The sequence below is a fragment of the Pannonibacter indicus genome, from assembly GCF_001418225.1.
In the GTDB taxonomy this organism is placed as follows: domain Bacteria; phylum Pseudomonadota; class Alphaproteobacteria; order Rhizobiales; family Stappiaceae; genus Pannonibacter; species Pannonibacter indicus.
The window spans coordinates 1-206,632 of sequence record NZ_LIPT01000007.1 but is presented as its reverse complement, the minus strand read 5'-3'; the positions used below and the strand labels follow the sequence as shown (position 1 = coordinate 206,632).

Here is a 206,632-nt window from a genome sequence, read left to right as displayed (position 1 = left end):
GGGCTCAGAAGTTTCCCCGCGCAGCCTCCGTCAGGATCAGCTTGTCCAGCGTCAGATCCGCCACCGCCTTGCGAAGCCGTTCGTTCTCCTTCTGGAGATCCTTCAACTGCCGAAGCTGGTCACGGCTCATGCCGCCATATTGCTTACGCCACCGGTAGAACGTCAGCTCGGAAACGCCGATCTGGCGAACGGCATCCGCCATCGCCATGCCTTGGCCGCGCAAAACCTCAACCTGCCGAAGCTTCGTGACGATCTCGTCGGGCTTGTGTCGCTTGTTTGCCATTGTGGTCCTCCTTCAGGGTCAAAACCATACTTCAAGGTGGACCCGTTCAATGGGGGTGGATCACCCAAGCTTGGCCCTCCTCGCCACTTCTGCAGCCGGGAAGAGTTCACCCCCCCGCCACAAGCCCCGCGCTTTCCAGTGCCGCAGATTGACGGGCAGCGACCGTCTCTACCTTGAAGCCATCGATCTGTTCGTTGAACAGGCGGAAGAAGTTCAGTTCGGCACGCAGATGCAGGAACACCCCGCCGAGGCCGATGGCGGCGCGGTCCATGAAGACGAACTCGCGCGGCACGGTAACTGGACCAAGCTTCTTCAGGGATTGCTGCACGCGGAAGGCTTCCTTGCGGCCATATTCGGCCGGGCTCACCCCGTCAGCAATGGAGCGCACCCGGTCGGTCAGGAGCGGGCCATAAATGAAACGGGCCCAGATGTTCAGCACATCGATCAGCTCCCGCGTCAGCCCCTTGAAGCCCCATCGCTCATAGGCAGAGACCACCCGTGCCTCATCCTCATGCAGGAGCCCCAGATAGAGATCCACCACCCCTTCGGCAAAACCGGGCGGGAAGATGCGGATGCAGCCATAGTCGAGCAGGTTGATACCTGCCGCCTCGCCATTCTCGCGAAACACGGTGTAGTTGCCAAGATGCGGATCGCCATGGATGACGCCGAAATGGCTGAAAGGATGCCACCAGGCATGGAACATCGTGGAGGCCAGCCGGTTGCGTGTCTCCAGATCCGCGTCCTTCCAGGACAGCAGCGGCCGTCCCTCCAGCCATCCCATGGTCAGCAGGCGATTGGTGGAGAGCTCCGGCACCACTTCGGGCACGCGGATGCGCGGCTCATCCCTGAAGATGGCGCGATAGACGGCCATCTGCTGCGCCTCGCGCTGATAATCCAGCTCCTCACGCAGCCGCTCGCCGATTTCCTTGGCGATCTCCCGGGTGTCGATGGCCGACTGCATGCGCCGGTGCAGGGAGAAGAGCACGGAGAGCTGGCTCAGATCCGCCTCGACGGCAGAGGCCATGTCCGGATATTGCAGCTTGCAGGCCAGAGCGCGGCCATCCAGCGCCTCGGCCCGGTGCACCTGACCCAGCGATGCGGCCGCCGCCGGTTCCTTCTCGAAGATGGCAAAGCACTGCTCCCAGTCCGCACCCAGTTCGGCGCGCATGCGGCGCTTGACGAAGGCCCAGCCCATCGGCGGGGCATTGGCCTGCAGCTTGGCAAGTTCGGCAGCATATTCGGGTGGCAGCAGATCGGGGATGGTGGAGAGAAGCTGCGCCACCTTCATCAGCGGCCCCTTCAGACCGCCCAGCGCGGCGGCAAGGCTTTCGGCATCCTTCCTGTTGTCCGCCGCAAGACCGAAGAGCTTGGCTCCGGCCAGCTTGACGGCAACGCCGCCCACATTGGTGCCCACGCGGGCATAGCGGCCAACGCGGGCCGAAAACCGGTTGGCTTCCCTGTCATTCCCTGCGGACATCAAGGCTTCCTGCCATACTGAACTCTTGTCCTGCTCCCATATGGGATACAGGCCCCTTTCAGCAAGTCACATTGGCGGCAGTCATCAGACAAGGCTGGCGAGATCTGCGGCAAGCTGGTCGCGATGCAACGTCAGGCCCTTGTAGCGCAATTGCGCCTCATCAAGGCTGGCAAGCTGCTCCGCCAGCCCTGCGGCCAATTCCCGCGCCCGGGGCTGCGCGGCCAGCAGGCGCAAGGGATCGTGATGGATCTTGATGGTAAAAAGCAGATCGCCGCTATCCGGCAAGCGGGAGAGCGTCTGCCGCTCCACCCGGATGAAGGCGCCCGCCAGCATCGCCCCCTCGCCTTCCGCCATTTGCGGCGACATCTGTTTGGGACGGGAATGATGCAGCTCCGGACTGTCATAGACCGACCAGTTGAGCCGCGCCACCAGCTGGCCGGGCTTCAGGTTGTCGAAGATGCGGTCCACCGTCTGGCCCATGCGCCCGGCATAACCCGGCACATGCTCATGGATCTGCGCCATGGGCAGCGACGCCTTGGCGGCCAGCGACCACGAGGACGGAAAACAGAGCGAGGCCGCAGCCAGCCGCCAGCCGCCCTCCCCCTTGCGCATGAGGACGAGATCCTCCTGCACGGCACGGCTGATGGTCAGAAGCGGCGGCTCATTGCCCCGAAGATGAAAGGCCGTGCCATCCGCGACCAAGGCAACGCCGCCGTCCACGGGCTGGTAGAGATCCGGATGCGCCACCGGCAGATGCGCGGCCATGAGTGCGAAGGCTTCCGCCTGCGCGGCCAGCGTCTCCGGCTCACTGTGGAACACCACATCCGGCACGGTGGCCATCAGCTCCCGCTTGCGCGCCAGCTGTTCGGCAAAGCGCTCGTCCGGATCAAACCAGCGCTCCTGCGGCACCGGTTCAAGACCGATGGAGAAGGGACGCTTCGACCCGTCATAAGGCGTGTAACGGAACATCCCCCCTCCTCATTTTAACAATGGAAAACCGGACCTCAGTCTTCCATCGCCTCCAGTTCGTCAATGATGCGCTCGATCACCGACAGGCCCTTCTTCCAGAAACCCGGATCGCTGGCATCAAGCCCGAAGGGCGCCAGCAGCTCCGAATGGTGTTTGGTGCCGCCGGCCTTCAGCAAATCAAAATACTTCTGCTGGAACCCGGCCCCGGCTTCCTCATAGACTGCATAGAGCGAATTCACGAGGCAATCGCCGAAGGCATAGGCATACACATAGAAGGGCGAATGGATGAAGTGGGGGATATAGGTCCAGAAGGTCTCGTAGCCCTCCCCCAGATGGATGGCGGGTCCAAGGCTCTCGCGCTGAACATCCATCCAGATCTCGCCGATGCGATCCGCCGTCAGCTCGCCGTTGCGCCGCTCGGAATGGATGCGGCGCTCGAAGCTGTAGAAGGCGATCTGCCGCACCACCGTGTTGATCATGTCTTCTGCCTTGGAGGCCAGCATGATCTTGCGGGTGCGCTTGTCCCCGGCCTTGTCCAGCAACGAGCGGAAGGTCAGCATCTCGCCGAAGACGCTCGCCGTCTCGGCCAGCGTCAGCGGCGTTGGCGCCATCAGCGGGCCGTTGGGCGCAGCCAGCACCTGATGCACACCGTGCCCCAGCTCATGGGCCAGCGTCATCACGTCCCGCGTCTTGCCGAGGTAATTGACCAGCACATAGGGATGCACGCTCGGCACGGTGGGGTGGGCGAAGGCTCCCGGTGCCTTGCCGTCACGCGCAGGCGCATCAATCCAGCCCCTGTCGAAGAAGCGCTGCGCGATTTCCGCCATTTCGGGCGAGAAACCGGCGTAAGCAGCCAGCACCGTATCGCGGGCCTCGCTCCAGGGGATGACACGGTTGTCCGCCTTCGGCAGCGGTGCATTCCGGTCCCAGTGGTTCAGCTTGTCCATGCCGAGCCAGCGGGCCTTGAGCGCATAATAGCGGTGCGACAGGCGCGGATAGGCATCGCGCACGGCAGCCACCATGGCATCCACCACCTCGCGTTCCACCCGGTTGGCCAGGTGCCGGCTGTCGGCAATGTCCTCGAACTTGCGCCAGCGGTCGGAGATTTCCTTGTCCTTGGCCAGCGTGTTGGTGATCAGTGTGAAGACCCGCAGGTTCGCCTTGAAGGTCTCGGCCAGCGCATCGGAAGCGGCCTTGCGCCGTGCCGGATCGGCATCCTGCAACAGGTTCAGCACCTGCTCGATGGCAAGGCTTTGCCCGCCAACGGTGAAACGCAGGGAGGCGATCGTTTCGTCAAACAGCCGGTTCCAGGCACCGCGCCCGGTGACGGACTTCTCGTGGAACAGCTGCTCCACCCGGTCTTCCAGCTGGAAAGGCTTTTCCTTGCGCAGATCCTCGAACCAGGGACGGTAGTGTTTCAGGCCGGAATCCTCCAGTGCCGCTTCGATCACCGCATCCTCGATGGAGTTGATCTCCAGCGTGAAGAACAGAAGGTGAGAGCTGGCCGAGGTGATCTTTTCCTGCACGTCGCCATAAAACTTCTGCCGGGCCGGATCGGTGGTGTTGCCGGCATAAACGAGGCCCGCGAAGGAAATCAGCTTTCCCAGCAGATCTTCCAGGTCCTCAAAGGACTGGATCGCAGCAAGGAGCCCATCCCTGTCTTCGGCGGCAAGCCTTGCCAGATGCCCCTTGTAAGCGCCTTCAAACTGGCGGGAGCGCTCGAGGGCTGCGGCCAGATCGGCCTGAACCTGCGGCGCATCCGGTGCCGGATAGAGGTCTGTGAGATCCCATTCCGGCAAGTCGCCCAGCCCTGTTGCGGTTGCGTGAGAGCTGGCGGCTTCAATACCCTTCATAAATCCTCCGGTAGCATCCGTGCGATGCGTCAAAGACATGTCTGCAAGTCTGTGCTTGTTGAAATTAGGGCGCAAACCCCGTCACAAGCAATCATCATTCTATCGAATGGCGCCATGATTATGGACGATTTGTTTACTTGCGGCTGCGAATGATGGCCCGAATTGAGACAGGCAAGGCCGGGACGTAAAATGGTAGCAGCCAGCGGACGCATCCTCGTTGTTGATGACGACCCGATTCAGCGCCGCCTGTTGCAGGAGGCCATCACCCGCTTTGGTTACAGGGTGAAGCTGGCCGGGAACGGCGCTGAAGCGCTGAAAATCATGACCGGGGCGGAAGGCGCGGATATCGACCTTGTCGTCATGGACATGGTGATGCCGGAGCTGGACGGCCTTGGCGCCCTGCGCCAGATGCGGGCCCAGAGGATTGCCGTGCCGGTGATCATGCAGACCGCCCACGGCGGCATCGACACGGTTGTCAATGCCATGAATGCGGGCGCGCAGGATTTCGTCGTCAAGCCGGTGTCGGCCGAGCGGCTGGAGGTCTCCATCCGCAACCTGATGAAGGTCTCGGCACTCGAAAGCGAAATCACCCGCCTGCACAAGCGCGCGTCCGGCACGCTGACCTTCAACGAGATCATCACCCGCTCGGCCGCCATGGAGCGCGTGCTGCGCCTTGGCCAGCGGGCCGCCTCGTCCAACATCCCGATCCTGATCGAAGGGGAGAGCGGCGTCGGCAAGGAACTGATCGCCCGAGCCATCCAGGGCACCAGCGACCGCAAGTCCCGCCCTTTCATCACCGTGAACTGTGGCGCCATTCCGGACAATCTGGTGGAATCGATCCTTTTCGGCCACGAGAAAGGCGCCTTCACCGGCGCGGTCGACAAGCATGTCGGCAAGTTTCAGGAAGCCCATGGCGGCACCCTTTTCCTGGATGAAGTGGGCGAGTTGCCCATGGAGGTGCAGGTCAAGCTCCTGCGCGCGCTGCAGGAAGGGGAGATCGACCCCATCGGCGCCCGCCGCCCCGTGAAGGTGGACTTCCGCCTCATCTCCGCCACCAACCGGCGCCTGCTGGATCTGGTGAAGGAAGGCGGCTTCCGCGAGGACCTTTATTACCGGCTCAACGTCTTTCCGATCTGGATCCCGCCGCTGCGCGACCGCATCGAGGACATTCCGGCGCTCGCCCGCCATTTCCTCGCACGCTTTGCAGCTGAGGAAGGCAAGCCGCAAGTGCGCGGCATATCGGCCGAAGCGCTTGCCCTGCTGCAGGCCTATACCTGGCCTGGCAACATCCGCCAGCTGGAAAACACCATCTTCCGCGCGGTGGTTCTGTGCGATGGCGACCAGCTTGTGCCTGAGGATTTCCCGCAGGTGGCAGCTGCGCTCGATCACCCCCTGCCCGTGCCTGACCTAAAGTCAGCGCCTGTCAGCGTGACCGCGGGCTCTTCGCCGGCCACAAGCGCAGCGGCGGCGTTTTCCACAGGCTCTCCACAGGACCGCCAGGCTGTGCCGCCTCATCATCAAGCTGCCACAAGCGCCCCCTACGGGTTCCTCCGCAGTCTTGACGATGGCGGTCATCTGCGCAGCCTGACGGCTGTGGAGGAGGAAATGATCCGCATGGCCATCAGCCACTATGGCGGGCGGATGACAGAAGTCGCGAAACGGCTAGGCATTGGACGCTCGACGCTGTACAGAAAGCTGAAGGAGTATGGTCTGGAGGACAGCACCGATCAGCAGACTGGAGAAACGTGACAGCGCAGCTGCGGCATACCGGCATCTGTCAATGGATGTTTGATTGAGCCCTTCTGCACTGCTGACGCAGAAACCTTCTCCTGGATCTGCCTCGACTGGAGGACAAGACAATGGGATTCAGCCGGTTACCAAATGTGACATACGCAAAATCAAGGGCTGGATTCCTCGTTGTAAATTCGCCACTATGGGCCGTGAAATGAAATCACGGTAAAAACTTCTTAACCTCGCGCCGGTAACGTCCTCTTCATCATCGGGGGGAAGTTCCGGCCGCCAGGCCGATAGAATGCGAGAAGTGATTTGCGTACACGGTTTGCCCGAGACAACGCCCTGACCCGACTGAAGCGCCTTATGGCGCTCGTCTGTGTTTTCGGCGCCATGCTCCTTGCGCCTGCACTGGTTGCACCCGGCCTGTCATCCGCACATGCCGAAACCCGCACCCTCAAGCTCTATAACGTGCACACCAAGGAAAGAGTTCAGATCACGTTCAAGAAAGACGGCCGGTATATCCCGGGCGGCCTGCGTGACGCGAACCGTTTCCTGAGGGACTGGCGGCGCAACGAGATCACCAACATTGATCCCAATCTGCTGGACCTGGTATGGGAAGTGTATCAGCAGGTTGGCGGCCGCGATTATATTCATGTGGTGTCGAGCTACCGCTCTCCGGCGACCAACAACATGCTGCGCTCCCGTTCACGCGGTGTCGCGCAGAAGAGCCAGCACATGCTCGGCAAGGCGATGGACTTCTTCATCCCCGGCGTCGATCTTGCAACACTCCGCGCCACAGGCCTGCGCAAGCAGGTTGGCGGTGTCGGCTTCTATCCCACCTCGGGCTCGCCTTTCGTTCACCTGGACACAGGCAGTGTCCGCCACTGGCCGTCCATGACACGCCAGCAGCTTGCAGCCGTGTTCCCGGATGGCAAAACCGTGCACATCCCCTCCGATGGCAAGCCGATGCCAGGCTATCAGCAGGCGCTGGCCGATCTCAAGTCCGGCCGCAGATCTGCCCCGGTCATTGTAGCCAATAACAGCGGCAGTGAAGACGGTGAAAGTACCAGCCGTATGAACACACGTGGCCAGACACTCACATCGGGTGACGATGGCCGCCCAGTGCGTCCCGCCGCCAGTGGTGGCCGCAACTTCCTGGCCGCCCTCTTCTCCGGCGAGGATGACGACATCGAACAGGCCGCCGCCGCGCCGGATGCCAGCCCGGCAGCGGTCCGTCCCGGCGCTGCCGCAGCACGCGGCACTGTAGCCGCAACTCCGCCTGCTGCAGCACCCGCACAGGCCCCTGCTGCAGCACCGGCACGTGCGCCTGAACCCGAAGCTCCTGTTGTCACCGCAACCGCCCTGCCTCAGGGCAAGCCCGCCTGGGCCCGCGAGCCGGCCAGCATCCCCTTCCAGATTGCATCGGCTGATGCAGGCGGCGTCAGCGCCGACGAGGCTCTGAAGCAGGCTGCCGCAGCCGCAGCGCCGGTCCCGCCCGCGGCACCGTCCCAGCCAGCCGCCGCGCAGCAACTGGCCGCAGTCGCGGTTCCGCACGCCAAGCCGCAGTCAGCAACCGCCCGCGCCGTGGCTCAGGCCACCGACCCTGTCTCTGCAATCATGGCTGCCACGGGCACCCAGCCGGCTCCGAAGCCGCAACTGACGGCAGCGGCCATGGCCTATGCCTCGCAGGCCGCCACCCAGCCGCAGCTGGCCACGCAGGACGTGCTGCGCGCCAAGGCCGCGGAAGCTGCGGCCCGGATGGCCCGCGACAAGAAGAAGCCGGCCACGCCTGCTCCGACCCTTGCCGGCCTGCTCCCCGCGCAGATCAAGGATCCGCTGGCTGGTTTTGCCCGCGCACCGGACAAGAACGCGCCGGATATCATCTCGGCCGCATCGACGCTGCGCACCGGATCCTTCGCGAAGATGAGCCATCCGAACCAGCGCAAGCTCACCGAGCTGCTGGTGCCGGGCAACCGCTTCCTGAAGAACAGCTTCACCACGGCAGCTCCGCAGGACATCCGTGCTGACAGCTTCACCGGCACCGCCGTGGCAATTCTTCCGGTGGTCTACACTCGCTGAACCGGGTGGAAGCACAAGCTTGAAACAAAAAGAGCGGCCCCTTGAGGCCGCTCTTTTCATGTCCGGTATCCTGAAATAAAAACGGGCGGCAAAGCCGCCCGTCTTCTGCCCGTCATGGACCGGTGATCAGCCGTTTCCGGCGTAAGCAGACATGCCAAGAGCCTGGAGGTAGAGATCGAGGATTGCTTCCTCTTCCTCACGCTCATGCGGCTGCTTCTTGCGCAGGGCAATCACCTTGCGCAGGATCTTGACGTCAAAGCCGTTGCCCTTGGCCTCCGCATAGACATCCTTGATGTCGTCGGAGATCACCTTTTTCTCTTCCTCAAGACGCTCGATACGCTCGATGAACGCCCTGAGCTGGTCTGCGGCAACGCCACCCGGATCTGACATGCTAGCACTCCTTCAGTAGTGAATTGCGCCTGCCCTGCCACGGTCCGAAGGCCGGGTCAAGCGGCGGCTTGATGGGAAGTCCCAAAGTTTGAAGACGGATCAGTGCTCCGGACGGCTGGCGTCGAAGGCGGCCTTCTGTTCCGCCGTCGCCTCGCGCTGGTGGAGCCTCTTCCAGTCTTCATAAGGCATGCCGTAGACAAGTTCCCTTGCCTCGTCCTTGCCGAGGTTCACACCCGCCTTGCCTGCTTCCTCCACCATCCAGTTGGACAGGCAGTTGCGGCAGAAGCCGGCGAGATTCATCATGTCGATATTCTGCACATCGGTGCGTTTGCGCAGATGCTCCACCAGCCGGCGGAACGCCGCTGCTTCCAGCTTTTCCTGCGTTGCAGCATCAAGATCCATCGCTGTCTCTCCGCATGTTTCAGTCCGCCCGCGACCCGTGATGCCGGATCTGGCGCAGGTCCGGCATGCCGGTCATGCGGCGCAGAATGGGCTCCAGCCGGCCGGCCCATTCCAGCACACCCGCCTCATCGCCGATCAGATCCTGCCGGACTTCGATCAGCACATGGGCCAGGCCGCGCCGGGTGCAGTGGCGGTACATTGTGTCGTTTTTCAGGGCTCCGTCGTAAGGCTCATTGTCGCCGACGACAAGCGTTCCATCCGCAGACAGGGCTTCGAGAACGGGCATGACCGCACGCGGATCCTTGTCCCACAGCAGCCCCGCATGCCAGGGCCGCGGGGTGCCGCGCCAGACCGGCGTATAGCTGTGGATCGACACGACGACCGGAGGCGCCGCCTCTTCCAGCATGGCATCCAGCGTCGCGGCGATACGGTCATGATAGGGGCGGTGATAGAGCGCAATGCGCCGCTCCCGCTCTGCCGCATCATGGCGGGCATTGCCGGGCACAACGGCACCATCGGACAGGCGCATCACCAGCGTCGGATCATCCTCCCCGCGGTTGGGATCGATCAGCAGGCGCGAGAAGGTCGTCATCAGCGCGGGCGCGGCAAGCCGCCGTGCCAGCTCCAGCGTCAGCGGCCGCACGCCGATGTCATAGGCGATATGCCGTTCAAACTGCGCTGGAGGCAGGCCCAGATCGCCATATTCGGGCGGGAGACTGTTGCGGGCATGATCGCATAGCAGAAGCAGGCCGCAGCCCAGATTCCCGTCAATGGCTTCGACAGGTTCAAATGCGGAAGGGATCAATTGCATTGCTCGGGGATGACGGTTGAGAGGATGCGCAATTCGGATGACGCAAGCGCTTTGCTTGCGTAAGAAATAGAACATAGAGGCGCCTCTACCAACAGGTTTTCGATGCCCGTCGCCATACATACCGCTTCCTTTCTCGAAACCTTGTTTCAGGCTGCGGTTGATGCTGCTCTTCCGGGACAGTGCCTTCCCCCGCATTTGCCTGAACCTGTGGACGGCGGACGGATCATCCTGCTGGCGGCAGGCAAGGCCGCAGGCTCCATGCTGGAGACGGCCGAGCGGCATTACCGGGAAGACCGCGGCCTCGGCCCGGACCGGCTTCTGGGCCTTGGCGTCACCCGCCATGGCTACGCCCGCCCCACAGGCACCATCGAACTGGTAGAGGCCGGACACCCCGTGCCGGATGAGGCGGGCGTTTCGGCAACGCTGCGCTGTCTCGACATCGCCCGCAGCGCGCGAGCCGGCGATCATGTGGTCGTGCTGCTCTCCGGCGGCGGCTCTGCAAACTGGATTGCCCCGGCTGAAGGCGTGTCTCTTGCCGACAAGCAGGCGCTGACCAAGGCGCTGCTGCGCTCCGGGGCGACGATCGACGAGATCAACACCATCCGCAAGCATCTCTCGCGCATCAAGGGCGGCCGCCTTGCCAAGGCGGTCCGTCCGGATGTGGCGCTGACGACGCTGGCCGTATCGGATGTGCCCCATGACGATCCTGCGGTAATTGCCTCCGGCCCTACCGTACCGGACCCGACCACGCTGCAGCATGCGCGCGAACTGTGCCTGGCACGCGGCATCAGCCTGCCACCCTCCATTCAGGCTGCACTGAACGACCCGGCCAACGAAAGCATCAAGCCGGGCGATGCCGCTTTCGAAGGGCGCAGCTACAAGCTTGTGGCAACGCCGATGCAATCCATCGAGGCCGCAAGGCGCGTGGCAGAGGCCGCAGGTTACGAGACGATCATCCTGGGCGACAGCCTTGAAGGTGAGGCGCGCGACGTCGCCGCCTCGCATGCGATGCTTGCTCTTGACCTGCAGCGGAGCGGCCGGCGCTGCGTGCTTCTGTCAGGCGGAGAATTGACCGTTACCATCCGCGGCGACGGATGCGGCGGGCCGAACCAGGAATATGCGCTGGCACTGGCGCTCGCCCTCAACGGCACCGAAGGCATTTCGGCAGTCGCGGGGGATACGGACGGCACGGACGGCGGACGCGGACGCGCCGATGACGCAGCTGGTGCCATGCTCGATTCGTCCACACTCGCCCGCGCATCGGCCACGGGTCTTGATGCTGCCGCATTTCTGGCGAGAAACGATAGCACCGGCTTCTTCGAGAAGCTTGGGGATCTGCTGACTCCCGGGCCAACTTTCACCAATGTCAACGACTTCCGTGCCGTTGTCATTGACAGGACATGACCCGGGCCGCAAAAGTTCTCACAAATTATCGGATTAAATCGGTTTAATGATCACGGACAAGGAACGCAGGGCATGAGAGATCCGGCATGGACCGGCACAGGCTTTGCGCGTGCAGCTCTTGCATTTGCAGTTTTTTTTGCTGTTGCTCTCCTGAGCGATACGGCAAAAGCGGACTTGCGTCTGTGTAACAAGACCGAAAGCAACGTTGGCGTTGCCATCGGATACAAGGACAAGACTGACTGGGTCACCGAAGGCTGGTGGAACCTGACAGCCAACAGCTGTGAAACGCTTGTGCCGGGGGCACTTGTGTCACGCTACTATTACATTTATGCCGTCGATTACGATCAGTTTGGCGAATGGGGCGGCCGGGCGTACATGTGTACGCGCGAAAAAGAGTTCACGATTCGCGGAATTGAAGACTGTGTGGCGCGCGGCTACGAGCGTACTGGATTTTTCGAAATCGACACAGGCGAGCAGAGCAATTGGACGGTTCAGCTGACTGAGCCGGTACAACAGGGAACGGGTGCACAATGAGGCGAAATCGGCGCGTTAAAATTCTTGCAACTCTGGGACCGGCCTCTTCCACCCAGGAGATGATCGAGAAGCTGCATACGGCCGGTGCGGATGTGTTCCGCATCAACATGAGCCATGCTGACCACGATCTGATGCGCGAACTGGTGCGCCGCATCCGCGCTGTCGAGGAAAAGGCCGGCCGCCCGATCGGTATTCTCGCCGATCTCCAGGGTCCGAAGCTGCGCGTCGGCAAGTTCGCCGAAGGCCCGGTGATGCTGGAAGACGGCGCCACCTTCGTGCTGGACTCCGACCCTACCCCGGGCGACGTCTCCCGCGTTTTCCTGCCCCATCCGGAAATCCTCAAGGCACTTCAGCCGGGCCACCGCCTGCTGCTCGACGACGGCAAGATCCGCCTCGTTGTCACCGAGTGCACTCCCTCGCGCGCCATGACCCGCGTGGAAGTCGGCGGAAAGCTGTCAGACAAGAAGGGCGTCAGCGTTCCGGACTCGGAACTCGGCATGAGCGCCCTCACCGACAAGGACCGCGCCGACCTGACTGCCGTGCTGGAAACCAGCGTGGACTGGATCGCCCTCTCCTTCATCCAGCGCCCGGACGACATTGCCGAAGTGCGCAAGATCGTGCGCGGCCGCGCCGGCATCCTCGCCAAGATCGAGAAGCCGCAGGCGATCGACCGTCTGGCCGAGATCATCGAGCTGTCCGACGCCCTGATGGTTGCCCGTGGTGACCTTGGCGTGGAAATGCCGCTGGAGCAGGTTCCTGGCCTCCAGAAGCGCATCGTCCGCGCTGCCCGCCGCGCCGGCAAGCCGGTGGTCGTCGCCACCCAGATGCTGGAATCCATGATCACCGCTCCGGTGCCGACCCGCGCCGAAGTGTCGGATGTCGCCACGGCCGTGTTCGAAGGCGCCGATGCCATCATGCTGTCGGCCGAATCCGCTGCAGGCCAGTTCCCGATCGAGGCGGTCAGCACCATGGACCGGATCGCCCAGCAGGTGGAAACGGATCAGAACTTCCGCAACATCATCCACGCGCAGCGGACCGAGCCGGAGGCCACCGGCGCCGATGCCATCTCGGCAGCAGCACGGCAGATCGCCGAAACGCTGAACCTTGCAGCTGTCGTCTGCTACACCTCGTCGGGCGCGACGGGCCTGCGCGCGGCGCGTGAACGCTGCTCCACCCCGGTCATTGCCCTGTCGCCGGTCGCCTCCACCGCGCGCCGTCTCGCCCTTGCGTGGGGCCTGCACTGCGTCGTCAGCGAGGACGCGAACGACGAGAACGACATGGTGAACCGCGCCTGCAAGATCGCCAGCCAGGAAGGCTTCGCCAAGCCCGGACAACGCGTGATCGTGACCGCCGGCGTGCCCTTTGGCACCCCTGGCTCCACCAACATGCTGCGCATCGCCTTCGTCGGCAGCGACGGCAAGACCGGCCTCTGAGGCGAGTCAAGCCTTACATGATAAGCGGGAACGGAAACGTTCTTTCGCCGCCCGGAAACGGGAGCTAAATGCCAAGCCACCCCTCGGGGTGGCTTGGGTTTTTCAAGCGCCCGCACGCTTCCCACCCATGCCTCAAAGCCCCCGGATCAGCGCCACGATCTCATCCGTGTGGCTGTGCTGCGGCATGTGGCCGGCGCCGGGCAGTTCGATCAGACGGCAATTGGGCAGATCGCGCTCCAGGCCCTTCGAGTGAATGCTGGGCCAGACAACCGTGTCCTGATCGCCTGTGATGGCAAGGGCCGGCTGGGTGATGGCTCCGTAGTGGCGGCACTGCTCCGCCAAGTGCCGGTTGAAGGCGGCCAGGTCCATGGCATTGGCGCGGAAGCTCTCCGGACGGAACAACAGGTCCACACCAATCGCCGCATCATATCCCTCCGGCACGCTTGCAGGCGCAAAAACGTTGCGCATGGAGGCAGGCGCCAGACGTTCGGCAGCAGGCAAGGCCAGCGTGCGGCAGAACAGCTCCCCGATCACAGGCAGCGCAGCGAGCCTGTAGTACCATGCGACGCCGCCATTCCAGGGATGGGTGGCGGGCGCCAGGAAGACGAGGCCCCTGACCCGCTCCGGCGCCTCCAGAGCCAATGCAGCTGCCACAGAAGCGCCGAAGGAATGGCCGATAACAACAGCCGGCCCGAAGTCCAGCATCTTCAGGAGCGCGGCGATGCGCCGGGCCTGATCCCGCGGCGAGGCATCCGGCGGCAGGTTCCGCTCGGAGAATCCAAGGCCCGGCCGGTCCACGAACAGCATCTCGTGCGTGTCCTTGAAATGCGGCGCAAAGGCGAGGTGCAGATCCTGCAGGTTTCCGCTCGCCCCATGGATGAAAAGCAGGCGGGGCACTTCACCAGAGACAGCAGCGGGCCGCGAATGGACATAGTGCACTTGTGCACAATTAACAAAACCAAGGGTTCCTGCCGGCTTGTGACGGGCATTGATGCGTCTGCGGCGCAGTTCTGTATAGAGAGCGAGGAACAGGAAAACGGCGACAACAGTCAGCAACAACGACACTCCAGCAACCGGTTGAGCCTAAGTGCGGCAGCAAGGGAACGGGCCCGGCTTCAGATCGGCTCGCCGTCCAGTTCCTTCTCAAGCTCTTCGATTGCTTTACGTGCGCTTTCCAGTCCCGGATGTATTTGCAAGACACTCCGGAAGGTGGCCAAGGCCTTTTCCTTCTGGTCCAGATGGCGCTGGATGATCGCCAGACCGGACAGCGCGCCCCAATGGCGGGGCTCCAGCGCGAGAACATGCTCGATGTCTGCCAGCGAACGGCCATACTCGCGCTGCACATAGTAGATGGTCGCCCGGCGGTTCCAGCCCTCGGCGTAATCGGGCTTCAGGCGCAACACAGCATCCATGAGATCAAGGGCCAGACCGTAATCCTCGGCCCTGAGAGCAACGGCCGCGCGCTGCATCAGCAGATTTACCGTATCGCTGCCGGATTCAAGGTGCGCCCTCTGGATCTTGCGCGCGATGGGAGCCGCGTCTCGGTCCGATTTTGCAGCAGCAAGGTCCCGGTAGAGGCTGTCCAGCGGCTTCTCACCGGCCTGGATCTCAGGCGCCATCGCAGCACCGGACGCATCTTCCTCGCCCTCCGGCGGCAGAGTGTTGAGATCCTCTGCGGAAGGCGGTGGCGTACCAGGCGTCACTTCCTGCGCCAGCGATGGCTGAAGCAGAAGGGCAAAAAGGGAAGCTGCAAACAGGAAAAACCGCATGCTGGCAAGGATACCTTGCTGCACGCGGCCGTCAATCCTGCAAAGCAAGAAGGGGCTCACGATCCCGCGAGCACCAGCAACTCAGCCCTGACGAGCCTTGAAGCGCGGGTTCTTCTTGTTGATGATGTAGACGCGGCCCTTACGGCGAACCATGCGGTTTTCCCGGTGACGGGCCATCAGCGCCTTGAGAGAGTTCTTGATCTTCATCGTTGTGTCCCCGGAAGGGCCCTGCTGTTCTACTCAAAAGAAACGGGCGCCTGGGCGCCCGCATGGACTTGGCTTCTGGTCAAAACCCCGGCGCGGATATCGCGCCTGAGGCCTCTTTCCTCACCTGCAGCTGACCGGGCCCTCGCCTTGCCTGCTGCAATAATGGTGGGCGTGACAGGGATTGAACCTGTGACCCCTACGATGTCAACGTAGTGCTCTCCCGCTGAGCTACACGCCCGAAATCTTCGGAACCAAGCGCCGGAGCGCTGCGGTGGTCAGCGATATAACGGGGATCGCCGGACTGTGCAAGACCCCAATCTCAGAACCGTCAAACAATTTTTCTGACGGCTCTGACCTGTGGAAAGACACCTTCCCACATCACTGACCGGCAGCCCTCAGGCTGCCAGCATGCGTTCTACTTCCTGCACAAGGTCCTTCAGGTGGAAGGGCTTGGACAGAACCTTGGCATCTTTCGGCGCATTGGAATCCGGGTTCAGCGCCACGGCGGCAAAGCCGGTGATGAACATGACCTTGAGGTCAGGATCCAGCTGCGTGGCGCGGCGGGCCAGCTCAATGCCGTCCATCTCCGGCATGACGATATCCGTCAGCAGCAGGGCGAAAGGCTCTTCCCGCAGGCGTTCATAGGCGCTCTTGCCGTTATCAAAGGACACGACATCATGGCCGGCGTTCTCAAGCGCCTTGGCCAGAAAGCGCCGCATATCATTGTCGTCTTCCGCCAGAAGGATTCGCGACATGGTGGACAACCGTCAAACTCCGAAACTCAGGGAAACCACCGCCGGGGGTGGGTGCTCGATGCCAGTTATAATTCCAATCCGCCTTAAAGATAGAGTGAAGCGGGCTTGAACACCGCGCTTTCGCTCATTTGTGGACAGGACTGTTGATTCCTTGGCAAGATAAGGAAACAGCAAGCTTGCGACCGGGCAGGTTTGCCGGCAGAGCGGAAAGCGGTCAGCCCCATGCGCATCATCACCGGCTTCGGAGCGGAGCCCGTCTTTGAACCAGCCTTCGAGATTCTCGCGCCCGCCGACCAGCGCCTGCCTTTCGTGTTCAACTCCCCCCATTCCGGTGTCTGCTACCCGCAGAGCTTTCTCGACGCCTCCCGGCTGGACCGGCTGACGATCCGCAAGTCTGAAGATGCCTTTGTGGACGAGCTGTTCGCCGGCGTGGTGCCGATTGGGGCACCATTGCTGCGCGCTCATTTTCCCCGCGCCTATCTGGATGTGAACCGGGAGCCCTATGAACTCGATCCGAAGATGTTCGAGGGGCGCCTGCCCTCCTATGCCAATGTGCGCTCCCTGCGGGTGGCTGGCGGTCTTGGCACGATCGCCCGTGTGGTCAGTGAAACCCAGGAAATCTATGCCCGCCGCCTGACGGTGGAAGAAGGCATGGCCCGCATCGAGGCCATCTACAAACCCTATCACTCCACCTTGCGCCGCCTTCTGGCCCAGACCCATGTGGCTTTCGGCTACGCGGTGCTGATTGACTGCCACTCGATGCCCTCCACTGTGAGGTGCCAGACTTCGGGCATCCGGCCGGATTTCATTCTGGGTGACCGCTATGGCACTTCCTGCCCCATCGAGCTGACGGACATGGCGGCGGATCTGCTCCGCTCCAAAGGCTACACGGTCAGCCGCAACAAACCCTATGCAGGCGGCTTCATCACCGAGCATTACGGCCGCCCGGCCAAGGGGCTGCATGCCCTGCAGGTGGAAATCAACCGGGGCCTTTATATGGATGAGGAAACCCATGAGCGGGGCGCGGATTTCGTCCGCGTCGCGGCCGATCTCATGGACTTTGTGCGGGAGCTGACCGCCATGCCCGACAGTGCCTTTTCCGCCTGGTCCATCGCCGCCGAGTAACGCACCTCAAGACAGCGCAGGCTGGCGCGCCCCAGAAAAAAGGGCCGCACTCAAAAGAGGCGGCCCGAGTCTAGGGAGGAAACGCCCAAGGAGGGCGGCGCTACAACGCAACGCGTCGTATCGCGCTGCAATAAGGTCGCATTGCAGCGCACAAACGTCAAGAGGTTCCGCACCTTTCCAAGCGGTTCCCTTTGACGGCATGGCGTGGCGGAGGCTAAAACTGCGGGCACTGCAGCATTTATTAAGTGGCTGAAATAAATGGAAGTCTCCGCGAAAATCCGTATGTTGCGCGGCAGAATGAGCCTCAAACGGCAAGACATGCAAGGAAGGCGCACCAGACATGCAGTTATCACATGACTTCTATCCCTTCCTCGAAGACCTGGCCAAAGCGTCCAGCGCCGCGATTCTCCCGCATTTCCGCACCAGCCACGGGGTGGAAAACAAGCTCAGCGGCGGCTTCGATCCGGTGACGGTGGCCGACCGCGGCGGCGAAGAGGCGATGCGCGCCCTGATCAACGCCCGGCACCCGGAGCACGGCATTCTGGGCGAGGAATTCGGCAGCGAGCGCACGGATGCGGAGCATGTCTGGGTGCTGGACCCGATCGACGGCACCCGATCCTTCATCACCGGCCTGCCCACCTGGGGCACGCTGATCGGCCTGACGACCAACGGCAGGCCGAGCCTTGGCATGATGGTGCAGCCCTATGTGAACGAGGCCTATGCCGGCGACACGAAGTCCGCCTGGTACCGCGGCCCGCTGGGCACACGGCAGCTGAAGTCCCGCGCCTGCGCCAGCCTTGCCGGCGCGGTGCTCTTCACCACCAGCCCGCGCATCTTCAAGCCGGTGGAGAAGGACGCCTATGACCGCATCGAGAAACAGGTCCGCCTCGCCCGCTATGGCACCGATTGCTACGCCTATTGCATGGTGGCGGCAGGCATGGCCGATGTAGTGATCGAGGCCGGTCTGCAGGCCTATGACATCGTGGCTCTTGCCCCCATCATCGAAGGGGCGGGCGGCGTTGTCACCACATGGAGCGGCGGCTCACCGGTCAATGGCGGACGGATTGTTGCCAGCGGCGATCCGCGCCTGCATGAAATCGTGCTGAAGCAGCTTATGGATGTGCCGCAGACCTGAGCCTTCTCTCAGGCGTCTTCATTCCTCGCCGGGGATGAAGGCGTCGAAGGCAGCCCAGAACTGGTCCCTATAGACGTCCTGCTCCATCAGCAGCTCGTGCTCGGCCCCGGGAATCTCGATGAAGCCGGCGGCACGGATGCGGGTGGACAGCTCTTCCGTTGCCCGGCTTGAGACGATCCGGTCCCGTCCGGCAGTGATCATCAGCACCGGCACGGCCACGGACGGGCCAAACCGCAATTCGCGGAACGACATCAGGCAGCGCACGGCGGCCGCCAGCCAGCCAATGGTGGGCGGCCCGATTTCGAGAGCGGGATTGGCCTTGCCGATTTCCACCATGCGCTCAAAACGCCGCCGGTCGCTCGTTTGACGGTTGGTCTCGAAGGATTCGGCCTTGCCGTTTCCCTGCCCCGGCACAGGTGCAAGGGTTAGGCCCAGCATGGCCAGAAGCCGCGCCAGCCGGAAGATCATCCGTTCCTTGCGGCCAAAATCACTCAATCCTGTGAAAGGTGCCGAAAGCACGGCCCGGGAAATCTGCGTGCGCAGGCGCTCCGTCGCCGAGAGGAACACCGCACCGCCCGTGGAATGGGCCAGTACATAATGCGGTCCCGGACAGTCGGCGAGCGAAATCTGCCTCACTACAGTCTCGAGATCGATACGGTAACGGGAAAAGCTGCTGACATTGCCGCGCTTCAACGAGCCGGGATGGCTGCCCGAACCGCCCTGCCCACGCCAGTCGAAAGCCACCACATGGAAGCCGCGCTCCTGCAGTTCCCTGATGACCTCGAAATATTTCTCGATGAACTCCGCCCGCCCCTGCAGCAGTGTCACTGTGCCCTTGAGCCGGCCCGGCGTTGCGGGAAAGCGGGCATAGCGCAGCCTGACGCGATCCGGCGTTTCAATGAAGCCGGCCACCGCGCCATCAGGGATCGGATTGCCGGGAATTTCGGTCAGCGTCATCTGGGAAGCCTCGGGCACAAGGGCAGGCTTCCCAGAGTTACCTTGGCCAGCGCGCCAGCTCAACTGTCTTGGACAGGGCGCTGTATAAGTCAGGGCCTGGAGAGGGAAACTCTCCGGGCCCTGAGATTTACCGGCGGCGGCTTACCAGCGGCGGCCGAGGCGCTGCTGGTCGATGATGCTGCCGTTGTAGGCATTGACCGTCAGCTTGACCGGACCGCTGCGGCGGGACGTGGCGAACACGACATAGACCGGGCCGCGTGCATCGCGCACATCAATCCTTTCGTAGCCACGCTGGCGCAGGCTGCGATGGACATCACGGGCGGAGAGCCGGACATCACGGCGGCCCCAATCGCGGCCGCGGTCCGGGCCACGGCCCCAGTGCGGGCCGCGGCCATCGATCTGCACGACAGGTGCGCCCTGACCGGCGCGAAGTTCAATGGACAGGCCGGAGGAGGCCTGAGCCGGAACGGTGGCGAGAGCTGCGGTGGCGGCAATCACGGTGGCGGAGATGAGTGTCTTCAGCATGGTATGCTCCTTTCTTCCTGTATGCGGCTGGCGGTGTTTCTCTGCAGTGCCGGCCTGTTGTGAAGAAGATGCACCCTGGCGCTTGAACCAAAACGGAAGGCGTTGTTCATCTGCCGTTCATCTGCACCGGCAGGGGGTGCCAACGGGTCTTGAAACCGCCTGAGCCCCTCCCCACCTCATTGCTGCAGGCGCCAGACGGGCCTGCGGAACGGCCGGTTTCCCGCCTGAATTGGGGGAGCACCGGCACATGCATTCAGTTGCTCATGAAGAGGACAGAACCATGCGTCATTTTGATCTCAGCCCGCTTTACCGCTCCACCGTCGGCTTTGACCGGCTGCTTTCGATGCTCGACAGCGCCACCTCCGACACCCCGAGCTATCCGCCCTACAACATCGAGCGGACGGGCGAAAACACCTACCGCATCACCATGGCCGTCGCAGGTTTCGGCAATGACGATCTCTCGATCGAAGCCAAGGAACATGCGCTGACCGTCAAGGGCGAGAAGAAGTCCGAGGAAACCGCCGGTGAAGTGCTCTACCGCGGCATCGCCTCGCGCGCTTTCGAGCGCCGCTTCCAGCTCGCCGAATATGTGAAGGTGGAAGGTGCCCATCTGGAAAACGGCCTGCTGCACATCGATCTTCTGCGCGAAATCCCCGAAGCCATGAAGCCGCGCAAGATCGAGATCAACACCGCCGGCACGCCGAAGCAGATCGAGGCGAAGGCCCACTGAGGCCACCGTTCAAAACACTCCGCAGTGCGCGGGGACAAGAGACAGGACAGAAGTGCCCGGCCCGGCCGGGCGCTTTTTCCGTTCAGCGTGCCAGTTCGAACTGAATCTCGATACGGCCGAAGCTGGCACCTGCCCCCCGCCAGTCATGGTAGATTTCCCGGCTCTGGCCTGAAAGGACATGGCGGGAAGCCTCGATATCCTGCAGCAGCGGACGGTATCCTTGCGTAAAGAGGCTGCGCAACGGCCCCATGTACACCGCTGAAGCCACCATCACCGGCTCCAGATGCAGAAAATCCAGCGGCCCGTCATAGGTTTCTGCACCGGTGACAGGCAGACAGATACGCCAGTCGAACTCTGTTTTTCCATCGCGCGGCAGACCCTGTGCAATGAAGATCCAGGGACCAGCGGCGACAAACCCGTACCGGTGGCAATCAGCTTCAATCACGGGGGCGAGCTCTGCAGCAGCGGCTCCCACATCGGGAATCCGCAGCCGCCGGGCAATCGACAAGACCCGCAAGTCTTCGGTTGGGTGAATCTTCATGGCACGATCCTCACTGGCCGGGCGGATCGCATGAAGGATCCGCACCGCAACGACTCAAGGCCTGCAAGGCTAGAACAAGACTGGAAAAGGCAAACCCGGATTGCAGAATTCACTTCCAAATGTGCAGAGAAATCCGAAGCCTGAGGAAAAGTTTTCCTACGCGACGCGCTGAGTGCTCTGCTGGCTTTCATCAGCCGGCGGCCAGTGCCAGGAAGCGCTCGACTTCCTCTTCCGTCGTGGCGAAGGAGCAGACGAGGCGCAGCAGCGCTTCATCGGCGCCCGGTGCGGTATGGCCTTCAAGGCCGGCAGGCGGCCATTCGCGGATGACGGCACCTTCGGCCCTCAGCCGGTTGATCACATGGGTGGGCAGCACGGGGAAGACCTCGTTCGCCTCAACCGGCCAGGCGAGCCGGGCAAAGCCGGAGCGGACAAGGCCATCGGCCAGACGGCGGGCCATGGCATTGGCATGGCGGGCATTGTCCAGCCAGTGGCCGTCTTCCAGATAACCCTCGAACTGGGCCGCCACAAAGCGGCTCTTCGACAGGATATGCCCGGCCCGCTTGCTGAGATAGCGGAACTGGCTGCCCTCGCCCGGATTGAAGAAGATCACCGCCTCGGCACACCAGCAGCCGTTCTTGGTGCCGCCGAAGGACAGAACATCCACACCCGCGCGCCAGGTGATGTCCGCTGCCGAACCGCCGCTGGTGATCAGTGCATTGGCAAAGCGGGCGCCGTCCATGTGCACAACGATGCCACGCGACTTGGCCACATCGGCCAGAGCACGGATTTCCCTCGCGGTATAGACGGTGCCGCATTCGGTTGCCTGGGTCAGGGAGAGACCGGCCACCTGACCGCTGTTCAGCTCCCCATCCGGGTGCTCGGCCATGGCATTTGTGAGAACGGCCGGTGTCAGCTTGCCATTGGCGCCGGGAAGGCCGCGAATCTTCTGGCCCATCGTCAGAAACTCGGGCGCATTGCATTCGTCATTGGCCACATGGGCCGTGGCATGGGCGAAGACCACGCCACCGGGCTTTGCATAAGCGGAGAGCGCCAGCGCGTTGGCGGCCGTGCCGGTCGGTACAAAGAAGACCTCGACATTGCATTCGAAAAACTCGCTGAAGCGGGCTTTGACCGAAAGCGTCAGCGGATCGCCGCCATAGGCCGGAGCAAGCCCGGTGGAATGGCGGGAAAGGGCGGCGGCGACCGGTGCGCTGGCACCGGCCCAATTGTCACTGGCAAATATCATGCGGTCACACTATCCGCCGCAGCCCGTGCCTTGCAACTGCTCTCAATAATATCGCGCCCGCCGGGCCAGCGCGCGGCGCAGGACCCAGTCAACGGAGAAGCGCCCCGGCCCGTAGATGGTCAGAACCAGCAGCAGGAAGCCCCAGAGCAGGCGCTGATCGGCAATCATCGACGAGGGGTTGCCATCAAACATCGCGCCGATGGCCGTTGCATCGGCCCCAAGCTGATAGACATCCACATAGGACATGACCGCAATGAAGCCGATCATGCCGAGGCTGGCTGCACGGGTGAACAGGCCAATCGTGATCAGCGCCGGCAGGATGAATTCGGCCCAGGTCCCGGCAATCACGATCACATGATAGGGAAAGAAGGCGAGCTTGGTGGTGTCATAACTCACCGCTTCCATCATCGACGGCAGGATCTGCGCAAAGGCGCCATCAGACGGATGCAGGAACCCCAGCAGGCCCGGTCCGATCTTGGTGAGGGCGGAATTCCAGAAGTAAAACAGAAGGACGCTGGCAAAGACAAAGCGCGCGGCAAGGCCGATCAGCCAGCCGTGGCTGGCCCGTTCCAGCCCGGCGAAAAAACCATTGTACAGACGGATGAAGAAATCAAACATTGTGTCCCTCCCGGACAGTTCCGGGTGTCATACCAAGCCCGTGCAGCGTCTGAGCATTTTGCGGGGCGTGATGCGCCGGCGTGGCAAGGCTTGGTGTTAGAGTGCATCCGGATAAAATTTACGCAAGGTCAATTTGGCATTCGCAAGCTGCACCGCTGCGCAGCAACAGGCCAATGGCGGTGGCAAGATCAAAGGCCGGATCGACAGTCAGCGCGCTGCCTGCGGCCTCTGCGAGACGATCGCCAGCTGCCAGCGCCGCCATGAAAGCCGCCTCCCCCGCCTGCAAGGGGTGAAGGATGACATTGATGCCGGGCCGGGTGAGGAGTACACTCTGCCTCTGCCCCGGATCAACCTCTACGCCCCCGTCAACTTCGAACCGGTTGGCCCTGACCAGATCCAGCACCGGGTAAGACGACACAATCAGGCGGCAGGCCGGGTGCAGCGTGAAGCGTAAGGCGCCAAGCTGCTCCGGCGGCACAGCGGCAAGCTGGGCCGGATCGGGCGGCGCCCGGTCTGCCGCGTGATAGGCCTCGAGCCAGGCCCATTCCAGCCGGGCCACATCCGGCAGATAAGGATAGCCTGCCAGCGGCGGGAACCCTGCAATGAAGCTGGCAAAGCTGCCGCCATAGGCCAGAAGCACGGGCGATGACGGCGGCTCGGCGCTCACATAAAGCCGCGCGAGCGCCCGGAAATATTCTTCTCCCAGCAGCCGCACCAGCGCCGGATAGGTCGCCATCAGCGCTTCGGTCAGGCTGACGATGACATTGTTGCGGTAAACGCCGAAACGCTTGGGCGCGGGGGCGCCGTCCGGGCCGGTCACGTTTTCGGGCACCGGCAAATCCGGCTGCATCAGCGCCGCCACAAGAGCTGCGCTGGAAGCGCAAGCCTGCTCAGCCATGGCGCAACACCCCTTTGGGCAGCGCCTGAGCCATGATCTGCTCTGCCTCCTGCACCTGCCCGAAAAGCACCGGCCAGGATGGCACGTTGTTGTCCCACTCGATCAGCACCGGCAGCGGACCGGTCCGCGCCATGAGATCCGCGAAGAGGCTCCAGACTTCTTCATCCACTTCCCGGTCATGGGCATCGATCAACAGTGGCCCGCCTTCGTCATCCGTGTCCGGCGCGTGGCCGCCCAGATGAATCTCGCCAACATGTTCCATGGGAAAAGCCGACAGATAGTCCGGCGCATCGCGGCGGTGGTTGACCGCTGAGACGTGAACATTATTCACATCCAGCAGCAGCCCGCAGCCGGTGCGCCGGACAATCCCGGCCAGAAAGCTCAGCTCATCCATTTCACTGGTGGCAAAGGCCACATAGGTGGAGGGGTTTTCCAGCAGCATCCGCCGCCCCAGCACTTCCTGCACCCGGTCAATATGGTCACAGACCACATCCAGCCGCGCCTGTGTGTAGGCCAGCGGCAGCAGGTCATTGAGGAACACGGTGTCATGGCTGGACCAGGCCAGATGCTCCGAGAAGGAGGCTGGCTCATAGCGCGCGCAAAGATGCTTCAGCCGGGCAAGATGGGCTTCATCCAGCGGGCCATCGCCGCCGATCGACAGGCCCACGCCATGCAGCGAGATGGGATAGTCCGCCCTGATCCGCGCCAGATAATGATGCGGCGCGCCGCCCGCGCCCATGTAGTTTTCGGCGTGGATCTCGAAGAAGCCGACGTCGGGCTTCTGCGCCAGAATTTCGGTGTAATGCTCCGGCTTCAGCCCTGCCCCACCGCGCTGCGGCAGGGTGAAACTGTGGTCCGCCGTCTCCTGCAGCCCTGTCATGATGGCAATCGCTCCCCCGCAAAGCGGCTTCCGGCGGCAGGCGCCGGAAGCCTTGATCCTGCATTCCAGTCCTGCAGCCTCAGGATTTCGGCAGATCGCGGTCCAGCTCGGTCAGCGAGCCCATGCGGCCATCCGGCAGCTTCATCTCCGTGCAAGTGCCTGCAGGCACAAGCGTCCAGGCATTGCCCTGATAGTCGACCGTGGACGTGCCGGCGCAGGTCGTGCCCGGACCGGCCTTGCAGTCATTCTTGCCAGCGAGCGCCACGCCGTAGCATTTTTCCTTGGCCTGTGCGCCAGCCTCCGTCGGCGCAGTCACGCCAGCCACCGCCGCCGCCACAGCGCTGGCCACCATTGCCGCAGAAAGAAAGGTCTTGCTCATTTTCGTACCTCGTTTCATCCGTCCCGGCTCCCCCGATGGCGCCGTTTCCCGGATGCCCGGCATATTGCTCGCTTCACCTGACGCAAGGAAATCAAAGCCCTGTGACGGCGGAGTGATACGCTGGTACCGGGAGTGTGAACGGCAATCGTGAAACTTTGTTGCTCATTCCGCCGCAGCCCGTTCCGAAAATGAACCTGAAACTGCAAATAGCGAAACAAAATGAATTTTAATCCTTATAAACGGTCTTGCCCCCCCGGGGGAAATCTGGCATGTTCCCCCAGCTCGGAATAGGGCAGGAATACTGTCCCTTTTTTCGGGTCCCGAGGTTACTCGCTAGGCCGTGGCCAATCCGCGGCAATCGCCGGATATGGGGGAGGCACCACAGACACCGGCACCTCATGCGAGAGCCTGCGGACAGGCTCACGACTGCCTTGCGGCCCTGTGCGGCAGGCAGAAACAGGGCATCACCGGCGAAGCGGGAGGCTTGCTTTCGCCAGAAGACGGTTCGCTTTGTGGAAGCGAAGCGTTAAAACTACGACAGAGCCGCGGCACAGGCTGAGGGAGATCTGCGTGTCTTGCCCCAAGAGGGGAAAGGTGCGCACATGCAACCTGAGGACGGCTGCGGAAACACTGGATTACAGTGAGGGCGCATATGATGAAGAGTGAGCTGACCACCAGCACAGCCATGGCCGTAGCAGGGCGCGAGGGAGCGGAAAAAGCCCGCACCGCGACCACTATCGCCACGCGTCTGCGCGAGGCGGCAGATAAAGGGCTCTACAATCCTTCTCGCGAACACGACGCCTGCGGTGTCGGCTTCATTGCGCATCTCAAAGGTCAGAAATCGCACAAGGTCGTCGCGGACGGCCTGAACATCCTCGAAAACCTCACCCATCGCGGTGCGGTTGGCGCCGATCCGCTGATGGGCGACGGTGCAGGGATGCTCGTGCAGATCCCGCATGACTTCTTCAAGGCTGAACTGTCCGTGCAGGGGGTGGCCCTGCCGGAGCCGGGCCAGTATGGCGTCGGCTTCCTGTTCCTGCCGCAGGACGCGGCCCTGCGCGCCAAGTGCGTGGAAATCGTCGAGCGCGTTGTCGCCGCTGAAGGCCAGAAGGTCCTCGGCTGGCGTGACGTGCCGGTCGACAACTCGTCCCTGTCCAAGGCCCCGGACATTGCCGCCACCGAGCCCTATTCCCGCCAGCTCTTCATTGGCGCGGCTGATGGCATCGACCAGACCACCTTCGAGCGCCGCCTGTTCATCCTGCGCAAGGTGATCTCGAATGTCGTGCGCGCCGAGAGCGACGCGGTGAAGCACGGCTTCTATGTGGTCTCCATGTCCAGCCGCACGCTGGTCTACAAGGGCATGTTCCTGGCCTACCAGCTGGGCGCCTATTACAAGGACCTGAAGGACGAGCGCTTCACCTCGGCCCTCGCCCTCGTGCACCAGCGCTTCTCCACCAACACGTTCCCGTCCTGGGATCTCGCCCACCCCTACCGCATGGTGGCGCATAACGGCGAGATCAACACCCTGCGCGGCAACGTCAACTGGATGGCCGCCCGTCAGGCGTCCGTGTCCTCGCCGCTGTTCGGCGACGACATCACCAAGCTGTGGCCGATCTCCTACGAAGGCCAGTCGGACACCGCCTGTTTCGACAACGCGCTGGAATTCCTCGTCATGGGCGGCTACTCGCTGGCCCATGCGGCGATGATGCTGATCCCGGAAGCCTGGGCCGGCAACCCGCTGATGGACGAGAACCGCCGCGCCTTCTACGCCTATCACGCAGCCATCATGGAGCCGTGGGACGGCCCGGCTGCCGTGGCCTTCACCGATGGCCGCCAGATCGGCGCGACGCTGGACCGCAACGGCCTGCGTCCGGCCCGCTACATCGTCACCGATGATGATTATGTCATCATGTCCTCGGAAGTGGGCGTTCTGCCGATCCCGGACGAGAAGATCGTCAAGAAGTGGCGCCTGCAGCCGGGCAAGATGCTGCTCATCGATCTGGAAGAAGGCCGCATCGTCTCCGACGACGAGATCAAGCGTCAGCTGTCCACTGCCAACCCCTACAAGGACTGGCTGCACCGCTCACAGATCGTGCTTGAGGACATGCCGGGCGTGCGCGAGCGCGCTCCGGTGGCCGGTGAAAGCCTGCTCGACCGCCAGCAGGCCTTTGGCTACACCCAGGAAGACATCAAGCTGCTGATGCAGCCGATGGCGACCGTGGGACAGGAAGCCGTGGGCTCCATGGGCACGGACACGCCGATTTCGGCGCTCTCCGACAAGTCGAAGCTGCTTTACACCTACTTCAAGCAGAACTTCGCGCAGGTGACGAACCCGCCGATCGACCCAATCCGCGAAGAGCTGGTGATGAGCCTCGTCTCCTTCATCGGCCCGCGCCCGAACCTGTTCGACCTCAAGGGCCTGTCGCACGCCAAGCGCCTGGAAGTCCGCCAGCCGATCCTCACCAACGAGGATCTGGAAAAGATCCGCCGCATCGGCGACATCGCGGACAACCACTTCTCGGCCAAGACGCTCGACATCACCTATTCCGCAGCGCGCGGCGCCGAGGGCATGGAAGATGCGCTGGAGGAACTGTGCCAGCGGGCCGAGAAGGCCGTGCGGGACGGTGACAACATCATCATCCTGTCGGACCGCCTGATCAGCCGCGCCCGCATCGCCATTCCGGCACTGCTGGCCACCGCTGCCGTGCACCATCACCTGATCCGCAAGGGCCTGCGCACCTCCGTGGGCCTCGTGGTGGAGACCGGTGAAGCGCGCGAGATCCATCACTTCTGCGTGCTGGCCGGCTACGGCGCCGAGGCGATCAACCCCTATCTCGCCTTCGAGACCCTGCTCTCGATGCACCACGAAATGGATTTCCCCGAGGAAGTCGATGCCGATGAAGTGGTCTACCGCTACATCAAGTCGATCGACAAGGGCATCCTCAAGGTCATGTCCAAGATGGGCATCTCGACCTACCAGTCCTATTGTGGTGCGCAGATCTTCGACGCCATCGGCCTGTCCTCTGCCTTCGTCGAGAAGTACTTCTTCGGCACGGCGACGACCATCGAAGGCATCGGCCTGAAGGAAGTGGCGCAGGAAACCGTCATGCGCCACCAGATGGCCTTCGAGGATGTCGCCATCCTGCGCCGGTCGCTGGAAGTGGGCGGTGAATACGCCTACCGCATCCGTGGCGAAAGCCACATGTGGACGCCAGACTCCATCGCCACCCTGCAGCACGCCGTGCGCGGCAACCTGCCGGACAAGTACCGCGAGTTCGCCGAGCTTTCCAACAAGGAAACCGGCCGTTTCTCGATCCGTGGCATGTTCCGCATCAAGAGCGCGGAAGAGCTGGGCCGCAAGCCCATCTCCATCGACGAGGTGGAACCGGCTGAAAATATCGTCCGCCGCTTCGTCACCGGCGCCATGTCCTTCGGCTCGATCAGCCGCGAGGCGCATACGTCGCTGGCCATCGCCATGAACAAGATCGGCGGCAAGTCGAACACCGGTGAAGGCGGCGAGGAAGCCGAGCGCTTCAAGCCGCTGCCGGATGGCTCGATGAACCCGCAGCGTTCCGCCATCAAGCAGATCGCGTCCGGCCGTTTCGGTGTGACCACCGAATATCTGGTCAATGCCGACATGCTGCAGATCAAGGTGGCCCAGGGCGCCAAGCCCGGTGAGGGTGGCCAGCTGCCGGGCCACAAGGTGGATGCGGTCATCGCCAAGGTGCGTCACTCGACGCCGGGCGTGGGCCTGATTTCGCCCCCGCCGCACCATGACATCTACTCGATCGAAGATCTGGCGCAGCTGATCTACGACCTGAAGAACGTGAACCCGGAAGCCGACATCTCCGTGAAGCTGGTGTCGGAAGTGGGTGTCGGCACGGTGGCCGCTGGCGTTGCCAAGGCCCGCGCCGACCACATCACGATCTCCGGTTATGACGGCGGCACCGGCGCTTCGCCGCTGACCTCGATCAAGCACGCCGGCAGCCCCTGGGAAATCGGCCTTGCCGAGACCCAGCAGACGCTGGTGCTCAACGGCCTGCGCTCCCGCGTGGCGCTGCAGGTGGATGGCGGCCTGAAGACCGGCCGTGACGTGCTCATCGGCGCCCTTCTGGGTGCGGACGAGTTCGGCTTTGCCACCGCGCCGCTGATCGCCGCAGGCTGCCTGATGATGCGCAAGTGCCACCTCAACACCTGCCCGGTTGGCATCGCCACCCAGGACCCGGTGCTGCGCAAGCGCTTCAAGGGCACGCCGGAGCACGTGATCAACTACTTCTTCTTCGTCGCGGAAGAGCTGCGCGAGCTGATGGCCTCTCTCGGCGTTGCCAACCTCAATGAGATCATCGGCCGCTCCGACTTCCTCGACAAGGACACTGCCATCGACCACTGGAAGGCGAAGGGCCTCGACTTCAGCCGCATCTTCTTCCAGCCGAAGGCAGCTCCGGAAGAAACCCGCTGGACCCAGCGCCAGGAGCATCCGATCACGGATATTCTGGACCGCCGCCTCATCGCGGCTGCCCGCCCGGCGCTGGAAGACAAGACGCCGACCATCATCGAGGAGACCATCTGCTCGGTCGACCGGTCTGCCGGGGCCATGCTCTCGGGCGAAGTGGCCAAGCGCTACGGCCACAAGGGCCTTGCAGCGGACACGCTGAAGATCAACCTGAAGGGCACTGCCGGTCAGGCCTTCGGCGCCTTCCTCGCCCGCGGCATCACCATGGAACTGCGGGGCGATGCCAACGACTACGTCGGCAAGGGCCTGTCGGGCGGCAAGATCATCGTGCGTCCGTCGGACAAGGCACGGATCGTGCCGGAAGAATCCATCATCGTCGGCAACACCGTGCTTTACGGCGCGACCGAAGGTGAGTGCTACTTCCGCGGCGTTGCGGGCGAGCGTTTCGCCGTGCGCAACTCCGGTGCGATTGCGGTGGTCGAGGGCGTGGGTGACCACGGCTGCGAATACATGACCGGCGGCATTGTCGTCGTCATCGGCCAGACCGGGCGCAACTTCGCAGCCGGCATGTCGGGCGGTATCGCCTATGTGCTGGATGAGGAAGGCACCTTCTCCTCCCGCTGCAACCTTGCGATGGTCGATATCGAGCCGGTGGCCGAGGAAGACGACCTTCTGGAGAAGCTGCACCACCATGGCGGCGATATCGAGCACAAGGGCCGCGTGGACGTGACGGGCGACATGACCCGCCACGACGACGAGCGCCTGCGCCAGCTCCTGCTCAACCATGTGACCCACACCGGCTCCACCAAGGCTCAGGCGATCCTGGATGCCTGGGATGTGTACAGGCCGAAATTCGTCAAGGTGATGCCCGTCGAGTACCGCCGGGCCTTGCGCGAGATGGAAGAAAAACGGCTCGGTATGGTAGCGGCAGAATAAACCCGCCACCTGCGCCCGGCCCTCGCGGCAGACGCTGAGGGCCGGCACCACCCGGCAACAGCGCCGTCTCCCGGACAAACGGTCGAGGCGGCTGAGGACGAAACGAGTTTTGAGGAGGTCACCTTGGGCAAGGTCACCGGATTTTTGGAAATCGACCGGCAGGAGCAGAAGTACCAGCCGGCATCCGACCGCATCCGCCATTTCCGCGAGTTCACCCTGCCGCTGAACCAGAGCGAGGTCGAGCGTCAGGCGGCCCGCTGCATGGATTGCGGCATCCCCTATTGCCACGGCCCCACCGGCTGCCCCGTGCACAACCAGATCCCGGACTGGAACGATCTGGTCTATCAGGGCGACTGGGAACTGGCCCTGCGCAACCTGCATTCGACCAACAACTTCCCGGAGTTCACCGGCCGCGTCTGCCCCGCCCCCTGCGAGGAAGCCTGCACGCTGAACCTTGAGGACGTGCCGGTCAGCATCAAGACCATCGAGCAGGCCATTGCCGACAAGGGCTGGAAGGAAGGCTGGATCCGCGCCGAACCCTCCGCCACCAAGACCGGCAAGACCGTTGCCGTCATCGGCTCCGGCCCGGCCGGCTTGGCCGCTGCCCAGCAGCTGGCCCGCGCCGGGCACACCGTCCATGTCTATGAGCGCGAGCCCAAGGCCGGCGGCCTGCTGCGTTATGGCATTCCGGACTTCAAGATGGAAAAGCGCCACATCGACCTGCGCGTCAAGCAGCTGGAAGAAGAAGGCGTCACCTTCCACTATGGTGTCAACGTCGGTGTCACCGTCACCATGGAAGAACTGTCCGAGCGCCATGACGCGGTGATCATCTGCGCCGGTGCCGAGCGTCCGCGTGATCCGGGCGTCCCCGGCATGGAGCTGGAAGGCTGCCACTGGGCGATGGACTATCTGGTCCAGCAGAACCGCCGCGTCGGCGGCGAGGATGTCTCCGGCGAGGCGCCGATCTGGGCTGCGGGCAAGCATGTGGTCGTCATCGGCGGCGGCGACACCGCCTCCGACTGCGTCGGCACGGCCTTCCGACAGGGTGCCCTGTCAGTGACCCAGCTCGACATCCGCCCGATCCCGCCGCTGAAGGAAGACAAGCTGACCGTGTGGCCCTACTGGCCGACGAAGTTCCGCACCTCTTCCTCCCAGGCTGAAGGCGCCGAGCGCGAATTCTCCGCCGCCACCCTCGGCCTCATCGGCGAGGACGGGCACATCGTCGGCGTCAAATGCGCCCGCGTGGACGAAAAGCGCAAGCCGATCCCCGGCACGGAGTTCATCCTGCGCGCTGATCTGGTGATGGCCGCCATCGGCTTCTCCGGCCCGCGCCTCGACACCTTCATCGCCGAGCTGGACGGCAAACTGGAGCTGGATGGCCGCACCAACGTGAAGGCCAACACCGAGGACTACAAGACGAGCTATGCCAACGTCTTTGCCGCCGGCGACGTGCGCCGCGGCCAGTCGCTGGTCGTCTGGGCCATCCGCGAAGGCCGCCAGGCCGCCCGCGCCGTGGACGAATTCCTCACCGGCTCCTCCAACCTGCCCCGTTAGGCAGCAGGCGGAACAGCGCAATCCTCAGGAGCGGCCACCAGGCCGCTCCTTTTGTTTTGGGACATGGCCAATACCAGGATTTTCGATGGTGACGCATCGCGCCTTTGAAATGGCTCGGGCGCCGCATGGGCTTGGCCAGCCCGCCGTGAGCCAGGCTCTTGAGAACCAGCGTCTGGAGCTGCTCACCCCGGCTCTCTGCGGCCGGGGCCGCCACCGTCCGGTCCTGCGCGCCCAGCCCCGCCGCAAGCCGTCTAAGGCTTCCTGTCAAACCGCTCCTGTGCAGCGGCAAGATCGCCTTGATGCGCAACGGCCCAATCGTAAAGAGCCAGAAATGGATCCTGCAACGTCCGGCCCAGCGGCGTGATCGAATATTCGACGGCAACCGGCGACGTGGCTGTCACCGTCCGCTGCACCAGCCCGTTTCTTTCCAGCTTGCGCAGCGCCTCAGTCAGCGCCTTCTGGGTAATCCCGTCGAGGCGGCGCTTGAGAGCATTGAAGCGCTTCGGCTCCTCGCAGAGAAAGGTCAGGATCAGAATAGACCACTTGTGGGCTATCTGTTCGAGCACCGGTCTGACGCCCGGCAGTGTTTCGAGAACACGCTCTTCTGTATAGGACATCCGGTTTCCTTGACGATACCTAGGATACATTAAGTGCGTAATTGACACTTAGTACACGATATATACCTGTGTTGAAGCAATTCGTCATCCTCATAAGGAAAATCGCCTTGACACATTCAAACCTCAAGAAACCTGGAACAGCCATCGTGACCGGAGCTTCCTCCGGGATTGGCAGAATGTATGCCGAGCGTCTTGCGGCGCGCGGATATGACCTCGTGCTGGTTGCCCGGCGGCAGGACCGCTTGCAGCACATTGCCGGGGAATTGCAGCAGCAGTTCCCGGTTTCCGCCAGAGCGCTGGCCGCCGATCTCACCACCAATGAAGGGGTCTCTGCGGTGACGCAGCTCCTGTCGGACGATCCTTCCATTTCACTTATCATCAACAATGCCGGCTTCTCTGCTCTGAAGCCTCTCACACAGACACCTGATGCCACAATCGGGAGCATGATCGCCCTGAACATTACGGCCCTGACCGCCCTGTCGAAAGCCGCGCTCGCGGCGTTCAAGGGCCGCAATGCCGGAACGATTGTCAATATCGGGTCCGGCGCCGGTTTCAGCCCCTATCCCGGCATTCCTGTTTACGGCTCCACCAAGGCCTATGTATTCCTCTTCACCCAGAGCCTGCAGCACGAAGCCGAAGGCACTTCGGTCAGGGTTCAGCTGGTGCTGCCCGGTGCGGTCATTTCCGAAGGCTGGGAAGTCGCCGGAGGCGCAGACCTTGAGCCTCTGCCGGAGGCAATCGTCATGACCACGGAGGATTGTGTCGATGCGGCGCTCTCAGGCCTTGAACAAGGGGAAACCATCACCGCACCGTCGCTGCACGACACGTCTCTGCTGTCGGACTACGTTGCTCTGTCCGGCAGGCTGTTGCAGGCGATGTTTGATGGCAAACCTGCCGAACGCTACAAGCTGGCCAGATAGCAGCTGCCGGCGCAGCTGGTGACGCCAGGCTCCAGCGGGTTGCGGCAACCGGAGACCTTGTTCAAGGGCGGCCGCAACTGACACCGGGGCAGAGCCGGCCTTCAGAGCGCCAGAACCCGGGATGCCCCAATCCGTCAATTCGGCACAGTACCCGTGAAATCCACGCGGCCGGGAGTGGGAGCGCCGGTGTCGCCTGTGGCCAGGAACTTGCGGGCGAGGCGGGCGGCGGCTTCGGTTTCCACCGGAGGCAGGATCTGGGGTTCGTTGGCATCGCCCGCCAGATGGTCCTCTGCCGACAGGGCGCGTCCGGTCAGGACGATGAAATTCGGATCGTCTGCCACGCCTTCAAAGGCGAGCCCGCCGTAGCCGCCAAGCACACGGGCAAGCTCCCGCTCGACGAAAAACGCCACCTTGCGGGCACCGGCCCAGGTAAAGCCAACGCCATCATTGGCGCGCAGGCGGCGGCGCTGGCCGTCCACATCCGGCCCGAAGGCAGTATAGGCCTCGTTGTCATCCAGGAACATCTTCCAGATGTCCACATAGGTTGAACGGGTCATGGCGGCTTCGCTCTGAAGCAGATCGTTGATCAGCGTAAAGCCGGGATCAAGCCGGGCGGCTTCGGTCGGCGGCAGGCCCACCAGCAGCAGAGGCTTGCGCTCCTGCCGCATGGCCAGCGCCAGGGCGCGCAGCTTCTTGCGGTATTCCGCCTTGAAGGCATCGCTGCCAAAGGGCACCAGACCGCCATCCGGCTGCGGCAGATCCTTGAGATCGGCATAGCCGAAGACAGCCACGACCGCCTTGACGCCGCCGCCGCGGATGCGCGAGACCGCCCGTTCCGTCCACGCCGGGTCCGGCTCTCCCATCAGGCCATCAGGCCGGACGGCCGGCTGTGCCGCCCCGGTGCCGCCCTCGGGAGACGCGGCCGGTGAAGCCGCGGGCGCCTCTGTGAGAAGTTCAACCCGGATCATCGGCTTCTGTGCAAATATGGAGGTCAACCCTTCGGCAAGGGCTGCGGCCGTTGGCCCGCCGAGCACGAGCACAACACCTGCATCCGGCTCCTTCGGCGCTTCCACGACTTTGGGAGGGGTATTGCTGGGGGCGGCAGGGGCTTTCTTGCGCACCACAGGCTTGGCCTCCTGCACCCGCACCTCGGGCCGGGACACGCCGAACAGGCGCATGAGCGGGCGCAGCGGGTTGAAGCCATCTTCGGAAGGGGGAGGCGGAATGGGGCGCCCCTGCGCCAGCACAGCCCCCTGCAGCACCGGCAGAACAACCAGAGCTGCAAGGAGAATGGCAAGCCAGCGCATCCTGAACGAAAGAAGCGGCACCCGGAAACCTCCATCTGAACAAGGTCAGACTATAGGCAATCCGGCGCCGCTCCGGAAGTGCTACACCAACTCTCGATGCGTTCGGCTCATCGAGAGTTGGTCAAGCCCGTATGGTGCTTGAGCCTTTTCAAGGCGTGATGCGTCAGCATCGAAAGCCTTGGTATTAGCTGCCGCTGCCGATCCTGGACAGCAGCATGACCGAGGCATAGCCATCCGGGATCAGGCCGCGCGACTTCTGGAAGGCGCGGATGGCGCGGCGGGTTGCCGGACCTGCCAGACCATCCGGCTCGCCAGCCTGGAAGCCTTTACGGTTGAGAGCTGCCTGCAACTGCATGGTCTGGTCCTTGTTGAGCGGCAGATGCTCCCGCGCCCAGTCCCCGGCAAAGGCATCGCCGCCCCGGATCCGGTCGGCCAGATGGCCAACGGCCAGTGCATAGGCGGTGGCATTGTTGTAGCGCTTGATGACAGAGAAGTTCTTCAGCATCAGGAAACTCGGGCCAGCCGCCCCGGCCGGCAGCACCAGCACGGCGGTGTCATCGGCACGCGGGAAGCCGCGGCCGTTGGGCCGCACGACACCAAGCCGCGACCATTCGGCCAGCGTCTTGGATGTGGTGTCATCCGCCAGCGAATAATCGAAGCCGCGCGGCAGGCTGACCTCATAGCCCCAGGTCTTGCCCGGCTGCCAGCCGTGTTCCTTCAGGTAATTGGCGGTGGAAGCCAGAGCATCGGGAATGGAGGTCCAGATATCGCGGCGGCCGTCGCCATCGAAATCGGCAGCATAGCGCTTCCAGCTCGACGGCATGAACTGGGTGTGGCCCATGGCACCGGCCCAGGAACCGATCATGTCCTTGTGGCGCACATGGCCGGCCTGAATGATGCCCAGGGCCGAGACCAGCTCGCCCTGCCAGAACTCACGGCGGCGCGGCGCCTCATAGGCCAGTGTCGCCAGCGCACGGATCACATCATGGCCGCCCATGAAGCTGCCGTAGTTGGTTTCCATGCCCCAGACAGCCAGCACCACTTCGCGCTGCACGCCGTAGCGGGCCTCGATCTCGCGCAGAACGGCGGCATGCTCACGCAGCATCTTCTGGCCATTCTCGATCCGCGTGGGGGAAACCGCGCTTTCGAGATAGTCCCACACCGGTTTCACGAATTCGGACTGGCGCGACATCAGGCGCACCGTGTCCGGATCAGGCGTCATGCCGGTGAAAACGGCGTTGTAGGTCTGGCTGCTGATCCCTGCCGCCTGTGCCTGCGGCCAGAAATTGCGAACCCACGTCTGAAAGCCCGCATCCGCGAGCGCAGAGCCAGCCTGCATCATCCCTCCAGCAGCAAGCAGCACGGCGGCGGCAAGGCCGCGAGCCTTTTTGGCGATCCGGCCCATTGGCCGGGACACATCCTGTCCGGTCAAACCGTTGTTCGTCATTCAGGCCTCCTTAATGCCCGGAATGCCCCCGCACCCCATGTTGGCAAGCTGATCTTCTGGCCTCATCGGCTCACCGGCGTATCCGGACGCCCGCCTGGATGCGGTTTTCATCGTAATCCGCACCGGGGATTGAGCTGTCAAAGGTCCGATAGGTATATGTCCCCGTCAAGGCAACGTTGCGGGTAAGGGCATAGGTTGCTCCCGCCAGCGCGCTGGCGGTTGCCTCTTCGATACCCACGCCCTGATAGTGGCGCCGCGCATAGCCCGCACCCGCCTGCGCCACCAGCCTCTCGGACAGGGCATGGGACACGCGCAGGTCCGCGCTGTAGAGGATCGAGCCGGAAGATCCGGCCAGATCCGACGGGCTGAGCGTTGTGGTCAGGCCGGCCGTGACGGTGGTCAGCCGCGTCGGCGACCAGACGAGCGAACCGTCGATGGTCAGGCCGGCCAGATCCTGAAGCTGGCGGCTGTCCAGCCGCTCCACCCGCCATCCGGCCGCCACTTCGCCCGCAAGCTTTGGCCCGGCGGCAATGGTCACGCCGCTGCGCAGGGCATAGCCGCTGGCATCACGGCGGATGCAAGGGGCAGCGCAATCCTCATCGAAGGAGCGGCGCAGAGCGGTCACTTCGGCAAAGGGCTGCAGTATTGCGCCCGTGCGGGCATCCAGCCGCAGTGTCGCAGAATAAAGCGTGTTGTCGCGTCCGCTGCGGTCTGTCCCGCTCTGCCCCTCGGAATACATCGTCCGGGCCACATCACCGCGCAGGGTGGCTGCCAGAATGCCCGCCTCCCGGGTCACGCCCAGCGAGGCATTCACCACATTGACATCGCCTTCCCCATTCGGGTTCTCCGCCGTGGATGTGTCTTCACGCGAATAGGAATGGCCGAGTGCGCTGTTGATCTGCGTGCTGTCCCCGGCATCAAGCCGCAGCGCCGCTCTGGCCTCGATGGAAGGCTCGCTCCGCACGCTGCTGCCGGGATAGGCCGCATAGGAGCCGCGCAACGATACATCCAGCTGATGCCGGGACCAGTCCGAGCGGATCTGCAGGTCGGGTGCAACGGAGTAGAGCGCGCTGGCACGCCCGCTGGAAGAGCCGGCCGCATTGTCCGACCAGCCGCCGGAGACCGTCAATTGCGGCACAACCGTAAAGGTGCCCACCCGCAGCCCCAAAGGCGCATCATAGGTGGTTTCACCGTCAAACACATCGTTGCCGAGGGCGCCGCCCTGCCCGCCATTGGCGCTGACCCGGCGCACGGCATTGACCCGGCCGGAGAAGGGCCGCGTCTGGCTCTGGCGGCCGGTGCCGACAAGCCCGGCAGAGCCAGCCTCTTCCGGGCCGCCGATCAGGGAGTAGACCTGCGCCTGCGTCGGATTGACCGGCGGCAGGGAGCCTGTGGCCGAAGGCGCCGCGCCACCAGCCGGTGGCAGAGCCTGTCCGCCGGTGCTGTCCATGGCCTGCCCGCTGCCATCAAAGGTGCTGGTGCGCAGTCCCGTTGCGCCCATGGACGGACTGCCGGCCACCTGCGCAGCCGCAGGCAACGCGCTCAAGGCGCTCACAAGCAGGCAGGAGAAAAACTGGCGCATCATCAAAAGCCGGACCGGGACCCATGGGTACAATTCGTCTCAAAATGCGGGATACATGGTTAACCACGGGTTTCCGTGCCGTAAATTGGCATTGCCAGAGGGTTACCGCTGACCCGTCCGGGCAGGCATCATCCACCCGGATGCTTGCGCCGCCGCCGCCGCTGGCATAGACAGGCCTCAGTCCGCACAAGCCTCAGCCCGCACAATGGCTGAGGTCCGCAGCGCAACAGGACAAAGCCATGCACAGCGCCAGCCTTACCGACACCGCCCCCTCATCACTTTCAAGTGAGGACCGCGAAACTTTAGCTTCAGCGGACCGGACGCTCGGCACGGAGCTGGCAGCTCTGACCTCCCTGCGCGATGCGCTGCAGGACAGCCTGGCTCAGCCCTTCACCCGTGCGGTGGCGCTGCTGCATGGCATTGCAGGCCGCGTCATCATTTCCGGCATCGGCAAAAGCGGCCACATCGGCACCAAGATTGCCGCCTCCATGGCCTCCACCGGCACGCCCGCGTTCTTCGTCCATGCCAGCGAGGCCAGTCACGGCGACCTTGGCATGATCACGCAGAATGATGCGGTGGTTGCCCTGTCCTGGTCCGGCGAAACGCCGGAACTCGCCAGCATCATCGCCTATACCCGCCGATTCAAGGTGCCGCTGATCGCCATCACTTCATCGGCCACCAGCGCGCTCGGCAAGGCAGCCGATGTCGTCCTCGCCCTGCCGCAGGTGGTGGAAGCCTGCCCGCATGGCCTTGCGCCGACGTCCTCGACGCTGCTGCAACTGGCCATCGGCGATGCCCTGACCGTGGCTCTTCTGGAGGCGCGCGGCTTCACGGCGCAGGATTTCCGCGTCTTCCATCCGGGCGGCAAGCTGGGAGCGAGCCTCCGGCTTGCCCGCGACATCATGCACAAGGGCGATGCCATGCCGCTCACGGTGGAAGGCACGCGGATGCGTGATGCCATCGTGCTGATGACACAGAAGGGCTTTGGCGTCGCCGGTGTCACGGATCAGGCCGGCAATCTCACCGGCATCGTCACCGACGGTGACCTGCGCCGTCACATGAGCAGCAATTTCCTCGACAAGACCGTCGATGAAATCATGACCCGGCGGCCGAAATCCGTGCCGGGCGACATGTTGTCAGGTGCCGTTCTGGAGTTCCTCAACACGGCGGCAATCACCTCGATCTTCGTCGTGGAAGATGGCAAGCCTGCCGGCATCATCCACATGCACGATCTCTTGCGCATCGGCGCGGCCTGACGCAAGGGCTGCTTAACGCAGAAACCTCAATTCACGGCCCGATTAGGGATTGATTAGCCTAGTTTCTCTAAGCTCTCGCCAGAGTGTTCGGCCTCCCCGGCCTTTGGAAACGGTGCTTGGAATGGATCTGGGTTCAATTATCGGAGTTGTTGGCTCTTTTGCGATCGTCATGATCGCAATCCTGATGGGCGGCAGCTTCGGTCAGTTCATCGATGTTCCGTCCATTCTCATCGTGGTCGGCGGCGGTCTTGCCGCAACCCTCATCCGCTTTTCGCTGGGCGGCATCGTCAGTGCCTTTGCCGTTGGCGCAAAGGTCGGCTTTGGCGCCAAGAACATCAAGCCGCGCGACCTGATTGAGGAAATCAGCAGCCTTGCCGAAATCGTTCGTAAGTCAGGCCCGCTCGGGCTGGAAAATGTTGCTGTTTCGGACCCTACCCTGGCAAAGGGCGTGCAATACATCGCCGATGGCTATGAGATCGAGTTCATCCGCGAATCGATGATGCGCGAACGGGACCTGACGCTTTCGCGCCTTTCGGAAGGCAAGCGCGTGTTCAAGGCCCTGGGTGACAGCGCCCCGGCCTTCGGCATGATCGGCACGCTCGTCGGTCTGGTGCAGATGCTGGCGAACATGGATGATCCTTCTGCCATCGGTCCGTCCATGGCCGTCGCCCTTCTGACCACGCTTTATGGGGCGCTGATTTCCAACTGCTTCTGTCTGCCGATGGTGGACAAACTCGACGCCAAGTTCGACGTTGAAGAGGTCAACCAGACCCTCATCATCGACGGCATCCTGCAGATCCGCGAATCCAAGAGCCCGGCGCTGATCCGCGAAATGCTGATCGCCTATCTGCCGGAAAGCGCCCGTGCCGGCCTGATCGACGCGGCATAAGGCAGGGACCGGAAAGGGAGCACAGGTCATGGCACGCAAAAAGCCTGCAGGCGGCGGCGCCCCGGAATGGCTGGTGACATTCGCCGACCTGATGTCCCTGCTCGTCTGCTTCTTCGTGCTGATCATCTCCTTCTCGGTGCAGGACAAGCAGAAGCTCCAGATCGTCGCCGGTTCGATGAAAGATGCCTTTGGAGTCAAGGAGAACTCGCGGCGTCTTGGCGTGATCGAAATGGAAGGCATTCCGATCCGCGACTACATGAAGCAGGTCTCACAGGTTCCGCAGGAACTGGATTCGGACTTCGCCAGCGAACGCCACGAGAAGAACACCAAACAGGGACCGGAAGCCAACACCCACGACACGGTCGAGGCCGAGATCGAGCGTTCCCGGCAGTTCGCGACGGCAGCTGCGACCCTGCGCCAGGCCCTGCAGGAAATGCCGGAGATCACCGAAATCTCCCAGCACATCATTTTCGAGGAAACCGAAGAAGGCCTCAACCTCATGATCGTGGATCAGGATGGGCGGTCGATGTTCCGGGAAGGCTCGAAATATCCCTATGAGACCACCCGCCGTATCCTGGCAAAAATTGCCCCGGTTCTGGCGGATATGCCGAACCGGATCCAGGTCACCGGCCACACGACAACCGGCAGCGCCGCCACAGACCCCAACTACACCACCTGGGAACTGTCTACCGACCGGGCGAATATCGCCCGGCAGATCCTCAACGAATATGGGGTGCCGTCAGACCAGATTTTCTCGGTGGTGGGCAAGGCCGATACGGAGCCTCTGTTCCCGAACGACCCCTACCTGGCGGCGAACCGGCGCGTCAGCATCTTGCTGATGCGCGAGGCCCCGCCAATCCCGCCGGGTAACCTGTAATACCAATGCTCGATGAGCTTGACTCATCTAGCATTGGTTGAGCCCGTGCGGCGCTTGAGCACTTTCAAGGCGTGATGCGTCAGCACCGAAAGCCTTGGTATAAGCCCCGGGGCTTACGCAGCTGGCAAAAATGCGCCTTGAACCGGCTCAACGCCACCCGGGCTCGACCACGCTTGTGAGAATTGGGTTCAGTCCGCCTGCCTGACCCGCAAGCGCACACCTTCCACGCCTTCAACAATCACGCGGGTGCCCGCTGGCAGATCCGGGCCGGTGATCTGCCAGACCGTGTCATCAACGGAAAGCCAGCCTGTCCCGGCGACAATCGGGTCCTTCAGGACAAAGATGTGTCCGGCATAGCGGCTGCCCCGCCTGTTGAGGCCGGGATCGCCAACGGCGCTTTCCCGCCGCCGCATGAACCATCGCCCGGCAATCACGCTGATGATGGACAGCACCGCGAAGAGGATGATGTTCGTCTGCCAGATGAGCGGTTCGATCAGGTTGACCACACCAACCAGGATGGCCGCGACGCCGAACCAGAGGAAGAAGGTGCCCGGAACGAGCACCTCCGCCCCAAAGAGCAGGATGCCGGCGAACCACCAGCCCCAGACGCCAAATCCCTGGAAGATCTGCTCGAATGTGCTCATGCACCCTCACTCTGCCCCGGACGCGGCACGGACGGCAGGCCCGAACCCGAGCTGGACCGGCTCTCGCCATCCCTGTTGCCGAAAGCCTCGCGGGCAATCTCGCCGATGCCGGTCAGGGCACCGAGCAGCGAAGCCGACTCCATCGGCAGGATCAGGGTCTTCTGATTACGGGAGGTTGCCAGCTCCTTGAAGGCTTCCACGTATTTCGTCGCAACGAAATAATTGATCGCCTGCATGTCGCCGGCCGAAATCGCCTCGCTGACGAGGCGGGTTGCCGTCGCTTCGGCCTGAGCCTCGCGCTCGCGCGCCTCGGCATCACGGAAGGCAGATTCCCGGCGGCCTTCGGCCTGCAGGATCAGCGCCTGCTTCTCACCCTCGGCCTTGAGAATTTCAGCCTGACGCTTGCCTTCGGCCTCAAGAATCGAGGCGCGCTTGTCACGTTCGGCCTTCATCTGGCGGGCCATGGAATCCACCAGATCGCGCGGCGGGTTGATGTCCTTGATCTCGATGCGGGTGATCTTCACGCCCCAGGATTCGGCTGCGGCATCCACGACGCGCAGCAGGCGGGTGTTGATCTCGTCACGGTTGGACAGAAGCTCATCCAGATCCATCGAGCCCATCACCGAGCGGATGTTGGTCATGGTGAGGTTAAGAATGGCGTTTTCCAGCCCGGCCACCTCATAGGCAGCACGGGCAGCATCCAGCACCTGATAGAAAGTGATGCCATCCGCCGTCACGGTGGCATTGTCGCGGGTGATGACCTCCTGGGAGGGGACGTCGAGCACCTGCTCCATCATGTTAAGACGGCGGCCGATCTTGTCGATGACTGGAACAATCAGGTTGAGACCCGGCGTGAGGGTGCGCCGGTAGCGGCCGAAGCGTTCGACCGTCAGGTTATAGCCCTGCGGAACAGTCTTCACGCCCGCAAAAATCAGCAGGATGACGAAGAAAAAGAGTGCAACTAGAACAATGTTGAAACCATAATCGGCCAAGGGCATGCGAGGCTCCCGTCTTATCTGCCTTCAAAACGGGCGGAGTATGCGACGGATCAGCCTGCGATGCCACCCGGATCGGGAGCATTCCCGTTGAGGACCGAAGGGTTCAGAGCCAGCCGGACAGTTCGCGCTGCACCACCTGCTCCAGCACGGCCATGCCCAGATCGCTGTCATTGAGGCAGGGGATGTGGGTGAACTCGCCGCCGCCATTCTCGTGGAAGATCTCCCTGGCCTCTCCGGCAATTTCCTCCAGCGTTTCAAGGCAGTCTGCGGCAAAGCCGGGGTTCATCACGGCAATTTTCTTCACGCCTTCCTTCGCCAGCGCCTCCACAGTCTTGTCCGTGTAGGGCTGCAGCCACTCTTCCGGGCCGAAACGGGACTGGAAGGTAACACGCAGCTTCTCCTTGCTCATGCCCAGCCGCTCGCGCATCAGCCGCGCCGTCTTCATGCAGTGGCAGTGATAGGGGTCGCCCTTCTTGAAGTAGGACTGCGGAATGCCGTGATAGGAGGTCAGGATCACATCCGGCTCGAAATCGATGCCGGCAAGATGCCGCTCCACCGATTGGCTCAGGGCCTCGATATAGGCCGGGTCATCGTAATAGGGCGGCACGGTGCGGATGGCGGGCTGCCAGCGCATCTCGAGCAGAGCCCGGCACACTTCATCATTCACCGTCGCCGTGGTCGAGGCCGAATATTGCGGATAGAGCGGGAACACCAGAATACGGTCGCAGCCATCGGCCTTCAGCGCTTCAAGGCGCGAGCGGATGGAGGGCTGGCCATAGCGCATGGCCCAGTCGATCTTCAGCCGGCCGCCATGATCGCCCATCAGCTCCGCGAGCTTGTCCGACTGGCTGCGGGTGATGGTGCGCAGCGGCGATTCGTCCAGCTCCTTGTTCCAGATCTCCTGATAGGCCTTGCCGGACTTCTTCGGCCGGGTGATCAGAACGATGCCATAGAGGATCGGGTACCAGAGCGCCTTCGGCCATTCGATGACGCGCCTGTCGGACAGGAACTCGCGCAGATAGCGGCGCATCGGCCAGTAGCTGGTGGCATCCGGTGTGCCCAGGTTCACGAGAAGCACACCGATCTTGCCCGCCTTCACCGGCGGGTGGGCCTCCGGCAGCTTGATGCTGCGCATGGATGGGCCGGCTTCAGCCAGGGCTTCAGGGGAAAACTGGACGGTCATGACAACTCCGGAAACGGGCAGGCGTGCAAACGCGCACATTTGGCCGGAACATAAGACACCAGCCAGCCTTGTCCAGTACGTCAGAACTCACAGTCCGGATCATTACCGCCCAAAAGAAGGAAAACAGGCGGATCAGGCCGCCTGCCCTCCATAGTCACGCTCATCGGAAATGACCTTGCCGTCATTCGGCAAGCTGCCTTCCGCCAGGCATTCGACGGCGCCCTTCAGCTTGGTCACCTCCCGAAGGGTTGCGGCAATGGCAGAGGCCGTTTCCGAAGTGGCCGTTTCCACCTGCAGGGTCATCACGTCCTGCTCGCTGGCGCGTGTGACAACGAGCCGCGCCTTGCGGATTTCGGGGTGGCGGGCGAGCACATCGGCGATCTGCACCGGATCAACGAACATGCCCTTGATCTTGGTGCGCTGATCGGCCCGGCCCATCCAGCCGGCAATGCGCTGTCCGGTGCGCCCGCAAGGAGATTGGCCCGGCAGCACCGCCGACAGATCGCCGGTACCGAAGCGGATCATCGGATAGGTCCGGTTGAAGGTGGTGACCACAAGCTCGCCAACCTCACCATCAGCCACGGGTGTACCCGTGCCGGGACGCACGATCTCGACGATATAGTCCTCGTTGACGATCATGCCGCTGCCGGCCTCGCTCTCATAGGCAATGACGCCCAGTTCCGCCGTGGCATAGCACTGAAGAACCGCAATACCGCGCGCAGCATACTCCGCCCGCAGCGATGGAAACAGCGCCCCGCCGGAGACAAGCCCACGCTTGAGGCTGGACATGTCCCGCCCCATCTCGGCTCCCTTGTCGAGCAGCACCTTCAGGAAGTCCGGCGTGCCGGCATAACCGGAGGGCTTCAGCGTCTCGATGGCCTCCAGCAGCATTTCCGTGTTGCCGACGCCGCCGGGGAAGACGGTGCAGCCCAGCGCCCGCGCGCCGTGATCGAGCAGAAAACCGCCTGGCGTCAGATGATAGGAGAAGGTGTTGATCACCACATCGCCCGCCTGAAACCCGGCAGCCTCCAGTGCACGGGCCACATTCCACGGGTCCTGCCCTTCCGGCTGCGGCTCCCAGATCGGTCCCGGGGACATGAACACCCGCTGCACGCCCTTGAGGGAACCGGCCAGAAACCCGCCGAAGGGCGGTTCCGCCTTCTGGTGCTGCAGCAGGTCCGACTTGCGCAGTACCGGCAGGGCTGCCAGTGCCTGCCGCGAGGTAACGGCAGCCGGATCCACGCCTTTCAGATGGCGGGCCCAGCCGGGCGCTTCCTCCCGCGCATGGCGCAGGATTTCCGGAAGCCGGGCAAAAAGCTCCGCCTCGCGCTGATCCGGCGACCGCCGTTCGCGCGCTTCACGATGTTCCGCCGTCATAGCCTGTCCTCGCTTGCTTCGCCTTGAAATAACTTGCGCTGGTTACGCCAGCCACCGCTTGCGGCGCTTGTAATGCTTCACATCGCGGAAGGACTTGCGGCCCTCACCGCCAACGCCAAGGTAGAATTCCTTGACGTCTTCATTTTCGCGCAGCGCCTTGGCCTCGCCGTCGAGCACGATGCGGCCCGATTCCACGATGTAGCCGTAGGTGGCATAGCGCAGCGCGATGTTGGTGTTCTGCTCGGCCAGGAGGAAAGACACGCCCTGTTCCCCGTTGAGCTGCTTCACAATTTCGAAGATTTCTTCCACCAGCTGCGGCGCCAGTCCCATGGAAGGCTCGTCCAGCAGGATCATGCGCGGCCGGCTCATCAGGGCCCGGCCGATGGCACACATCTGCTGCTCGCCGCCGGAAGTATAGCCCGCCTGGCTGCGCCGCCGCTCCCGCAGGCGGGGGAAGTAATTGTAGACCATCTCCAGATCGGCCCTGATCGCCCCTGCCCCGTCCCGCCGCGTATAGGCGCCGGTGAGCAGATTTTCCTCGATGGTCAGATGGCCGAAGCAATGACGGCCCTCCATCACCTGAATGCAGCCGCGCCGCACCAGATCATTGGGGGAGAGGCCCTGCACCTGATCGCCCTTGAAGGTGATGCTGCCCTTGGTCACATCCCCGCGCTCGGCCCGCAGCAGATTGGAGATGGCCTTCAGCGTCGTGGTCTTACCCGCACCATTGGCCCCCAGAAGGGCAACGATGCCGCCTTCCGGCACCGTCAGGGACACGCCCTTCAGCACAAGAATGACGTGATCATAGATCACTTCGATGTTGTTCACCGACAGGATGGGGCTGCTGGCCGCAGCCGGGCTGGAAGCTTGAAGCACGGGTCTGATCCTCTTTCCGGCATGTCCCTGCCGCGGGCGGTTCACGTCCGCGGCAGAAAGCGGTCCTGAACTCTTGTCAGTTCGGGCAGGGCTCCGTCCGGGCCGGCCAGGGAGCGTTCTTCTCGGTGTATTCCTTGGCGGCGGCCTCAAGCAGCGGACGCACGGCGTCCTTCATCGGCTCGATCCAGTCCGAAGCCTTCACCCACTTGGCGCCGTCCCACTCCTGAATGTAGACAGGATGCGAGCCGGTGTGATCCTCACAGGTGACCTTCATCGGATGGGCGAAGCCGGCAAGGCCGATTTCCTTCAGACGCTCTTCGGAGAGGTTGAGCGCCTCAAGGCCGATACGGGCATCTGCACCGGTCAGAACCGTCTTGCCGGTCTTTTCCTGCGCGGTGCGGATGGCTTCGGCAATCAGCACGCCGTTCAGGACGCCGCGGTTATAGAGAACGGTGCCGAAATTGGCTTCGGTGGTCTGCGACTTGCGGGCATCCACGACCAGCTTCTTGATGTCGGCCAGTGCCGGATAATCCGTGCCGAGGCCGGAGATGTTCAGCGCCTTGTAGCCCTTCGCACCGGCGCCACCAGCTGCCGCATCATCATCACCGCCGGACCACCACACGCCGATCATCTTGTCCATCGGGAAGCGGGTCTTGACGGCTTCCTTGATGGCGGTCGGGTTCATCGCGCCCCAGCCCCACATGATCACGTAATCCGGACGGTCGCGGCGGATGTTCAGCCACTGCGAGGACTGGTTCTGCATTTCCTTGGCGGGCACCGGATACTGGGTGACCTCGAAACCGTAGGTCTTGGACAGCTGCTCCAGCAGCGGCAGCGGCTCGCGGCCGAAACCGGCATCGAGGAAGATGTAGCCGATCTTCTTGCCCTTCAGCTTGTCCAGTCCGCCTTCCTGCTCGCCAATATACTTGATGACCACGGAGAGGCCATCCCAGTAGGTGTCCGGCACGTTGAAGACCCAGGGGAAGGTGTTGCCGATGGCCGCAGCCGACAGGCCATAGCCCATGGACAGAACCGGGATCTTGTCGACGCCCGCTTTCGGGATGATCTGCAGCGTCGTTCCGGTGTTGTAGGGATTGTACATCAGGGCGCCCTTGCCCTTGGTCGCCTCGTAGCACTCCATGCCCTTCTGCGGGTCATACCCGGTCTCGCATTCCTCCAGAATGATCTTGACGCCGCCGATGCCGCCATCGCGTTCGTTCAGCATCTGCAGATAGTCATACATGCCATTGGCGATGTGGATGCCCGAGCCCGCAAAGGCACCGGTGCGGTAGGTCAGAAGCGGGATATAATTGCCTTCCGCTGCCGCGGTCTGGACGGTGAAAGGCGCAGCGCCCCCCAGCGCAAGTGCAGTTCCCAATGCGATTGCCTTGAAGTTCATGTTGCTTTCCTCCCAAAGAACGGCTGGCTTTCCGGTCCGCTTGCCTTTGTGTGTTGTGGCGGACGAAGGCTCCAGCCGGGTTTCTTTCCAGGTGGCCGTCAGTACGGGAACGGCCACACCCGAAGCTTCTGCTTGCCGATCTGCCACAGCCGGGCGAGACCATGCGGTTCCACGATCAGGAAGAAGATGATCAGCGCGCCCACGATCATGTGAGACAGATGCTGGATCGTCTCGGCCCCCACCTCGATACCCGTCATCGCCGGAATGGCACGCAGCACGACCGGCAGGATCCAGATGAAGGCAGCGCCCAGGAACGAGCCGCCGATGCTGCCCAGCCCGCCCAGAATGACCATGAACAGGATCTGGAACGACAGGGCGATGGAATAGGACGAGGGTTCGGCCGCATTCAGCCAGAAGAACACCATCATCGCACCCGCCACGCCGCAGATGTAGGACGACACTGCGAAGGCCAGCAGCTTGGCCCGGAGCGGACGGATGCCGATCAGTTCCGCCGCAATGTCCATGTCGCGGATCATCATCCAGGACCGGCCGATGCGGCCACGGATGAGGTTCGACACCAGCACCGCAATGGCAAGCGTGATGCACAGCACGATGAAGTAGCGCGTCAGCGGTGTGGCCTCGGCCCCGGCGATGGTGATGCCGAACATCGTGCGGTGCGGGATCTCGATGGCGCCGGAGGCGTTGTAATTGTAGAGCCAGCCGATGCGGATGAAGCACCACTCCAGAAAGAACTGCGCCGCCAGCGTCGTCACCGCCAGATAGAGCCCCTTGATGCGCAGGCTCGGCAGACCGAAGATCGCGCCGATGCCGGCCGAGAACACGCCCGACACCAGCACCAGCAGGATCACGTTCACATCCGGGAAGATGGAGGTGAGCTTGTAGGCTGCATAGGCGCCGACGCCCATGAAGGCGCCGGAGCCAAGGGAGAGCTGACCGGCAAAGCCCGTCAGCACATTAAGCCCGATCGCCGCCAGCGAGAACACCAGGAACGGGATCATGATCGAGCTGAGGAAGAAGTCGTTAGCCAGATAAGGAATTGCGACAAAGGCTGCGAAGATGAGGATCGCAATGCCGATCCGGTCCTGCCGGATCGGGAAAAGCGCCTGATCCGCCTCGTAGCTCGTCTTGAACTGGCCTGCCTCACGGTAAAACATGGGACCTCACACGCGCTCGATGATGCGTTCGCCGAAGAGACCTTGCGGACGGAACAGAAGGAAGACCAGGGCGATGATGTAGGCGAGCCAGGACTCGATGCCCCCGCCCACCAGCGGACCCCAGTAGATCTCGCCGAGCTTCTCGCCGAAGCCGATGATCAGTCCGCCGATGATGGCGCCGGGGATGGAGGTGAAACCGCCAAGGATCAGCACCGGCAAGGCCTTGAAGGCGACGATCTCCAGCGCAAAGGACACGTCCGAACGCGCGCCCCACATGATGCCCGTCACCAGCGCCACGATACCGGCGGCAAACCACACGATGGCCCAGATCTGGTTCAGCGAGATGCCGACCGAGAGCGCCGCCTGATGGTCATCGGCCACCGCACGCAGCGCCCGGCCGATACGGGTCTTGTTGAAGAAGATGCCAAGGCTTGCCACCATCAGCATGGCGATCACTGCCGCCGCAATGTCGATATGCTGCAGGATGACGAGACCGCGCTCGCCGAACTCGATGGCGGTGGAGCCCGTCGGCAGCCACAGCTCTTCGGTGATCATCCGCTTCGGCTCGCCGCCGAAGATGAACTCGCCAAAGCCGATGAGGAAATAGGTCATGCCGATGGTCGCCATCAGCAGGATGATTTCCGGCTGGTTCACCAGCGGCCGCATCACCACCCGCTCGATGGTGTAGGCCAGAATGCCCATCACACCGATGGTCAAAAGCAGCGCCAGAAACGCGGGAACGCCGTGCTCATAGAGCCCGACAAGTGTCAGACCCGCGAAGACCACCATGATGCCCTGCGCAAAGTTGAAAACGCCGGAGGCCTTGAAGATCAGCACGAAGCCAAGGGCGATCAGGGCATAGAGAATGCCTGCCACGAAGCCTTCCCACAGCACCTGCAGCAGGAAATCCGGCTGATCGGCCATCTGCGCAAACGGCAGGATGAAAATATCATAGAGCATCGCCGTCCCCCCTTAATGCGCCACGCCGAGATAGGCGTCGATGACTTCCTGACTGGCCTGCACCTCGGCAGGGGGGCCATCGGCGATCTTCTTGCCGTAGTCGAGCACGACCACCCGGTCGGACAGGTCCATGACCACGCCCATGTCATGCTCGATGAGGGCGATGGTGGTGCCGAACTGCTGGTTCACATCGAGGATGAAGCGGCTCATGTCCTCCTTCTCCTCAAGGTTCATGCCGGCCATCGGCTCGTCGAGCAGCAGAAGCTCCGGCTCCATGGCCAGCGCCCGGCCCAGTTCCACCCGCTTCTGCAGGCCATAGGGCAGTTTGCCCACCGGCGTCTTGCGGATGGCCTGGATCTCCAGAAAGTCGATGATGTCCTCGACCTTGCGGCGGTGCTCGATTTCCTCATCCCGCGCCGGACCGTAATGCAGGAGCTGCCAGAAGAAGTTGCGGTGCATCTTCAGCGAGCGGCCGGACATGATGTTGTCCAGCGTGCTCATGCCCTTGAACAGCGCCACATTCTGGAAAGTGCGGGCGATGCCCTGCGCCGCCGCATCATAGGGCCGCATCTTGCTGCGGGTCTGCCCTTTCCAGGTGATGGTACCCTGCTGCGGATGGTAGAAGCCGTTGATGACATTGAGCATCGACGTCTTGCCTGCCCCGTTGGGGCCGATGATGGCGCGGATCTCGCCCTTGCGGATGTCGAAGGAGATATTGGTGATCGCCTTCACACCGCCGAAGGAGAGCGAAACGTTCTCAATCTTCAAAAGCGCTTCCGGAGCAGGTTCTATTCTGGACGCCGGCTTGGCAGCGGGCATGCTGGTTGCTGTCATCGCGTTCATTCTGCAGCCTCCCGCATGGCCTGCACTGGGGCGTGCGGCGTCATGTCCCTGATTTCGACAGTTGCCTCGATGACGCCCGTGCGGCCATCCTCGAAGGTCACTTCGGTGCGCACATGGCGCGAAGTGGACCCGTCGTAGAGCCCTTCGATCAGCGGCGCGTAGCGCTCGGCGATGAAGGACCGGCGAACCTTCTGCGTGCGCGTCAGCTCGCCATCGTCCGCATCCAGCTCCTTGTGCAGGATGAGGAAGCGGTGGATCTGCGCGCCGGCCATCATCGGCTCTGCCGCCAGATCCCGGTTCACCTGATCCACATGCTGCTGGATCATCCGGTAGACCTCCGGATGGGCGGCAAGCTCCTGATAGCTGGCATAGTTGACGTTGTTGCGCTCGGCCCAGCTGCCCACCGCCGTCAGGTCGATGTTGAGGAATACGCCGACGAAATCCCGCTCATTGCCGAAGGCAACCGCCTCCTTGATGTTGGGGAAGAACTTCAGCTTGTTCTCGATGTATTTGGGCGCAAACAGCGCGCCACTGTTGAGCTTGCCCACATCCTTGGCGCGGTCGATGATCTTCAGGTGGCCGTTGGGGGCAATGAAGCCGGCGTCACCGGTAAAGACCCAGCCATCTTCCGTCTTGGTGGTGCGGGTGGCCTCGTCGTTCTTGTAATAGGCGACAAAGGTGCCCGGCGAGCGGTAGAGCACCTCACCGTTTTCGGCGATCTTCAGCTCCACCTGCGGGGCGGGCTTGCCGACCGTATCGGCAAAGATCTCGCCATCCGGCTGCAGGGTGATGTAGACGCTGGCTTCCGTCTGGCCGTAGAGCTGCTTCAGATTGAGGCCTAGCGAGCGGTAGAAACTGAAGATCTCCGGCCCGATGGCTTCACCGGCGGTATAGCCGACCTTCAGCCGGGTAAGCCCCATGCGGTTCTTCAGCGGGCCATAAACAAGAAACTCGCCAAGGCCGTAAAGCAGCCTGTCCGTCAGCGGCACTGGCTGACCGTTGAGGATCTTCTCGCCGGACCGGCGGGCGACGCCCATGAAATAGTCGAACATGGCCTTCTTCACCCGGCCTGCATCTTCCATGCGCACCATGATGCGGGTGAGCATGCTTTCAAAAACGCGCGGGGGAGCGAAGAAATAGGTCGGCGCGATCTCCAGCCGGTCCAGATCCACCGTATCGAGGCTTTCCGGGCAGTTGACGCAGTAACCGGCCGTATAGGCCTGCGCCAGCGAGAACACGTGGTCGCCGATCCAGGCCATCGGCAGATAGGCGAGGATGTCCTCGCTCTCGTCCAGCTTGTCGAAGGCATTGGCGTTGCGCGCCGAAATGACCAGATTGTCGAAGGACAGCATCACGCCTTTGGGGCGGCCGGTGGTGCCGGAGGTGTAGAGCATCACGGCAATGTCGCTGCCCTTGCCCTGCGCCAGCCCCTCTTCCCAGGCGCTGAGCGCCTTCGGATCTGCTGCAACATGCTGGCGGCCAAGATCCTGCACGCCGGTGAAGCTGAACAGGCGGCCGTGGTCATAGTCCCGCAGGCCGCGCGGATCATCATAGATCACGGCACTCAGGCTCGGCACGGTCTCCGCCATGGAGAGAAGCTTGTCGACCTGCTCCTGATCCTCTACAACCGCAAAGCGAACCTCTGCGTGACCCAGAACATAGGCCATTTCTTCCGCTACGGAGTCTGCGTAGACCGGGACAGGCACGGCGCCAAGCGCCTGAGCCGCCACCATCGACCAGTAAAGCCGGGGCCTGTTGGCGCCTACAATTGCGATCTTGTCACCGGCCTTCAAACCAAGTCTGCCAAGGCCGATGGAAAAGCTGCGCGTCTCGTCAAGAACTTCTGACCATGTCCAGCTTTGCCAGATACCAAGGTCCTTTTCCCGCACTGCAGTGCGAGAACCAAGTTCTTTTGCATTGCACAAGAGAATCTTCGGAAAGGTGTCAGCACCCTCCCTCGCAGCGCTGGTCAATCCTGCCATCGCGTCGTCCACCCTCCCAGGCGCCCCGTTTACCGGAGTCGCGTTTTGGCCCTCATGAGACGCCTTCCTCCCGAAGGGCCGCAAGCTCTTTCTTTGGCGGAGCCTGCGGATGTCTCACCATGGGTTGCATTTGACGGTAGACGCGGTGCATTGCGCCAGTATGTTCAGACTGTGACGAATTGTTTCAGGGTCATCCTCCATTCATCCGATGGCTGACTGGTGTTCCCTCCGGCCTTCTGCCTAAACTCACGCCATGACGATCAGCTCCGGCACCACCGAATATATCGACATGCTGCAGGCTGCCCTTGATCATGTGAATCAGGGCTTCTCTGTCTTCGACTCAAACCTGCAACTGGTGGCCTGGAACAGGGGCCTGTGGGAGATGCTGGACTTTCCGCAGGAACTGGCCCGGCGCGGCGCGCATCTGGCCGAGTTCCTGCGGGTCAACACGGAGCGCGGGGAATACGGGCCCGGCGATGTGGAGGGCAAGATCCAGCGGCGGCTGGAGCGGGCGCGCCAGTTCGTGCCGCATTATTTCGAGCGCATCCGCCCCAACGGCCAGGTCATTGCCGTGCGTGGCACGCCTCTGCCGCAGGGCGGGTTCGTCACCATCTACACCGATATCACCGAGGAGCGGCAGCGGCAGGAGAAGCTGGAGCGGACCGTGGCCGAGCGCACCCGCGCCCTGCGCCAGAGCGAGGACTGGCTTCGCTTCGTTACCGACAACATTCCCGCCCTTGTCGCCTACATGGCCCCGGACACGGGCTCCGGCGCCGGTCCCGTCTTCCGCTTCGCCAACCGGCGTTATGCGGAATGGTTTGGCCATTCCATCGCCTCCATTGCGGGGAGGCCCGCCCGCGAGGTGCTGGGGGCGGAACTCTTCACCGAATTGCAGCCGCAGATCGAGCATGCATTCAGCGGCCATGCGGTGTCCTATGAATACAGCCGCCGCAAGCCGAATGGCGATCTGGCCTACATGCGCTCCACCCTGATTCCGGACATGACGGTAGACCGGCGCACACTCGGCGTTTTCGTGCTGTCGCTGGATGCAACGGAGCAGAAGCGCAACGAGGCGGCGCTCGCCCAGTCGCAGCGCATGGATGCGGTCGGCAAGCTGACCGGCGGGCTGGCGCATGACTTCAACAATCTGCTTGCCATCCTGATGGGCAATCTCCTCAGCCTGAAGCGCAAGGGCAGTGAGGTAACGCCCGCCGACGTGGAGGCCCACCTGGCCCCCATGCTGCAGGCGGCACAGCGCGGGGCGGACCTGACCCAGCGCATGCTGGCCTTCAGCCGGGGCCAGTCCTCAGACCTGCAGACCGTGGAACTGGCCCCGCTTCTGGCCAATACCGCGACGCTGCTGCACGGCTCCCTCCCCGGCGCCATCAACCTGTCCTTTGATCTTTCCGATGAACGGCTGGTGGCACGTGTGGACCCGGCGCAGCTGGAGACGGCCATCGTCAACCTCGTCTTCAATGCCCGCGATGCCATGCGTGAAGGCGGCAGCATCACCGTCAGCCTGTCGCAGGTGCAGCTGGCGGAGCGCGATCTGCCAGGCGCGGGTCTGGCGGCAGGCCCCTATGCCCGCATCAGCGTGCGCGACACCGGCCAGGGCATGGATGAAGCGACCCGGCAGCGGGCCTTCGAGCCTTTCTTCACGACAAAGCCCTTCGGCACCGGCTCCGGCCTGGGCCTGTCGATGGTCTATGGCCTTGTCCGGCAGGCGGGCGGGCATGCGGATATTTCCACCGCCCCCGGTGCAGGCACCACCGTGTCGCTGCTGCTGCCCCTCAGTGCCGGCACCGGCCCTTCCGGAACGGCAGCTGAGGGCGTGCAGACGGCCCTTGCCATGGGCAATGGCGAGCTGATCCTGCTCGTGGAGGATGAAACGGCCGTCGCCGAAGCGGTCGCCCTTCAGATCCGTGACCTTGGCTATACGGTACTGACGGCAGAAAGCCCGGCAGATGCCCTTGAACTGGCACGGGATGTGGCGGAAATCCGGGGCGTGCTGTCCGATGTGGTGATGCCCGGCCAGATGAACGGGCTGGCCCTCGTGCACCAGATCCGGCAGGAGCGCCCGGACATCGGCATTGCGCTGATGAGCGGCTATGCCGACTATGGTGCGCCAGCGGAAGGGGCAGGCCAGAAGGCCGATGCCGCAGCTTTTCCGCTTCTGACCAAGCCCTTTGATATGGCGGCGCTGTCTGGAACCTTGAGGAAGATCACCGCTCATGACGCCTGAGACGCCCGGCACCGGAAGCAGTGCAACAGCCATGTCCGGACTTGTTTACATCTGCGACGATGAAGCGGAGATCTGCGCCATTCTGGCCAGCACACTGGAGGTCTATGGCTTCCGCTCGGTCTGCTTTCAGCAGGCGGGCAAGATGCTCGCCATGATGGACCAGCAGCTGCCCGACGCCTGCCTCATCGATCTGGGCCTGCCGGACATGGACGGCATGAGCCTCATCAACGAAATCCGCAAGCGTACCTCCCTGCCCGTCATCGTGCTTTCCGCCCGCAGCCATTCCTCCGACCGGGTGATGGGGCTGGAAATGGGTGCAGACGATTATGTGGTGAAGCCTTTCGACCCGCGCGAGATCGTGGCGCGGCTGCGTTCCGTGCTGCGCCGCTCGTCCGAGCGTCAGGCCGCGCCCCCCGGCAAGGGCAATGCCGCCCGCTTTGCCGGCTGGACCTTTCATCCCGGCGCCCTGCGGCTCGTCTCGCCCTCGGGCGAGGAGACGTTCCTCTCCACGGGTGAAGCCACCCTGCTGGAAGCCCTGTTGCGGGCCCCCAAGCGCGTGCTCTCACGCGATTACCTGCTGGAGCACGGCGGCCGCGACGACAGCCTCGACCGGTCCATCGACGTGCGCATCTCCCGCATCCGCAAGAAACTGGCGACCGAATCCGCCACACCCCTCATCCGCACCATCTACGGCTCAGGCTACATGCTGACGTCACAGGTGGACTGGGCGTAAACTCCAGCGGCTACCCGTAGATCGCCTGCGGCAGCCAGGTGGCGAGCTGCGGCACGAACCAGAGGATCACCAGCATCAGCACCTGGATCAGCACGAAGGGGATGATGCCGAGGTAGATATCGGAGCTGCGCACGGAGGCTGGCGCAACGCCGCGCAGATAGAACAGGGCAAAGCCGAAGGGCGGCGTGAGGAAGGAGGTCTGCAGGTTGACCGCCATCATCACCCCCAGCCAGGCCGGATGCATGGAACTGCCGTCGGGCATGGGCAGCTGCAGCAGCACGGGGGCGACAAGCGGCACCACGACGAAGACGATTTCCAGGAAATCGAGGAAGAAGCCCATCACAAACATGACGAGCATGACCGCAAGCATGGCGCCGAGTGCGCCGCCCGGCAGGTCCCTCAGCAGCGAATGCACCAGCTCGTCGCCGCCAAGATCCCGGAACACCAGCGAGAAGAACGTCGCACCGATCATGATCGTAAAGACCATGGCGGTGATCTGTGTCGAGGACAGGATCACCGGCGCCAGCACGCCCGAGCGCAGCACGCGGGCAAGGCAGACGGCAATGCCACAGGCCCCGCCAAGGCACAGCAGCGCCGCAAGGCTGATCCCGGCCCATTCCAGCGGCCCGATTTCAAGCCGCGTGATGCGAAGATCCACCACCCGCGACAGGGCAAGGGCCGCCAGCAGGCAGACCGCTCCGGCATAAACCGGCAGGGGCCGGGATACATCGGCCCGGAAGCCCGCCAAAAGCAGCGCACCCACGGCGCCGACTGCGGCAGCTTCCGTCGGCGTTGCCACACCGGCCAGGATCGAGCCGAGAACGGCGATGATCAGAGCCAGCGGCGGCACCAGCACGCTGACCAGTTCCTTCAGGCTCACCTTTTCCGGCGCGCCTCCATCTGCCCCGCGCATGGGCGGCGCCTTGTGGGGCGACAGGAAGGCAACGGCCATCTGATAGGCAATGTAAAGCCCGACGAGGCAGAGTCCGGGAATGAGCGCGGCGGCAAACAGATCGCCCACCGAGAACGGATCCGGCGACCAGTTGCCAAGGTTGCGCTGCGCCGTCTGATAGGCGCTGGAAAGCTGGTCGGCGAGAAACACCAGCACGATCGACGGCGGAATGATCTGGCCCAGCGTTCCGGCCGCTGCAATCGAACCGGTGGCAAGGCGCGGGCTGTAGCCGTTGCGCAGCATGGTGGGCAGGGACAGAAGCCCCATGGTCACCACCGTCGCCCCGACGATGCCGGTGGAGGCGGCCAGCAGCGCGCCGACGATGGAAACAGACAGCCCCAGCCCGCCGGGCATCTTGCCGAAGAGCCGGCCCATGGCCTCCAGCAGATCTTCCGCCACCTTGGAGCGCTCCAGCATGACGCCCATGAAGATGAAGAGCGGCACGGCAATCAGCGTCTCGTTCGTCATGATGCCGAAGATGCGCAGCGGAATGGCGCCGAGCGACAGGGAAGCACCTGAGAAATGGCCCAGCAGCGAAAAGACGAGAGCAACGCCTGCCAGCGTGAAGGCCACCGGGAAACCGGCCATCAGGCAGATGACTGCCGTGGCAAACATGAGAATGTCGAGGATGGAAGTCAGGTCCATGGAATGTCTCAGCCCTCTTTCCGGGCGAATGTTTCAAGCGCCGGGGCATTGCCCGACAGGGCAGCGGCAGCGCGCAGCATCAGGGCAAGGCCCTGCAGCGCCAGCAGCCCGGCATAGACGAGGATCGCTGTCTTCAGCACATAAAGAGCCGGAATGCCCGACGTCTCGCGCGAGCCTTCCCGGATCATCCAGGAGATCTGGACGAAGGGCCAGGCGTGCCAGAGGATGACGGCGCACATGGGCAATAGGAACAGGGCACATCCGGCCAGATCCACCAGCGCTTTGCGGGCGGAGCTGGCATCCCGGTAGAACACATCCACCCGCACATGGGCATCAATGGCCAGCGCGTAGGCGGCAGACAGCAGGAACAGGAAGCCGTGCATGTAGAGGATGCTTTCCTGCACCCAGACCGAACCTGCCCCGAACACATACCGCAGGATGACCACCGCAAACTGCACCAGCACAATGCCCAGCATCAGCCAGGACACGGCGCGGCCAATCGCCGAATTGAGGGACGAGATCACCTGAGCGGTGCGGAACATCGCGGAGCCTTTTCGGAAAAGCAAAGGGCGGGGAAGAACCATCAGCCATCCCCGCCCTGCTTTCGTCAATAGCCAGCTGTCAGAAATTCAGCGAGACATCCCGGTGTTTCGACAGGCACGGCGCCAGAGCCACCGCCACATCACGCGGCAGGCGCGGCAGCTGGCGCAGGCCGATGGTGCCGCTGGTGGCAGCATCATAGGCGCTGATCTTCGGCAGCAACTCGTCGAAAGCGCGCTGGCGCCACGCGAGATCCTGCCTGAGCGCGGCGATGGAATTGTCCAGCTCGGCCACAGCGGCCTGCGGATCGGGCACATTGGAGCGCATGATCTTGCGGGCCTCGTTGATCCCCTTGCGGATCTCGGCCGTGCCTTCAAGGGCGGAGACCTCGCTGCGCAGCAGGTCGATCTGCTCCAGCACCTCGGGCAGAGGCTTGGAGATGACCGCATCCTGCAGGGCCGTGAACTTCTCCTCCATCTCCTGCAGAGCAGGTGCGGCCTGAAGCGCGGCGGTCACCTTCATCACAGGCTCGGAGGCATTGTCCACGAGGCGGCGGTAGGCAAGACGTGCCTTGTTTTCCGCATCCTGCACCTTGGCAAAGTCAGTATGGACGTCTTCCCAGCTGGCCGGGATCTTCGCCAGCAGCGCATCATGCGCGGCCTGCAGCTCCGCTATTTCCGCCTTTGCATCCTCTCCCCGCTCCGCGGAATAGATGCCGGTCGGACCGGAGCGCGAAATGATCACCTCCAGTTCCTTGATCTCACGCTCGATCTTGCGCGCATCCCGCTCGATCGCCCGCACCTGAACCTGCAACGGACGGTAGGTCACTGCGGCCTGCGTGACGGCGGCAACGGCGGCATCGATCTCCGCCATCTGCGGAATGGCCTTTTCAGCGTTCTGCAGCCCGGACTTCAGCTCCTGCTGCAGATCGGACGGCAGATAGCTGACATCCGTTCCCTTGAGCTGGCTGATGGCGGCGGTGATCGCGGTGCCGTTCTGGCGGAACTGCTGGCTGGTGTAGGTCTCGATGCAATACTGCAGACGCGGGTTCTTCGGCGGCGGCGCGGTCTCTGACAGCAGCGAGGACCGGTTCGGCAGATAGTTCACGATCTGCGGATTGAAGCCAACAATCGCCAGCGCCACCAGCTGGATGCCGATGAAGGCGATCACGCCCTTGTAGATCTGCAGCGTCTTCACCACCGCCGGAGCCACGCCGCGCAGATAGAAGAGCGCGAAGCCGAAGGGCGGGGTGAGGAAGGAGGTCTGCAGGTTGAGGCCGAACATCACGCCAAGCCAGACTGCCGTCACGTTGGCGGACGGGTCAGCCAGCAGGATCGGCGCAACAATCGGCACCACCACCACGGCAATCTCGATGAAATCGAGGAAGAAGCCGAGGATGAAGATCACCAGCATGACCATGAGGAACTGGGCCCAGAAGCCGCCGGGCAGGCCTTGCAGGAAGTCCTTGACCAGATCCTCACCGCCAAAGGCGCGGAAAGCCGATGTCAGCATGGCCGCGCCAATCAGGATGATGAACACGAGGCACGAGCCCTTGGCCGTCTCGATCATCACTTCGCGCAAGGTGTTGTCCGTCACCATCGTGCGCCAGCCGCTCCAGATCACCGCAAAGACAAGCATCGAAACGGCGATGGCACCGAGGACGATGCCGGTCGTATCGCCATTGGCGAAGACCCGCTTGATATTGGTGTCATAGAAGCTGACGGCGACGGCAATGCCCAGAAGCGCCAGAACGGCAATCATCGCCGGCGTATAGACGCCCCTGCCCTTGCCGTCCTGCAGCCGGTAGCCGGCCATGATCATGGCACCGATGGCACCAACAGCACCGGCCTGGTTGACCGTAGCGATGCCGGCCATGATCGAGCCGAGCACCAGCACGATCAGGGCGAGCGGCGGCACCAGCGTGATGAACACCTGAAACAGGAACTGCCGGTCCATCTTGCCCTGACCGCGCACAGCCGGTGCAGCCTTGGGGTTGATGAGCGCAAAGCCGAGCATGAACAGCACATAAAGACCAACCAGCAGCAGGCCGGGCAGGATGGCGCCGAGGAACAGCTCGCCCGCGCTGGTGGAGGCAATGGCCAGATCGGACGGCATCTGGCCGGGGCCATTGGCATCGCGGAAGAGAGCCTGGCGCAGGTTGCCGGCCTGATCGACGCTGGAGGACAGCTGGTCGGCCAGAATGATCAGCACGATGGAGGGCGGAATGATCTGGCCCAGCGTGCCGGAAGCAGCGATCGTGCCGGTGGCCAGCGGCACCGAATAGTTGTTGCGCATCATCGCGGGCAGCGAGATGAGGCCCATGGCCACAACGGTGGCGCCGACAATGCCGGTGGTGGCGGCGAGCAGCGCGCCCACCAGGATGACCGAAATGCCCAGACCGCCCGGCACCGGTCCGAAAAGCCGTGCCATGGTGATGAGCAGATCCTCGGCGATCTTGGACCGCTGCAGCATGATGCCCATGAAGATGAACAGCGGAATGGCGATGAGCGTGTCGCGCTCCGCCTCCCAGTAAATGCCGCGGAAGTTGGTCACCCCGGCGCTCAGCCACTGGGTGGGGCCGCCATGAGAGAAATAGGCATCGGTGTGGCCGGCGAACAGATAGCCAGCGCCGGCAGCCAGGCCGATGGAGATGATTGCCGATCCCGGCAGGGCAAAGGCGACGGGAAAGCCCGAGCCAAGGGCCGCCGCCATCAGGACGATCAGCAGAATAAGGAAAAACAGTTCCATAGGTGCAAATCCTGCTGGGTCAGTGCTTGATGGAGCTGGAAAGTTCGCGGCGTCCGGGTTCGCCGCGCATATCCGCCACGGCAGCAAACAGATAGCTGACAAACTGGATCATCATGCTCACGGCGAAAACGCCCAGGAAGCCCGCCATCAGATACTTCACATACAGGCCGAAGCCAGCCTGTGTCGTCTCATAGGAGAGCATGGGGCTGTTGATGATCGACTGCCTGGACCCCAGACCGAAGTAAAGAATGGTCCAGCAGAACACCATGCCGAAGGCGATGGCACCGAAGGCATTGGCAAAGCCCTTCGCCGTCTCGCCGAAGCTGGCATAGAGCACATCCACACGCACATGCCCCTCTTCAAGGAGCGTGTAGGCAGAGGCAAACAGGAACAGCGCCGCATACCAGAAGCGCACGAGGTCAGACAGGAACGCCTGTTCGTAGGAAAAAACGAAGCGCCCCAGCACGATCAGAAGCTGGGATACCACCACCAGAAGAGCCAGCCAGTAGAAGCCGAGGGTCCGCGTAACCGCCGCGAGCAGGACCGACAGTGCGATGAGCGGCATGTGTACATAGCCGCCGCGGAATTGCGCCCGCCCGAGATCGCTCGCCAGCTGCCGGCCGAACACCGCTTCCAGCACGCCTTCAACCCGCAGGAAAGAAATCGTTGCGTCGGCGATCCCGACGATAACCACTGCCCAGAAAGCCCAGCGGATCAGGAAGGCGTTCAGCCTGTTGATCCGCTCGCTGTCGGCGCGCAGTCCGGGTGAGCCGGGATAAAGCACATAGGCCACGGCCAGAAGCGCCAGCACGGCATAGAGGCCGGTCTGCATCTGCGCGCCGGCCGATCCGGCTCCAGGTCCGGGAAAACCCTGCCAGTAGGTAAGGTAGTTGTTGATCAGGAAGGCAGTCATGACTGCCAGATTGATCCAACCGAACAACCGGATGGCAAGAACACCACCGGTCCGGGATTCCAGCGCACGCGCACCCTCTGCAGCGGCGCCTTGAACCGGGTTCAAGGCCGTCATCATCAAGCGCCTCGTCAAAAAAGGTTTGAACCAGGAAGGGGGGCGGGGCTAGCCCCGCCCCCCGGTCAGGTGGACGCCAGTGGCGGTCAGACCCTGATGCCGAGCACGCGGTTGCGCTGCACCGTGTAGCCGGTGTCAGCCAGAAGCATCCAGCGCCCCACTTCCGAACGGGCCTTCACGAAGCTCTCGTGAACGCGCTTGGTCAGGTCGCCGTGCTGGATGGTTTCCTCGAACACTTCAGCCGCTGCATCGCCAAAGGCGTCATAGACTTCGTCGGAGAACTGCTTCAGCACCACGCCATGCTCATTGATGAGCTTGTCGAGATAGGCGCCGTTGAAGCCGTTGGCTTCCGCCATCGAGAAAGCGTTTTCCTCGTTGCAGGCCGCTTCGACGATCAACTGGTCGATCTTTGACAGCTTGGAGAACCAGGACTTGTTGCAGCCCAGCGCCAGCATGGAGCCCGGCTCATGCATGCCCGGATAGTAGTAGTACTTGGCGGCTTCGTAGAACTTCATGAAATAGTCGTTCCACGGGCCGACCCACTCGGTGGCATCCACGGCGCCGGAGACGAGGTTTTCATAGATCTGGCCGCCCGGCAGGGACACCGGCGAGGCACCCAGCTTGGCCATGACGTCGCCGCCAAGGCCCGGAATGCGCATCTTCAGGCCCTTGAGATCGTCGGCGGTTTCAATTTCCTTGTTGAACCAGCCTCCCATCTGCACACCGGTGTTGCCGGCGTTGAAGTTCTTCAGGCCAAACTGGTCAGCCAGTTCGTCCCACAGTTCCTGGCCGCCGCCAACCTTGATCCAGGCGTCGATTTCGGCGTAGGTCAGGCCGAAGGGAACAGCCGTGAAGTAGGACCAGGCCGGGTGCTTGCCCTTCCAGTAATAGTCGGCGCCGATATAGGCCTGTGCGTTGCCCGAAGCCACTTCGTCGAAGGCATCGAATGCACCGACGCGCTCACCGGCGGCGAAATACTGAACGTTGATGCGGCCTTCGGTCAGTTCGGCGATACGAGCCGCCAGGCGCTGCGCGGAAACACCAAGGCCCGGCATGTCGCGCGGCCAGGTGGAAACGATCACCATGTCGGTGCGGGACTGCGCAATTGCCGGAGCGGCAAGCGTGGTTGCAGCGGCAATACCGCCAGCACCAATACCAGCCTTCTTGATAAACGAACGACGATCCATAACGATATCCTCCCAGATATGGCGAGTGCTCGGCCACTTTGAAGCCTTGCACTGACACCTGTCTGTGTCTAGGTGATCCTTTGAATGAGGCGCTAGTCGTGTTTCTGCGCATCTTTTCCGTAGTACTACTGAAAAGACGCTGCTTTCCGGCAATTTTATTGCCGGAAACGGATCACTTTCGGAATGCAGGGGGCCACCGGTGACATTCAAAACAAAACTGCTCCTCATCACCATCCTGCCCCTTGTAGCTGTCTCGGGGCTGATTGGCGGCATCACCTTCTTTCAGGCCTCGCGCCTGATCGAGGCCCAGACCCATGCTGTCGAGGAGCGTATCCTGTCCAGCAAGCGGCAGGAGGTGCAGAACGCCATATCCCTTGCCCTAACCTCCATCCGGAAGCTTTATGAGGAGGAGCATGGCGGGCGCGAGGCGGCACAAACGGAAGCAAAACGCATCCTCAACGACATCACCTTCGGCGAAGACGGCTATTTCTTCGTCTATCTGCGCGACGGCACCAACATCGTCCATCCCAAACTGGCCAATCTTGTCGGCGGCAAATGGTGGGATCTGCAGGATCCGGAAGGCGATTACGTCATCCGCAATCTCATGGCCGCAGCCGAGGCAGGCGGCGGCTTTCACCGCTATGTCTGGGACAAGCCGAGCGCCGGCATGAATGCCGAAAAGCTTGGCTATGCCGTGATGCTGGACAAGTGGGGCTGGATGGTCGGCACCGGCCTCTACATTGACGACATCGCCCGGGAAGTGGCCCTCGTCCGTGCCGATTTCACCGCCAACGTGCAGCAGACGGTGCTGGTGATCTTCCTCATCACCATGGTCGCCATCCTCCTGAGCCTGACCGCTGTGGCCACGGTCAGTTTCTCGGAGCAGAAATTCGCCGACGGCAAGCTGAAGGAACTGACCCACCGGATCGTCGATGTGCAGGAGCAGGAGCGCAAGCGCGTGTCGAGCGAGCTGCATGACAGCATCTCCCAGCTGCTCGTCTCCGTGCGCTATGGCATCGAGATGCTGCATTCCCGCAGCCCCGGCAGCGGCGAAATGCAGACCCAGGCCGAGCGCTGCCTGCGCATTCTGGATGAGGCGATTGGCGAGGTGCGGCGCATCTCCAAGGATCTGCGCCCGAGCATTCTCGACGACATGGGCCTGTCCGCAGCCCTCACAAGCCTTGCCAAGGATTTCGAGGCGCAGTCCGGCATCACCGTCGAGATTTCCGCCGACCGCTGCCGCAGCCGCCTGCCGGATTCGGCCAAGACCGCACTGTACCGGGTGGTGCAGGAGGCGCTGACCAATGTGGCACGGCACTCGGCCGCGGCATATGTCAGCATCCGGCTGGTGGCGGGAGAGCGGGCGCTGACCCTGACGATCCAGGACGATGGCGTGGGCATTCCCCTGCCTCTGCCGCAGCTTGGAGGACTGGGCATACGCAATATGCGTGAACGGATAGAGACACATGGCGGCACCATGGTAATGTCGCGGGTGGGTGCCCGGGGCACCATGATCCGGGTGACCATGCCCATGCTGCCGGAGGAGAACCGGACAGCGGCGTGAACCACGCCCGGCAGATGAGGAGACACAGTGCATGACCAGCCCGCAAGCCCGCGAGGACGACCTGCCGCGCAAGGTGCGCGTGCTGCTGGCGGATGACCATGAACTGGTGCGTGCAGGCATCAGGGCCCGGCTGGAAGGCGTCGCCCCCTTCGAGATCGTGGGCGAGGCCACCGACGGGCGCATGGCCGTGCAGCTGGCCGAAACGCTTAGGCCCGATATCATCCTGATGGATATTTCCATGCCGGGCCTCAACGGGCTGGAAGCAACCGAAACCATCCGCCGCAAACATCCGATGATCAGCGTTCTGGTCCTGTCGATCTATGACAACCCGGAATATGTGCGCGGTGTGATGCAGTCCGGGGCCAGGGGCTATCTGCTCAAGGACATCTCCGCGAAGGAGATGATCAACGCCATTCTCGCCGTGGCGGACGGCGGCTATTACTTCTCCTCCCGCGTCGGACCGGCGCTGATGGAGAACAAGCCCTCCCCTTCGCCAACCAACCCCTATGGCCTGACGGAGCGCGAGCGCGAAGTGCTGCAAGGGGTCGCCCGCGGACAGGCCAACAAGGAAATCGCGGTGCATCTGGGCATCAGCGTGCGCACGGTCGAATCGCACCGGCTCAACATCCGCGACAAGGTCGGCAGCGGCAACGCCGCCCATCTCTACCGCATCGCCCAGGAACTGAGGCTGGTGTGATACTGCCCCCTTGGCGGCGGTGTGGTCTTCGTGCAAACCTTGCAGCCCATCCCGTTTAGCGGCCAAAGGGTCCAAAGCCTCGAATGTCCAAGCCGATTGTTCTTGTCACCGCCGATGTAAAGCCCGTTGACGGCTACCGCTGGCATGCAGCGCCCTCCACCTATCTTGAGGCCGTACTGAATGGCGCTGGTGCCATTCCCCTGATCCTGCCCTCCCTCGGCAGCGCCCTCGACATTGACGCGGTGCTGGACCGGGTGGACGGGGTGCTGGCCACCGGCTCGCGCTCCAACGTCAACCCCGATCTCTATGGCGGCGAGGCGACGGAAGAAAACGGGCCTTATGACCCGGACCGTGATGCCACCTCCCTGCCGCTGCTGCGCCGGGCTCTGGAAAAGGGCCTGCCGGTCTTTGCCATCTGCCGTGGCATGCAGGAGCTGAATGTCGCCTTTGGCGGCACCCTGCTCACCGAGATCCAGGAGCTTGACGGGCGCAACGACCACCGCGCACCCGTATCCGAAAAGCAGGAAGAGCGCTTCGCTCTCGCCCATAGCGTTGACGCGCGCGCAGGCGGACAGCTTGAAGCAGTCATCGGCACGGCACAGTTCAAGGTCAACTCCCTGCACCGGCAGGGCCTTGGCGCGCTGGGTCAGTCGCTGGTGGTGGAGGCCACGGCCGAGGATGGCACCATCGAGGCGGTCTCGGTGGAGGGCGCGCGCAACTTTGCCATCGGCACCCAGTGGCACCCGGAATACTGGGTCAGTTGCGACACGCCTTCGCAGAAGCTCTTTGCCGCCTTTGGTGAAGCCGTGGAGGCCTACCGCCGCAAGCGCGGCGATAGCTGAGGCTTACATCAGCCTGATCAGGCTGGGACGGAACCCCAGCCGGTCATGGCAATCAACAGGGTGAGCCCCAGCAGGAACACGGCAGCGGCGGCAGCAATCTCGATGCCCCGGTGCACCCGGTAGGCCCATACCCCATCGGCCCCTGCAAGGCGCGCCGCCAGCCCCTTGGCCCCGACGGCCAGCGTGGCCAGCAGCGAAACGGTAATGCCCGTGCCAACGGCCATGGCCAGCGTCGAGGCAATGCCGGCCAGGATCATGCCCTGCGACAGCGCGAAGACCAGCACGATCAGCGCGCCCGAACAGGGCCTGAGGCCAATGGCCAGAATGATCGACAGCGCACGGCCCGGCGTCAGCCGCCCGGCGGCCATCTCCGCGGTGGGCGCATGCACGTGGCCACAGGTGCCGCAGGCGCCATCCTCGCCCGGCAGATGCACATGATCATGCCCGGCAGGTGCCCCCAGCAGCATCGGGCGGAAAGCCTTGACCCAGAGCAGCCAGGCGCCCATGGCCATCACCATCACATAGGAGGCGATCTCCAGCCAGCGGGCAGTCTGCTGCATGGCAATGGAGGTGAGGTTGAAGACCACGGCAACGCCGCAGACGATCAGTATGGCGGTCAGGGCCTGCGTAAAGGCCGAGGCGAAGGAGAGCAGGATGCCCTTCTTCAGCGTGTCTTCGCTGGCCAGCACATAGGACGAGATCACCGCCTTGCCATGACCCGGGCCTGCCGCATGGAAAATGCCATAGGCGAAGGAGAGGAAAGCCAGCAGCCAGCCCGCATCCGGGCTGTTGCGGAAGCTGCGCAGCGCGGAAATGAGCTTCTGGTAGAATTCGGTCTGATAGCGGGCGATTTGCGCAAAGAAGCTGCCGACCAGCGCATTGCTCTTCAGCGCCGCAGAGGGAACGCCTTCCATGGGCGCAGGCGGCATCTGGGAGGCAGCATCCGCCTGACGGTCCGAAGGCGGAGCGCCTGCGGTGTCCGTACCTGCCGTCTGGCCCTCGCCCTGAATTTGGCCATTAAGCGGCGTCACCGGCGGGAACGGCGGCTTGGACGCAGTAACTGCTGCCTCTCCCGGCCCGCAATTGACGATCATCTGATTGACGAGGCCGGCAGCAACGTCCGCCAGTTCCGGCGGCAGCTCCCGCTGATCGGCCCCGACCTGAGCAAGGGCCAATGCGACGGCAGGATCAAGCGGAGGCGGCTCCTTGCGGGTCACCGTGCAGGAGGCCGGAGCATTGATCAGCCCCGTGGCATCGGGATTCTTGGCAAAACGGAAATCGACGTAATAGGTCGGGTCATAGACATCGAGCGTGATCGTTTTGGCGAGGTCCGTCGGCTCTTTCAGCGGCAGCAGGAAGTGCAGTTCCAGCAGCTTCACCGTGGTCATCATCGGCCTGCCGGTGCGCTCGGCATCTTCCTTGATCGCCGCGATATCCTCCTGCTTCATCGCCCAGTATTCGGTGAGGGGAACCTCCACCACTTCCAGCCAGTAGACTTCCGGCATGGCGAAATCCAGTTCCACCCTGGAGTTGTCACCGAAGGTGAAAAAGCCGAATTCCTCCATGCTTTGCACATTGACCCTGGCCAGCTCCGCCAGTTCCTCCCGGCTGAAGATGCCGTCACGGTTGGTGTCGAAACCCTGGATGGCGAAGGCCGTATAGGCATCATCAAAGCGGAAAACCTGGTCCACCGCCGTGGCAAGGCCATCGTCATTTACCACCAGTTTGGTGCGGGCTTCGACAAACACGTGCGGATGTGCGGATGCAGTCCCGCCCGCAAGCAGCCACATGGAAATCAGCATGGCCGCACAGCACAGCAGCACAAAGGCCCGGTGCAGAAAGACGGTGGGGCTCACAGCGGCAGACATTCGTGGTGATTCCATTCTCGTTGGGGCGTGATTCCGGCACGGCTCATTGCCCTGAGAAGGGGGCAGGAAGGTGACCTTCCGCAAGCGTCTTTTGCGCCGCAGAAAGGGAATTGGCGTTTTTCATCCTTTCAGAATTCATTTTTGAGAGAAATTTCCCCATCAGGCGACTTATGGCGCAAGATCGGTCACAAATTTCCATGCAGATCAGACATTTTCTCCCTCATCAACTTTTCATCAAACGGCCTGATCGCCGGCATCGCAAGACTTGGCATGAGAGAGAGGACCATGAACGCCCCGTCCCGCACCGCTCCCTTTTCCACGCAAGGGATGACAGCTTTCGACCATCCCGAGTTTTCCGGCCACGAGCAGGTGGTGTTTGCTCATGACCGGGAAACCGGCCTGCGCGCCATTCTCTGCGTTCACGACAGCCGCCTCGGTCCCGCCCTTGGCGGCTGCCGCATCTGGCCCTATGCCACAACGGAGGACGCCCTGCGGGACGCCCTGCGCCTGTCGCGCGGCATGACCTACAAGAACGCCCTCGCCGGGCTCGATCTGGGCGGCGGCAAGGCGGTGATCATCGCCGATCCGCGCAAGGACAAGACGCCAGCCCTGATGCGCGCCTTCGGCCGCCATGTCGCCCGCATGAACGGTTCCTACATCACGGCAGAAGATGTGGGCGTTTCGGCTGAGGACATGGAGGACGTGGCCCGCGAGACAGCGCATGTGCGCGGCACCCGTGCCACCGGGCTTGGCGATCCGTCCCCCTATACGGCGCTTGGCGTCTTCGCCGGCATCCGCGCCGCCCTCGCCTATGTCAACGGCACGGACAGCCTGAGCGGCTGCACCGTTTCGGTTCAGGGCCTCGGCCATGTGGGCTTCGATGTGGCGCGCCAGCTGAAGGCCGCCGGCGCCCGGCTGATCGTCTCCGACATTCACCAGCCGGCCGTGGACCGGGCCGTGGCGGAACTGGAGGCGGTGGCTGTCTCTCCGGCAGAGGCCCATGCAGTGGAGGCCGATGTCTATGCCCCTTGCGCCCTTGGCGCGGTGCTGAATGCCGTCACCATTCCGCAGATCAAGGCAAAGATCGTCGCCGGTGCCGCCAACAACCAGCTCGCCACCCCCGCAGATGGTCAGGCATTGAAGGACCGCGGCATTCTCTATGCGCCGGATTATGCGATCAACGCAGGCGGTGTCATTTCCATCGCTCTGGCAACGCCCGGCGGTGATGACGCTCTGGTGCTGGAAAAGACACTCGCCATCGGCACCACCCTCACCCGCATCTTCCAGCGTGCGGAGGCCGAGGGCCTGCCCCCGGAAACCGTCGCAGACCGCCTCGCCGAAGAACGGCTTGCGGCTGCCGGCAAGTGAGAGGCTGGGGCAGCGCGGAGTAGATCTTCTCCGCGCTGCCCCCTTCAGCAGCTCTTGCCCGTCTTGCGCTTCTCAGCAAACCAGGCGGTCAGAAAATCGACGAAGGACCTGACCTTCCCCGACAGATGGCGGCGGTGAGGGTAGACGGCGTAGATCGCCGGGCCGTCATGCTCGTAGTCTTCCAGCACGATCTGCAATGCGCCTGCCTTGATGTCGTTGTAGACGAACATCATCGGCGTGCGCAGAAAGCCCAGATGGCACATGGCGGCATCGCGGGCGGCAGAGGCGCTGTTGACCTCGATCCGGCCCTTCACCGGCACCGTCACCCGGTCCCCTTTGTCCATGAAGATCCAGTTCGACTTGAACCGGTAATTCGTGTCCACGATGCAGGGCATGTTGGAGAGTTCTGAAGGGTGCTTCGGCGTGCCATGGTCAGCCAGCACCTTCGGCGTTGCACAGACCACCGTGCGGACGGGGGAAATCTTGCGGGCGATCAGGCTGGAATCCTCCAGATCCGTCACCCGGATGGCGAGGTCGAAGCCTTCTTCCACCAGATCGACAAACCGGTCATCCAGCCGCAGGTCGATGGTGATGGCCGGTTCTGCCACCAGAAATTCCATGATCGCCTGATTGATGAAGCCATCACCCATGGAGCGGGGGGCCGAAACGCGCAGGCGCCCGCGCGCCTCGTGATGGGTGGACTGGACGGAAGCTTGCAGGTCATCAATGCGCTGCAGGATGTCGCTGGCTTCCTTGTAATAGGCTTCGCCCACTTCGGTCAGCGAGATCTGCCGTGTGGTCCGGTTGAGCAGCCGGACGCCCAGTTCGTCTTCCAGCTCGCCGATATATTTGGACACCAGCGCCTTGGAGCGGCCCATTTCGCGGGCAGCAGCGGAAAAGCCGTTGCTGTCCACCACCTGAATGAAGCAGCGCATGCGCGTGATGGCGTCCATATGCCGTCTCTCCTTCCGGTGCGCGCCCTAGGCCGCCGCCGCTCCGCCGTCCGAGCGCGGATCATGCGCCCCCTCAAGGCCGCCGCGCGAGCCGCGCACGATCATGCCCGCATGGCCCATGGTATCGGAATAGGCCTCATTCATCACAACCACGTCATGACCCGCCCGTTTCAGCTCTTCGGCCAGATCCGGGTCAAAGCGTGATTCGAGCCGGAGCGAGGTGTTGGCATCGCCCCATGTGCGGCCCAGCAGCCAGCGCGGCGCATCGATGGCCTCACCCACCGCCATGCCGTTCAGCACATGGCGCACGAAAATCGCGGCCTGCGTCTGCGGCTGGCCTTCGCCGCCCATGGTTCCATAGGTGACAAGCCGCCCATCGGAAAGCCGTGCCATCGCCGGATTGAGCGTGTGGAACGGCAGCCGCGCCGGCTCCAGCGCATTGAGCGCTTCCGGATGCAGCGAAAAACTCGCTCCGCGGTTCTGCCAGATGATGCCGGTGCGCGGCAGCACGCAGCCGGACCCGAATTCCCAATAGACCGACTGAATGAAGGAAACGGCGCAACCCTTTGCGTCGATGGCGCCCATCCAGACGGTGTCGCCATGCGCGGATTTCACCGGCCACTCAAGTGCTCGGCTCGCGCTGATTTCAGAGGCTGTGCGGTCCAGCCAGGCGTCTTCCAGGAAAGGCGACACCGGCTCCGGCAGGCGGTCCGGGTCGGTCACCACCCGGTCACGCACGAGGAAGGCCCGTTTTGTTGCCTCCACCAGTCCATGCACCATGGCAAAGCTCTCCGGCCGCGCTGCCGGAAGCCGGTCATGCAGGCCGAGGATCAGCAGCGAGGCAAGACCTTGCGTTGGCGGCGGGGCATTGAAGAGAGTCCCGGCCTTGGTCGTCACCTTCAGCGGCTTGCGGATGCGCGCTTCATAGCGCTGCAGATCCGCCTTGGTGACCGGCGCGCCGATGCGCTCCAGATCGGCCGCGATTTCCGCGCCCACATCGCCCCGGTAGAAATCATCGAACCCGGCGGCGGCCAGCTGGTCCAGCGTGTCGGCCAGCCGCTCCTGCCGCATCAGGCTGCCCGCTTCCAGCGGCTTGCCATCTTTCAGGAATACGCCGGCAAAGCCCGGCTGATCCTTGAGCTCCGGCAGCTTTTCTTCCGTCAGCTTTTGCTGGCTGGCGGAAACGGCACAGCCTTCCTTGGCGTGACGGATGGCATTCATCAGAATCTCTCGCCGGGGCATGCGCCCGCCAAGGCTTGCCGCCGCCTCGAAGGCCTTCTGCCAGCCGCCCACAGTTCCGGCAACCGTCAGCGCCGCCAGAGGACCACGCGCTGGCACGGCGCCATGCCCGGCGCGGTTATAGGCGGCAATCGTCGCGCCCGATCCGGCCGGCCCGCAGGCGGAAATCACCTTCGGGTCCTGCCCCGGCCCGGCAATCAGCCAGAAGCCATCCCCGCCAATGGCGTTCATATGCGGATAGACAACGGCGATGGTGGCAGCCGCTGCGATCATTGCCTCGATAGCCGAACCACCTTCGCGCAGGATTTCAGCGCCCGCTTCCGCCGCCGCCATGTGAGGCGCAACGACCATGCCGCCGGACGAGGTTACAGTGTCCATGTTCTCTCCTGTCAGCTTGATCAGCGTGCGGCAGACCGGCGCGGGCCGAAAATTCTCCACAGGCCGCGCAGAAAGGCCCCGGAAATCCGCAAGGCGCCGAGGCCCGCAAACAGGCCCAGGATGCCCGTCAGAATGCCCTCCGCCGTCACCGGCACCGCAGGCTCGAAGTCGTCATAGGTGCGCCTTGCCAATTCCCGGTCGGCACTGGTGAGGAACACCAGCAGGCGGCCGAATTCATCCGCCCCGGCATAGGCCTCCCGCTCGGCCCGCATGCTGGCCAGCCGGTCGCCGATCTCCTCCAGGCTTCGGCCCTGAGCGGCGACAAGCTGGTCACCGCTGGCCTTGAGCCTGGCAATCGCGCCATCCACATCAAGGCCGGAGCGCTGCGCATCCTCGGCCGCCTGCAGCATGACCGTCTGCAGGGCATCAATCGCCCCGCCGAGCCGCTGGCGGTACTGCTGAGCAAACTCCGGCAGCTGTGAGGCAGTAATGCCTGCAAGCAGACCGAAAGCCAGAGCAACGGGTCTCGCCAGCATCATCACCTGTCTCCCCCAGTCCTTCCAGTCCCTGTCATTCCAATGCGATGACACCACCCTCGCCATCTTCCGTCCCGAAAGCAAGCCGGACGCCTGCCCGGTCCCAGGCCATGGTGGAAATGGGTGACTTTGCGGCACGGCGCAGCAGCACCTCCGCGTTATCTTCGAACCGGCACAAAAGAATCATGCCGTCCTGATAGCCTACGGCCACCACATCTTCTTTCGGATGGCAGGCAACGGAGGTCACCAGCGCATCGCCGCGGGTGCCGAGCTGCAGCGGCGCCTGTCCCATGGGGCCGGTCTTGCCGGTAAAGGGCCAGACAATCGCGGCATTGGCACCGGAAGTTGCCAGATACCGGCCCTTCGCGGACCAGCTCATCGACTTCACCTTGGACGGATAGCCGGTCATGCGCATGTCCTGCGCATCCGTCAGCCGCCAGCCGTGCAGCGCCGCTTCCTGCATGGAGGTGACAAGGTACTTGCCGTCCGGCGAGAAGGTTGCAGCCAGATGCGCTCCCTTCCACTCCAGCAATTGCGGCTGGCCCTGCGTGTTCACCCACCAAAGGGTCGCACCGTCATAGCGGGCGACGGCAAGGCGCAGGCCCTTGGGCGCAAAGGCGAGGCCGCCCACCGCGCGCTCATGCGGGAATTCCTTTTCCGTGCCATCGGCAAGCCGCACCCAGGCGGTGCGGCCGCTGGCGAAGGCCGTTACCCCCGAAGGGCCGCAGGCCACCAGATCGATCCACTTGCGCGGACGCTCCGACAGCTGGCGCACCTCGCCCGAAGCGCTGAGCTCCATCACCCGCCCGTCGTCACCGCCAGTGACAAGCGCCGTGGCGTGGCCAGACGCCTCCACCCGCTCGTCGGCCGCCAGCAGGCCGCCGGAGTGCAGGCGGATGGTCTTCTGTCCCCCCTCCACCAGCACCACCTCGCCGCTGCCGAGGGCGAAATAGGGAATATCCTTCAGGAACCCGGCCTTGACGGCAAAGCCGGTGAGTTCAGTCGCAGCAAGTGTCGGCACGGTCAGTCCTTCAATGGCTTTTGTGGCTGTCCGTCAGGCGGCGCAGGCGGCAAAGCTCTGCTTCAGGGCATCAGAATCCAGCTCGCGGCCGATGAAGACGAGGCGGCTTTCGCGCGGCTCGCCATCCTTCCAGTCACGCTGATGATCACCTTCAACGATCATGTGCACGCCCTGAATGACATAGCGCTGCGGATCTTCCTTGAAGGCCAGAATGCCCTTGAGGCGCAGAATCTTGGCGCCATCGGTCTGGGTAACGCGGTTGATCCAGGGGAAGAATACCTGCGGGTCCAGCTCGCCGGCGCGAAGCGAAATGCTGCGCACCGAATGCGGGTCATCGCGATCATGGTGATGGTGGTCATGATCGCAGCCCGGACCGCAAACATGGTCATGGTCATGGTCATGACCGTGATCGTGGTGATGGTGGTGCCCATGATCATCATGATGGTGATCATGGCCGCAATCCGGGCCGCACTCGTGCCCATGGTCATGGTGATGATCATGGCCGGTATTCAGGAACTGCGGATCCAGCGTCAGGATGCGGTCGAGGTCGAAGGCGCCACGGTCCAGCACCTTGCCAATGTCGATGCTGCAACGCTCGGTCTTGTGGCGCACCGCATAGGGATTGATCTTGTGAATGCGGGCCTCGACGGCGGCCAGTTCTTCAGGCGTCACCAGATCGGTCTTGTTGATCAGGACGACATCGGCAAAGGCAATCTGGTCTTCCGCCTCGGAGGTGTCGGCAAGGCGCTGCAGCACGTGGCGTGCGTCAACCACGGTGACGACCGCATCCAGCCGCGAGGCGGCGCGCACGTCGTCATCCATGAAGAAGGTCTGGGCCACCGGGGCCGGATCGGCCACGCCGGTCGTCTCGACAATGATGGCATCGAAGCTGCCACGGCGCTTCATCAGGTTCTGCACGGTGCGGATCAGATCGCCGCGCACGGTGCAGCAGATGCAGCCGTTGTTCATCTCGAAGATTTCTTCATCCGACTCGACCAAGAGGTCGTTGTCGATGCCGATCTCGCCGAACTCGTTGACGATCACCGCATATTTCTGGCCGTGATTCTCCGAAAGAATGCGGTTGAGAAGCGTCGTCTTGCCGGCGCCAAGATACCCGGTGAGAACGGTAACGGGAATCTGCTTGGACGCGGTGCTGGCATCGGTGCTCATGGCGTGAAGTCCTGTTTCCTGAAGCGGATCGCGGCTGCAAACGGCAACTGGCGCAGCAGCGGCGAACCATAAGAGGTGATGCGTTTGGCGGCAATATAGGTAGTCCGCAGGCAAAGATCACCACTTCAATGTAAATGCCGAACACAAAGAGGCTCTTCCGCCCTTGCACGGCGCCCGTCCCGCCTTGATCCTGCGCGGAACGGGCGGGGAGGAGTGAAACCGCCGCAAGTGAAGGAGAGGACATGCTCAGAACCATCGGCGCCTTTGACCGGATTGGAGAGGAAAACGCCTTTGCGGTGCTTGCCCGTGCCAATGAGCTGGCACAGCAGGGGCGCAGCATCATCAATCTGGGCATCGGCCAGCCAGATTTCAGGACGCCGGGGCATATTGTCGAGGCGGCCATCAAGGCGCTGCGCGACGGCGAGCATGGCTACACCGGCGCCACCGGCATCCTGCCCCTGCGCGAGGCGGTGAGTGCGGACATTCACAAGCGGGTGGGTGTTTCTGTCAATCCGGACAATGTGGTCATCGTGCCGGGCGGCAAGGTCACCATGTTCATGGCCATCCTCATGTTCGGCGCGCCGGGCATCGACATTCTCTACCCCGATCCGGGATTTCCCATCTACCGCTCAATGATCGAGTTCACCGGCGCCCGGCCCGTGCCGGTGCCGATCCGCGAAGAGAACGGCTTTGGTTTCTCGGCGGAGGAAACGCTCTCGCTGCTGACGCCGCAGACGCGGCTCGTCATCCTCAATTCTCCAGCCAACCCAACCGGCGGCATCACCCGACGCGCCGAGATCGAAAAGCTGGTGCTGGGCCTGACGGAGCGGCCGGACATTGCCATTCTCTCGGACGAGATCTACGGCCAGATGACCTATGACGGGCAGGAGCACGTGTCACTGCTGGAGTTCGAGGCGGTCCGCGACCGGGTGATCCTGCTCGACGGCTGGTCCAAGACCTATGCGATGACCGGCTGGCGCATGGGCTATGCGGTGTGGCCCGATGCCCTGATCACCAAGGCACGCAAACTCGCCGTCAACTGCTGGTCCTGCGTCAATTCCCCGGCCCAGTTCGGCGGCCTTGCGGCTCTCACCGGCCCGCAGGATGCGGTGGCGGCGATGGTTGCCGAATTTGATGCCCGCCGCAAACTGGTGGTCGAGGGGCTGAATGCGCTGCCCGGCATTTCCGCCCGCACGCCGCTGGGCGCCTTCTACGCCTTCCCCAACATCAAGGCGACGGGCTGGAAGGCCAAACCATTGGCCTCCGCGCTGCTGGAAAAGGCAGGCGTTGCAACCATCGGCGGACCGGATTTCGGCATCTTGGGCGAGGGCTACATCCGCCTTTCCTACGCCAACTCCCGCGAAAACATCAGTCTGGCGCTGGAGCGGATCCGGGAGTTTCTGGAGCGTGAAAAGCCGGAGTGAGGGAAACCTGTCACAGGGATCGAGTACTCGCAGCGGTGATGAAGCGCAACGTAGGGCGTACTGGATCACTACCTTCTTGGAGGTGACAGCAGAGAGCCCTGCTAAAGCTTGCTGCCCAGCCGGACGCCGGGAGGCGGGGAGCTGTCGCGGATCTTTAGGTCCGGCGGGATCAGATGCAGCGTGTTGGGCACGCGCTCGCCGCCGATCTGGCGCAGGATGAGGCCGGCGGCACGGCGGCCGATTTCATCCGGGTGGCTGGCGATGGTGGTGAGCGAGGGCGTGCGTGAGGCCGCGCCATCCACATCGTCATAGCCGGTGACGGCGATATCCGGCCCCGGCTCCACACCGGCCCGCCGCAGAGCCGGCATCATGCCGAGTGCCACCAGATCATTGAAGCACATGACGGCGGTCGGGCGCTCGCCGGTGGAGAGAATGCGCGGGGCAGCCTCACGGCCATCGGCCTGGGTCATCAGTTCGGGAATATCGATCTGCGTGTCCGGGTCGATGCCCGCTTCCGCCAGCGCCTTGCGCCAGCCCGCATTGCGGTCGCGCCCGGTCGAACTGCCGCGCCGCCCGCCCGCCATGGCGATACGGCGGTGCCCCTGCGCGATCAGATGCCGGGTGATCATTTCACCGCCCAGCTCATCGTCGCCGCGCACGGCCGGCGCCCTTGCACCTTCCACATCACGGCACATGAGCGTGACGGGGATGCCCTGGTCGGTCAGCCGGTTGATCTCGTCCGCCGTGGTGCCGACCGAGGAACACAGGATCAACCCGTCGGCGCGGTGCTGCATCAGCGCGTCCACAAAGGCGCGCTGGCGCTCCACATTGTCCCGGTGGTTGCAGATGAAGACCATCTGCCCCTGCGCTTCCAGCACGTCTTCCAGCGAACGGAAAATTTCGGCGAAATAGGGATTGATGATGTCATGCACCGCAACGCCGACGATCTGCGTCTTGGCGGTGCGCAGGGAAGCGGCCGAGCGGTTGTAGATATAACCGACCTGGCGGGCCATTTCCTTGATCTTGTCGCGGGTGGCCGAGGCCACCAGCGGCGAATCGCGCAGGGCGAGCGACACCGTGGCTGTGGACACGCCAAGCCTGTCGGCAATGTCGCTGAGTGTCAGCCGTTTGCCGCGCGGCGTGTCGTCACCGTCGCCACCCATTTCGTCACGGGGCGTGTCTGCACCCATACGTGCCGTCCCTCACATGCGCCAAAACAGTTCCGGCCCACTTGCGGGGAACCAGCCAGACTAAAGGCTGATAGACCGGCAAGGCCCTGAATCGCAAGTTCTATCCAGCATGGGGGGCATCAGCGGCAAGTGCAAGCCATGCGCCGCACTTAGCGGCCAAACCGTTTGAACTGCGGCGCACTGTCGTCGAACTCGTTGCGCAGATTAACCGTGACCTGACGGCTCAACCGGGCACAGTCCTGCGGATCACAGTCCGTCTCCGGCCGCTCGATGCCATAGCCCTTGAACCACAGCCGCTGCGGATCCACCCCCAGCGCCACCAGCTTGTCAAAGACAGCCTTCGCCCGTTGTTCGGACAAGCGCTTGTTGGCCGCCTCTCCGCCGGGATCATCGGCGTGGCCCTGCACCTTGGCAAGCCACTGCGGATAAATATTGAGCCAGGCGGCCTGCCGGATCAGGATGGCTTCGGCCTCAGGGGTAAGTGCCGCCGAGCCTTCGGCAAAGTGAATGCGGCGCCCCGCATTCAGCATGAATTCCTCTTCGGTGCCAGGAGCAAATCCCGCCGCCTGTGCCGGTGTTGCCGGTGCCTGAGCATCCGTCAGGCCAAACCCCGCGCATCCCGCCAGCGGCATGGCGAGCACCAGTGCCCGCAGTCCTGATAAGCCCCATCCCCGCACGAAAATCCCCCGATCTCCGCCCCCTTGCAGGAGTTTCAGACCATCTCTGCTGCGAAGCGTCAATGGAAAAGACTGGGGAGATCCGGCAAGCGGAAACCTAATGCTTTTTGACGATCTGCTCGCGGTAGAGAATGTAGAGCCCGGAGGCAACAACGATGGACGCGCCGATCAGGGTGGAGCTGCCCGGCAGGTCAGCAAAGACGAGGTAGCCGAGGCTGATCATCCAGATGATCTGCACATAGGTGAAAGGCGCCAGCACCGAGGCAGGCGCACGGCGGTAGGCGCTGATCAGGATCCAGTGGCCCAATCCGCCCAGAACACCGGTGGAAAGCAGAAGCCCCCAGTGGAACAGGCTGGGCGGCGACTGCCATACGGAAATGCCGCCCGGTGCCATGGCAAGAGATGCCACGGCTGCCGGGATGATCAGCATGCTGAGGGTGGAATCGGTGGCCGAGAGCATGCGCGTCAGCAGCGTGTAGAGCGCGTAACAGACCATCGACAGCAGCGAATAGATCACCGCCCAGTTGAGCGGACCGGAACCGGGCTGCACGATGACCAGAACGCCGATGAAGCCGACGAAGACAGCCGCCCAGCGCCGTGGCCCCACCTTTTCGCCCAGCATCGGCACGGCCAGCGCCGTCACCAGAATGGTGCCGGCAAACATGATCGACATGGTTTCCGCCAGCTGCAGATGCCGCATGGCGAGGAAGTTGAACGAGGTGTTCCCGAGCAGGCAGAAGCCGCGCAGAATCATCAGCACCGGCCGGTCCGTGCGGAAATATTCCGGATGCGCCCAGATGCGGAACAGGAAAAAGGCCAGCACCATGTGCGTGACGAAGCGCACCCAGACGACCTGAAACGCCGGCAGGTCACGGACCAGATATTTCGCCGTGGCATCAAGGCCTGCAAAAAGGAAGCAGGCAAGCAGGAGCATGCCGATACCGATAAGCTGGCTGCGCGACGCCTCACGCTGCCCCGGGCCGGATCCATCCGGAGTGCTGGTCATGGATTTTCTTCCAGAAACGCCCGCGCCAGAACCGGCGCGCCACCCACACCTTAGAGTGAGTGCCCGGCGAACGGAAGCCCACAAACAGACCGAACGGTACGGTTCACCCTGCCCTTTTTGGTATGGCAGCCTTGCAGGGAGCCGCTACCGCCAATCAGCGGCTCCTGAGCGTGCAAACCGTGCGAAGGGCCAGATCCCGATAAGGGAAGGGTCTCAGCTTTCCGCCGTTGCCAGAGCGATCACGGCTGCCTTCGGCGCATCGTCCTCATCCGGCTCCAGCAGCTCTTCGTCGCCTTCATCGTCATCGAGAGACAGGGAGAGGTTCTTCTCGATCTGGCGCAGCAGCTTCTTCAGGCGCTTGCGGTCCTTGTCGTCAAGACCGGCGATGGCTTCCTTTTCGAGCCGCTTCCAGGCCTTGTCGACGGCCTCGATCCGGTCACGCCCCTCATCGGTGAGGAACACGCGGGCAAGGCGGCCGTCGGTGTCGGAGATCTGGCGGCGGACGAGCCCCTGTGCGGACAGGCGGGTGACCATCTTGGTCACGGTGGGCGGCTGCACGCCCAGCGCCAGCGCCAGCTGGCTCATGGTGCGGCCGTCGCTGTCGGCCAGCACTTTCAGCACCAGCTCCTGCCCCGGATGCAGGCCCGCACGCATCAGATGGGTGCCGGCGCGTGCCCGCTGGGCCTTGGCCGCCTGCAGCAGGCGGAAGGTGACGCTCTTCTTGTAACTGAATGCCATGATCGCTCGCTCCGCAGTGGAAATGGCGGGCACGGCACCCCGGACGAGGACGCCGTTTCGCCGGCACCCTAGCCGCGTTGTTTAACCGTCAAATGACACTCTGTGCCCCGGCTCAGAACTTTGCGAGCCTTCTTGCAACTTTTTTTACGTAGCGGTCCCGGCTTTCCTGCGTGGAACTGTCCATCCTGTAATGCGCGAGGTAAAGCGTCTTGCAGCGCGGCGCGCAAAGAGCGCGCAGCCCCCGCATGATGGTCTTGCGCCCCGGTTCGCCCATCAGCTTGGAAACAAACCAGCTTGCCCCGCAGGTGGTGACGATGGCGATCTTGCGGATATGCTGCATTTTCGGCCGCATTCCCGTGTGTTCGGACGGCATCTCAAAGGTGACATGCGGCACCCAGACCCGGTCAAACCAGCCCTTGAGCATGGCCGGAAGGCCGAACCACCAGGTCGGATAGACGAAGACCAGCATCTCGCACCAAAGGATTGCCTCAACATGCGCCTTCACGGGCAGCACATTGCTGTCCACATCGTGATAGCTGCGCCGCTCGTCTGCGCTCATGGCAGGATCAAAACCTTCGGCATAAAGATCAATCAGCCGCACCTCATGCCCGGCCCTCTTAAGCTCCGAGACAACGTGATCACGCAAGGATGCGTTGAAGCTTTCCGGCACAGGATGCGAATAAACAACGAGAGCCTTCACCTTGATGCCTCCGGCATCCCGGCGAGCACATAGGCTGGCCGGATCAAATGACTGGTCAAACGGAGTGGGGCCGCGAACCGCATCTTAGGCGCGCGCAAGCCCCGGAAAGAGGAACACCTTGCCACTGCGGAAATCGTAGGACGGGTCTTCCCAGGCAATCATCTTGCCCGGATTGAGCAGACCCTTGGGATCTGCCTGCCGCTTGAAGGCCAGCTGCACCTCATCGGTCTGCTTCATGCCGCCCTCTTCCAGCGTGTACCGGTGCGGGTTGAAGATCGGGCAGCCACCGTCCTCATGCAGGCGGATGATTTCGTTCAGCCGCTCTTCGGAGGTGTAGCGCACGATGGGCAGGCCGAAGCAGGTGATCTTGCCGTCAAAGCGCACGAATTCCAGATGCCCCGGCACCTCATCGCCGAAAAGGTCACACATGCGGCGCACCTTCTCCACGTGATCGGGGAAGGGATAAAGCACCTGCAGATAGGTGATCGACGGATCGACCCGCAGCCCGCGCAGCGTGGTGTGGTTCCAGGCGAGCTCATAGGCCGGCGGCAGAGACTTGCGCGTCGCCTCATCCGCCAGATCAGAGCGGTAGAGGATCGAGGCGCGCCGGTCTGCTGCGGTGAAGGCGGCAAAGGCGTCCATGGCGAAGGACGCCACCATGACCACCACTACGGACTGGTCGCGGCGGATGTATTTCTGATGCCGCAGGAAATAGTCATGCGGCACCGGCGCGGCGATGGGGGCGATTTCCTTGACCAGCAGACCGTCCTGATTGCCCAGCGCATCGGCAAAGCGCACGCCGTCCATGAAGGCATCAAAGCCGACAACCACATCCACCCAATCATAAGAAGCCGTCAGCGGCATCTCCACTTCGCTGATGACGCCGTTGGTGCCATAGGCATGCATGACCTTGTGCAGGTCATGGCCAGTCATCTCCAGCACCTTCGGCTCGGCCTCCATGGTGATGACGCGCAGGCGCAGCACATTGCCAAGGTCACGCAGCCCGCCCCAGTTGATGGAACCGACGCCGCCGGAGCCCCCCGCAATGAAACCGCCGATGGTGGCCGTGCGGTAGGTGGAGGGATGCAGCCGCAGCTCCTGTCCGGAATGGGCGCGGGTCTCGTCATCGATCTTCGAAATGATGGCGCCCGGCTCCACCACCACAACGCCGGGGCGGATGGACTTCACCTTGTTCATTTCGGCCAGATTGAGGATGACGCCGCCGGACAGCGGCATGGCCTGACCATAATTGCCGGTGCCTGCGCCGCGCACCGTCACCGGAACATCAAGGGCATAGCAGGCCTTCAGAACCTTGATCACCTCCGCCTCGGACCTCGGCGTTACTACCAGATCGCCCGTTACGTGGTCCAGCTGCTGCTTGAGAACCGGCGAGTACCAGAAGAAATCACGGCTCTTCTGTTTCACGATCTGCGGATTGTCCTCGATGGCAATCCCGGCAAGGTCAGCCTTCAGCTTTTCGAGCGCGCTCATTCTGCAGCTCCCCGTTCAAGTGTCACGGCATTGGTCATCAATGGGTCGAGTTCGCGATAATCCGGCAGGGTCATGTCGATGGTCCGCCCATGGCGCAGCACCGCCTTCAGCCCATGCGGGCGGGACAGAAGCTCCCCCCAGTTGCGGGCGCGCAGCAGCACCATGTCGGCAGGCGCGCCTTCTTTCAGACGGCCGAGATCAGACCGGCCCAGCAGCTGAGCCGGCGTCCGGGTCACCGTGTTGATCCAGTCGCCGAAAGGATGGTCCAGCTGCAGGATGCGCGTTGCCTGGGTATAGACCTCGATCAGGTTCATATCGCCATAGGCATAGAAGGGATCGCGGGTGTTGTCGGAGGCAACGGCCACCGGAATGCCGCGGGCCTTCATCTCATGCAGCAGCGTGACACCGCGCCAGCGCGGCGTGCGCCCGGCCTGCCGGTCCTGCAGATACATGTTGCACATGGGCAGGGACACGATGCCGAGCCCAGCCTGCGCCACCAGATCCAGCGTGCGGCCGATTTCGTCCGGCTCCTGCAGCGCGAGGGAGCAGCAATGCCCCACCACCACCTGCCCCTTGAAGCCGTTGCGGAGGGCCGCTTCGGCAATGTGGCGCAGGGCGCGGGCGCCCGTATCGCCGGTTTCATCCGCATGGAAGTCGAGCGGCAGGTCCCGTTCGGCAGCGGCGCGGAACATGGCGTCCAGATGCTCATCGAGACGCGGGATCATGTAGGTGACCGCCCCGAGCACGCCCCCGGCGCGGGAGACCCGGTCTGCCATGGCGGTGAGATAGCCGTCATTCGCATCCAGCCGGTCGATGCCGAAGAGGCAGGCCGCCTGCAGCTCGATCCGGCCCGCCCAGTCCTCGCGCACCTCCTGGAACACGGGCCAGGAAATCGTCTCCTGCGGCGGCAGGCTGTCGAGATGGGTGCGGATCAGCACCGTACCCTGCGCATAGGCGCAGCGCAGTGAAAACTCCATGCGCGCCCGCACATCCGCCGCCGTCCAGTTGGCCATGCGGTCCTCTCCCACCGCCATCAGCGCCCCCATGAAGGTGCCATCCGGGTTGGGGCGGCGCGGGGTGATGTGGCCCTTGTCGAGGTGGGTGTGCATGTCGATGAGGCCCGGCAGCACCATGCCGTCATCGAGATCATGGCAGTCGCCGCAGGGTGCCGCCGGAAGGCCGCCGGAGGGGCGGATCATCCCGATGCGGCCATCGCGCACCTCGATATCCACCTGCACCAGCGCGGCAGGATCGTTGCCTGCAACATGCTCGGGCAGGAGGGAGGCGGGCACTCTTGCGCGCTGGAAACGGGCCGTGCCGCGCACCGGGGCCTTCAGCAGCCAGGTCATGTCAGTTCTCCCTGCGGATGGCGCTTTCGTGCCAGCGCCGCAGCAACAGATGCGAAACAAGGCTGGTCGCCGCGAAGATCGTTACACCCGTCAGGGACAGGAGGATCAAGGCCGCAAAAAGCCGCGGAATGTTGAGCCGGAACTGACTCTCCAGCAGGCGGTAGGCAAGGCCGGACTGCGCCCCGGCGGAGCCTGCGGCAAACTCGGCCACCACGGCGGCAATCAGCGCCAGCCCGCCCGCAATGCGAAGGCCTGCGAGAAAGTAGGGCAAGGCCGCCGGAAGCTTCAGATAAAGCAGCGTCTGCCAGCGGCTCGCGCCATAAAGCTCGAACAGGTTCAGGAGATTATGATCCGTCGACTTCAGCCCCTGCGTCGTGTTGGACAGCACCGGAAAAAAGGCGACGATGAAGGCGCAGATCAGCAGCGCGGTCTGCGTGGTCGGCGCATAGATGAGGATGAGCGGCGCGATCGCAACGATCGGCGTCACCTGCAGAATCACCGCGTAAGGGTAGATCGCCAGCTCGATCCAGCGCGACTGCGTCATCAGCACGGCCAGCCCCACGCCGCCCAGCAGCGCCAGCAGCAGGGCGGTGAGGGTGATCTTCACCGTAACCCAGAGCGCACCGGACAGGGTGCCCCAGTCAGTGTAGAGCGACTGCGCCACCCGGGCGGGGCTGGGCAGGATGTAATGCGGCACGTTGTAGGCGCTGACATACCAGGCCCAGGCCAGCACCAGCAGCCCCAGCATCAGCACCGGAATGCCAATGCGCAGCAGCCGCCCCGTCAGATCCGGCCCGCCGGAGACGGGCGAAAGCGCCGCAGTCTGCGCAGATGCAACGGGCGCCGCGGTCTCTTTTTCAACCACTGTCATAGATGGTCCCTCACATCCATGGCCGCGTGCAGGGCTGCCGAGGTCTGGCGGCAGTAGTCGTTGTAGACGGATGACGTGCGGAACTCCTCATCCCTCGGATAGGGCGCATCCACCGCCAGATCACTCACCACCCGGCCCGGCCGGGCCGCCATGACGACAATGCGGTTCGACAGATAGACACTCTCATAGACGGAGTGTGTGACGAAGATGACCGTCCAGCCGAACCGCTCCCACAGCCGCAGGAGATCATTGTTCAGCTTGAAGCGGGTGATTTCATCAAGCGCTGCGAAAGGCTCGTCCATCAGCAGCAGCTTGGGCCGCGTCACCAGCGCGCGGGCAATGGAGACGCGCATCTTCATGCCGCCGGAGAGTTCACGCGGGAAAGCCTCGTGAAACTGGCCAAGCCCGACCATCTCCAGCGCTTCGCTCACCCGCTCGCGCGCGGCCTCCTTCGAAATACCCTTGAGCCGCAGCGGCAGCCAGACATTGGCAAAGACGGTCGCCCAGGGCATCAGCGTCGGTTCCTGGAAGACGAAGCTGATTTCCGGGTGCGCCTTGCCGAGTGCATCATGATCCGATGCCGGCCATTCCAGCGTGCCGGAAGACGTGTCGCCAAGGCCTGCAATGATGCGCAGCGCCGTGGACTTGCCGCAGCCGGAGGGTCCCAGAAGACTGATGAACTCCCCCTGCCCCACGTCCAGCGTCATGTCATTCAGCGCCACGGTGCCGCTGGAAAAGACCTTGGAAATGCGGTTGAGACGGACCAGCGGACGGGAAGAGGCAGCATGGGGCGCGGCTGCGGCCAAAGCGGCAGAATGAAACAGTTCGGACATGCCTGACACAGGCTCCCTGACAGACGGACAACAGGACGCCGGCTCACGGATGCATTGGCTGCACCACATGAGCGGCGGCTGACAGCAGGCGGCACGCGAATGCCGCCCGCCGGAGCAGCTTGTCACTTCTTCAGGTTCATGCCCACGCCCTTGCAGACGAATTCCGTGGTGTAGATCAACTTGATGTCGATCCCGTCCTTCACCACACCGGCCTTGACCATGCTGTCATAGAAGGCCTGCTGCTTGGCGTCCGTCATGCAGCCGATGCCCTTTTCCAGCGCCTCGCCCGATTCCACGAGGCCGAAGGACTTCATGGCCTCGATGGAGAAGGCGATCTGGCCGTCGGTCATCTCCGGGTTGTCTTTCTTGATCAGCTCATTGGCGGCTGCATTGTCGCCGTAGAGATAATTGTACCAGCCCTCGATGGTGGCATCGACAAAACGCTGAGTCAGATCCTTGTTGGCTTCGACGTAATCCTTCCGGCCCTCGATGAGGGTGGAATAGGTCTCAAAGCCCGCATCAGCCAGCAGGAACAGCTTCGGCTTGAAGCCACCTTCCGTCTCGATGGCATAGGGCTCGGACGTGATATACCCCTGCTGTGCCGACTGCTTGTCGGCAAGGAACGGGCCGGGGTTGAAGGCATAGGGTTTGTACTGCTCGTCCCTGAAGCCCGGATAGGCCGACTTCATCCACTGGAAGTATGAGGCAAAGCCATCCGTACCCATGAATATGGTGGGCAGCTTCGCCAGATCATCGAATTTTTCCAGCCCGGTATCCGGGTGGGCAATGAGAACCTGAGGGTCCTTCTGGAAGATGGCCGCAACTTCCAGAACCGGAATGTCCTCTGCCAGCGCATTGAGCGGCTGAAGCATGTTGCCGGCCATGTAGAACTCGACCTTGCCCGCCAGCATCAGCGCCCGGTTCGCCGCCTGCGGCCCGCCCTGCACGATCTCGACCTTCAGGCCGTATTTTTCATAGGTGCCATCGGCAACAGCCTGATAGAAGCCGCCATGTTCGGCCTGAGCCAGCCAGTTGGTCGCAAACTTGATCTCATCCAGAGCAAAAGCCTGACTGGACAGCACGAGGCCAAGGGCCGCAGCCCCGCCAAGAGAAGTCAAAAAGCGCATGTTGTCTTCCGCCTCCGTATTGCTTTTTAAAGCTCTGCCGCTGTGCCTCCTCAGGCCCTTGGAGCGGTTCAGGCAATCACGCTGAACTGATGGTGCAAACCCCATGCCAGCCGCTTCAACGCCTTGACCGGCGCTCCCGGCGGCGGTTTCCCGTCATTCGCCTGCCGCACAGGCAGCCCCGCCCCCGCCGGCCCCTGGCCCGACAGGCGTAAGCTTGCACAAACAGCAGGCATTTGCCACCCGGTTCAGCATGCACAACCCTTGCGCAACTGCAAAACCGGCTGCACTCTGGCTTGCACAAATGCGCCGACTTTCCAGCAGGACTGCCCAAAGCCTCATGTCAAATCCCGTCACACCCGCCACCATCCGCCCGCCCTTTGCCCGCTACAGCCACGGCATTGAGGTGTCCGCCGGCCACAGACTGCTCTTCACCTCCGGCCAGCTCGGCATCGGCCCGGATGACGTGATCCCGCCCGGCGTGGAGGCGCAGACGCGGCTTTGCTTCGGAAACATCCGCGAAATCCTCGCAGCCGCCGGCATGAGCCTTGCCGACATCGTGCGCATCAATGCCTTCGTCACAGGGCGCGAGCACATGGCCGGCTACATGAAGACCCGTGACGAATTCACCGCCACGCCTCCCCCGGCCTCCACCCTGATGATCGTCGGCGGCTTCACCCGCGAGGAGTTTGTGGTGGAAGTGGAAGTGATCGCTGCAAAGGCGGACTGAGCTGCGGCGGAGACACCATGTTCAACAAAAATAATTTTTGTTGAACATGGCAGAGAGACGGCAGCCCAGTCTGGAGTGACAGCCTCGACAGAAGCCTTGAAGCTGTGCCAGAAACCCGCGCGCGCATTCATGCCTGCCTGTAACACCAAAGGCCTGCAGGCAGGATGCCTCCCCGGTGAAATCCTGTGCGGAACTCGGGCAGGCAAGTGCCTGCCATCCAAGCCCGCAGGTCCAGCTTCAGAAGGACCAGACCGGACATGCGTTTGTGGATCAAGGACCCGGTTGCCATCCTCGCCGAAGGGGCGGAACGGGGCATCGTCGTGGAAGACGGCATTATCGTGGAACTGGTGTGCCGGGGGCGCGAGCCCATGCTGCCGGTTCAGGCCACCTTTGATGCCTCACGGCACGTGGTCATTCCCGGCCTCATCAACACCCATCACCATTTCTACCAGACGCTGACCCGCGCCCATCCGCAGGCGATCAACAAGGAACTTTTTCCCTGGCTGCAGGCGCTTTACCCCATCTGGGCGCGCAATGTGACGCCGGAAACCTTCCGCCTTGGCACCCGGCTGGCGCTGACAGAGCTCCTGATGTCCGGCTGCACCACCGCCTCCGACCACCATTATGTCTATCCCGCAGGCCTTGAGGCGGCGATGGACATACAGGCCGAAGAGGCCGCACGCCTCGGCATGCGTATGACCATCACACGCGGCTCCATGAACCTCAGCCAGAAGGACGGCGGCCTGCCTCCGGACAGCGTGGTGCAGGATCAGGACGAGATCCTCGCCGACTGCGAGCGGGTGCTGTCAAAGTTCCACGACCGCTCGAAGGGCTCGATGCTGCAGGTGGCGCTGTCGCCCTGCTCGCCCTTCTCGGTGACGCGGGAGCTGATGCGCGAAAGCGCGGCGCTCGCCGAGCGTTTCGGCTGCCGTCTCCACACCCATCTGGGCGAGACCCACGACGAGAACAGCTATTGCGTCGAGAAATTCAGCTGCCGCCCTGTGGATTATCTGGAGGACTGCGGCTGGCTGACGGACCGGGTGTGGCTGGCCCATGGCATCCATTTCACCGATGACGAGGTGAAGCGCCTCGGCCATGCCCGCGCCGGCGTGTGCCATTGCCCCACCTCCAACATGGTGCTGGCCTCCGGCCAGTGCCGCACGAAGGAGCTGGAAGCGGCCGGATCACCCGTTGGCCTTGGCGTCGATGGCTCGGCCTCCAACGACAACTCCAACCTGATGGAAGGCCTGCGCCACGCGCTGATGATCAACCGCCTCACCTATGATGCGGCCTCGGTAACCCATCACGACGTGTTCCGCTGGGCAACGGAAGGCTCTGCCCGCTGCCTTGGCCGCGATGACATCGGCGCCATCAAGGTGGGGCTGATGGCGGATCTTGCCTTCTACACGCTGGATGAGCTGCGCTTTTCCGGCGCGGGCGATCCGCTGGCCGCCCTCATCCTCTGCGGCGCCCATGCGGCCGACCGGGTGATGGTGGGCGGCGCATGGCAAGTGACGGACGGCCAGCCCCACGGCGTCGACACCGCCCGCCTGCGCCACGAGCACGGCGAAGCGGCAAAGCGGTTTCTGGAAAGCCTTTGAAAACGCTGAAGGTCACGCCTCGCGGTTGACCTTCAGCGTTCCAGCCAGAAGCGGGATCAGCAGGGCCAGCAGGGCCACCACAAGGAAGGATGTGCGCAGCGACAGGGCGTGGCCGATGAAGCCCAGCACGGGCGGGCCGAAGAGAAAGGCGCCATAGCCGAGCGTGGCGACGGAGGCCAGCGCCGCGCCCTTGGAGGTGCCGGGCTCTGCCGCAGCGCGCGACATGGCGAGCGGAAAGATCACCGCATTGCCGAGACCCATGATCAGGCATGCGGTCCAGATCACCCAGACAGCCCCCCCCATGACCAGAAGCGCAGCGCCACTCACCGCCGCAAGCCCGCTGATCCGCGCCACCGGCACCGGGCCGAAGCGGGCGATCAGCAGATCACCGGACAGGCGCATCACCACCATGGCCACGGAAAACACGGCAAAGCCGACCGCAGCCGTCGAACTGTCAAAGCCCAGTTCCTGGATCTGATAGAGCGCGGCCCAGTCGGTGATGGCGCCTTCGGCCAGCGCCGCCACCAGCGCCATGATGCCGGCAAAGAACAGCGCGCCACGCGGAATGGCGAAGAGGGGCGCCTTTTCACTGCCCTTTGCCGCCCGCTCGGATACCCATGGCGTGCGGTGGACCCACAGGACCACGGCCAGCAGCAGCACGCTCCAGCCCAGAAAATGCTGCGGCACCGTCAGATCCAGCTTGAGGGCAACCGCCCCCACACCGGCACCAACGCCTGCACCGAGGCTGTAAAGCCCGTGATAGGAGGACATGACCGGGCGGCCCAGCGCCTGTTCCACCTCGATGCCCCAGGCATTCATCGAAACGTCGAGGCAGCCCATCGAGAATCCGAAGAGGAACGCAAGGGGCGCAATCACCACAACGGAGGTGCCGAAGGCAAGACTGGCGAACAGGGCCAGTGTGACGGCGACAGCCACCTTCGCCATGCGGGCGCCACCCCACACATCGACCATGCGGCCCGTTACCGGCAGGGAAATGAAGGCGCCCGAGGCCATCACCAGCAGCAACATGCCGAAGCCGCTCTCGTCAACGCCAAGGATGATCTTGATATCCGGGATACGCGAAGCCCACACACCGATCATGGTGCCAATGACGAAAAAAACCACGCCAACAGCATGGCGCGCACGGCGGATAGCAGACATCGGAACTGATCCTGAATGGGAGCCGCCAGCAATGGAGCGGCATAGAGGTGCCCGCTAACTAGGCAACCGGGCAGACGCTTGCAAGTGAAGATATGGTGACGCGGCTCAGGCCACAAGCCCCGGCGGAGCACTGGAGCCGCCACCGCCAAAGAGGGAACGGGCCTGTTCATAGGCCGTGCGGGCCGAAGCCCGGTCGGCGCGGCGGCTGTCTTCCTCACGCGGCGCCTCACGGGCTTCTGATCCGGCAGGGCGCCGTTCATCCGCCGGCGCGGCATCGCCGGATCCTTCGGCCTCATCCCCGCCGCGCAATTCTTCGGCAGCCCGCGCCCGCATCTCGGCCTGGGCCTCCTGCAGGCTGGCACGGGCCTGCTGGGCAACACGCAGGTCCTGCGAGGAGGGCTCGGCGGGGGCCAGGGCAGCACGGATGACGATCTGCATCTTGCGGGCGGTTGCTTCCGGCGTGCGCTCCTTCGACGTGTCGATCTGCACCTCACCGCCAACGGCATAGCGCTTCTTGTCCGGCCCCTGCTGGAAGGTGTAGCTGGGCGCACCGGCATAGGCGCCGCCCACCCGGGCATGGGCCTGCTCATGCGCCCGGACTTCCCGGTCGCGGGCCTGAAGCTCCTTGACCTGCTTGTCCTGTTCCTCGGTCAGCTCGGACGCTCCGGCCGTGCCGCCGCTGCCGGTGCCTTCCCCCTCCTCCGCGGCGGGCGAACCACCGGCAGGAGGGGGAGCTTGAGCGCTGGCGCTCCCGTCACGCTGCTGCGCCCCGGCAGAAACTGTATCCTCTTCGCCGGCAGATCCGCTGCGAGCGCCTGTTGCAGATTGGGCCTGCGGTTCTTCACCATCTGCGCTGCGGCTGCGGCGGACATCGCGCAGGCTGCTGCCGTCCTCGTTCAATCCTTGAAGAAACTGAACCGCATCAGCGCGGAGCGTCGGGGCGGCGCCCGAAAGTGCGGCCGTGGCCTGTGTACTGGCCACACTCCGGCGTGCAGCATCGTCCCGCCCCTCGCGTTCACCTTGAGGGGCAGCGTCCCGCATGGCAGCAGACACCGGACCGGCACGGGAGCCAATGCCGGCGGAAAGTCCTGCGAGCACACTCACCATACCGCAAAAGGTACCGCGCCCCGATTGCCGGTTTCTTAACGGACGTTAAGTCATTTGATCAGATGTGCGTGAGGCGGAGTGCCGGCAAGCCTGCGCGTGGCGCAACAAGGGGCATGACGGCGGGCTTCAGCCCGGCTAGTCTGCCCATCCAGTCCTGATCGTTCCTTCAGAAGGTTTCACAACATGTCCGCCCTGCCGCGCCGTTTCTGGCATGAGATGACCACGGCCGAATTTTCCGGCTCCGACACACGCAACTGGATAGCCGTCCTGCCGGTGGCGGCTATCGAGCAGCATGGCCCGCATCTGCCGGTATGGACCGACACGGCGATTGCCGAGGGCCAGATCGCCCGCACGCTGGAGCTTCTGCCCGAGGACCTGCCGGTCACCTTCCTGCCCGTGCAGCAGATCGGCAAGTCGAACGAGCATATTTCCTCACCCGGCACGCTGACGATTTCCTGGGACACGCTGACCCGCGCCTGGATCGACATTGGCGAAAGCGTCGCCCGTGCCGGCATCCGCAAGCTGGTGCTGATCAATTCCCACGGCGGCAATGTGCCCATCATCGACATCGTGGCACGTGAGCTGCGCATCAGCCACGAGATGCTGGTGACCGCCACCGCCTGGTCGCGCTTCGGCCAGCCGGAGGGCGTGTTCCCGGCGGATGAATTCACCTATGGCATCCACGGCGGCGACATCGAAACCTCGATCATGCTGCACCTGCAGCCCGGCCTGGTGCGCATGGACAAGGCCATCGACTTCCCCTCCACCCAGCAGGACTTCATCAAGGAGTTCAAATATCTGCGCGGCCATGGCCAGCAGCAGTTCGGCTGGAAGGCGCAGGATCTCAACCCGGCAGGCGCCGTCGGCAATGCCGCCCGCGCCACGGCGGAAAAGGGCAAGGCCTCGCTGGATCATGCCGCAGCAGGCTTCGTGGAGCTGCTGAAGGACATTCACGCCTTCGATCTCTCCCGCCTCTGGTCTGCTGGCGCATGAGCGTCTGACGGCCCAAACTGCAGAACAACGGAAAGCGTCCAAGGAAACGCCCAAGGAAACGCCATGAGCAAACCCGACATTCTCATCCCCTCCCCGCTCCGGGACATGATCATCGACGGCCTCGAGCCGCATTTCACCCTGCACAAACTCTATGAAGCCGAAGACGCGGAAGCCTTCCTGAAGGAGCGCGAAGCCATCATCCGGGGCATTGCCGTCAGCTTCTTCAACGTGGACCAGCCCTTCATCGACCGCTTCCCGAATCTGGAGATCATCTCCAACTTCGGCGTCGGCTATGACAAGGTGGACGCTCGCCACTGCGGCACGCGCGGCATCATCGTCACCAACACCCCGGACGTGCTGAGCGAGGAAGTCGCCGACACGGCCATCGGCCTGATGATCATGACCATCCGCGAATTGTCAGCCGCCGAGCGCTGGCTACGGGATGGCAACTGGGTGAAGAAAGGCGCCTACCGCCTGACGCCGGGCACCCTGCGCGGCCGCACCCTTGGCATCTTCGGCCTTGGCCGCATCGGCAAGGCCATTGCCACCCGCGCCGAGGCCTTCGGCATGAACGTTCATTACCACGGCCGCACCCAGCAGGCGGGCGTGGACTACACATACCATCCCAGCCTTGTGTCACTGGCCGAAGCCGTGGACACGCTGATGATCGTCGCCCCCGGCGGTCCGGAAACCCAGCACATGGTGGGCGAGCGCGTTCTGGAGGTGCTGGGGCCGGACGGCGTTCTCATCAACATCGGCCGCGGCTCGGTGGTCAATGAGACGGCTCTGATCGAGGCACTGAAGAAGGGCACCATCATGGCGGCCGGTCTGGACGTGTTCGAGCAAGAGCCGCATGTGCCGCAGGACCTGCTGGACCTGCCGAACGCTGTGCTTCTGCCGCATGTGGGCTCGGCCTCCGTCGCCACACGCGATGCCATGGGACAGCTTGTGGTCGACAATCTCAAGAGCTGGTTCAGCACCGGAAAACCGTTGACCCCGGTTGCCGAAACGCCGTTTCCCCGGACCTGAACGGCCAGCACGGTGCGGCCAGCCCGGCCTGCAAGGCTGACGCAAGGCCGCTCCTGCATCTGGGAAGAAGAGCCATGAGGAGATGAGCCCTTGCGTCAGCTCAGCAAACCGGCGGAACCGCGCCGGCACAAGCGTCAGAGAACACGTCTCAGGGCGGGCCGGGTTGCCGACAGCAGCGACACGTTCCTGTGCGACTGCCTGATCAGCGACATGTCACCGGCAGGAGCCCGGCTGAAACTGCCTGCCGAAGTGGATCTGCCGGAGGAAATCGTCCTCTTTGACGAACTGGAAAACACCGTGGCGGTGGCAAGCCTGCGCTGGCGGTCGGGCTGCAATGCCGGCATCCAGTATGATGTCCCGCCCGCCAAAGCTGCGCTGTTTTCCTTGACCCGCCAGCGGGCTTTGACGCGGCGCTACTACGCTTTGAACGACTGAGGCAGCAGGCCTTTGCGCCGGACACAGAAGGCGCCCCGCCCTTGACTTGAGCGGCGGGGTCTGAACAGTTCAGGCCAAGAGCCGGTTCATCGTGACCCGGCGTTAGTCGTGAGGCAGTCATGTTGAAGCCACTTGTGGCGGCAGTCTTTTCGCTGATGCTTGCCCTGACGGCACAGACTCAGGCTGAGGAAATGCAGATCAAGGATATTCAGATCGGCACCGGAGCCGAGGCCGATGTGGGCAACACGGTCTTCGTGCATTACACCGGCTGGCTGATGGACGGTACCAAGTTCGACAGCAGCGTCGACCGTGGCACGCCCTTCAGCTTCACGCTGGGCGAACGCCGCGTGATCCCGGGCTGGGAGCAGGGCGTCGTCGGCATGAAAGTGGGCGGCAAGCGCGAATTGGTCATTCCCCCGGAACTGGCCTATGGCCCGCGCGGCGCCGGCGGCGTCATTCCGCCCAACGCCACCCTGCGCTTCGAGATCGAACTTCTGGACGTGAAGGCCAAGAGCTTTACCAATCTGGACAATGGCGCCCTGAAGGCCCGCATTGCCGCAGGCATTCCGGTGATCGACATCCGCACCCCCGACGAGTGGCGCGAAACCGGCATCATCCCCGGCTCGCACCTTGTCACCTTCTTCGACGCCGCCGGTCAGGTGAACCCGGATTTCGGGCCGGAACTGGAGAAGATCATCGATTCGCCGGACGATGAAGTCATCCTGCTCTGCCGCACTGGCAACCGCAGCGGCATGCTGGCCAAGTATCTTTCCGAACAGGCAGGCCTGACCAGGGTGGCCAATGTGCAGGACGGCATCATGAGCTGGATCGCCACGGGCGGCGAGGTGGAAGAGCCGAAGCTGCCCTAAGCGGACAGATGTTGCACACAAGGCCCGGCAGCCTCAGGCTCCGGGCCTTTTGCATGGGCAAAGCACCAGGCACGCATGCAGCCGGCAGCATCTACATGAACCGTTAACCTTGTTTTTCATGACAATTTTAACTTTCGGGGCCGAGTCTTGGGGCAAGGGGACACTGACCCAGCAAGGCCGAATTCATGACCCGCCGACTGTCCACACATGCCATCCTTCTTGCCGCCGCTCTGTCCTTGAGTGGGTGCGGCACGGTGTCAGGCATCACCGGACTGGGCTGGATGACCCCGTCCTCGGACAAGGTCATCTACAACGACACCAAATGGTGCGTTCCGCGCGATCTCAAGCGCGTCCTCAACCGCCTGTCCGACCGTTTCGGACGGGTGACGGTGATCTCCACCAAGCGCTGGTGGCTGGAGAACTGGTGGAAGGGCGGCGCCGGCAACTCCTACCATCTCAATTGCCGCGCCGTGGATTTCCGCGTCAACGGCAATCCGCAAGAGGTTCTGGCCTTCCTGAAGGCCCAACCGGAGGTCGGCGGCTACAAGCGCTACTCCAGCGGCTTCTACCACATCGACAACGGCCCCCGCAGGACATGGTAGGCAGGCCGGTAAGCAGGCTGGGACCTGCCCAGCCCTCGTCCGTGTCAGCCCAGCTCGCCCATTTCCAGCGCCATTTCCCAGGCCACCGGATCATAGCCAAGCAGGGTGCGGCCCCTGGCTTCGGCAATCGGACGCTTGATCGCTGAAGGGTGCTCCAGCATCAGGGCGATGGCGCTGGCATTGTCCTTCACGGCATCCTGCACCTCATCCGGCAGCTTGCGCCAGGTGGTGCCGCGGCGGTTCAGAACCTGCTCCCAGCCGAAGGCCTCGACAAACTGCGTCAGCTTTTCTGCGTCCACGCCGTCCTTCTTGTAGTCATGGAAGGTGTAGGCCACACCGGCCCCATCCAGAAAGGCGCGGGCTTTCTTCACCGTGTCGCAGTTCTTGATTCCATAGACGATCATACGAAGCCTCACTTCACGTTGATGGACATTGACGGCCTCATAGCAGATTTATCAGGCTGTGGCGCCCATGCGGGTGACCAGCTTCAACAGCTGCTGCATTCCGCAATTTGCATCATTCCGCTTGCATGTTTCCAGCGCAGGCTCAAACTGCGTCCGCTTACGTGTATTTACTCAAATCCCTGTTTCAAGAGACAGTTCCATGGCACCACGGCAGATGCGCACGCCGCCCGGCAACGGCCCGCTTCAGCAGCAGCTGCGGCTTTATTCCGGGCTGATCCTCTTTGTCTTTGCCAGCACCCATTTTCTCAACCATGCCCTCGGCAACATATCGCTGGACTGGATGCAGAAGGGCCAGGAACTGCGCCTCATCGTCTGGTGGTCATGGCCCGGAACAGTGGCTCTTTACGGCGCATTGGCCGTGCATGTGGGGCTTGCCCTGTGGCGCATCGCAGCGCGGCGCACATTCCGGATGCCCGTCTGGGAGGCAATCCAGATCCTGCTGGGCCTGTCCATTCCCTATCTGCTGATCCGGCACATCTACATGACCCGCGGCGCAGCCGAGGTCTATCACGCCCATATGGATTATCAGCATGAACTGTCGGTGCTCTGGCCCGGTTCCGGCGTCACGCAGAGCCTTCTGCTCATGCTCGTGTGGCTGCATGGCTGTGTCGGCATTCACTTCTGGCTGCGGCTTAAGCCCTGGTATCCACGCTGGAGCGGCATACTGCTGACGCTGGCCGCAGCTGTCCCGGTTCTGTCGCTGACGGGCTGGATCAATGGCGCAAGACGGCTGGTTCTGGAAGGCCAGTACCAGCTCAAGGTCACGGCGGAACAGACCGCCCAGCTGCAGGTCTATACCGATATCAGCCGTGCGGCGTTCTTTTCGCTTCTGCTGCTGGTTCTGGTCATCTCGCTGGTCCGCCAGCTGGCGCCGGCCGGGCGCAAGGCTTTCACCGTGCACTATCTGGGTGAAAAGACCGTCCGTGCCAGACCCGGTCCAACCCTGCTCGAGATCAGCCGCATGCGCGGTGTGCCCGTCATGTCAGTCTGCGGCGGCCGCGCCCGCTGTTCCACCTGCCGCACGCTCATCGTCTCCGGCAATGCGGAGCTGCATGCACCCGGGGAGACGGAGGCGCATGTGCTCGAGCGCATACACGCGGGCAAGAATGTACGCCTCGCCTGCCAGATCCGGCCGGAGACGGATCTGGTCGTCCGCCCCCTGCTCCATGGCGGCACGGCCATTCCCCGCGAAGGCCTGCAGGACCGCTACCGCTGGGGCACGGAACAGCCGGTGGCGGTGATGTTCGTCGATCTGCGCGGCTTCACGGCCTTGAGCGAAGGCAGACTTCCCTTCGATGTCGTCTTCATCCTCAACCGCTATGTCGACAGCGTTGTGCGCGTCATCCGCAGCCACAATGGCATGATCGACAAGGTGATGGGCGACGGCATCATGGCCCTGTTCGGCATTGAAAGCACCCTTGAGCAGGGCTCACGGGATGCGCTGCAGGCCATTGTCAGCCTGTCGGCCGAACTCAAGCATGTGAACCGGGATCTTGCATCGCAGCTCAGTGGTCCCTTGCGGATTGCCGTCGGCCTGCATGGCGGCCCTGCCATCCTTGGCCGCATCGGCCTTGACGGGCGCAACGGCGTTGCCTCGGACCTGACAGCCCTTGGCGATGTGGTCAATGTCGCCAGCCGGCTGGAAGGCGTTGCCAAGGAGCACAACGCCACCTGCGCCGTCTCGCGTGACATTCTGGACGCCTCGGGCCTTTGGCTGGAACCGCTGCGACCCTTCCACCAGGTGCCGATCCGCGGGCGGAAAGAACCACTTGAGGTCGCCTGCGTGGAGAACCTGGCACTGCTGCAGAGAGCCATCGCCGGCAACAAGGCTGCCTGATCCCGGGCCTTTCGATGCCGGCGCCTCCCGCCTTGAAACTGCCGATGCGTCAAATGCCGCTTTCCGGACAGGAAAAGCGAGAAAATACAAATTTCTAGCTCTGGACGGCATGCCCCTTCCATTGCGATGATGGGCTGAGCGGCAAACATGCCGCCAGCCCCAGTTCACCCGCTCGGCCATCTGCGGCCCGGAGGCTTGGGGCAGGCGGGCAAAACAGGACACGGGCGGGGCACCCATGATCTTCAGACAGTTTCTCGCAGGCGGCTTGTTAGCCATCTCTGCAACTCTTCTTCATGCGGAACCGGTCACATTCCGCTATGCCTATCAGGGCGGGCTGAACAGCCTTGATCCCTATTCCCTCAACGAGACCTTCTCCCTCTCCGCTCTCGGCAATGTCTATGAAGGGCTGGTGCGGCGGAACGCGAAGCTGGAGCTGGAGCCCGCGCTCGCCGAACGCTGGGAGATGCTGAGCCCGGTCCACTGGCGCTTTCACCTGCGCAAGGACGTGCGCTTTCACGACGGCGGCACGCTGACGGCAGATGACGTGGTTTTCTCCGCCACACGCGTCCGGTCGCAAGGGTCTGACGTGGGCACACGGCTGCCCGCAGGCACGGAAGTGGTGGCCGTTGACAGCCATACCGTCGACTTCCATCTGACGTCCCCGGCCCCGGCGCTGCCCGCCGAATGGGAAACCTGGTACATCATGGACAAGGAATGGACGGAGGCAAACGGCGCCGTTCCGGTCACCTCGGCGTCCAGTGCGGCGCCGGGCGTTGCTGCCCTCAAGGCCAACGGCACCGGCCCCTACCGGATCATCAGCCATGAGCCAGGCCTGAAAACCGTCTACGGCAAGAACCCGGACTGGTGGGATGCCACGGACGGCCTGCCGGACCGGGTGGAGTTTTCCGCCGTCACATCCGGCCCCACCCGCGTTGCCGCGCTTCTCTCCGGCGAACTGGACATGATCTATCCGGTGCCGGTGCAGGATATCTCGCGGGTGGACCAGAGCCCGTCCGCCCAGGTGCTCAGCGGACCGGAACTGCGCACGCTGTTTCTGGGCCTCGATCAAAGCCGTGACGAGTTGCTTTACTCCGACGTGAAGGGCAGTAACCCGTTCAAGGATGTGCGCGTGCGCAAGGCCGTCTATCAGGCGATCGACACTGGCGCCATCACCAGCAAGATCATGCGCGGCACAGCCGAACCTGCCGCCCTTATCGTCAGCCCGGCGCTGTTTGCCCGCGCAGGCGAATTTTCGCGCCTGCCCTACGACCCGGAAGCCTCCCGGCGCCTGCTGGCAGAGGCAGGCTATCCGGACGGCTTTGCCCTGACGCTCGACTGCCCGAATGACCGCTATGTCAACGACGCCAGCATCTGTGAGGCTGTCGCAGCCATGCTCTCGAAGGTTGGCATCAGGACCCGCGCGGACATCCAGCCGAAGGCGAAATACTTCGGGCGAATCCTGCCCACTGGCGGCTATGACACTTCCTTCTATCTGTTCGGCTGGACTCCGGCCGACTTCGACAGCCTCAGCCTGCTGCAGGCCGTTGCCATGTGCCGGAATACGGCCACGGGCGAAGGCGCTTTCAACATCGGCGGCTACTGCAACGAGCAGGCAGACGCCCTGATCCGCCAGCTTGCCGGCGAGGGAGACAAGGACAGGCGTGCGGACATCACCGCTCAGATCTACACCCTGCTCAACGGGGATGTGGCCTATATCCCGCTGCATCAGCAGAAGCTGGCCTGGGGTGTCTCAAACCGGTTCCGTGTGGAGCAGCGGGCCGATGACCAGTTCCTGTTCCGCTTCATCCGGCAGAAATAACCGGCCTGCGGCACTTTGTCCGGCCTGATTGCGGACTGATTGCGGACTGGCTTTGGCCAGGCGGCGGCAGCGCGAAAAAAGGGGGAAGCACATGGCCTCCCCCCAACACTTAACGCCCGTTCAATGACTTGGACTAAAATCTGGCCCTCAAATACGCCGGACCCACTCAAATTCCACAAGATGATGTTACCGCATTGCACAATAAAAAGAAGAGAGAGATTGAGGAAATTTTGAGCAAGAAGGCTCGCAATCTGCCGAAATATGCCGCACCGCAACAACTCTTGACCTTCCAGCAGCTGGAAGCCCTATTTTGGGCAAGATCCCGCGATTCAAGACACCGGCCCCGCAACAGCGATGGCCCGGCAGGCATAAGGACCAGGCAGCCATGACATCCGCAGACCTTTCCAGCCCCCGCCAGCTGATGCTCGACGTTTCGGGTATGACCTGCGGCGGCTGTGCCGCGAGCGTGCAGCGGCTCCTGACCAGCGTCGATGGCGTCTCGGCGGCGAGCGTCGATCTCGCCGCAAAGAGCGCGGCCGTAACGGTCACAAAGAATGTGCCCGTGCCGGAACTGGTTGCCGTGCTGGAAAATGCCGGTTTCCCTGCCCGGCTGCGGGAGGAGTAACCGGCATGCGATCTGCAAGCTCTTCGAGCGCCCGCGAACTGACGCTCGACATCTCCGGCATGACCTGCGGCAGCTGTGCCGCGCGCCTGCAGCGTTCCCTGTCCGCCGTCGACGGGGTGGCGGAAGCCAATGTGAACCTGGCCATGGAAAATGCCCGGCTAGCGCTGGTACGGGACATTCCCGTGCCGGACCTGATTGCCGCCGTGGAAAAGGCCGGTTTTTCGGCCCGCCTGCATGAGGATGAAGCCGCCAAGGCCCGGGCAGAACGCGAGAAGGCAGAGGCCGCCGCGCGGGCGGAAGACCGCAAGGCCTTCCTGCTGTTCGTGATGGGCGCTGCCCTTTCCCTGCCGCTGGTCATTTCCATGGCGCTGATGCCTTCCGGCATCCACTGGATGATCCCCGGGCTGGTGCAGCTGCTGCTGGCAACCCCGGTGCAGATCCTGCTGGGCGCCCGCTTCTACCGGGGCGCCTTCAAGGCCGTGCTTTCGGGCGGTGCCAACATGGATGTGCTGGTCGCCCTCGGCACGTCTGCCGCCTATGGCTACAGTCTTTACCGGGTCTTCGTGCCGGATCCCTCTGGCGTGGAGCATCTTTATTTCGAAGCGTCCATGGTGATCCTGACGCTGGTCCTGCTCGGCAAGCTGCTGGAAAACCGCGCCCGGCGCGCCACTTCTGCCGCCGTGCGGGCACTGATGGCGCTGCGGCCGGAAACCGCCAACAAGATTGACGGCGATACGGTCACCACCGTTCCCATCACCGAGATCCGCCTGGGCGACCGGGTGCTGGTGCGCCCCGGTGAGAGAGTGCCGGTGGACGGCCAGATCGAGAAGGGCAAGAGCGAGCTGGACGAAACGCTGATCACCGGCGAAAGCCTGCCCGTGACCCGTTCTGCCGGCGATCACGTCACTGCAGGCACCATCAACGGCTCTGGCGCGCTGACCGTTGAAGTGATGGCGCTTGGCGAGGAGACGGTCCTTGCCCGCATCATCAAGCTGGTCGAGACAGCGCAAGGGCGCAAGGCGCCGGTGCAGAAGCTCGTCGACAAGGTGTCGGCAGTTTTCGTGCCGGTGATCATCGTCTTCGCCCTTCTCACCTTTGCCGGATGGATGATCTGGGGCGGCAGCCTTGATGCGGCCATTGGCGCCAGCGTCGCAGTCCTTGTCATCGCCTGCCCCTGCGCCCTGGGCCTTGCCACGCCCACCGCGCTTGTTGCCGGAACAGGCGCTGCGGCGCGGGCAGGCATTCTCATCCGCGATATCGAGGCGCTGGAAGTGGCACACCGGCTGAAGCTCATCGCCTTCGACAAGACCGGCACCCTGACGCGCGGCGCCCCCGCCGTGACCGATGTGATCGCCTTTGACCGGGACAATGACGGCCTGCTGGCCGCCGCGGCCTCTGCGCAGCTCGCCAGCGAACATCCGCTGGCCCGCGCCATGGTGGAAGCAGCCAGAGCCAAGGGCCTGCCGCTGACCGCACCGGACGAGTTCGAGGCAGTGCCTGGCGAAGGCATCGCCGCCATGCTGGGCGGGCATTCGCTGGTGATCGGCAACAGGACCCTGATGGACCGGCTGAAAGTGGAAAGCATTACCGCAGACTCCATCCGCAAGTCACTGGAAGGGGAAGGCAAGACAGCCGTTCTTGCCGCACTCGATGGCCGGGCGGTTGGCGTCATCGCCTTCTCGGACACACTGCGCGACACCTCCGTTCAAGCTATTCAGGCGCTGAAGGACATGGGCATCCGCACCGTGATGATCACCGGCGACAGCGAGACCGTTGCCCGCAAGGTGGCCGCTGAAACCGGTCTTGACGAGGTGCGCGCAGGCGTGCGCCCGGATGGCAAGGCCAAGGCAATCGAGGCTCTGCGTGCGGAGGCTGGCGGCGCCGTCGGCATGGTGGGAGACGGGCTGAATGATGCACCAGCGCTTGCTGCCGCCGACATCGGCATTGCCATGGGCTCCGGTGTTGATGTGGCCATGGAGGCTGCCGGCATCACGCTGATGCGCCCGGATCCGCTGATGGTGGCGGCGGCTGTGCGTGTTTCAAAGGCAACGCTGGGGAAGATCCGGCAGAACCTGTTCTGGGCCTTCGCCTACAATGTCATCGGCATTCCGCTGGCGGCCTTTGGCATGCTGTCCCCCGCCATTGCCGGGGCAGCGATGGCGCTCAGCTCGGTTTCCGTTGTCACCAACGCGGGCCTGCTGAAGCGCTGGAAGCCTTGAGCTTTTTGCAACCTTGCCATGGCATAGTCGTTTCTGCTGGCCGATTGCCCACTTGACGATTACGTAAACGGTATGCTTGGGTCAGTGCAGAGGAATTGAAGCCTCATGACTTTAACGGCAGGGTGAAGATTTGCCCTGCGCCACGGGAGATGGAACGAATGAGCCTGCAGGAACTGACCGAAGCCGTACGTGCAAAAGTGGCTGGCGGCGGCATCGACGACACCGTAAAATTTGATTGCGGCAGCGACGGCGTCATCTTCCTCGACGGCTCGACCGTCACCAACGAGGACAAGGACGCCGACTGCACCATCAAGATCTCGTCGGACAACCTCGCCGATCTTCTGGCCGGCGAGTTGAACCCGACGACGGCCTTTATGACCGGCAAGATCAAGGTCGAGGGCAACATGGCCGTGGCCATGAAGCTCGGCAGCATCGTCTGATGCCAGATCCTGAAACGGCATGATGCGGCTCCGTCCATGGGCGGGGCCGCTCTCATACCAATGCTCGATAAGCTTGACTCATTGATCATTAGTTAAGCCCTTGTGGCGCTTGAGCATTTTCAAGGCGTGGTGCGTCAGCACCTCAACGCCTTGGTATCATTTGCGCGGGCGTTCGCCGGTGTAGATGGCGCGGGGGCGGATCTGCTCGGGAGTGGCGTATTGCTCCAGGGCATGGGCTATCCAGCCCACCATGCGCCCGGCGCAGAAGATGGTCTTGCCCGCCTGTGGCGGCAGACCGAGGGCGCGGCGTAGAACGGCAAAGGCGAAATCGATGTTCGGCTCAAGGCCGAACAGATCGCGCGCCAGATCGATGACGATGACTGCCAGTTCCGCCGCGGGACCGCCACCCTTCTTCGCCTTCAGCATATCCATCAGCATGTCTCCGCGCGGATCCTTGCCGCGATAGACCGGATGGCCGAACCCATGCAGCGGCTCTCCCAGCATCAGCCGCTCGTGCAGCACTGCTTCTGCATCCGCTGCTGAATGGATCTGATCTAACCACAGCCCCACCCGGTCGGACGCCGCCCCATGCCGGGGACCGGTGAAGGCGCCTGCGCCCGCAATCAGCGCCGCATGCAGGGGCGCACGGGTGGAGGCGGCGCAGCGCACGGTGAAGGCACTTGTGTTGAGTTCATGATCGGCGGAGAGCACAAGCGCGGCCCGGATCAGATCCGCTCCGTCTGCGGCTGAAACTCCCCCGGCACCGGAGCGGCCGGGCACCAGCCAGCACTCCGCCAGTTGCTCATGCACCGGCAGGCTCGACACCTCCGCCCGCCCAAGCAGCGCAGCCGCCGCAACCCGCACGAAAGCGGCCCCCTTGCGCAGCAGCAATTGCGGCGAGCGGGTATAGGCGGCAGGGTCGGACACGGGCCAGGCGGCCAGCGCCGTCATCAGCCGCTCCATTGCCCCCATCCCGTCCGGAAAGAGCGGCAGCTGCATGCTGACCGGCCCGGCGAAGGGATCCTCCTCGCAGTCCCACAGCAGAGCGGCAGTGGCTTCCAGCGTCAGGCTCCTGGCAAGATCGGTCGCCCTGTGCCCCCGGTACCATGGCCCATCCTCGCCAATGTGGGTGAGCCGGGTTTCCAGCACCGGATCCCCGGACAGCGGCCTTGCCCCGCCCTGCGGCTCGGGCCTGTCGCGCTGCACCAGGAGCTTGCGGATGTCGCTGGCATCATAGCGCTTCTGCTTGCCCGGTCCCGGTACGGAGCGGATCAGGCCCCGGCTGACATACGCATAGAGGGTGGCCGGCTGGATGCCGAGTTCAGCGACGGCCTCGCGGGCGGAGAGATAAAGCGGCTGGCTCATATATTGATTGTATCTATCAATATTGACCACATCAAGCATTCCTCCTTTCATGCCGTTCAGATGGCAAAGGAGGGAGTTTTTCCATGACGCTCGCTTACCCCAACCCGGTTTTCACCGGCGCACAGGCCGAAGGCCTCGATGGCATCACCGCTGCCGCCACGATCCTCAGTGAAGTGGACGGCGAAGGCGGACGGCTGGTGCTGCGCGGCAAGCCCATTGAGGAGCTGGCCGGGCATCTCACCTATGAGGAGGCGGCCAGCTTCTTCTGGGCCGATATCCTGCGCGTGCCGCGCGGCGCAGAGCTGACGGCCCGCTTTGCCGAGGCCCGCGCCACAGCGGCCCGCGCCCTGCCCGTCCTGCAGGCTGCTTCACCGAAACTGGGCACCTATGAGCTGATGCGGCTGGGGCTTTCGGCGCTGGCCAGCGAAGGGGCAAATGAGGATCCCGTGGTGCTGTGCGGCAGTCTGCCGGTATTTCTGGCCGCAGGCTGGCGGATCAGCCAGGGCCTCGCCCCGGTGATGCCCGACCTTAGCCTGCGCAGCTCGGAAGACATGCTGCGCATGCTGACGCGCAAGGCGCCGGATGCCCGGGCGGCGGCAGCGGTCGACCGCTATCTCGTCACCATTCTCGATCACGGCTTCAACGCCTCCACCTTCACCGCCCGTGTCATTGCCTCGACGGGCGCGGACATGGCTTCTGCCGTCATCGGCGCCATGGGAGCCCTCAAGGGCCCGCTGCATGGCGGCGCGCCGGGACCGGTGCTGGACATGCTTGATGCCATCGGCACCTCGGACCGGGCGGAACGCTGGATCGAGCGGACACTGAAGGACGGCAAGCGGCTGATGGGCTTCGGCCACAGGATCTACCGCACCCGCGACCCGCGCGCCGATGTGCTGAAGGCAGGTCTTGCGGAACTGCCCTCCAACGCCGGACGGCTGGTTCTCGCACAAGCGGTGGAACAGGCGGCCCTTGCCGCACTGGCCCGGCACAAGCCGGACCGGCCCCTGCAGACCAATGTGGAGTATTACACCGCCGTGATGCTGGAAGCGGCGGGTATGGACCGCAGCCTGTTCACGCCCCTGTTTGCCATGGGCCGGGCCATCGGCTGGTGCGGCCATGTGACCGAGCAGCGCGCCACCGGCCGCCTCATCCGCCCCGCCTCGCGCTATGTGGGGCCGGTCGCCGCATAACCTCCCCGGATGCAGATCAGGCCGCGGCCGCCGCTGCGCCCTGACGCCGGTCCTCCCGGATCATCGCCGCGCCCTTGTCCGCGATCATCACCGTGGGGGCGTTGGTGTTGCCGGAGGTGATCAGCGGCATGACGGAAGCATCCACGACACGCAGGCCTCCAATGCCCCGCACCCGCAGCCGCCCATCCACGACGCTGGCCTCATCCGCACCCATGCGGCAGGTGCTGGTGGGATGGAAGATGGTGGTGCCGATATCGCCGGCTGCCCGCGCCAGTTCCTCATCGCTCTGCAGCGAGGGGCCGGGCAGATATTCCTCCGGCCGGTAGCGGGCCATGGCCGGGGCTTCCATGATCCGCCGGGTCAGGCGGATGCTGTCCGCCGCCACCTGCCGGTCAGCCGCAGCGGAGAGATAATTGGGGCGGATCTCCGGCTGGTCCTTCGCATGGCCCGTCAGCGCATGCACATGGCCCCGGCTCTCGGGCCGTAGATTGCAGACACTGGCGGTGATCGCCGGGAAGGGATGCAACGGCTCGCCGAACTTGTCGAGCGACAGCGGCTGCACGTGATATTCGATGTTGGCCGTTTCGAAGGAGGGATCAGACTTGGCAAAGACACCAAGCTGGCTGGGCGCCATGGACATGGGGCCAGAGCGGTTCAGCGCATATTCCAGCGCGATGCGTGCCTTGCCGAAGAGGTTGCCCGCCATCTGGTTCAACGTCTTTGCCCCATGCACCTTGAAGATGGTGCGCAGCTGCAAATGATCCTGGAGGTTCTCCCCCACCTCCGGCAAACTATGCCGGACAGTGACACCGATGCGGTCCAGAACATCCGGATTGCCGATGCCCGACAGCTCCAGAATATGCGGTGACTTCACGGCCCCGGCGGCAAGGATCACCTCGCCGCGCACCCGTGCGGTGGCAGGCTGACCCTTCACCGTCAGCGCAACGCCAGTAGCGCGCCGGCCATCCAGAAGAACGCTGGTCACCTCCGCCTGCGTCACCACCCGCAGATTGGGCCGCTTCAGCGCCGGGCGCAGGAAGCCCTTGGCCGTATTCCAGCGGATGCCATGCTTCTGGTTCACCTGAAAATAGGATGAGCCGAAATTGTCTCCCCGGTTGAAGTCATCCACCTTGGGAATGCCCGTTTCGGCGCAGGCTTCACGGAAACTGTCCAGCACGTCCCAGGACAGGCGCTGCTGCTCCACCCTGAGCCCGCCGCCCTGCCCGTGGAGGTCATCATTCCACTGGTAGTGGTCCTCGCAGGCGCGGAAATGCGGCAGCACATCCTCCCAGCCCCAGCCGGTGAGGCCAAGCTGGCGCCAGCCGTCATAATCGCGGGCCTGGCCGCGCATGTAGATCATGCCATTGATCGACGAACAGCCGCCCAGCACCTTGCCGCGCGGATAGTTGAGTGCGCGCCCGTTCAGCCCCGGTTCCGCCGCCGTGCGGAAACACCAGTCCGTGCGCGGATTGCCCATGCAATAGAGATAGCCGACGGGGATATGGATCCAGTGATAGCTGTCACGCCCGCCCGCTTCCAGAAGCAGCACCCGGATGTCCGGGTCCTGCGACAACCGGTTCGCCAGCACGCAGCCCGCTGAGCCTGCGCCGACGATCACATAATCCCACTCGCCCAGATCCTGCATGTTTCCACCCGTGTTCTTTGGCACAAGTGGAGACACGCAGGCGCGGTCCGGTCAAGACCGTCAAAGGGCGGGCATGGGATTACGCCATTTCCTGTTCGCGCACGGCCATCTCGATCTCGTCCACCAGCGCCGGATCGAGGTTCAGCCGGGCGGCGAGCATCTGGAGATAGGCTTTTTCCGCCGCGTGATCGGGATCAATGGCAAGCCGCGAGGCGGCGTAGATCTCGGCGGCGGTTTCCGGCGACGTGGCGCTGTTGACGATCTTGTCGAGATCGAGCGGGGCGCGCAGCTCGTCCATCAGGAAAGCCTTGGATTCGGAATCAAGCCCGGCCTCGTCCATCTTGCCGAAGATGCGGCGCTGTTCTTCCGCGTCGATATGGCCATCCGCCTTGGCAGCGGCGATCATGGCGCTGAGCAGGGTCCGCGCCACGATCTGGCTTCCACCGGGGGCGCGCTCAGGGTCAAAAGCCGTGCCGCGCGGAGCTTCGAGTTCGAGCGGGGCGCGCTGCTGCGGGCCGGGGGACTGGCCGCCATTCTGCTGGCCGGCCTGATAATCGCGGTAGGCCTTGTAGGCGAGGCCAGCGACCAGCGCGAGGCCGCCATAGGTGACCGCCTTGCCGCCGATCTTGCGCGCGGACTTGCTGCCGAGCAGAAGTCCGGCGAGCCCGCCAGCAGCCAGCCCGCCTGCGTTCGACGACAGGAAATCCTTGCCGCGGGACATCAGGTCACCGGCGCCGCCCGTCTTGCCGCCTTGTGCAAGACCGGAGCGGGAGGCCGCACCCATCACCTGATCGAGAAGGGATTTCGCATCGAACATGTCTGGAAGCTCCTTGGCAAACCTTGCGTCAGCCTCAGATGGTGGCTTGGCTGCCCCACTGCAAGTCAGCGCCCGGCGGGAACACTGTCCAGAGGCAGAAGATTGTCATCCTTCAGGGTTTCCATGGCGATGGAGGAGCGCACATTCTGCACCGCCTCATGCGGCAGCAGGTCGTCATTGATCACCCGGCTCAGCGCCTTCAGATCCGGCACCACGATCTTGAGCATGTAATCCACATCACCCGTCAGCGTATGCGCCTCCTGCACCTCGGGCATGGCCTGCACCATGGCGCGGAACCGGCGGGCATTCTCCCGGCTGTGCGCCCCAAGGGTGACACCGACAAAGGCCATCACCGAAAAGCCCAGCCGCTCGGTTGCCAGATCCGCCCGGTAGCGGCGGATGATGCCCTCTGCTTCCAGCGCCTGCCGGCGGCGGGAAATCTGGCTGGCAGAGAGCCCGATCCGCTCCCCCAGCTGCTGGTTGGTGAGGGCGGCATTTTCCTGAAGCGCGGACAGAAGCCGCAGATCAAAGCTGTCAACCTGCATGATGATGCACCAAAACCCATTAAGACGCACAGAACTTGCACAATCTTACGGGATTTTACGTCCTTTGCACACACATTGCGCGCACCAGAGCGCAAGCTTGTCTCACCATCAAGAGGAGGACAGCATGGGACCCTTCCCGCACGACGCACCGCCCGCCACCATTACGGCAGAAAACCCGGCAGGCACCGACGGCTTCGAGTTCGTGGAATTTGCCCATCCGGAGCCTGAGAAACTGGACGCCCTGTTCCGCCGCATGGGCTATAGCCCCGTTGCCAAGCACAGGACGAAAAACATCACCGTCTACCGGCAGGGCGACGTGAACTACATCCTCAACGCCGAGCCCGGCTCCTATGGCATGCGTTTCGTCGAGGCACACGGCCCGTGCGCACCGGCCATGGCCTGGCGCGTGGTGGATGCACAAAAGGCATTTGACCATGCGGTGAAGATGGGCGCAACGCCCTATGAAGGGGACGGCAAGACGCTGGATGTGCCCGCCATCATCGGCATCGGCGGCTCGCTGCTCTATTTCATCGATCAGTATGGCGAAAAGGGCTCGGCCTATTCGGCGGAGTTCGAGTGGCTCGGACCGGTTGATCCGAAGCCGCAGGGCGTCGGCTTCTATTACCTCGACCACCTGACCCATAACGTCTACCGGGGCAACATGGACAAGTGGTGGGACTTCTACCGCAACCTCTTCGGCTTCCGGCAGATCCACTATTTCGACATCGACGGCCGCATCACCGGCCTTGTCAGCCGCGCCATCACCTCGCCCTGCGGCAAGATCCGCATTCCGCTGAACGAGTCCAAGGACGACACCAGCCAGATCGAGGAATATCTGCGCAAGTACAAGGGCGAAGGCATCCAGCACATCGCCGTGGGCACGGATGACATCTACAGCGCCACTGACCGTCTGGCGGACAACGGCCTGAAATTCATGCCCGGCCCGCCGGACACCTATTACGAAATGTCCAAGGCCCGCGTGAACGGCCATGACGAGCCGCTGGAACGGATGAAGAAGCACGGCATCCTCATCGACGGCGAAGGCGTTGTGAACGGCGGCATGACGAAGATTCTCTTGCAGATCTTCTCCAAGACCGTCATCGGCCCGATCTTCTTCGAATTCATCCAGCGCAAGGGCGATGAAGGCTTCGGCGAGGGCAATTTCCGCGCCCTGTTTGAATCCATCGAGGAAGACCAGATCCGCCGCGGCGTCATCAAGGTGGATGCCGCGGAGTAACTTGACTCCAAGAGCCCCGCTGCCGGAAAGTGGCGGGGCCTGCGCAACTCAAGGAGGGATGTGGCGGCGGCACCCGCCTCGGCATCAGGCCGCCGTCAACGAGGCCCCAACTTCCCGCCGCGCCGCCACGAGATCCGCGACAAAGGAGGAGGACCAGTTCTTCGCGTCCTCCCGGCACAGCCGGTCAAACATCGGCTGCCAGCGGGCGCGGCGCTCGTCCAGCGGCATGGTCAGAGCCCGCTGGAGCCCGCGCGCCACGTCTTCATCCGAATAGGGATTGACGCTGATCGCCTCCGGCATGCCTTCTGCCGCACCGGCAAAGCGGGACAGCACCAGCACCCCCGGATCCTCCGGTGCCTGCGCCGCCACATATTCCTTGGCCACAAGGTTCATACCGTCACGCAGCGGCGTCACGAGCCCGACATGGCTCGACCGGTAGAGCCCCGCCAGCACACGGCGCGGAAAGGCCCGCGCCAGAAAGCGGATGGGTGTCCAGTCCAGCTGCGAGAAGCGGCTGTTGACATGGCCGGTCAGCCCCTCCAGCTCGCGCCGGATATCGATATAGGCATCGAGTTCCGCCCGTGACGGCGGCGCCACCTGCATCAGCGACACCTGCCCCTGATTTTCCGGATAATCCTCCAGCAGCCGGGCAAAAGCACGGAAGCGCTCCGGCAGGCCCTTGGTGTAATCGATCCGGTCCACGCCGACGATCTGGCGCCGCCCGGCCAGCTGCTTGGCAAGGCGGGCAGAATTGCGCTGCGCATCCGGTGTCGCGGGAAACTGAGCGAAGGCCTCCGCGTCGATGCCGATGGGATAGGCCTTCACCAGCACCTGCCGGTCCTGCAGTTTCACCACCCCGCCCGCACCCTTGACGCCCCCCAGCTCATCCACCACGAAGCGGCGGAAGTTGGCAGCATCGCGCGAGGTCTGGAAGCCGACCACGTCATAGGCCAGCATGGTTCGGATGAGCGCGCCCGCATTGGGCAGCGCCGCCAGAACCTCTGGCGCCGGAAGCGGAATGTGCAGGAAGAAGCCGATGGGCGCCGTGACGCCCATTTCGCGCAGCGTCGCGGCCAGCGGCATGAAGTGATAGTCATGCACCCAGATGAGATCATCGGATTGCAGCAATGGATGCAGCCGGGAGGCAAAGCGCTCGTTCACATGCCGGTAGCCGTTTTCAAAGGCACGGTCGAAGACAGCCAGATCAAGCCGGTAATGCAGCACCGGCCAGAGCGTCCGGTTTGCATAGCCGGCATAGAAACTGTCGTGATCGGCCTGCGTCATGTCGATCTGCACCAGCTGGACCGACTTTGTCTTCTGCTGTTGAAAAGGGCCGAACGTACCCTCTTCGGAGACCTTGCCGCTCCAGCCGAACCAAAGTCCGCCGGAGCTTGTCAGTGCATCGACCAGAGCCACGGCGAGCCCTCCAGCCTTGCCTGTGTCCTTCATCGGGCCTACCCGATTTGATACCACAACAAGCCGTCCCATGGCCTTCGCCTCCTTTGCTTTGATTGATGTGCCGGACACCTGACAACCGCCAGGCAGGCAGCAAATGAAATGCCCTCTCAAGACACAGTGAAACCAAGGCTCCGGGATGCTGGCGCATCACACCTTGAAAATACTCATGCAGCGCCAGGCGCCAATGACTGAACAGCCAGCACCGCAAAGAGTTCCCGCAATAGATGTTCGAAGCTTCCTTGAAGCCCCGCCTGCCGGTTTATGCCGTCAGATGGCGCGCCTGCTGCGCGAGCCAGTCCGTAACGGCAGCAACATCCGGCAGGCGTGCGGTTGCGCAGGTTGGCCCCTCCCCCACCTTCAACGCGCTCCCTCCAAGAGCAAGCGCTGCGGCCATGGCGTCTTCATCCGTCACATCATCGCCTGCAAAGACCGGCACCCGTCCGCTGAAAGGCGGAAGCTCCATGAAGCGGCGTAGTGCCAGTCCCTTGTCATGGGTCGCCGGTTTCACTTCCATCACCATCTTGCCGCGCAGGACATGCAGGCCGGGCAGCCCGGTCAGAACACGCGCAAGATAAGCCTCCAGCGCGCTTTCCAGATGGGGAATGGACCTGTAGTGCAGCGCGATGGCCGCGCCCTTGTCTTCCAGCAGGATGCCGTCAGCCAGCAGCCCGCAGGCTTCCACCGACCGCCGCAGATACTGCAGTTCCGGTGAGGCTTCGGCACGCACGGGATCAGCAGCAGCGGTGCTGCGCCATTCAAGGCCATGGAGCCCGGCGGCGGGCAAAGCGAGGGGGTGGAGAAATCCGTCGATCTCTGAGATAGGTCTGCCGGTGATGATGGCGACAGCACCATCCAGACAATCATTGATCCGGCTCAGAAAGCTGATCACTTGTTCATCAACGTCTACGAGCTCCGGCCGGGGCGCAAGAGCTGCCAGCGTGCCATCAAAATCGAGAAAAAGAGCACTATCGGGCTGCAGACGGACAGGATGTTGCATGTGCTCAGTTTAAGACACACGCGGGAAAAGTCCACCCCTGCCCCGGATTTTCTCCGGAGCAGGGACGGAAGATTGCAAGACTTCAAACGAAGAGGTTGACGAGACTTTCCAGATATTCCTGACGGCCGGACTTCGGCTGCGGCTCAAGACCCGTGGCATGAACGCGGTCAGCCAGAGCTTCCAGCGACACTTCCCCCTTGAGGATTGCCGCATTTTCCGGCTTGGACCAGCCGGCGTAACGGTCTTCGACAAAGCCGCCGAGACGGCCATCTTCGATCATCGCGGCAGCAGCCAGCAGGCCGCGCGCGATGGCATCAGCCGAGCCGATGTGGCCCTGGATCAGATCCACCGCGTCAATCGACTGACGGCGGATCTTGCTGTCGAAGTTGGTGCCGCCGGTGGTGAAGCCGCCGCCCTTGAGGATTTCGTAATAGGCCAGCGCCAGTTCCGGAACGTTCATGGCGAACTGGTCCGTGTCCCAGCCCGACTGGTAGTCATTGCGGTTCATGTCCACCGAGCCGAAGATGCCCAGCGCATTGGCGAGTGCGAGCTCGTGCTCGAAGGAGTGACCGGCAAGGATCGCATGGCCCTGCTCGATATTCACCTTCACTTCCTTCTCAAGACCATAGGCCTTGAGGAAGCCGAAGACGGTGGCAACATCATAGTCATACTGGTGCTTGGTGGGCTCCTGCGGCTTCGGCTCGATCAGGATCGTGCCCTTGAAGCCGGTCTTGTGCTTGTACTCGACCACCATGGACAGGAAACGGCCAAGCTGGTCCAGCTCGCGCTTCAGATCGGTGTTGAGCAGGGTTTCATAGCCCTCGCGGCCGCCCCACAGCACGTAGTTTGCACCGCCCAGACGCTTGGTCACGTCCATGGCGTTCTTCACCTGCGCTGCGGAATAGGCGAAGATTTCCGGGTCCGGGTTGGTGGCCGCACCGCTCATGAAGCGGCGGTTGGAGAAGAGGTTCGCAGTGCCCCACAGCAGCTTCACGCCCGTCTCGGCCATCTTCTTTTCAAAGATGTCGGCAATGGCATTCACATTGGCATTGCTCTCGGCCAGCGTCGCCCCTTCCGGCGCGATGTCGCGGTCGTGGAAGGTGAAGAAGGGCATGTCCAGCAGCTGGAACATCTCGAAGGCAACGTCGGCCTTCAGGCGGGCCTGTTCCATCGGATCACCGGCCGCCATCCACTTGCGCTGGAAGGTATCGCCGCCGAACGGATCACCGCCCGGCCAGCAGAACGAGTGCCAGTAGCATATGGCAAGGCGCAGATGGTCTTCCATGCGCTTGCCGAGAACCACCCGGTCCTTGTCGTAAAAGCGGTAGCCGTAGGGGTCCTTGGAATCAGGACCAACGAACCGGACCTGCTCCAGCCCGTCAAAAAAACCAGTCGCCACGTCAGATCTCCTTCACTGCGGGATAGAGTTTGCGCCAGCGGGCATAGGCCTCGCCATAGGCGGAACGAAGAGCGGGGTTGGGGCCGACGGCAGCGGCCATCGGCGGGGCGCTGAAGAGCGCATCAGAATAACCATCCGCCGCCGCCTGACCGAGGCGGGCAGCGCCCAGCGCGGCGCCGAAGTCACCATCCTGCGGCAGATCAACGGTGACGCCCAGAACGGTGGCGATGATTTCCAGCCACCTGCGCGAGCGCGAACCGCCGCCCACGGCGGTGACACGCTCCACCTTCGTTCCGGCGGAAGTCAGCGCCGCGAGGCAGTCCATCAGGGCAAAGGCAACGCCATCCAGCACTGCATGGGTCAGCTCCGCCTCATCCGTGTCATGCGAGATGCCGAAGAAGCCGCCCCGGATCGCCACGTCATTATGCGGCGTGCGCTCGCCGCCCAGATACGGCATGAACATCACATCCGAAGGCCGCTTCAGCTCCGTGACGAGCCCCGTCAGCTCCTGCGCCGGGCGGCGCAGCACCTTGGACAGCCAGTTGAGGCTGTCGGTCGCCGACAGGATCACGCCCATCTGGTGCCATGTATCCGGCACCGCATGGCAAAAGGCATGCACGGCGCTGCCGACATTGGGCGAGAACCGGTCATTGGTGACGAACAGCACGCCCGAGGTGCCCAGCGAGACGAAGGCCGAGCCCGGCTTCACCGCACCCGTGCCGCAGGCCGAGGCCGCATTGTCGCCGCCGCCACCGGCCACCACCGGGGCAGAAGTCATGCCCCAGCGCTGCGCCAGCTCCGGCCGCAGGCGGCCACTGGCATCCGAACCCTCGACAAGGCGCGGCATGTGGCTGCGGTTGAGGCCGGTGGCCTCCAGCAGCGCATCGGACCAGTCGCGGGCGGCCACATCCATCCACAGCGTGCCGGCACTGTCCGACATGTCGCCCACATGCTCGCCGGTCAGGCGCAGGCGGACGTAATCCTTCGGCAGCAGTACCTTGGCCGTGCGGGCAAAGATCTCCGGCTCGTTCTCACGCACCCATTGCAGCTTCGGCGCGGTGAAGCCCGGCATCACCCGGTTGCCGCCAAGGCTGAGGAACCGCGGCTCGCGCGCTTCCAGATCCGCGCATTGCGCGGCGGAGCGGCCATCATTCCACAGGATGCAGGGGCGCAGCGGCTTGTCTGCCGCATCCAGCAAGGTAGCCCCGTGCATGTGGCCGGACAGGCCAATGCCGCGCACCGCTGCCATCTCCTTTGGATGAGAGGCGGCAAGCGTGTCCAACGCCTGTTCCAGCGCCGTCCACCAGCTGTCCGGGTCCTGCTCCGACCAGCCGGGATGCGGGCGCTCGACCGTGAGATGGGCACTGGCCGAGGCGAGCACCGCCTGGCTGTCATCCATCAGGATCGCCTTCACCGAACTGGTGCCGATATCAAGGCCGATATGCATGAGGTACGCCCCTCAAAATTGATCCGAAAGAAACCCGGAACAGGCAGCGCGTGTGTGCGCACCCGTCCGGGGACTGCTTCTTCTAGCCGATGACGGCCGTTTCTGCCAGAGCCTGCGATGCCGCAGGCTCCCGCATGGTCAGGTGGTCAGGCCGCGGCCACATCGTTGAGCGCGCCCGGTCCCGGCGTTGCGCCGGGAGGGCACTTGCCGAGGATGATCATGCCCAGCACGTCATCATCGGTCACATCCGTGGTCTTGGCGGTGCCGACCAGCTGGCCGTTCTTCATCACGGCGATGCGGTCGCACAGCTTGAACACATCGTGGATGTCATGGCTGATGAGGAAGATGCCGAGGCCCTGCCTCTTCAGCTCCTCGATCAGTTCCGCCACCATCTGCGTCTCGTGTACGCCAAGGGCGGCCGTCGGCTCGTCCATGATCAGGATGCGGGCGTTGAAATAGACAGCACGCGCAATGGCGACCGACTGGCGCTGACCGCCCGAGAGAGCCTTCACGGGCGCCTTGAACTTTTTGAAGTTCGGGTTGAGCCGCGCCATGATCTTGCGCGTTTCCGCTTCCATCCGGTCATCATCGACGAAGCCCAGCGGCGTCACCAGCTCGCGGCCCAGGAACAGGTTGGAGGCGGCATCGAGGTTATCGGCCAGCGCCAGCGTCTGATAGATCGTCTCGATGTTGTACTTGCGCGCATCACGCGGGCTGTTGATCGTGGCATGCTGGCCATCAATCAGGATCTCGCCGCTGTCCTGGCGGTAAGCACCGGACAGGATCTTGATCAGCGTCGACTTGCCCGCGCCATTGTGGCCCAGCAGGCCCACCACTTCGCCGGGGAAGAGGTCGATGGACACATGATCCACCGCACGCACCCCGCCGAACGAGATGCAGATGTCTTTCATTTCGACCAGAGGCGCCATGGATCAATCCCCCGTGCGCTTGCGGTAGATGATGTCGACGTAGACTGCGAAGACCAGCACGATGCCGACGACGATGTTCTGGAGCGGTGCATCCACACCCACCATGGCCATGCCGGATTGCAGCGACTGCATGATCAGCGCACCCAGGATTGCCCCGTAGATGGTTCCCACACCACCGGAGAGCGCCGTGCCACCGATCACCGCCGCCGCGATGACGCGCAGTTCGTCCAGCGTGCCGATGTCATTGGTGGAGAAGCCAAGACGGGCGGCGGCCACCGCGCCGGAGATGGCGCAAAGCCCACCCATCAGCGCGAAGATCTTGACCGTCAGCAGGCGGGTGTTGATGCCCGACAGTTCGGCCGCATCCGGGTTGCCGCCGGTTGCAAAGATGTAGCGGCCAAGGCGGGTGCGGCGGGCAAGGATGGTCATGGCGACCGCCACGACGATCAGCACCAGCACCGAAATCGGGATGCCATAGCCCATGCGGAAGCCTTCAGGCATGGCCTCGCCGCGGTCGGCAAAGATGCGCTGCACGCGCTGCACCGGCATGTCATAGGCATTGAGAACAGCCACGAAGCCGAGGATGGCACCGCAGATCACTGCTGCAATGACCGCCTCTGCCCAGGCAGGCTTGACGGCAAAGCCATGCGAGGCTCGGCGCTTGCGGGCCGAGAACAGCAGCGCCATGGATGCAGCCACGCAGACGATGCCGAAGATCCATGACCAGGTTTCACCAAGCGAACCGCCCGTTCCACCCAGCAACAGGAAGGTTTCATCCAGCGGGCCGATCGTCTTGCCGTCGGTGATGAACCAGGCAACGTTCCGCCAGACCAGCAAACCGCCGAGCGTGACGATGAAGGCGGGAATACCGAGATAGCCGACCATCCAGCCTTGCGCTGCGCCAATGACGACACCGGCCACGAGACCTGCAAGAATTGCTATGATCCAGATGGCGGGATGGCCGAGGCCAAGCATTGAGGGCAGCACCTGCGTCTGCACGACAGCCATCACCGCCGCGACCGTCGCCAGGAGCGAACCGACGGACAGGTCGATGTGGCGGGTGACGATGACGAAGACCATGCCCGTTGCCATGATGGCGACCGAGACGGTCTGGATCGTCAGGTTGAAGATGTTGCGCGGTGTCAGGAAACGCCCGTCCGTGATCACGTTGAACACGAGACAGAGGACGATGAACGCCCCGATCATGCCCAGCAGGCGCGTGTCCAGCTGCAGCGCGGATAAAAACGAGCGGGCCGCCGGAGTCCTCGCCCCGGACAGGTCTGCATTCGACATCGAAGTGCTCCTGGTTGAAAAGCCGGTCCTGATGTGCCGATTGGAGCGCGTGACCCAAGGTCAGTCAAGCAAGCGCGGCGGTTTCACATCGAAGACACTGCCCCGGAACCATCCGGGGCAGTGCAAGGTCTTGACCGGTCAGGCCTTAGTTGCAGGGAGCCGGGCCGCCGGAAACGCCCTGGCAGAGTGCGTCCTTGCTGATCCAGCCCGCGTCCACGACAACGTTGAGGTTGTCCTTGGTGATCGCGATCGGGGTCAGGAAGCGTGCGGTCATCTCGGTGCCAGCCGGCGAGGTCCACTTGGCGGCACCTTCAATGCTTCCCAGATCAGCGCCCTTGGCGAGAGCCACCGCGATTTCGGCAGCCGTCTTGCCGAGTTCGCGCGAGTCCTTCCACACGGAAACCGTCTGGGTGCCCTTGGCGATGCGGTTCAGAGCGGCATGGTCGCCGTCCTGGCCGGAAACCGGAATGCCTTCCATGCCCTGAGCAGCCAGAGCGGCAACGGCGCCACCTGCGGTGCCATCGTTGGAAGCAACAACGGCGTCCACCTTGTTGTCATTCGCGGTCAGGATCTGTTCCATGTTCCGCTGCGCGTTGGCCGGAAGCCAGCCGTCGGTGTAGGCTTCGCCCACGATCTTGACCTTGCCGGCGTCAATCGCCGGCTGCAGGACTTCCTGCTGGCCGCCGCGCAGGAAGTCGGCGTTCGGGTCCGTGGAGGAGCCCTTAATCATGACGTAGTTGCCTTCCGGCGCAACCTTCAGCACTTCGCGGGCCTGCATGCGGCCCACTTCCACGTTGTCGAAGGTCAGGTAGAAGGCACGCGGGTCTTCGATCAGGCGGTCATAGGCGACAACCGGAATGCCTTCGTCGGCAGCGGCCTGCACAGCCGGGCCAATGGCCTGAGCGTCCTGTGCGAGAATCACGAGGGCAGTGGCACCCTGTGCGATCAGGGCTTCGATGTCGGACAGCTGCTTGGCAGAGGAGCTCTGAGCGTCAGCAGAGATGTATTTGGCACCGGCAGCTTCAAGAGCCGCCTTGATTGCAGCTTCGTCGGTCTTCCAGCGTTCTTCCTGGAAGTTGGACCAGCTCACACCGACGACGACATCCTGCGCCTGTGCGGCAGCAGTCAGAGCGGTCGCAGACATGAGCGCGCCCGCAAAAATCATGGCAATCTTGCGCATTGCGTTGTTTCCTCCTGAAAGGCGTCACCCTTCTCCCGGCGCAGCCTCTTTCAATCCTGAGAGTGTCGAACCCCCATCTCAGCGGGCGGACCTTTATTTTTTTCGGCGCCCGAAAAAAAGTTGCTCCAAAGCTCGCCGCCTGTCAACATGCTTTTGGAGGCCGGAAACGGTTTCATTACGCTGAAGACCATGCTGGCGGCATAAAGACTGGCAGGTCAGGGACGGAAACAGCACGGGAACTACGTCAGGACATGACGCAGACAGCGAACAGGGACCAGATCCGCAAACGCAACCGCAGCATCATCCTGCAGACGCTGCGGCGCGAAGGGCAGATGGCGCGCATCGATCTGGGACGGGCCACGCGTCTCAGCCCGGCGACGATCACCGCCATCACCTCCGACATGCTGGATGAAGGCCTGATTGCCGGGATCGAGACCGAAGAGCCGCGCGCTGCCCAGTCACGGGGCCGGCCGCGCAGCATGCTGGCCCTCAACGGCGCCGCGGCCAGCGTCATCAGTCTGCGCATTTCAGTCAACTGGATCGATCTGGCGCTGGCCGACTTTACCGGCAAGATCATCTTCAGCCGCAAGTATCCGTTCGACACAACCCGGGCGGATGCCGAGAGCTTTCCAGATCTTCTGTGCAGCACCATTACGAGCTTTGTCGAGGAATCGGGTGCCAATCCGGCCACCGTGCAGGAAATCGGCGTCGCCTCGCAGGGCATTGTGGACAGGGTGCGCGGAGAGATCGTCTGGAGCCCTGCCTTCAAGGGCCGCAACATCCCCGTGGTCGCGCCCATCCGCAGCCGGCTGGGCGCCCGCTGCTTCCTGACCAACGACACCAACATGATCACCGAGGCGCTGCACTGGTCGGAGCCAGAGCGCTACAGCGGCACCTTTGCCGTCCTGATGGTGGATTACGGCGTCGGCATGGGCCTGTTTCTCGATGGCCACCTTTTCGTCGGTGCCACGGGAGCGGCGGCGGAAATCGGCCATGCCAACCACATTCCCGGCGGCGCCCTGTGCCGCTGCGGCAAGCGCGGCTGCCTTGAAGCCTATCTTGCAGACTACGCCCTGCTGCGTCAGGTGCTGGGCCTGCCGGATGACACGGACCCGCGCTCGCTGCCCGTGAACAGCCAGACCTTTGACGATCTCTATTGCAAGGCGAAAGCCGGGGACCCCCATGTGCGCGCCGTCTTCAATAGCGCCGGCAAAGCGCTCGGCATTGGTCTTGCCCGGCTGCTGGCCATCATCGAGCCGGCGCGCATTGTGCTGACCGGCGCGGGCATCGAGGCCTTCGAGTTCATGGAAGCCGGCATGCATCAGGCACTTGAGGAGGTGCTGGTGGAGGACCTGCGGCGGCATCTGGTGATCGACGTGGTGGAATGGAACGAGGACTTCATCCGCCGCGGGCTTGTCGCGCAGGCCATGCGGCGGCTGGATGAGAGCCTGACCGGCCAGCCGGAGGGCATAAGCCCCCGAGCGAGCCTCATCCGGCAAGGCGCCAGCAAAGAGATCTGATCGCTGCGGCACATATGAACCGCAGCCCGGGGGAGCGACGGCATGAGGGGGAGACAGGAACGAGGCCGCATATGGCTGCCTTTTGCTGCGGCGCTTGCAGGAGCAGGCGCGCTGTGGCTGGGCCTTGCGGCATCTGCGCATGCGCAGAGCTGGAGCGAGCGGAACCTTGATCACACGCCGCCGCTGGAGGACATCCGCGCCTCTCTGGAGGAAGCCCGCAAGACCGGCAGCCCCGCCGCGCTGGAAGCCCTTGCCGAAGAAGGCCGCCGCCTGTTCGAGGCGCGTTTCATCCGCGAGGAAGGCGCCGGACGGCCCATGGCAACGCAGGCCATCGTGCCGACGAAACGCAAGCGCGCGGTCGAGAACCTGTTCAACCGCATGCCCGGCCCGGATGCGGCCGCCTGTTCCGGCTGCCATCACCAGCCTGTCATCGGCGGCGCTGGGGATTTCACCGCCAATGTCTTCGTCTCCGAAGGCTTCGAGAGCGCCGATTTCGACACCTCCGACCCGCAGTTTTCCAACGAGCGCGGCACCAACATCCTGCAGGGCTCCGGCCTGATCGAGCTGCTGGCGCGGGAGATGACGGCTGAGCTGAAAGCCCAGCGCGCCGAAGCCGTGCGCAAGGCGCGGGCGGACAAGGTGCCGGTGACGGCGCCGCTCGAAACCAAGGGCGTCAGCTTCGGCAAGGTGACCGCCCATCCCGATGGCACGATCGACGTCTCCGCCATCGACGGTATCGACCCGGATCTGGTGCTGCGCCCCTTCAGCCAGAAGGGCGTGTTCGCCTCCCTGCGCCAGTTTACGGTCAACGCCCTCAATGTGCATCACGGTATGCAGGCGCAGGAGCGCTTCGGCAGCATGTGGACCGGCACGGATGATTTCGACATGGACGGCGTGGCCGATGAAATCCGCCCCGAACATGTCTCTGCTCTCGTCGCCTTTCAGGCCACTCTGCCCGCGCCGGGCCGCAAGCAAGATCTCCCCGATGACTGGAAGGCCGCCGCCGCAAGGGGAGAAGACCTCTTTGCCGCAACCGGCTGCACATCCTGCCACCGCCCGTCCCTGCCGCTGGAGAGCCTTGCCTTCGAGGACCCGGGCCCGGTGGAAGGAGCTGGCACCTTGCGGCGGCAGGATGTGGAGACGCCGCTGGTCTATGATCTGTCCGCGCTCGCATGGGTGAAGGCCCTGCCGCGCGATGACAAGGGCCGCGTTCTGGTGCCGCTCTACGGCGACCTCAAGCGCCATCAGATTTCCGGCCAGCGCAACAACCGGCTGGGCAACGAGCTGCTGGGCCAGCGTTTCGTCGAGCGGGACGTGTTCATCACCGCCGAACTTTGGGGCGTGGGCAATACGGCGCCCTATGGCCACCGCAACGACATCACCACCCTGCATGAAGTGATCATGGCCCATGGCGGCAAGGCGGAGGAGACGCAGAAGGCCTATGCCGCCCTGCCCGAGGAAGACCGGCAGGCGGTGATTGCCTTCCTGCGCAGCCTGGAGGTTGGCAAATGAGCATTCTCCGCCCGGTTACCACCTCTCTCCTCGCCCTGCTGCCACTTGCCGCCACGGCTGCGCTGGCGCAGGAGCGCAAAGTCTCGCTCGCCCCCGTGCCGCATTTCGTGGAGGAAGCGGAAGCCGCCGGCATCCGCCAGAGCTACGAAGGCCCCTGGGAATATTTCGTCGGCGGCGGCGTTGCTATTCTCGACTGCAACGGCGACCGCAAGCCGGACCTGTTCATCGCCGGCGGCAAGAACCCGGCCGGGCTTTTCGTGAACGAAAGCACCACCGGCGGGCCGCTGAAATTCGCAGGCACCGATAGCGGCGCCGATGAACGCAGCCTGACCAAGGTGCTGGGCGCCTATCCGCTCGATTTTGACAATGACGGCGAACCGGACCTCGCCGTGCTGCGCGAGGGCGAAAACCTGCTGCTGCGCGGCAAGGGAAGCTGCCAGTTCGAGGTGGCCAACCGCTCTCTCGGCTTCAAGGGCGGCAACGAATGGAGCACGGCCTTCTCCGCCGTGTGGGAAGCTGGCAACGCCTATCCAACGCTCGCCTTCGGCAATTATGTGGACCGCTCCCTGCCCGGTTCGCCCTGGGGCACCTGCCACGACAATTTCCTCTTCCGTCCGCAATCGCAGGACCGGCCGGACTATTCGCAGGCCGAGCGTCTGACACCTGGCTTCTGCGCCCTGTCGATGATGTTCACCGACTGGAACCGCTCCGGCGAAGCTTCACTCCGCATTTCCAACGACCGGCATTACTACCGGGGCGGCGAGGAACAGCTCTGGGCCGTGCCGCCGGACCGCCCTGCGAGGCTTTACCGCCGGGCCGACGGCTGGCGCAGCCTCACCATCTGGGGCATGGGCATTGCCAGCATCGATCTGGATGTGGACGGCCAACCCGAATATGCACTGACCAGCATGGGCGATACCAAGCTGCAGACGCTGGAAAAGGAAGGCGATGAGGTGGTGCCGGTCTATGCGGACATCGCCTTTGAAAAAGGCGTCACCGCGCACCGGCCCTATACGGGCGGGGACCTGCGCCCCTCCACCGGCTGGCACGCGGAATTTCAGGATGTGAACAACGACACCCTTTGGGACCTCTACATCGCCAAGGGCAATGTGGAAGCCATGCCGGACTTTGCCGCCTTTGACCCGGACAACCTGCTGCTGGGCCAGTGGGATGGCAGCTTCACCGAAACCGGTGACCTTTCCGGCATCGCACTGGAACGGCGCGGACGCGGCGCGGGACTGGCTGATTTCAATCAGGACGGCCTGCTGGATCTGATTGTGGTCAACCGCAGCGCCCCCGTCAGCCTGTTCCGCAACACGGGCGCAGGCACAGCCGAAGCCCCGCGCCCGCTCGGCAACTGGGTGGCCGTGGAGCTGAAACAGCCGGGCAAGCCCAACCGCAACGCCATCGGCGCAAAGATCAGCGTGCGGGCAGGCACCAAGTCCATCGAGCGCGACCTGCAGATTGGCGGCGGCCACGCCTCCGGCCAGCTCGGCTTCGCCCATTTCGGCCTCGGCGTCTCCGAACGCGCCCAGATCCGCGTGCGCTGGCCGGACGGCGAATGGAGCCACGCCTACCGCGTCTTCGCCAACACCCACGTGGTCATCGAGCGCGGTGCAGAAGAAGCGAAGCTCTGGCTGCCGGAGTAGGTAGATTGTCACTCTCCACCGTCCTGCCATGATCAAGTCATGGCAGGACGAAAACGGAGGGGTTTGACCGGTTCGATTGCCCGAATACCGGCTCTCCCGGCCGGATGAAGCCGGAAAGGCGGTTGATTGGAGAACTGCCACCCCAAATCATTTCAATCAGTTAGCACCTGCAAAAACATGACTATCATGCTCATGTAATTGATCTTTCGAAAAATATTTGACTGTTTGGACAAATTTTCCTTCAATGGGAGCGGATAAGCCTGTTCGCAAAAAGAAACGGGCGCCGAACATAGATCGCCACCTTCCGGAGATCCTCCCATGACTGAGACCAGATCTGGTCCGGACATTGCGCCTGCGCGCCTTCCGGCTGACCAGTATGCACAGAACTTCTGTGACCTGCACCCGCGCCTCGATCCGCATGAGGCAAGGGTTGAGAGTGACCGCTGCTACTTCTGCTATGACGCGCCTTGCGTGAATGCCTGTCCGACCAGAATCGACATTCCGCTGTTCATCCGCCAGATCTCAACCGGCAATGACACCGGCGCGGCGCGGACGATCTTTGCGCAGAATATCCTTGGCGGCATGTGCGCCCGCGTCTGCCCGACGGAGACCCTGTGCGAGCAGGCCTGCGTGCGCAACGAGGCCGAAGCCAAGCCGGTGAAGATCGGCGAGCTGCAGCGCTTTGCCACCGACCATTACATGGAAACGCACAGCACCACGCCCTTCACCCGCGCCCCCGAAACCGGCAAGCGTGTGGCCGTTGTGGGCGCGGGCCCGGCGGGCCTGTCCTGCGCCCACCGCCTCGCCGTGCATGGCCATGCGGTAACGCTCTATGATGCCCGCCCCAAGGCGGGCGGGCTCAACGAATATGGCATCGCCGCCTACAAGTCCGTCGATGACTTTGCGGCGCGCGAGGTGGATTTCATCCTCTCCATCGGCGGCATCACCGTGGAACATGGCAAGGTGCTGGGCGAGGACCTCTCCCTTTCCGCCCTGACCAGGGACTTCGACGCCGTGTTCCTCGGGATCGGCCTTGCCGGTGTCAACGGCCTGTCCGTTCCCGGCGAGGAGCTGGAGGGCGTGGTGGATGCGGTCGCCTATATCGCGGAGCTGCGGCAGGCGAAGGATCTTTCCACCCTGCCCGTCGGACGGCGCGTTGTGGTGATCGGCGGCGGCATGACGGCGGTGGACATTGCCGTGCAGAGCAAGCTGCTGGGCGCCGAAGAGGTGACCATCGCCTACCGGCGCGGCAAGGAGCACATGAACGCCAGCCCCTATGAGCAGGACCTCGCCCAGACCAATGGCGTGCGCATCCTGCACTGGGCAGCCCCCAAGGCGATGCACGGGGAAAACGGCAAGCTGACCGGCATCGAGCTGGAACGCACCCGGCTCGACAACACCGGCAAGCTGGTGATGACCGGCGAGACCTTCCGTCTTGACGCCGACATGGTGTTCAAGGCCGTGGGCCAGAAGCTCAACCCGGCCGGGCTGAACGGTTCGGCGGCGGCGCTGACCCTCGACAATGGCCGCATCGTCACGGACGCCACCCGCGCAACCACCATGGCCAAAGTCTGGGCAGGCGGCGACTGCATCGCCGGCGGGCAAGACCTGACCGTGGCCGCCGTCGAGGACGGCAAGGTTGCCGCAGAAGCCATCCATCAGGCGCTCAGCGCCTGAGCCAGCCGTTCTTTCCGGAGATCCCGTCATGGTTGATCTGAGATCTGATTTCGTCGGCATCAAGTCGCCCAACCCGTTCTGGCTCGCCTCCGCGCCGCCAACGGACAAGGAATATAACGTGGTGCGCGCCTACAAGGCGGGCTGGGGCGGCGTCGTGTGGAAGACGCTGGGCGAGGACCCGAATGTGGTCAACGTCAATGGCCCGCGCTATGGCGCCATTCACGGCAAGGACCGCCAGCTCATCGGCCTCAACAACATCGAGCTGATCACCGACCGGCCACTTGAGGTGAACCTGCAGGAAATCAAGCGCGTCAAGCGCGACTGGAAGGACCGCGCCCTTGTCGTGTCCCTGATGGTGCCCTGCGAGGAGCCCAACTGGGCCGCGATCCTCAAGCGCGTGGAAGAAACCGAGGCCGATGGGGTGGAGCTGAACTTCGGCTGCCCGCATGGCATGAGCGAGCGCGGCATGGGCTCGGCCGTGGGCCAGGTGCCGGAATATATCGAGATGGTCACCCGCTGGGCAAAGAAGCACACCCGCATGCCGGTGATCGTCAAGCTGACGCCCAACATCACCGATGTGCGCAAGCCCGCGCAGGCCGCCAAGCGCGGCGGGGCGGATGCGGTGTCGCTGATCAACACCATCAACTCCATCGTGGGTGTTGACCTTGACCGCATGGCGCCAACGCCGACCATTGACGGCAAGGGCTCGCACGGGGGCTATTGCGGCCCGGCGGTAAAGCCGATTGCCCTCAACATGGTGGCGGAAATCGCCCGTGATCCGGAAACCTACGGCCTGCCCATTTCCGGCATCGGCGGCGTCACCACCTGGCGCGATGCGGCGGAGTTCATCGCGCTGGGTGCCGGCAACGTGCAGGTCTGCACCGCCGCCATGACCTATGGCTTCAAGATCGTCGAGGAGATGATCGAGGGCCTGAAGGACTGGATGGGCGAGGCCGGCTATGAGCGGATATCGGACTTCTGCGGCCGGGCGGTGCCTAATGTCACCGACTGGCGCTACCTCAACCTCAACTACGTCGCCAAGGCGAAGATAGACGAGGACCTCTGCATCAAGTGCGGCCGCTGCCACATCGCCTGCGAGGACACCTCGCATCAGGCGATCACCAGCATGGTGGACGGGGTGCGCAAGTTCGAGGTGATCGACGAGGAATGCGTCGGCTGCAATCTCTGCGTCTCGGTCTGCCCGGTGGAAAATTGCATCACCATGGAACCAATGGCCGCTGGAACCGTTGATCCACGGACGGGCCGTTCCGTCTCTGGGGACTATGCCAACTGGACGACACATCCGAACAACCCCAGCGCCCGCATCGCCGCCGAGTGATTAAGCCCCGGAGAGCTTTGCTCAAGGGAAACTGTTCAACCACTGCGGCGCCTGAGCGTTCCAGGCCTTGATGCGTGAGCATCTTAAGACTTGGCGTAAAGGCACAGACTTGCGGCTGCACCCTGCCCCCGGGATGCAGCTCACCCCCAGCTCGATGAGAGGCGACTCCCCCGGCTGCCGGCATAGGCAGCCGGGGTTTTTTTTGTCCTTCCGAAGCCCGCATATTGTAATGTTATCTTATAACATATATCACTGCCACCGTATGAAGACCCATCCTGAATTTATGACGATGGAGCTTGACAGGAAGGACGGCGGCTTTGATCATCTGCGGCGATGGTTCCCGGCTGGCAAAGCCTTGGCCGGGTGAAAAGGGAACACGGTACGGTGTAGCCAAAAGGCGCCAAGTCCGTGACTGCCCCCGCAACTGTAGGCGGCGAGCGACCCCGGAGTGATCCACTGTTCCAACGAGGAACGGGAAGGACCGGGCAAGCGGCGACCCGCAAGTCAGGAGACCTGCCATCGCAGCAGACCTCAAACCGCCGGGCGGGGTGTCCCGGAAGGAGCATAGCCATGACCATTCAGGGACCGGCCTTGGCCGGAACACCTGTGCCTGCGCCCGTGCAGGCCATTCCCAAAACGGTGGGAACCTCCCCTTCCCATCATCTCACCATCTGCGTCACCTGCCGTGACACGCAAACCGGCGAACGGCCAGGATTTGACCTTGGCACCGCGCTTGCCAGCGCCCTGCAGCAGGACGCGCATTGGACCGTCTCCGCCGTTGAATGCATGGCCGCCTGCAGCCAGCCCTGTGCTGTCGCGCTGACGTCTCCCGGCAAAACCGGCTGGCTGTTCGGCCACCTGACGCTGGACGACGTGCCGGATATTGCCGCTTTCGCCCGCCAGTATCACGGGCTTGCCGATGGCTGGTGCAGGGCCTCCGAGCGTCCGGGCCGTATGGCGAAGACGGCGCTGGCCCGCATTCCCGCGCCCGGCCGCACAACCGCCTTCGGACCCGGCACGTGAGCGCGCCATTCTTTGAAGCGGACAATCTCGGCTGGGGGCCGCGCGGGAATCTGGCGCTCCTCTCCGGGATCAGCTTCACCGTCAATCAGGGCGAGATGCTGGCCATCTGCGGTGCCAATGGCGCGGGTAAGTCGTCGCTGCTGCGGCTGTTATACCGCTTCCACAAGCCGCAGACCGGTGATGTGCGGCTGGAGGGCACGAGCCTTTGGGTCATGTCGAGCCGCGAGACGGCCCGCCGCATTGCCGTGGTGCTGCAGGAGCAGCCGACGGATTTTGCCCTCACCGTGCGCCAGATCGTCAGCCTCGGCCGCCTGCCGCATCAGCGCGGACTTGCGGCAGCAGGAGCGCATGATGGCGAGGTGGTGGAGCATGCCCTGGCCCGGCTGCACCTGACGGCGCTGAGCGAACGCTCCTTCGGCACCCTGTCCGGCGGAGAGCGCCAGCGCGTGCTGGTGGCCCGTGCGCTGGCGCAGGAACCGCGCCTGCTCATCCTTGATGAGCCGACGAACCATCTCGACATCCGCCACCAGCTGGAGCTGATGGCGCTTTTACGCGGCCTGCCGCTGACGGTGATCACCACCCTGCATGACCTGACGCTGGCCGCAGAACATGCCGACCGGGTGCTGCTGCTCGCCAACGGCACCGTGCTCGCCATGGACACGCCGGGAGCGGCGCTGACCGAAGCCAATATCGCCGGGGCCTTCTCCGTCCGTTCGCGGATCGATACCTCCGGCCATTCCCCCCGTTTTTCCTTTCACTTGTGAGATCTGACCGATGCGTATAGCCCTTGCTCTCGCTGCCCTTCTGGCCACAACCGCCAGCGCCTTTGCCTATCCGGTGACGGTGAAAAGCTGCAACCGCGATGTCACCTTTGACGCTGCCCCTGCCCGCGCCATTTCCAACGACGTGAACCTCACCGAAATGATGCTGGTGCTGGGCCTGACGGACCACATGGCCGGCTACACCGGCGTGTCCGGCTGGAAGACGCTGGATCCGGAGATGCGTGAAGGCGTGAAGGAACTGCCGGAACTCGCCGAAAAATACCCCACCAAGGAAGTGCTGCTGGGTGCAGAGGCGGACTTTTATTTCGCAGGCTGGAACTACGGCATGAAGGTGGGCGGCGAAGTGACACCGGACACCCTCGCCCCCTTCGGCATCAAGGTCTATGAGCTGACCGAAAGCTGCATCCACATCGGCCCCAAGGAGAAGATCTCCATGGCCGACATGTACAACGATCTGTTGAACCTCGGGACGATCTTCGGCGTCGAGGACAAGGCCAAGGCGCTCGTCGCCGGTTACGAGGCAAAGCTTGCTGAAGTGACGGCCGGGGTGAAGGAGCCGGGCAAGGAGCCGCTGCGCGTCTTCGTCTATGACAGCGGCGAGGACACGCCCTTCACGGCCGGCCGCTACGCCATGCCCACCGCCCTCATCGAGGCCGCAGGCGGGCACAACATCATGGATGATCTCGGCAAGAGCTGGGCCACCGTCGCCTGGGAACCGGTGATCGAGCGCAATCCGGAAGTGGTCGTCATCGTCAACTACGGGCAGGTGACGGCGGAGCAGAAGATCGCCTTCATGAAGTCCAATCCGGCCTTTGCCAGCATCGACGCGGTGAAGAATGACCGCTTTGTCGTGCTGGAATATGTCGAGGCAACGCCCGGCCCCCGCAACATCCGCGCCGTGGAGAAGCTCGTTGACGGTTTCGCACGCAACTGAGGCCGATGCGCTGACAGGCGCACCGGACCGGCACCGGTCCAGAATCTGGCCGGTGCTGGCCATCGCGGCCTTGTGCTTTGCCCTTCTGGCCACGGCGGTGATTGCCGCCCTGGCCGTGGGCGCCGTCGCCGTGCCGCCTGCGGATGTCGCTGGGATCCTTCTGTCGAAGATCTTTCACGGATCGGTGGAGAAGACCTGGAGCGCGGCGCGCGAGGCCATCGTCTGGGATGTGCGCTTTCCCCGGGCGCTGCTGGCAGCTCTTGTCGGCGCGGGCCTTGCCATGACCGGTGCCGCCCTGCAATCGGTTACCCGCAACCAGCTGGCGGACCCGCACCTGCTCGGCATTTCCTCAGGCGCTGCCTTCGGCGCCATTCTGGCGCTGCTGCATACGGGGCTGTTTCTCGGGCTGCTGACCGTGCCGCTACTCGCCTTCTTCGGCGCGCTGGGGGCAACAGCCATCGTTCTTTGCGTGGTGCGGATCACGCGGGCCGGTTCGCCCGACCGGCTGGTGCTGGCGGGCGTTGCCGTGTCCTTCGTCATCATGGCCTGCGCCAACATCCTGATCTTCCTGGCCGATCCCAAGGCCACCCATACGGTGGTGTTCTGGATGCTCGGCGGGCTGGGCCTTGCCCAGTGGAGCCACCTGCTCTACCCGCTGGCCGTGCTCCTGCCCTGCGGGATCTGGCTGTGGCTGAAGGCGGGCCAGCTGAACGCCATCACGCTGGGGGACGAGACGGCGGCAACGCTCGGCATCCCCGTCAACCGGCTGCGGCTGTCGGTGTTTGTGGCGGGCGCCCTCATCACCGGCGTGTCGGTCGCCTTCTCCGGCATCATCGGCTTCGTCGGCCTGATGATGCCGCATCTGGTGCGGCTGGTGGCGGGCGGCGACAACGCCCGCGTCCTGCCGCTGTCCGCACTGGCCGGAGCCCTGTTCCTGATCTTTGCCGACATCTGCGCCCGCGTCGTCATGGCCCCGGAAGACATGCCCATCGGCATTGTCACCGGCCTCGCCGGCGGCCTGTTCTTCATCTGGCTGATGGCACGGCAGAGGTGAGGCGAGCACTACCTGTGCCCGCAGCACGCCTCTCCCACCTTTCAGGGGCTTCCGGATTCACGCATCGTGCAGGAAAGCGCCACAGACGTTACTTTGAAGCTGGAAAAGATAAGTAATTTCAAGGATCTGCTTGTCTGGCTGTGACCTCTCATTCCCCCCCTTGAGAGGAGGGGCACGGAGACGCTTCAATACCAATCAGACACATAACTCCGGGTAACTCTCAGGATTGCATGTCGAATCAAGCCGCCGTCAAAGCGCCAGCATGTGGTTGTCCCAGGAGATGCCCGGCACGAAGGCGAGGGATTGCGCCCGTGTGCGGGGGTCTTCGGCAAGGCTGAGGCCGCCGTTGCCGTCGGAGACAAGGAAGCCGTGCGCATCGATGGCGGCAAGGCCGCAGCCGTCGGTGATCGTATCCATACCGAGCAAGACGCCGCTGTCTGCAGCCATATAGAGAATGCGCCCTCCGCGCGGGCAGGACAGCGCCACCACATCGCCGCTGGCATTGACGGAAACCGAGCCGATGTAATTGTCGAGCTGGGCCAGAACATCGCTCTTCAGCGGCACCAGTTCCATTTTCCGGTCCCGCTCCAGACGAGCGACAAGCTGCGGAAAATGGCTCTTCTCGCCCTCGAACTGACCACCCACCCACACCTGCCCGCGCCCGTCCAGCGCCATGTGGCGGAGCGAGAGCTGATGCAGATCCTTGTCCAGTTCATGCCGGGCGAGCAACGCACCGGAGGCCGCATCCAGATAGACGATGGAGGGCTTCATCGTGTCGAGATTGAGCATCTCGCGGCCGGTGACCGGATGGGTGTCGATGCCGCCATTGGCGACCACAAGCACGCGGCCCTGCTCGGCCAGCAGAATGTCATGCGGACCGATGCCATGGGTCTCGAACTCGCCGATGCGCTTCAGGATTTCGCCGCTGGCATCATAGATGCCGACGCGCCCCTGCGTTTCCTCCCCCACCGTGCCGAAGGCGTTCTCGACCGCATAAAGCAGCCGCCCGTCAGCCGAAAAGACGCCATGGCCATAGTAGTGGCGCCCGGGCCCGGCTTCCGTCAGCTGCGGCGGAGTTTCCCCGCTCCGGTCAATCAGCATGATGAAATGGCCCGGGCGGCGGGCGAAGGCGGCCAGCCTGCGGCCGTCCGGTGACAGGGCCACGCCATGGCCGCGTGCGGGCAGCGGCACCTCCATCACGTCCCGGCCATCGGCTGTCAGGATGGCGACCGCATGGCTCCCGTCCGCATTGCGCCGGGCGCTGGCGAACAGCGGCTCGTCCAGGTCCGCGCCAAGGAGCTTGACTGCAGCGTCCGCGGGCAAGGTCATCAGCGCAGCGGCGGTTGTCAGGCCAAGACCCGTTAGAAACCGCCTGCGGTTCAACACCAGCGCATCAGTCGCCGTCCAGCGCATTGAAGCCTCCAGTCATATCCAGCGATCCGGCCAGATTGAGCGCAACGAGATCGCGCAGGCCCTTCAACGAAATCAGCATGTCCGACAAGGCCTTGTAGCCTTCAGGCGTCTTCACCGTCTCGCGCATGGGCTCACCGGCGCGGGCGAGTGCCTTGAGTGAATTGGAAACCTCGAATTCAAGGCTCGCGGCAATCCACTCACCTTCGCTGTCCACGCCCTTTGCATAATTCGAGGCGCGGATGAAATCGCGGATGCCGGTCAGTTCACTGGCGATATAGGCCTGCCCGAAATTGGCGCGGGAAAAAGGTATGCGGTTGGGCTTTGCCGATGCCGGATCATTGCCCAGCGCTGGGCCAAAAGCGGGGATAACATCCTGATCGCGCACGATCACCAGCCCGGTCACCAGCGCATTGAACAGGGTTTCCGCCGCTTCCTTGCTGTTGCGGAAGCGTGGGTTGTCAGGCCCCGCGGCTTCAAGCTGCCCGCTGAACCCGTCCGGCGCCTCCCAAAGGGCAGCAACTTCGCCGGAGAGCTGCGCCAGATTGACGGCGAGCGCCTGCGCATAAGCGCAGGCATAGACGCCCGCCTCATCCGTGCCGCCCAGCGTCACCTGGCCGTCGTCATCAAAGGCCGCCAGTTGCAGCGCCGTCAGGCCCTGAACGGCCACGCTCTTGGCGGCAAGGCTTTCAGGTGTGGTGGCGCTTTCATCCCGCTCTGCCACCAGCTTGCGGATCTGCCGCTGCGCCACGCCGCGCGCATCGGGCAGGAAAGCGATACGTTCCAGCCGGCTTTCTTCCGCCAGCGGGCCATAGCGCAGGAAACTGATCCGGCCAAAAGCGGCCACGGCACCGCCATAGGCAACGCGGAACTCATCCGCCGTCTCCGTGCCAGGGCTCTTGCAGGCGTCCTCAACAGCCGTGGGCAGACGCGTGGCAGCATTGGCAAAGGCACGGGTCTCCGGCCGGATATAGCCCTCGACCGCCCCTTTCACATAATCCGCATAGCCAGCCCTTTCCTGCGCATGCAAAGGCAGGAGAGTGCTGGCAAAGGCAAGGGCAAGGCAGGCAATGCGGCGCATCAAAGAGACTCCAGAAAACGGATCAGGGCGGCGCGGTCCTCTGGCGGCATGGCCACCACCGCATCGCGTGCGGCCTGCGCCTCGCCGCCATGCCAGAGCACGGCCTCCAGCAGCGAGCGGGCCCGCCCGTCGTGGAGGAAACGGGTGTGGCCACTGACGGTCTGCGTCAGACCAATACCCCAAAGCGGCGCCGTCCGCCATTCGCGGCCACCGGCATCCCCATCCGGGCGGTTATCCGCCAGCCCTTCACCCATGTCATGCAGCAGCAGATCGGTATAGGGCCAGATGAGCTGGAAACTGTGCGCCGGGTTTTTTGCGTCCTTGCGGGTAACGTATTTCGGCACATGGCAGGAGGCGCAGCCGGTGCCATAGAACACCTCCTTGCCCCTCAGCACATCGGGATCAGCCATGTCCCGCCGGGCGGGCACGGCAAGGTTCTCCGAGTAGAACGTGACAAGATCCATCACCGGGCCGGGCGCTTCCGTTTCCCCCAACCGGTCCTGCCCGCCCGTGGGCAGGGCACGGCAGGCTGTCTGGGCTGCCGTGCAATCGCCGTAAGGATCCGGATGTTCCGGCGTCGAAATACCGATGTCGCCCGAAAAGGCCGCAGCGCTCTGCGCCCGCACATCCGGCATCGTCGCCTTCCAGCCAAAGCGCCCCGGCACAAGCTCGCCGCTTGCAGGATCCCGCACAAGGCTGAGACGGCCGGAAATGCCGTTGCCATCCGCATCGTCCGGGTCGGCAAGAGCTTCGAGATCCGCCGGGTGAATCGCCTCCAGAAGCCCAAGCCCGATCATCTGCGGCGCAACACGGGGCGAGATCATCGTGTCTGGCCGCATGGGACCATAGGCAAGGTTCGCTGCCTCATAGCGCGGCTTCTGCAAGACAACCGTTTCGCCGCCAGACAGTGCCACAGGCAGATCCTCGTAAGTGATCCGCAGTTCCCCTTCCGGCGCCAGGCCCGGCACGGCGAAGGTCTGAAACTGGCCGCCATAGACAGGCTCCGGCAGCGTGGCCACCTGCCGGTCTGCCAATGCCTGCCGCTCCTCTTCCGTCACCGGCGGCACTGACAGCCGCAGGAACAGGGAGACGGCGGGCTCACCCGGCTGAGGCGGCGCACCACGCCCGTCCTTCAGATGGCAGCCCTGGCAGGAGCGCGCATTGTAAAGCGGCCCCAGCCCGTCCGAGGCTTGCGTGGAGGACGGTGCAGAGACCCAGAACTTGCGGAAGATACCGTTACCGACCCGGAAGGTTTGCTGCTCTTCGAAACTGAGATTAGCGGACGGATGGGAAAAGGCATCCCGGTTGATACGCTTGCGCGAAGTGGCAGCACCGCCCGGCATGTCCTCGAAAGGCTCGGGCACGGCAAAATTTTCAGGAGCGGCCAGCACTTTTGCAGCCTTTTCCCGGTCCGCCGTTGTCAGATCATGCCGGTGATCAAGCGCACGCGTCTGCGCGGCCGCAGCGCTGGCCCCCGCAACAAGGCAGATACCGGCCGCAAGCCGGGCCGGAGCCGCAAAACGCCTCCATCGCAAGAAAATCATGCTGTTCCCCTGGCTGTTCAGGAAAGATCAGCCACACCCCTCTGCAGCGGCAGGAGAGAGAAACACAGTCCCCTCCCCGTCTCTTAAACCGTCAGCCCTTCCATCATCCCGGATCGCGCGGGGCGCGTCCGGATGACGATGGAGAAGCCTTGCAAGCCCCGGAAAGGGAAAACTCCCCATCCCCGTTGTCGCGTCCAGTCCGTCCTTACTGGAAGACTGCGCCCGGATTGTCCAGGCTGTCAGAGCCTTCGAAGGCGATGGACTCAAGGCCCAGCACGGCAACGGCGCGCTCGATCGACTTGGTCTGATCGATCAGGCTGTCCACGGCGGCCTGCACAACGGCATTGCCCTCCGCGTTGCCTTCACCAATCATCTGGTCATAGGCCTCGACCGTTTCAGCGCGGGTCTTGAGCTTGTCGAACGCGGCGAGCGATGCATCAAGCTTGCCCTTCAGCTCCTCCGCGACGGCCTTGTCCTTCGAAGCGACCAGATCTGCCAGCGACGGACCGGAGACCTTGCTGCCATCAAGGCGGGTATAGGTGCCGAAATAGACATTCCGGATGCCGGCCACGTCGTTGTAATGAGACATGTGGGTGTTGTCGGAGAAGCAGTCATGCTCCTCTTCCGGATCGTGCAGCATGAGGCCGAGCTTCATGCGCTCGCCGGCCAGTTCGCCGTAGGAGAGCGAGCCCATGCCGGTGAAGATGGTGGCAAGGCCGCCCGCTTCACCCTTGGCCGCAAGCTCCTCGCGCGCCGCACCACCCGGAGCCCAGGCAGCCGCCATTTCTTCCAGATCAGCAATCAGCAGGTCCGTTGCCGCCTGCAGATACTGGATGCGCCGCTCACAATTGCCGCCGGTGCAATTGGCCGGATCAAAATCCGTAGCCGGACGGTTGCCCGCGCCCGGACCCGTGCCATTCAGATCCTGCCCCCAGAGCAGAAACTCGATGGCGTGGTAGCCGGTCGCCACATTGGCCTCGACACCACCTGCCTCCTGAAGCTTTTCCGACAGAAACTCCGGCGTGATCACCGTGGCGTCGAGTTCTTCACCATTCAGTTGCAACTTCGGATTGGCGATGACATTAGCCGCATAAAGCGGATTTTCTTCGGAACTATCGCCATAGGACACATCCACATAGTCGATCAGGCCCTCGTCCAGCGGCCAGGCGTTCACCCGCCCCTCCCAGTCATCCACAATGGCATTGCCGAAACGGTAGGCCTCCGTCTGCTGATAGGGATTGCGGGCGGCAATCCAGGCCTTGCGGGCGGCAGCCAGCGTTTCGTCATTGGGCTTGGCAATCAGCGCATCGATGGCAACCTTCAGCGCCTTGGCAGAGGTGACGGAATCCGCATAGGCCGCAGCCGCGACATCCTGATAGGTGGCCAGAACATCGGCCGCCTTCACATCGGCCGCATGGGCGGAAATGGTGGCGGGAAGGGCCATCATCGCAGTGGCTGCAAACAGAATGGCTTTGAACGAGCGGGTCATGGGCAATCTCCCTGGGCATCGGACGGCCCCAGCGCCGCCCGGTGACTGCCCGGCAGAAATGTCCCGGATCTGGCGGAAGAGGGGCACGCGCCTGCGGCAGGTCTCGGCGGACAAGACAATTCTTGAAGGTTTGTGTCAAGTTACAAAACAGCGCAGGCAGCGGTGCAAACGGACAACACCTCACGCGCTTGTGGCCCAAAGTCAGGTTTTCGGGTGGTTTTTCCGCCACGCCTTCACCTATATCTCAGGGAAGATACGGATATCCGGTGGCGAGAACCCAGAACCGCTGCGGTTAACGGGTCCCGCGCCCAAGAGTTCAGGACGGATGATTTTATGCTCGATGCTTTCAAGCGCTTCATCAAGGACGTCACCTTTGGCGACAGCGACAATCTGACTTTCGCCGAAGATGATCACCGGCTGGCCGTCGCCGCTTTGCTCGTCCATGTCATCAGTGTGGATGGCGAAGTCGATGACGTGGAGAAGACCAAGCTCACCTCGATCCTGAAGACCCATTATTCCCTGAGCGACAGCGAAACGGCCGAGCTTGTGGCCCTTGCCACGGACAAGGACAACGAAGCTGTCGACATGTACGGCTTCACCTCCGTCCTGAAGCGCAAGCTGGATGAAGAGGAACGCCAGAAGATCATCGAGCTGATGTGGCAGCTTGTCTATGCGGACGGCCACGTGCACGAGTTCGAGGACAACACCATCTGGCGTGTCTCGGAGTTGCTCGGTGTCTCCTCGCGCGAGCGGATTGCCCTGCGCCAGAAAGTTGCCCGCGAGCAGGGGCAGCCGGACACGGAGTGAGCCGGCAATTGCCTGATTTCATGGCATATTGCTCTGGATTAGCGCTCGACGCCGGGCCGGTTGCAACGTTATCGTGACGCCATGAATCCTGATCCTGCTTCCCCGCACCGGCCGCGCATCCTGATCGTCCTGCATCAGGAAACCTCGTCGCCCGGCCGTGTGGGGCAGGAACTGGTGAAGCGCGGCTTTGCACTGGACATCCGCCGCCCGCGCTTCGGCGACACGCTGCCCCACACGATGGAGCATCACGCGGGTGCCGTCATCTTCGGCGGGCCGATGAGCGCCAATGATCCGGAAGCCTTCGTCCACCGGGAGATCGACTGGATCGGCGTGCCTCTCGCAGAGCAGAAGCCCTTTCTTGGCATTTGCCTTGGCGCGCAGATGATGGTGAAGCATCTGGGCGGTAAGGTAGGAGCCCATCCGCAGGATCTGGTCGAGATCGGCTATTATCCGCTGTACCCTACAGAAACCGGCAAATCGCTGATGCACTGGCCATCCAAGGTGTACCAATGGCACCGGGAAGGCTTCGACCTGCCGCGCGGGGCCGATCTTCTGGCATCGGGCGACACCTATCCCAATCAGGCCATCCGTGTCGGCCCGGCCGCCTATGGCATTCAGTTCCATCCGGAACTTACCCACGCCATGATGGTGCGCTGGACCACCAAGGGTGCTCCCCGCATGTCCCTGCCCGGTGCGCAAGGCCGCCAGGACCATTTCGCCGGCCGCTACGTCTTCGACCAGGCCTTGCGCAAATGGCTGGACGACTTCCTCGACATCTGGATCGGGCGGGCTGGGTAAAACCTCACCACGGCCAAGATTGAATTGCAAGAAATGCAACATGTGAGACACAAATAGCTTTGCCTCTCACGGGTGAGGGGCAAGCACCATTGTCTTGCATAAAGCGAAGGATTTGATAGACAAACTCCCGAAGGGCGGAACATACTCCTGACAGTCCGGACTTGCGCCGCCATCGCGGTACAAGGCAAAGCTAGCAGAGACCACAATGACCCCGCATCCCTCGGGCCTCTCCTTCGAAAACGCAGTGGGCTATCACTATGGCGGCTTTCCACCCGAAGAGCTCAATTTCTCACGCATCGTGAAGCCGCTCGCCAAAGCACGTGAAGCTTTGGCACGCTATGATCAGATGCTGAAAAATCTGCACAACAGCGAGATTCTTCTTGCTCCCTTGCGCAACAAGGAAGCCGTTATCTCCTCCAGAATCGAAGGCACCGTCAGCACGCTTGATGAAGTGCTGCGCTACGAAGCCGACAAGGAAGGAGATGCGGATGGCAACGATGCAAGGTACCGCGGCGAGACCATGGAAGTCTTCCTTTATGCCCGGGCCCTGCGGCAGGCCCAGAAGAGCATGGAAGATGGAGCGCCACTGTCGAAGTGGCTTCTGAGATCGATCCACGCAGTGCTGCTGGGCTTTGGGCGCGGAGCCCATCTTTCGCCGGGTGATTTCAAGGATGAGCAAAACTATCTGGTCGACAAGGTGCGCAGGAAAGTCATGTTCGTTCCCGCCTCGCCGGAACAACTTGCCCATGGCCTCGACAACCTGATCAGCTACATCAGTACCTCCGACGATGAAGAACTGATCAAAACCGCTGTTTCCCACGTTGAATTCGAGGCCCTGCACCCGTTCAAGGACGGCAACGGGCGCATCGGACGGATGCTGATCACACTGACATTGTGGCAGAGCAAGCTGATATCGGCGCCGCATTTCTATATCAGCCGGTACTTTGAAATCCATCGAGACGAATACATCGATAGAATGCGCGAGGTCTCCAGGACTGGTGCCTGGACAGACTGGGTCATATTTTTCCTTGATGCTCTTGCAAGTCAGGCCTACGAAAACCTGCAGACAGCTGAGAACATCAGAAATCTCTACGAGGACATGAAGCTCCAGTTTCGCGAAGAACTGTCATCCCAGTGGAGCATCAATGCGCTCGATTTCATGTTTTCGCGCCCCGTCTTCAGAAACAATGTCTTTACAAGCCGGTCAGGAATACCGGCTGCCACAGCCCAGCGGTTTACTAAAGCACTGGTTGAGTCTGGCATGTTGAAGACGCTTGAGGCCCCAGCCGGCAGACGGCCCGGTCTGTATGCCTTTGAGCCGCTATTGTCGGTCGTGAGAGAGTAACCTCACCACGGCCAGACGCTGATGAGCACGCGAAGGCTCATGGCAAAGCATACGATGACAGTGACCGGACGGATGATCCTTGCCCCGCCCCTGACAGCGAAATGGGCGCCGAGATAGGCACCGGCCATCTGCCCCAGCACCATGACACCGCCCGCCACCCAGGCGATCTGGCCGAAGAGAATGAAATAGAACAGCGCGCCCAGATTGCTGGTCAGGTTGAACAGCTTGGCATGCGCGGTGGCATCGCGGATGGTCATGCCGCGCAGCAGCACCAGCGACGTGGAGCTGAAAGACCCGGTGCCCGGCCCGAAGAAACCATCATAAAAGCCTATGGCAGGCGCAGCGGTCACGGCGTAGCGCTCTGCGCTCATGCGCGGCGCCCGCTCTTCATCAAGGTTCCTGGCGAAGAACAGGAAATAGAGGCCAATCGACACCAGCAGGAGCGGAATGAACAGCACCAGCAGCTCCGCATTGATCTGCTGCAGCACCCAGCCGCCGAAAATGGAGCCCAGGGATATGGCAATCATGGGCAGGATGTTTGCCCGTACCGACACCATGCCCCGGCTGATGAAATAGGTGGCCGCTGTCAGCGTGCCGGAACTGCCCTGCAGCTTGTTGGTCGCCAGCGCCGTTGCGGGCGGCAGGCCCGCCAGCAGCAGCGCGGGGATGGTGATCAGTCCGCCGCCGCCTGCAATCGCATCGATCCAGCCAGCCATGAGAGCGGCAAAAAACAGGAGGCCGAGAACCTCATAGGACAGTTCCATGGAAGAGCACCGGAAGGGGCTGGTGTCCTGCCGCCTCATATAAGGCGGCGGCACGGGCCAGCATCAGGGAATGGGACGCCTGCGATGCCACGGAATAGGAGGACTGGCAAGGGCGGTTTACGGGGTTGAACAGGTTGAAGCAAAAAGGGGAGACCGAAGCCTCCCCTTGGGCATTTCCTGTCCGGCCGTTGCACTCAGGCCTTGAACACCACAAGCAGGTCCTTGGCGTCGATCTGGCTGCCGGGGGTGACGAGCACTTCGGAGACCACACCGTCGCGCTCGGCATGAAGCGCGGTTTCCATCTTCATGGCTTCGATGGACAAGAGCACGTCACCGGCCTTGACCGCCTGCCCCGCCGCAATGGCAACGCTGGAGATGACGCCCGGCATCGGCGCGCCGACGTGGGCCTCGTTGCCGGCCTCGGCCTTGCGGCGGGCGGCATTGCCTGCCGCGCCATGGGCCCGGTCCGGCACCTTGATGATGCGCGGCTGGCCGTTCAGCTCGAAGAACACCTTCTTCTCGCCCTGCTCGTCCGTTTCACCCATCGCCTGACAGCGGACCACCAGCGTCTTGCCTGGTTCCAGCTCGACGAGAATTTCCTCGCCCACCTCAAGCCCGTAGAAATAGACCGGCGTCGGCAGCACGGAGGTCGGGCCGTACTGGCTCTGCGCCTTGGCAAAGTCGGTGTAGACCTTCGGGTACATGAGATAGGACGCCAGATCCATGTCGCTGATCTCAAGCCCGGTCTTTTCGGCCGCTTCCTTGCGGCGGGCTTCCAGATCCTCCGGCTTCAGGAGCGAGCCGGGGCGGACGGTGATGGGCGTATCGCCCTTCAGCACCTTGGCCTGCAGCGCCTGCGGCCAGCCGGCCGGGGGCTGCCCCAGATCGCCGCGCAGCATCTGCACCACGGAATCGGGGAAGGCCACATCCTTTGAGGGGTCCACCACATCGGCCACCGTCAGCCCCTGGCTGACCATCATCAGCGCCATGTCGCCGACCACCTTGGAGGACGGCGTGACCTTGACGATATCGCCGAACATCATGTTGGCATCGGCATAGGCCTGCGCCACTTCGTGCCAGCGGGTTTCAAGACCAAGCGAGCGCGCCTGTTCCTTGAGATTGGTGAACTGGCCGCCCGGCATCTCGTGCAGATAGACTTCGGAGGCCGGTCCCTTGAGGTCGCTTTCGAAGGCCGCATACTGGCCGCGCACCGCTTCCCAGTAGAAGGAAATACGGCGGATGGCCTCTGCCGAAAGCCCCGGATCCCGGTCCAAGCCCTTCAGCGCCTCCACGATGGAGCCAAGGCAGGGCTGCGAAGTGTTGCCGGAGAAGGCATCCATCGCTGCATCAATGGCATCGACGCCTGCATCCACAGCAGCCAGCACCGTCGCAGCCGAAACGCCGGAAGTGTCATGCGTGTGGAAGTGGATCGGAATGCCGATTTCTTCCTTCAGCGCCTTGAACAGGATGCGTGCGGCCGCAGGCTTCAGCAGGCCCGCCATATCCTTGACGGCAAGGATATGCGCGCCGGCCTTCTCCAGCTCCTTGGCAAGGCTGACATAGTACTTCAGGTCATATTTCGGCCTTGCACTGTCGAGCAGATCGCCCGTGTAGCACAGCGCACCCTCGCAGAGCTTGTCCGTCTCCAGCACCGCGTCGATGGAGACACGCATGTTCTCCACCCAGTTGAGGCAGTCGAACACGCGGAACAGATCGACCCCGTTCTGGGCCGCCTGATGCACGAAGAAGCGCACCACATTGTCCGGATAGTTGGTGTAGCCAACGCCGTTGGAGCCGCGCAGCAGCATTTGCAGCAGAATATTCGGCGCCTTCTGGCGGATCAGGCGCAGGCGCTCCCACGGATCTTCCGTCAGGAAGCGCATGGCCACGTCAAAGGTCGCCCCGCCCCAGCATTCCAGCGACAGAAGCTGCGGCAGACCGCTGGCATAGGCATCGGTGATGGCGGCAATGTCATGGGTGCGCACGCGGGTCGCCAGCAGCGACTGGTGGCCATCACGCATGGTGGTATCGGTCACCAGCACCTGCGGCTGCGCCTTCATCCAGTTCGCAAAGCCCTTCGGCCCCAGCCGTTCCAGCAGCTGACGGGTGCCATCGGGCTTCACACTGCCGAAATCCGGCACCACCGGCGCCGCCGCTTCCCGGCCGGGGCGCGGGCGCGAGCGGGTTTCCGGATGGCCGTTGACGGAAACATCGGCGATGTAGGTCAGCAGCTTGGTGGCGCGGTCCTGACGCTTCACCTGCGCAAACAGTTCTGGCGTGCTGTCGATAAAGCGCGTGGTGTAGTTGTTGGCGCGGAAGTCCGGGTGGCCGATGATGTTCTCAAGGAACACAAGATTGGTCGCCACGCCGCGGATGCGGAACTCGCGCAAGGCGCGCTCCATGCGCTTGCAGGCTTCCTCGGCGCTGGGGGCCCAGGCGGTCACCTTTTCCAGCAGCGGATCGTAGAAGCGGGTGATCACCGCGCCCGAATAGGCCGTGCCGCCATCGAGACGGATGCCGAAGCCGGTTGCCCCGCGATAGGCAGTGATGCGGCCATAGTCGGGGATGAAGTTCTGTTCCGGGTCTTCGGTGGTGATGCGGCACTGCAGCGCATGGCCGTTGAGCCGCACATCGTCCTGCACGGGAACGCCGCTCGCCTCGGTACCGATGGCGGCCCCGTCTGCGATACGGATCTGCGCCTTGACGATGTCGATGCCGGTCACCTGCTCGGTCACCGTATGCTCCACCTGCACGCGCGGGTTCACTTCGATGAAATAGATGGCGCCTGTGTCCGAATCCATCAGGAACTCGACAGTCCCGGCCCCGCAGTAGTTCACAGCCTGGCCGATTTTCAAGCCATAGCCGCACAGTTCCTGCCGCTGCGCCTCGGACAGATACGGCGCGGGCGCACGTTCCACGACCTTCTGGTGGCGGCGCTGGATGGAGCAGTCACGCTCGAACAGATGCACCAGATTGCCGTGCGAATCGCCCAGGATCTGCACTTCCACATGACGGGCGCGCTCGACCAGCTTTTCCAGATAGATCTCGTCCTTGCCGAAGGCGGCCTTGGCCTCGCGCTTGGCAGCGACCACTTCGCGCACCAGCGTGGCCTCGTCGCGGATGACGCGCATGCCGCGCCCGCCGCCGCCCCAGGAGGCCTTGAGCATCACCGGATAGCCGATCCCATCCGCCTGACGCTTGATCTCCTCGATGTCATCGGGCAGAGGATCGGTGGCCGGCATGACCGGAACCCCGGCCTCGATGGCGAGATTGCGCGCTGCCACCTTATTGCCAAGGCGGCGCATGGTCTCGGGCTGCGGGCCGATGAAGATGATGCCATTCTGGGCGCAGGCCTCAGCAAATTCGGGGCTCTCCGACAGGAAGCCATAGCCCGGGTGGATGGCATCGGCGCCCGAGAGTTTGGCAACCCGGATGATCTCGTCGATGGACAGATAGGCCTCGATCGGGCCCAGGCCCTTGCCGACCTGATAGGCCTCGTCGGCCTTGAAGCGGTGCAGCGCCAGTTTGTCCTGCTCGGCAAAGATGGCGACGGTTTTCAGCCCAAGCTCATTCGCGGCACGGAACACGCGGATGGCGATTTCAGATCTGTTGGCAACGAGAATCTTACGGATGGCCAAGCCCATACCTCCCCAATATGAAAGCGCATGAGTCATACAAAGGGATGAGGGCAAAGAAAAGAGCCAACACTCTTGACCTATTCGCCTGCGCCAGCTCAACAATCAAACGCCCCATAATGGGACATAATTCTTTATTTTTGACCCGGTTCAACTGGTTGCCAGGAGCAACCAGTTACGTTCCCCTCCCCCTATTTCGTGGCCCCGCCGCCTGAACACTACAAACTGTCGTAGGAACAAAACAAAAACGCATAACGGACAGCGATTCGTGCATGAGCCGTTCCGCTTTGGTGCTGAAGGTTGAGATAGCGCTCATGAAAATTGCTGACCCGGTTAACCTGATCTGCACGACTTCCTGCGCTTGACGCGATTCTGGAAAACGTCCCCCTGCCCACCTTAAATCCTTGGCCAGATTCAGGATTTCGTAGCCAACCCCTTGCCGGAAACCACATGTCGTAGGGAACAAAAACAGACTCGCGGCCTGTCTGCGATTCGATCAGCCTTTGTTCCAGACTCGTTCCTTTGCCCGGATTCGCTGCCCCGTTTCAGCCATGGCGCCGCGTTAGAACCGGGGCCGAAAATCGTGAGGGACAGGGGGAAGACCCTATGCTAGACAGCCTTCCGCATGCCCTGACATTTGTGAGGGCCAAGACACCCGGCCGAACGAAGCACTCCGCGCGATGCCTGCGATCCAGATCATGACCTTGCCGCCGGCCGCCCGGTCCAGAACCGTTACGGCGGTGCTGGGCCCGACCAACACCGGCAAGACCCATCTCGCCATCGAGCGGATGCTGGCACAGCCCTCCGGCCTCATCGGCCTGCCGCTGCGCCTGCTGGCGCGCGAGGTCTATAGCCGTCTGGTGGAGCGCGCAGGCGAGGCTTCGGTTGCCCTGATCACGGGCGAAGAGAAGATCGTCCCCAAGGCACCGCGCTTCTGGGTTTCGACGGTCGAGGCGATGCCGCTTGATCTCAACACCGAATTCGTCGCCATCGACGAGGTGCAGCTGGCAGCCGACATGGAGCGCGGCCACGTCTTCACCAACCGCATCCTGAACCTGCGCGGCCGCTCCGAGACGCTGCTGCTGGGCTCTGCGACCGCCCGCCCTCTGCTGGAAAAGCTCATTCCCGGCCTTAATGTGGTGACGCGGCCGCGCATGTCGGTGCTGACCTATGCAGGCTCCAAGAAGATTTCGCGCCTGCCGGCCCGTTCCGCCGTCGTCGCCTTCTCCTCCAGCGAGGTCTATGCGATTGCCGAGCTGATCCGCCGTCAGCGCGGCGGCGCGGCGGTGGTGCTGGGCTCGCTCAGCCCGCGCACCCGCAACGCACAGGTAGAGCTGTTCCAGAACGGCGACGTGGACTACCTGATCGCCACCGACGCGATCGGCATGGGCCTCAATCTGGATGTGGACCACATCGCTTTTGCCGGGAACCGCAAGTTCGACGGCTATCAATACCGCAATCTCAGCCCCGCCGAGATGGGCCAGATCGCCGGGCGCGCCGGGCGCCACATGCGCGATGGCTCCTTCGGCGTGACGGGCCGTGCCGATCCCTTGTCCGATGATCTCGTGGAGATGATCGAAAGCCACCGGTTCGATGCACTGAAAGTTTTCCAGTGGCGCAACACGCAGCTCGATTTCACGTCGGTTTCCAGCCTGCGTGACACACTGGATCTGCCTCCGCGCGAAGACGGGCTGGTGCGCGCACCACCCGCCGACGACGCGCAGGCCCTCGAATATGCCGCAAAGGATCACGGCATCCGCGACATGGCGTCCTCCCCCTCGCGGGTGGCGCTGCTCTGGGATGTCTGCCAGGTGCCGGACTATCGCAAGATTGCTCCGGCTAACCACGGAGACCTGCTTATCCACCTATACACGTTGCTCGTGCGCAACGGGGTGGTCGATGAAGACTGGTTTCAGCGTCAAGTGGCTTTCGCAGACAGGGTGGATGGTGATATCGACACTCTTGCGAACCGGATTGCGCACATCCGCACCTGGACTTTCGTGGCAAACCGTGCCGAATGGCTGAAGGACCCTGTTCACTGGCAGGGTGTCACCAGAGGCATTGAAGACAGACTGTCGGACGCCCTGCATGACCGTTTGACCCAACGGTTCGTGGACAGGCGGACAAGCGTATTGATGAGACGTTTGAGAGAGAACGCCATGTTGGAAGCGGAAATCACGCAGACTGGGGACGTCCTTGTGGAGGGCCAGCATATCGGCCGCCTGCAAGGGTTCCGGTTCGCGCCGGATGCGGTTGCGGACAGCCCGGAAGGGAAGGCCGTACGCGCAGCAGCCCAGAAGGCACTGGCCAGCGAGATCGAAGCCCGTTCCGACCGGCTGTCGCGCGCGCCCAATGAAGATTTCGTCCTGAGCACGGACGGCACCATCCGCTGGCAGGGCGAACCTGTCGCCCGTCTCACCGCCGGTGACGACGCGCTGGTGCCCGGCTTCGTGCTGCTGGCCGACGAGCATCTGACCGGCCCCGCCCGTGACCGGGTGCAGGCCCGCGTTGACCTGTGGGTGAAAGCCCATGTCGGCACGCTGCTGAAGCCGCTGATCGACCTGAAGGACGCCGAAGGGCTGGAAGGCCTTGCCCGTGGCATCGCTTACCGCATCTATGAGGCGCTCGGCATTCTGGAACGCCAGGATGTGGCCAATGATGTGCGCCAGCTCGATCAGGACATGCGCGCCTCGCTGCGCAAGCTGGGTGTCCGCTTTGGCGCCTACAACATCTATGTCCCGGCCCTGCTGAAGCCGGCTCCGAGCCAGCTTCTGGCCCAGCTCTGGGCGCTGAAGCACGGCACGCCGGACATGCCCGGCCTCGTGGAGCTGCCGCAGCTGTCCGCCTCGGGCCGCACCTCGATCTCCGTCGATCCGCAGATCGACAAGGCGCTGTACAAGGTTGTCGGCTTCCGCGTCTGCGGCCCGCGCGCCGTGCGCGTCGACATTCTGGAGCGTCTGGCGGATCTTATCCGCCCGCTGATCGCCTGGAAACCGCTTGATGCCAGCGTCACCCCGCCCGACGGTGCCATTGCGCAGGGCGGCGGCTTCACCGTCACCGTGGCCATGACCTCGCTGCTGGGCTGCGCCGGTGACGACTTCACGGAAATCCTGAAGTCCCTCGGCTACCGCAACGAGAAACGCGAGATCGAGCGCCCGGTCGCAGTTGCTCCCGTGGCCAGCGTGACGGTTGAGGCCGCACCTGCCGATACTGCCGCGGCCGAAACCGCCCCGGCGGAAGCGGAAGTTGCAGCGGAAAAAACCGCAACCGAGACTGAGGCAGAAACGGCTGACGCCGGTGAAGCTGCCGCAGCCGTTGCCACCGAAACCATCACCATCGACATCTGGCGTCCGGGCCGCACCGGCGGGCGTTCGCGTCAGGGCGGTGAAGCTGGCGAGCGCCGTGGCGGAGCTGAGCGCGGTGACCGCAACAAGGGCGGCCGTGGCCGTGCGCAGCAGGGCAAGCGCGGCGAAAGCGAAGGCGCAGAAGGCGGCCGCAACCGCTCCGGCGGCGAACACCGTGGAAACCGTGACGGCAACCGCGAAGGACGCCGTGATGACCGGCGCGAAGGCGGCAAGGGCGGCAAGCCGCATCATCAGGGCCAGAAGCAGGGTCAGGGCCATGCCGGCCAGCGTGACCGTGCGCCGCGTCCGGAAAAGCCGATGGATCCGAACTCGCCCTTCGCAGCCCTGCTGGCTCTGAAGGCCAACATGGAGAAAGGCAAGTCCTGAGCGCCAAAGGCACATCAGACGCGGCCCCGCACGCGGGGCCGTCCGCCTCGCAGCGGATCGACAAGTGGCTCTGGTTTGCCAGGGTAACGAAATCCCGCACGCTGGCTCAGAAACTGGCCGCCGGCGGGCATGTGCGTGTCAACCGCGAAAAGATCGGCAGCGCCAGCAAGGCCATCCGCACCGGCGATGTGCTGACCATCACGCTGGAACGGCGGGTTGTCGTGCTGGAAGTCGCCGGTCTCGGCACCCGGCGCGGCCCGGCCCCGGAAGCACAGCTGCTCTACAAGGACCTGACCCCGCCACCCGCCCCGCGCGCGGATGTGCCCTCTGCCCCGGCGCAGCGGGATCCCGGATCGGGCCGCCCCACCAAACGCGACCGGCGCCGCATGGACGCTTTTCACTCCGGCCTCGATGATCCGGAGTAAGTTGATCCCCTGACAGGCAAAAGGACGCATGCCCTTTTCTTTTCGCACGCCATTCCTGCCCTTACTGTGCTTGCCACAAAGGGGCAAAAGCGGTAGGCAACGGCCCTGAAACGGGAAGCAGGCTCTGCAGGTCCGCCGTAGCTGAGGGAGACGGCACGAGGACCGGCTGATACCGCCAGCGCCATCAAGAGGAACGCGATGACCTACGTCGTCACTGACAACTGCATCATGTGCAAGTACACCGACTGTGTCGAAGTTTGCCCGGTCGATTGTTTCTATGAAGGCGAGAACATGCTCGTCATCAATCCGGACGAATGCATCGACTGCGGCGTGTGCGAGCCCGAGTGCCCGGCCGAAGCCATTCTGCCGGATACCGAACCCGGCCTTGAGAAGTGGATCGAGCTCAACGCCGAATATGCGGCAAAGTGGCCCAACATCACCGAGAAGAAGGATGCCCTTCCCGAGGCACCCGAGTTTGACGGCATCAAGAACAAGCTGGAAACCCACTTCTCGCCCAACGGTCCGGACGGCGCCTGAGCCATCGCAAGGCTTGATGCGTCAGCATCCCGCAGCCTTGGCAAAAGCGGGAAATCCTTGACTTGACGCATGGCGGAAGCCTGCAGGTTACGATACGGAAGCAAGTTGCCAGAGCGGCCGGGATAACACCCGGTCGCTTTCTGCTTTGGTTTTTTGAGTTTTTGTGATAGGTTGTTCAAGTAGTCGTCGCAGTCTTGGTTCACCCCTCCCCCTGGAGGTTTTTTTATGGTCGCAGTCCACCGCTGGATCGTGCGCGAGATCAAGTTTCTCCGCAGCCACGCACATGTGAAATGCGGCCCGTTTGAACCGGCGAGCACCGGCGGCTGACCACCCAAGACGTACAGACAGGTCCGGAGCTCATGCGCGAGCAGGTTCCGGTCCGGTTTGCGTTATCACAGGAACAACGGTCCGCCCCGTGGCGGCCCGGTACGGCTCATTCAGCCGTAACTGCGCAGGAGTTACGAAGCGTATGGCAACCCCCACCAAGAAGACCGCGCAGCGTCAGGGCTTCAAGACTGGCGAACATATCGTTTATCCCGCTCACGGCGTCGGCCAGATCACGGCCATCGAAGAACAGAGCGTTGCAGGTTATGCGCTGGAACTGCTGGTCATCAGCTTCGAGAAGGACAAGATGACCCTGCGTGTCCCCGTCGCCAAGATCGCCTCGGTCGGCATGCGCAAGCTGGCGGATGCCGCTGCTGTGAAGAAGGCTCTGGAGACCGTTCGCGGCCGTCCGCGCGTCAAGCGCACCATGTGGAGCCGCCGCGCCCAGGAATACGAAGCCAAGATCAACTCCGGCGACCTGCTGGCCATTTCCGAAGTCGTGCGCGATCTCTACCGCTCCGACGCCCAGCCGGAACAGTCCTATTCCGAGCGCCAGCTCTATGAAGCTGCACTGGACCGGATGGCGCGTGAAATCGCTGCCGTAAACAAGTGCTCCGAGACGGAAGCCGTCAAGCAGATTGAGCAGAACCTCGCCAAAACCCCGGCCCGGGTCAAGAGCGCCGAGGAAGAAGACGAACAGGAAGAAGAAGCCGCCTGATCAGGCCGCATCTTCTACGATCAGGAAGGGCGTCCGGCGTAAGCTGAGCGCCCTTTTCGTTCTTTGCCCTCACTGAGGCCATTGTCTCATACTAACTTCCGATGAACCTGGCTTAACCGGGAACCGATCAGGCCCGTGCGGGGTTTGACAGCCCCAGGGCGTGATGCGTCAGCATCTCGGATGCCTTGGTATGATGAGACGCTGCAGCCACATTTTCGTGATGCGCCTGCGTCAGAATGTGCCAGAAACTTGGCCCGGCGGGCAGGCCGAAAGGCAGCCCTCAAACGAAAAGCCTATTCTGGGCAAGAAGTTGCCCTCCCCCGCAGCTTTGCGTGCCTGAGGCGCGCTGACGGGCACTGCATTCCCTAACTGCCACGCCACCTTCCAAACCGGGTGAAAACGCTGATCTGGACCGCCGCAAGTGGCGTAACATATCCGACAAGCAACAGGGAGCCTGCCATCATGAGTACATCGATGAGCACCCGGCGTCAGATCGTCAAGGCCGCCATCAACGCGCCGTACCTTAGCCGTGAGGAAGAACAGCAGCTCGCCATCAAATGGCGGGATGAACAGGATCAGGCCGCATTGGACCGCCTGTCCCTCTCACACATGCGTCTCGTCATCGCCGTGGCCGCCCGATTCCGCAACTTCGGCCTGCCGATGAACGACCTGATCCAGGAAGGCCATGTCGGCTTGCTGGAAGCCGCAGGCCGGTTCGAGCCGGAGCGCGAGGTCCGCTTCTCCACCTATGCCACATGGTGGATCCGCGCCTCCATCCAGGACTATATTCTGCGCAACTGGTCGATCGTGCGCGGGGGCACCTCCTCGGCGCAGAAGTCGCTCTTCTTCAACCTGCGCCGTCTGCGCGCCAAGATCAGCGCCGGGCAACAGGGCATCAACGAAAGCGAGATGCACCGGCAGATCGCCGAGACCATCGGCGTGAAGATTGCCGACGTGGACATGATGAGCGCCCGGCTGTCCAGTCCCGACACCTCGCTCAACGCGCCCCTGTCCGACACGGAAGGCAGCAGCGCCGACCGGCAGGACTTCCTCATCTCCGATGCACCGCTTCCCGATGAAGTGGTGAGCGGCGAGATCGATGGCGAACGCCAGCGCAAGTGGCTGCGCTCCGCCATGAATGTGCTGACCGAGCGCGAACGGCAGATCGTGCGCGATCGGCGCCTGAAGGAAGAAAGCGCCACGCTGGAGGCCATTGGCCAGACCATGGGCATCTCCAAGGAGCGTGTCCGCCAGATCGAGAACCGGGCTTTGGAAAAGCTGAAAGAAGCCCTGCTCAAGGCCCAGCCGGACCGTCTTGCCCTGATGCCGTGAGAGGGGCATGCTCCCAGGGGAGGAGTGCTTTTAACCGGCGATCCCTGCCAGGGCATTGATACCGGCGCTCGATGATCCTGAACTCATCGAGCGCTGGTTAAGCCCGTGCGGCGCTTGAGCATTTTCAAGGCGTGATGCGTCAGCATCTCAGAGCCTTGGTATGGGTCACCCCGGCCAAGCGTAGCGCGAGCCGGGGTCTACCCGCTTGCAAAGCGCCTCTGTCATCCTGAACTTTGGCAACGGGTCACCGCCGGAAGCACCACTCACCGCTTTGCGAACGAGTGGTCCCGGATCTCAGCCTCGCTCCGTCCGGGACGACTCCCAGGCACGGTTTCAGGCTCAGCTCACCCCCGCTTCAATCCACCACCAGCTTCACCGACGTTCCTGCCGGGATCTCGTCATCCGGGCGGAAGCCATTCAGCACGGAGAAGAACTCCAGCCGGCGGGACGGTTCGATGCCGCTCATGCCGATGGCGAGGCTGCGCGGCGTATCGCCGTCGCGGCTCTGCACCACCTTGATGCGCAGCGACTGCAGCCGCGCCCGCTCTGTCGGAGACAGCTGGCGGAAGCTCTGGATCGTCTGGTCATAGTCACGGGTGAAAGCCGCGCCCGGATCCCGGCTGGCAAAGATGAAGCGGTAGCCATTGCGGCCGATGCGCACCACGGCGATGCGGAAGGACCAGCCCTGCGTGATCGCGGAGCCGACAACCGCCGGCAGGCCGTTGATGGTTGTTTCCTTGACGCTGTCGGGAATGAGGCCGTTGATCCAGCCCGCATTCATGTAGCTGCGCAGGCTGTCATAGCCGGTCAGATCGGCACCATCAAAGCGCATGGCCGTGCCCGAGCCATTGCTGGCCAGCACAGCCTCCGGCGAGTTTTCCAGCACATAGCCGGCCGGCACCGAGAAACCGATGCCAAGCGCCTTGTGCAGGAAGTCACGCCCGCGCACGAAGCCCTCCAGCGGATCATCGCCAAACAGCATGCCGTCGATATTCGACAGATAGGCCGTGCGGTCACGCTCGCCGATGCCCGGCGCGCTGATGGCGCGGGCCTCCTGAATGGCAAGGTTCATCCGCTCCGGCGTGCTCGGATGCGAGGAAATGAAGTCCGGCGCGGAGGAGCCTTCCTTGCGGGCGCTCTGCAGGGCGGCAAAGGACGACATGGAATTGAGGAAGCGGGCGGCGGCGAAGGGATCAAACCCGGCGCGGGCCAGCGTGCGCACGCCGATCTTGTCCGCCTCCAGCTCCTGTGCCTGCGAGAAGCGGGCAAAGGAGAGCTGCGAGGAGATGACCGCCTCTTTCACCTTCTCCGGATCCTTCACCACATTGCTGACAACGCGGTTGGCGAGCTCCGTAGCCTCGGCCTTCTGCTGGCGCTGGATGGCGTGATTCGCCGTCACATGCGCCATTTCATGGGCCAGCACCGCCGCAGCCTCGGACGTGTCATTGGCCAGCGCCAGCAGCCCGCGGGTGATGTAGAGATAGCCACCCGGCAGGGCGAAGGCATTCACCGCCGGAGAATTGAGGATGGTGATGCGGTAGCTCTGGCTCGGATCATCGGAAGCAGCCACGAGGCGGCCAACAACAGCCGCAATCGCCCGCTCCGCACCGGGGTTCTGATAGACGCCGCCGTAGGTCGCCACCACACGTGGATGCTCGCGCGCGCCGATATCCGCCGCAAGGCCCGGCCGCAGCGTGCCCGGCGCCACAACACCCACAGAAGCCGAATTGCCGCCCAGCATCTGGCAGCCCGCGAGACTGGCCATCAGACCTGCCGTCAGCAGGGTGCGGAGCGCCTTGCGCACCGGACTAGACTGGTTCTTCACTGGCACTGTTCCAACCGGCAATTCATTCACCGCCCGACACTCTATCCCTGGCAAAAGCTTCAATCTGGACCGGATCGGTCACCTCCAGCAAAGGCCCGTTCCTGTCCTGCAAAATTCCCCTCACCCGGACCCAGCGCCCTTCAAGCGCCTCCGGCGGCACCCCTTTGGCGGCCAGTTCGGCATCCAGCCGGGCATCAATTGTGACTGTGAAATCCGAAGACCAGTGACGGCCGAAATTCAGATAGCGAGTCTGGCCGCTTTTTCCAAGAGATACAACAGGTCCTTCAACTATCGTGAAGAGCCCTGTGCGCTCCGAAAGCCCGGCCAGATCACCCGAGCGCAACCGCACCCCTTCGCCCCAGTCTGCCCCAAGCTTCTTTCGTGCAACGCTTTCGCGAAGCTGGAGTTCCCTCAGGCACTCAGAGGAAATGGCCGGCGCCGCATTGCCACGGGCCTTCACGGGCGGCAGAACGAAGGCAAAGCCATCGGAAAGAAGCCGCCCCTGCAGCCATCCGCCCGGTGCCACCACCTGGGCGGACCGGCGGCCCCAGCGGTCTTCCGGCCCCAGGTCGCGCACTGTCAGCCCGGTGCCGGGCGCCAGCATGTCCCGCAAGGCATCGCGGCCCGGCTGAGCCAGCCAGACGCCCGCCAGCACGATGCGGCGGCCATCCTCAAGGGTCAGTTCGCCGCCATCCGATATGGAGGCGAGGCGAACGGCTTCGGCCCTGCCTGCACTGCCATGGCAAGCCAGTTCGGAGGGAAGGCCGGCGGCCTGCGCCCGCGCGGCGGACATGGCAAAGAGCGGGAGGACCAATCCGAGCCCGCACACAAAGGCAGCGCTTCCCGCCCTGCCCCAAAGGCCTCTTGCCCTGCGCATCACAGAACTTGCCTGCATCCACCCTCCGCCCGTGGAAACCACCTGCCCCGAACCGCCCAAAGCCCTGCAGGCCCGGAAAGCCACAGCCAGGTGAGGAATATCCCGGTCTGGCACCCCTGCCGCATAGGGGATGATTGCGGCTCATAAATGGCGGAAAAGGCACAAGATTTGTGCGCATTGCGGCTTCACCCGCAATTCACACCCACCGCGGCGGCACCCTGCCCCTGACAATGGATTGTCAACACCCCCCTGCCAACACATTTCCCGCCACACACACTCTCGCCCTCGTCCGCAAATCATGCTATGCGCATTCCCGGCTGGTCCCGTAGCTCAGCAGGATAGAGCATCAGATTCCTAATCTGAGGGTCACAGGTTCGAATCCTGTCGGGATCACCATTTTTTCAGCCCAGTCAAACCGCCATTGCCGTTCTGCACTCAGTGCAGCGGAATCTCCGGCAACACATCCTTCCTTCTCTTCGGTCATGGCCGGGCTTGTCCCGGCCATCTGCAAACCATTGATTTGTTTAGATCCTCGGCACAAGGCCGAGGATGACGATGGAGGGGCTACAGGTTTGCAGGCGGCCTCATGCCCACCCGGACCGTTCAACCTCACACCCTCACCCAGGCCCCCGCCTTGTCCGATGCAAACAGGGCATCGAGGATGACCATGTTCTGGATGGCGTCTTCGGGGCCGTAGGGGAACGGGGCTTCGCCGAGGACGGCGCGGCCGAAGGCGTCGATGAGTTCGGCGTATTGATCGGCAGGCTCAACCTCGATGCGCTGCGCACCGGCATCGGCGAACTGCGCGCCATCATCCAGCAGCAGCGGGACGGACCCGCCCTGCGGGGCGTTGTAGGGGATAGTGATTTCCAGCCGCTTCTTCGTGCCCACGAGCTGCAGGCGCTGATAGGGCGCAAGCTGGGTGGCGACGGTGAAATCAAGACGGCGGCCACCGCCAAAATCCAGAATGCCGCTGGAAAGACGGTCCGTGCCGAAGGCCGGGTCCCGGTCGATCATCGACATGACGCGGACGGGCTCTGCCTCGAAGAAAAAGCGGCCGGCCACCATCGGATAGCAGCCGATATCCAGCAGCGCACCGCCGCCGATGTCCGCCCGGTTGCGGATGTTGGCAGGGTCGGCGTTGAAATAACTGAAGAAGGACTGGATGGCCCGCAGCTCGCCCAGCTCGCCCGAGCGGACGATTTCTCGCGCCCTCAGCCACTGCGGATGCCAGCGCACCATGAAGCCTTCGGCCACCAGCGGGCCGGACTTCGGCAGGGTGAGCAGCTGGCGCGCCTCTTCGGCATTGAGCGCCATCGGCTTTTCGCACAGGACGTGCTTGCCCGCCCGGGCGGCCGCAAGGGTCAGCGGCACATGCAGATGGTTCGGCAGCGGATTGTAGATGGCGTCGATGTTCGGGTCCGCCAGCAGCGCCTCATAGCTGCCATGCGCCACCTGAATGCCGAGCTGGTCTGCAGTCTCCTGCGCCTTGGCCGCATCGCGCGAGGCAATGGCGACCAGCGAGCCGGTGCGCGAAGCGCGGATGCCGGGGATCACCTTTTCACGGGCAATCTTGGCAGTGGACAGGACACCCCAGCGGATGGGCCGTGAAACCAGAGACATGAGTTACGCTCCTCAACGTATGGAAAGCCGTTCCTCCGGCAGGTCGGAGGAACGGAAAGACGGGAGCCGCAGATTGTCAGGCTTTGCCGCAGAAGGCCAGAGTCATGAGCTGAAAAACCTGCCCAGACTGCGTCACACTCTCAGTAACGCTTGGGCACGTAAAGCTCTTCCGGCAGCGTCATGCGCTCGTAATCCGGGTTGAACACGCGGTCCGGCAGCGTCACCGGATCATGCGGGATCTCCTCGTAAGGCACCATGGACAGAAGGTGCGAGATGCAGTTGAGCCGCGCCGCCTTCTTGTCATTGCCTTCGACGATGAACCAGGGCGCCTCGGGAATGTTGGTGCGGGCGAAGGTCTCTTCCTTGGCCTTGGTGTAGGCCTCCCACCGCACCCGCGACTGCAGGTCCATGGGCGACAGCTTCCACTGCTTCAGCGGATCATGGATGCGCATGAGGAAGCGCAGCTGCTGTTCCTGATCGGTGATGGAAAACCAGTATTTCACCAGCTTGATGCCGGAGCGCACCAGCATACGCTCGAACTCGGGCACGTCGTGGTAGAACTCCTCCACCTGATCATGGCTGGCAAAGCCCATGACGCGCTCGACGCCGGAGCGGTTGTACCAGGAGCGGTCGAACATCACCATTTCGCCGGCAGCCGGCAGGTGCGGCACATAGCGCTGGAAATACCACTGGCTCTTTTCGCGTTCGGTCGGGGCAGGCAGCGCCACGACACGGGCGACGCGCGGGTTCAGCCGCTGGGTGATGCGCTTGATCACGCCGCCCTTGCCGGCCGCATCACGGCCCTCGAAAATGACGACCAGTTTGTAGCCGGTGTGCTGCACCCAGTCCTGCATCTTCACCAGCTCGGCCTGAAGGCGCAGCAGCTCGTGGAAATAAACCTGCCGCTCCACCGTTGACTTGTGCTTCAGATCGGAGATGAAGGCGAGTTCACGGGCCAGTTCCGGCGACATGAGCTGGTCGTCGATCTCCATTTCCAGCTCTTCGTCCAGGCTGTCCAGCCACTCCGCCTGCGCCCAGCTGATATCCCGATTGTCGTCCATGACCGTCCCGTCTCCAGATCCGGCGGCTGCGCCGCCCTTGATGCCGGCAAACTACACGCCGATTGCGACAGATTGCCGAAGGTCCCGGCCTGATGTGGGGATTTTCGCGCCAGCCGGGAAGGGAACCGGGAACGAAAACGGGCGGCAAAGCGCCGCCCGTTCTGTCTTTGTGAAACGGTTGCCGGATCAGAGCTTGTCGGTCACGACCGTGGTGGTGGCGCCGGAAGGCTCCTTGGTGATCACAGGGTCGGAGCCGCCGGAGAGCAGCGACTTCACGGTGCGCTCGTAAGCCTCCATGTCGAGCTTGCCGTCGGATCCATCCACCAGCTTCACCACTTCGCCGACCATGCGCTTCTGGTGCTTTTCGGTCTGGGCACCGGTCGCATCGTTTTCCAGCACGATCTCGGCGGCTTCATCCGGATTCTCGGCCGCATAGGCCCAGCCCTTCATGGAAGCGCGCACGAAGCGGGCGTATTTGTCCACCATGGCCGGATCGTTCAGGCTGGCTTCCAGCACATAGAGCCCGTCTTCCAGCGTGGCGACGCCCTGATCCTCATATTTGAAGACCACCAGATCATCTGCCGGAATGCCGGCATCGATCACCTGCCAGTATTCATTGTAGGTCATGGTGGAGATGCAGTCGGCCTGCTTCTGCAGCAGCGGATCCACGTTGAAGCCCTGCTTCAGCACAGTGACGCCATCGGCCCCGCCTGCCGTGGGTATGTTCAGCTGGCTCATCCACGACAGGAACGGATATTCGTTGCCGAAGAACCAGACGCCCAGCGTACGGCCCTTGAAATCCTCCGGAGAGGTGATGCCGGTTTCCTTGCGGCAGGTCAGCATCATGCCGGACTTCTTGAACGGCTGGGCGATATTGACGAGCGGCACGCCCTTCTCGCGGGAGGCGAGGGCGGACGGCATCCAGTCGATGATGACGTCGGCACCGCCACCGGCGATCACCTGCGGCGGGGCAATGTCCGGGCCGCCCGGCTTGATGGTGACATCAAGGCCTTCAGCCTCGTAGAAACCCTTGTCCTTGGCCACGTAGTAGCCCGCGAACTGCCCCTGCGTCACCCACTTGAGCTGCAGCGTCAGCTGATCCGCCGCATGGGCCGGGCCCGTGGTGAGGGCTCCTGCCAGCATGGTGGCGGCGGCGAGGGCCTTTACTGCGAAATACGCCATTCCCCTTCTCCTCTTGCATCCCCGGAGCTGAGGCCCCGGTCTCTGGAAGTGTCATGCGGGAGCAGGCGTGGCGGCGTGAAGACTGCCAGCCGGTTTCCGGTGGCGGGTCTCCCCATATCCTTCGCCTCCCCCCTCCGGGCCCGTTTGCCGGGCCATCTTCTTGTCGTCACCTGACCATTTGGTCAAAAAAGCCTAGGGAACCTGCGGCCCTAAGGTCAAGGTGATTATTTACGCAGCGGCGGCTATTTTGTAACCAGACGCAAGGTCAAGAGTGCGCGGCTTTCGGGGCCGGGTCAAAGGGTTTCCGCCTCCGCAATTGGATGGATTGCAGGCAGGCAGCTGTCATCTTATGTTCATATGAACGTCGCTAGCGGTTCATATGAGCGGACTATGGGAGAGGAACCGCCCGGTGCATAGTCAGCCGAAAGACGGCAATGGCTTGAGGCCTGACCCCGGAAGAGCGGGCGGCAACCAGAGTAGTGGTGCGAATATGCTCGGTCAGCAGGACTTAAGCAACAGGCAATCGGAGATTGCCGATCTGGTACAGAGCCATGGCTTCATGTCGGTGGAAAGCCTTGCCGAACGCTTTGACGTGACGACCCAGACCATCCGGCGCGATGTGAACCGGCTGTGCGAAATGGGCATCCTGCGGCGCACCCACGGCGGGGTGGAACCTCCGGTGCCAGGCGGCAACGTGCATTACAGCACCCGCCGCATCATGAACCTGCCGCAGAAGCGCCGCATCGCCCGCAGGGTCGCCAGCATGATCCCTGACGGGGCATCGCTTGCCTTCTCCATCGGCACCACGCCGGAACTCGTCATGCAGGAACTGGTGCGCCACGAAGGCTTGCGCATCTTCACCAACAATCTCTATGTTGCGGTGACAGCCTCGGAGAACCCCGGCTTTCATGTCACCATCGCCGGTGGGCGCCTGCGTTCGGGCGACAGGGACGTGCTGGGCACGGTGACGCAGGACTTCTTCGCCAGCTACAAGGTGGACTACGGCATCTTCGGTGTCGGCGGCGTGGATGAAGACGGCACGCTGCTGGACTTCACCGAAGAGGAAGTGGCGGCACGGCAGGCGATCCTTGCCAACTGCCGCAATTCCCTGCTGGTGCTGGACCAGAGCAAATTCGGCCGCGTTGCCCATGTGCGCGGCGGGCACCTCAGCCACCTCAGCCATGTGGTCTGCGATGGCCCCATCCCGGAAGCGCTGGTTCCCGTGCTGGAAGCCTCGGGAACACAGCTGGTCATCTGCCCGCCGGAAGAAGACTGACCGGCCTACCGGCCGTCATCCGCAAGCCTGCCCATCTGTCCGCCCGCAATCACCGCGACAGATTTCAGCACCATGAAGCAGGGCACATCCGGCGCCAGTTGCAGGCTGGTAGCGGAGCGGGCGGTGATCCGGGCGAGGAACAGATGCGGGCCGCAGACCAGTTTCACCAGCAGGCTGCCGGTCTGGGCCGGTGTCAGACCAGTCACCTTGGCCGGCAGCACGTTGAGAGCCGACAGGCCCTGCGGCACGTGGCGGGAGATGAGGATATCCTCCGCCTCAATGCGCAGCCGCACAGGCTTACCCGGATGGGCAGAGAGGCGCGGCAGCAACAGGCGGTGATCCGCCCCGCCTCCGTCAGGCAGGCTAACCTCCGTCAGGCCATCGTCCGTATGGGCGCGGACGGTTCCTTCCAGCAAAGCGCCAGCGCCGGAAGGCCCGAGGGCGGCGAGGGACTGCGGATCGGCCAGAACTGCGCCGGGCGCCCCGGCGTGGCGCACACGGCCTGCCTCCAGCAGCACCACATGGGAGGCAAGGCGGGTGACTTCCGCCAGCGAATGACTGACATAAAGCACCGGCACATCGCTGGTCCGGGTCAGCCGCTCCAGATAGGGCAGGATCTCGGCCTTGCGTGCCTCGTCCAGAGCGGCCAGCGGCTCGTCCATCAGCAGGAGACGCGGACGGGAGAGCAGCGCCCGGCCAATCGCCACCCGCTGCTTTTCACCGCCCGAAAGCGCCGCCGGACGGCGGGCGAGCAGTGGTGCGAGCCCAAGCAGATCAACGATCCGCTCCAGATCCACCGGCCTGCCGCCCCCGTTGAAGGCATGGCCATAGAGCAGGTTCTGCCGGACGGTGAGATGTGGAAACAGGCGGCCTTCCTGAAACACATAGCCGATACGGCGCCGGTGCGGCGGGATGAAGATGCCCGAAGCACTGTCCCACAGAACCTCGCCATTCAGCCGCACATGGCCCGCATCCGGGCACAGCAAACCAGCCACAGCCTGCACAAGCGTCGTCTTTCCCGAGCCGGAACGGCCAAAAAGCGCCGTCACCCCGGCGCTGCCGGTGAAGGCCGCGTCCAGCGAAAAGCCCGGAAAGGCATGACGGATGGAAACATCAAGCGTCATCGGCCGGAAATCCTGCGGGCGACCCGTGCGGAGACGAATTCGGACAGAAGCAGCGCCGCCATGGCAATGGCAATCGCAATCAGTACCAGCCGGAAAGCGGCCGGCTCGCCGCCCGGCACCTGCAAAAAGGCATAGATGGCGGAGGGCAGCGTCTGCGTCTGGCCGGGAATGTTGGAGACAAAGGTAATGGTGGCACCAAACTCGCCCATCGCCTTGGCAAAGGCGAGGATCGCCCCGGCGATGATGCCCGGCAGGATCAGCGGCAGGGTAACGGTGAGGAACACCCAGAGGCGCGAGGCCCCCAGCGTCGAGGCCGCTTCCTCCAGCTTCACATCCACCGCCTCGATGGAGAGCCGCATGGCCCGCACCATCAACGGAAAGGCCATGACGGCTGCCGCGAGCGCCGCACCGGTCCAGCGGAAGGCGAAGACGATGCCGAAGGTTTCCTCCAGAAGGCTTCCCACCGGGGCCCTGCGGCCAAAGGTGATGAGCAGCAGATAACCGGTGACGACCGGCGGCATGATCAACGGCAGATGCACGAGGCCATTGAGCAACTGCCGCCCGTAAAACCGCCCCCGCGCCAGCGCAAAGGCGGTGGCAAGACCCAAAGGCAGGCTGATCAGCGTGGCCCAGAAGGCAACCTTGAGGGAGAGCGCCACGGCGCGCCACTCTTCAGGACTGAGCCATTCCGTCATTGCCACCCCGCCAAACCTGCCGATGCTTCAGGCCCATCACTGCTTCAGAACCGTAAAGCCTTCCGCCTGGAACACGGCAGCGGCCTTTTCACCCTTGAGATAATCCAGAAACGCTTCCGCCCCATCCCGTGCCGAAGCAGTGAGCGCTGCGGGAAATACAATAGGAGCATGGCTTTGCGCCGGGAAGGTGCCAACAATGCTTACCTTGCCGTCCGCCGCCGCATCGCTGCCATAGACAATGCCGTAAGAAGCGCCGCCAACGGAAACGAGAGCCAGCGCCACGCGCACATTGTCCGCCTGCGCCACCTTGGGCGCAACAGATTCCCAAAGTCCCAGCGAGGAGAGCGCCTCCTTGCCATAGACACCCGCCGGAACGCTGTCCACCAGCCCCATGGCCAGCTTGCCATCGCCGATCATGCCGGAGAGGTCCAGCTCGGAAGTGATTTCCACCTTTGGCGCATCACCGCCATGGGCGACAAGCACCAGCGTATTGCCCAGAAGATTAACCCGGGTCCCGGACCTGATCAGACCAGCCTCGTCCAGCTTGTCCATCCAGTCCGTGCTGGCCGAGATGAAGATATCTGCCGGCGCTCCCTGCTCGATCTGCCGGGCGAGTGCCGCACTGCCGGCATAGGACACCACAACAGCCCCGCCTCCACTGGCCTGATAGTCCGCCACAATCCGCTGCAGCGCCGTCTGAAGCGCTGCCGCCGCAAACACCGTCACCTCCTGTGCCTGTGCGGCAAGGCTGGACAGGCACAGGGCCGCAACCGCAGCCACCGCGAGTGCGGCACCGCGCAGGCGCCCCGCCGTGCTGCGGCAAAGATGGATGGTCATGCGTCTCTCCCTGAGAGGCAAAAGGCAACCATCAGCTGCCTCGTTATATTCGAAAGGAAATATCGCAAAGCCTACCCAGAGAGGCAAGCGTTATTTCTCACCGGGAATATCCCTCAGCAGGGCGCAGATGGCGTCGATCTCTGGCGCGCCTTCCTGTGCGAGCCGGTCCACCAGCCGGTGATAATTCGCCAGAACCAGCTCGCCGGCCTCCGTCAGCCGCGCGCCGCCGCCCTTTGCCCCGCCGCGCGCACTGTCCACCAGCGGCTCGCGGAAGGCCGCATTGAGATGCTCTACCAGCTGCCAGGCGCGCTTGTAGCTCATGCCCATGCGCCGGCCGGCCCCTGCAATGGAGCCTTCCTCACGGATCAATTCCAGAAGTTCGGCCTTGCCCGGCCCCAGCATCGCGTCATTACCGAAGACAAGCCGCAACCTGAGGCGCGGCCAGGGTTCGCCCGCTGGAGCCAGGGAGGTATCGGAAACGGTGGCGGAAGGATCATCTTGCATCATCCCGCCACCCTGCAAACCGCCCGCCGCTTTGGCAAGCGGAAAGCTGCGCTTCTCCCGCAGCAGCCCCACCGGGCAGGCTGGCTGCCCCCTCACATTCCGGTGCACGGCAGGCCACGGACTGGGCAAGAGGGGGAGGACGCTCCATATTGCATCCGAGGCCTTGCGAAGGCACCCCCCTTTCCCGCCTGACATTCAGGAGTTCATTCATGACACGATACGAGAAGTCGGCAGATGCCATTTCGAAGCTGACGCCCGAGCAATACCGCGTGACTCAGCAGAACGGCACCGAGCGGCCGGGCACGGGCGAATATCTCTACAACAAGGAGCCGGGCATCTACGTGGACATCGTCTCCGGCGAGCCGCTGTTTGCCTCCTCGGACAAGTATGAATCCGGCTGCGGCTGGCCGAGCTTCACCAAGCCGATCGAACCGGCCAACGTGGCGGAGTTGCTTGACACATCGCACGGCATGATCCGCACCGAGGTCCGCTCCGCCCATGGCGACAGCCATCTGGGGCACGTGTTCCCCGATGGCCCGCGTGACCGGGGCGGCCTGCGCTATTGCATCAACTCGGCCTCCCTGCGCTTCGTGCACAGGGATGACATGGAGCGGGAGGGCTATGGCGCCTATCTCGACCAGGTGAAGGAGATCTGACGATGACAGAGACAGCCATTCTCGCCGGCGGCTGCTTCTGGGGCATGCAGGATCTGATCCGCAAGCTCCCGGGCGTCATCTCCACCCGTGTCGGCTACACGGGCGGTGATGTGCCCAACGCCACCTACCGCAATCACGGCACCCATGCGGAAGGCATCGAGATCGTTTTCGATCCGAAGCAGATCAGCTACCGGCGGATTCTGGAGTTCTTTTTCCAGATCCACGACCCGACCACACCCAACCGGCAGGGCAATGACGTGGGCATGTCCTACCGTTCGGCCATCTATTATCTGAGTGAAGAGCAGAAGCAGACGGCGATTGACACTGTCAAAGATGTCAATGCATCGGGCATCTGGCCGGGTAAGGTGGTAACGGAGATCGAACCTGCCGGTGACTTTTGGGAAGCCGAGCCGGAACATCAGGACTATCTTTTACGTTATCCGAATGGATATACTTGCCATTATCCCCGGCCCAACTGGGTCTTGCCCCGCCGCCCGGCGGTGGACTGATTTTCCGCGGCGGGCGCCGCTTCGGCGCCCCCGCTCCAGACTGTTTCTCCACGCCCGCCGGGCCGCATTGCCGGAATACCGATGACCGAGCCGCTTTTCCGTTTCGACAACAGCTACGCCCGCGAGCTTGAAGGCCTCTATGTGGCCTGGAACGGCGCGCCTGCGCCTGCGCCCCGGATGCTGAAATTCAACAGGGATCTGGCCAGAGCGATGGGGCTGGATGCGGTGCGGCTGGCCGGTGACGAAGGGGCGCAGATCTTCTCCGGCTCCGTGGCCCCGGAAGGAGCGTCTCCATTGGCACAGGCCTATGCCGGGCATCAGTTCGGCGGCTTCTCGCCTCAGCTGGGCGATGGCCGGGCGCTGCTGCTGGGGGAAATCCTCGACCCGGATGGCAGGCGCTTTGACCTGCATCTGAAAGGCTCAGGCCAGACGCCTTTTTCCCGCGGCGGGGACGGCAAGGCTGCCGTGGGGCCGGTGCTGCGGGAATATGTCATCGGCGAAGCCATGCATGCCCTCGGCATCCCGACGACGCGGGCGCTGGCGGCCGTCGCGACCGGGGCACAGGTGCTGCGCGACAGCGTTCTGCCCGGCGCCGTGCTGGCGCGGGTGGCTTCAAGCCACATCCGGGTGGGCACGTTCCAGTTCTTTGCCGCACGCGGTGATATTGCCCGGCTGACGAAGCTTGCCGCCTATACCATTGCCCGCCATGACCCCGACCTTGCCCCGGATGGCAAGGTGACGCCCAAGGCTGCGCTTGGCCTGCTGGACCGCGTGGTCCGGCGGCAGGCCTTTCTGGTGGCGCAATGGATGCTCGTTGGCTTCATCCACGGTGTGATGAACACCGACAACATGACCATTTCCGGCGAAACCATCGACTACGGCCCTTGCGCCTTCATGGAAGGCTATGACCTCAGGACCGTGTTCAGCTCCATCGACACCCATGGCCGCTATGCCTATGGCAACCAGCCGGCCATCGCCCAGTGGAACCTTGCCCGGCTGGCAGAAGCGCTGCTGCCGCTGATGGGCAATGATGAAGACGCAGCCATCGAGAAGGCCGGTGCCTGCGTCAACGGCTATGCGGAGCATTTCCAGGCCGCCTGGATCAATGGCGCCCGGGCGAAGCTTGGCCTTGCCTCCAGCGAAGAGGGCGACGATGCCCTGGTGAAGTCGCTGCTTGCCGCCATGAGCACGCCGCAGGGTGCGCCGGGTCAGCACGCGGCGGATTTCACCGGCACCTTCCGCGCCCTCTGCCGCTTCGGGGATGAGGGCGAAGCCGCCCTCGCCCCGTTCTTCGGTGGCACGGAACGTATCGCAGACTTCACGCAAGCCTACACGGCGCGCCTTGCCCGCGACGGCATGGCACCCGCACAGCGCCGGACTGCGATGGAAGCGGTGAACCCCATTTACATTCCGCGCAATCACAAGGTGGAGGAGGCCCTCGCCGCCGCCACAGCGGGCGACCTTGAGCCCTTCGACAGGCTGGTGGATGTTATCTCCCAGCCCTTCACCGAGCGCCCGGGCCTTGAAGCCTACGCCGAACCCGCCCCCTCCAGCTTCGGCTCCTACCGCACGTTCTGCGGGACGTGATGGGAAGGCAGCAGGCAATAACGTTCACCTCTCCGTAGTCATCCGGACGCAGCAAAGCGGAGATCCGGGATGACTACGGGGGAAGCTTGTGGTTCACATCTCCCCTCACCCCAGCGGCGAAAAGCTCAGCCCGCCGGTATAGCGGCTAACCGGCTTGCCCTCGCCATCCAGCAGCAGCAGATGCAGCCAGCGCTGGTCGAACAGGGCCCGCACGCCGGGATGGCGGGAGAGGATGTCCAGCACGGCGTGCTCCGGTGCCTCCACCATCACGGTCAGCCGCAGCGGCTCGTGCATCAGCTTTTCCCCGTCATGCACCGACTGCCAGGTGAGGCCGGTGCGCAGCAGGCCGCCGTTGCCCTCCACCACGCCCATGCCGCCGGCCGCATTGTGCAGCAGCTTGTTGCCCGCGCCGAAAAGCTGCGGCACCACGGCCGAGCCGTAATATTGCAGGCTGATCCAGCTGGCGACGACGACCGGCGCGGTGAGGATCAACTCCAGCACGCGGAAGCCTTCATCCTTGGCCGCCACATAGTCGTGCAGAAACACCCGGCCGCCGAGATCGGCCCCGGCGCTGTGCTGGCGCGGAGCGGCGATGAAGGCGGCGCAGCCTGCAAGGCCCCATTCGGGCCGGGTCTGCGACCAGTCCCGCGCCCTTGCGCCCATCGCCTGCTGCCGTTCAGCCCCCGGCAGCTTCTCTGCCCGCTCCGCCCGCGCCAGAGCGCCAGCCGATGCCAGCCAGTCCTTCAGCTGCGCCAGATCGTGCAGATGGGTTGAGGTATCAACATCGCCCTCATAGAGAGTAACGCCATCGGAGGCGGTGTCATGCAGTCCGGCGAGGAACAGGGTGTCCTCAGGAACGGCGATGCCCTCAGCGGTCAGCCCTGCCCGCACTGCCGGATCATTCAGCAGAGATACCAGAAGCCGGGCGTTGACCTCGCCGGAATGGCCGCCGCAGGCGCCGCATTGCAGGGCGCTGGAATGCAGGTTGTTGCGCACATCCGAACCATGGCCGGTGAGCAGCACGATCCGGGCAAAGCCCTGCGTCAGCGACATGGCCCGCAGCACGGTGGCCGCCGTGGCGGCCGCCTGATCCGGTGCCAGCGGCGGATCGAACCGGGGAGCGGGTGTGGCGTCAGCCGCAGCCTTTGCCGGCAACAGCGCATCCTTGACCAATTTGGCCGCATAAAGCGGGCCTGCTGCCTCGACAAAGGCGAAGGACGACACCGCCGCCTGCCGGAACCGGCCAAAGGCCCGCTTTGCGCGCGCCGCAATCCGGCTGTTCCTGTCTGCATCTTCCTGTCCAACCGGTGTCGAGCAGGAGAACCGGGCCGGCTGCAGCAGCACGGGCAGCCGCTTTTCCGCCCGGCTTGAGGCAAAGCCCCGGTGGCTGGTACCGATGCCGAAGAAACCGGCAAAGCCAAGGGTCCGGATGGCAGGGTCAAGCGACTCCAGCGCCCGCCGGAACACTTCCGAACGCACGTCGATGCAGAAGGCCGCCTGCACGGCGGGCCGTTGCACGGCGCAAGCGGCAAGGGACGTTTTGCGGGCGGCCAACTTGTCAGAAAGCTTGCGCTGCGCGGCCCGCTCAGACGCTTCCTGCAGCACAGCATCGATGATCATGTCTTCGGTGGGCACGGCAGGCTGGGCATGGGCAGCGGCCGTCTGCCGCCACTTCAGCAAAGCAGCTTCTCCCTTGGTGCCCTGTCCGGCCAGATGCAGGAACAGTGCCTCTTCCCACACGAGCCGGATGGCCAAGAGGTCGAGAAGCGTTGCATCCGTGCCGCCGGAAAGCTCTGCCTCCCACAGCCGGTAGCGGGCTGCCTGAGCCCAGCCGCCAAGGCCAAGCAGCAGCTGATGGAAATAGCTTTCCAGCGCCTCAACCGTCAGCCCCAGCGTCGTCACGGCCCGCAGGAGTGCGCCCTGCGCCGTATCCGGTGCGGCGGCCACGAAGGCGCCAAAGCCGGTCAGCCCCATGATTTCGGGCGTCAGGTCATGCGAGCCGTTCATCTGCCAGCCGGCATAGACGGAACGGCTCTTCGCCAGCGGCCAGAGTGCCTGGCCCTCATCAAACAGCGCGGCGCAGAATGCGCCCATCCGGTCGGTCACCAGCGCCTCGAAATCCCAGTCCCCAAGCTCCGTGGCAAGTGCCGCGACGGTGGGCAGAGCCTGGGGTGCGGACGGCTCGGCATTCAGCCGGGCGATGACCGCCCCGGCATCAAGAGCCAGCGGCTCCGGACTTGCCGCAAGAGCCTGTGCGATGTCTTCCCGGGTCAGGTCCCCCTCTGCCAGCTTCGCGGCAAAGACGCAGCGGGGCGGCGTGATGCGAACACCGGCCAGCCGGGCCAGCTTTGCAGCCGTCCGGGCAAGGGTCATGCCCGTCTGGCCGAGAAAGGGATTGACGGCGACGGTTGCCGCCAGCGGGAAGGCGGGCGGGATCTGCCGCTGGGCGGCGAGCGCCGCCTCCATCACAGTGGCGAGCGGCAGGGCGGGAAGCGTATCACCAAGAGAGGCGGCTTCAGCCGGGTGCATGTGCAGGGTCATTTCAGGTCTCCCGTTCGGAGAAAAAGACAGGAAGAGGCCGGCAGGTCAGGAGCGCAGGGCGGGCCGTGCCAGCCAGCGGTCCAGCAGCGCATTGACGTAGAGCCCATTGGCGAGATGCACCCTGAGGCCAGCTGCAGCCGGATGTGCCGCCCAGAGCGGGAACATCGCCTGCGTCACCGCGATCACACCGAAGGTTGCCAGTGACAGCAGCAGCAGAGCCGTTTCCAGCGGGCCGGGCTCCGGCACCGGCGGCAGCGTGCCGCCGTAGATGGCTGCGGCTGCACCATGGAAGGCGAAGTAGGCAGCTGCGGTTGCCAGCGAGGCGGCAATCGTGCGCAGCATCAGACCGCGCGGCGCGGCCCCGGCCAACCCCTGCGCCATCAGATAGGCGACGCCGAAGATGAGGATGACACCGAGCGCCAGCGCCTGCGGCGGCTTGTCCGCCCAGCCGAAGGCCGCAGCAGCGAGCGCATAGACACCCACCGCCAGCGCAAAGGCCCGCGCCACGGCTTTGGCTTCCGGCACCGCCACCGGCCCCGGCCGGGAGGCTGCGGTCACCGCTTCCACCGCCGTGCCCGAGGAGAGGAAGGCGTGGGCCTTGTAGAGCGAATGAGCCACAATGTGCAGCAGCGCCAGATGGAACAGGCCGAAACCGCACTGCAGGACCATGAAGCCCATCTGAGCCACGGTGGACCAGGCGAGCGCCGTCTTCACCAGAGGCTGGGTCAGCATCACCAGCGCACCGAAGAGCGCCGTGAAGCCACCGATCACCACCATCAGTGCCAGCACACCGGGGCTGAGCAGCATCACATCGGCAAAGCGCACCAGCAGGAAACCGCCCGCATTGATGACGCCTGCATGCAGCAGGGCCGACACCGGGGTCGGGGCCTCCATCACTTCCGTCAGCCAGCCGTGCAGCGGGAACTGCGCCGACTTGAGGCAGGCGGCCAGAGCAATGAGTGCAGCCGCCGCAACCACAAGCGTGCCACCTTCGCCCATCCGGGCCTCAGCCAGAATGGCCGCAATATCACCTGTGCCATAACTGAAGCCCAGCGCGAGCACACCGGCCAGCAGCACCACATCACCCGTCCAGGCGCTCAGCCGCTTCTTGGCCAGCACCTTGGTGACACCCGGCCGTTCCGGATAGAACCGCAGCAGCTGCATCAGCGACTGGCTGGCCAGCACCCAGGCAAGCCAGATCTGCGCCAGCGTCGCGGCAGAGACGAGCAGGATCACGGCCGCCAGTGTCAGGCACAGCCAGCCCATGAAGGCCCCTTGCCGCGCTTCGCCGTCGAGATAGGTCCGCGAGTAGCGCAGCACGATCCAGCCGATGAAACTGACCAGCACCAGCATGGTGGCCGACACCGCATCCAGCCGCAGGCCCGGCATGAAAAGATCCGCCAGCGGATGCCCCGTCTGCACGATAACCTGCTGCGGACCCGTCGTCAGGAAACCGGCCAGAGACGCAAGCGCCAGAAGAAAGGCCGCAAGACCGGAAAGCTCAGCCAGGCGCGGCAGCGGATGAGGACGGCGGCCAGGCCTGAGGGCAGCGGCGGCGGCAGCAAGGGCCAGCAGACTGGCAGCAGCTGCCACGGCCATCACGGCATGAGGCGCGGCAAAGAGAAGTGCTGCAGGCAGAAGCGCGGCGGACATTTCAGGCATCGGAACCTCCGGGTTACTCGGATGCCGAAACTGGTATCAGTCCGCAAAACTCAATAAAAATACATTGTTTATGTGTTTTCATTCTATAAAATAGAACTATGCCTGACCTGAATTATCATCACCTGCGGTATTTCCGGGCCGTGGCCAATGATGGCAATCTGACCCGCACGGCGGAACGGCTGAACCTGTCGCAGTCGGCCCTGTCCGTACAGATCCGCCAGCTGGAGGAGCGGCTGGGCCATGCCCTGTTCGAGCGGCGGGGCCGCCAGCTGCATCTGACCGAGGCCGGGCGGATCGCGCTGGATCATGCCGATGCCATCTTTGCCGCTGGGGAGGAGCTGATCGCCACCCTGCGTCACACCGGCACCACCCGGCGGATACTGCGGGTGGGCGGCATGGCGACACTGTCACGCAACTTCCAGATTGCCTTCCTGCGCCCCGTACTGGGGCGGGCGGATGTGGAAGTGGTGCTGCGCTCCGGCTCGCCGGCGGAATTGCTGCATCAGCTGGAAACGCTGAACCTTGATGTGGTTCTGCTGACCCGCCCGCCGGAGAACAAGGCGGACCTGCCCTTCGTCGCCCACAAGCTGGCCGAACAGCCCGTCAGCCTGATTGGCAAGGCAGATGCGGAAACGGCGGGCCTGAGCCTTGGCGAACATCTTTCCCGCTCGCCGCTGATCCTGCCGACACGGGACAGCAGCGTGCGGACAAGTTTTGATGCATTGGCCGCAAGGCTTGATGTCCGCCCGCAGATCGCCGCCGAGGTGGATGACATGGCGATGATGCGTCTTCTCGCCCGCGAGGGGCTTGGCCTTGCCATCATGCCGCCCATCGTGGTGCGGGACGAACTGGCCAGTGGCCTCCTGCGGGAAATCGACCGGCTTGAGGGACTGACAGAAAGCTTCTATGCAGTCACCCTGTCGCGCCGCTTCCCCAATCCGCTGCTGCGCGACCTCATCGCCGCGCGGCCAGCTGACTTTGCCGCCGGGAATGACGCAGACTGACTTCAGAAACTGTCGCGCACCTTGAGGTGGATGTGGCTGTGGCTGGCGCCATCGCCATGCTGATGCACCTCTGCTTCCTCGCTGACCGGCACCAGCGACAGAGCACCATGGCGCACCCCCCGCTCGGTGAAGAGGCCATTGGCGTAGTTCTCCACCGTCTCCACCGGTCCGCGCATCACCGCCACTTCCACCGCCACCGTGTGGTCCAGCGGCACGGACAGCGCGGCAACGGCCATGTGGTGATGCTCGTGCCGGGACTGGGGTACCCGGCGGCCAAGGTCGCGCATCGACAGATCCACCGTATAGCTGAGCACGCCGACGCATTGCGCATCGCCTGCAGCCTTGCGCGCCAGTCCGCGCCGCAGAAGATCACGCAGGGCTTCGGAGCGGTTCGTGGCCCCCGAACGCGCCATGAAGGCATCCAGCTCGTCCAGAAGATCATCCTCGATACTGATCGTGATCCGCTGCATTGGATTTCCGCCTCCGCCTATCGATCATTCATGCCGCCAATTTAGGCAAGGCAGCTCACGGAACAGACTTGCACCGGTTTGCGGCCAGATGCAGTATGAAAAAAAGAAACGAAATTCATACTCATCAGGATCCCTTCCGAATGCGCCTGCGTAACTGTCTATTTGCCACCGCCTCTGTCTTCGCTTTTGGCCTGCTTCTGAGCCCCGCCAGCGTGACGGCGCAGCCCGCCCCCCCGGCTCTGGTGCTGGCGGTGGGCGGCGAGCCGGAAACCGGCTTTGACCCTATCACCGGCTGGGGCTCCTACGGCAATCCGCTGTTCCAGTCCACCTTGCTGAAGCTCGACACGGATCTCAATCTGGTGGGAGACCTTGCCACCGGCTGGACACTCTCGGCAGACCGCAAAACCTGGACGCTGACACTGCGCGAAGATGCAAGGCTGCCGGATGGCACCGTTTTGACGGCGGAGGATGCTGCCTTCACCTACAACACGGCGCGTGATGCAGGCGGCGTGGTGGACCTCACCAATCTGCACGAGGCGCGCGCCACCGGACCCTACACGCTGGAAATCGAACTGAAGGAACCGGAGATCACCTTCACCAGCCGCCTTGCCAGCCTCGGCATCGTGCCGAAAGCCGCCTATGGCCCGGACTATGCCCGCAAGCCCATCGGCTCCGGACCCTTCCAGCTGGTGGAATGGCGCGAGGGCGAGCAGCTTGTCGTGGAACCGAACCCGCATTGGTATGGCACGAAGCCCGGCTTCTCCCGCGTCAGCTTCGTCTTCGGCTCGGAAGATGCTGCCGTCAGCCTCGCCCGCACTGGTGCCGCCCAACTCGTGGCCGTGCCTTCCTCGCTGGTGGACGAGACACCGCAAGGCATGAAGAGCCTGCATGTGAAGACCGTCGACAATCGAGGCGTCATGTTCCCCATGGTTCCTGACACGGGCGCAAAGACCGGCGAAGGCTATCCGATCGGCAACAGCGTGACCTCGGACAAGGCCATCCGCGTGGCGCTGAACGAGGCGCTGGACCGGCAGGCGCTGGTGGATCTCGCTCTGTCCGGTCATGGACGGCCCGCCTATGGCCCGGCTGACGGCCTGCCCTGGGACAATGCGGATGCGAATGTGAAGGGCGGCGATAGTGAAGCGGCCCGCGCCACATTGGCCGCAGGCGGCTGGCGCGACAGCAACGGCGATGGTGTTCTCGAAAAAGACGGCAGAGACGCGGCCTTCACCCTGCTTTATCCGGCTTCCGATTCCACCCGGCAGGCACTGACGCTTGGCGTCGTGGAACAGGCGAAGACGATCGGCATCCGCATCACCCCGCAAGGCAAGAGCTGGACCGAAATCCGCACCATGATGCATGCCAACGCCGTGCTCTTCGGTTTCGGCTCGCACAGCCCGGCGGAAATGGTCCGGCTGAACGGCAGCCGCTATGCGGGCGCGGGCTATTACAATCCGGGCTATTACAACAACCCGGCCGTAGATGCCGCCTTTGCCAAGGCTGAAGCTGCAGAAAGCTTCGAAGCTTCCCTGCCCTTCTGGCAGGCCGCGCAATGGGACGGCGCCACCGGCTTCGGCTCCAAAGGCGATGCGGCCTGGGCCTGGCTCGTCAATCTGGAGCATTCCTACTGGGTGTCGGACTGCCTCGATACCGGCCGCCAGCAGATCCAGCCCCACGGCCACGGCTTCCCCATCACCCGCAATCTCGAAGAGTGGCGCTGGACATGCCAGTGAGGGCTGAACGTTCAGGTCTGATGGGCCACTTGAGAGAAAAAGAGCCCTCTCCTCTTGCCGCGGTGCCCCTCTCCCCCCTTGAGGGGGAGATGTCTGCGCCAGCAGACAGAGGGGGGGGGCAGCGCTTCAGCAAGGCAGAGACTCTCTTACAAACGGACAGTCAGTTACCCCCCTCTGCCCCCTGCCGGAGGCATCTCCCCCTCAAGGGGGGAGAGGAGCTGGGGCCTGACCGGAAGTCCGATGTAAACACTGCCCCGGCAAAGAGCCGCCGCCGCCATACTGATGCATCACTGCGGTTAGCTGTCCGCAACGGACGCGCCCCCGCACACCCGGCAAAGGAAGGCAGCCATCATGACTGACTGGCTGCGGCCTTTGCTGCGTGACCGCTTGATCCGGCTAGCTTGGATGGTGCCGGTGGGGGCCTTTGGGCTGTTTGCGCTGGTCTCGCTGGCGCCCATCGACCCGGTCCAGAGTTTTGTCGGCGCGAAGATGATGCAGGTGGGGCCGGAGCAGCGCGAGGCGATTGCGGCGGCCTGGGGCTTGAACGATCCATTCGGCGAGCGGTTTCTCCGCTGGGCCGGCAACGCACTCTCCGGCGACTTCGGCAATTCCATCACCTACAACGCGCCCGTGCTCGACATCATCCGCGACCGGTTTCCCGCCTCGCTGGCGCTGATTGCGGCGGCCTTTGCCTTTTCCTTCGTGCTCGGTCTTGGCCTTGGCACGGTGTCCGCGGCCACGCGCGGGCGCTGGCCGGACCGGATCATCCGGGGCTTTTCGGTGATGCTCGCCTCCAGCCCCGGCTTCTGGGTGGCGCTGCTGCTGGTCGCCATGTTTGCCGTGGGCCTCAACTGGCTGCCTGCCTGCTGCGCCGCCCCGCCGGGGCTGCAGGCCGATGAAGCCCCCCTTGGCCAGCGCCTGTGGCACATGATTTTGCCGGCTATCTCGCTCTCCATCGCCGGCATTGCGCCGCTGATCCTGCACACGCGCCAGAGCATGATTGCCTTTCTCGACAGCCCCGCCGGACGGCATCTGGCCGCCCATGGCTGGGCGAGCCTGCCGCTGGCCTTCGGGCCGGGCCTGCGCCACGCACTCGGCTGCGCCCTGACCGTACATCTGGCCGGTGCGGGCGAATTGTTCGGCGGTTCGGTTCTGGCCGAAACCGTCTTCGCATGGCCGGGTCTCGGGCAGGCAACCGTCCGGGCAGCTACAGGCGCGGATGCGCCGCTGCTGATCGGCATCGGCCTGGCCACGCTGCTGTTCGTCTTTGCCGGAAACCTTGCCGCCGACATTGCCGCAAGACTGCTCGACCCGCGCCTTGCAAGGAGGAATCCGGCATGAGCCTTGTCCATACAAGTGGCGCCGCCCCCGCGAAGGTGCTCCCAGCCCGCCCGCGCAGCAATCCGCAGAAGCGCGTTGCCCTGCTGGGCCTTGCCGCGCTTGGGCTCATCGCTGCCATCGGCCTTGCTGCGCCGCTGGTTCCGGAAAGCTGGTATGCGGTGAACCCAGTGGCACGCGGCCTGGCGCCCTCACTCGCCCATCCCATGGGCACCGATCTTCTGGGCCGGGACATGGCCGCCCGCACGCTCTCCGCCCTTGGCCGCAGCATCTGGGTGGGCTTCTTTTCTGCGGCCCTTTCAACACTGATTGCCCTCGCCATCGGTCTTGCCGCAAGTCTCGACCGGCGCGCCGACCGGCTGCTGGGCGGGGTGACGGAACTGGCCCTCGGGCTGCCGCATTTCGTGCTGCTGATCCTCATCTGCTATGCCGCAGGCGGCGGTACCACGGGTGTGATCATTGCGGTTTCCCTCACACACTGGCCGCGTCTGTCCCGCGTGCTGCGGCATGAGGCGCAGACGGTGCTGACCTCGGATTATGTGATGATCTCCCGCGCCCTTGGCCGCTCTCCCGGCTGGATTGCCCGCCGGCATCTCGTGCCGCATCTGCTGCCGCAGCTCGCCGCCGGTTTCGTTCTCATCTTCCCGCATGCCATCCTGCATGAGGCGGGTCTCAGCTTCATCGGCCTTGGCATCGAACCGCATCTGCCGTCCATCGGCATGATGCTGTCGGAATCCCTGCGCGGGCTGATGGCCGGGAAATGGTGGATCGCCGCCGGTCCCGGTCTGGCCCTGATGCTGGTGGCGCTGTGTTTTGAGCTTCTGGGCGAGCGCCTGCGCAAGGCGGCAGACCCGCGGGCGGCGGATATCGCATGAGCCTTTCGGTCATCAACCTGACGGTCAGCTTCCCCAGTGCGGCTGGCCAGTCCGTGCAGGCGCTCAAGGGCCTGAGCCTCACTGTCGAACGCGGCGAAGTGGCCGGGCTTGCGGGCGCCTCCGGTGCAGGCAAGAGCCTGGTGGCCGAGGCGCTGATGAGCCTGCTGCCGGGCAATGCCATCACAGGCGGCCATGTGACGGTGGACGGCCAGAAGCCGCACCCCGGATCGCTCGCCCTTGCGCCCCAGACCATTGATGCCCTGGATCCGCTCGCCCGCACCGGCCCGCAGCTTGCCCGCTTCGGCAAGCCATTTGGCCGGGCGGTGGATGCCGCGAAACTTCTGGGAGATGTGGGGCTTGAACCGGACGTGGCCCATGCCTTCCCGCATGAGCTGTCCGGCGGCATGGCCAAGCGCGTGCTGCTGGCCAGTGCGCTGGCTTCAGGCGCTGACTTCATCATCGCAGACGAGCCCACCAGCGGGCTCGACCCGGATAATGCAGACCGCATCATCGCGCTGATCGCAAGTCTCGCCCGAAAGGGCCACGGCCTGCTGGTGATCAGCCACGACCTGAAGCGCCTTGCCGCTATCTCCCGGCGCATCACTGTGATGCAGGATGGCGCCATCGTGGAGACGGCAGATGCAAGATGCTTTGCCAGCGAAGGATCAGCCCTTTCCGCCCCCTACACACGCGCCCTTTGGCAGGCGCAGGAGATCTACGGCACATGCTGAGCGTGGAAAGGCTGAACCTGAAGCTGGGGCAAAAGCAGGTGCTGGATGGGGTGAGCCTGACGCTTGAGCCGGGCAGCGTGACCGGCCTTGGCGGGCCATCGGGGGCAGGCAAGACAAGCCTTGGCCGCTGCCTTTCCGGATTTATTGCGCCCGCCTCAGGCTCTGTGCGTCTCAATGGCGGTGCCCTGCCCCCCTTGCGCGCGGGACGCCCGCACCCGGTGCAATATGTGCCGCAGATGGCGGAGCTTGCCGCCGATCCACGCTGGCGCATCGGCGATATCCTGCGCAACGGCGGCACGCCGGATCAGGAGGTACTGTCCGCCCTCGGGATTGATCCGGCCTGGGAGACTCGCCACGCGGGCGAGGTTTCGGGCGGCGAACTGACCCGTGTGTCGCTGGCGCGGCTGATCCTGCCTTCCACCCGGGTGCTGATCCTGGACGAGGTGACGGCCCGGCTTGACGCGCTGTCGGAGGATGCCCTGTGGCAGGCGCTTTTGCCTCTGGCGAGACAGCGAAGTCTGACCCTCCTGATCATCAGCCACAAGCAGGGCCTGCGCCAGCATCTGTGCAGCACCAGCTACATTCTGGCGAATGGCAAGCTGATTCAGGAGACCTTCTTGCCAACCTCGGCAATGCGCCGGTCCTGAGCGCCCAGCGCCTCAAGTGCTTCCAGCGTCGTTTCGGCAGGCACCCAGCCCAGCGCCATCAGCGCGGCCGGGCTGGCGGCGAGCGAGCCGCCCAGCCGTTCGGCCATTTCGCCCTTGCCTGCCAGTTTCAACCCCAGCTCCAGCAGGGCGGGCGGCACCGGCAGAAGGCCCGGCCTGCGGCCAAGGCCGCGCCGGTAGGCCGCGATGATCCCGGCCAGCGTCACCGGCTCCGGATCGGCCACGATCAGCGCCCGGTTGGGGGCTTCCGGCAGCCTCAGCACGCAGTCCACCGCACCCGCCAGATTGGCGAGCGAGATCAGTGAGCGCTTGCCGGTGAAAAGTCCGAAAGGCAGCGGCACGGGCTTGCGGGCCAGCGCGAACAGCGCCTCCAGATTGCCCCTCGCGCCCGGCCCATACACCAGCACCGGCCGCAGCGCGGCGTAGGGCATGCCGGTTTCGGCAATCGCGGCCTCGGCCTCCAGCTTCGAGCGGCCATAGGCATCGGTGGGCTGTGCCGCGTCTGCTTCCGTCAGCACGTGATCGGCCGAAGGGCCGGACTGGGCCCGGATGGAGGACAGGAACACGAAACGCTTCACCCCGGCCTTGCGCGCGGCCTGCGCCAGTGCCGCCGTCGCATCCCGGTTCACAGCCCGGTAGTCATCCTCCGGACGGCCCGACATGGCATGGGCGATACCGGCGGAATGGACCACGAAATCCACGTCCCGCATCGCCTGATCGAGATTGCGCGGACGGGCGAGGTCACCGATGAATTCCTGATCCGCGCTCACCGCATCCTCCACCGGACGGCGCAGCAGCAGCCGCAGACGGTACCCCCGGCGGATGAGATCGGCAGCCAGATACTGGCCAACGAAGCCGGTGGCACCGGTCAGCGCAACAAGCGGGGCTTCGGTCATGGGGCATCTCCGGTCAGCTGGCGTGCACCGGACAAGCGGTACTGCACCCGTCCCGCCCACACAAGCCCCGCTGAAACGGCGGCCCCTTTCCCGAAGCTGTCAGCCTCTTCCCTCGGCCAGAGCCCGGACGAGCAGCAGCATGACGAGGGCCTGACCGTAGGGGGCGGGCACGTTGGGGATCTGACGGTAGAAGTCCAGCGTGTGGCCCATGGGCGTACCGTCCGACACCTGCAGCACGATGCCGCTGTCATCGATCCGCTCCAGCACCGCCGCCAGCGCCCGGTCGGCCACCGGGCGGTAATCCTGCGGCAGCAGACCTAGGTCGATGCCGCGCAGGATACCATAAGCGATGGCGGCAGTGGCGGAGGTTTCCTCCGGTGACTGCGGGTCCAGCACCAGCGTGCAGAACATGCCGTTGCCGCGCTGGTTGGCGGCCAGCGTGCGCACCTGCGCGTCCAGAATGAAGGTGAGATGCGCCTTCAGATGGCCGGGGATATCCTTGACGAGGCCGAACAGCTCCGGAATTGCCACGGTGATCCAGGCATTGCCCCGCGCCCAGAATGCCTTGGCGAAGTTGTGGTTCCCGTTGAAAGTCCAGCCATGATACCAAAGCCCGGTGACCGGATCGGCGAGGAACCGTTCATGCACGAGGAACTGGTAGAAGGCTTCCTCGATCCAGTCCTGCCGGCCGAAACGCTGCCCGGCGCGGGCAAGGAACAGACACGTCATGAACAGCGTGTCGTCCCACAGCTCGCCGTCGTTCATCCGCTCCTTCACCACATGCTGGAAACCGCCGTCGCGGGTGCGGGCAAGGCTGGTCATCAGCCAGTCCGCCCAGTCCTTCACCAGCGCCTCGAAATCCGGGCGGTCCACATGGTCGATCAGCACCGACAACGGCAGCATGGGCGAGGAGGAATTGACCTGACGCGGCGGGATGCCTTTGGAGATCTGCCAATCATACCAGCGGGCAATCGCCTCGATCAGCGACCGGTCGCCTACCGCTTCCGCATGGCGGATAAGCCCATAGATGCCAACGCCCACTTCCCAGTCCCATTCCTCAAACTGCAGGTCATAGGCATCTTCGGAAATGGCCGCGGTTTCGTTCATGCCCTTGAGGCGGGCGAGGCCGACCGCCACGCGGGACAGCGTCGCGGACAAGGTGTCAGGATTGATCATCAACATGGCGGGGTCCTGTCAATCGGCGGATCAGATCAATGGGAGACGGCAGGAAACTGCCGGATGAGCGGGTCGAGGCTGCGGTTGGGGAAAGGCATTGCCGTGCCATCCACAACAAGGCCGGAGCCCCAGGAAAGCGCGAGGGACGGATGGCCCGCCCCCGAAAGCGTCAGGGTGAGAACCTGCGCATCAAAGGCGAGGCTGAGGGCCTGAACGCTCGAGCGGAAGCGGGCGAAGGCAGCGGCGGGATCAGCATCATCAGCAGCCTCTCCCATCAGAGCCGCCCAGCCACAGCGGCTGGCATGAGCGCGGAACTCGATACCCGCACCCGGCCCTTCCGTCACAGGTTCAAGCGGGGCGCTGGCCGAGAGAGCGGCAAAACCGGCACCGGAACGCAGGAACAGCCAGTTGCCCTCCTGCTGCACCTCGTCAAAGGCGGAAGCTTCCACATAGGCGTGAGTGAAACCGATACGCGGACCCTCGCCCAGATCGAACACCAGCAGCGCCGCGTTGCCGTGCTGGCCAACGCGGGGCATGACGCCGTTGCCCGCCCAATAGGACGGGCGCTGGCCGCCCCAGGGATCATCGGCACCGGGATGATTGACCCAGGCACGGGCAAAGGGATGGGCGGCAAAGCGCAGATCCACCTGATGCTGCTGGTGGCCCTTTTTGCCCGGCTCGCCATCCACCATCGAGGAGAGCTGCACATGGGCGGATTTGTAGAGCGCCAGCCGGGCCGCCTCGTCATGGCCCTGCACGTAATGGGCCGTCAGCGCCGTACCCGGAGCGGGACTTACCACGTCAAGCGCGCGCTGCGGCGGAGCGTAGGAGCCTGCCGCCAGCATCGGCAGCGCGGCCACACCGTCATTCAGCCAGCCCTCGCCAAAGCCGAGAGTGGCGAAGGGGGCAAGCTCGGTCAGCGGCCCGGCGCGCAGCTCCTTGTCATAGGCCCGGCCCATCGTGCCGGCCGGAACACCGCCCAGCGTATGCAGGCCGATCATCAGGAACAGCCGGTCCAGCAGTTGCGCCGCCCGCTCGCGGATGCGGCCGTCACCCAGATGCTCCAGCGCCAGAAGACCGATGAAGTCGATCGGGTAATAGGCGGCAGAATTCCATTCGGCGAGGCCATGGGCCTCGACGCTGTCGAACCAGCGCATCAGCCGCTCTTCGCCAAGCCTTGCCTGCTCCGCACCCTTGCGGCCGGAACAGGTGAAACTGGCACCTGGATAAAGGCGTCCGGCGAGATATTGCGAGACGTGGAAGCACAGCACGTGGTTCTCGCTCCAGAACCACATCACGTCATTGCCCGGTTCATCCACCCAATAGCGGTAGCCCAGCACCGAGGCATCAATGGCGCCGCGCAGATCCTGCGGCAGGCCCGCGCCATAATCCGCCGCCAGCCAGAGCAGCGGCACCATCACGAAGTCGGAGCAATCGCGCCGCTCGTCGATGGCTTCCAGCGTGTTGGCGATGATCTCGCGGAAGGTGGCATCCACGGGCTTTCCGGCCGCCTGCATGGCGATGGCCCGCCCGGCGCGCATTTCGCCGTGGTCTGCCAGAAACTCCAGCACCTTCGGCTTGCGGTCAGCAAGCGGCAGGGCGTGCCAGTCGAGCTTTTCCAGCCGGTGCGTGGCAAAGGCAATGTGCCGTTCCACCCGCGCCGTGCCGATGGAGAAGGTCAGGTCCAGCGGGTGATAGGCATCGGGCAGCGCTTGCGCCCCCGGCAGGCTCACCCGTGTTTCCCCCTTGCGCAGCACCGCAGAGGATTGCAGCAGCGGCGGCTTGTCGCGCATGTGAACGCTGGGCTGGATCAGGGCGGTCACGCTGACGTCCACATCCGGCGCATGAGCGAAGACAAGCGCCAGCTCGCCGGTGGTGCTGTGGAACGGATCCGGGCGCACGGAGGTGGCCAGCTCCATCAGCGCTGCAATGCCGGCAGGCGCCACATCCACCGGCAGCACCGCCGTGATCGCGGCATCGGAAAGCAGCGTCAGTTCAAAGAACCAGATGGCATCGCGCTCGGCCAGCTCTTCGGTCAGCACGGTCACTTCACTGCCTTCCGGCTTGAGGCTCAATTCAATTTCCGTGCTGCTTTCCCTGTTGCGCTGGAAAGGCTCGAAGGAGACGGCCTTTTCCCCATCCACCCAGATGGTAACACCGCCGCAGGTAGACAGGCGGAAGCAGAAGGGCCCGGCCGGCGAAGGCACCAGACGGGTCTTCAGCCAGCGCTTCAGCCGGGTTGGCCGGTGCCAGAAGCTGGAAAACTCCACCCGGCGGTTGAAGCCCGGCAGGTTCAGCGCCTCCACCTCGAAAGGCTCCAGCGGAACTTCTCGGGTCTTGATCTCTTCCCACAGGGCGACACGGCAGGGCAGATCGCCCACATCCACGAAACCGTTGATGAAACGGTATTGCACCCGGTCCTCGGCCAGCGCCGGCGTGCCAGGATAATAGGTCTGATGCACCGGCCCCATGGCCCAGGCGGTGATACTGCTACCCCGCATGACAGGGAAGCCGGCAGCAGCAGATGCGGTAAGGGGCGCGGTCATTCATCCTCTCCTTCGCCGGGCAGCGGCAGGCTGAGTTCGATCTTCTCCAAGAGATCCGGCAGGCGGCCGATCTGGTTGAAGGTCAGCATCGGGCGCTCTGCCCGGGTGCCGGGCTTGTGGCTGCGCCGGGTGGACCAGTTGAGGAAGATGGAGATGAGGCCGAAGCGGTTGGCGCCCAGAATGTCCCGCTCCAGATTGTTACCCACCATCACCGTGCGTGCCCGGTCGCCCTCGGCAAGCCCCAGTGCTTCACAGGCGGCAGCGAACATCTTCGGCGAGGGCTTCAGCTCGCCGATGTCGCCGGAAATGATATGAGCCTCGAAGCAGTCCCACAGGCCATGATGCTTGAGGATGTTCTCGAAGGTCGCGCGCGGGCCATCAGCGACAAGCGCCAGCCGGTAGCCGCTGCGGACCAGTTCGTGGAGCATATCGCCTGCACCGGGGATGAGATCGGCGCTGGTGACCACTTCCGTGCCGGGGATCTTCACCTCGGTGCGCTCGTCCACCAGGGTGTCGCCGCAGTCCAGAAACACCGCGGCCAGATGGGGCACGCGGGTTTCCAGACTGGCAACGAGCGCCTCCACCCGCCGCGGCACCCAGGCATCAAGCATGGGCCAGGGCATGAGGCACACACCGCCTTCCTCATCGCTGCAGCGGGAGAACTGCCAGGACGGGGAAAACGCCATACGCTTCAGGGCAAGGCGCGCCAGACGGCAGCTCAGCGGGGAGGCCGAGATGCGTCCGGCATCGGAGAACCGGTTGGAGAGGTGCACGCCCCCATCCCCGGCGAAGGCACCGCACATGGCGGCGATCAGGGGACCTGCGTTGCGGCGCATCTCGCCGTCATCGGCCCAATGGGCATGTTTGCCCGGCTCCAGATAGAGAACCGGGCGCCCTGCCTCCACCGGCAATGCGCCATCTGGACATCGCATAAGGCGGCGCGCGCCATGGCGCGAAGCCTCGACCCTGGCGATGCTGCCGTCCGGCTCGACATGCACCCAGACATGCTCAAGGTCATAGAGGTGCTGGATATCCCAGTCGTACCAGATCGCATATTCGATCACCGTGCGCCCGCGTGGACGGATGATGAATTTCGAGGACAGCGAAGGCCCCTCCTCCCGGTAGACCACATAGCCTGCGGCCAGCGGGCGGAAAGGCTCTGCATCATCCATGCGCAGCACCGGCAGATAACGGGCGGCAAGAGCAAAATCGGGCGCCTGATCCGCATCCTCCGGCAGGCCGGAGAGCGGCAGGTCTGCAAGAAGGGCGCGCATCAGCCGTGAACTCCGGTCAGGGTGAGGCTTTCGGCGTGGTGGCAGCGCACCTGACGTCCGCCCTCCACCGTGCGCAGGGCCGGAACCGTGCTGCGGCAGCTTTCATCCGCATAGGGACAGCGCGGATGGAACGGGCAGCCGGAGGGCACATTCATCGCGTCGGCGATCTCGCCCTTCAGCGGCACGCGCTTGCGGGTGCGGTTGCCGCGAGGGTCCGGCTGCGGCACGGCGGCAAGCAGGGCTTCGGTGTAGGGATGAAGCGGCCGGGCGAACATCTCCTCCGTCGGCCCAACCTCCATCAGGCGACCCAGATACATGACGCCGATCCGGTCAGAGATATGCTCCACCATGCCAAGGTCATGGGTGATGAAGAGATAGGTGAGGCCCAGCTGCTCCTGGAGGTCCTGCAGCAGATTGATGTTCTGCGCAGCGACGGACACATCCAGCGCCGACACAGCTTCGTCCGCGGCAATGAAGCTGGGGTTGAGCGCAAGTGCGCGGGCAATGCCGATGCGCTGGCGCTGGCCGCCGGAGAAGGCATGCGGATAGCGCAGCAGATATTCCGGGCGCAGGCCGACAAGGCGCAACAATTCCGCCACACGGTCACGGATCTCGCTTTCCGAGCCAGCGCCATGCACCACCATGGGCTCACCCACCAGCTCCAGCAGCGTCATGCGCGGGTTGAGCGAGGAATACGGGTCCTGAAAGATCATCTGCATTTCGCGGCGGATGTCGCGTATCTCCCGGTCGGAGAGGCGCGAAATATCCACCACGGAGCCATTGCCGCGCCGGAACAGGATTTCCCCGCCGGTCAGGTCATAGGCCCGCAGGATAAGGCGGGCGATGGAGGACTTGCCCGAGCCGCTTTCGCCCACAAGGCCAAAGGTCTCGCCCTTGCGGATATCGAAGGTGATGTCATCCACCGCCTTCACCGCCCCCGCCTCGCGGCGGAACCAGCCTTCGTAGACGGGGAAATATTTCCGCACGCCCCGGACGGAGATGAGGGTGTTCTCGTCCATGATGAGATCCTGAGCGGCGGTCATTCGGCAGCCTCCGCAATGCCGGCGGTTCCGGCGAAATGGCAGCGGGCGCGCTGACCGCTGGGGAAAACGGCATCCTCCGGCACGGTAACGTCGCAGGTGCCGGCCACCCCATGCATGCAGCGCGGATGGAAGGCGCAGCCGCCGGGCACGTTGTAGGGGTCGGGCACCATGCCGGAAATGGTGCGCAGGCGGCGGCCATGGCTCTTGCCAAGGCGCGGGATCGATTGCAGCAGCGCCTGGGTGTAGGGGTGCTTGGGCTCGTAGAAGATTTCATCCACGGTGCCGGTTTCCACCACGCGGCCCAGATACATCACCGCCACCCGGTCGGCGATATCGGCCACCACGCCGAAATTGTGGGTGATGAAGACGATGGCCATGTTCAGCTCCTCCTGCAGCCGCTTCAGCAGCTCCAGGATCTGGGCTTCCGTGGTCACATCCAGTGCCGTGGTCGGCTCGTCGGCGATCAGCAGCGCCGGATCACAGGCCAGCGCCAGCGCGATCATCGCCCGCTGGCGCATGCCGCCGGACAGGTGATGCGGATAGCGGCCGGCGATGTCGGCCGGCCGGGGCATCTGCACGCGCTTCAGCAGTTCGATGGCCTGATTGCGCGCTTCGGCCTTGGACACCCCCTTGTGCAGCATCACCGTGCGCATGATCTGCGTGCCGATGGTGTGAACCGGCGACAGGGCCGTCATCGGCTCCTGAAACACCATGCCGATTTCCCCGCCGCGCAGGGAGCGCATGGTGCGGCTCTGCCGGTCTTCGGAGGAAATCAGCACCTCGTCACCCGATGAACGGCGGAAGCGGATGGTGCCGCTGGCATTGAGCGCATTGCGCGGCTGCAGCCGCATGATCGAGCGGGCCGTCACCGACTTGCCCGAACCGCTTTCGCCAACGATGCCCAGAACCTCCCCCCGGTTGACATGGTAGGAGACGCCGTTGACCGCCCGCACCAGCCCGTCGCGGGTGGGGAAATGCACGCCGACATTGTCCAGTTCCAGCAGCCGCTCGGGCGGCATGGGGGCAAGATCGGGCCTCGGGGCTTTCTGCTTGAAAAACATGATGGCTCCTCCCCCTCAGTGGCCGTAGGGGTCGGCGGCATCGCGCAGGCCATCACCAATGAAGTTGAAGGCGAGAACAACGAGCACGACCGCAATGCCCGGGGCCAGAAGCCAGGGGGCCAGGGAAATGGTGCGAAGGTTCTGGGCGTCCTGCAGCAGCACGCCCCAGCTGACGACCGGCGGGCGCAGGCCCAGCCCCAGGAAGCTGAGTGCGGTTTCGCCCAGGATCATCTCCGGGATCGCCAGCGTGACGGCGGCGATGATGTAGCTGGTCATGGCCGGCAGCATGTGGCGGGTGACGATCCGGTATTCCGAAGCGCCCGCGAGCCTTGCCGCCAGCACATAGTCCTCCGTTTTCAGCGAGAAGAAGCGGCCACGCACGACACGGGCAAGATGCGTCCATCCGATCAGCGACAGGATGATGGTGATGAGCACATAGACGAACAGCGGGTCCCAGGCGATGGGCAGCGCCGCAGCCAGGCCCATCCACAGCGGGATCGTCGGAATGGAGCGGATGAACTCCATGAGCCGCTGGATGCCGGCGTCAAGCCAGCCGCCGTAGTAGCCCGAGATCGAGCCCAGCGCGAGGCCGAGGATGAAGGCAAAGGCAACGCCGACAAGGCCGGCCGACAGGGTGACGCGGGCGCCGTAAAGAAGCCGGGTGAAGAGATCGCGGCCAAGGGAATCGGTGCCCAGCAGGTTGATCTGCTGCTTGCGGTCATCGATGCCGAAGAGATGCACACGCGTCTCGTAAAGCCCGAGCAGGTGATAGCTTTCCCCTTCCACGAAGAAGCGGATGGGCAGCGGCTTTTCCGTGTTGGGCTGATAGATCACCCGCGCAGTTTCCGGATCGCGCTTGCGCTCCAGCGGGTAGATAAAGGGCCGGTGCAGGCTGCCTTCATGGAAGATGTGCACCATGTTGGGCGGGGCAAAGGTGTTGAGGCGGCTGATCGTCTCCGGCCGGTAGGGCGAAACGAAATCGGCGAAGAGCGCCAGAACGCCAAGAACTGCCATGAAGACGAGCGAGGCCACCGCCAGCCTGTGCTTGCGGAAACGCCACCAGATGAGCGTCCATTGCTTCGCGGTCGAAAGCTCTCCGCCCATCACCTCCTCGCGCGGGGCAAGCGGCGGCAGGACCGGCATTTCAGCGGGCGTGGTGGACAATGTCTGATCGAGGGTCTGGGTCATACGGCCTTGCTCCTCATGCAAACCGGATGCGCGGATCGGACAGCGCGAGCAGGATGTCGGACACCACCGTGCCGATGACGGTGAAGACGCTGAGAATGAGAATGAAACTGCCGGCCAGATACATGTCCTGCATCTTCAGCGCCTGCAGCAGCAGCGGGCCGGTGGTGGGCAGGTTCAGCACCACGGCGGTGATCACGTCGCCGGAAAAGAGCGCGGGCAGGGCCCAGCCGACCGTCGAGATGAAGGGGTTGAGCGCCACACGTACAGGATAGCGCCAGACAACGGTGCGCTCGGTGAAGCCCTGTGCGTAAGCCGTTTCCACATAAGGCTTGCGCAACTCGTCCAGCATGTTGGCGCGCATGACGCGGATCAGTCCCGCCGCACCGCCCGTAGCCAGCACCACCAGCGGAATCCAGAGGTGCTCCAGCAGGTTGATGATCTTGGCCAGATCCCAGGGCTTTCCTTCGAACTGCGGCGAGATCAGCCCGCCCACATCCATGTTGAGCCAGACAAAGGCGGTCCACATCAGGATCAGCGCCAGCAGGAAATCCGGGACGCCCTTGCCGAGAAAGCCGAAGACCGTGAACACATAGTCGAAGATGGAATATTGCCGGGTGGCGGAATAGACGCCGACCGGAATGGCGATGAGCCAGGTGAAGATCATGCTGAGGGTGGAGATGAGCAGCGTCAGCCCGAGGCGGTCCCAGATCAGGTCGCTGACCGGTGCGTTCCACTCCAGCGACCGGCCAAAGTCACCGTAGAAGACGATGTTGGAGATCCAGCGCCAGTATTGCACCAGCAGCGGATCATTGAGCCCGAACTGGGCGCGCATCATCGCCTCTTCCGCTTCGGTGATGTACTCCCCGCCATTGCGCAGCTGCGCCGCATAGGCGGTGACGAAATCGCCCGGCGGCAGCTGGATGATGAGGAAAGAGATGAAGGAGACGAAGATCAGCGTGGGCACGGCCCAGGCCAGACGCCGCAAGATGTAACCAAGCATGAACACCCTCCAGTTCCGCACGCAGCCTTGGGGTAAAGGCCGGCGGTGCGCCGCGCGGGCGGGAACAGGATTTCAGATTGACCGGATCCGGCACCCCCAGCCCTTCGGCATCGGGGCGCCGGTCGGAACGTTGCAGCCGCTACTGCTTCATCCACATCTGCTGGGTCACGCCCAGACCAATGCCGCGGGTGATGTCATCCTCGATCAGGTCATCGGGGAAGTTCATGAAATTGTTCTTCACGATGGTGATGGCAGGCAGCTCCCCGACAACGCCAATGACCCAGCCCTGCGTGACGAAGGTCTTGATCAGGTCGTTGAGTGCACCATCGGCTTCGGCGCGGCTTGCAGCCTTGGCCGCCTTGTCCCAATCCTCGAAAAGCTTGCGGATCGCGTGATCTGCAGGCGGCTCGATGCCCGAAGCACCCTTGGTCGAGTACCAGATGTAATACTGGTTGGCGTAGGAATCATTGCCCATCATGATGCGCGGGTCAGCCGCCACGACCGACAGGCGGTCGAAGGGATACCACTGCATCTGGAAGTCATTGTTGTCGCGGTTCGCGTCCCACTGGGTCCGGTCGATGATGCGCGGCAGCAGCTCGACACCGATATCCTTGAAATTGGCCGCGATGATTTCCATGGTCTTGGGACCATTGGCATGCTGCATTTCGACAACGATGGACAGGCGCTTGCCATCCGGGCGCAGGCGGAAGCCCTGGGCATCGCGCTTGTCGAGACCGGCCTTGTCCAGCAGCTCGTTGGCCAGATCGGGATCATACTCGGCCCAGTGCGTTTCCAGCTCCGGATCGAAATTCGGCGATCCGGTCACAGGAGAGGCCTGACGGGGCTCGGCAAGGCCGGAGAAGATCAGCTCGTTCACCGTCTCGCGGTCGATGGAAACGCTGAGCGCCTGCCGGAACTCCGGCGTTTCGAACAGCCCGCGCAGCACTTCATCCTTGACGGTGAGGTTCGGCACCAGCGCCCAGGTCTGGGCCTGCGTCCACCGGCGGACCGTATAATTCCCCTTGGCCTCGTTCTCCTTGTAAAAAGTGAAGTCCTGCGGCTCGACATAGCGCATCTGCATGTCGATCTGGCCCTGCACGATCATCAGGTTGAAGGCTTCCTGATCGTTGAACAGCTTGTGGGTGATGCGGTCGATATAGGGCAGCTGGTTACCGGCCTGATCAACCGCATAATAATAGGGATTGCGCACCATGGTCACGATCTCGGCGGGTGCCGGGGTCTCGATCTTCCAGGCGGTGATCACCGGCAGGTCCGGGTTCTGCCACCAGGCGGTTGCCGCCCCGCGCGAGCCCCACAGGTCGCTCCACTTTTCGACGCCGAACTTCGCAGCCGCCGCCTTCAGCTCCTCTTCCGAAGCATATTTGTTGTTGAACTGCTTCAGATAGTGCTTCGGAAACAGGAAGCTCGGGCGGTCAAGGCTCGGGTTGCCGGTGGAATCCTTGGCGAGGATTTCAAGGAAATAGACATAAGGATCCTCGAAGCTGACCTTGAAGGTCTGCTCGTCGATGATCTCCAGCTTCATCGGCTTGCCGCCGGGGGCGAGCGTCTGGTCAATCTCGGCCAGAATGTCCTTGTTGAGATAGACATCCTCATACCAGAAGCGCACGTCTTCCGTGGTCACCGGCTCGCCATCCGACCACTTCAGCCCCTTCAGCAGGGAGAAGGTGAACTCGCGCGAATCCTCGCTGACCGAATAGGACGAGATATAACCCGGCACCAGTTCCAGCGGGCCGCCGGTCTTCTGGCTCCACTTCACCACGCGCTCTTCCATGAGCTTGGTCGGGCCCCAGCGGTCGCCCGGCCCCTTGTAGGCGCGCTGCCAGTTGCCGCCATACTGGCCAACCTCAGCAGCTTCGATCACCGCCGGCGTCTCCGGCAGGCGCTGATCCACTGGCGGCAGCTTGCCCTCCTTCACAAGTGCTTCCAGCATCGGCGCTTCCTGGAAAGCATGGGCGGAACTGATGGCAGAGCCTGCCAGTAAGATCATCGCAAGTGAAGTGAAAATATTTTTACAAATCCCCATATCAACCTCCTCCCAGAGCCAGAAGCACAACCATAAACACAGCAGATTAGCTTCTGATAAGCTTGACGAAGGAGACGATCCCGCATTGCAAGTACAATTTCAAGAACAAAAATATTTTCATTTACTTGAGACTTCCCTCGCACTTTCACGGATAATGAGCTGGCAGGCCAGTTCGATCCGGACGGGCGGGAAATCGGGTGCGTGCACGGCAAGACGGTTCTCGAGCGTCTGAACGGCGGCCGCGGCCAGATGGTCCAGCGGCACCCGGACGGTTGCCAGCGGCGGCGTGGTCAGCTCGCCGATGGTCACGCCGTCAAAGCCGATGACACTGACCTCCCCCGGGACGCTGATCCCGGCAGCGCGCAGTGCATTGAGCGCACCGATGGCAAGATTGTCGGCTGCGCAGAAGATGGCCGTGTTGCCGCCCAAGCCACCCCGGGCTGCGATGTAGCGTGACAGCGCCGCCTCCCCGTGACCGGGTTCATAACCATCGGCATAGAGCACCTCGCAGGCATCGGGCGAAAGGTCCCGGGCCAGCAGGGCGTCACGCACTCCGTCCAGACGGCGGCGTATGGTGCTGCGGCCACGCCAGGTGAGATGCAGGATGCACTGATGCCCGCGCGACAACAGCCACTCCGCCGCAAGCCGCGCGCCATAGCGGTTGGACGGCACCACCGTGTCGATGGACATGGAGGGATCATCGCCATTGAGCAGCACCGTGGCGATGCCGGACGCGGCTAGCCCCTTGATCAGGCGTGGCGTGTGATCATGCACCAGAATGATGCCATCGGCCCCGCAGGTCTGTGCTCCGGCAATGATCTCCGGCGCGCTCAGGTCTCCTTCGCTGGCATGCGGCACCAGCTTGATGGCCCGGCGCTCGCACTCCCGCGTCAGGGCAGAAAGCATCGTCCAGGAGAAGAGATTGGTATTCACATGCGGCAGATTGCCGTTGGGCACCGCGAGATAGAGCGTCGAGAGTGAGGCAATCGCCCCCTTCTGCTGGCGTTTGGCCAGATACCCCAGTCTGCGGGCTGCATCCAGCACCCGGGCGCGCACCTCGGCGCTGATCGGCGCCGTGCCGTTGAGCACATGCGAGACAGTGCTGAGCGCAACACCCGCCTCCTGCGACACATCCTTGATGCCGACCTTGCCCGGCGTTTTCTTCTTCATGTAAGCCCCTCCCTGAGCACACAGCAGCGCGTGCGGCTTTCAGCCTGCGTAATAGGGATTGGTGAAGAGCCTTGGCTCGCCGCCGTTCCAGATCTCATAACGCAGGAACCGGCTGGCGAAAGCTGCCTCATGGGTCAATGCAGACCCCGCCGGGGACAAAGCCTCCACGACGCCCTTGTCCGTGATCACGCGCAGCTCGTCTCCGGCTGCAAGGCCGGTGAAGGTTGTGGCCAGTTTCTGCCCTGCCCGCGCCTCTTCGCCAAATTGCGGCCCTGCTTCATTGGCCGGCTTTGCCATGCGGTCATCAGGCCCTGCAGCCACCACGTTGCGCCCGGCGCGGATGGCCTCCAGAATGCCCGCCATCGTGTAGCTTTCCGCCAGCAGCCGGTTGGAGGGGTGGCCATGACGGCGGCGGTTCTTGAGGTGGAAGTCGCTGCCCGCCGTCACCGGAATCCGGCGTCCTGCACAAAGCAGCTCCTGCCAGAAATCGATGGCCTGCTGGTTCATCGGCGTCCAGTTGCCGTTCCAGATTTCCATGGCATCAAAGGCCACATCAAAACCGGCCTGCCAGCGCCCGCCATCGGAGTTCTGGAAGGGATGGTTGATCACCACCGTTGCGCCCTTTGAGCGGGCCTCCGCCATCTTGTCCGCCACATCCTGCGGCGAGCGGCAGCGCCAGTCCTCCACCGGACGCTCCAGCCCGAAGAAGTTGGTGTGGCCGTAGAAAGAGGTGAGTTCCATCGCCGGGATCACCAGAATGTCCGGATCATCCGGGCGGATGATGTTCTGCGACACGGTGTTGTGGTCGGTGATGGCGACGAAATCGAGCCGCGAGGCACGGGCGCGGTGGATGGCATCCAGCACAGTGACGCCACCGTCGGAATGTTCCGAATGGCTGTGAATGTCGCCCACCAGCCACGTCCTGCGCTTGGGCACGAGGCGAACGCGCAAGTCCGTGTAGCAGTTGAGGCCGATCTTCACGATGCCCAGCACCACATCCCAGCGGCCCGGCAAGGCCCCAAGATCATAGCCCGGGGTCGCCCGGTCTGCCGCCACATGCACATGGCCCCGCTCGGAGCCGGACCAGCCGCGCATGCGCCCGTTCTGGGCAAGGCCAATGTCGATGACACTGCCGCCGCTGCCGGCCGGAAACATATAGCTGACCTCGATCCGCTCGATACTGTCATCGACGGTAAAGGGGATCTCGATGAAGGACTTCTCGCCTTCCGGAAACTCGGTGATGCGGCGGGTGAATTCGTACAGCGGCTGGGTCATGTCAGGCTCGGCATTGAAGAAGTGGCAAGAGCGCTCCGCGACAGGCTGAGCGTCAGGATTTCAAACGGCGCAAGGGAGAGACTGACAGCGCCCTCCTCCACCGTCAGGGCTTCAGGCTCGCGCTCCAGAAGGTCCGTACGCGACACGGCGGTGATGGCCGGATCCAGCCGCAGCCGCGCCTTGCGGCGGGTGCCGGAAACCTCCCACAGGCGCAGGATGATGGCATCCCCCTCTTCGGCCTGTTTCACCGCCTCGATGCAGACGCCCTCACCCTCCAGCGTGAAGGGCATGGCAGCAGAGCCGCTGGCGGCATTATCCGCAGCAGCAACGAAGCGCAGCGGCAGATTGAAAGCCTCCGCCGCCTGATGCACCGCCACCTTGTCCCCGTCATGCAGCATCACCGCATAGCGCAGGTGATGCGCGCCCTGATCGGCATCTGCCCAGGGCCAGGTGGGCGAGCGCAGCAGCGTCAGCCGCACATCGCTGCCGATCGCGTCATAGCCATATTTGCAATCATTGAGGAAAGCGGCCCCGAAGTCCGGCTCGCTGACATCGATCCAGCGCTGCATGGAGCACTCGAAACGGGCCTTGTCCCAGGAGGTGTTGCGGTGGGTGGCGCGGCGCACATGGCCGAACTGAATCTCCGCATTGATGGCCGCCGTGTTGAGCGCCAGCGGGAAGGCTGCCTTCACCAGCGTGTTGTGCTCGTGCCAGTCAATGAAGCAGTCCACCTCCACCTGCCGGGCACCTGCCTCCAGCGAGATGACCTGCACAAGGCGCGAGGTTTCATACCGCCATTCAAAGCGGATGGCCGCCCGCAGGGGGCCGCGCTCCACCACCTCTGCCGAGACAAGATCGTCGATCTCGAAGACCTGATCCTCGAAATCCGCATCAATGTCCCAGGCATCATATTCGGCGGGCATGTCGCGGAAGGCCTGAAGCCGGTTGGCTTTCGCGTCCGCTTTCAGAACCTGCCGCCCGGTCTTGCGGTCGAGGAGCGAGACCATGCGGCCAGCCTCATCGAACAGCACCTCGACATGCTCATTGGCAAGCCGCACCGGCGAGACTTCCAGCCCGTCCAGCGGCGCTGGAGCCGTGTGGGCCTCCAGGCTGACAAGCGCCAGCGGCGGCAGGGCCTCGACGCGCACTGCATGGGCCGCCGAGCCATCGGCCCGCACAATAGCCTGACCTGAAATGAGGCCGCCGGCATCCGGCATCATCACCAGCCCGCTGCGCGCCGTGCCCGACGGATTGAACACCTGCGCCCCCTCACCCGGCAGCGCCGCCAGCAGACGGGCTCTCAGCTCATCCGCAGCCGAGAACAGGCGGGCATAGTCTGCATCGCTGTCCTCATAGACCGCGCCGATGGAAGAGCCGGGCAGGATGTCGTGGAACTGGTTCAGCATCACGATGTCCCAAAGGCGGCGCAGCTCTGCCGCCGGATAGGCCACGCCATGCTGCGCCGCCAGAACAGCCAGCAGCTCCAGTTCCCGCAGCGCGGCTTCCGCCAGCCGGTTGCTGCGCTTGTTGCGGGCAACGGAAGTCAGGGTACCGCGGTGAAACTCCAGATAGAGCTCGCCCACCCAGGTGGGGTAGTTCTCCGGATTTTCCGCCATGCGCTTCAGCAACCGCTCGAAGAAGGGGCGCATGGGCGCATGTTCTACCTTCGGGCAGCCGGGGATGCCGCGTTCCATGCGGCGGATGTTGTGCAGCATCTCCCGCGTCGGCCCGCCGCCGCCATCACCATGGCCATAGACGAGGAACAGCTCCTTGCTGAGATGCTGCTGCCCATGCCGCCGCCAGGCGCCCATCACATGGGTGGGCTTCAGGTTGGGACAGTAGGTCGTGCCGATGCTCTTGGAGTCATACGGCTGCGTCGTCAGGAAATAGGCGGCCACCTTTGTGCCGTCGATGCCCTGCCAGAACAGGCTCTCCTCCGGCATGCGGTTGGTGTCGTTCCACGACAGCTTGTGCGTGACGAAAGTGTCCAGCCCCGCCCGCTGCATGATCTGCGGCAGGGCGGCGGAATAACCGAAGGTGTCCGGCAGCCACACCATGCGCGGGCGCACGCCATAGGTCTCTTCGTGATAGCGCACGCCATAAAGGATATGCCGCACCAGCGACTCGCCGCTGGAAATGTTCACATCCGGCTCCAGCCAGAGCGCACCCTCGATCTCGAAGCGCCCATCCTGAACGCGCGACGCAATGCGCTGCGCCAGTTCGGGATAATCCTGCGCCAGATAGTCGAGCAGGACGCACTGATTGTACATGAACTGATAGTCGGGAAACTCGTCCATCAGCGTCATGGCCGTGGCCATGGAGCGGGCCATCTTCTGCCGCGTCTCGCGCACCCGCCACAGCCAGGCCACGTCGATATGGGTGTGGCCGGTGGCGGTGATGACGGGCTTTTGCCCGAAATCCTGAGCCGCATAAATTTCGCCCGCATGATAACGGGCCAACGCCAGCGAAGCGCGGAAGCGGGCGCCGTTGCCGGGGCGCAGATCAATGGCATCCACCGCCGCATCCAGCTGACGCAGGATAAAGGAGCGGCGCGGATCATCCTCCGCCAGAAGCCGCGCCACATCGAGCGGCACCCGCAGATCGTAATAGGTTTCCTCAACATCAAGGTCATGGCGGACCACATGGCAGGCAAACCCGAGCTGGCGCCGGTCTTCGATGGTTCCAGCCTCGATGAGGATATCGAAGGCCTCGCCGGGACGGGCCTCCTCGGTCAGCGGGAACTCCCGGTGGTTGCCATCCACGCCCTGCACGATGCGGCCGTTGACCCGCACGAGGCACTGCGGATCGGAGCGGCCCATGACGCTGCCAAAGGCCGCTTCCACATGCACGGCAAGACGCTGGCCGATCAGCTCGTCGGGCAGCGTGATGCTGCCGCCGAACCAGTAATAGCCATCCGGCCCGCCCCAGACGAGATCGCGGCTGACCGGCGTCCAGTCTTCGCGCGAGGAGGCAACGAGGGCGGCACGGGTTTCAGAGGACCCGGCGCAATAGCGCAAGGCCACCTCATGGCCGGTGCGGGTGTAGATCCTCTGCTGCAAACGCGACAGCAGATGCTCCAGCTTGCGGATCAGCTTGCTCACGAGAGCTCCTCAAAGACCGTAGACAGACCAGACGGCGGGCATACCGGAGACAACAACCTGCTCCTGCGCATGCCATCCCTGCGGCAGCGGCAAGGGGCGCTCGATCACCACATCCTCCAGCACCAGCCCTTCCACATTATGGGCATAAAGACCGGGCATGCCGCCCGGATAGGGCACAAGGCCAATGACCTTGCCATCGGCACCCTTCACCCAGGCATTGGCGCGCCCGGCAGCATCGGGCGAGGGAGCCAGATCGGCTGCGGTGGGGCGCACATCATAATAGTGACCGCGCCAGACCCCGTCGGCCTGAACCAGACGGATGCGCGACAGCCGCAGGCCCGAGATGGCACCGGGTTTGTCGGCGATGAGGTTCACCGCCCCTTCCATGCGCCCGGAGATATCTTCAAACACCACATCGCGCACACCGCCCGCAGCCTTGCCGCCGGGCGTGCCCAGCGGGCGGCGGTCCAGCACGGTTATGGTGACCGCCTCGCCCGAGCCCCAGAAGCCCTCCGGCGTTTCCTCGCAGGACAGGCCAATGCGGCGGAAGGCAATGTTGCGCACCTTGCCGCCATCGCGCGAGAAGATGCCAAGCGCCCGGTTGGAGCCGAGGATGCGGCAGTCGCGGAACTCGATGTTCTCGAAATCGCCGTGGCTTTCCGTGCCCAGCTTCAGCGCGCAGCTGCGGCTTTCGATGTCGCAATCTGCCACGACAATATTGCGGCAGGCACCGGCAGGGGCGCCATCAAGGCGGGCGCTGGTCTTCAGCACGATGCCGTCATCGGCGGTGGAAATACGGCAGCGTTCCACCCGTACATCCCGGCAGGCATCCAGCACCACGCCATCGGTGTTCGGCATTTCCAGATCATTGGTCACCGACAGGCCGGAGACGCGCAGACCCTCGCATTCAACGAAATGCAGCGTCCACATGGGCGAAGCTTCGACGGAAAAATCTGCGAGCGTCACGCCCTTGCAGTTCTCCAGCACCATCACTCGTGGCCGGGCGGCGGCCGGAACGAGCGTGCCCATATCCTCCAGACGGCCCGTCACATAGGCAGGCCCCGGCGCGCTGATGAGGCCAGGGCCGGTAATGGAGATATTCGTGGCATCCTTCGCCGTGATCATTGCCCGGCCGGATTTCTCCGCCTCAATGCCGACCTCATTGGCCGCATAGGCCTCATAGCTTTCAGCAAAGACAAGCACGGCCCCGGCGCTGAAACGCAGATCAAGCCCGGACGGCAGCTTCAACCCGGCGCAAGTATAACGCCCCGCAGCCAGCCGCAGCGCCTCACCCTTTGCTGCAGCCGCCTCCATCGCCGCCTGCAGCGCAGCCGTTGCGTCACCTTCTACGGGTGTAAATAATTTTTCATCTGGACGCAAAGCACCCTCCCACCCGCCGCCCTCCAGCAGCGAAATTTGCAAAAGGATTAAACGGTTTTTTGCGGCAATCAAGGGCGGGAGATGCAGAAGAAGAAATTCCGCCGCAGAATTAGAAATGAAAAAATTTCATTCATTACGACTTCTCGGCTTTCCCTGCCCCACTCTCCGCACCGTCCCGGCCTTGTGCCGGGACCTGTCAGGCACGTGCAGCCTTTCCGCCCCCTCGGCCGTCACCCCGTCCTTCGAGCCGGGGTGGCGCGGTGGGTGGAGATGCAGATTGCCTTTTGCTGCAGCTTCTCTTCTTGTTATCCCCGCGAAGGCGGGGATACAGTATTCCCGGCGCTCACCTTCCTCGCGCAGGGCGTACTCGATCCCGGTCCTGCCGCTGCGCGCCAAACCGGGATGACATGATGTGTGTTTGTGCGTCCCTCACCCCAATGCACCAGAAACACAGCCCCCACCTGAATCCGGTTCCCCCTCCTCCCCGAAATGCGCTAGAGCATGGCAACATTTTGTAAGGCCAGCTTCCGGTACTGGCCGCCTCATCTCAAGGATACCCCGATGCCCGAAGGCACCCCACTGAATGCCCCCTTTGCCGAACTGACCAAGCCGGACCTGCGCCGCGAGATGGCCGGGATGGTCACCCTGCGCGATGCACTGAGGCTCGCCGTCAGCGCCTTTCAGGAGGCTGGGCTCTATTATGGTCACGGCTCGGCAACAGCGGTGGATGAGGCGGTGTTCATGATCCTTGAAAGCCTCAACCTGCCGGTTGATGACTTCAACGCCTTTGCCGATGCGCGTCTGACCGAACGGGAAAAGACGCTGCTGGGCGAGCGGCTGGCCCTGCGCATCGAAAAGCGCCTTCCGGCGGCCTATATCACCGGCCGCAGCTATCTGCTGGGCCTGCCGTTCCGTTCCGACGCCCGTGCGCTGGTGCCGCGTTCCTATATTGCCGAACTCCTGCGCTCGCCGCTGTTCGATGGCTCGGAACCGGCACAGAGCCTCATCGGCGATCCTTATGAGGTGACGTCCGTTCTGGATCTTTGCACCGGCGGCGGCTCGCTCGCCATCTTTGCCGCCTATGCCTTCCCCAATGCCGCGGTGGATGCGGTGGATCTGTCGCCGGAGGCCCTGAGCCTTGCGGCAGAGAACGTGCGCGATCACGGGCTTGAGGACCGCATCACCCTGCTGCAGGGTGACCTGTTTGCCCCCGTCAAGGGCAAGACCTATGACCTCATCATCACCAACCCGCCCTATGTGGGACCGGAGGTGATGGAGGTCCTGCCGGGCGAATTCCTGCATGAGCCGCAGATGGCGCTGGCCGGCGGCGGCGGTGACGGGCTCGATCTGGTGCGCCGGATCATCGAAGAGTGCCGCGCTCACCTCAACCCGGAGGGCGGCATGCTCTGCGAAATAGGCGAGGACCACGACATTCTCGACGAGGATTATCCGGACTGCGAGTTCCTGTGGCTCGATTCCGAAGACTCCGCCTCCGAAGTCTTCTGGCTGCCTGCCACCTCGCAGTGGAGCTGAAGGCAAGCCGCCCGCAAGACGCTGCGCCGCAATCGTGTCACACGGTTGCGGCGCTTATCCCGGCACCCTTGATCGCACTTGCAAAGACCGCCGGTTTTGGGTCAGGTGCCGGGAGGTCCAGCCGCGCGCAAGTTTGATTGCCTGGCGCAAGGACCGGTGATTTTCTGGGCAGGAGCAACCATGCGCGAGGTCAAGCCGAAGGTCTTTGTCAGCGCAAAGATGGTTGCCGAGCGGGCCGGAGTGTCGCGGTCAGCGGTCTCACGCACCTTCACCGACGGCGCCAGCGTTTCGGAGGAAACCCGCCGGAAGGTGATGGAAGCCGCCGAGGCCCTTGGCTATCACGTCAATCACCTGGCCCGGCAGCTGCGCGAGCGCAGCAACATCGTCTGCCTGATCGTGTCGGACATGACGACGCCCGTGCGCGCCGGAATGCTCGAAAGCCTGACGCGCAAGCTTCAGGCCGCAGGCAAGATCACCATGGTGATCAACACGGAGAGCAACGAGGAAAGCGTCGGGCGCGCCCTGAAGCTGACGCTGCATTACAGAGCCGATGCGACTGTGGTTCTGTCCGGCACCCCATCTTCGTCACTGGTCCATACGGCACTCGCCAACGGCCAACAGGTCGTGCTGATCAACCGCGACGATGGCTTGCACGGCGCCCAGAATGTCGGCGTGGACAATGGGATGGCAGCCAAAGAAGCCCTCTTCCTGCTCCGGCGCGCAGGCTGCCGGAGAATTGGCCTCCTGACGTCGCAGGCGCGCACGCCAAGCCTGCTGGCCCGTGAGCGCTGTTTCACCGCCGCCGCCTCTGCCTGCAACCTCGATGTCACCGTTTTTGAAGCGGGGCCGACAGGCTACCGTTCCGGCTATGAGGCGGCCCGCCGCGTCTTTGCCCGCTCCGTCTCGCCCGATGGCGTCTTCTGCGTCACGGATTTGCTCGCCCTCGGCTTCATGGACGGCGCCCGCCAGGAATTCGGATTGAAGATCCCGGAAGACCTGTGCGTCATCGGCTTCGACAATATCGAACAGGCGGGCTGGGAAGCCTATCAGCTTACGACCTTTGAACAGCCGCTCGACCGCATGGCGGCTCATGTGGTGGATCTGCTGACCTTGACCGAGCCATTGCCCGAGCAATTGCCTGAGCAATTGCCCGGCAGGCAAAGTTCCGGGGCCGCCATCTTTGAACCGCTCCCGGTCTGGCGCCGTTCCGTAAGGGCAAAGCCAGCCTGACACCAGGATTTCCATGCTTCGCGCAGGACACCAGGCCTTACAGCGCTGCCCCATCACGCCCTGAAATATTCAGGCGCTGCACGGGCTTGACCCGTTTCTGACGCGCCAGTCCCGTCAAAGACCGGCGGACAAACCAGTTCTTGCACACATGTGCAAAGCCATCTTGTCATGAAAGCGTTGCGTTGGCGCGATAGGCAGTTACCGCCGGAACCGGAAATATTGCACTCATGTGCAGTCAGGTGTCCTGCCATGCAGAAACCCGTTCTGATGGCAGCCGGTGCTTCTCCTTTCCGGGCCGGAAGGGCGGGGCTCATGGAGAGCGAACGGCAGCGCCGGCCGGCTGCCGTAAACGGCGCTTGTGCCGCCTCTCGTTTGTTTGACCGCCGGCACGTGCCGGGTGCTCCTGCCTGGCCGCCATTGGAGAAGACAATGAACCGTCGCGCCTTTCTGATCTCTTCCGCTGGCTCCGCCGCCGGCATGATGCTGCTGCCGAAACTGTCCTTCGCCGCTGAAGGGCGGATCGACTGGTACACCGCTGCCGACAGCAACGTTCTCGATTTCTGGACCAACATCGTGAAGCCGGCCTTCGAGGCCGCGCATGCGGGTGTGAAGCTGAACCTCGTCGATGCCGGCGACAATTCGGGGATCCAGGCCATTGCCGAGCGTGCAATCGCGGCAATGCAGACACAGACCGACCCGCAGGCTGACTATTTCGAGCATGCCGATCCGCGTCTTCCGCTTGGTGCGATCGAGGCCGGCCTCTATGTCAACATGAAGGAAGCAGGACTGGCCAACTATGCGAAGGTGAACCCGCTGGCGATCGACAGCGATTACAGCCTGCCCTATCGCGGCTCGCAGGTTCTTCTTGCCTATGACACCGCCAAGCTGTCCCCGGCCGACGCTCCAAAGACCTGGGATGCGCTGGTTGCCTGGATCAAGGCCAATCCGGGCCAGTTCGTCTACAACCGCCCGGACAAGGGGGGGTCCGGCGGCAACTTTGTCCGCCGCGCCATCCACCAGGCCAACGGCCTCGATCCCAAGGCTTTCCGGGTGGACAATTACACGGAAGCCTTCGGCAACGAAGCTCTGGGCAAGGCCTGGGACCTGCTCAGGGACATTGCCCCCTCGCTCTATGACAACGGCGCCTATTCCTCGGGCAACACCCAGTCGATCCAGTTGCTGGCTCAGGGCGTGGTCACCATGACGCCGGTCTGGTCGGACCAGGTGCTTCAGGCCATTGACAATGGTGTGCTGCCGGAAACGACCGGCATCGTGCAGCTGCAGGATCTGGCCCTGTGCGGCAACTTCTCGCGCGCCGTGGTGCTTGCCAATGGGCGCAACCGCGATGCAGCCCTCGCGCTTGCCAATTTTGTGCTGACCGAAGAAATCCAGAGCGCCATCCTGACCGGACTCGGTGGCTTCCCCGGTGTCAGCTGGGATTATGTTTCCCCTGAGCTGCGTGAAAAATTTGCAGACATCATTCCGGCTTCCATCCCGACCTTCCCGGCCGGCGCCTGGGAAACCGCCGTCAATGACGGCTGGTACCGCAACGTGGCACCGAACATCAACCGCCAGCAGTGAGCGGACAGACCGTGCCCGTCCGGCAAATCCATCCGGCAAGCAGGGGGCCAGCCGGCCTCCTGCTCGTCGCCGTGCCTGTGTTCCTCGCAGGCTGGCTCGTCATCTGGCCGATCTTCAGCGCCCTTTGGCGGACCGTCTGGCGTCCGCAGGCCGATGGGCAGATGGGCTTTGACCTGTCGAGTTACATCTTTTTCTTCTCCGATGCCTACAGCCTCAACAACCTGTCGCTGACACTCTGGACCACGGGCGTCTGCGCGGCACTGCTTCTGGCCGTGTCTCTGCCGATCGCCCTGTACCTTCGCTTCGCCAGCAGCCGGACCGCCGCTTATGTGCAGGCGCTCGCTATCCTGCCGATGTTCGTGCCATCGATCATCCTGGCCTATGCCTTCATCCGTGTTCTGGGCCCCAACGGCATGGTGGATCTTCTGCTGAACAGTGCCGGACTGCCGAAAATCCGCACGCCCTACCTGACTCCATGGGGACCGGTCATCGGCCTCGTCTGGGACAACATCCCCCTGACCGTGCTCATCCTTCTGTCCGGGCTCGGGTCCGTCAGCAACATGGCCATCGAAGCGGCCCGGGATGTGGGGGCAAACCGCCTGCGCGTGTTCTGGCACATCATCCTGCCGCGCATCGGAAATTCCATTCTGGTGGCTCTTTCCTTCGCAGTCCTCGGCATCTTCTCCGCCTTCACCCTGCCTTATCTGCTGGGGCCCGCGTCCCCGGAAATGATGGGCCCCTTCATGCAGCGCACCTTCCGTGACCTGAATGACCCGGTAGCGGCCATTACCCAGGCCGTCATCACATTCAGCATCTGCCTCGTCTTCGGGCTCTTCTATGTGCGCTCCGTCGCCCGCAACCAGGGAAAGTGAGACGGCCATGAGCAAGCTGACCGCCCCGCGTGCGCCCTTCGATGGAACAGGCCTTCTCTTCGCCGTCCTTCTGACGATTGCCGTTGTCCTGCCGCTGCTCGTCGTCGGTGTCTGGGCCTTCACCGAAGTCTGGCGCTATCCGAGCGTCATGCCTCAGCAATTCGGGCTGCGTTTCTGGGAGCAAACGCTGAACCGCTCCGATGTCTGGAATGCCTTGCGGCTCAGCCTCACGCTCTCGGCAATCGTGACACTCGCATCGGCAGTGATCTGCCTGCCTGCAGCCTATGCCTTTGCCCGCATGCGCTTTCCACTGAGGAACATCCTGTTCTTCTCGTTTCTCGCAGGCCACGCCTTTCCAAAATTCGGCCTGCTGGTCGCGATTGCGGCGATCTTCCTGCAGCTCGACCTGATCGGAACCTTCTGGGGCGTGGCGCTGATCCAGCTCGTCAACACGCTGATGTTCATGATCTGGATTCCCGTTGCGGCTTTCCAGGCAGTGGACCGCCCCATGGAAGAAGCGGCGCGTGATGTTGGCGCGGGGCCATTCCGGGTGTTCTGGTCGGTTACCCTGCCCCAGGCCGCTCCGACGATCGCAGCAGCCCTGCTCCTCACCTTTGTCAGCACCTTTTATGAAACCGAAGGCGCCTGGCTGATCGGTGCCCCCGGCATCCGCACCATGCCGGTGCTGATGATCAGCTTCATCAACAACCAGATGGTGATCCAGTTCGGCGCCGTGCTCTCGGTCATGCTCTGGGTTCCGTCCTTCATTGCCCTGATGTTCGCCCGCCGCGTGATCGGAGGCGCCTCCTTCGCCCGCGGCTTCGGCGGCTGATACCAGCTCCCGGTGGGCTGGCCTCACCGGGAGCCGGACAAGCCCGTGCGGCGCTTGAGCAATTTCAAAGCGTGATGCGTCAGCATCATAAGACTTGGCATGAATGGTTCTTTCGGGAAAAAACAATGTCTGTTCTCAGCATAAACGGCATCTCCAAGGTCTTCCCCGGCGGAACCACCGCCGTGGACGGTTTCTCGCTTGAAGCCGCCGATGGCGAACTGGTCTGCCTGCTGGGGCCCTCCGGTTCCGGCAAGTCAACAGTGCTGCGCATGGTTGGGGGATTTGAGCGGCCGAGCGCGGGCGTGATTGCGATCGACGGTGAAGACGTGACACGGATTCCCCCCGAGCGGCGCCCCACGGGGATGGTTTTTCAAAGCCATGCACTCTGGACCCATATGAATGTCTTCAACAATCTGGCCTTCGGGTTGAAGCTGCGGCATATGCCTGCGGCCGAGATCCGGGACAGGGTCGAGGCTGTGCTCGAACTGGTGGGTCTCGCCGGATATGGCAAGCGCATGACCACACAGCTGTCAGGCGGGCAGCAGCAGCGTGTCGCGCTGGCGCGTTCCCTGGTGCTGGAGCCCAAGATCCTGCTGCTCGACGAGCCTTTCGCCAGTCTCGACCAGCACCTGCGCGAACGCCTGCGCGAGGAGGTCCGCGATATCCAGCTGCGGCTGAAGATCACCACCCTTTTCGTCACTCACGGGCAGGACGAGGCCTTGTCCATGGCCGACCGGATTGTCGTGATGCGCAATGGCCGGACCGAACAGGCGGACCGGCCGGACGTGGTCTACCGGAACCCGCAGACGCCATTTGTCGCCGGCTTTATCGGTTCCATGAATTTCATCGAGGGCGTCGTGGCCAACGGCCAGTTCATGCATGATGATCTCAGCGTGCCGCTACCGGTGGCAGACGGTCCTGCGACCCTCGCCGTGCGGCCCGAAGCCCTTGGCCTTGCCGCAGACGCGAATGGGCCGGCGAGGATCCATCGCATCACCGATTTCGGCACCCATGGCCTTGCCGATCTGGTCCTTGCCGATAGCACCCGGCTGAAAGCCATGGTTCCAGCACCCGGTTACTTCGCGGCAGGGCAGACTGTCGGCCTGAGGCCCTCGGCCTTTGCCGCCTTCCGCAACGAACGGCAGATCTACAGGACAACGGCCCATGGCTGACCCGCTTTACATCGGCACCAATGGCCACCGCACCCGGCTGAAATGGCACAGGGCCCGCCGCAAGGGAACGGATGCGGAGTTCACGGCCTCGCGGATCATGGAAGCCATGCAGCTTGGCGCCAGCGTCGAGGTTGATCTCGTCGTGCATGCTGATCGCGGATTTGCGATCCTGCATGATCTGGATCTGGCACGCAGCACCACGGGGACCGGACTGGTGCGTGACACCAGTGCCGCAGTCCTGCGCAGCCTGGAACTCAGAGGAAATAATGGCGCGCCGATTGGCGAGACCGTGATGCTTCTCGAAGATCTCTGCGGCCTGCTGGCATGCACGCCCGCCCATCCTGACGCCCTGCTGCAGCTCGATTTCAAGGAAGACCTGTCTTGCCTGGATGAGCGCACCGCCGCAAATTTTGCGCAGGCAGCCGGACCGGTTGCCTCCCGGCTGATCCTCTCCGGTGGTGATGCCGGCGCCGTTGCCCTGCTCGCCGCCCGGACGCCGGGACTGAAGACCGGCTACGACCCGACCCATCCCGGTGTGCTTGATGGCCTGAAGAGCGTGCAGGACTTCATGAGCTTCATCACCCGCGCCCTTCAGGCAGCACCGGATGCAGCGATGATCTATCTGGATTATGAGCTGGTGCTTGCAGCCGATGCCGCAGGTGCGGATCTGATCGCGGCTGTACAAGCCGCCGGCCGCCAGGTTGATGCCTGGACGATCCGGACGGTCGAGGCAGAGACAATCGCGGCTGCCCGCCGTCTGATCGAATTGAATGCCGATCAGATCACCACTGACGACCCCGAAAAACTTTACGAGGCCCTGACATGAGCACCGGCTTGCAGACGATCGAGGCGGGCAAGGTGCTCGCAGACATGGAAGCAGCCGCGCGCCTCGCGGGAGATCTGACCCTCGGCTATTTCCACAAGCGCGGCACACTCCACATCGGGGTGAAGGGGCCGGGGGATTTCGTCAGCATTGCCGACGAGCAATCCGAGATCCAGATCCGCGATTACCTGCTGAGCCGATATCCGGACTGGAGCTTCACCGGTGAGGAGTTTCCCTCTGTCGAAGGCGCCAGCACGGCATGCCGCTTCCTGGTGGACCCGATCGATGGAACGGCCAACTTCCTCAATGGCATGGATTATACAATCACCATCGCCTTGCGGCAGGGCGCAAGAACCCTGTGCGGTCTCGTCTACAATCCGGTGACCGGTGAAATGTTCACGTCCGTCCTCGGCGGCGGAGCCTTCCTCAATCGCGAGAAGCTCACCATCCGCGACAATGCGGACACCGGCCAGATGGTCATCGGCACGGGACTTCCGGCACCGGGCCTGAGCCTCTATCCGGGAGCCTATGACCGGATAGAGGCGATCCGCGCGCCAATTGCTGCCGTGCGGGTCATCGGCAGCGCCGCCAACTGCTGCGCCTATGTCGCCAGTGGCCGTTTCAGCGGCTATTTCGAGCAGACCGGTTTTATCGACACGGCCGCCGGCATCCTTCTCATTCAGGAGGCAGGCGGCATCGTAACCGATTGGTGGGGGCGTGGGCCCGAACACTATGAGCGCTCCGGCATCCTCATCGCCGCCGCTCCCTCCGCCCATGCCTATCTGCTCAGCCACTTGCAAAAGGTGGCCATTCCGGACCACTTGGGCGGACAGGGCTCTGCGTGAGCTTTGTGCGTGTGACGGATCTTCGGGCCTCAAGGCGTCCCGTCTTTACGCAGCAGGATGACCCTTCCCGCCGGATCCGAGGTCCAATGGCCTGAGACACCGGTCAACGGCTCCAGCTCATCACGCCGCGGGCTTCCCAGACGGGCCAGGGAAGCATCGGGATTGTCATCAAAAAGTTCGATCCAGACATCGGTCTGACTTTGATGCGGCACGCGGTCGCGATAGAACTCGGCAGTTATCTCGGGCCCAGTTCCTCTTCAGGTGCCGCGCTTGCCTGGCCAGGCCGTGAGTGCGAGATCGATCAGCCGCTTCAGCCGCGCATTGCAGGCGCCGTCGCAGGCCTGTGCCGACATGCCCTGGATAATCGCACCATAGAAGCGCGCCAGCGTATCGGTGTCGGTTTCAGCAGGCAGCTCACGTTCCTCGACGGCCCGGTCAAAGCGGGTTTTGAGGATCTGCATCGATGCTTCCCGCAAGGCCGCTGTCATCTGCGCAACGGATGCGTTTTCTTCCGCATGCTGCAGAACGGCGGTCGAGACCATGCAACCTCGCGGCTTGCCGGGCTGGGTGTCTCCATCAGCGATATCATAGAGATACAGCCTGAGGGCGTCGTAAGCTGGAAGAGGAGACGCCAAGATCTCCAGCCGCCGGCCGCTTTCACGGGCGATGCTGAACTCCAGCGCCTGACGGTACAACGCCTCCTTTGAGCCGAACATGGAGTAAAGCGTCGGCGGATTGATCCCCATGGCCTTCGTCAGATCGGCGGTTGAGGTCCCTTCATAGCCACGCTCCCAGAACAAGCGCGCCGCGATTTCGAGGCCCACGTCGCGATCGAGCGCGCGCGGTCTGCCCCGTTTGCGAACTGGATTCGACATTAAATAGTGATCCCTATTAATTCATTGACAGGAACCGCCACACCATTATTGTAGCGATCGCTATTTAATTTAGCAGCGGAGCAGTCCATGACCAAGAGACTTGAAAATAAGATAGCCCTCATCACTGGAAGTTCACGCGGCATCGGCCGGGCGGTTGCGCTTGCCTTCGCGAAGGAAGGCGCCGCTCTGATCGGCTTGCACTATACTGCAAATGCCGATGCGGCCAATGCCACGCTTCGCGACATCGAGGCGCTCGGGGTAAAGGCGGTTGTTGTCAAGGCTGACTTGCGGGAGGGCAAGGAGGCGGCCGATAATCTTTGGTCACAGTTCAGCGAGGCCGCACGTGCCGAGACGGGGTCCTCCACTCTCGACATTCTGGTGAACAACGCCGGCATTGCGCCCGCCCTGCCCTTGAAGCAGACGAGCGAAGCCGCCTTCGATGAGATTATGACCATCAATTACAAGGCGCCCTTCTTCCTGATCCAGGCAGTGGCCGGCCATATTCGTGACAATGGCCGCATCATCAATGTGTCCACCGGGTTCACCCGGATTGCAGCGCCGACCCATCCGGCCTATGCAGCCTCCAAGGGAGCGCTGGAGACATTGACACTGGCGCTGGCACCTGAGTTTGCCCCTCGGGGGATTACGGTCAATGCCGTGCTGCCGGGCGTGACGGAGACGGACATGAATGCCGAGTGGCTGGCATCGCCCGAAGCGCGCGCCGGTGCCGAAGCCCTCTCGGTCTTCTCACGTATCGGCAAGCCAGAGGACGTTGCCGGCGTCATCGTCTTCCTCGCATCGAACGACGCGCACTGGACGACCGGCCAGATGATTGATGCGACCGGAGGCGCCCGGATCTGAACGATCCCATCTCCGCTATGCAGCCATGAGCGGGCCGCCTCTCATGGCCCTGGCGGGCGCATCGCCATTTGGATGCGCTCGCCAACGCGACATCATCCTCGGAAGCAGGCAAGGTTTCATTGGGCGCACGGAGCAGGATCGGACCCTCGTTTTGCCGCAGCGCCCCTCTCCCCCCTTGAGGGGCAGGGGAGTCGCATATGGAATTTCTGGATTCGGGTCTGTCGCCGCAACGCATTTCCGGATTCCCAAATTGCCCTTCCCAAGGACTGAGCGTTCGATCCTTACGCAGGCGGAAGAGATTTCCGCCATATGCGATAGCCCTTCCCTCAAAGGGGAGAGGAGTTGGTGCATGACTAGGCTCAGGACCTATCAATTTGCATTGACCCGGGCGATGTGATTCAGGATGGCAAAAGAGTTTGCTGCGACTGATCTGTTTTTGCTCTCACCAGCGCAGATGGCGAAGATCGAACCGTTCTTCCCGCTTTCTCATGGTGTTCCTCGTGTTGATGACCGGCGGGTGATTTCAGGCATCATCTATGTGCTGAAGCACGGCCTCCAGTGGAAAGATGCACCGAAGGACTACGGGCCGCACAAGACGCTTTACAACCGCTTCCGCGTTGGACTGAGCTTGGCGTGTTCGACAGGATTTTCAGTCACCTGGCAGGGTGCGGCGGTCCACCGGAGACGATGATGATCGATGCAGCGCACCTGAAGGCTCACCGCACGGCGTCAAGCCTCTTGCAAGGGGGGGTATTTCCCCGCCATACCGGCCGCACAAAGGGTGGGCTGAACACCAAGCTGCGCGCCGTGTGCGATGCTGAGGGGCAGCCCATCGCGATGTGCCTGACGGCGGGACAGGTATCCGATCACACCGGTGCCAAGATCCTGTACCCAGCACTGCATGAAGATCCCAATGCGACGATGCCAATGCGACGATGATAGCTGACAAGGGCTATGACTGCGATGAGTACCGCGCCGCTCTCAAGGCAAAAGGCATCTCACCCTGCATTCCGCCGCGCAGGGGCCGCAAAGCCTCCGCATCATTCTGCAAAACACAATACAACCAATGGCATAAGATCGAGAACATGTTCGGGCGGCTCGAGGGCTGACGCCGCATCGCCACCCGCCATGACCGCCGGGCAGACGTCTTCATGGCCGCAATCACAATCGCTGCAATTGTCATATGGTGGCTTCAATGAGTCCTGAGCCCAGACAGCGACATACGCTAGCAGCGCCCCGCCCCGGCGGGGTTTCTTCAATTACGAAACCAAAACGCGGGATCAACGAAGGTATGCAGGCCAGTAACGACGCTCGCGGTCGTGCCAGTATCGGTATCCGCTGCCGTTGCGGTAGAAGGTGTAGCAAGTCTGCACGCCCGAATTGCTGTTGATCGTACACAGCACGCCGTCATTGGCAATTTGATAGGTGCCCCGCGCGCTTGTATGGCTGTCGTCATACCGGTAGGTGCCATCCCGCGAGAACATGAACGTTCCTGTTCCCTGACTCCATGCCCGCCCAACAAAAGTGCTACGCACTTGATCAGCCGTCAGACGGTTGCCGTTATCGGCCGCTGCTGTCTGGCAGGCCATCAGGCCCAGCATGAAAAGCGCGGCGAAGACCGCGCCGAAGCGTGACACGCCCGGGAACATCATTGCTTACCTCGGCAGCGCGGCTTTGATGCGGTCGAGGATCGTCAGCGACTCCCGCATGGCTCCGGTATCGTTCTGTTGATGGGCGCGGTCGTGCAAGGCGCGGCCCCTTTTGAGTTGCCGGGTAAGGTCGGCTTTCCTGTCGGCGGGCAACGAGGCGGCGGCAAGCCGGGACGCTACGTCCGGGTATTCCGCCGTACCCCGGCAGGCAAGCACGCTGGACGCCCCCGCCACAGTGAACATAAGCCCGCCTAAGAGAAGTACGGCAGGCCGCAGGAACGATTTGATTTGGTTGGTCATGGGTGCCCCCGGCTTCCGCAAAGATTGTTCATGCCGCCCGCCTCATAATGCCAACACGCGCACGACTATGACCCGTTAGGACCCGTGCGACGGGACCCGTGCGACGGGCCGCCCGGTTATGTTTATAAGGACGGCCGCCGGCTGGTGTAACCAGAAATGTTGGAAGGCATGGAAAAATCGGAAAACGCGTCGAATAGGTGATCCTTCTCAAAAGCTTGATCGGGAGTCTCGGTCTGGCTAGAAAGGAGGGAAAGAGCCGTGTGAGGGAACGGCATGGGGGACAAGTTCGCCAGTTTTGCAGAATGGTGGAAGCTGTTCGATGCCTTGTGCATCGAGCGTGGCCATGTCGATAACGACCAGCTTGCCAGCGAATATTGCAACCTGACCAAGAAAAAGGCGGACGGCGCTTACGAAAGCGCGCTGAAAAGCCTGAACAACTGGCGCAGGGGGTTACACACCCCCAGCCGCCGCAACTTCCGCATCCTGACCTTGCTGCTTCGCGTGGAGGACATGGCCGATGCGCTGCCGTACTGGCACCGGCTTTATGAAGATGCCCAGCGGCGCAAGCCTGCCACCGAACCGGACAACGGCGGCGCGAAGGGACACACGGCCACCCCCGAAGGGATAGCACCGCCCCACCCTGTTGCAGCGTCCCGCCGCGTTCGCCGATGGAAGATTGCCGGAATCGTCGCCCTTGTGGTGTTGGCCGCTGGCGGCGGCATGATCGGATTGAGCGGTTGGCATGAGCCGGAAAGCGCGGCCATCCAAAGGAAGCGGCCCGAACCCGGCCCGCGTGTGATCGACATGACTGACCAGCGCATTTACTGGCGTGAGCTCTCCGAGGTGAGGGTAGGCGAGTCGGTTGTGATCCACGCCAAGCGCGGGCGCTGCGGCGAGCAGCCGCCATCGTGGGAAGAGGTATTCGAGTATCTGCCGGAACTCGCCACGGGCATTTGGTCAGATGGAGGGGTAGGCTATCGCGTCAGCCGCTCATGTGGCGGAGCGACTCCCGCAAGGGCGGTCGTGTTCACGGCCACGCGCCCCGGAGAAGATCGGTTCATGCTTTACGAAGACCCCATCACGATCCGCGTGGAAGAGTAGCCCCGCAGCCCGCAATTCCTGACAGGCAACGCCGGCCAGGCTCAGCCAAACCCTCAGCAATTCGGCAGCCCTGCTGAACAGTTTCCCTTTTGCCCGTTTGTTTTTGTACTTTTTTTGTTCTTTTGGGCTTGGAAAATGTACAAAAAAATTCTCCCAGCGGGTTTTGCCCGGGAGTGCGGTTATTTTGGGTTGCGGGGGCAGGATTTGAACCTGCGGCCTTACGTCCCGCGAACACCCAGCCATTCCCGTGTCGCATGAGTGTTGCACGGAGGAATCGGGGATGTTCGTAAGGGTTTGGAATCTTTGGGGAATGTGTGGTGGCGTGCTGCAACGCAAAAAGCGCCCCGTGGGGCGCTGTGCTTCGACGTAAGCCTTTGATATCTTGTCGGAATTTTTGGTTGCGGGGGTTCGCCTTGGTTTTGGCCTGCTTTTTAAGGCCCCTGACCTCACAAACGCGGCGTAACACTCATAACCCACTGATTTAACTGAATTCCATCAGTGGGGGTATCGGGAAAAGCACTACGCTGATGTTGCGGGTCATGGGCTGGATGATCGGCCCCCACGGACGGGTCCAATTTGATTGTTAGTGCAATGATGGTCGTGGCGCCAGCGCGGGCGGCATTGCTGGTTGGGGTTGCAGGGCC

General features: G+C 63.5%; 174 protein-coding genes, 2 tRNA genes, 2 pseudogenes and 1 riboswitch. Of the genes and pseudogenes, 74 read left to right on the top strand and 104 right to left on the bottom strand.

Going from position 1 to position 206,632, the window contains the following annotated elements; translation table 11 throughout:
• Positions 1-13: 13 nt before the first annotated feature.
• The 4 genes and pseudogenes from ASC48_RS12325 to ASC48_RS12310 form a co-directional block, all read right to left on the bottom strand.
• Positions 14-283 (bottom strand): annotated as a pseudogene (locus ASC48_RS12325) (transposase); the annotation flags it as partial.
• 106 nt (positions 284-389) lie between these two features.
• Positions 390-1,760, bottom strand: coding sequence for an ABC1 kinase family protein (locus ASC48_RS12320; RefSeq protein ID WP_055456033.1), 1,371 nt, complete (start codon positions 1,758-1,760; stop codon positions 390-392).
• 84 nt (positions 1,761-1,844) lie between these two features.
• On the bottom strand, positions 1,845-2,729 hold the full coding sequence (locus tag ASC48_RS12315; RefSeq protein WP_055456032.1) for a heme-dependent oxidative N-demethylase family protein: 885 nt from the start codon (positions 2,727-2,729) through the stop codon (positions 1,845-1,847).
• A 35-nt stretch (positions 2,730-2,764) separates the two neighbouring features.
• A complete protein-coding gene (locus ASC48_RS12310) occupies positions 2,765-4,582 on the bottom strand; it encodes a M3 family oligoendopeptidase (protein WP_055456031.1) in 1,818 nt (605 codons plus the stop codon).
• 189 nt (positions 4,583-4,771) lie between these two features.
• Here ASC48_RS12310 and ASC48_RS12305 point away from each other — a divergent pair, with 189 nt between their 5' ends.
• Both ASC48_RS12305 and ASC48_RS12300 read left to right on the top strand, forming a co-directional pair.
• Positions 4,772-6,331 (top strand): sigma-54-dependent transcriptional regulator, encoded by a 1,560-nt coding sequence (locus ASC48_RS12305; RefSeq protein WP_055456030.1) that lies wholly within the window; start codon positions 4,772-4,774, stop codon positions 6,329-6,331.
• A gap of 348 nt (positions 6,332-6,679) precedes the next feature.
• Positions 6,680-8,395 (top strand): peptidoglycan L,D-endopeptidase MepK, encoded by a 1,716-nt coding sequence (locus ASC48_RS12300; RefSeq protein ID WP_208975696.1) that lies wholly within the window; start codon positions 6,680-6,682, stop codon positions 8,393-8,395.
• Positions 8,396-8,521: 126 nt separating this feature from the next.
• On the opposite strand, the gene ASC48_RS12295 is transcribed toward ASC48_RS12300, so the two are convergent.
• The 3 genes from ASC48_RS12295 to ASC48_RS12285 form a co-directional block, all read right to left on the bottom strand.
• Positions 8,522-8,785: a DUF2312 domain-containing protein gene (locus tag ASC48_RS12295; protein ID WP_055456029.1), complete on the bottom strand. Its 264-nt coding sequence runs from the start codon at positions 8,783-8,785 to the stop codon at positions 8,522-8,524.
• 99 nt (positions 8,786-8,884) lie between these two features.
• On the bottom strand, positions 8,885-9,187 hold the full coding sequence (locus ASC48_RS12290) for a DUF1244 domain-containing protein (protein WP_055456028.1): 303 nt from the start codon (positions 9,185-9,187) through the stop codon (positions 8,885-8,887).
• 19 nt (positions 9,188-9,206) lie between these two features.
• A complete protein-coding gene (locus ASC48_RS12285) occupies positions 9,207-9,998 on the bottom strand; it encodes an N-formylglutamate amidohydrolase (RefSeq protein WP_055456027.1) in 792 nt (263 codons plus the stop codon).
• A gap of 102 nt (positions 9,999-10,100) precedes the next feature.
• Here ASC48_RS12285 and ASC48_RS12280 point away from each other — a divergent pair, with 102 nt between their 5' ends.
• The 3 genes from ASC48_RS12280 to pyk all read left to right on the top strand — a co-directional run bounded on the left by ASC48_RS12280 (position 10,101) and on the right by pyk (position 13,369).
• Complete coding sequence (locus ASC48_RS12280; protein ID WP_055456026.1) at positions 10,101-11,402, top strand: glycerate kinase type-2 family protein; 1,302 nt, start codon at positions 10,101-10,103, stop codon at positions 11,400-11,402.
• 72 nt (positions 11,403-11,474) lie between these two features.
• Positions 11,475-11,936, top strand: coding sequence for a DUF1036 domain-containing protein (locus ASC48_RS12275; RefSeq protein WP_055456025.1), 462 nt, complete (start codon positions 11,475-11,477; stop codon positions 11,934-11,936).
• On the top strand, positions 11,933-13,369 hold the full coding sequence (pyk, locus tag ASC48_RS12270; protein WP_055456024.1) for a pyruvate kinase: 1,437 nt from the start codon (positions 11,933-11,935) through the stop codon (positions 13,367-13,369). Before ASC48_RS12275 ends, pyk begins: the two co-directional genes overlap by 4 nt.
• 132 nt (positions 13,370-13,501) lie before the next feature.
• Here pyk and ASC48_RS12265 read toward each other — a convergent pair whose 3' ends face one another.
• The 5 genes from ASC48_RS12265 to cpdR form a co-directional block, all read right to left on the bottom strand.
• Positions 13,502-14,434: an alpha/beta fold hydrolase gene (locus ASC48_RS12265; protein ID WP_482809927.1), complete on the bottom strand. Its 933-nt coding sequence runs from the start codon at positions 14,432-14,434 to the stop codon at positions 13,502-13,504.
• Positions 14,435-14,484: 50 nt separating this feature from the next.
• The gene (locus tag ASC48_RS12260) at positions 14,485-15,162 is read right to left on the bottom strand and encodes a tetratricopeptide repeat protein (RefSeq protein WP_208975694.1); all 678 of its coding nucleotides are present in this window, start codon (positions 15,160-15,162) and stop codon (positions 14,485-14,487) included.
• Positions 15,163-15,219: 57 nt separating this feature from the next.
• Positions 15,220-15,345: a type B 50S ribosomal protein L36 gene (ykgO, locus tag ASC48_RS12255; protein ID WP_019964836.1), complete on the bottom strand. Its 126-nt coding sequence runs from the start codon at positions 15,343-15,345 to the stop codon at positions 15,220-15,222.
• Between the two features lie 163 nt (positions 15,346-15,508).
• Positions 15,509-15,583: transfer RNA gene (locus ASC48_RS12250), tRNA-Val, on the bottom strand.
• A gap of 157 nt (positions 15,584-15,740) precedes the next feature.
• A complete protein-coding gene (gene cpdR / locus ASC48_RS12245; RefSeq protein WP_019964837.1) occupies positions 15,741-16,100 on the bottom strand; it encodes a cell cycle two-component system response regulator CpdR in 360 nt (119 codons plus the stop codon).
• A 222-nt stretch (positions 16,101-16,322) separates the two neighbouring features.
• Between cpdR and ASC48_RS12240 the strand changes: the two genes are divergently transcribed.
• Together ASC48_RS12240 and hisN are read left to right on the top strand one after the other, a co-directional pair.
• Complete coding sequence (locus ASC48_RS12240) at positions 16,323-17,225, top strand: N-formylglutamate amidohydrolase (protein ID WP_055456022.1); 903 nt, start codon at positions 16,323-16,325, stop codon at positions 17,223-17,225.
• Between the two features lie 340 nt (positions 17,226-17,565).
• The gene (gene hisN / locus ASC48_RS12235; protein ID WP_055456021.1) at positions 17,566-18,360 is read left to right on the top strand and encodes a histidinol-phosphatase; all 795 of its coding nucleotides are present in this window, start codon (positions 17,566-17,568) and stop codon (positions 18,358-18,360) included.
• 18 nt (positions 18,361-18,378) lie between these two features.
• On the opposite strand, the gene ASC48_RS12230 is transcribed toward hisN, so the two are convergent.
• Both ASC48_RS12230 and ASC48_RS12225 read right to left on the bottom strand, forming a co-directional pair.
• Positions 18,379-19,317: an alpha/beta fold hydrolase gene (locus ASC48_RS12230; protein ID WP_055456020.1), complete on the bottom strand. Its 939-nt coding sequence runs from the start codon at positions 19,315-19,317 to the stop codon at positions 18,379-18,381.
• Between the two features lie 141 nt (positions 19,318-19,458).
• Positions 19,459-19,842, bottom strand: a complete 384-nt coding sequence (locus ASC48_RS12225; protein WP_050472431.1) for a hypothetical protein — start codon at positions 19,840-19,842, stop codon at positions 19,459-19,461.
• A 280-nt stretch (positions 19,843-20,122) separates the two neighbouring features.
• On the opposite strand from ASC48_RS12225, the gene ASC48_RS12220 reads away from it, so the two are divergent.
• Positions 20,123-20,572, top strand: coding sequence for an Hsp20 family protein (locus tag ASC48_RS12220; protein WP_055456019.1), 450 nt, complete (start codon positions 20,123-20,125; stop codon positions 20,570-20,572).
• A gap of 82 nt (positions 20,573-20,654) precedes the next feature.
• Here the strand turns inward: ASC48_RS12220 and ASC48_RS12215 are convergent, their stop codons facing one another.
• The 6 genes from ASC48_RS12215 to ASC48_RS12190 form a co-directional block, all read right to left on the bottom strand.
• The gene (locus tag ASC48_RS12215) at positions 20,655-21,113 is read right to left on the bottom strand and encodes a GyrI-like domain-containing protein (protein ID WP_055456018.1); all 459 of its coding nucleotides are present in this window, start codon (positions 21,111-21,113) and stop codon (positions 20,655-20,657) included.
• Positions 21,114-21,303: 190 nt separating this feature from the next.
• Positions 21,304-22,359 carry a threonine aldolase family protein gene (locus ASC48_RS12210; protein ID WP_055456017.1) on the bottom strand — a complete coding sequence of 352 codons (1,056 nt, stop codon included), beginning with the start codon at positions 22,357-22,359 and terminating at the stop codon, positions 21,304-21,306.
• Positions 22,360-22,401: 42 nt separating this feature from the next.
• On the bottom strand, positions 22,402-22,977 hold the full coding sequence (locus tag ASC48_RS12205; RefSeq protein WP_055456016.1) for a DoxX family membrane protein: 576 nt from the start codon (positions 22,975-22,977) through the stop codon (positions 22,402-22,404).
• A 118-nt stretch (positions 22,978-23,095) separates the two neighbouring features.
• The gene (locus ASC48_RS12200) at positions 23,096-23,875 is read right to left on the bottom strand and encodes an HvfC/BufC N-terminal domain-containing protein (protein WP_055456015.1); all 780 of its coding nucleotides are present in this window, start codon (positions 23,873-23,875) and stop codon (positions 23,096-23,098) included.
• Positions 23,868-24,755, bottom strand: coding sequence for an MNIO family bufferin maturase (bufB, locus tag ASC48_RS12195; RefSeq protein ID WP_055456014.1), 888 nt, complete (start codon positions 24,753-24,755; stop codon positions 23,868-23,870). Before bufB ends, ASC48_RS12200 begins: the two co-directional genes overlap by 8 nt.
• 79 nt (positions 24,756-24,834) lie before the next feature.
• A complete protein-coding gene (locus ASC48_RS12190; protein WP_055456013.1) occupies positions 24,835-25,134 on the bottom strand; it encodes a BufA1 family periplasmic bufferin-type metallophore in 300 nt (99 codons plus the stop codon).
• A 652-nt stretch (positions 25,135-25,786) separates the two neighbouring features.
• Here ASC48_RS12190 and gltB point away from each other — a divergent pair.
• Both gltB and ASC48_RS12180 read left to right on the top strand, forming a co-directional pair.
• Entirely contained in the window at positions 25,787-30,523 is a 4,737-nt protein-coding gene (gene gltB / locus ASC48_RS12185) for a glutamate synthase large subunit (protein ID WP_055456012.1), read from the top strand.
• Between the two features lie 123 nt (positions 30,524-30,646).
• The gene (locus ASC48_RS12180; RefSeq protein ID WP_055456011.1) at positions 30,647-32,077 is read left to right on the top strand and encodes a glutamate synthase subunit beta; all 1,431 of its coding nucleotides are present in this window, start codon (positions 30,647-30,649) and stop codon (positions 32,075-32,077) included.
• Positions 32,078-32,328: 251 nt separating this feature from the next.
• Here ASC48_RS12180 and ASC48_RS12175 read toward each other — a convergent pair whose 3' ends face one another.
• Positions 32,329-32,694, bottom strand: a complete 366-nt coding sequence (locus ASC48_RS12175; RefSeq protein ID WP_055456010.1) for a winged helix-turn-helix transcriptional regulator — start codon at positions 32,692-32,694, stop codon at positions 32,329-32,331.
• Positions 32,695-32,762: 68 nt separating this feature from the next.
• Between ASC48_RS12175 and ASC48_RS12170 the strand changes: the two genes are divergently transcribed.
• Positions 32,763-33,614, top strand: coding sequence for an SDR family NAD(P)-dependent oxidoreductase (locus tag ASC48_RS12170; RefSeq protein ID WP_341860380.1), 852 nt, complete (start codon positions 32,763-32,765; stop codon positions 33,612-33,614).
• A gap of 134 nt (positions 33,615-33,748) precedes the next feature.
• On the opposite strand, the gene ASC48_RS12165 is transcribed toward ASC48_RS12170, so the two are convergent.
• The 3 genes from ASC48_RS12165 to ASC48_RS12155 form a co-directional block, all read right to left on the bottom strand.
• Positions 33,749-34,942, bottom strand: coding sequence for an SGNH/GDSL hydrolase family protein (locus ASC48_RS12165; RefSeq protein WP_208975693.1), 1,194 nt, complete (start codon positions 34,940-34,942; stop codon positions 33,749-33,751).
• A gap of 163 nt (positions 34,943-35,105) precedes the next feature.
• Positions 35,106-36,326: a lytic murein transglycosylase gene (locus ASC48_RS12160; protein ID WP_055456007.1), complete on the bottom strand. Its 1,221-nt coding sequence runs from the start codon at positions 36,324-36,326 to the stop codon at positions 35,106-35,108.
• Positions 36,327-36,438: 112 nt separating this feature from the next.
• Positions 36,439-37,869 carry an outer membrane beta-barrel protein gene (locus ASC48_RS12155; protein ID WP_208975692.1) on the bottom strand — a complete coding sequence of 477 codons (1,431 nt, stop codon included), beginning with the start codon at positions 37,867-37,869 and terminating at the stop codon, positions 36,439-36,441.
• Positions 37,870-38,189: 320 nt separating this feature from the next.
• On the opposite strand from ASC48_RS12155, the gene ASC48_RS12150 reads away from it, so the two are divergent.
• From ASC48_RS12150 to ASC48_RS12140, 3 genes are all read left to right on the top strand, one after another.
• The gene (locus ASC48_RS12150) at positions 38,190-39,206 is read left to right on the top strand and encodes a KpsF/GutQ family sugar-phosphate isomerase (RefSeq protein WP_055456006.1); all 1,017 of its coding nucleotides are present in this window, start codon (positions 38,190-38,192) and stop codon (positions 39,204-39,206) included.
• A 121-nt stretch (positions 39,207-39,327) separates the two neighbouring features.
• Positions 39,328-40,095 (top strand): motility protein A, encoded by a 768-nt coding sequence (locus ASC48_RS12145; RefSeq protein ID WP_055456055.1) that lies wholly within the window; start codon positions 39,328-39,330, stop codon positions 40,093-40,095.
• A gap of 28 nt (positions 40,096-40,123) precedes the next feature.
• Positions 40,124-40,972, top strand: a complete 849-nt coding sequence (locus ASC48_RS12140; RefSeq protein ID WP_055456005.1) for an OmpA/MotB family protein — start codon at positions 40,124-40,126, stop codon at positions 40,970-40,972.
• 188 nt (positions 40,973-41,160) lie between these two features.
• On the opposite strand, the gene ASC48_RS12135 is transcribed toward ASC48_RS12140, so the two are convergent.
• The 10 genes from ASC48_RS12135 to ASC48_RS12090 form a co-directional block, all read right to left on the bottom strand.
• The gene (locus ASC48_RS12135; RefSeq protein WP_055456004.1) at positions 41,161-41,616 is read right to left on the bottom strand and encodes an NfeD family protein; all 456 of its coding nucleotides are present in this window, start codon (positions 41,614-41,616) and stop codon (positions 41,161-41,163) included.
• Positions 41,613-42,614 (bottom strand): SPFH domain-containing protein, encoded by a 1,002-nt coding sequence (locus ASC48_RS12130; protein ID WP_055456003.1) that lies wholly within the window; start codon positions 42,612-42,614, stop codon positions 41,613-41,615. The genes ASC48_RS12135 and ASC48_RS12130 overlap by 4 nt, the downstream gene beginning before the upstream one ends.
• Before the next feature lie 103 nt (positions 42,615-42,717).
• Positions 42,718-43,797 (bottom strand): ferrochelatase, encoded by a 1,080-nt coding sequence (hemH, locus tag ASC48_RS12125; protein ID WP_055456002.1) that lies wholly within the window; start codon positions 43,795-43,797, stop codon positions 42,718-42,720.
• Positions 43,798-43,929: 132 nt separating this feature from the next.
• Complete coding sequence (locus ASC48_RS12120) at positions 43,930-45,174, bottom strand: phenylacetate--CoA ligase family protein (RefSeq protein WP_055456001.1); 1,245 nt, start codon at positions 45,172-45,174, stop codon at positions 43,930-43,932.
• 42 nt (positions 45,175-45,216) lie between these two features.
• Positions 45,217-46,050, bottom strand: a complete 834-nt coding sequence (locus ASC48_RS12115; RefSeq protein ID WP_055456000.1) for an ABC transporter ATP-binding protein — start codon at positions 46,048-46,050, stop codon at positions 45,217-45,219.
• 76 nt (positions 46,051-46,126) lie between these two features.
• On the bottom strand, positions 46,127-47,449 hold the full coding sequence (locus ASC48_RS12110) for an ABC transporter substrate-binding protein (protein ID WP_055456054.1): 1,323 nt from the start codon (positions 47,447-47,449) through the stop codon (positions 46,127-46,129).
• A 98-nt stretch (positions 47,450-47,547) separates the two neighbouring features.
• The gene (locus tag ASC48_RS12105; protein ID WP_055455999.1) at positions 47,548-48,624 is read right to left on the bottom strand and encodes a branched-chain amino acid ABC transporter permease; all 1,077 of its coding nucleotides are present in this window, start codon (positions 48,622-48,624) and stop codon (positions 47,548-47,550) included.
• 6 nt (positions 48,625-48,630) lie between these two features.
• Complete coding sequence (locus ASC48_RS12100; RefSeq protein ID WP_055455998.1) at positions 48,631-49,584, bottom strand: branched-chain amino acid ABC transporter permease; 954 nt, start codon at positions 49,582-49,584, stop codon at positions 48,631-48,633.
• 12 nt (positions 49,585-49,596) lie between these two features.
• Positions 49,597-50,403 carry an ABC transporter ATP-binding protein gene (locus ASC48_RS12095; RefSeq protein WP_141658937.1) on the bottom strand — a complete coding sequence of 269 codons (807 nt, stop codon included), beginning with the start codon at positions 50,401-50,403 and terminating at the stop codon, positions 49,597-49,599.
• A gap of 20 nt (positions 50,404-50,423) precedes the next feature.
• The gene (locus ASC48_RS12090; RefSeq protein WP_055455996.1) at positions 50,424-52,409 is read right to left on the bottom strand and encodes an AMP-binding protein; all 1,986 of its coding nucleotides are present in this window, start codon (positions 52,407-52,409) and stop codon (positions 50,424-50,426) included.
• 253 nt (positions 52,410-52,662) lie between these two features.
• On the opposite strand from ASC48_RS12090, the gene ASC48_RS12085 reads away from it, so the two are divergent.
• Together ASC48_RS12085 and ASC48_RS12080 are read left to right on the top strand one after the other, a co-directional pair.
• On the top strand, positions 52,663-54,651 hold the full coding sequence (locus ASC48_RS12085) for a PAS-domain containing protein (protein ID WP_055455995.1): 1,989 nt from the start codon (positions 52,663-52,665) through the stop codon (positions 54,649-54,651).
• Positions 54,652-54,682: 31 nt separating this feature from the next.
• Positions 54,683-55,384 carry a response regulator transcription factor gene (locus tag ASC48_RS12080; protein ID WP_208975691.1) on the top strand — a complete coding sequence of 234 codons (702 nt, stop codon included), beginning with the start codon at positions 54,683-54,685 and terminating at the stop codon, positions 55,382-55,384.
• A gap of 10 nt (positions 55,385-55,394) precedes the next feature.
• Here the strand turns inward: ASC48_RS12080 and ASC48_RS12075 are convergent, their stop codons facing one another.
• The 5 genes from ASC48_RS12075 to ASC48_RS12055 form a co-directional block, all read right to left on the bottom strand.
• The gene (locus ASC48_RS12075) at positions 55,395-56,981 is read right to left on the bottom strand and encodes a TRAP transporter large permease (RefSeq protein WP_055455993.1); all 1,587 of its coding nucleotides are present in this window, start codon (positions 56,979-56,981) and stop codon (positions 55,395-55,397) included.
• An 8-nt stretch (positions 56,982-56,989) separates the two neighbouring features.
• Positions 56,990-57,523 carry a TRAP transporter small permease subunit gene (locus ASC48_RS12070; RefSeq protein WP_055455992.1) on the bottom strand — a complete coding sequence of 178 codons (534 nt, stop codon included), beginning with the start codon at positions 57,521-57,523 and terminating at the stop codon, positions 56,990-56,992.
• A gap of 79 nt (positions 57,524-57,602) precedes the next feature.
• A complete protein-coding gene (locus tag ASC48_RS12065; RefSeq protein ID WP_055455991.1) occupies positions 57,603-60,269 on the bottom strand; it encodes a TRAP transporter large permease subunit in 2,667 nt (888 codons plus the stop codon).
• 19 nt (positions 60,270-60,288) lie between these two features.
• On the bottom strand, positions 60,289-61,296 hold the full coding sequence (locus tag ASC48_RS12060; RefSeq protein ID WP_055456053.1) for a TRAP transporter small permease subunit: 1,008 nt from the start codon (positions 61,294-61,296) through the stop codon (positions 60,289-60,291).
• Positions 61,297-61,382: 86 nt separating this feature from the next.
• Entirely contained in the window at positions 61,383-62,483 is a 1,101-nt protein-coding gene (locus ASC48_RS12055) for a TRAP transporter substrate-binding protein (protein ID WP_055455990.1), read from the bottom strand.
• Between the two features lie 199 nt (positions 62,484-62,682).
• On the opposite strand from ASC48_RS12055, the gene ASC48_RS12050 reads away from it, so the two are divergent.
• From ASC48_RS12050 to ASC48_RS12040, 3 genes are all read left to right on the top strand, one after another.
• Positions 62,683-64,047, top strand: coding sequence for a cache domain-containing protein (locus ASC48_RS12050; protein ID WP_055455989.1), 1,365 nt, complete (start codon positions 62,683-62,685; stop codon positions 64,045-64,047).
• A 31-nt stretch (positions 64,048-64,078) separates the two neighbouring features.
• A complete protein-coding gene (locus tag ASC48_RS12045; protein WP_055455988.1) occupies positions 64,079-64,744 on the top strand; it encodes a response regulator transcription factor in 666 nt (221 codons plus the stop codon).
• Positions 64,745-64,827: 83 nt separating this feature from the next.
• Positions 64,828-65,586: a gamma-glutamyl-gamma-aminobutyrate hydrolase family protein gene (locus ASC48_RS12040; RefSeq protein ID WP_055455987.1), complete on the top strand. Its 759-nt coding sequence runs from the start codon at positions 64,828-64,830 to the stop codon at positions 65,584-65,586.
• Positions 65,587-65,603: 17 nt separating this feature from the next.
• Here the strand turns inward: ASC48_RS12040 and ASC48_RS12035 are convergent, their stop codons facing one another.
• Entirely contained in the window at positions 65,604-67,454 is a 1,851-nt protein-coding gene (locus ASC48_RS12035; protein ID WP_055455986.1) for a HoxN/HupN/NixA family nickel/cobalt transporter, read from the bottom strand.
• Between the two features lie 285 nt (positions 67,455-67,739).
• Here ASC48_RS12035 and ASC48_RS12030 point away from each other — a divergent pair, with 285 nt between their 5' ends.
• The gene (locus tag ASC48_RS12030; RefSeq protein ID WP_055455985.1) at positions 67,740-68,822 is read left to right on the top strand and encodes a Glu/Leu/Phe/Val dehydrogenase dimerization domain-containing protein; all 1,083 of its coding nucleotides are present in this window, start codon (positions 67,740-67,742) and stop codon (positions 68,820-68,822) included.
• Between the two features lie 44 nt (positions 68,823-68,866).
• Here ASC48_RS12030 and ASC48_RS12025 read toward each other — a convergent pair whose 3' ends face one another.
• The 5 genes from ASC48_RS12025 to ASC48_RS12005 are packed head-to-tail and all read right to left on the bottom strand — an operon-like array spanning position 68,867 to position 74,119.
• Positions 68,867-69,775, bottom strand: coding sequence for a LysR family transcriptional regulator (locus ASC48_RS12025; protein WP_055455984.1), 909 nt, complete (start codon positions 69,773-69,775; stop codon positions 68,867-68,869).
• 27 nt (positions 69,776-69,802) lie between these two features.
• Positions 69,803-71,392: a gamma-glutamyltransferase family protein gene (locus tag ASC48_RS12020; RefSeq protein ID WP_055456052.1), complete on the bottom strand. Its 1,590-nt coding sequence runs from the start codon at positions 71,390-71,392 to the stop codon at positions 69,803-69,805.
• A 20-nt stretch (positions 71,393-71,412) separates the two neighbouring features.
• Complete coding sequence (locus ASC48_RS12015; RefSeq protein WP_055455983.1) at positions 71,413-71,931, bottom strand: DUF2937 family protein; 519 nt, start codon at positions 71,929-71,931, stop codon at positions 71,413-71,415.
• 31 nt (positions 71,932-71,962) lie between these two features.
• Positions 71,963-72,949, bottom strand: a complete 987-nt coding sequence (locus ASC48_RS12010) for a WD40 repeat domain-containing protein (RefSeq protein WP_055455982.1) — start codon at positions 72,947-72,949, stop codon at positions 71,963-71,965.
• A gap of 33 nt (positions 72,950-72,982) precedes the next feature.
• Positions 72,983-74,119 carry a CobW family GTP-binding protein gene (locus ASC48_RS12005; RefSeq protein WP_055455981.1) on the bottom strand — a complete coding sequence of 379 codons (1,137 nt, stop codon included), beginning with the start codon at positions 74,117-74,119 and terminating at the stop codon, positions 72,983-72,985.
• A gap of 242 nt (positions 74,120-74,361) precedes the next feature.
• Here ASC48_RS12005 and ASC48_RS12000 point away from each other — a divergent pair, with 242 nt between their 5' ends.
• Positions 74,362-75,543, top strand: coding sequence for a pyridoxal phosphate-dependent aminotransferase (locus tag ASC48_RS12000; RefSeq protein ID WP_055455980.1), 1,182 nt, complete (start codon positions 74,362-74,364; stop codon positions 75,541-75,543).
• Between the two features lie 101 nt (positions 75,544-75,644).
• On the opposite strand, the gene ASC48_RS11995 is transcribed toward ASC48_RS12000, so the two are convergent.
• The 10 genes from ASC48_RS11995 to ASC48_RS11950 all read right to left on the bottom strand — a co-directional run bounded on the left by ASC48_RS11995 (position 75,645) and on the right by ASC48_RS11950 (position 85,525).
• Positions 75,645-76,733 (bottom strand): LacI family DNA-binding transcriptional regulator, encoded by a 1,089-nt coding sequence (locus ASC48_RS11995; RefSeq protein ID WP_082440104.1) that lies wholly within the window; start codon positions 76,731-76,733, stop codon positions 75,645-75,647.
• Positions 76,734-76,882: 149 nt separating this feature from the next.
• Positions 76,883-77,410 (bottom strand): OmpA family protein, encoded by a 528-nt coding sequence (locus tag ASC48_RS11990; protein ID WP_082440103.1) that lies wholly within the window; start codon positions 77,408-77,410, stop codon positions 76,883-76,885.
• Positions 77,411-77,507: 97 nt separating this feature from the next.
• The gene (locus ASC48_RS11985) at positions 77,508-78,416 is read right to left on the bottom strand and encodes a DMT family transporter (protein ID WP_055455978.1); all 909 of its coding nucleotides are present in this window, start codon (positions 78,414-78,416) and stop codon (positions 77,508-77,510) included.
• 213 nt (positions 78,417-78,629) lie between these two features.
• A complete protein-coding gene (locus ASC48_RS11980; RefSeq protein ID WP_050472380.1) occupies positions 78,630-79,154 on the bottom strand; it encodes a MarR family winged helix-turn-helix transcriptional regulator in 525 nt (174 codons plus the stop codon).
• Positions 79,155-79,266: 112 nt separating this feature from the next.
• Complete coding sequence (locus tag ASC48_RS11975; protein WP_055455977.1) at positions 79,267-79,854, bottom strand: NAD(P)H-dependent oxidoreductase; 588 nt, start codon at positions 79,852-79,854, stop codon at positions 79,267-79,269.
• Between the two features lie 84 nt (positions 79,855-79,938).
• Entirely contained in the window at positions 79,939-81,345 is a 1,407-nt protein-coding gene (locus ASC48_RS11970) for an FAD-binding oxidoreductase (protein ID WP_055455976.1), read from the bottom strand.
• On the bottom strand, positions 81,342-82,694 hold the full coding sequence (locus tag ASC48_RS11965) for a cytosine deaminase (RefSeq protein WP_055455975.1): 1,353 nt from the start codon (positions 82,692-82,694) through the stop codon (positions 81,342-81,344). Before ASC48_RS11965 ends, ASC48_RS11970 begins: the two co-directional genes overlap by 4 nt.
• A 1-nt stretch (position 82,695) precedes the next feature.
• Positions 82,696-83,565, bottom strand: a complete 870-nt coding sequence (locus tag ASC48_RS11960; RefSeq protein WP_141658934.1) for an ABC transporter permease — start codon at positions 83,563-83,565, stop codon at positions 82,696-82,698.
• Positions 83,562-84,398, bottom strand: coding sequence for an ABC transporter ATP-binding protein (locus tag ASC48_RS11955; protein WP_055455974.1), 837 nt, complete (start codon positions 84,396-84,398; stop codon positions 83,562-83,564). The genes ASC48_RS11960 and ASC48_RS11955 overlap by 4 nt, the downstream gene beginning before the upstream one ends.
• A 122-nt stretch (positions 84,399-84,520) precedes the next feature.
• Positions 84,521-85,525: an ABC transporter substrate-binding protein gene (locus tag ASC48_RS11950; protein WP_055455973.1), complete on the bottom strand. Its 1,005-nt coding sequence runs from the start codon at positions 85,523-85,525 to the stop codon at positions 84,521-84,523.
• A 337-nt stretch (positions 85,526-85,862) separates the two neighbouring features.
• Here ASC48_RS11950 and ASC48_RS11945 point away from each other — a divergent pair, with 337 nt between their 5' ends.
• Both ASC48_RS11945 and ASC48_RS11940 read left to right on the top strand, forming a co-directional pair.
• Positions 85,863-86,252, top strand: coding sequence for a RidA family protein (locus ASC48_RS11945; protein WP_055455972.1), 390 nt, complete (start codon positions 85,863-85,865; stop codon positions 86,250-86,252).
• A gap of 257 nt (positions 86,253-86,509) precedes the next feature.
• Positions 86,510-87,853, top strand: a complete 1,344-nt coding sequence (locus ASC48_RS11940) for an 8-oxoguanine deaminase (protein WP_055455971.1) — start codon at positions 86,510-86,512, stop codon at positions 87,851-87,853.
• A 12-nt stretch (positions 87,854-87,865) separates the two neighbouring features.
• On the opposite strand, the gene ASC48_RS11935 is transcribed toward ASC48_RS11940, so the two are convergent.
• Positions 87,866-89,014, bottom strand: a complete 1,149-nt coding sequence (locus tag ASC48_RS11935; protein ID WP_055455970.1) for an MFS transporter — start codon at positions 89,012-89,014, stop codon at positions 87,866-87,868.
• A gap of 105 nt (positions 89,015-89,119) precedes the next feature.
• Positions 89,120-90,055, bottom strand: a complete 936-nt coding sequence (locus ASC48_RS11930; protein ID WP_082440110.1) for a putative metalloprotease CJM1_0395 family protein — start codon at positions 90,053-90,055, stop codon at positions 89,120-89,122.
• 249 nt (positions 90,056-90,304) lie between these two features.
• On the opposite strand from ASC48_RS11930, the gene ASC48_RS11925 reads away from it, so the two are divergent.
• The 5 genes from ASC48_RS11925 (at position 90,305) to ASC48_RS11905 (ending at position 94,049) form a co-directional block, all read left to right on the top strand.
• Positions 90,305-91,114, top strand: coding sequence for a creatininase family protein (locus tag ASC48_RS11925; RefSeq protein ID WP_055455968.1), 810 nt, complete (start codon positions 90,305-90,307; stop codon positions 91,112-91,114).
• A gap of 63 nt (positions 91,115-91,177) precedes the next feature.
• A complete protein-coding gene (locus ASC48_RS11920; RefSeq protein WP_055455967.1) occupies positions 91,178-92,143 on the top strand; it encodes a 2-hydroxyacid dehydrogenase in 966 nt (321 codons plus the stop codon).
• A gap of 90 nt (positions 92,144-92,233) precedes the next feature.
• The gene (locus ASC48_RS11915; protein ID WP_055455966.1) at positions 92,234-92,578 is read left to right on the top strand and encodes a pilus assembly protein PilZ; all 345 of its coding nucleotides are present in this window, start codon (positions 92,234-92,236) and stop codon (positions 92,576-92,578) included.
• A 119-nt stretch (positions 92,579-92,697) separates the two neighbouring features.
• The gene (locus ASC48_RS11910) at positions 92,698-93,447 is read left to right on the top strand and encodes an FKBP-type peptidyl-prolyl cis-trans isomerase (RefSeq protein WP_055455965.1); all 750 of its coding nucleotides are present in this window, start codon (positions 92,698-92,700) and stop codon (positions 93,445-93,447) included.
• Positions 93,448-93,632: 185 nt separating this feature from the next.
• Positions 93,633-94,049, top strand: coding sequence for a YcbK family protein (locus ASC48_RS11905; RefSeq protein ID WP_055455964.1), 417 nt, complete (start codon positions 93,633-93,635; stop codon positions 94,047-94,049).
• A 44-nt stretch (positions 94,050-94,093) separates the two neighbouring features.
• Here the strand turns inward: ASC48_RS11905 and ASC48_RS11900 are convergent, their stop codons facing one another.
• Complete coding sequence (locus tag ASC48_RS11900; protein ID WP_055455963.1) at positions 94,094-94,453, bottom strand: ArsC family reductase; 360 nt, start codon at positions 94,451-94,453, stop codon at positions 94,094-94,096.
• A 199-nt stretch (positions 94,454-94,652) separates the two neighbouring features.
• Between ASC48_RS11900 and ASC48_RS11895 the strand changes: the two genes are divergently transcribed.
• From ASC48_RS11895 to ASC48_RS11875, 5 genes are all read left to right on the top strand, one after another.
• Positions 94,653-96,350, top strand: coding sequence for an adenylate/guanylate cyclase domain-containing protein (locus tag ASC48_RS11895; protein WP_208975690.1), 1,698 nt, complete (start codon positions 94,653-94,655; stop codon positions 96,348-96,350).
• A 235-nt stretch (positions 96,351-96,585) separates the two neighbouring features.
• Complete coding sequence (locus ASC48_RS11890; protein WP_055455961.1) at positions 96,586-98,169, top strand: ABC transporter substrate-binding protein; 1,584 nt, start codon at positions 96,586-96,588, stop codon at positions 98,167-98,169.
• A 385-nt stretch (positions 98,170-98,554) separates the two neighbouring features.
• Positions 98,555-98,794, top strand: coding sequence for a heavy-metal-associated domain-containing protein (locus ASC48_RS20110; RefSeq protein WP_055455960.1), 240 nt, complete (start codon positions 98,555-98,557; stop codon positions 98,792-98,794).
• A gap of 5 nt (positions 98,795-98,799) precedes the next feature.
• A complete protein-coding gene (locus ASC48_RS11880; RefSeq protein WP_055455959.1) occupies positions 98,800-101,013 on the top strand; it encodes a heavy metal translocating P-type ATPase in 2,214 nt (737 codons plus the stop codon).
• Between the two features lie 158 nt (positions 101,014-101,171).
• Positions 101,172-101,453: an SCP2 sterol-binding domain-containing protein gene (locus tag ASC48_RS11875; protein WP_055455958.1), complete on the top strand. Its 282-nt coding sequence runs from the start codon at positions 101,172-101,174 to the stop codon at positions 101,451-101,453.
• Between the two features lie 156 nt (positions 101,454-101,609).
• Here the strand turns inward: ASC48_RS11875 and ASC48_RS11870 are convergent, their stop codons facing one another.
• The gene (locus ASC48_RS11870; RefSeq protein WP_055456049.1) at positions 101,610-102,818 is read right to left on the bottom strand and encodes a citrate/2-methylcitrate synthase; all 1,209 of its coding nucleotides are present in this window, start codon (positions 102,816-102,818) and stop codon (positions 101,610-101,612) included.
• A gap of 83 nt (positions 102,819-102,901) precedes the next feature.
• Between ASC48_RS11870 and ASC48_RS11865 the strand changes: the two genes are divergently transcribed.
• Entirely contained in the window at positions 102,902-104,008 is a 1,107-nt protein-coding gene (locus ASC48_RS11865) for a citrate synthase (RefSeq protein ID WP_055455957.1), read from the top strand.
• A 16-nt stretch (positions 104,009-104,024) separates the two neighbouring features.
• On the opposite strand, the gene ASC48_RS11860 is transcribed toward ASC48_RS11865, so the two are convergent.
• The 3 genes from ASC48_RS11860 to ASC48_RS11850 form a co-directional block, all read right to left on the bottom strand.
• Complete coding sequence (locus tag ASC48_RS11860; RefSeq protein WP_055455956.1) at positions 104,025-105,653, bottom strand: GMC family oxidoreductase; 1,629 nt, start codon at positions 105,651-105,653, stop codon at positions 104,025-104,027.
• A gap of 79 nt (positions 105,654-105,732) precedes the next feature.
• Positions 105,733-106,470 carry a tellurite resistance TerB family protein gene (locus ASC48_RS11855; RefSeq protein ID WP_055455955.1) on the bottom strand — a complete coding sequence of 246 codons (738 nt, stop codon included), beginning with the start codon at positions 106,468-106,470 and terminating at the stop codon, positions 105,733-105,735.
• A gap of 65 nt (positions 106,471-106,535) precedes the next feature.
• On the bottom strand, positions 106,536-107,015 hold the full coding sequence (locus ASC48_RS11850; protein WP_244270051.1) for an Lrp/AsnC family transcriptional regulator: 480 nt from the start codon (positions 107,013-107,015) through the stop codon (positions 106,536-106,538).
• Between the two features lie 124 nt (positions 107,016-107,139).
• On the opposite strand from ASC48_RS11850, the gene hppD reads away from it, so the two are divergent.
• Positions 107,140-108,252: a 4-hydroxyphenylpyruvate dioxygenase gene (hppD, locus tag ASC48_RS11845; protein ID WP_055455954.1), complete on the top strand. Its 1,113-nt coding sequence runs from the start codon at positions 107,140-107,142 to the stop codon at positions 108,250-108,252.
• Positions 108,253-108,336: 84 nt separating this feature from the next.
• Here the strand turns inward: hppD and ASC48_RS11840 are convergent, their stop codons facing one another.
• From ASC48_RS11840 to xylF, 7 genes are all read right to left on the bottom strand, one after another.
• Positions 108,337-109,701, bottom strand: coding sequence for an alpha,alpha-trehalose-phosphate synthase (UDP-forming) (locus ASC48_RS11840; RefSeq protein WP_082440102.1), 1,365 nt, complete (start codon positions 109,699-109,701; stop codon positions 108,337-108,339).
• 268 nt (positions 109,702-109,969) lie between these two features.
• On the bottom strand, positions 109,970-110,707 hold the full coding sequence (gene otsB / locus ASC48_RS11835; RefSeq protein WP_055455952.1) for a trehalose-phosphatase: 738 nt from the start codon (positions 110,705-110,707) through the stop codon (positions 109,970-109,972).
• Between the two features lie 82 nt (positions 110,708-110,789).
• Positions 110,790-112,106, bottom strand: a complete 1,317-nt coding sequence (gene xylA / locus ASC48_RS11830; protein ID WP_055455951.1) for a xylose isomerase — start codon at positions 112,104-112,106, stop codon at positions 110,790-110,792.
• A gap of 1 nt (position 112,107) precedes the next feature.
• Positions 112,108-113,553: a xylulokinase gene (gene xylB / locus ASC48_RS11825; RefSeq protein WP_055455950.1), complete on the bottom strand. Its 1,446-nt coding sequence runs from the start codon at positions 113,551-113,553 to the stop codon at positions 112,108-112,110.
• 146 nt (positions 113,554-113,699) lie between these two features.
• Positions 113,700-114,482, bottom strand: coding sequence for an ATP-binding cassette domain-containing protein (locus ASC48_RS11820; RefSeq protein ID WP_208975689.1), 783 nt, complete (start codon positions 114,480-114,482; stop codon positions 113,700-113,702).
• Between the two features lie 3 nt (positions 114,483-114,485).
• Complete coding sequence (locus tag ASC48_RS11815) at positions 114,486-115,775, bottom strand: sugar ABC transporter permease (protein WP_055455949.1); 1,290 nt, start codon at positions 115,773-115,775, stop codon at positions 114,486-114,488.
• 145 nt (positions 115,776-115,920) lie between these two features.
• A complete protein-coding gene (gene xylF, locus ASC48_RS11810; RefSeq protein WP_055455948.1) occupies positions 115,921-116,955 on the bottom strand; it encodes a D-xylose ABC transporter substrate-binding protein in 1,035 nt (344 codons plus the stop codon).
• A 251-nt stretch (positions 116,956-117,206) separates the two neighbouring features.
• Here xylF and ASC48_RS11805 point away from each other — a divergent pair, with 251 nt between their 5' ends.
• From ASC48_RS11805 to ASC48_RS11765, 9 genes are all read left to right on the top strand, one after another.
• Positions 117,207-118,475 (top strand): ROK family transcriptional regulator, encoded by a 1,269-nt coding sequence (locus tag ASC48_RS11805; protein WP_055455947.1) that lies wholly within the window; start codon positions 117,207-117,209, stop codon positions 118,473-118,475.
• Positions 118,476-118,517: 42 nt separating this feature from the next.
• On the top strand, positions 118,518-119,987 hold the full coding sequence (locus ASC48_RS11800) for a di-heme oxidoredictase family protein (RefSeq protein WP_055455946.1): 1,470 nt from the start codon (positions 118,518-118,520) through the stop codon (positions 119,985-119,987).
• Positions 119,984-121,636: a CRTAC1 family protein gene (locus ASC48_RS11795; RefSeq protein WP_055455945.1), complete on the top strand. Its 1,653-nt coding sequence runs from the start codon at positions 119,984-119,986 to the stop codon at positions 121,634-121,636. The genes ASC48_RS11800 and ASC48_RS11795 overlap by 4 nt, the downstream gene beginning before the upstream one ends.
• A 318-nt stretch (positions 121,637-121,954) precedes the next feature.
• Positions 121,955-123,313 carry an NAD(P)-dependent oxidoreductase gene (locus ASC48_RS11790; RefSeq protein ID WP_055455944.1) on the top strand — a complete coding sequence of 453 codons (1,359 nt, stop codon included), beginning with the start codon at positions 121,955-121,957 and terminating at the stop codon, positions 123,311-123,313.
• 28 nt (positions 123,314-123,341) lie between these two features.
• Entirely contained in the window at positions 123,342-124,652 is a 1,311-nt protein-coding gene (gene preA, locus ASC48_RS11785; protein ID WP_055455943.1) for an NAD-dependent dihydropyrimidine dehydrogenase subunit PreA, read from the top strand.
• Between the two features lie 317 nt (positions 124,653-124,969).
• Positions 124,970-125,187, top strand: a riboswitch (cobalamin riboswitch).
• A 35-nt stretch (positions 125,188-125,222) separates the two neighbouring features.
• Positions 125,223-125,675 (top strand): DUF1636 family protein, encoded by a 453-nt coding sequence (locus tag ASC48_RS11780; protein WP_055455942.1) that lies wholly within the window; start codon positions 125,223-125,225, stop codon positions 125,673-125,675.
• Positions 125,672-126,439 (top strand): ABC transporter ATP-binding protein, encoded by a 768-nt coding sequence (locus ASC48_RS11775; RefSeq protein WP_055455941.1) that lies wholly within the window; start codon positions 125,672-125,674, stop codon positions 126,437-126,439. Before ASC48_RS11780 ends, ASC48_RS11775 begins: the two co-directional genes overlap by 4 nt.
• Positions 126,440-126,449: 10 nt before the next feature.
• A complete protein-coding gene (locus tag ASC48_RS11770) occupies positions 126,450-127,391 on the top strand; it encodes an ABC transporter substrate-binding protein (protein WP_141658932.1) in 942 nt (313 codons plus the stop codon).
• Positions 127,369-128,445, top strand: coding sequence for a FecCD family ABC transporter permease (locus tag ASC48_RS11765; protein ID WP_055455940.1), 1,077 nt, complete (start codon positions 127,369-127,371; stop codon positions 128,443-128,445). Before ASC48_RS11770 ends, ASC48_RS11765 begins: the two co-directional genes overlap by 23 nt.
• A gap of 249 nt (positions 128,446-128,694) precedes the next feature.
• On the opposite strand, the gene ASC48_RS11760 is transcribed toward ASC48_RS11765, so the two are convergent.
• From ASC48_RS11760 to ASC48_RS11745, 4 genes are all read right to left on the bottom strand, one after another.
• Positions 128,695-129,858 carry a DUF1513 domain-containing protein gene (locus ASC48_RS11760; RefSeq protein ID WP_055455939.1) on the bottom strand — a complete coding sequence of 388 codons (1,164 nt, stop codon included), beginning with the start codon at positions 129,856-129,858 and terminating at the stop codon, positions 128,695-128,697.
• Positions 129,839-130,936, bottom strand: a complete 1,098-nt coding sequence (locus tag ASC48_RS11755; protein ID WP_072242598.1) for an imelysin family protein — start codon at positions 130,934-130,936, stop codon at positions 129,839-129,841. The genes ASC48_RS11760 and ASC48_RS11755 overlap by 20 nt, the downstream gene beginning before the upstream one ends.
• Positions 130,936-132,480 carry a di-heme oxidoreductase family protein gene (locus ASC48_RS11750; RefSeq protein WP_055455937.1) on the bottom strand — a complete coding sequence of 515 codons (1,545 nt, stop codon included), beginning with the start codon at positions 132,478-132,480 and terminating at the stop codon, positions 130,936-130,938. The genes ASC48_RS11755 and ASC48_RS11750 overlap by 1 nt, the downstream gene beginning before the upstream one ends.
• A 205-nt stretch (positions 132,481-132,685) precedes the next feature.
• Positions 132,686-133,969, bottom strand: a complete 1,284-nt coding sequence (locus ASC48_RS11745) for an imelysin family protein (RefSeq protein WP_055455936.1) — start codon at positions 133,967-133,969, stop codon at positions 132,686-132,688.
• Between the two features lie 333 nt (positions 133,970-134,302).
• On the opposite strand from ASC48_RS11745, the gene ASC48_RS11740 reads away from it, so the two are divergent.
• The 3 genes from ASC48_RS11740 to ASC48_RS11730 all read left to right on the top strand — a co-directional run bounded on the left by ASC48_RS11740 (position 134,303) and on the right by ASC48_RS11730 (position 136,919).
• Positions 134,303-134,776, top strand: a complete 474-nt coding sequence (locus tag ASC48_RS11740) for a tellurite resistance TerB family protein (RefSeq protein WP_055455935.1) — start codon at positions 134,303-134,305, stop codon at positions 134,774-134,776.
• A gap of 81 nt (positions 134,777-134,857) precedes the next feature.
• Entirely contained in the window at positions 134,858-135,574 is a 717-nt protein-coding gene (locus ASC48_RS11735) for a glutamine amidotransferase (protein ID WP_055455934.1), read from the top strand.
• 205 nt (positions 135,575-135,779) lie between these two features.
• Positions 135,780-136,919: a Fic family protein gene (locus ASC48_RS11730; protein ID WP_055455933.1), complete on the top strand. Its 1,140-nt coding sequence runs from the start codon at positions 135,780-135,782 to the stop codon at positions 136,917-136,919.
• A 2-nt stretch (positions 136,920-136,921) separates the two neighbouring features.
• On the opposite strand, the gene ASC48_RS11725 is transcribed toward ASC48_RS11730, so the two are convergent.
• Both ASC48_RS11725 and pyc read right to left on the bottom strand, forming a co-directional pair.
• The gene (locus tag ASC48_RS11725) at positions 136,922-137,683 is read right to left on the bottom strand and encodes a TSUP family transporter (RefSeq protein WP_055455932.1); all 762 of its coding nucleotides are present in this window, start codon (positions 137,681-137,683) and stop codon (positions 136,922-136,924) included.
• 194 nt (positions 137,684-137,877) lie between these two features.
• Complete coding sequence (pyc, locus tag ASC48_RS11720; RefSeq protein ID WP_055456045.1) at positions 137,878-141,321, bottom strand: pyruvate carboxylase; 3,444 nt, start codon at positions 141,319-141,321, stop codon at positions 137,878-137,880.
• A 695-nt stretch (positions 141,322-142,016) separates the two neighbouring features.
• Between pyc and ASC48_RS11715 the strand changes: the two genes are divergently transcribed.
• From ASC48_RS11715 to ASC48_RS11695, 5 genes are all read left to right on the top strand, one after another.
• Entirely contained in the window at positions 142,017-145,049 is a 3,033-nt protein-coding gene (locus ASC48_RS11715; RefSeq protein ID WP_244270050.1) for a helicase-related protein, read from the top strand.
• Complete coding sequence (locus ASC48_RS11710; protein ID WP_055455930.1) at positions 145,046-145,474, top strand: RNA-binding S4 domain-containing protein; 429 nt, start codon at positions 145,046-145,048, stop codon at positions 145,472-145,474. The genes ASC48_RS11715 and ASC48_RS11710 overlap by 4 nt, the downstream gene beginning before the upstream one ends.
• Positions 145,475-145,672: 198 nt before the next feature.
• On the top strand, positions 145,673-146,011 hold the full coding sequence (gene fdxA / locus ASC48_RS11705) for a ferredoxin FdxA (RefSeq protein ID WP_055455929.1): 339 nt from the start codon (positions 145,673-145,675) through the stop codon (positions 146,009-146,011).
• Between the two features lie 469 nt (positions 146,012-146,480).
• The gene (locus ASC48_RS11700; RefSeq protein ID WP_055455928.1) at positions 146,481-147,053 is read left to right on the top strand and encodes a CarD family transcriptional regulator; all 573 of its coding nucleotides are present in this window, start codon (positions 146,481-146,483) and stop codon (positions 147,051-147,053) included.
• A 462-nt stretch (positions 147,054-147,515) separates the two neighbouring features.
• On the top strand, positions 147,516-148,385 hold the full coding sequence (locus ASC48_RS11695; protein WP_055455927.1) for an RNA polymerase factor sigma-32: 870 nt from the start codon (positions 147,516-147,518) through the stop codon (positions 148,383-148,385).
• Positions 148,386-148,740: 355 nt separating this feature from the next.
• Here ASC48_RS11695 and ASC48_RS11690 read toward each other — a convergent pair whose 3' ends face one another.
• Positions 148,741-150,210, bottom strand: coding sequence for a M48 family metalloprotease (locus ASC48_RS11690; protein WP_208975687.1), 1,470 nt, complete (start codon positions 150,208-150,210; stop codon positions 148,741-148,743).
• Positions 150,211-150,232: 22 nt separating this feature from the next.
• On the bottom strand, positions 150,233-151,003 hold the full coding sequence (locus ASC48_RS11685; RefSeq protein ID WP_141658931.1) for a cupin domain-containing protein: 771 nt from the start codon (positions 151,001-151,003) through the stop codon (positions 150,233-150,235).
• Positions 151,004-151,406: 403 nt separating this feature from the next.
• Here ASC48_RS11685 and ASC48_RS11680 point away from each other — a divergent pair.
• A tRNA-Arg gene (locus ASC48_RS11680) sits at positions 151,407-151,483 on the top strand.
• Positions 151,484-151,696: 213 nt separating this feature from the next.
• On the opposite strand, the gene ASC48_RS11675 is transcribed toward ASC48_RS11680, so the two are convergent.
• From ASC48_RS11675 to ASC48_RS11665, 3 genes are all read right to left on the bottom strand, one after another.
• Positions 151,697-152,710 (bottom strand): Gfo/Idh/MocA family protein, encoded by a 1,014-nt coding sequence (locus ASC48_RS11675; protein WP_055455924.1) that lies wholly within the window; start codon positions 152,708-152,710, stop codon positions 151,697-151,699.
• 140 nt (positions 152,711-152,850) lie between these two features.
• Entirely contained in the window at positions 152,851-153,771 is a 921-nt protein-coding gene (gene ppk2, locus ASC48_RS11670) for a polyphosphate kinase 2 (protein ID WP_055455923.1), read from the bottom strand.
• 186 nt (positions 153,772-153,957) lie between these two features.
• The gene (locus ASC48_RS11665) at positions 153,958-154,914 is read right to left on the bottom strand and encodes an ABC transporter substrate-binding protein (protein ID WP_244270053.1); all 957 of its coding nucleotides are present in this window, start codon (positions 154,912-154,914) and stop codon (positions 153,958-153,960) included.
• A gap of 529 nt (positions 154,915-155,443) precedes the next feature.
• On the opposite strand from ASC48_RS11665, the gene ASC48_RS11660 reads away from it, so the two are divergent.
• Complete coding sequence (locus tag ASC48_RS11660) at positions 155,444-156,229, top strand: DeoR/GlpR family DNA-binding transcription regulator (protein WP_055455921.1); 786 nt, start codon at positions 155,444-155,446, stop codon at positions 156,227-156,229.
• Positions 156,230-156,234: 5 nt separating this feature from the next.
• On the opposite strand, the gene modC is transcribed toward ASC48_RS11660, so the two are convergent.
• From modC to ASC48_RS11640, 4 genes are all read right to left on the bottom strand, one after another.
• Entirely contained in the window at positions 156,235-157,353 is a 1,119-nt protein-coding gene (gene modC / locus ASC48_RS11655) for a molybdenum ABC transporter ATP-binding protein (RefSeq protein WP_055455920.1), read from the bottom strand.
• Positions 157,350-158,048, bottom strand: coding sequence for a molybdate ABC transporter permease subunit (gene modB, locus ASC48_RS11650; RefSeq protein ID WP_055455919.1), 699 nt, complete (start codon positions 158,046-158,048; stop codon positions 157,350-157,352). Before modB ends, modC begins: the two co-directional genes overlap by 4 nt.
• A gap of 36 nt (positions 158,049-158,084) precedes the next feature.
• On the bottom strand, positions 158,085-158,885 hold the full coding sequence (modA, locus tag ASC48_RS11645) for a molybdate ABC transporter substrate-binding protein (protein WP_082440100.1): 801 nt from the start codon (positions 158,883-158,885) through the stop codon (positions 158,085-158,087).
• Between the two features lie 90 nt (positions 158,886-158,975).
• Positions 158,976-159,392 carry a winged helix-turn-helix domain-containing protein gene (locus ASC48_RS11640; RefSeq protein WP_082440109.1) on the bottom strand — a complete coding sequence of 139 codons (417 nt, stop codon included), beginning with the start codon at positions 159,390-159,392 and terminating at the stop codon, positions 158,976-158,978.
• A gap of 206 nt (positions 159,393-159,598) precedes the next feature.
• On the opposite strand from ASC48_RS11640, the gene msrB reads away from it, so the two are divergent.
• The 3 genes from msrB (at position 159,599) to ASC48_RS11625 (ending at position 162,141) form a co-directional block, all read left to right on the top strand.
• Positions 159,599-160,045, top strand: coding sequence for a peptide-methionine (R)-S-oxide reductase MsrB (msrB, locus tag ASC48_RS11635; RefSeq protein ID WP_055455918.1), 447 nt, complete (start codon positions 159,599-159,601; stop codon positions 160,043-160,045).
• A gap of 2 nt (positions 160,046-160,047) precedes the next feature.
• Complete coding sequence (gene msrA, locus ASC48_RS11630; RefSeq protein ID WP_055455917.1) at positions 160,048-160,554, top strand: peptide-methionine (S)-S-oxide reductase MsrA; 507 nt, start codon at positions 160,048-160,050, stop codon at positions 160,552-160,554.
• Positions 160,555-160,635: 81 nt separating this feature from the next.
• On the top strand, positions 160,636-162,141 hold the full coding sequence (locus tag ASC48_RS11625) for a protein adenylyltransferase SelO (protein ID WP_055455916.1): 1,506 nt from the start codon (positions 160,636-160,638) through the stop codon (positions 162,139-162,141).
• 105 nt (positions 162,142-162,246) lie between these two features.
• On the opposite strand, the gene ASC48_RS11620 is transcribed toward ASC48_RS11625, so the two are convergent.
• Both ASC48_RS11620 and ASC48_RS11615 read right to left on the bottom strand, forming a co-directional pair.
• The gene (locus ASC48_RS11620; protein WP_082440099.1) at positions 162,247-164,682 is read right to left on the bottom strand and encodes a YbcC family protein; all 2,436 of its coding nucleotides are present in this window, start codon (positions 164,680-164,682) and stop codon (positions 162,247-162,249) included.
• A 45-nt stretch (positions 164,683-164,727) separates the two neighbouring features.
• Positions 164,728-166,344 carry a proton-conducting transporter transmembrane domain-containing protein gene (locus tag ASC48_RS11615; protein WP_244270049.1) on the bottom strand — a complete coding sequence of 539 codons (1,617 nt, stop codon included), beginning with the start codon at positions 166,342-166,344 and terminating at the stop codon, positions 164,728-164,730.
• Between the two features lie 98 nt (positions 166,345-166,442).
• Between ASC48_RS11615 and ASC48_RS11610 the strand changes: the two genes are divergently transcribed.
• Positions 166,443-167,348: a LysR family transcriptional regulator gene (locus ASC48_RS11610; protein WP_055455915.1), complete on the top strand. Its 906-nt coding sequence runs from the start codon at positions 166,443-166,445 to the stop codon at positions 167,346-167,348.
• A 2-nt stretch (positions 167,349-167,350) separates the two neighbouring features.
• Here the strand turns inward: ASC48_RS11610 and nikR are convergent, their stop codons facing one another.
• The gene (nikR, locus tag ASC48_RS11605) at positions 167,351-167,818 is read right to left on the bottom strand and encodes a nickel-responsive transcriptional regulator NikR (RefSeq protein ID WP_055455914.1); all 468 of its coding nucleotides are present in this window, start codon (positions 167,816-167,818) and stop codon (positions 167,351-167,353) included.
• Between the two features lie 140 nt (positions 167,819-167,958).
• Between nikR and ASC48_RS11600 the strand changes: the two genes are divergently transcribed.
• The 5 genes from ASC48_RS11600 (at position 167,959) to ASC48_RS11580 (ending at position 173,142) form a co-directional block, all read left to right on the top strand.
• Complete coding sequence (locus ASC48_RS11600; protein WP_055455913.1) at positions 167,959-169,551, top strand: ABC transporter substrate-binding protein; 1,593 nt, start codon at positions 167,959-167,961, stop codon at positions 169,549-169,551.
• A gap of 351 nt (positions 169,552-169,902) precedes the next feature.
• Positions 169,903-170,892 (top strand): ABC transporter permease, encoded by a 990-nt coding sequence (locus ASC48_RS11595; RefSeq protein ID WP_072242595.1) that lies wholly within the window; start codon positions 169,903-169,905, stop codon positions 170,890-170,892.
• The gene (locus ASC48_RS11590; protein WP_055455911.1) at positions 170,889-171,764 is read left to right on the top strand and encodes an ABC transporter permease; all 876 of its coding nucleotides are present in this window, start codon (positions 170,889-170,891) and stop codon (positions 171,762-171,764) included. Before ASC48_RS11595 ends, ASC48_RS11590 begins: the two co-directional genes overlap by 4 nt.
• Complete coding sequence (locus ASC48_RS11585; protein ID WP_055455910.1) at positions 171,761-172,495, top strand: ATP-binding cassette domain-containing protein; 735 nt, start codon at positions 171,761-171,763, stop codon at positions 172,493-172,495. Before ASC48_RS11590 ends, ASC48_RS11585 begins: the two co-directional genes overlap by 4 nt.
• On the top strand, positions 172,489-173,142 hold the full coding sequence (locus ASC48_RS11580) for an ATP-binding cassette domain-containing protein (protein WP_055455909.1): 654 nt from the start codon (positions 172,489-172,491) through the stop codon (positions 173,140-173,142). Before ASC48_RS11585 ends, ASC48_RS11580 begins: the two co-directional genes overlap by 7 nt.
• Here the strand turns inward: ASC48_RS11580 and ASC48_RS11575 are convergent.
• The 13 genes from ASC48_RS11575 to pglB form a co-directional block, all read right to left on the bottom strand.
• Entirely contained in the window at positions 173,100-174,056 is a 957-nt protein-coding gene (locus ASC48_RS11575) for an NAD-dependent epimerase/dehydratase family protein (protein WP_055455908.1), read from the bottom strand. The genes ASC48_RS11580 and ASC48_RS11575 overlap by 43 nt on opposite strands.
• 99 nt (positions 174,057-174,155) lie before the next feature.
• Positions 174,156-175,232 carry a beta-galactosidase BglB gene (gene bglB / locus ASC48_RS11570; RefSeq protein WP_055456040.1) on the bottom strand — a complete coding sequence of 359 codons (1,077 nt, stop codon included), beginning with the start codon at positions 175,230-175,232 and terminating at the stop codon, positions 174,156-174,158.
• Positions 175,233-175,267: 35 nt separating this feature from the next.
• Positions 175,268-177,778: a hypothetical protein gene (locus tag ASC48_RS11565; RefSeq protein ID WP_208975686.1), complete on the bottom strand. Its 2,511-nt coding sequence runs from the start codon at positions 177,776-177,778 to the stop codon at positions 175,268-175,270.
• Positions 177,775-179,052: an HAD family hydrolase gene (locus tag ASC48_RS11560; protein ID WP_055455907.1), complete on the bottom strand. Its 1,278-nt coding sequence runs from the start codon at positions 179,050-179,052 to the stop codon at positions 177,775-177,777. The genes ASC48_RS11565 and ASC48_RS11560 overlap by 4 nt, the downstream gene beginning before the upstream one ends.
• Entirely contained in the window at positions 179,052-180,095 is a 1,044-nt protein-coding gene (locus tag ASC48_RS11555) for an ABC transporter ATP-binding protein (RefSeq protein WP_082440097.1), read from the bottom strand. The genes ASC48_RS11560 and ASC48_RS11555 overlap by 1 nt, the downstream gene beginning before the upstream one ends.
• The gene (locus ASC48_RS11550; protein WP_208975685.1) at positions 180,092-181,156 is read right to left on the bottom strand and encodes an ABC transporter ATP-binding protein; all 1,065 of its coding nucleotides are present in this window, start codon (positions 181,154-181,156) and stop codon (positions 180,092-180,094) included. Before ASC48_RS11550 ends, ASC48_RS11555 begins: the two co-directional genes overlap by 4 nt.
• Before the next feature lie 15 nt (positions 181,157-181,171).
• Positions 181,172-182,299 carry an ABC transporter permease gene (locus tag ASC48_RS11545; RefSeq protein ID WP_055456036.1) on the bottom strand — a complete coding sequence of 376 codons (1,128 nt, stop codon included), beginning with the start codon at positions 182,297-182,299 and terminating at the stop codon, positions 181,172-181,174.
• Between the two features lie 58 nt (positions 182,300-182,357).
• The gene (locus ASC48_RS11540; RefSeq protein WP_050472530.1) at positions 182,358-183,344 is read right to left on the bottom strand and encodes an ABC transporter permease; all 987 of its coding nucleotides are present in this window, start codon (positions 183,342-183,344) and stop codon (positions 182,358-182,360) included.
• 139 nt (positions 183,345-183,483) lie between these two features.
• Positions 183,484-185,295, bottom strand: a complete 1,812-nt coding sequence (locus ASC48_RS11535; RefSeq protein WP_244270048.1) for an ABC transporter substrate-binding protein — start codon at positions 185,293-185,295, stop codon at positions 183,484-183,486.
• A gap of 210 nt (positions 185,296-185,505) precedes the next feature.
• Positions 185,506-186,558 (bottom strand): LacI family DNA-binding transcriptional regulator, encoded by a 1,053-nt coding sequence (locus ASC48_RS11530; protein WP_055455905.1) that lies wholly within the window; start codon positions 186,556-186,558, stop codon positions 185,506-185,508.
• Between the two features lie 39 nt (positions 186,559-186,597).
• Positions 186,598-187,833, bottom strand: a complete 1,236-nt coding sequence (locus tag ASC48_RS11525) for a CehA/McbA family metallohydrolase (RefSeq protein ID WP_055455904.1) — start codon at positions 187,831-187,833, stop codon at positions 186,598-186,600.
• Positions 187,830-190,934: an alpha-mannosidase gene (locus ASC48_RS11520; protein WP_055455903.1), complete on the bottom strand. Its 3,105-nt coding sequence runs from the start codon at positions 190,932-190,934 to the stop codon at positions 187,830-187,832. Before ASC48_RS11520 ends, ASC48_RS11525 begins: the two co-directional genes overlap by 4 nt.
• 9 nt (positions 190,935-190,943) lie before the next feature.
• Positions 190,944-192,314: a polygalacturonase PglB gene (gene pglB / locus ASC48_RS11515; protein WP_055456035.1), complete on the bottom strand. Its 1,371-nt coding sequence runs from the start codon at positions 192,312-192,314 to the stop codon at positions 190,944-190,946.
• A gap of 561 nt (positions 192,315-192,875) precedes the next feature.
• Between pglB and prmB the strand changes: the two genes are divergently transcribed.
• The 8 genes from prmB (at position 192,876) to ASC48_RS11475 (ending at position 201,202) form a co-directional block, all read left to right on the top strand.
• Positions 192,876-193,847, top strand: coding sequence for a 50S ribosomal protein L3 N(5)-glutamine methyltransferase (gene prmB / locus ASC48_RS11510; RefSeq protein WP_244270047.1), 972 nt, complete (start codon positions 192,876-192,878; stop codon positions 193,845-193,847).
• A 180-nt stretch (positions 193,848-194,027) separates the two neighbouring features.
• Positions 194,028-195,077, top strand: coding sequence for a LacI family DNA-binding transcriptional regulator (locus tag ASC48_RS11505; RefSeq protein ID WP_055455902.1), 1,050 nt, complete (start codon positions 194,028-194,030; stop codon positions 195,075-195,077).
• A 429-nt stretch (positions 195,078-195,506) separates the two neighbouring features.
• The gene (locus ASC48_RS11500) at positions 195,507-196,658 is read left to right on the top strand and encodes an extracellular solute-binding protein (RefSeq protein ID WP_055455901.1); all 1,152 of its coding nucleotides are present in this window, start codon (positions 195,507-195,509) and stop codon (positions 196,656-196,658) included.
• Complete coding sequence (locus tag ASC48_RS11495; protein WP_055455900.1) at positions 196,655-197,530, top strand: ABC transporter permease; 876 nt, start codon at positions 196,655-196,657, stop codon at positions 197,528-197,530. The genes ASC48_RS11500 and ASC48_RS11495 overlap by 4 nt, the downstream gene beginning before the upstream one ends.
• 7 nt (positions 197,531-197,537) lie before the next feature.
• On the top strand, positions 197,538-198,362 hold the full coding sequence (locus tag ASC48_RS11490; protein ID WP_055455899.1) for an ABC transporter permease: 825 nt from the start codon (positions 197,538-197,540) through the stop codon (positions 198,360-198,362).
• Between the two features lie 125 nt (positions 198,363-198,487).
• Positions 198,488-199,534 (top strand): ABC transporter ATP-binding protein, encoded by a 1,047-nt coding sequence (locus ASC48_RS11485; RefSeq protein ID WP_055455898.1) that lies wholly within the window; start codon positions 198,488-198,490, stop codon positions 199,532-199,534.
• Positions 199,527-200,360, top strand: a complete 834-nt coding sequence (locus ASC48_RS11480; RefSeq protein WP_055455897.1) for a glycerophosphodiester phosphodiesterase — start codon at positions 199,527-199,529, stop codon at positions 200,358-200,360. The genes ASC48_RS11485 and ASC48_RS11480 overlap by 8 nt, the downstream gene beginning before the upstream one ends.
• Positions 200,357-201,202 carry an inositol monophosphatase family protein gene (locus ASC48_RS11475; RefSeq protein ID WP_055455896.1) on the top strand — a complete coding sequence of 282 codons (846 nt, stop codon included), beginning with the start codon at positions 200,357-200,359 and terminating at the stop codon, positions 201,200-201,202. The genes ASC48_RS11480 and ASC48_RS11475 overlap by 4 nt, the downstream gene beginning before the upstream one ends.
• A 257-nt stretch (positions 201,203-201,459) precedes the next feature.
• Here the strand turns inward: ASC48_RS11475 and ASC48_RS11470 are convergent, their stop codons facing one another.
• Complete coding sequence (locus ASC48_RS11470; protein WP_055455895.1) at positions 201,460-202,077, bottom strand: TetR/AcrR family transcriptional regulator; 618 nt, start codon at positions 202,075-202,077, stop codon at positions 201,460-201,462.
• 87 nt (positions 202,078-202,164) lie between these two features.
• On the opposite strand from ASC48_RS11470, the gene ASC48_RS11465 reads away from it, so the two are divergent.
• The gene (locus ASC48_RS11465; protein WP_055455894.1) at positions 202,165-202,938 is read left to right on the top strand and encodes an SDR family NAD(P)-dependent oxidoreductase; all 774 of its coding nucleotides are present in this window, start codon (positions 202,165-202,167) and stop codon (positions 202,936-202,938) included.
• 403 nt (positions 202,939-203,341) lie between these two features.
• Positions 203,342-204,137: pseudogene (locus ASC48_RS19315) on the top strand (IS5 family transposase).
• A gap of 81 nt (positions 204,138-204,218) precedes the next feature.
• Here the strand turns inward: ASC48_RS19315 and ASC48_RS19545 are convergent.
• Both ASC48_RS19545 and ASC48_RS11455 read right to left on the bottom strand, forming a co-directional pair.
• On the bottom strand, positions 204,219-204,587 hold the full coding sequence (locus ASC48_RS19545) for a DUF995 domain-containing protein (protein ID WP_167345137.1): 369 nt from the start codon (positions 204,585-204,587) through the stop codon (positions 204,219-204,221).
• 6 nt (positions 204,588-204,593) lie between these two features.
• A complete protein-coding gene (locus ASC48_RS11455) occupies positions 204,594-204,887 on the bottom strand; it encodes a hypothetical protein (RefSeq protein ID WP_055455893.1) in 294 nt (97 codons plus the stop codon).
• 273 nt (positions 204,888-205,160) lie between these two features.
• Between ASC48_RS11455 and ASC48_RS11450 the strand changes: the two genes are divergently transcribed.
• Positions 205,161-205,988, top strand: coding sequence for a hypothetical protein (locus ASC48_RS11450; protein ID WP_055455892.1), 828 nt, complete (start codon positions 205,161-205,163; stop codon positions 205,986-205,988).
• A gap of 446 nt (positions 205,989-206,434) precedes the next feature.
• On the opposite strand, the gene ASC48_RS19790 is transcribed toward ASC48_RS11450, so the two are convergent.
• On the bottom strand, positions 206,435-206,632 hold a 198-nt coding region (locus ASC48_RS19790), incomplete at its 5' end, for a hypothetical protein (RefSeq protein WP_208975683.1).

Excerpts from the sequence above, each read along its gene's own strand:
- ASC48_RS11675 (WP_055455924.1), bottom strand. The coding sequence starts at position 152,710 with ATGTCTCTGGTTTCACGGCCCATCCGCTGGGGTGTCCTGTCCACTGCC.
- ASC48_RS11575 (WP_055455908.1), bottom strand. The coding sequence starts at position 174,056 with ATGACCGAAGCCCCGCTTGTTGCGCTGACCGGTGCCACCGGCTTCGTT.
- ASC48_RS12210 (WP_055456017.1), bottom strand. The coding sequence starts at position 22,359 with ATGATATTTGCCAGTGACAATTGGGCCGGTGCCAGCGCACCGGTCGCC.
- ASC48_RS12105 (WP_055455999.1), bottom strand. The coding sequence starts at position 48,624 with ATGTTTTACCGTGAGGCAGGCCAGTTCAAGACGAGCTACGAGGCGGAT.
- ASC48_RS12215 (WP_055456018.1), bottom strand. The coding sequence starts at position 21,113 with ATGAAGATTCACCCAACCGAAGACTTGCGGGTCTTGTCGATTGCCCGG.
- ASC48_RS11530 (WP_055455905.1), bottom strand. The coding sequence starts at position 186,558 with ATGAAGAAGAAAACGCCGGGCAAGGTCGGCATCAAGGATGTGTCGCAG.
- ASC48_RS11925 (WP_055455968.1), top strand. The coding sequence starts at position 90,305 with ATGTCCGCCCTGCCGCGCCGTTTCTGGCATGAGATGACCACGGCCGAA.
- bglB (WP_055456040.1), bottom strand. The coding sequence starts at position 175,232 with ATGATCAATCCTGACACCTTGTCCGCGACGCTGTCCCGCGTGGCGGTC.
- modC (WP_055455920.1), bottom strand. The coding sequence starts at position 157,353 with ATGACGCTTGATGTTTCCATCCGTCATGCCTTTCCGGGCTTTTCGCTG.
- ASC48_RS11725 (WP_055455932.1), bottom strand. The coding sequence starts at position 137,683 with ATGGAACTGTCCTATGAGGTTCTCGGCCTCCTGTTTTTTGCCGCTCTC.
- ASC48_RS11545 (WP_055456036.1), bottom strand. The coding sequence starts at position 182,299 with ATGCCGGTCCTGCCGCCGCTTGCCCCGCGCGAGGAGGTGATGGGCGGA.
- ASC48_RS12285 (WP_055456027.1), bottom strand. The coding sequence starts at position 9,998 with ATGCAATTGATCCCTTCCGCATTTGAACCTGTCGAAGCCATTGACGGG.
- ASC48_RS11935 (WP_055455970.1), bottom strand. The coding sequence starts at position 89,014 with ATGTCTGCTATCCGCCGTGCGCGCCATGCTGTTGGCGTGGTTTTTTTC.
- ASC48_RS12015 (WP_055455983.1), bottom strand. The coding sequence starts at position 71,931 with ATGATGCTGGCGAGACCCGTTGCTCTGGCTTTCGGTCTGCTTGCAGGC.
- ASC48_RS12120 (WP_055456001.1), bottom strand. The coding sequence starts at position 45,174 with ATGACGGCGGAACATCGTGAAGCGCGCGAACGGCGGTCGCCGGATCAG.
- ASC48_RS12160 (WP_055456007.1), bottom strand. The coding sequence starts at position 36,326 with ATGGGCCGGATCGCCAAAAAGGCTCGCGGCCTTGCCGCCGCCGTGCTG.
- ASC48_RS11610 (WP_055455915.1), top strand. The coding sequence starts at position 166,443 with ATGCCTGACCTGAATTATCATCACCTGCGGTATTTCCGGGCCGTGGCC.
- ASC48_RS11700 (WP_055455928.1), top strand. The coding sequence starts at position 146,481 with ATGGCAACCCCCACCAAGAAGACCGCGCAGCGTCAGGGCTTCAAGACT.
- ASC48_RS12070 (WP_055455992.1), bottom strand. The coding sequence starts at position 57,523 with ATGTTCCGCACCGCTCAGGTGATCTCGTCCCTCAATTCGGCGATTGGC.
- ASC48_RS11665 (WP_244270053.1), bottom strand. The coding sequence starts at position 154,914 with ATGCTGGCAGGAGCCCTCACCACGGGCCCGGCCCATGCGGCGGATCAG.
- ASC48_RS11525 (WP_055455904.1), bottom strand. The coding sequence starts at position 187,833 with ATGACCCAGCCGCTGTACGAATTCACCCGCCGCATCACCGAGTTTCCG.
- ASC48_RS12100 (WP_055455998.1), bottom strand. The coding sequence starts at position 49,584 with ATGCTCTATGATATTTTCATCCTGCCGTTTGCGCAGATGGCCGATCAG.
- ASC48_RS12045 (WP_055455988.1), top strand. The coding sequence starts at position 64,079 with ATGACCAGCCCGCAAGCCCGCGAGGACGACCTGCCGCGCAAGGTGCGC.
- ASC48_RS12035 (WP_055455986.1), bottom strand. The coding sequence starts at position 67,454 with ATGTCTGCCGCTGTGAGCCCCACCGTCTTTCTGCACCGGGCCTTTGTG.
- ASC48_RS11590 (WP_055455911.1), top strand. The coding sequence starts at position 170,889 with ATGAGCCTTGTCCATACAAGTGGCGCCGCCCCCGCGAAGGTGCTCCCA.
- ASC48_RS11790 (WP_055455944.1), top strand. The coding sequence starts at position 121,955 with ATGACTGAGACCAGATCTGGTCCGGACATTGCGCCTGCGCGCCTTCCG.
- ASC48_RS11900 (WP_055455963.1), bottom strand. The coding sequence starts at position 94,453 with ATGATCGTCTATGGAATCAAGAACTGCGACACGGTGAAGAAAGCCCGC.
- ASC48_RS11480 (WP_055455897.1), top strand. The coding sequence starts at position 199,527 with ATGGCTGACCCGCTTTACATCGGCACCAATGGCCACCGCACCCGGCTG.
- ASC48_RS11550 (WP_208975685.1), bottom strand. The coding sequence starts at position 181,156 with ATGTTTTTCAAGCAGAAAGCCCCGAGGCCCGATCTTGCCCCCATGCCG.
- ASC48_RS12130 (WP_055456003.1), bottom strand. The coding sequence starts at position 42,614 with ATGCCCTTGGCCGATTATGGTTTCAACATTGTTCTAGTTGCACTCTTT.
- otsB (WP_055455952.1), bottom strand. The coding sequence starts at position 110,707 with ATGCAACATCCTGTCCGTCTGCAGCCCGATAGTGCTCTTTTTCTCGAT.
- ASC48_RS12315 (WP_055456032.1), bottom strand. The coding sequence starts at position 2,729 with ATGTTCCGTTACACGCCTTATGACGGGTCGAAGCGTCCCTTCTCCATC.
- ASC48_RS11730 (WP_055455933.1), top strand. The coding sequence starts at position 135,780 with ATGACCCCGCATCCCTCGGGCCTCTCCTTCGAAAACGCAGTGGGCTAT.
- modA (WP_082440100.1), bottom strand. The coding sequence starts at position 158,885 with ATGACCATCCATCTTTGCCGCAGCACGGCGGGGCGCCTGCGCGGTGCC.
- ASC48_RS11820 (WP_208975689.1), bottom strand. The coding sequence starts at position 114,482 with ATGGCGCCTCTGGTCGAAATGAAAGACATCTGCATCTCGTTCGGCGGG.
- ASC48_RS11715 (WP_244270050.1), top strand. The coding sequence starts at position 142,017 with ATGACCTTGCCGCCGGCCGCCCGGTCCAGAACCGTTACGGCGGTGCTG.
- ASC48_RS12225 (WP_050472431.1), bottom strand. The coding sequence starts at position 19,842 with ATGCTGAAGACACTCATCTCCGCCACCGTGATTGCCGCCACCGCAGCT.
- ASC48_RS11615 (WP_244270049.1), bottom strand. The coding sequence starts at position 166,344 with ATGCCTGAAATGTCCGCCGCGCTTCTGCCTGCAGCACTTCTCTTTGCC.
- ASC48_RS12200 (WP_055456015.1), bottom strand. The coding sequence starts at position 23,875 with ATGGCTGAGCAGGCTTGCGCTTCCAGCGCAGCTCTTGTGGCGGCGCTG.
- ASC48_RS11815 (WP_055455949.1), bottom strand. The coding sequence starts at position 115,775 with ATGTCGAATGCAGACCTGTCCGGGGCGAGGACTCCGGCGGCCCGCTCG.
- ASC48_RS12095 (WP_141658937.1), bottom strand. The coding sequence starts at position 50,403 with ATGCCCGCTGCCAAGCCGGCGTCCAGAATAGAACCTGCTCCGGAAGCG.
- msrA (WP_055455917.1), top strand. The coding sequence starts at position 160,048 with ATGACAGAGACAGCCATTCTCGCCGGCGGCTGCTTCTGGGGCATGCAG.
- ASC48_RS12065 (WP_055455991.1), bottom strand. The coding sequence starts at position 60,269 with ATGGAACTGTTTTTCCTTATTCTGCTGATCGTCCTGATGGCGGCGGCC.
- ASC48_RS11945 (WP_055455972.1), top strand. The coding sequence starts at position 85,863 with ATGTCAAATCCCGTCACACCCGCCACCATCCGCCCGCCCTTTGCCCGC.
- ASC48_RS11805 (WP_055455947.1), top strand. The coding sequence starts at position 117,207 with ATGACGCAGACAGCGAACAGGGACCAGATCCGCAAACGCAACCGCAGC.
- ASC48_RS11465 (WP_055455894.1), top strand. The coding sequence starts at position 202,165 with ATGACCAAGAGACTTGAAAATAAGATAGCCCTCATCACTGGAAGTTCA.
- ASC48_RS11860 (WP_055455956.1), bottom strand. The coding sequence starts at position 105,653 with ATGCAGGATCTGGGCGAGTGGGATTATGTGATCGTCGGCGCAGGCTCA.
- ASC48_RS11695 (WP_055455927.1), top strand. The coding sequence starts at position 147,516 with ATGAGTACATCGATGAGCACCCGGCGTCAGATCGTCAAGGCCGCCATC.
- ASC48_RS11660 (WP_055455921.1), top strand. The coding sequence starts at position 155,444 with ATGCTCGGTCAGCAGGACTTAAGCAACAGGCAATCGGAGATTGCCGAT.
- hppD (WP_055455954.1), top strand. The coding sequence starts at position 107,140 with ATGGGACCCTTCCCGCACGACGCACCGCCCGCCACCATTACGGCAGAA.
- ASC48_RS11585 (WP_055455910.1), top strand. The coding sequence starts at position 171,761 with ATGAGCCTTTCGGTCATCAACCTGACGGTCAGCTTCCCCAGTGCGGCT.
- ASC48_RS12290 (WP_055456028.1), bottom strand. The coding sequence starts at position 9,187 with ATGGATCTTGATGCTGCAACGCAGGAAAAGCTGGAAGCAGCGGCGTTC.
- ASC48_RS12205 (WP_055456016.1), bottom strand. The coding sequence starts at position 22,977 with ATGTTTGATTTCTTCATCCGTCTGTACAATGGTTTTTTCGCCGGGCTG.
- ASC48_RS11770 (WP_141658932.1), top strand. The coding sequence starts at position 126,450 with ATGCGTATAGCCCTTGCTCTCGCTGCCCTTCTGGCCACAACCGCCAGC.
- modB (WP_055455919.1), bottom strand. The coding sequence starts at position 158,048 with ATGACGGAATGGCTCAGTCCTGAAGAGTGGCGCGCCGTGGCGCTCTCC.
- ASC48_RS12175 (WP_055456010.1), bottom strand. The coding sequence starts at position 32,694 with ATGTCCTATACAGAAGAGCGTGTTCTCGAAACACTGCCGGGCGTCAGA.
- ASC48_RS12155 (WP_208975692.1), bottom strand. The coding sequence starts at position 37,869 with ATGGGCGCAACGGGACTGCGCACCAGCACCTTTGATGGCAGCGGGCAG.
- ASC48_RS12140 (WP_055456005.1), top strand. The coding sequence starts at position 40,124 with ATGGCACGCAAAAAGCCTGCAGGCGGCGGCGCCCCGGAATGGCTGGTG.
- ASC48_RS11760 (WP_055455939.1), bottom strand. The coding sequence starts at position 129,858 with ATGCGCTGGACGGCGACTGATGCGCTGGTGTTGAACCGCAGGCGGTTT.
- nikR (WP_055455914.1), bottom strand. The coding sequence starts at position 167,818 with ATGCAGCGGATCACGATCAGTATCGAGGATGATCTTCTGGACGAGCTG.
- ASC48_RS11500 (WP_055455901.1), top strand. The coding sequence starts at position 195,507 with ATGAACCGTCGCGCCTTTCTGATCTCTTCCGCTGGCTCCGCCGCCGGC.
- ASC48_RS12080 (WP_208975691.1), top strand. The coding sequence starts at position 54,683 with ATGTCCGGACTTGTTTACATCTGCGACGATGAAGCGGAGATCTGCGCC.
- ASC48_RS11455 (WP_055455893.1), bottom strand. The coding sequence starts at position 204,887 with ATGACCAACCAAATCAAATCGTTCCTGCGGCCTGCCGTACTTCTCTTA.
- ppk2 (WP_055455923.1), bottom strand. The coding sequence starts at position 153,771 with ATGGACGACAATCGGGATATCAGCTGGGCGCAGGCGGAGTGGCTGGAC.
- hemH (WP_055456002.1), bottom strand. The coding sequence starts at position 43,797 with ATGACCGTCCAGTTTTCCCCTGAAGCCCTGGCTGAAGCCGGCCCATCC.
- ASC48_RS11850 (WP_244270051.1), bottom strand. The coding sequence starts at position 107,015 with ATGCAGGTTGACAGCTTTGATCTGCGGCTTCTGTCCGCGCTTCAGGAA.
- ASC48_RS12085 (WP_055455995.1), top strand. The coding sequence starts at position 52,663 with ATGACGATCAGCTCCGGCACCACCGAATATATCGACATGCTGCAGGCT.
- ASC48_RS11625 (WP_055455916.1), top strand. The coding sequence starts at position 160,636 with ATGACCGAGCCGCTTTTCCGTTTCGACAACAGCTACGCCCGCGAGCTT.
- ASC48_RS11855 (WP_055455955.1), bottom strand. The coding sequence starts at position 106,470 with ATGTTCGATGCGAAATCCCTTCTCGATCAGGTGATGGGTGCGGCCTCC.
- ASC48_RS11470 (WP_055455895.1), bottom strand. The coding sequence starts at position 202,077 with ATGTCGAATCCAGTTCGCAAACGGGGCAGACCGCGCGCGCTCGATCGC.
- ASC48_RS11995 (WP_082440104.1), bottom strand. The coding sequence starts at position 76,733 with ATGGGTGCAGACACGCCCCGTGACGAAATGGGTGGCGACGGTGACGAC.
- bufB (WP_055456014.1), bottom strand. The coding sequence starts at position 24,755 with ATGACAGGGCTGCAGGAGACGGCGGACCACAGTTTCACCCTGCCGCAG.
- ASC48_RS12320 (WP_055456033.1), bottom strand. The coding sequence starts at position 1,760 with ATGTCCGCAGGGAATGACAGGGAAGCCAACCGGTTTTCGGCCCGCGTT.
- ASC48_RS12280 (WP_055456026.1), top strand. The coding sequence starts at position 10,101 with ATGCCCGTCGCCATACATACCGCTTCCTTTCTCGAAACCTTGTTTCAG.
- ASC48_RS11950 (WP_055455973.1), bottom strand. The coding sequence starts at position 85,525 with ATGCGCTTTTTGACTTCTCTTGGCGGGGCTGCGGCCCTTGGCCTCGTG.
- pyk (WP_055456024.1), top strand. The coding sequence starts at position 11,933 with ATGAGGCGAAATCGGCGCGTTAAAATTCTTGCAACTCTGGGACCGGCC.
- ASC48_RS12110 (WP_055456054.1), bottom strand. The coding sequence starts at position 47,449 with ATGAACTTCAAGGCAATCGCATTGGGAACTGCACTTGCGCTGGGGGGC.
- ASC48_RS11560 (WP_055455907.1), bottom strand. The coding sequence starts at position 179,052 with ATGCGCGCCCTTCTTGCAGACCTGCCGCTCTCCGGCCTGCCGGAGGAT.
- hisN (WP_055456021.1), top strand. The coding sequence starts at position 17,566 with ATGCAGTTATCACATGACTTCTATCCCTTCCTCGAAGACCTGGCCAAA.
- ASC48_RS11600 (WP_055455913.1), top strand. The coding sequence starts at position 167,959 with ATGCGCCTGCGTAACTGTCTATTTGCCACCGCCTCTGTCTTCGCTTTT.
- ASC48_RS12060 (WP_055456053.1), bottom strand. The coding sequence starts at position 61,296 with ATGACGGCCTTGAACCCGGTTCAAGGCGCCGCTGCAGAGGGTGCGCGT.
- ASC48_RS12300 (WP_208975696.1), top strand. The coding sequence starts at position 6,680 with ATGGCGCTCGTCTGTGTTTTCGGCGCCATGCTCCTTGCGCCTGCACTG.
- ASC48_RS12075 (WP_055455993.1), bottom strand. The coding sequence starts at position 56,981 with ATGGACCTGACTTCCATCCTCGACATTCTCATGTTTGCCACGGCAGTC.
- ASC48_RS12040 (WP_055455987.1), top strand. The coding sequence starts at position 64,828 with ATGTCCAAGCCGATTGTTCTTGTCACCGCCGATGTAAAGCCCGTTGAC.
- ASC48_RS11735 (WP_055455934.1), top strand. The coding sequence starts at position 134,858 with ATGAATCCTGATCCTGCTTCCCCGCACCGGCCGCGCATCCTGATCGTC.
- ASC48_RS11895 (WP_208975690.1), top strand. The coding sequence starts at position 94,653 with ATGGCACCACGGCAGATGCGCACGCCGCCCGGCAACGGCCCGCTTCAG.
- ASC48_RS12020 (WP_055456052.1), bottom strand. The coding sequence starts at position 71,392 with ATGGACACTGTAACCTCGTCCGGCGGCATGGTCGTTGCGCCTCACATG.
- gltB (WP_055456012.1), top strand. The coding sequence starts at position 25,787 with ATGATGAAGAGTGAGCTGACCACCAGCACAGCCATGGCCGTAGCAGGG.
- ASC48_RS11490 (WP_055455899.1), top strand. The coding sequence starts at position 197,538 with ATGAGCAAGCTGACCGCCCCGCGTGCGCCCTTCGATGGAACAGGCCTT.
- ASC48_RS11595 (WP_072242595.1), top strand. The coding sequence starts at position 169,903 with ATGACTGACTGGCTGCGGCCTTTGCTGCGTGACCGCTTGATCCGGCTA.
- xylF (WP_055455948.1), bottom strand. The coding sequence starts at position 116,955 with ATGCGCAAGATTGCCATGATTTTTGCGGGCGCGCTCATGTCTGCGACC.
- msrB (WP_055455918.1), top strand. The coding sequence starts at position 159,599 with ATGACACGATACGAGAAGTCGGCAGATGCCATTTCGAAGCTGACGCCC.
- ASC48_RS11555 (WP_082440097.1), bottom strand. The coding sequence starts at position 180,095 with ATGACCGCCGCTCAGGATCTCATCATGGACGAGAACACCCTCATCTCC.
- ASC48_RS11450 (WP_055455892.1), top strand. The coding sequence starts at position 205,161 with ATGGGGGACAAGTTCGCCAGTTTTGCAGAATGGTGGAAGCTGTTCGAT.
- ASC48_RS12220 (WP_055456019.1), top strand. The coding sequence starts at position 20,123 with ATGCGTCATTTTGATCTCAGCCCGCTTTACCGCTCCACCGTCGGCTTT.
- ASC48_RS12310 (WP_055456031.1), bottom strand. The coding sequence starts at position 4,582 with ATGAAGGGTATTGAAGCCGCCAGCTCTCACGCAACCGCAACAGGGCTG.
- ASC48_RS12005 (WP_055455981.1), bottom strand. The coding sequence starts at position 74,119 with ATGAGCACCGATGCCAGCACCGCGTCCAAGCAGATTCCCGTTACCGTT.
- ASC48_RS11795 (WP_055455945.1), top strand. The coding sequence starts at position 119,984 with ATGAGCATTCTCCGCCCGGTTACCACCTCTCTCCTCGCCCTGCTGCCA.
- ASC48_RS11840 (WP_082440102.1), bottom strand. The coding sequence starts at position 109,701 with ATGAAGGACACAGGCAAGGCTGGAGGGCTCGCCGTGGCTCTGGTCGAT.
- ASC48_RS12000 (WP_055455980.1), top strand. The coding sequence starts at position 74,362 with ATGCTCAGAACCATCGGCGCCTTTGACCGGATTGGAGAGGAAAACGCC.
- ASC48_RS11965 (WP_055455975.1), bottom strand. The coding sequence starts at position 82,694 with ATGACCTGGCTGCTGAAGGCCCCGGTGCGCGGCACGGCCCGTTTCCAG.
- ASC48_RS11755 (WP_072242598.1), bottom strand. The coding sequence starts at position 130,936 with ATGCGCCGCATTGCCTGCCTTGCCCTTGCCTTTGCCAGCACTCTCCTG.
- ASC48_RS11960 (WP_141658934.1), bottom strand. The coding sequence starts at position 83,565 with ATGACAGTGGTTGAAAAAGAGACCGCGGCGCCCGTTGCATCTGCGCAG.
- ASC48_RS12150 (WP_055456006.1), top strand. The coding sequence starts at position 38,190 with ATGCACAGCGCCAGCCTTACCGACACCGCCCCCTCATCACTTTCAAGT.
- ASC48_RS11940 (WP_055455971.1), top strand. The coding sequence starts at position 86,510 with ATGCGTTTGTGGATCAAGGACCCGGTTGCCATCCTCGCCGAAGGGGCG.
- ASC48_RS11980 (WP_050472380.1), bottom strand. The coding sequence starts at position 79,154 with ATGGCATTCAGTTACAAGAAGAGCGTCACCTTCCGCCTGCTGCAGGCG.
- ASC48_RS11970 (WP_055455976.1), bottom strand. The coding sequence starts at position 81,345 with ATGAGCGCGCTCGAAAAGCTGAAGGCTGACCTTGCCGGGATTGCCATC.
- ASC48_RS11875 (WP_055455958.1), top strand. The coding sequence starts at position 101,172 with ATGAGCCTGCAGGAACTGACCGAAGCCGTACGTGCAAAAGTGGCTGGC.
- prmB (WP_244270047.1), top strand. The coding sequence starts at position 192,876 with ATGCCCGAAGGCACCCCACTGAATGCCCCCTTTGCCGAACTGACCAAG.
- ASC48_RS12030 (WP_055455985.1), top strand. The coding sequence starts at position 67,740 with ATGAACGCCCCGTCCCGCACCGCTCCCTTTTCCACGCAAGGGATGACA.
- ASC48_RS12295 (WP_055456029.1), bottom strand. The coding sequence starts at position 8,785 with ATGTCAGATCCGGGTGGCGTTGCCGCAGACCAGCTCAGGGCGTTCATC.
- ASC48_RS11870 (WP_055456049.1), bottom strand. The coding sequence starts at position 102,818 with ATGAGCCAGCCGCTTTATCTCTCCGCCCGCGAGGCCGTCGCTGAACTC.
- ASC48_RS11910 (WP_055455965.1), top strand. The coding sequence starts at position 92,698 with ATGTTGAAGCCACTTGTGGCGGCAGTCTTTTCGCTGATGCTTGCCCTG.
- ASC48_RS12305 (WP_055456030.1), top strand. The coding sequence starts at position 4,772 with ATGGTAGCAGCCAGCGGACGCATCCTCGTTGTTGATGACGACCCGATT.
- ASC48_RS11890 (WP_055455961.1), top strand. The coding sequence starts at position 96,586 with ATGATCTTCAGACAGTTTCTCGCAGGCGGCTTGTTAGCCATCTCTGCA.
- ASC48_RS11540 (WP_050472530.1), bottom strand. The coding sequence starts at position 183,344 with ATGCTTGGTTACATCTTGCGGCGTCTGGCCTGGGCCGTGCCCACGCTG.
- ASC48_RS12025 (WP_055455984.1), bottom strand. The coding sequence starts at position 69,775 with ATGGACGCCATCACGCGCATGCGCTGCTTCATTCAGGTGGTGGACAGC.
- ASC48_RS11780 (WP_055455942.1), top strand. The coding sequence starts at position 125,223 with ATGACCATTCAGGGACCGGCCTTGGCCGGAACACCTGTGCCTGCGCCC.
- ASC48_RS11565 (WP_208975686.1), bottom strand. The coding sequence starts at position 177,778 with ATGACCGCGCCCCTTACCGCATCTGCTGCTGCCGGCTTCCCTGTCATG.
- ASC48_RS11535 (WP_244270048.1), bottom strand. The coding sequence starts at position 185,295 with ATGCTGGAAGCACTTGTGAAGGAGGGCAAGCTGCCGCCAGTGGATCAG.
- ASC48_RS11580 (WP_055455909.1), top strand. The coding sequence starts at position 172,489 with ATGCTGAGCGTGGAAAGGCTGAACCTGAAGCTGGGGCAAAAGCAGGTG.
- ASC48_RS11880 (WP_055455959.1), top strand. The coding sequence starts at position 98,800 with ATGCGATCTGCAAGCTCTTCGAGCGCCCGCGAACTGACGCTCGACATC.
- ASC48_RS11475 (WP_055455896.1), top strand. The coding sequence starts at position 200,357 with ATGAGCACCGGCTTGCAGACGATCGAGGCGGGCAAGGTGCTCGCAGAC.
- ASC48_RS11955 (WP_055455974.1), bottom strand. The coding sequence starts at position 84,398 with ATGTCCGAACTGTTTCATTCTGCCGCTTTGGCCGCAGCCGCGCCCCAT.
- ASC48_RS11930 (WP_082440110.1), bottom strand. The coding sequence starts at position 90,055 with ATGCGGGACGCTGCCCCTCAAGGTGAACGCGAGGGGCGGGACGATGCT.
- ASC48_RS19545 (WP_167345137.1), bottom strand. The coding sequence starts at position 204,587 with ATGTTCCCGGGCGTGTCACGCTTCGGCGCGGTCTTCGCCGCGCTTTTC.
- ASC48_RS11985 (WP_055455978.1), bottom strand. The coding sequence starts at position 78,416 with ATGACCAGCACTCCGGATGGATCCGGCCCGGGGCAGCGTGAGGCGTCG.
- cpdR (WP_019964837.1), bottom strand. The coding sequence starts at position 16,100 with ATGTCGCGAATCCTTCTGGCGGAAGACGACAATGATATGCGGCGCTTT.
- ASC48_RS12135 (WP_055456004.1), bottom strand. The coding sequence starts at position 41,616 with ATGAGCACATTCGAGCAGATCTTCCAGGGATTTGGCGTCTGGGGCTGG.
- ASC48_RS12145 (WP_055456055.1), top strand. The coding sequence starts at position 39,328 with ATGGATCTGGGTTCAATTATCGGAGTTGTTGGCTCTTTTGCGATCGTC.
- ASC48_RS11905 (WP_055455964.1), top strand. The coding sequence starts at position 93,633 with ATGACCCGCCGACTGTCCACACATGCCATCCTTCTTGCCGCCGCTCTG.
- ASC48_RS11745 (WP_055455936.1), bottom strand. The coding sequence starts at position 133,969 with ATGACCCGCTCGTTCAAAGCCATTCTGTTTGCAGCCACTGCGATGATG.
- xylB (WP_055455950.1), bottom strand. The coding sequence starts at position 113,553 with ATGCATATCGGCCTTGATATCGGCACCAGTTCGGTGAAGGCGATCCTG.
- ASC48_RS11640 (WP_082440109.1), bottom strand. The coding sequence starts at position 159,392 with ATGATGCAAGATGATCCTTCCGCCACCGTTTCCGATACCTCCCTGGCT.
- ykgO (WP_019964836.1), bottom strand. The coding sequence starts at position 15,345 with ATGAAGATCAAGAACTCTCTCAAGGCGCTGATGGCCCGTCACCGGGAA.
- ASC48_RS12240 (WP_055456022.1), top strand. The coding sequence starts at position 16,323 with ATGCGCATCATCACCGGCTTCGGAGCGGAGCCCGTCTTTGAACCAGCC.
- preA (WP_055455943.1), top strand. The coding sequence starts at position 123,342 with ATGGTTGATCTGAGATCTGATTTCGTCGGCATCAAGTCGCCCAACCCG.
- ASC48_RS11485 (WP_055455898.1), top strand. The coding sequence starts at position 198,488 with ATGTCTGTTCTCAGCATAAACGGCATCTCCAAGGTCTTCCCCGGCGGA.
- ASC48_RS12275 (WP_055456025.1), top strand. The coding sequence starts at position 11,475 with ATGAGAGATCCGGCATGGACCGGCACAGGCTTTGCGCGTGCAGCTCTT.
- ASC48_RS11740 (WP_055455935.1), top strand. The coding sequence starts at position 134,303 with ATGCTCGATGCTTTCAAGCGCTTCATCAAGGACGTCACCTTTGGCGAC.
- ASC48_RS11920 (WP_055455967.1), top strand. The coding sequence starts at position 91,178 with ATGAGCAAACCCGACATTCTCATCCCCTCCCCGCTCCGGGACATGATC.
- ASC48_RS12230 (WP_055456020.1), bottom strand. The coding sequence starts at position 19,317 with ATGACGCTGACCGAAATTCCCGGCAATCCGATCCCTGATGGCGCGGTG.
- fdxA (WP_055455929.1), top strand. The coding sequence starts at position 145,673 with ATGACCTACGTCGTCACTGACAACTGCATCATGTGCAAGTACACCGAC.
- ASC48_RS11505 (WP_055455902.1), top strand. The coding sequence starts at position 194,028 with ATGCGCGAGGTCAAGCCGAAGGTCTTTGTCAGCGCAAAGATGGTTGCC.
- ASC48_RS11620 (WP_082440099.1), bottom strand. The coding sequence starts at position 164,682 with ATGACCCTGCACATGCACCCGGCTGAAGCCGCCTCTCTTGGTGATACG.
- ASC48_RS11865 (WP_055455957.1), top strand. The coding sequence starts at position 102,902 with ATGACGCTCGCTTACCCCAACCCGGTTTTCACCGGCGCACAGGCCGAA.
- ASC48_RS11800 (WP_055455946.1), top strand. The coding sequence starts at position 118,518 with ATGAGGGGGAGACAGGAACGAGGCCGCATATGGCTGCCTTTTGCTGCG.
- ASC48_RS12190 (WP_055456013.1), bottom strand. The coding sequence starts at position 25,134 with ATGAGCAAGACCTTTCTTTCTGCGGCAATGGTGGCCAGCGCTGTGGCG.
- ASC48_RS20110 (WP_055455960.1), top strand. The coding sequence starts at position 98,555 with ATGACATCCGCAGACCTTTCCAGCCCCCGCCAGCTGATGCTCGACGTT.
- ASC48_RS12055 (WP_055455990.1), bottom strand. The coding sequence starts at position 62,483 with ATGGATCGTCGTTCGTTTATCAAGAAGGCTGGTATTGGTGCTGGCGGT.
- ASC48_RS11685 (WP_141658931.1), bottom strand. The coding sequence starts at position 151,003 with ATGTCCGCCGCGCGGGCGCAGGCCGCCGGCCTTCCCTCCGAACTGGCT.
- ASC48_RS12090 (WP_055455996.1), bottom strand. The coding sequence starts at position 52,409 with ATGGCAGGATTGACCAGCGCTGCGAGGGAGGGTGCTGACACCTTTCCG.
- ASC48_RS11750 (WP_055455937.1), bottom strand. The coding sequence starts at position 132,480 with ATGATTTTCTTGCGATGGAGGCGTTTTGCGGCTCCGGCCCGGCTTGCG.